Source organism: Paenibacillus tepidiphilus (assembly GCF_008635795.1).
Classification (GTDB): domain Bacteria; phylum Bacillota; class Bacilli; order Paenibacillales; family Paenibacillaceae; genus Paenibacillus_AQ; species Paenibacillus_AQ tepidiphilus.
On the sequence record NZ_VWRQ01000012.1, the window covers coordinates 1 to 201,367 of the forward strand.

At 49.8% G+C, this 201,367-nt stretch carries 186 protein-coding genes and 3 riboswitches; of the genes, 101 read left to right on the plus strand and 85 right to left on the minus strand.

The features are described from left to right. Positions 1 to 307 precede the first annotated feature (307 nt). The gene (locus F1379_RS16010) at positions 308 to 1,528 is read right to left on the minus strand and encodes a glucose-1-phosphate adenylyltransferase (RefSeq protein WP_150271538.1); all 1,221 of its coding nucleotides are present in this window, start codon (positions 1,526 to 1,528) and stop codon (positions 308 to 310) included. A 218-nt stretch (positions 1,529 to 1,746) separates the two neighbouring features. Between F1379_RS16010 and glgB the strand changes: the two genes are divergently transcribed. Continuing rightward, positions 1,747 to 3,675, plus strand: coding sequence for a 1,4-alpha-glucan branching protein GlgB (gene glgB / locus F1379_RS16015; protein WP_150271541.1), 1,929 nt, complete (start codon positions 1,747 to 1,749; stop codon positions 3,673 to 3,675). Positions 3,676 to 3,711: 36 nt separating this feature from the next. Continuing rightward, positions 3,712 to 5,139: a glycogen synthase GlgA gene (gene glgA, locus F1379_RS16020; protein ID WP_150271543.1), complete on the plus strand. Its 1,428-nt coding sequence runs from the start codon at positions 3,712 to 3,714 to the stop codon at positions 5,137 to 5,139. 174 nt (positions 5,140 to 5,313) lie between these two features. On the opposite strand, the gene F1379_RS16025 is transcribed toward glgA, so the two are convergent. Continuing rightward, positions 5,314 to 7,059, minus strand: coding sequence for an alpha-glycosidase (locus F1379_RS16025; protein ID WP_150271545.1), 1,746 nt, complete (start codon positions 7,057 to 7,059; stop codon positions 5,314 to 5,316). A 238-nt stretch (positions 7,060 to 7,297) separates the two neighbouring features. Between F1379_RS16025 and F1379_RS16030 the strand changes: the two genes are divergently transcribed. The 4 genes from F1379_RS16030 (at position 7,298) to F1379_RS16045 (ending at position 11,295) form a co-directional block, all read left to right on the plus strand. Next, positions 7,298 to 8,107 (plus strand): transporter substrate-binding domain-containing protein, encoded by an 810-nt coding sequence (locus tag F1379_RS16030; protein WP_150271547.1) that lies wholly within the window; start codon positions 7,298 to 7,300, stop codon positions 8,105 to 8,107. 162 nt (positions 8,108 to 8,269) lie between these two features. Beyond that, positions 8,270 to 8,929, plus strand: coding sequence for an amino acid ABC transporter permease (locus F1379_RS16035; protein WP_150271549.1), 660 nt, complete (start codon positions 8,270 to 8,272; stop codon positions 8,927 to 8,929). Continuing rightward, positions 8,916 to 9,638, plus strand: a complete 723-nt coding sequence (locus F1379_RS16040; RefSeq protein ID WP_150271552.1) for an amino acid ABC transporter ATP-binding protein — start codon at positions 8,916 to 8,918, stop codon at positions 9,636 to 9,638. Before F1379_RS16035 ends, F1379_RS16040 begins: the two co-directional genes overlap by 14 nt. Before the next feature lie 127 nt (positions 9,639 to 9,765). Beyond that, positions 9,766 to 11,295, plus strand: coding sequence for a Ppx/GppA phosphatase family protein (locus tag F1379_RS16045; protein ID WP_150271554.1), 1,530 nt, complete (start codon positions 9,766 to 9,768; stop codon positions 11,293 to 11,295). Here the strand turns inward: F1379_RS16045 and ppk1 are convergent. After that, positions 11,243 to 13,357, minus strand: a complete 2,115-nt coding sequence (gene ppk1, locus F1379_RS16050) for a polyphosphate kinase 1 (protein ID WP_150271556.1) — start codon at positions 13,355 to 13,357, stop codon at positions 11,243 to 11,245. The two genes, F1379_RS16045 and ppk1, sit on opposite strands and share 53 nt — an antisense overlap. A 352-nt stretch (positions 13,358 to 13,709) precedes the next feature. Here ppk1 and F1379_RS16055 point away from each other — a divergent pair, with 352 nt between their 5' ends. Further along, the gene (locus tag F1379_RS16055) at positions 13,710 to 14,372 is read left to right on the plus strand and encodes a 3D domain-containing protein (protein WP_150271558.1); all 663 of its coding nucleotides are present in this window, start codon (positions 13,710 to 13,712) and stop codon (positions 14,370 to 14,372) included. 71 nt (positions 14,373 to 14,443) lie between these two features. Here F1379_RS16055 and F1379_RS16060 read toward each other — a convergent pair whose 3' ends face one another. Next, positions 14,444 to 15,319, minus strand: a complete 876-nt coding sequence (locus F1379_RS16060; protein WP_239004697.1) for a polysaccharide deacetylase family protein — start codon at positions 15,317 to 15,319, stop codon at positions 14,444 to 14,446. A 186-nt stretch (positions 15,320 to 15,505) separates the two neighbouring features. Between F1379_RS16060 and F1379_RS16065 the strand changes: the two genes are divergently transcribed. The 9 genes from F1379_RS16065 to mobB all read left to right on the plus strand — a co-directional run bounded on the left by F1379_RS16065 (position 15,506) and on the right by mobB (position 22,887). Then, positions 15,506 to 16,546, plus strand: a complete 1,041-nt coding sequence (locus F1379_RS16065) for an oxidoreductase (RefSeq protein WP_150271560.1) — start codon at positions 15,506 to 15,508, stop codon at positions 16,544 to 16,546. A gap of 86 nt (positions 16,547 to 16,632) precedes the next feature. Further along, the gene (locus F1379_RS16070) at positions 16,633 to 17,337 is read left to right on the plus strand and encodes a dihydroorotate dehydrogenase electron transfer subunit (protein WP_150271562.1); all 705 of its coding nucleotides are present in this window, start codon (positions 16,633 to 16,635) and stop codon (positions 17,335 to 17,337) included. After that, positions 17,330 to 18,262, plus strand: a complete 933-nt coding sequence (locus F1379_RS16075) for a dihydroorotate dehydrogenase (protein ID WP_150271565.1) — start codon at positions 17,330 to 17,332, stop codon at positions 18,260 to 18,262. Before F1379_RS16070 ends, F1379_RS16075 begins: the two co-directional genes overlap by 8 nt. Positions 18,263 to 18,339: 77 nt before the next feature. Then, positions 18,340 to 18,678, plus strand: coding sequence for a prenylated flavin chaperone LpdD (gene lpdD, locus F1379_RS16080; protein ID WP_150271567.1), 339 nt, complete (start codon positions 18,340 to 18,342; stop codon positions 18,676 to 18,678). A 71-nt stretch (positions 18,679 to 18,749) separates the two neighbouring features. Next, the gene (locus tag F1379_RS16085; RefSeq protein WP_150271569.1) at positions 18,750 to 19,421 is read left to right on the plus strand and encodes a PspA/IM30 family protein; all 672 of its coding nucleotides are present in this window, start codon (positions 18,750 to 18,752) and stop codon (positions 19,419 to 19,421) included. Between the two features lie 135 nt (positions 19,422 to 19,556). Then, on the plus strand, positions 19,557 to 19,967 hold the full coding sequence (locus tag F1379_RS16090; protein ID WP_150271571.1) for a DUF350 domain-containing protein: 411 nt from the start codon (positions 19,557 to 19,559) through the stop codon (positions 19,965 to 19,967). Positions 19,968 to 20,041: 74 nt separating this feature from the next. Further along, positions 20,042 to 20,548, plus strand: coding sequence for a DUF4178 domain-containing protein (locus F1379_RS16095; RefSeq protein WP_150271574.1), 507 nt, complete (start codon positions 20,042 to 20,044; stop codon positions 20,546 to 20,548). Between the two features lie 165 nt (positions 20,549 to 20,713). Beyond that, positions 20,714 to 21,988, plus strand: coding sequence for a molybdopterin molybdotransferase MoeA (locus F1379_RS16100; RefSeq protein ID WP_150271576.1), 1,275 nt, complete (start codon positions 20,714 to 20,716; stop codon positions 21,986 to 21,988). Between the two features lie 260 nt (positions 21,989 to 22,248). Beyond that, positions 22,249 to 22,887, plus strand: coding sequence for a molybdopterin-guanine dinucleotide biosynthesis protein B (mobB, locus tag F1379_RS16105; RefSeq protein ID WP_150271578.1), 639 nt, complete (start codon positions 22,249 to 22,251; stop codon positions 22,885 to 22,887). A 218-nt stretch (positions 22,888 to 23,105) separates the two neighbouring features. Here mobB and F1379_RS16110 read toward each other — a convergent pair whose 3' ends face one another. After that, on the minus strand, positions 23,106 to 23,978 hold the full coding sequence (locus tag F1379_RS16110; protein WP_150271581.1) for a pentapeptide repeat-containing protein: 873 nt from the start codon (positions 23,976 to 23,978) through the stop codon (positions 23,106 to 23,108). A 70-nt stretch (positions 23,979 to 24,048) separates the two neighbouring features. Then, complete coding sequence (xerS, locus tag F1379_RS16115) at positions 24,049 to 25,134, minus strand: tyrosine recombinase XerS (protein WP_150271889.1); 1,086 nt, start codon at positions 25,132 to 25,134, stop codon at positions 24,049 to 24,051. Between the two features lie 230 nt (positions 25,135 to 25,364). On the opposite strand from xerS, the gene F1379_RS16120 reads away from it, so the two are divergent. From F1379_RS16120 to F1379_RS16135, 4 genes are all read left to right on the plus strand, one after another. After that, complete coding sequence (locus F1379_RS16120; RefSeq protein ID WP_150271583.1) at positions 25,365 to 26,411, plus strand: DUF4062 domain-containing protein; 1,047 nt, start codon at positions 25,365 to 25,367, stop codon at positions 26,409 to 26,411. A 104-nt stretch (positions 26,412 to 26,515) separates the two neighbouring features. Further along, positions 26,516 to 27,025 (plus strand): GNAT family N-acetyltransferase, encoded by a 510-nt coding sequence (locus F1379_RS16125; RefSeq protein ID WP_150271585.1) that lies wholly within the window; start codon positions 26,516 to 26,518, stop codon positions 27,023 to 27,025. Between the two features lie 204 nt (positions 27,026 to 27,229). Then, entirely contained in the window at positions 27,230 to 28,297 is a 1,068-nt protein-coding gene (locus F1379_RS16130) for a hypothetical protein (RefSeq protein ID WP_150271587.1), read from the plus strand. 16 nt (positions 28,298 to 28,313) lie between these two features. Then, entirely contained in the window at positions 28,314 to 29,201 is an 888-nt protein-coding gene (locus F1379_RS16135) for an aldo/keto reductase (RefSeq protein ID WP_150271589.1), read from the plus strand. A gap of 1,241 nt (positions 29,202 to 30,442) precedes the next feature. On the opposite strand, the gene F1379_RS16140 is transcribed toward F1379_RS16135, so the two are convergent. Beyond that, positions 30,443 to 31,390 (minus strand): Gfo/Idh/MocA family protein, encoded by a 948-nt coding sequence (locus F1379_RS16140; protein WP_150271591.1) that lies wholly within the window; start codon positions 31,388 to 31,390, stop codon positions 30,443 to 30,445. Between the two features lie 144 nt (positions 31,391 to 31,534). On the opposite strand from F1379_RS16140, the gene F1379_RS16145 reads away from it, so the two are divergent. Continuing rightward, complete coding sequence (locus F1379_RS16145) at positions 31,535 to 32,506, plus strand: helix-turn-helix transcriptional regulator (RefSeq protein ID WP_150271593.1); 972 nt, start codon at positions 31,535 to 31,537, stop codon at positions 32,504 to 32,506. Here F1379_RS16145 and F1379_RS16150 read toward each other — a convergent pair. Together F1379_RS16150 and F1379_RS16155 are read right to left on the minus strand one after the other, a co-directional pair. Then, the gene (locus F1379_RS16150) at positions 32,499 to 32,936 is read right to left on the minus strand and encodes a GNAT family N-acetyltransferase (RefSeq protein ID WP_150271596.1); all 438 of its coding nucleotides are present in this window, start codon (positions 32,934 to 32,936) and stop codon (positions 32,499 to 32,501) included. The two genes, F1379_RS16145 and F1379_RS16150, sit on opposite strands and share 8 nt — an antisense overlap. Before the next feature lie 19 nt (positions 32,937 to 32,955). Continuing rightward, entirely contained in the window at positions 32,956 to 34,209 is a 1,254-nt protein-coding gene (locus F1379_RS16155) for an MDR family MFS transporter (protein ID WP_150271598.1), read from the minus strand. Between the two features lie 139 nt (positions 34,210 to 34,348). On the opposite strand from F1379_RS16155, the gene F1379_RS16160 reads away from it, so the two are divergent. Both F1379_RS16160 and F1379_RS16165 read left to right on the plus strand, forming a co-directional pair. Then, entirely contained in the window at positions 34,349 to 36,142 is a 1,794-nt protein-coding gene (locus F1379_RS16160; RefSeq protein ID WP_150271600.1) for an ABC transporter substrate-binding protein, read from the plus strand. Between the two features lie 157 nt (positions 36,143 to 36,299). Beyond that, complete coding sequence (locus tag F1379_RS16165; protein ID WP_150271602.1) at positions 36,300 to 37,280, plus strand: cation diffusion facilitator family transporter; 981 nt, start codon at positions 36,300 to 36,302, stop codon at positions 37,278 to 37,280. 226 nt (positions 37,281 to 37,506) lie between these two features. Here the strand turns inward: F1379_RS16165 and F1379_RS30020 are convergent, their stop codons facing one another. The 6 genes from F1379_RS30020 to nikA all read right to left on the minus strand — a co-directional run bounded on the left by F1379_RS30020 (position 37,507) and on the right by nikA (position 42,758). Continuing rightward, complete coding sequence (locus F1379_RS30020) at positions 37,507 to 37,674, minus strand: hypothetical protein (RefSeq protein ID WP_203457116.1); 168 nt, start codon at positions 37,672 to 37,674, stop codon at positions 37,507 to 37,509. A gap of 112 nt (positions 37,675 to 37,786) precedes the next feature. After that, complete coding sequence (locus F1379_RS16170) at positions 37,787 to 38,575, minus strand: ABC transporter ATP-binding protein (RefSeq protein ID WP_150271605.1); 789 nt, start codon at positions 38,573 to 38,575, stop codon at positions 37,787 to 37,789. Further along, on the minus strand, positions 38,572 to 39,402 hold the full coding sequence (locus F1379_RS16175; protein ID WP_203457117.1) for an ABC transporter ATP-binding protein: 831 nt from the start codon (positions 39,400 to 39,402) through the stop codon (positions 38,572 to 38,574). Before F1379_RS16175 ends, F1379_RS16170 begins: the two co-directional genes overlap by 4 nt. A 4-nt stretch (positions 39,403 to 39,406) precedes the next feature. Next, the gene (nikC, locus tag F1379_RS16180; protein WP_150271891.1) at positions 39,407 to 40,225 is read right to left on the minus strand and encodes a nickel transporter permease; all 819 of its coding nucleotides are present in this window, start codon (positions 40,223 to 40,225) and stop codon (positions 39,407 to 39,409) included. Positions 40,226 to 40,266: 41 nt separating this feature from the next. Beyond that, positions 40,267 to 41,202 carry a nickel ABC transporter permease gene (gene nikB, locus F1379_RS16185; RefSeq protein ID WP_150271609.1) on the minus strand — a complete coding sequence of 312 codons (936 nt, stop codon included), beginning with the start codon at positions 41,200 to 41,202 and terminating at the stop codon, positions 40,267 to 40,269. Continuing rightward, complete coding sequence (gene nikA / locus F1379_RS16190; protein ID WP_150271611.1) at positions 41,202 to 42,758, minus strand: nickel ABC transporter substrate-binding protein; 1,557 nt, start codon at positions 42,756 to 42,758, stop codon at positions 41,202 to 41,204. The genes nikB and nikA overlap by 1 nt, the downstream gene beginning before the upstream one ends. Positions 42,759 to 43,012: 254 nt before the next feature. Here nikA and F1379_RS16195 point away from each other — a divergent pair, with 254 nt between their 5' ends. Then, a complete protein-coding gene (locus F1379_RS16195) occupies positions 43,013 to 43,552 on the plus strand; it encodes a P-loop nucleotide/nucleoside kinase family protein (RefSeq protein WP_239004698.1) in 540 nt (179 codons plus the stop codon). Positions 43,553 to 43,845: 293 nt separating this feature from the next. After that, positions 43,846 to 45,066 carry an aminotransferase class I/II-fold pyridoxal phosphate-dependent enzyme gene (locus tag F1379_RS16200; protein ID WP_239004699.1) on the plus strand — a complete coding sequence of 407 codons (1,221 nt, stop codon included), beginning with the start codon at positions 43,846 to 43,848 and terminating at the stop codon, positions 45,064 to 45,066. 136 nt (positions 45,067 to 45,202) lie between these two features. On the opposite strand, the gene F1379_RS16205 is transcribed toward F1379_RS16200, so the two are convergent. The 3 genes from F1379_RS16205 to F1379_RS16215 all read right to left on the minus strand — a co-directional run bounded on the left by F1379_RS16205 (position 45,203) and on the right by F1379_RS16215 (position 49,083). Then, positions 45,203 to 45,544, minus strand: a complete 342-nt coding sequence (locus F1379_RS16205; RefSeq protein ID WP_150271615.1) for a hypothetical protein — start codon at positions 45,542 to 45,544, stop codon at positions 45,203 to 45,205. 51 nt (positions 45,545 to 45,595) lie between these two features. Next, positions 45,596 to 46,906: a PQQ-binding-like beta-propeller repeat protein gene (locus F1379_RS16210; RefSeq protein WP_162551183.1), complete on the minus strand. Its 1,311-nt coding sequence runs from the start codon at positions 46,904 to 46,906 to the stop codon at positions 45,596 to 45,598. Between the two features lie 857 nt (positions 46,907 to 47,763). Next, positions 47,764 to 49,083 (minus strand): amino acid permease, encoded by a 1,320-nt coding sequence (locus F1379_RS16215; RefSeq protein ID WP_150271619.1) that lies wholly within the window; start codon positions 49,081 to 49,083, stop codon positions 47,764 to 47,766. A gap of 138 nt (positions 49,084 to 49,221) precedes the next feature. Between F1379_RS16215 and F1379_RS16220 the strand changes: the two genes are divergently transcribed. The 3 genes from F1379_RS16220 (at position 49,222) to F1379_RS16230 (ending at position 52,409) form a co-directional block, all read left to right on the plus strand. Next, complete coding sequence (locus tag F1379_RS16220; RefSeq protein ID WP_150271621.1) at positions 49,222 to 50,139, plus strand: LysR family transcriptional regulator; 918 nt, start codon at positions 49,222 to 49,224, stop codon at positions 50,137 to 50,139. A gap of 29 nt (positions 50,140 to 50,168) precedes the next feature. Next, positions 50,169 to 51,104, plus strand: a complete 936-nt coding sequence (locus F1379_RS16225) for a tyrosine-type recombinase/integrase (protein ID WP_150271623.1) — start codon at positions 50,169 to 50,171, stop codon at positions 51,102 to 51,104. Between the two features lie 333 nt (positions 51,105 to 51,437). Continuing rightward, on the plus strand, positions 51,438 to 52,409 hold the full coding sequence (locus F1379_RS16230) for a glycoside hydrolase family 113 (RefSeq protein WP_239004700.1): 972 nt from the start codon (positions 51,438 to 51,440) through the stop codon (positions 52,407 to 52,409). 254 nt (positions 52,410 to 52,663) lie between these two features. Here F1379_RS16230 and F1379_RS16235 read toward each other — a convergent pair whose 3' ends face one another. Then, on the minus strand, positions 52,664 to 53,584 hold the full coding sequence (locus tag F1379_RS16235) for an L-lactate dehydrogenase (protein ID WP_150271625.1): 921 nt from the start codon (positions 53,582 to 53,584) through the stop codon (positions 52,664 to 52,666). A gap of 177 nt (positions 53,585 to 53,761) precedes the next feature. Here F1379_RS16235 and F1379_RS16240 point away from each other — a divergent pair, with 177 nt between their 5' ends. From F1379_RS16240 to F1379_RS16305, 15 genes are all read left to right on the plus strand, one after another. Next, a complete protein-coding gene (locus F1379_RS16240; RefSeq protein WP_150271627.1) occupies positions 53,762 to 55,159 on the plus strand; it encodes a branched-chain amino acid transporter BcaP in 1,398 nt (465 codons plus the stop codon). 60 nt (positions 55,160 to 55,219) lie between these two features. Continuing rightward, the gene (locus tag F1379_RS16245) at positions 55,220 to 56,512 is read left to right on the plus strand and encodes a WD40/YVTN/BNR-like repeat-containing protein (RefSeq protein WP_150271629.1); all 1,293 of its coding nucleotides are present in this window, start codon (positions 55,220 to 55,222) and stop codon (positions 56,510 to 56,512) included. 235 nt (positions 56,513 to 56,747) lie between these two features. Continuing rightward, on the plus strand, positions 56,748 to 56,924 hold the full coding sequence (locus tag F1379_RS30025) for a hypothetical protein (protein WP_203457118.1): 177 nt from the start codon (positions 56,748 to 56,750) through the stop codon (positions 56,922 to 56,924). 169 nt (positions 56,925 to 57,093) lie between these two features. Continuing rightward, entirely contained in the window at positions 57,094 to 57,492 is a 399-nt protein-coding gene (locus tag F1379_RS16250) for a DUF2500 domain-containing protein (protein ID WP_420850510.1), read from the plus strand. Positions 57,493 to 57,607: 115 nt separating this feature from the next. Beyond that, entirely contained in the window at positions 57,608 to 58,363 is a 756-nt protein-coding gene (locus tag F1379_RS16255; RefSeq protein ID WP_150271900.1) for an SDR family NAD(P)-dependent oxidoreductase, read from the plus strand. Positions 58,364 to 58,489: 126 nt separating this feature from the next. After that, positions 58,490 to 58,912, plus strand: coding sequence for a cell wall hydrolase (locus F1379_RS16260; RefSeq protein WP_150271631.1), 423 nt, complete (start codon positions 58,490 to 58,492; stop codon positions 58,910 to 58,912). 82 nt (positions 58,913 to 58,994) lie between these two features. Beyond that, entirely contained in the window at positions 58,995 to 59,447 is a 453-nt protein-coding gene (gene gerQ, locus F1379_RS16265) for a spore coat protein GerQ (RefSeq protein ID WP_150271633.1), read from the plus strand. A gap of 315 nt (positions 59,448 to 59,762) precedes the next feature. Continuing rightward, positions 59,763 to 61,079 (plus strand): hemolysin family protein, encoded by a 1,317-nt coding sequence (locus F1379_RS16270; RefSeq protein WP_150271635.1) that lies wholly within the window; start codon positions 59,763 to 59,765, stop codon positions 61,077 to 61,079. A gap of 198 nt (positions 61,080 to 61,277) precedes the next feature. Next, positions 61,278 to 63,191 carry an ATP-binding protein gene (locus F1379_RS16275; RefSeq protein ID WP_150271637.1) on the plus strand — a complete coding sequence of 638 codons (1,914 nt, stop codon included), beginning with the start codon at positions 61,278 to 61,280 and terminating at the stop codon, positions 63,189 to 63,191. Positions 63,192 to 63,284: 93 nt separating this feature from the next. Further along, complete coding sequence (locus F1379_RS16280; protein WP_239004701.1) at positions 63,285 to 64,037, plus strand: thioredoxin domain-containing protein; 753 nt, start codon at positions 63,285 to 63,287, stop codon at positions 64,035 to 64,037. Beyond that, positions 64,034 to 64,477: a disulfide oxidoreductase gene (locus F1379_RS16285; protein WP_150271639.1), complete on the plus strand. Its 444-nt coding sequence runs from the start codon at positions 64,034 to 64,036 to the stop codon at positions 64,475 to 64,477. The genes F1379_RS16280 and F1379_RS16285 overlap by 4 nt, the downstream gene beginning before the upstream one ends. Positions 64,478 to 64,694: 217 nt before the next feature. Continuing rightward, positions 64,695 to 64,862, plus strand: a riboswitch (cyclic di-AMP (ydaO/yuaA leader). A gap of 125 nt (positions 64,863 to 64,987) precedes the next feature. Next, the gene (locus F1379_RS16290; RefSeq protein ID WP_150271641.1) at positions 64,988 to 66,805 is read left to right on the plus strand and encodes an APC family permease; all 1,818 of its coding nucleotides are present in this window, start codon (positions 64,988 to 64,990) and stop codon (positions 66,803 to 66,805) included. Positions 66,806 to 66,915: 110 nt separating this feature from the next. Continuing rightward, entirely contained in the window at positions 66,916 to 67,461 is a 546-nt protein-coding gene (locus tag F1379_RS16295) for a hypothetical protein (RefSeq protein WP_150271643.1), read from the plus strand. A 436-nt stretch (positions 67,462 to 67,897) separates the two neighbouring features. Beyond that, positions 67,898 to 68,092, plus strand: a complete 195-nt coding sequence (locus F1379_RS16300) for a hypothetical protein (protein WP_150271646.1) — start codon at positions 67,898 to 67,900, stop codon at positions 68,090 to 68,092. Then, the gene (locus F1379_RS16305) at positions 68,085 to 68,384 is read left to right on the plus strand and encodes a hypothetical protein (protein WP_150271648.1); all 300 of its coding nucleotides are present in this window, start codon (positions 68,085 to 68,087) and stop codon (positions 68,382 to 68,384) included. The genes F1379_RS16300 and F1379_RS16305 overlap by 8 nt, the downstream gene beginning before the upstream one ends. Positions 68,385 to 68,497: 113 nt before the next feature. Here the strand turns inward: F1379_RS16305 and F1379_RS16310 are convergent, their stop codons facing one another. Next, on the minus strand, positions 68,498 to 68,947 hold the full coding sequence (locus tag F1379_RS16310) for a hypothetical protein (protein WP_150271650.1): 450 nt from the start codon (positions 68,945 to 68,947) through the stop codon (positions 68,498 to 68,500). 392 nt (positions 68,948 to 69,339) lie between these two features. Here F1379_RS16310 and F1379_RS16315 point away from each other — a divergent pair, with 392 nt between their 5' ends. From F1379_RS16315 to murB, 3 genes are all read left to right on the plus strand, one after another. After that, complete coding sequence (locus tag F1379_RS16315; protein ID WP_150271652.1) at positions 69,340 to 70,146, plus strand: ABC transporter ATP-binding protein; 807 nt, start codon at positions 69,340 to 69,342, stop codon at positions 70,144 to 70,146. 45 nt (positions 70,147 to 70,191) lie between these two features. Continuing rightward, entirely contained in the window at positions 70,192 to 71,016 is an 825-nt protein-coding gene (locus F1379_RS16320) for a (2Fe-2S)-binding protein (RefSeq protein WP_162551184.1), read from the plus strand. A gap of 228 nt (positions 71,017 to 71,244) precedes the next feature. After that, entirely contained in the window at positions 71,245 to 72,156 is a 912-nt protein-coding gene (gene murB, locus F1379_RS16325) for a UDP-N-acetylmuramate dehydrogenase (protein WP_150271657.1), read from the plus strand. Between the two features lie 87 nt (positions 72,157 to 72,243). On the opposite strand, the gene ymzB is transcribed toward murB, so the two are convergent. Next, complete coding sequence (gene ymzB, locus F1379_RS16330; RefSeq protein WP_150271659.1) at positions 72,244 to 72,579, minus strand: protein YmzB; 336 nt, start codon at positions 72,577 to 72,579, stop codon at positions 72,244 to 72,246. 266 nt (positions 72,580 to 72,845) lie between these two features. Continuing rightward, a riboswitch (PreQ1 riboswitch) is annotated at positions 72,846 to 72,889 on the plus strand. Between the two features lie 164 nt (positions 72,890 to 73,053). Here ymzB and queF point away from each other — a divergent pair. From queF to F1379_RS16375, 9 genes are all read left to right on the plus strand, one after another. Further along, positions 73,054 to 73,554 carry a preQ(1) synthase gene (gene queF / locus F1379_RS16335; RefSeq protein ID WP_150271662.1) on the plus strand — a complete coding sequence of 167 codons (501 nt, stop codon included), beginning with the start codon at positions 73,054 to 73,056 and terminating at the stop codon, positions 73,552 to 73,554. Positions 73,555 to 73,580: 26 nt separating this feature from the next. Next, on the plus strand, positions 73,581 to 74,249 hold the full coding sequence (queC, locus tag F1379_RS16340) for a 7-cyano-7-deazaguanine synthase QueC (RefSeq protein ID WP_150271665.1): 669 nt from the start codon (positions 73,581 to 73,583) through the stop codon (positions 74,247 to 74,249). Continuing rightward, positions 74,239 to 74,721, plus strand: a complete 483-nt coding sequence (locus tag F1379_RS16345; RefSeq protein WP_150271667.1) for a 6-pyruvoyl trahydropterin synthase family protein — start codon at positions 74,239 to 74,241, stop codon at positions 74,719 to 74,721. The genes queC and F1379_RS16345 overlap by 11 nt, the downstream gene beginning before the upstream one ends. Further along, a complete protein-coding gene (gene queE, locus F1379_RS16350) occupies positions 74,714 to 75,436 on the plus strand; it encodes a 7-carboxy-7-deazaguanine synthase QueE (RefSeq protein WP_150271669.1) in 723 nt (240 codons plus the stop codon). The genes F1379_RS16345 and queE overlap by 8 nt, the downstream gene beginning before the upstream one ends. Before the next feature lie 148 nt (positions 75,437 to 75,584). Next, on the plus strand, positions 75,585 to 76,103 hold the full coding sequence (locus F1379_RS16355) for a cysteine hydrolase family protein (protein WP_150271671.1): 519 nt from the start codon (positions 75,585 to 75,587) through the stop codon (positions 76,101 to 76,103). Continuing rightward, positions 76,100 to 76,954, plus strand: a complete 855-nt coding sequence (locus F1379_RS16360) for a VanW family protein (RefSeq protein ID WP_150271673.1) — start codon at positions 76,100 to 76,102, stop codon at positions 76,952 to 76,954. Before F1379_RS16355 ends, F1379_RS16360 begins: the two co-directional genes overlap by 4 nt. 120 nt (positions 76,955 to 77,074) lie before the next feature. Further along, complete coding sequence (locus F1379_RS16365) at positions 77,075 to 78,211, plus strand: zinc-dependent alcohol dehydrogenase (RefSeq protein ID WP_150271675.1); 1,137 nt, start codon at positions 77,075 to 77,077, stop codon at positions 78,209 to 78,211. 192 nt (positions 78,212 to 78,403) lie between these two features. Further along, positions 78,404 to 79,318, plus strand: a complete 915-nt coding sequence (locus tag F1379_RS16370; protein ID WP_203457119.1) for a DMT family transporter — start codon at positions 78,404 to 78,406, stop codon at positions 79,316 to 79,318. Positions 79,319 to 79,354: 36 nt separating this feature from the next. Beyond that, entirely contained in the window at positions 79,355 to 80,191 is an 837-nt protein-coding gene (locus tag F1379_RS16375) for a class I SAM-dependent methyltransferase (RefSeq protein WP_150271677.1), read from the plus strand. A 137-nt stretch (positions 80,192 to 80,328) separates the two neighbouring features. Here F1379_RS16375 and F1379_RS16380 read toward each other — a convergent pair whose 3' ends face one another. Further along, positions 80,329 to 81,234, minus strand: a complete 906-nt coding sequence (locus F1379_RS16380) for a LysR family transcriptional regulator (protein ID WP_150271680.1) — start codon at positions 81,232 to 81,234, stop codon at positions 80,329 to 80,331. 325 nt (positions 81,235 to 81,559) lie between these two features. On the opposite strand from F1379_RS16380, the gene F1379_RS16385 reads away from it, so the two are divergent. The 7 genes from F1379_RS16385 (at position 81,560) to F1379_RS16415 (ending at position 87,763) form a co-directional block, all read left to right on the plus strand. Then, positions 81,560 to 82,513: a phosphate ABC transporter substrate-binding protein gene (locus tag F1379_RS16385; protein WP_150271682.1), complete on the plus strand. Its 954-nt coding sequence runs from the start codon at positions 81,560 to 81,562 to the stop codon at positions 82,511 to 82,513. Positions 82,514 to 82,597: 84 nt separating this feature from the next. Next, positions 82,598 to 83,500, plus strand: coding sequence for a phosphate ABC transporter permease subunit PstC (gene pstC, locus F1379_RS16390; RefSeq protein ID WP_150271684.1), 903 nt, complete (start codon positions 82,598 to 82,600; stop codon positions 83,498 to 83,500). Then, positions 83,497 to 84,393: a phosphate ABC transporter permease PstA gene (pstA, locus tag F1379_RS16395; protein ID WP_150271686.1), complete on the plus strand. Its 897-nt coding sequence runs from the start codon at positions 83,497 to 83,499 to the stop codon at positions 84,391 to 84,393. The genes pstC and pstA overlap by 4 nt, the downstream gene beginning before the upstream one ends. Before the next feature lie 38 nt (positions 84,394 to 84,431). Then, on the plus strand, positions 84,432 to 85,205 hold the full coding sequence (gene pstB / locus F1379_RS16400) for a phosphate ABC transporter ATP-binding protein PstB (protein ID WP_150271690.1): 774 nt from the start codon (positions 84,432 to 84,434) through the stop codon (positions 85,203 to 85,205). Positions 85,206 to 85,451: 246 nt separating this feature from the next. Continuing rightward, positions 85,452 to 86,171, plus strand: a complete 720-nt coding sequence (locus F1379_RS16405; RefSeq protein ID WP_150271693.1) for an MBL fold metallo-hydrolase — start codon at positions 85,452 to 85,454, stop codon at positions 86,169 to 86,171. Position 86,172: 1 nt separating this feature from the next. Continuing rightward, positions 86,173 to 86,760: a TetR/AcrR family transcriptional regulator gene (locus F1379_RS16410; RefSeq protein WP_150271696.1), complete on the plus strand. Its 588-nt coding sequence runs from the start codon at positions 86,173 to 86,175 to the stop codon at positions 86,758 to 86,760. Between the two features lie 151 nt (positions 86,761 to 86,911). Beyond that, positions 86,912 to 87,763: a DNA-binding protein gene (locus tag F1379_RS16415; RefSeq protein WP_150271698.1), complete on the plus strand. Its 852-nt coding sequence runs from the start codon at positions 86,912 to 86,914 to the stop codon at positions 87,761 to 87,763. A gap of 321 nt (positions 87,764 to 88,084) precedes the next feature. Here F1379_RS16415 and F1379_RS16420 read toward each other — a convergent pair whose 3' ends face one another. Both F1379_RS16420 and F1379_RS16425 read right to left on the minus strand, forming a co-directional pair. After that, positions 88,085 to 89,314, minus strand: coding sequence for an aminopeptidase (locus F1379_RS16420; protein ID WP_150271700.1), 1,230 nt, complete (start codon positions 89,312 to 89,314; stop codon positions 88,085 to 88,087). 36 nt (positions 89,315 to 89,350) lie between these two features. Continuing rightward, a complete protein-coding gene (locus F1379_RS16425) occupies positions 89,351 to 90,583 on the minus strand; it encodes an aminopeptidase (protein ID WP_150271702.1) in 1,233 nt (410 codons plus the stop codon). A gap of 165 nt (positions 90,584 to 90,748) precedes the next feature. Here F1379_RS16425 and F1379_RS16430 point away from each other — a divergent pair, with 165 nt between their 5' ends. Then, positions 90,749 to 91,027, plus strand: a complete 279-nt coding sequence (locus F1379_RS16430) for a hypothetical protein (RefSeq protein ID WP_150271705.1) — start codon at positions 90,749 to 90,751, stop codon at positions 91,025 to 91,027. 72 nt (positions 91,028 to 91,099) lie between these two features. Here the strand turns inward: F1379_RS16430 and F1379_RS16435 are convergent, their stop codons facing one another. Next, positions 91,100 to 92,446: a TrkH family potassium uptake protein gene (locus tag F1379_RS16435; RefSeq protein WP_150271707.1), complete on the minus strand. Its 1,347-nt coding sequence runs from the start codon at positions 92,444 to 92,446 to the stop codon at positions 91,100 to 91,102. 148 nt (positions 92,447 to 92,594) lie between these two features. Here F1379_RS16435 and F1379_RS16440 point away from each other — a divergent pair, with 148 nt between their 5' ends. From F1379_RS16440 to F1379_RS16450, 3 genes are read left to right on the plus strand one after another with little or no spacing between them, the layout of a single operon-like run. Continuing rightward, a complete protein-coding gene (locus F1379_RS16440) occupies positions 92,595 to 92,948 on the plus strand; it encodes a VOC family protein (RefSeq protein ID WP_150271709.1) in 354 nt (117 codons plus the stop codon). A gap of 29 nt (positions 92,949 to 92,977) precedes the next feature. Next, entirely contained in the window at positions 92,978 to 93,418 is a 441-nt protein-coding gene (locus F1379_RS16445) for a GNAT family N-acetyltransferase (protein WP_150271711.1), read from the plus strand. 36 nt (positions 93,419 to 93,454) lie between these two features. Continuing rightward, complete coding sequence (locus tag F1379_RS16450) at positions 93,455 to 93,967, plus strand: GNAT family N-acetyltransferase (protein WP_150271713.1); 513 nt, start codon at positions 93,455 to 93,457, stop codon at positions 93,965 to 93,967. Between the two features lie 96 nt (positions 93,968 to 94,063). Here F1379_RS16450 and F1379_RS16455 read toward each other — a convergent pair whose 3' ends face one another. Next, complete coding sequence (locus F1379_RS16455; RefSeq protein WP_150271715.1) at positions 94,064 to 95,392, minus strand: hemolysin family protein; 1,329 nt, start codon at positions 95,390 to 95,392, stop codon at positions 94,064 to 94,066. Between the two features lie 114 nt (positions 95,393 to 95,506). Here F1379_RS16455 and F1379_RS16460 point away from each other — a divergent pair, with 114 nt between their 5' ends. From F1379_RS16460 to F1379_RS16480, 5 genes are all read left to right on the plus strand, one after another. Further along, positions 95,507 to 96,274 carry a DUF1836 domain-containing protein gene (locus F1379_RS16460; protein ID WP_150271717.1) on the plus strand — a complete coding sequence of 256 codons (768 nt, stop codon included), beginning with the start codon at positions 95,507 to 95,509 and terminating at the stop codon, positions 96,272 to 96,274. Positions 96,275 to 96,354: 80 nt separating this feature from the next. Next, the gene (locus tag F1379_RS16465; protein ID WP_150271719.1) at positions 96,355 to 97,566 is read left to right on the plus strand and encodes an MFS transporter; all 1,212 of its coding nucleotides are present in this window, start codon (positions 96,355 to 96,357) and stop codon (positions 97,564 to 97,566) included. A 173-nt stretch (positions 97,567 to 97,739) separates the two neighbouring features. Then, positions 97,740 to 99,509 carry a TerB N-terminal domain-containing protein gene (locus tag F1379_RS16470; protein WP_150271721.1) on the plus strand — a complete coding sequence of 590 codons (1,770 nt, stop codon included), beginning with the start codon at positions 97,740 to 97,742 and terminating at the stop codon, positions 99,507 to 99,509. 8 nt (positions 99,510 to 99,517) lie between these two features. Continuing rightward, entirely contained in the window at positions 99,518 to 100,837 is a 1,320-nt protein-coding gene (locus tag F1379_RS16475) for an ATP-binding protein (protein ID WP_150271724.1), read from the plus strand. Next, positions 100,834 to 103,038, plus strand: a complete 2,205-nt coding sequence (locus F1379_RS16480; protein ID WP_150271726.1) for a DEAD/DEAH box helicase — start codon at positions 100,834 to 100,836, stop codon at positions 103,036 to 103,038. The genes F1379_RS16475 and F1379_RS16480 overlap by 4 nt, the downstream gene beginning before the upstream one ends. Before the next feature lie 640 nt (positions 103,039 to 103,678). Here the strand turns inward: F1379_RS16480 and F1379_RS16485 are convergent. The 3 genes from F1379_RS16485 to F1379_RS29780 form a co-directional block, all read right to left on the minus strand. Then, the gene (locus F1379_RS16485) at positions 103,679 to 104,941 is read right to left on the minus strand and encodes an MFS transporter (RefSeq protein ID WP_239004702.1); all 1,263 of its coding nucleotides are present in this window, start codon (positions 104,939 to 104,941) and stop codon (positions 103,679 to 103,681) included. A gap of 100 nt (positions 104,942 to 105,041) precedes the next feature. Next, complete coding sequence (locus tag F1379_RS16490) at positions 105,042 to 105,977, minus strand: LacI family DNA-binding transcriptional regulator (RefSeq protein WP_150271728.1); 936 nt, start codon at positions 105,975 to 105,977, stop codon at positions 105,042 to 105,044. Between the two features lie 171 nt (positions 105,978 to 106,148). After that, entirely contained in the window at positions 106,149 to 106,319 is a 171-nt protein-coding gene (locus F1379_RS29780; RefSeq protein WP_162551185.1) for a hypothetical protein, read from the minus strand. Between the two features lie 120 nt (positions 106,320 to 106,439). On the opposite strand from F1379_RS29780, the gene F1379_RS16495 reads away from it, so the two are divergent. Further along, the gene (locus F1379_RS16495; RefSeq protein ID WP_239004703.1) at positions 106,440 to 106,973 is read left to right on the plus strand and encodes a GrpB family protein; all 534 of its coding nucleotides are present in this window, start codon (positions 106,440 to 106,442) and stop codon (positions 106,971 to 106,973) included. A 49-nt stretch (positions 106,974 to 107,022) separates the two neighbouring features. Here F1379_RS16495 and F1379_RS16500 read toward each other — a convergent pair whose 3' ends face one another. Next, a complete protein-coding gene (locus tag F1379_RS16500) occupies positions 107,023 to 108,162 on the minus strand; it encodes a C45 family autoproteolytic acyltransferase/hydrolase (RefSeq protein ID WP_162551186.1) in 1,140 nt (379 codons plus the stop codon). Positions 108,163 to 108,492: 330 nt separating this feature from the next. Next, entirely contained in the window at positions 108,493 to 109,557 is a 1,065-nt protein-coding gene (locus tag F1379_RS16505) for a hypothetical protein (RefSeq protein WP_203457120.1), read from the minus strand. Between the two features lie 222 nt (positions 109,558 to 109,779). Between F1379_RS16505 and F1379_RS16510 the strand changes: the two genes are divergently transcribed. Then, a complete protein-coding gene (locus tag F1379_RS16510) occupies positions 109,780 to 110,331 on the plus strand; it encodes a hypothetical protein (protein ID WP_203457121.1) in 552 nt (183 codons plus the stop codon). Between the two features lie 87 nt (positions 110,332 to 110,418). Here F1379_RS16510 and F1379_RS16515 read toward each other — a convergent pair whose 3' ends face one another. Together F1379_RS16515 and F1379_RS16520 are read right to left on the minus strand one after the other, a co-directional pair. Beyond that, positions 110,419 to 110,607 carry a hypothetical protein gene (locus F1379_RS16515; protein WP_150271736.1) on the minus strand — a complete coding sequence of 63 codons (189 nt, stop codon included), beginning with the start codon at positions 110,605 to 110,607 and terminating at the stop codon, positions 110,419 to 110,421. 370 nt (positions 110,608 to 110,977) lie between these two features. After that, on the minus strand, positions 110,978 to 111,844 hold the full coding sequence (locus F1379_RS16520) for an AraC family transcriptional regulator (RefSeq protein WP_150271738.1): 867 nt from the start codon (positions 111,842 to 111,844) through the stop codon (positions 110,978 to 110,980). 208 nt (positions 111,845 to 112,052) lie between these two features. On the opposite strand from F1379_RS16520, the gene F1379_RS16525 reads away from it, so the two are divergent. From F1379_RS16525 to F1379_RS16545, 5 genes are all read left to right on the plus strand, one after another. Beyond that, on the plus strand, positions 112,053 to 112,736 hold the full coding sequence (locus F1379_RS16525; RefSeq protein WP_150271740.1) for a M99 family carboxypeptidase catalytic domain-containing protein: 684 nt from the start codon (positions 112,053 to 112,055) through the stop codon (positions 112,734 to 112,736). 145 nt (positions 112,737 to 112,881) lie between these two features. Next, complete coding sequence (locus tag F1379_RS16530) at positions 112,882 to 113,259, plus strand: GntR family transcriptional regulator (protein ID WP_150271742.1); 378 nt, start codon at positions 112,882 to 112,884, stop codon at positions 113,257 to 113,259. Position 113,260: 1 nt separating this feature from the next. Continuing rightward, entirely contained in the window at positions 113,261 to 114,130 is an 870-nt protein-coding gene (locus F1379_RS16535) for an ABC transporter ATP-binding protein (RefSeq protein ID WP_150271744.1), read from the plus strand. Continuing rightward, positions 114,123 to 114,761, plus strand: a complete 639-nt coding sequence (locus F1379_RS16540; protein WP_150271746.1) for an ABC-2 transporter permease — start codon at positions 114,123 to 114,125, stop codon at positions 114,759 to 114,761. Before F1379_RS16535 ends, F1379_RS16540 begins: the two co-directional genes overlap by 8 nt. 126 nt (positions 114,762 to 114,887) lie before the next feature. Next, positions 114,888 to 115,232, plus strand: coding sequence for a hypothetical protein (locus tag F1379_RS16545; protein WP_150271748.1), 345 nt, complete (start codon positions 114,888 to 114,890; stop codon positions 115,230 to 115,232). 90 nt (positions 115,233 to 115,322) lie between these two features. Here F1379_RS16545 and F1379_RS16550 read toward each other — a convergent pair whose 3' ends face one another. The 3 genes from F1379_RS16550 to F1379_RS16560 all read right to left on the minus strand — a co-directional run bounded on the left by F1379_RS16550 (position 115,323) and on the right by F1379_RS16560 (position 119,145). Next, positions 115,323 to 116,075 (minus strand): SDR family NAD(P)-dependent oxidoreductase, encoded by a 753-nt coding sequence (locus F1379_RS16550; RefSeq protein ID WP_150271750.1) that lies wholly within the window; start codon positions 116,073 to 116,075, stop codon positions 115,323 to 115,325. A 26-nt stretch (positions 116,076 to 116,101) separates the two neighbouring features. Further along, positions 116,102 to 116,560, minus strand: coding sequence for a MarR family winged helix-turn-helix transcriptional regulator (locus tag F1379_RS16555; protein ID WP_338046412.1), 459 nt, complete (start codon positions 116,558 to 116,560; stop codon positions 116,102 to 116,104). Positions 116,561 to 117,483: 923 nt separating this feature from the next. Then, positions 117,484 to 119,145 carry a cellulase family glycosylhydrolase gene (locus tag F1379_RS16560; protein WP_150271752.1) on the minus strand — a complete coding sequence of 554 codons (1,662 nt, stop codon included), beginning with the start codon at positions 119,143 to 119,145 and terminating at the stop codon, positions 117,484 to 117,486. Between the two features lie 245 nt (positions 119,146 to 119,390). Here F1379_RS16560 and F1379_RS16565 point away from each other — a divergent pair, with 245 nt between their 5' ends. After that, the gene (locus F1379_RS16565; RefSeq protein ID WP_150271754.1) at positions 119,391 to 120,302 is read left to right on the plus strand and encodes a glycerophosphodiester phosphodiesterase family protein; all 912 of its coding nucleotides are present in this window, start codon (positions 119,391 to 119,393) and stop codon (positions 120,300 to 120,302) included. A 76-nt stretch (positions 120,303 to 120,378) separates the two neighbouring features. On the opposite strand, the gene F1379_RS16570 is transcribed toward F1379_RS16565, so the two are convergent. From F1379_RS16570 to F1379_RS16595, 6 genes are all read right to left on the minus strand, one after another. Beyond that, entirely contained in the window at positions 120,379 to 122,088 is a 1,710-nt protein-coding gene (locus F1379_RS16570) for an alpha-glucosidase (RefSeq protein WP_150271756.1), read from the minus strand. Positions 122,089 to 122,193: 105 nt separating this feature from the next. Then, on the minus strand, positions 122,194 to 122,550 hold the full coding sequence (locus tag F1379_RS16575) for a YxeA family protein (RefSeq protein WP_150271760.1): 357 nt from the start codon (positions 122,548 to 122,550) through the stop codon (positions 122,194 to 122,196). Positions 122,551 to 122,576: 26 nt separating this feature from the next. Beyond that, positions 122,577 to 124,511 (minus strand): FtsX-like permease family protein, encoded by a 1,935-nt coding sequence (locus F1379_RS16580; protein ID WP_150271763.1) that lies wholly within the window; start codon positions 124,509 to 124,511, stop codon positions 122,577 to 122,579. Continuing rightward, positions 124,498 to 125,283 (minus strand): ABC transporter ATP-binding protein, encoded by a 786-nt coding sequence (locus tag F1379_RS16585; protein ID WP_150271765.1) that lies wholly within the window; start codon positions 125,281 to 125,283, stop codon positions 124,498 to 124,500. Before F1379_RS16585 ends, F1379_RS16580 begins: the two co-directional genes overlap by 14 nt. 168 nt (positions 125,284 to 125,451) lie before the next feature. After that, positions 125,452 to 126,498: a sensor histidine kinase gene (locus F1379_RS16590; protein WP_150271767.1), complete on the minus strand. Its 1,047-nt coding sequence runs from the start codon at positions 126,496 to 126,498 to the stop codon at positions 125,452 to 125,454. A gap of 14 nt (positions 126,499 to 126,512) precedes the next feature. After that, complete coding sequence (locus F1379_RS16595; RefSeq protein WP_150271770.1) at positions 126,513 to 127,196, minus strand: response regulator transcription factor; 684 nt, start codon at positions 127,194 to 127,196, stop codon at positions 126,513 to 126,515. A gap of 232 nt (positions 127,197 to 127,428) precedes the next feature. Between F1379_RS16595 and F1379_RS16600 the strand changes: the two genes are divergently transcribed. Both F1379_RS16600 and F1379_RS16605 read left to right on the plus strand, forming a co-directional pair. After that, positions 127,429 to 127,899, plus strand: coding sequence for a DinB family protein (locus F1379_RS16600; RefSeq protein WP_162551187.1), 471 nt, complete (start codon positions 127,429 to 127,431; stop codon positions 127,897 to 127,899). A gap of 42 nt (positions 127,900 to 127,941) precedes the next feature. After that, on the plus strand, positions 127,942 to 128,391 hold the full coding sequence (locus F1379_RS16605; RefSeq protein WP_150271774.1) for a YdeI/OmpD-associated family protein: 450 nt from the start codon (positions 127,942 to 127,944) through the stop codon (positions 128,389 to 128,391). 1,114 nt (positions 128,392 to 129,505) lie between these two features. Here the strand turns inward: F1379_RS16605 and F1379_RS16610 are convergent. Beyond that, positions 129,506 to 129,826 (minus strand): Mu transposase C-terminal domain-containing protein, encoded by a 321-nt coding sequence (locus tag F1379_RS16610; protein WP_162551188.1) that lies wholly within the window; start codon positions 129,824 to 129,826, stop codon positions 129,506 to 129,508. Positions 129,827 to 129,961: 135 nt separating this feature from the next. Here F1379_RS16610 and F1379_RS16615 point away from each other — a divergent pair, with 135 nt between their 5' ends. The 4 genes from F1379_RS16615 to F1379_RS16630 all read left to right on the plus strand — a co-directional run bounded on the left by F1379_RS16615 (position 129,962) and on the right by F1379_RS16630 (position 132,942). Continuing rightward, positions 129,962 to 130,303 carry a helix-turn-helix domain-containing protein gene (locus tag F1379_RS16615; protein WP_150271779.1) on the plus strand — a complete coding sequence of 114 codons (342 nt, stop codon included), beginning with the start codon at positions 129,962 to 129,964 and terminating at the stop codon, positions 130,301 to 130,303. An 88-nt stretch (positions 130,304 to 130,391) separates the two neighbouring features. Next, positions 130,392 to 131,213, plus strand: a complete 822-nt coding sequence (ku, locus tag F1379_RS16620) for a non-homologous end joining protein Ku (protein ID WP_150271782.1) — start codon at positions 130,392 to 130,394, stop codon at positions 131,211 to 131,213. Positions 131,214 to 131,844: 631 nt separating this feature from the next. Further along, entirely contained in the window at positions 131,845 to 132,234 is a 390-nt protein-coding gene (locus F1379_RS16625) for a NusG domain II-containing protein (RefSeq protein WP_239004704.1), read from the plus strand. Between the two features lie 138 nt (positions 132,235 to 132,372). Beyond that, positions 132,373 to 132,942 (plus strand): TVP38/TMEM64 family protein, encoded by a 570-nt coding sequence (locus tag F1379_RS16630; RefSeq protein ID WP_150271784.1) that lies wholly within the window; start codon positions 132,373 to 132,375, stop codon positions 132,940 to 132,942. A 195-nt stretch (positions 132,943 to 133,137) separates the two neighbouring features. Here F1379_RS16630 and F1379_RS16635 read toward each other — a convergent pair whose 3' ends face one another. From F1379_RS16635 to F1379_RS16670, 8 genes are all read right to left on the minus strand, one after another. Continuing rightward, complete coding sequence (locus F1379_RS16635) at positions 133,138 to 133,608, minus strand: C40 family peptidase (RefSeq protein ID WP_054940739.1); 471 nt, start codon at positions 133,606 to 133,608, stop codon at positions 133,138 to 133,140. Between the two features lie 4 nt (positions 133,609 to 133,612). Next, positions 133,613 to 133,747, minus strand: a riboswitch (cyclic di-AMP (ydaO/yuaA leader). A gap of 270 nt (positions 133,748 to 134,017) precedes the next feature. Beyond that, positions 134,018 to 136,243, minus strand: a complete 2,226-nt coding sequence (locus tag F1379_RS16640) for an AAA family ATPase (RefSeq protein ID WP_150271787.1) — start codon at positions 136,241 to 136,243, stop codon at positions 134,018 to 134,020. 176 nt (positions 136,244 to 136,419) lie between these two features. Beyond that, positions 136,420 to 136,989, minus strand: a complete 570-nt coding sequence (locus tag F1379_RS16645) for a YdhK family protein (RefSeq protein ID WP_150271789.1) — start codon at positions 136,987 to 136,989, stop codon at positions 136,420 to 136,422. A 111-nt stretch (positions 136,990 to 137,100) separates the two neighbouring features. After that, a complete protein-coding gene (locus F1379_RS16650) occupies positions 137,101 to 137,703 on the minus strand; it encodes a class I SAM-dependent methyltransferase (RefSeq protein WP_150271791.1) in 603 nt (200 codons plus the stop codon). Between the two features lie 101 nt (positions 137,704 to 137,804). Then, the gene (locus F1379_RS16655) at positions 137,805 to 138,137 is read right to left on the minus strand and encodes a four-helix bundle copper-binding protein (RefSeq protein ID WP_150271793.1); all 333 of its coding nucleotides are present in this window, start codon (positions 138,135 to 138,137) and stop codon (positions 137,805 to 137,807) included. 342 nt (positions 138,138 to 138,479) lie between these two features. After that, positions 138,480 to 139,865 (minus strand): sensor histidine kinase, encoded by a 1,386-nt coding sequence (locus F1379_RS16660; protein WP_090714450.1) that lies wholly within the window; start codon positions 139,863 to 139,865, stop codon positions 138,480 to 138,482. Then, entirely contained in the window at positions 139,855 to 140,571 is a 717-nt protein-coding gene (locus tag F1379_RS16665) for a response regulator transcription factor (RefSeq protein WP_068723296.1), read from the minus strand. The genes F1379_RS16660 and F1379_RS16665 overlap by 11 nt, the downstream gene beginning before the upstream one ends. 130 nt (positions 140,572 to 140,701) lie before the next feature. After that, positions 140,702 to 140,893 carry a DUF2933 domain-containing protein gene (locus F1379_RS16670; protein WP_150271795.1) on the minus strand — a complete coding sequence of 64 codons (192 nt, stop codon included), beginning with the start codon at positions 140,891 to 140,893 and terminating at the stop codon, positions 140,702 to 140,704. 270 nt (positions 140,894 to 141,163) lie between these two features. Between F1379_RS16670 and F1379_RS16675 the strand changes: the two genes are divergently transcribed. The 3 genes from F1379_RS16675 to F1379_RS16685 are packed head-to-tail and all read left to right on the plus strand — an operon-like array spanning position 141,164 to position 143,117. Beyond that, positions 141,164 to 141,427 (plus strand): hypothetical protein, encoded by a 264-nt coding sequence (locus tag F1379_RS16675; RefSeq protein WP_150271797.1) that lies wholly within the window; start codon positions 141,164 to 141,166, stop codon positions 141,425 to 141,427. A gap of 24 nt (positions 141,428 to 141,451) precedes the next feature. After that, positions 141,452 to 142,585 (plus strand): ParM/StbA family protein, encoded by a 1,134-nt coding sequence (locus F1379_RS16680; RefSeq protein ID WP_068723300.1) that lies wholly within the window; start codon positions 141,452 to 141,454, stop codon positions 142,583 to 142,585. A gap of 10 nt (positions 142,586 to 142,595) precedes the next feature. Beyond that, positions 142,596 to 143,117: a hypothetical protein gene (locus F1379_RS16685; RefSeq protein ID WP_068723302.1), complete on the plus strand. Its 522-nt coding sequence runs from the start codon at positions 142,596 to 142,598 to the stop codon at positions 143,115 to 143,117. A gap of 77 nt (positions 143,118 to 143,194) precedes the next feature. On the opposite strand, the gene F1379_RS16690 is transcribed toward F1379_RS16685, so the two are convergent. The 7 genes from F1379_RS16690 to F1379_RS16720 all read right to left on the minus strand — a co-directional run bounded on the left by F1379_RS16690 (position 143,195) and on the right by F1379_RS16720 (position 148,229). Further along, entirely contained in the window at positions 143,195 to 144,862 is a 1,668-nt protein-coding gene (locus tag F1379_RS16690; RefSeq protein WP_150271799.1) for a multicopper oxidase family protein, read from the minus strand. Positions 144,863 to 144,948: 86 nt separating this feature from the next. Further along, positions 144,949 to 145,554 carry a hypothetical protein gene (locus tag F1379_RS16695; RefSeq protein WP_150271801.1) on the minus strand — a complete coding sequence of 202 codons (606 nt, stop codon included), beginning with the start codon at positions 145,552 to 145,554 and terminating at the stop codon, positions 144,949 to 144,951. Next, positions 145,551 to 145,928 (minus strand): hypothetical protein, encoded by a 378-nt coding sequence (locus tag F1379_RS16700; RefSeq protein WP_150271803.1) that lies wholly within the window; start codon positions 145,926 to 145,928, stop codon positions 145,551 to 145,553. Before F1379_RS16700 ends, F1379_RS16695 begins: the two co-directional genes overlap by 4 nt. Before the next feature lie 4 nt (positions 145,929 to 145,932). Further along, positions 145,933 to 146,232 (minus strand): hypothetical protein, encoded by a 300-nt coding sequence (locus F1379_RS16705; RefSeq protein ID WP_068723309.1) that lies wholly within the window; start codon positions 146,230 to 146,232, stop codon positions 145,933 to 145,935. A gap of 30 nt (positions 146,233 to 146,262) precedes the next feature. Continuing rightward, positions 146,263 to 146,727, minus strand: coding sequence for a cytochrome b/b6 domain-containing protein (locus tag F1379_RS16710; protein ID WP_068723311.1), 465 nt, complete (start codon positions 146,725 to 146,727; stop codon positions 146,263 to 146,265). Positions 146,728 to 146,748: 21 nt separating this feature from the next. Then, positions 146,749 to 147,324, minus strand: coding sequence for a hypothetical protein (locus F1379_RS16715; protein ID WP_150271806.1), 576 nt, complete (start codon positions 147,322 to 147,324; stop codon positions 146,749 to 146,751). Positions 147,325 to 147,341: 17 nt separating this feature from the next. Further along, on the minus strand, positions 147,342 to 148,229 hold the full coding sequence (locus F1379_RS16720; RefSeq protein ID WP_150271808.1) for a hypothetical protein: 888 nt from the start codon (positions 148,227 to 148,229) through the stop codon (positions 147,342 to 147,344). A 191-nt stretch (positions 148,230 to 148,420) separates the two neighbouring features. On the opposite strand from F1379_RS16720, the gene F1379_RS16725 reads away from it, so the two are divergent. Beyond that, positions 148,421 to 149,677 (plus strand): hypothetical protein, encoded by a 1,257-nt coding sequence (locus F1379_RS16725; protein WP_068723316.1) that lies wholly within the window; start codon positions 148,421 to 148,423, stop codon positions 149,675 to 149,677. Positions 149,678 to 149,734: 57 nt separating this feature from the next. Here F1379_RS16725 and F1379_RS16730 read toward each other — a convergent pair whose 3' ends face one another. The 7 genes from F1379_RS16730 to F1379_RS16760 all read right to left on the minus strand — a co-directional run bounded on the left by F1379_RS16730 (position 149,735) and on the right by F1379_RS16760 (position 157,615). Next, positions 149,735 to 149,920: a hypothetical protein gene (locus F1379_RS16730; RefSeq protein WP_054940736.1), complete on the minus strand. Its 186-nt coding sequence runs from the start codon at positions 149,918 to 149,920 to the stop codon at positions 149,735 to 149,737. 236 nt (positions 149,921 to 150,156) lie between these two features. Further along, positions 150,157 to 150,507, minus strand: coding sequence for a four-helix bundle copper-binding protein (locus F1379_RS16735; protein ID WP_068724072.1), 351 nt, complete (start codon positions 150,505 to 150,507; stop codon positions 150,157 to 150,159). A 1,068-nt stretch (positions 150,508 to 151,575) separates the two neighbouring features. After that, positions 151,576 to 154,005 carry a heavy metal translocating P-type ATPase gene (locus F1379_RS16740; protein WP_150271810.1) on the minus strand — a complete coding sequence of 810 codons (2,430 nt, stop codon included), beginning with the start codon at positions 154,003 to 154,005 and terminating at the stop codon, positions 151,576 to 151,578. Between the two features lie 80 nt (positions 154,006 to 154,085). Further along, complete coding sequence (locus tag F1379_RS16745) at positions 154,086 to 154,286, minus strand: copper ion binding protein (RefSeq protein WP_054940735.1); 201 nt, start codon at positions 154,284 to 154,286, stop codon at positions 154,086 to 154,088. A gap of 24 nt (positions 154,287 to 154,310) precedes the next feature. Continuing rightward, complete coding sequence (locus tag F1379_RS16750) at positions 154,311 to 154,628, minus strand: metal-sensitive transcriptional regulator (protein WP_054940734.1); 318 nt, start codon at positions 154,626 to 154,628, stop codon at positions 154,311 to 154,313. A gap of 436 nt (positions 154,629 to 155,064) precedes the next feature. Beyond that, complete coding sequence (locus tag F1379_RS16755) at positions 155,065 to 156,741, minus strand: methyl-accepting chemotaxis protein (protein ID WP_150271813.1); 1,677 nt, start codon at positions 156,739 to 156,741, stop codon at positions 155,065 to 155,067. Between the two features lie 433 nt (positions 156,742 to 157,174). After that, positions 157,175 to 157,615, minus strand: coding sequence for a DUF4175 domain-containing protein (locus F1379_RS16760; RefSeq protein WP_150271815.1), 441 nt, complete (start codon positions 157,613 to 157,615; stop codon positions 157,175 to 157,177). Between the two features lie 177 nt (positions 157,616 to 157,792). On the opposite strand from F1379_RS16760, the gene F1379_RS16765 reads away from it, so the two are divergent. Continuing rightward, the gene (locus F1379_RS16765; RefSeq protein WP_150271817.1) at positions 157,793 to 158,386 is read left to right on the plus strand and encodes a hypothetical protein; all 594 of its coding nucleotides are present in this window, start codon (positions 157,793 to 157,795) and stop codon (positions 158,384 to 158,386) included. Positions 158,387 to 158,682: 296 nt separating this feature from the next. On the opposite strand, the gene lgt is transcribed toward F1379_RS16765, so the two are convergent. Together lgt and F1379_RS16775 are read right to left on the minus strand one after the other, a co-directional pair. Next, a complete protein-coding gene (lgt, locus tag F1379_RS16770; protein ID WP_150271819.1) occupies positions 158,683 to 159,468 on the minus strand; it encodes a prolipoprotein diacylglyceryl transferase in 786 nt (261 codons plus the stop codon). 21 nt (positions 159,469 to 159,489) lie between these two features. Then, entirely contained in the window at positions 159,490 to 160,596 is a 1,107-nt protein-coding gene (locus F1379_RS16775; protein ID WP_150271821.1) for a YncE family protein, read from the minus strand. A 231-nt stretch (positions 160,597 to 160,827) separates the two neighbouring features. On the opposite strand from F1379_RS16775, the gene F1379_RS16780 reads away from it, so the two are divergent. Continuing rightward, positions 160,828 to 161,391 (plus strand): C40 family peptidase, encoded by a 564-nt coding sequence (locus F1379_RS16780; RefSeq protein WP_239004705.1) that lies wholly within the window; start codon positions 160,828 to 160,830, stop codon positions 161,389 to 161,391. A gap of 94 nt (positions 161,392 to 161,485) precedes the next feature. Here F1379_RS16780 and F1379_RS30700 read toward each other — a convergent pair whose 3' ends face one another. Next, positions 161,486 to 161,578, minus strand: a complete 93-nt coding sequence (locus tag F1379_RS30700; RefSeq protein WP_162551189.1) for a hypothetical protein — start codon at positions 161,576 to 161,578, stop codon at positions 161,486 to 161,488. A gap of 651 nt (positions 161,579 to 162,229) precedes the next feature. Between F1379_RS30700 and F1379_RS16790 the strand changes: the two genes are divergently transcribed. Further along, positions 162,230 to 162,718, plus strand: a complete 489-nt coding sequence (locus F1379_RS16790; RefSeq protein ID WP_150271825.1) for a hypothetical protein — start codon at positions 162,230 to 162,232, stop codon at positions 162,716 to 162,718. 1,058 nt (positions 162,719 to 163,776) lie between these two features. On the opposite strand, the gene F1379_RS16795 is transcribed toward F1379_RS16790, so the two are convergent. Next, entirely contained in the window at positions 163,777 to 164,157 is a 381-nt protein-coding gene (locus F1379_RS16795) for a hypothetical protein (protein ID WP_150271827.1), read from the minus strand. A 160-nt stretch (positions 164,158 to 164,317) separates the two neighbouring features. On the opposite strand from F1379_RS16795, the gene F1379_RS16800 reads away from it, so the two are divergent. Genes F1379_RS16800 through F1379_RS16815 form a run of 4 tightly spaced genes read left to right on the plus strand, consistent with a single transcriptional unit; the run spans position 164,318 to position 167,219 of the window. Further along, positions 164,318 to 164,926 (plus strand): TetR/AcrR family transcriptional regulator, encoded by a 609-nt coding sequence (locus F1379_RS16800; RefSeq protein WP_150271830.1) that lies wholly within the window; start codon positions 164,318 to 164,320, stop codon positions 164,924 to 164,926. A 4-nt stretch (positions 164,927 to 164,930) separates the two neighbouring features. After that, positions 164,931 to 165,785 carry an ABC transporter ATP-binding protein gene (locus F1379_RS16805; RefSeq protein ID WP_150271833.1) on the plus strand — a complete coding sequence of 285 codons (855 nt, stop codon included), beginning with the start codon at positions 164,931 to 164,933 and terminating at the stop codon, positions 165,783 to 165,785. After that, complete coding sequence (locus F1379_RS16810) at positions 165,782 to 166,492, plus strand: fluoroquinolone export ABC transporter permease subunit (protein WP_150271835.1); 711 nt, start codon at positions 165,782 to 165,784, stop codon at positions 166,490 to 166,492. Before F1379_RS16805 ends, F1379_RS16810 begins: the two co-directional genes overlap by 4 nt. Further along, a complete protein-coding gene (locus F1379_RS16815) occupies positions 166,485 to 167,219 on the plus strand; it encodes a hypothetical protein (RefSeq protein ID WP_150271837.1) in 735 nt (244 codons plus the stop codon). The genes F1379_RS16810 and F1379_RS16815 overlap by 8 nt, the downstream gene beginning before the upstream one ends. Before the next feature lie 60 nt (positions 167,220 to 167,279). Here F1379_RS16815 and F1379_RS16820 read toward each other — a convergent pair whose 3' ends face one another. From F1379_RS16820 to F1379_RS16875, 12 genes are all read right to left on the minus strand, one after another. Next, a complete protein-coding gene (locus F1379_RS16820; protein ID WP_162551190.1) occupies positions 167,280 to 169,367 on the minus strand; it encodes an ABC transporter permease in 2,088 nt (695 codons plus the stop codon). Positions 169,368 to 169,501: 134 nt separating this feature from the next. Then, positions 169,502 to 170,206 (minus strand): ABC transporter ATP-binding protein, encoded by a 705-nt coding sequence (locus tag F1379_RS16825; protein ID WP_150271842.1) that lies wholly within the window; start codon positions 170,204 to 170,206, stop codon positions 169,502 to 169,504. Between the two features lie 22 nt (positions 170,207 to 170,228). Continuing rightward, positions 170,229 to 170,819, minus strand: a complete 591-nt coding sequence (locus F1379_RS16830) for a TetR/AcrR family transcriptional regulator (protein ID WP_150271844.1) — start codon at positions 170,817 to 170,819, stop codon at positions 170,229 to 170,231. Between the two features lie 161 nt (positions 170,820 to 170,980). Next, the gene (locus F1379_RS16835; RefSeq protein WP_275262526.1) at positions 170,981 to 173,239 is read right to left on the minus strand and encodes a thioesterase domain-containing protein; all 2,259 of its coding nucleotides are present in this window, start codon (positions 173,237 to 173,239) and stop codon (positions 170,981 to 170,983) included. Positions 173,240 to 173,262: 23 nt separating this feature from the next. Beyond that, positions 173,263 to 174,471, minus strand: coding sequence for a Ger(x)C family spore germination protein (locus F1379_RS16840; RefSeq protein WP_150271848.1), 1,209 nt, complete (start codon positions 174,469 to 174,471; stop codon positions 173,263 to 173,265). 13 nt (positions 174,472 to 174,484) lie between these two features. Beyond that, on the minus strand, positions 174,485 to 175,912 hold the full coding sequence (locus tag F1379_RS16845) for a spore germination protein (RefSeq protein ID WP_150271851.1): 1,428 nt from the start codon (positions 175,910 to 175,912) through the stop codon (positions 174,485 to 174,487). Positions 175,913 to 176,129: 217 nt separating this feature from the next. Further along, a complete protein-coding gene (locus F1379_RS16850) occupies positions 176,130 to 176,966 on the minus strand; it encodes a class I SAM-dependent methyltransferase (RefSeq protein ID WP_150271853.1) in 837 nt (278 codons plus the stop codon). Positions 176,967 to 177,101: 135 nt separating this feature from the next. Further along, positions 177,102 to 179,126, minus strand: a complete 2,025-nt coding sequence (locus tag F1379_RS16855; protein ID WP_162551191.1) for a right-handed parallel beta-helix repeat-containing protein — start codon at positions 179,124 to 179,126, stop codon at positions 177,102 to 177,104. A 288-nt stretch (positions 179,127 to 179,414) separates the two neighbouring features. After that, complete coding sequence (locus tag F1379_RS16860; RefSeq protein ID WP_150271857.1) at positions 179,415 to 179,723, minus strand: hypothetical protein; 309 nt, start codon at positions 179,721 to 179,723, stop codon at positions 179,415 to 179,417. Positions 179,724 to 179,876: 153 nt separating this feature from the next. Then, the gene (locus F1379_RS16865) at positions 179,877 to 183,404 is read right to left on the minus strand and encodes an alpha-amylase family glycosyl hydrolase (RefSeq protein WP_150271859.1); all 3,528 of its coding nucleotides are present in this window, start codon (positions 183,402 to 183,404) and stop codon (positions 179,877 to 179,879) included. 90 nt (positions 183,405 to 183,494) lie between these two features. Next, positions 183,495 to 183,794 (minus strand): hypothetical protein, encoded by a 300-nt coding sequence (locus F1379_RS16870; protein WP_150271861.1) that lies wholly within the window; start codon positions 183,792 to 183,794, stop codon positions 183,495 to 183,497. A gap of 24 nt (positions 183,795 to 183,818) precedes the next feature. Next, a complete protein-coding gene (locus F1379_RS16875; protein ID WP_150271864.1) occupies positions 183,819 to 184,706 on the minus strand; it encodes an aldo/keto reductase in 888 nt (295 codons plus the stop codon). Positions 184,707 to 185,689: 983 nt separating this feature from the next. Between F1379_RS16875 and F1379_RS16880 the strand changes: the two genes are divergently transcribed. Further along, a complete protein-coding gene (locus F1379_RS16880; protein ID WP_150271866.1) occupies positions 185,690 to 186,457 on the plus strand; it encodes a nucleotidyltransferase domain-containing protein in 768 nt (255 codons plus the stop codon). 237 nt (positions 186,458 to 186,694) lie between these two features. Here F1379_RS16880 and F1379_RS16885 read toward each other — a convergent pair whose 3' ends face one another. Beyond that, positions 186,695 to 187,306, minus strand: a complete 612-nt coding sequence (locus tag F1379_RS16885; protein WP_150271868.1) for a GNAT family N-acetyltransferase — start codon at positions 187,304 to 187,306, stop codon at positions 186,695 to 186,697. A 231-nt stretch (positions 187,307 to 187,537) separates the two neighbouring features. Here F1379_RS16885 and F1379_RS16890 point away from each other — a divergent pair, with 231 nt between their 5' ends. Then, entirely contained in the window at positions 187,538 to 188,080 is a 543-nt protein-coding gene (locus tag F1379_RS16890; protein ID WP_239004707.1) for a TetR/AcrR family transcriptional regulator, read from the plus strand. Positions 188,081 to 188,372: 292 nt separating this feature from the next. Beyond that, positions 188,373 to 194,033 (plus strand): bacterial Ig-like domain-containing protein, encoded by a 5,661-nt coding sequence (locus F1379_RS16895; RefSeq protein ID WP_476739483.1) that lies wholly within the window; start codon positions 188,373 to 188,375, stop codon positions 194,031 to 194,033. Between the two features lie 83 nt (positions 194,034 to 194,116). On the opposite strand, the gene xynC is transcribed toward F1379_RS16895, so the two are convergent. Continuing rightward, positions 194,117 to 195,796 carry a glucuronoarabinoxylan endo-1,4-beta-xylanase XynC gene (gene xynC, locus F1379_RS16900; protein ID WP_150271875.1) on the minus strand — a complete coding sequence of 560 codons (1,680 nt, stop codon included), beginning with the start codon at positions 195,794 to 195,796 and terminating at the stop codon, positions 194,117 to 194,119. A gap of 235 nt (positions 195,797 to 196,031) precedes the next feature. On the opposite strand from xynC, the gene F1379_RS16905 reads away from it, so the two are divergent. Both F1379_RS16905 and F1379_RS16910 read left to right on the plus strand, forming a co-directional pair. Next, positions 196,032 to 196,925, plus strand: coding sequence for a helix-turn-helix transcriptional regulator (locus F1379_RS16905; RefSeq protein WP_162551192.1), 894 nt, complete (start codon positions 196,032 to 196,034; stop codon positions 196,923 to 196,925). 21 nt (positions 196,926 to 196,946) lie between these two features. Beyond that, positions 196,947 to 197,834 (plus strand): hypothetical protein, encoded by an 888-nt coding sequence (locus tag F1379_RS16910; protein WP_150271880.1) that lies wholly within the window; start codon positions 196,947 to 196,949, stop codon positions 197,832 to 197,834. Positions 197,835 to 197,905: 71 nt separating this feature from the next. On the opposite strand, the gene F1379_RS16915 is transcribed toward F1379_RS16910, so the two are convergent. Further along, a complete protein-coding gene (locus F1379_RS16915) occupies positions 197,906 to 199,858 on the minus strand; it encodes an FtsX-like permease family protein (RefSeq protein WP_150271882.1) in 1,953 nt (650 codons plus the stop codon). After that, on the minus strand, positions 199,830 to 200,603 hold the full coding sequence (locus tag F1379_RS16920) for an ABC transporter ATP-binding protein (RefSeq protein ID WP_150271885.1): 774 nt from the start codon (positions 200,601 to 200,603) through the stop codon (positions 199,830 to 199,832). The genes F1379_RS16915 and F1379_RS16920 overlap by 29 nt, the downstream gene beginning before the upstream one ends. Positions 200,604 to 201,367: the final 764 nt, after the last annotated feature.

Below are 201,367 nucleotides of genomic sequence, written 5' to 3' on the forward strand. Positions count from 1 at the left end.
CAATTGTATGGTCAGGCTAGCGTCTTTAGGCGCAGTTTGGCAACAAGGGGTTATACCCCTAGAGCAAACCACCCGTTGGACGGGTGGTCCTGATTCTGCCGACAACAGATGAACGACCACCGGCACCCTTACCTGAAAGCACGGAGCAGAGCGGGGGAGACCCGGCTGAATAAATACTCATAACTAAGCGGCGGGGAAATCCCGTCGCTTAGTTTATGATGATATCCAGATAAAAAAGGGCTGTGTCCTGGTCTAACGACCGTGACACAGCCCTTTTTGGCTAATTATGCATGGAAGAAAGTCTTGATTATGAAGGAAGGCCTTCGGCGCGTAATCTGCCGGTCTTCTCGTAAACCTCCTGCAGCAGACGCGAAGGTTGGGTACGGATCACCGGTTTGGCGGCGACGATCTCATGCGGTCCGACAACGACAATGTTATCGGCACTGCCCTTGATGATTGCACCATCCTTGATGACGGCTCCTTCACCGATGATGGCATTCTCAATCAGTACGCCGCGTCCGATACGTGCGCCCGGCATGACGATGCTGTACTTGATCATGCTCAGCTTGCCGATCTCTACACCGCCGAAGACGACGGAACGCTGCAGATTGCCTTCCAGCAGGCAGGTTTCGTTCACCAGGCAGTCCGCCGCCAGCACCGGCACACGCGGCTTGTTGGAAGTCTTGGCCCGGCGGGCGCGGCTGTACATCGGCCAGTGGGCATTATCAAGCTGGAAGCCGTTGTTCTCCTGAAGCAGATCCATGTGGGCATCCCAGAGACTGGCCACTGTACCTACATCTCTCCAGTAACCGTCAAAGCGGTAAGCGAAGAGATCGTCATTGCCTTCCAGCATGGCCGGAATGACGTCTTTGCCGAAGTCATGGCTGGATGTGGTGTTCTCGGCATCGCGCAGCAGATGCTCCTTCAGGTAATCCCAGCGGAACAGGTAGATGCCCATAGAGGCCAGATTGCTCTGCGGCTCCTTCGGCTTCTCGGCGAATTCGGAAATCTTTAGCTCCTCATTCACATTCATGACACCAAAGCGGCTGGCTTCGTCCCAAGGCACCTCCATCACGGAGATCGTGGCCTTTGCCCCTTTGCTGACGTGATAATCGAGCATCTTCCGGTAATCCATATGGTATATATGATCCGCGGAGAGAATCAGAACATGCTCCGGCGCATGCTCGTCGATGAATTGAATATTCTTATAAATAGCGTCTGCTGTTCCGGTGTAACTGTCTCTGCCGTCCACACCCGATGGCAGCAATCTGACGCCGCTGTCTTTCTTAGTATGGAGACCCCAGGGTTCTCCTTCACCGATATGGCTATGCAAGGAATTGGCTTCGTACTGGGTCAGTACGCCGACCGTGTCGATATTGGAATTTACACAATTGCTAAGCGGGAAATCGATTATTCTGTACTGTCCACCGAAAGGGACTGCAGGCTTTGCCATTGCTGTGGTCAAGGGGGCCAATCTGCGGCCTTCCCCGCCTGCCAGGAGCATGGCGACACATTCTTTCTTACTCATTTGTTATCCCTCCCATTTTTTTGTCAATGCTTGTAATATAAACGTACGGACAGTGGTTGAAACGATCTTATGCAAAATAGTTGCGCAGTTTGCACAAAAAATTGCACAAGTTTTTTTTATGCCTGAAAAACACTAATTATGACTACAAATCATTTTCAAACGGCATACATTCGGGTAATGTAATAGGTGCATTTCAAATATATAGAGGTGATGATAATTTGCCTGACATCCTGAACCAAGAATACCTACCGACTTCCGATGATATTTATTTGTTTCATGAGGGCACCAATTATCGCAGCTACAGGACGCTGGGCGCGCACATTGCCGCTGAAGAAGGGAAGGCGGGAGTTCGTTTTACCGTCTGGGCTCCTCATGCGACATATGTAGGAATTGCTGGAGATCATAACGACTGGGACGGAACAAGCGATGCGGACTCGTTATATAAGATACCCGATTCGGGATTTTGGAGTCGCTTTTTTCCGGGAGTAGGGCAGGGAACTTTATACAAATACCGTATAATCGGTGCAGATGGCGCAAGCTTTCTGAAGGCCGATCCCTATGCCTTTAAAGCTGAAGTCCGGCCGGCAACAGCTTCCGTGGTTGCGGATCTGGGCGGATATACCTGGGGGGATGCCGCCTGGCGGCGCAGGACCAAAGCCCCATACAACCAGCCGGTCAACATTTATGAGATGCACATGGGCACCTGGCGCCAGAAGGAAGACGGCAGCCTGTACACTTACCGCGAACTCAGCGGTCTGCTGATTCCGTATCTTCTGGAAATGAGCTACACCCATGTTGAATTTATGCCATTAGCTGAACACCCGTATGATTTATCCTGGGGCTACCAAGGGACCGGTTATTTTGCCGCTACCAGCCGTTACGGTGAACCGCAGGATCTCATGTATCTGATTGATCAACTGCACCAGGCGGGCATAGGTGTCATTCTGGATTGGGTTCCGGCCCATTTTGCCAAGGATGCACACGGCCTGCGGATGTTCGACGGTGCGCCGCTGTATGAATACGCCGATCCGATGCTTGCCGAGAAGCCCGGCTGGGGGACCCTGTCCTTCGACTTCAGCAAGCCCGAAATCTCGTCGTTCCTCATTTCGAACGCCTTATTCTGGTTTGAGGTGTACCACATCGACGGTATGCGGGTGGACGCGGTAACCAGTATGCTGCGGCTCGATTTCGAAAAAGGCAGCCACCAGTACAGACGCAACGTGAACGGCGGCTTGGAGAACCTGGAGGCGATCAGCTTTATTCAGCGCCTGAATACTGCCATCTTCCGTCACTATCCCAGAGCGCTGATGATGGCGGAGGAATCAAGTGCCTGGCCGGGTGTGACGGCTCCGGTGCATGAAGGCGGACTCGGGTTCAACTACAAGTGGAATATGGGCTGGATGAACGATACACTGGGTTACATAGAGCATGATTTCGGGGCGCGCCCCTACCATCATAATTTGTTAACCTTCCCGATAGCCTATGCCTATTCAGAGAACTATGCACTTCCGCTGTCCCATGATGAGGTAGTGCACGGCAAGAAATCGTTGCTGGACAAGATGCCGGGCTCCTACGAGCAGAAATTTGCCGGCCTTCGGCTCCTGCTGGGCTATCAGGCCACCCATCCCGGCAAGAAGCTGCTCTTCATGGGCGGTGAATTCGGACAGTTTATTGAATGGAAGGACCAGGATCAGCTGGACTGGCTGCTGCTGGATTATGAAAGCCATCGCCGGATGCTGGCTTTTACTGCCGCCCTGAACAAGCTGTATGTAACCGAGAAGGCCTTGTGGGAGCTTGATCATGACATGGCCGGTTATCAGTGGCTCACCGCAGATGACAGCGCCCAAAGTGTCCTATCCTATGTCCGCCGGGGGAAGAGGCCGGTTGATACCTTGATCGTGCTGGTTAATTTCCAGCCGGTGGAGCGGCGGAACTACCGTATCGGTGTGCCGAGACAGGGCGTATATGAGGAGCTGTTCAGCTCGGAGAATACGGCCTTTGGCGGGTCCGGCTTCCATAACCCGCCGCTGAAGAGCGTTAAGGTGGAGTGGCATAATCAGACGCACAGTCTGGAGCTGACACTCCCGCCGCTAAGCTTTGTGGTCTTGAAGAAAGCGGGACGCAAAGGGAAGACAGACAAAGAGTAGACATCGCCTAACCGTATTTTATAAGGGGGAATCTGAATGAAGGTGTTATTCGCTGCTGCCGAAGGCCATCCGTTTGTCAAGACAGGCGGCCTGGCCGATGTAATTGGAGCGCTGCCCAAAGCGCTGAAGAGCGCGGGCGTGGATGTGCGGGTGATTTTGCCCAGATATAAAGCGGTCCCGGAAGAGTACTTAACCCAGCTTGAGACGGTTGCGGTGCTTGAAGTACCCGTGGGCTGGCGTATGCAGTACTGCGGCATCCAGAAGCTGGTGCTGGACGGTGTCCCGGTTTATTTTGTCGACAATGAATATTACTTCGGTGCCCGAGACGGTATATACGGCCATCTGGATGATGCAGAACGGTTCGCCTTCTTCAGCCGTGCAGTCCTGGAGTGCCTGCCCTACATCGATTTCCAGCCGGATGTGCTGCATGCCCATGACTGGCATACGGCGATTATCCCGCTGCTGCTGGAAGGCCATTATCGCCATGACCCGTATTACAGTACGATGAAGACCGTATTCACCATTCATAATCTGCTCTACCAGGGAATCTTCCCGTATTCCGTACTGGGCGATCTGCTGGGGCTCTCGGATAATTACTTCCTGGGTGTGGAGTATTACGGCAACATCAACTACATGAAGGGCGGGATCGTTTACAGCGATTATGTAACGACCGTCAGCCCGACGTATTCCCATGAAATACGTACCGAGCATTATGGTTACGGACTCGATGGGCTGCTTAGCTCTCGCTCCGACCGGCTGGCCGGAATTGTCAACGGCATTGACACCAAGGCGTATAACCCTAACACAGACCCGAAGATTTATACGCGTTACCGTTCCAATCTCGACAAGAAAGCGGAGAACAAGACCGGCCTGCAGCTGGAGCTGGGTCTGCCGGTAGATCCTAAGATTCCGCTCGTGGCGATGGTGACACGGCTGGTGGACTCCAAGGGACTTGATCTTGTGCTGCGCGTGCTGGATGAAATGCTCTACTTCGACGATATCCAGTTCGTGCTGCTGGGTACCGGGGACGCGCTCTATGAGAACTGGTTCCGGGAAGCGGCCTTCCGCCATCCCTCCAAGCTCTCGGCGCAGATTCAGTTCAGCGATGCGCTTTCCCGCAAAATCTATGCTGGCAGCGACATCTTCCTGATGCCCTCCATGTTTGAGCCCTGCGGCATCAGCCAGCTGCTTGCACTGCGTTACGGCAGTATTCCCGTGGTGCGGGAGACGGGCGGCTTGAACGATACTGTGCATGCGTACAACGAAGAGACCGGTGAAGGGAACGGATTCACATTCCTGAATTTCAACGCACATGACATGCTGTATACCCTGCGCCGGGCGGTCAGCTATTATCACCAGCCGGAGCATTGGAAAAGAATCGCCAAGAATGCTTTTGCAGGTGACTACAGCTGGAATGTCTCGGCCCAGCAGTATATTGATATCTACAACGGAATTTCGCAATAGCATTATTGCGCACAAGAAAGAAGCTGTCCCAAGGAGCCCTGGTGGCGCTTGGGACAGCTTCTTTTGCTGTGATACAGGAACATTGCCAGGTTATAGCCCATAAGGTATTGAAATTGACTATGAAGGTTAGCCTGAAGGCTCCCTCCAGATTCATTCGTTTAACCAGCAGTCTGCTTAACCCAGCAGCCGGCTGAGAATCCGGTAACCGTAGGGGTCAAGCGAGATATGCATCATACCGCCCTCCGGGACCACGGCTTCACCGGTCAGGGCATCCTGCCAGTCGTCGGTCTCCATCGGATGACTCAGAGTGCGGGGCTGCGGAGAATTATTCATCCACACTGTAAAGTGAATGATGTCATCCGCACGCTCATAGACAATACAGGGATCGCCCTTACAGGCCTGGAGAATCCGGAACCGGCCTTCCCGCAGGGCCTTGTTGTCCTTGCGCAGGGCAATCATCAGCCGGTAAAAGTCGTACAGCTCGCGGTCCTGCTTGCGCTCATCCCATTCCATGCATTTCCGGCAGTCAGGATCATCCCCGCCGCTCAGGCCGATTTCGTCTCCGTAATAGATGCAGGGCGTTCCCATGAAGGTGAAGAGGAACACTACGGCCAGCTTAAGCCGCCGCCGGTCGCCGCCGACAACGGACAGGAGCCGCGGCGTGTCATGGCTGCCCAGCAGGTTGAAGACCACCTCGTTGGTCTGCTGCGGGTACCGCATGAGCAGTCCGCCGATCCGTTCACCGAACGTGACGCTGTCCATGCCGCCGTTGAAGAATTCCAGCACCGTACCGGAGAAGGGATAGTTCATTACGGAATCGAACTGGTCGCCGAGCAGCCAGTTCAGTGAATCGCTCCAGACCTCGCCGACAATATAGGCATCAGGATTGGCCTGCTTGACGACCTTGCGGAAGTCGCGCCAGAAGTGATGGTCGACCTCATTGGCGACATCCAGCCGCCAGCCGTCCACTTTGATTTCCCTGATCCAGTATTCAGCCACTTCGAGCAGATAGGCTTTGACTTCCCGGTTGGCGGTGTTGAACTTCGGCATATTACCATAGAAGCCGAAGGTGTCATATGTCGGGATGCCATCCACTATCCGGGCCGGGAAGGAATTCATGTGGAACCAGTCTTTGTACACGGAGTATTCACCCTTCTCCAGCACGTCCTGAAAGGGCGGGAACTTGTCGCTGCAATGGTTGAATACGGCATCGAGCATCACGCGGATACCCCGCTTGTGGCATTCTTCGACCACCTTTTGCAGCAGTTCATTGTCACCGAAGTGGGGATCGACTTTTTTATAATCAACGATATCGTATTTGTGGTTGGAAGGGGAGACAAACAGCGGAGTGAAATAAACGGCGTTGATGCCGAGTTCCTGAAGATCATCGAGATGGTCCAGAACCCCCTGCAAATCTCCGCCAAAATAATTGTCATACTTCGGCGTCCCGCCCCAGGGTTCGGTGCCTTCGGGATCGTTGCCCGGGTCGCCGTTGGCGAAGCGCTCCGTCATAATTTGGTAGAATACCGCATCCTTGGCCCAGTTGGGTACCCGGAACAGATCGGCTGCATGTATGTAGGGGAACTCATAGAAGTGGGTTGGAGGAGCGGGACAATCACTGCGGATGCCGTTATCCAGCAGATAGACGCTTTCCTGTCCCTTGCTGACACGGAAGGTGTAGCTGAGGCGCTTGTATTTCGGGCGCACCGCAGCTTCCCAGTAATCGAACATGTCGTCCGACGCCGCCTTGTCCATCGGGATATCAAATGAAGTCTTATGCCAGTCATACTTGTCGCCGGTAAGGGCTACAACGCTGTCCACATCATCCTTTTTGGTGCGGACACGCAAATGAATCGTCTTGTGGTCATAGGCATACGCCCATTTGTCGCGGGGGACATGATACATCGCTTCCAAGAGCATGTCAGCACCTCCTAAAAGTGTTGTAGCTAGTTAATACCACCGCCGCAGGTGCGGTGAATCATAACGGTTAATCCGCGGCCGGATGGAGATATTACCTAGTATATCCTCATTAGAACAGTCATTGCAAAACGCAGCAGACTTCGTCACAAAATTTTCTTTGCATAATCATGCGAAGTCCTTTATAATAAATCGGGTTGCTGACAACGGAGAATACTGAGAGAACAGGGGAGATACAGAGATGAATAAATGGGGTAAACTTTCTTTGGGATTGCTGCTTGCAGGTGGACTGCTCACAGGATGCGGTTCGAATAACACAGATAACTCTGCTGAGGGGAATTCGAACAGCGGCGCTGCAGCCAAGAAGCTGGTTCTGGGCACAAGCGCCGATTTCCCGCCGTATGAATTTCATAAAATGATCGACGGCAAGGATACCATCGTCGGCTTCGACATTGATATTGCCAAGGATATCGCCGCCGATATGGGCGCTGAACTGGAAATCAAGGATCTCCCGTTCGATTCCCTGCTGAACGAGCTGTCCAGCGGACGCGTGGATATTGTTATTTCGGGCCTTAGCCCTGATCCGGACCGTGCGAAACAGGTTGGATTATCCGACATCTATTATTCCGCAGAACAAGCCGTAGTCGTCCGTGAAGAGAACAAGGACTATTTCCCGACGATGGACGATCTGAAGGGAACGAAGATCGGCATTCAGACCGGCTCGATTCAGGAAGATATTGCGAAGGAGATTGAAGGCGCACAATTGACCTCCCTGAGCAAAATGTCCGAAATCGTCCTGCAGCTTCAATCCAACCGTGTCGATGCCTCCATTATGGAAGGCCCGGTTGCCAAAGCGTTCGTGAAGAATGTGGATGGATTGGCCATCGCCGGTGCTGTTCCGGAAGTGGAAGACGACGGTTATGTAGTTGGTGTGAAGAAAGGCAATGACGAGCTGCTGGGGCAAGTGAACGCCACCCTCAAGCGCCTGAAGGATGAAGGCAAGATCGATGAGTATGTAGCGGCGGCAAGCGAGCTTGCCGAAGGCGAGTAAGCCTGACGGAGTCCGCCGATACTGCGCGGAATGCTGTAAACAGAAGCTGCGAGTGAAGGCAGCACATGCTTTACCTTTTAGGAAAATGGCGGGCGGTAATCCGCCGTTTTCTATTTTTTTGAATAAATATGACAATCTCTAAGACAGGAGGTTATGCCGGACATGAATATTTTTGATCTTGCTATTGAATACCGCAGTTTTTTCTTTGCCGGTTTAAGGTACACGCTGCTCCTGGCTGTCATGGGCGTCTGCTTCGGCTTCGTGCTGGGGATCATTGTTTCCCTGATGCGCATGTCCAAAATTAAGGTGCTGCGGTTCATCGCCACCGCCTGGGTGGAATTTCTCCGCGGCACACCGATGCTGGTGCAGCTGTTCCTGATTCATTACGGTCTGGTGGAATTTGGACTGGAGTTTACTCCAATGCAATCAGGTGCGATTACCCTGACAATTAACAGTTCAGCCTATCTGGCCGAGATCTTCCGGGCCGGTATCCAGGGCGTAGACCGGGGCCAGACCGAAGCCGCGCGTTCCCTGGGGATGCGCCAAGGAATGACCATGCGTTACATTGTGCTGCCGCAGGCACTGAAGAATGTGCTGCCGGCCATCGGCAATGAGTTCATTACCATTATCAAGGAATCCTCCATTGTGTCGATGATCGGCGTGGCGGATCTGCTGTTCCAGGCGAGAACCATAACAACGATTACTTACGATGGCCTGACTCCGCTTGTGGTGATTGCCGTTATGTACTTTGTATTGACATTTACCCTGTCCAAGCTGCTTGGCCTGGTGGAAAGGAAGCTGAATACGGATGATCATCGTTAATCAGTTACAGAAGCATTTCGGTAAACTGGAAATATTGAAGGGGATTGATCTGGAAATTCAGAAAGGCGAGGTAGTCGTTGTTATCGGACCCAGCGGCTCGGGCAAGAGCACCTTTCTGCGTTGTCTGAACCTGCTGGAGATTCCGACCGGCGGCTCGATTACATTCGAGGGCCAATCAATTACCGACAAGAAGCATGACATTAACGTGACCCGCGAAAAAATGGGTATGGTGTTCCAGCAGTTCAACCTGTTCCCGCACAAATCCGTATTGGAGAATATAATGCTCGCGCCCGTCAAGGTCAAAAAAATGCGGGCATCCGAAGCCGAAGGGATCGCCATGGATCTACTGCGCACCGTCGGCCTTGAGGATAAGCGGGATGCTTATCCGGCACAGCTCTCCGGCGGACAGAAGCAGCGGATCGCCATCGCCCGGGCGCTGGCGATGCAGCCGCATGTCATGCTGTTTGACGAGCCGACCTCGGCGCTTGACCCTGAAATGGTCGGCGAAGTGCTTGAGGTCATGAAGAAGCTGGCAGAGCAGGGAATGACCATGGTCATTGTCACCCATGAAATGGGCTTTGCCCGAGAGGTGGGGGATCGCATTCTGTTCATGGACGGCGGACTTATTGTGGAGCAAGGCACACCGGCCGAGGTATTCGGCAACCCGCGTCATGCCCGTACCAAGGATTTTCTGAGCAAGGTCCTGTAAGCGATAGAAGCAGGAACGGCCGCTGACTTTCGGGTTCAGCGGCTGTTTTGCTTTTGGCGGAGAAGGAAATGGGTGATATAGTATATAAATAATCGGCTAAACTAACTTGCAAAGGAGTACATAACCCATGAGCGATGAACTTTGCCGGATCGGCATTATTGATATAGGCTCCAACTCCATACGACTGGTCATTTATGATACGACCTCGGAAGGTGGTTACCGGATCATTAAGGAGTGTAAGTATTCCGCACGCCTGAGCGAGAAGATTACCCCGGAGAACCGGCTGGAGAAGCGCGATATGGACACGATCATTCCGGTGCTCCGGCAGTTCAAGGAAATTTGCCGCTCCTTTGGCGTCGAACGTATCCGTGCCGGTGCTACTGCGGCTATCCGCAATGCGGCCAATTCCCCCGAAATAATTGCATACCTTTCGGAGGAGGCGGCTATCTCAATTGAGGTGATTACAGGTCACCAGGAAGCTTATTTCGGCTTTCTGGGCGTAATTAACGCCTTCAATGTCCAGGACGGCTTTGTCATTGATATCGGCGGCGGCAGTACGGAAGTTACATTGTTCCGCGGCCGGCGCCATCAGCACAGCTTCTCGTTTCCCTTCGGCGCGGTCAACACGAATTTGCTGTTCAGCCAGCACGGCAACTGGAGCCCCGAGCAGGTTCGCAAGCTTCAGGCCTATGTGACCGGCAGACTGGTGGAGCATGACTGGCTGAGCGGTGCGGCGGGGCTGCCGCTTTACGGGCTTGGCGGTACGCTGCGCTCGCTCGGCAAGCTGGACCAGAAGAACAGGGATTACTCGCTGCCCAATTCACACGGCTACCGGCTATCCGGCGAGACCATTGAACGCTTTATGGAAGTGCTGCCGGCCTTGTCCTACGAGAAGCGCAAGGAGATGGACGGATTATCCAAGAGCCGGGCGGATATTATCGTCTCAGGCCTCATCATCTTCCATACCGTCTACCATTACATTGGAGCGGGGCAGGCGTATATCAGCGGGGAAGGGCTGCGTGAGGGCATGCTGCATGATCTCCTGCAGCCGGAGCAGCCGGTAAAGGACAGTGCGCTGGAATATAGCCTGTCTACGCTGATGCACTTCGATATCCACACGCCAAGGCTCCATCTGGAGCGTATTCACAAGCTGGCACTCAGTCTCTTCTCGGCCTTTCCTCCCGAAGGCGACCGCAAAGAGCAGGAGATGCTGATCTATGTCGCCGTGATGCTGCATCGCACAGGCTCAAATATCAATTACTACCAATCCAAGCGTCATACCCGCTATTGGCTGATGAATGCGCCGATCCGCGGACTCAGCCACCGGCAGCTGATTCTGTCCGCCTTCATTTCCTCGTACAGCACAAAAAGCCGGAAGCAGAAACTGTCCCAGGCACACAAGGACATTTTGCTGGCTTCCGACGAGGAATGGATTCACAAGCTGGGGACACTGGTGCAGCTCAGTATGGCGCTCGACAGCACAGAAATCGGTTATATCCGCGGCCTGGATGCCCGCCTGCACGGCAATACGCTGCATGTAGGATTGCAGGGGGCGGGCGACGTGCTTATCGGCCTGGAGGATATTGATAATGCAGTCAAAGCGTTCAAGACGGCTTGGGGTCTGAAAGTAAAGCTTGACTTCCCTTCCAACGCGTAACATCCATCGCAACGAACTGGCTCCGGAACGGGGCCTTTTTGTCGTCCGGCCGCTCATAATATCCGTTGGGCTGCAGGAAGCTCGATTTCACATTGTCATGCAGCGACAGCTCCAGAATGTTAACCAGCTGGCTCTGAATCAGGCTGTCCTTCACCGGACACATCAATTCAATCCGCCGGGTCAGGTTGCGTGTCATCCAGTCGGCACTGGAGAGATAAATTTCCGGCTCGCCGCCGTTCTCGAAGTAATAGATCCGCGAATGCTCCAGGAAGCGGTCGACGATGCTGCGCACGCTGATCCGCTCACTCAAGCCCTCAATGCCCGGACGCAGGCAGCAGACTCCGCGAATGATCAGATCGATTGATACGCCGGCCTGTGCAGCCCCGTACAGGCTGTCAATGACCTCTTGATTTGAAAGAGAATTCATCTTGGCGATAATCCGTGCCGGTCTGCCGGCTGCGGCATGCTCTGCCTCGCGCATAATCAGCTTCTGCAAGCTCATGCTCATATCGGTCGGAGCGACGATCAGTGCGTTCCAGTCATAGTTCGCCGAATATCCGGTAATCTGATTGAACAGCTCGGAGGCATCCAGTCCGATTTCCGCATTGTCGGTAAAGAGACTGATGTCCGTATAGGCCTTGGCGGTGCTGTCATTGTAATTTCCTGTGCCCACATGGACATATCGCCGCAGCTCCGTGCCTTCCTGGCGGACGATCAGTGTAATCTTGGCATGGGTCTTAAGGCCGACGAGACCATACACGACGTGGCAGCCGGACTGCTCCAGCTTGCGCGCCCAGGCGATATTCCGCTCTTCGTCGAAGCGGGCCTTCAGCTCTACAACGACCGTCACCTGCTTGCCGGACTCGGCGGCATGAGCCAGGGCGGCGATCAGCGGAGAATTGCCGCTGACGCGGTATAGCGTCATTTTGATAGCCATGACCTGTTCGTCTTCGGAAGCCTGGGTAATGAAATCGACCATTGCGTCAAAGGATTCATACGGATGATAGACCAGCACGTCTCTCTCGCGCAGCACCTCGAAGAAATCCTCGTTGTCATCGAATTCCGCCGGATAGACCGGCTCAATCGGAGCTTCGTACAAATAATTGAAGCCCTTCAGACCGCCGGCGAAGCCCCGCAGAAACCCGAGGTCCAGCGGACCGTCAATTTCAAATACGAAATCCTCCAGCTCGAATTCAGCCTGCAGCTGCTCCAGAGCATAGGGGTGAATGTCCTTCTGCACCTCTAGCCGGGCGGGAACCCCGCGGCGGCGCTTGCGCAATTCCTTCTCAATTTCTTCCAGCAGGTCCTCGGCGCCCTCCTCATCAATGGTCAAATCCGAGTTGCGCGTTAAGCGGAATTCATTCACGGCCACCGGATCATAGCCACTGAATAAGGTCTGGATATGATGGCGGATAACGTCCTCGATGAACACAAACTGCCGTTTCTTGCTGTTGGTGCGGTGAGGCAGCGGAATGCAGCGCGGCAGGTTGGACGGTATCTGCAGGATAGCGAAATATGGCTCATCCTCCTGGCTGTCCTTGCGGGTCAGCACTACAGCGAGGTATATAAACTGGCTGTGCACAAGCGGGAACGGCCGGCTTTGATCCACCGCCATCGGTGTCAGCACCGGAAAGATAATATCCCGGTAGTACTGTTCAATGGCCTGCTCCTGGGCATGGGTCAAATCCTCGTAGTCGACAAAGACAACGCCTTCTTTATGTAGGTGCCGGGTCAATTCACGGAAGGTGCGGTATTGATCGTTGACCATTTTGCCGACGCGCTTAATCAGGCGTTTGTACAAACCCGACGGTGTATAACCTGTAAAATCCATCTTGGTATAGCCCGCTCTGATCTGATCCTGGATACCGGCCACGCGGACGCTGATGAACTCATCGAGATTGCTGGAGGTGATGGCCAGGAACTTGGCCCGTTCCATCAGCGGGTTATCGGATTCCTGTGCTTCCCGCAGTACCCGGCGGTTAAATTCAATCCAGCTGAGGTCCCGGTTAAGATAGGCGGCAGCTGGGCTGCTGTGATTGCTTTTCTTGTCATCTGTATTCACGTTATTGACCCTCCAAATGTGCTTCTTATCTATTATTCTATTGATTTCGCGGCAATCTTTCAATTCAGGAGCTGCTTATTTATTCTACTATGGGAAAGAGGGGGAAATGTTAACGCTGTGTAAAATCTGCCATAGGCGGTAAAGCGGTTCGCCGCTTTATTAACCCGATTTCAAAAGTTATAACAAAATGTAAACACTTATCATGCGGAAATGCGTATGAAATCAATGATTATAACGTGTTGGTAACATTTTCATGCGCATTGGTTACAAAATTGTGATATATTCATAACTGTTATTTAACATACACAGTACTGATGGACAGGCATGAAGCAGGTACATAGAGGAGGAGCACATGAAATTCAGATTCGGAGCTATCGCCGCCGCCGCACTTATCGGCGCAGGCACGCTGCTTTCCGCCGCTCCGGCCAAAGCGGACAGCATCCATGTTGCCGGAGCAACCACTACTTATTATACATTATCGAATTATTACGGCATCAGCATTCCTGAATTGAAGGAAGCCAACCAGTCGGTGGATGCGCTCAATATTTACCCCGGATTAAGACTGAACATTCCAGGCGTAATGTCAGCCAAGACGGTGGCTGCTGAAACTGCCGCAGGGCAGGACTTCAGTTCAGCGATTCTGAATGTGCAGGCCGCAGCCAAGACAGTGGAAGCCTGGGGCAAATCATTCAGCTATTCGAAGGTGCTGCAGGTTAAAGCGAGCGCTTACTCCTCCGCTGCCAGCGAGAACGGCGGCTGGGGACCGGTGGATTACTTCGGCAACCCGCTCAAGCTTGGAACAATTGCCGTTGACCCCAGCATTATTCCGTTCGGAACGAAGGTGCTGGTAACAGGCCATGCGCATCCCGGTCTGCCGAAGCAGGCGTTCATCGCCACGGCAACCGATGCGGGCAGTGCGATCAAGGGGAACCGGATTGATATTTTCATTCCCGGCAGCCAGAGCTTTGTCTCCGAATTCGGCTTTCAATATGTCAATTTGTATTTTGTGGATTAGGACATAATTATTAAAAAAGGAAACGCAGCACACCGCCCGGTGTCTCGTTTCCTTTTTTCGTTTTGCCGGAGCTAATTCCGCTTCCGGTTATTGCTGCCATACTCCAGCATTTGCGGTACCGTTACGAAGGTGTAGCCTCTTTTGCGCAGAATCTGGATGACCTCCGGCAGAGCCTGGATCGTGCCCTCCAGATTGCTGCTGCGGCCGCCTCCGCCATGCTGCAGAATAATCGCACCTTTGCCAGTATGCGCTAGTATGTTGTTGCGGATCTGCGCTTTCGGCAGGCTCTTCCAGTCCAGCGAGTCCACATTCCAGTTGACCAGCTTATAGCCCCGGTCACGGGCCCATTTCACCTGGACTTCACTGATGTCGCCGTAGGGCGGGCGGATCAGGCGTGGCCTGCGGCCGGTCTGCGCCTTGAGAATATGCTCGGTGCGCATAATTTGCGAACGGAATTCCGGCATGCTGAGCCGGCCGAACTCCGGATGATTATAGGAATGGTTGCCGATGGAGTGTCCGTCCCGCACCATTTGCGCGATAATGCGCGGATGCTTCTCCGCACGGCTGCCGACGACGAAGAAGGTGGCCTTCACATGATTCCGGCGCAGCACCTCAAGCAGCTGCGGCGTGAAGCGCGGATCGGGCACATCGTCGAAGGTCAGCGCCACAATCCGCAGGCGGGGCCCTTGGGACACCAGCGTTTCCGGGTATTTACGCATGAGCTGGGCCAGAGACAGGCCTTTGCTGCGCTGCCTTCTCCGGGCCGCTGCGGGCAGGGAGGAATCGCTTGGTCCGCTGTGAAGTCCGTAATCCTTGCCCGAATCCGTCTCCGGCTGGCCCGAAGCGGCGGACACGGGGAGATGGCCGGCCGCCGTGAGGTCGCCGAAGATTAATCCAAGCAGTGCCGCCACCATAAGCAGTGTTCTTCTGCCGCTTCTCCGGTTCATGCTGTTATCCCCTCCTTAAAGTTCGTCCGCTGCATGTTGTACTCCCTTGTTATGTCCAGGGCGGCGGAATCCTATGCCGGCTCGTAAACGTTGTATATTTTCTAGACCCAAAGTTAACGTGTATACTGGATTTACGGGAGACATACCCGGAGGATAGATACATATTTAATGGAAGGTGGAGGAACCATGACGGATTTGTTTACGCCTTATGAGCTGAAGGGGCTTCAATTGAAGAACCGGATCGTGATGCCGCCGATGTGCCAATATGCGGTGGAGCAGCAGGACGGAGTGCCCGGTGAGTGGCATTATGTGCATTACGTCAGCCGCGCGGTTGGCGGCACAGGTCTGATCATCGCCGAAATGAGCGGGATTCATCCCGATGGCCGAATCACCAATCGCGACACCGGAATCTGGAACGATGAGCAGGTGGCCGCCTGGCGCAGAATTACGGATGCCGTGCACGCCCACGGCTCCCACATTGCTATCCAGCTTGGCCATGCCGGCCGTAAAGCGCTGGATGCGGAGCCGCCGGTCGCTCCTTCGGCAATCCCTTTCGACGAGCGCTCCAAGACTCCGCGCGCCCTGACGACCGCTGAAGCGGAAGAGCTCATCGCTGCATATGGCGCAGCCGCCGGGCGGGCAGCGGAGGCGGGATTCGATAGCGTGGAGATTCACGGCGCGCACGGATACCTGATCCATCAGTTCCACTCCCCGCTCACCAATCAGCGGGACGACAAATATGGGGCGGACCCCTTGCTGTTCGGGGAGGAAGTGGTGCGGGCGGTCAAGGCAGCGCTGCCGGATGAAATGCCGGTGCTGATGCGGGTATCAGCCCTGGAATACGTGGAAGGCGGCTATGGGCAAGACTATGCGCTCGAATTCTGCCGCCGCTATCAGGAGGCCGGGGTCGATATGTTCCATGTGTCTTCCGGCGGAGAAGGGCCCATTGGCTCCGGCGGCGTTCCTGGTGCCGGACCCGGATACCAGACAGCTCTCGCCGAAGCTGTCCGCAGCGCGCTGGACGTGCCTGTCATCGCCGTCGGCCGTCTGGAAGCATACGAAGATGCCCAGGCCGTTGTTAGCGGCGGCAAGGCCGAGCTGGTGGCCGTCGGCCGGGCGATGCTGAACGATCCCTACTGGGCGCTGCATGCCGAGGAGGCGCTTGTCGGTATAGATAAAGGGCGTGTGCCGGCCCCGTATGAACGCGGCTTGTGGAAACGGAAATAACGGAGATTGTTTGTGACTTTTATCACGGAAATTAAACTCCTTCTGGGGCATGGTTAATAAGATTAAATTTGAAGGAGCTTGATAACGTGGCGACAGTAATCAGTAACGAGCGGCTGGTAAACGGCGTGTATCATCTGCGGGTGAGGGGGGACTACGGCGGCGCGATGGGTCAATTCTACATGCTGCGGGCATGGGGAGCCTATCCGCTCTTGTCCAGACCCCTGAGCATCCACCGGGTCAACGGGGACGGGGTCGAATTCCTCTATCATGTGGTCGGAGAAGGGACAAGAATCCTGGCGGAGCTGAAGCCTGGAGATTCCCTGAGCCTGGAAGGCCCCTTCGGCAACGGTTTCCCCGCAGTCACGGGTAAGGTGGCGCTGGTCGGCGGCGGCATCGGTATCGCGCCGCTGTATTACTGTGCACAGGAGCTCCCCGGGAGCGATATTTACTTAGGCTTCAGCAAAGAGTCTTACATGACTGAAGCTTTCCGTCCGCATGCGGCGGAATTGACCGTCAATGTCGGCGGGCTGGTGCTGGAGGATGTTGATTTTGCGCAGTACGATCATATCTTCGTCTGCGGTCCACACCCGATGCTGAAGGCGGCACAGCTCAAGGCTATGGCAGCCGGGACAGCCGGCAAACAGCCGAAAGTCTATTTGTCGCTGGAGAACCGGATGGCCTGCGGCGTCGGTGCATGCCTCGTCTGCAGTGTCTCCTGCCGCGACGGCAATCGTAAGGCTTGTGCAGACGGACCTGTCTTCCTGGCCGAGGAGGTGCTCTTCCATGGTTAATACAACCGCAACCATTGCCGGAGTTCAGTTCAAGAATCCGATCGTTATGGCCTCCGGCACCTTCGGCTTCGGCCGCGAATACGGCAAGCTGTATGATGTATCGGTGCTGGGCGGAATTTCCGGGAAGGGACTAACGCTTAATCCCAAGGCCGGCAATGCAGGCCTGCGTGTATACGAGACGGCTTCGGGCATGCTGAATAGCGTCGGACTGGAGAATCCGGGGGTAGAGGCATTCCTTGCCAAGGAGCTGCCGTACTGGGAGACGCTGGATACGGCCCGGATTGTCAACCTGGGCGGCAACACGCTGCAGGAGTATGTCAGGGGAGCGGAACTGATCCAGGAGGATGCGGACCGCCGCCTGCTGGCCGGTCAGACTGCAGTAGACATGATTGAACTGAACATTTCCTGCCCCAATGTGAAGGAAGGCGGGATCGCTTTCGGTGTGAAGACTGTGGCTGCGCGTGAGGTTGTCCGTGCGGTCCGGGCCGCGACGAAGCTGCCGCTGGCAGTGAAGCTGTCACCGAACGCCGAGGATGTTGCCGAGATGGCGGTCATGTGCCAGGAGGAAGGCGCAGATGCCGTCTCGTTGATTAATACAATCTCCGGCATGAAGATTGATATCCGCAAACGCCGCAGTGTGTTCGACAATCTGTACGCTGGCCTGTCCGGCCCTGCCATTAAGCCGGTGGCGCTGCGTATGGTCCATCAGGTGGCGAAGCGGGTAAGCATCCCGGTCATCGGGATGGGCGGCATTACCTGTGCGGCGGATATTCTGGAATTTATAATGGCCGGTGCCACGGTTATTCAAGTGGGAACTTATAACTTCATGAATCTGCGGGCGGGCAGCACGCTGGTGGAGGAGCTTCAGCAGCTGATGATCGAAGAGAACATCGGCTCCCTGGATGAAATCCGCGGGATTGTGTGAGAATATAGCGCATGGATGTTGGCTGCAGCCCGCGGAATCTGCCGATTGCTGGGTAATATATAGGAGGGAGATGCCGCATGGCTGAAGGTACCCCTGATTTATCGGATATTGACCTGACGGCTATTGAGGTCGGCGAAGACTTGCTGCTGATCATCGGCGGTGGTGTCCGCCACATTGGCGCAGCCAGCACTGCCTATCAGGACGGAGCAGAATGGAAGGTAACCACGGCAGCGGTGCCGCACCACAAGGAGCATACGCTCAGCGAGGGCATCGCCCTGCAAGCGGCGCGGCAACTGAACCGGACGGTAAGCGTCGTAATGGGAATTCATTACGACCAGCTGAGCAAAGAAGGCATTACAGAGGTCGTGGAAATTGTGCGCGGCAAAGTCGATCAATATTTAACGCAACATTTTTGAAACGTAGATGAATTCTCTTGCGTAAAAGATAAGCAAATAACAAATTTACTTTTAACCTGGAGGAATGACCCATGTCTATTTTTAAGAGATTGCGTGATCTAACCATGTCCAATGTGAATGCGATTATCGACAAAGCCGAAGATCCGATTAAAATGACTGACCAGTATATCCGTGATATGACCGAGGATTTGGAGGATGCCGAGAAAGCGGTAGCCGCGCAGATCGCCATTGAGAAGAAGTTCAAGCAGCTGTATGAGGAGCAGGAAGCCCTCGTTGCCAAGCGTAACCAGCAGGCGCACACTGCAGCACAGGCCGGCAACGCTGATCTGGCCCGCCGCGCGCTGGAAGAGAAGAAGGCTGCTGAAGCCAAGCTGGTGGAATACAAGACGAGCTTCGAGCAGAACAAGGCATCGGCCGACAATCTGCGTTCCAAGCTGGAGGAAATGCGCAAGCAGCTTACCCAGATGAAGAACAAACGCGAAACGCTGGTAGCCCGTTACAACGCCGCGAAAGCACAGACTGAAATTAACAAAGCCATGAGCGGCTTCAGTTCCGATTCGGCTTCAGCAGGCTTGAAGCGTATGGAAGAGAAGATGCTGGCTGCCGAAGCCCAGGCTGAAGCAAGCAACGAAATGCAATCGGGCAACAAATCGCTGGACGATGAGTTCGAGAAGCTCGGCAAGGACCAGGCTGTGGAAGATGAGCTGGCGGCGTTGATGAAGCAGTACGACAAGCAGCAGTAAGACAGCTTGACGGTACCCGGTTAACAATAAGATAAGTAATGAAGCGAAGGAGAGACAGAACGTTGCGGTTTCTCCTTCGCTTGTTGTGGGCTGCCCGTTCCGGGCAGTGAAATTGAGCAAGCGGGGGCTAAGGCAATGGATTTCCACACTATGGTGTCCATGGCAGTCTGGACGGCCAGCGGGGCGGTGCTGCTGTGTGTGCTGATGGTCGTTGATTCGCTGTTTACCCGGTACAATGATTTGGAAGAACTGAAGGCCGGCAATATGGCGGTAACGACGCGTTTTGTGCTGAAGCTGCTGGCGCAGACCTGCATTTTGGCTGCCTCCATTGCCGCTTCCAGCAGTTTAGGGGATGCGCTGCAGTTCTCCATCATATCATTCTGGCTGTTGTTTATCTTAGAGAAGGTTGTTCATTGGCTGCTTGGCCGGATGGGTAAAATCGATCTTGACCATGGCACGCAAACGGGCAAAATCGGCTACGGACTGCTATCTGGCACACTTCATGTCATCGGCGCTATGATTATTGCGGCATTTATACTAAGCTAGGCTTTATTATTGGAGTTAACAACAGAAATTGTACATTTGGATTGGAAGCAAGCCGTAGGAGGACTGAGGAGACCTTGGGAATTTGGAAACGGATCGGCAATTTATTCTCCAAGCCGGAACCGCCGTCCGCGCCGAAAAGTATGCTGGATTTGTCACCCGGCGATATCTGTGAGGTATCGCTAGTAACCTATGAGGTGACCGGCCGGACCAAGACGAGCGGGCGGAACGCGTCAGTGCTGACGCTGCGTGACGGCAGCCGTATCTCTTATTTGCATGTGGAGCAGCGGGAACAGCTGCAATACACGCTGTATCTGCCGATTGACGGCAGACTGGACAATCCGGCGGAAGTTCCAGCTACGCTGGAGCTCGACGAACGGACGTTCTATATGGAAGAAGAATATGAAGGTTATGTTGCGGTAGCGGGACAAACGCCGTTTATGAACGGCGGCCAGCAGCATGTCTGGCAATACCAGTCGGATGATTCACATCTGCTGCGGTTAGAGTGGCAGAACGGCCGCTTTATGCTATATGAAGGCGAACGGATCATCCCCGCTGATGTGCGGGTTATCCGCGCCTCGTAACGAATAGTGGCAGTACAAATAAAGCGGAGCTTTGCCGTGAGGCTGAGGCTCCGCTTTATTGCGGTTGTTAAGGATACTTAGTGCTGCCGGGAAATTTTACTTTATATTGACCCATGTTACAATCAGTAGAGATGTAACCTATTCAGGCAGCAAGAGGAGGAGATGATGAGTATGCAAGAGAAGCCGCAAGACGGCAAATTTCAGCGCAGAGCACTGCAGGTGCCAGAGGCGCAGCATAAAGTCATGACTTACGCGACAGCGCTTGAACCGGAAGAGATTTCGCTCAGCGCCAGCTGCGGGCGTTATTTGGCGGAGCCGATCTATGCTCCGCATCCGTTTCCGGCGTTCAACCGTTCCGGCATGGACGGTTACGCATTGATCGCTGCCGATACCGAGCCCTGCAGTAACGGGGAACAGGTCTGGCTGGAGGTCATCGACAATATTCCCTGCGGTACCGTGTCTTCTCGGACCGTGACCTCGGGTACAGCAGCACGCATCATGACGGGGGCACAGGTTCCGGAGGGTGCAGATACGGTGGCAATGCTTGAAGTGACCGAGACCCGGGAGGAGAACGGCATTACTTATGTAGGCTTGCGCAAACCCCAGCAAGCCGCACGCAATATCTCTCCGGCGGGACTTGAGCTCCGGGAAGGTGACGAAATTCTGGCTGCCGGGCGTTTGATTACGCCTGGAGAAATTGCTGCCTTGGCTGCCTTCGGCGTGCATACCGTGAAGGTGGGCAGACGTCCCAAGGTGGCGGTAATCGCCACCGGCTCGGAGCTGCTTGAGGTCGATCAGCCGCTTGAACCCGGCAAGATCCGCAACAGCAACTCACCGATGCTGGAAGCGCTGATCCGAGAAGCTGGCGGCGAAGCTGTCATGCTGGGTGCAATCTCCGACAATTTGGAGCTGGCCCGCACCAAAGTGCAGATGGCACTGGAGAGCTATGATCTGGTCATTACGACCGGCGGGGTCTCGGTGGGCGACCATGACATTATGGGCGATCTGGTCCGGGAGCACAGTGGAGAGATGCTGTTCAACAAGGTGGCCATGCGTCCGGGCAGTGTAACGACTGCGGCCGTTCGCGGCGGCAAGGTGCTGCTCGCCCTGTCTGGCAACCCGGGTGCTTGCTTCGTCGGGTTCCATTTGTTCGCCCGTCCGCTTATCGCCAGAATGCAGGGAGCTGCCGAGCCATTCTTGCCGGAGTGGACCGCTGTGCTGGGGGCTGATTATACCAAGGTGAACAACTTCACCCGGTTTGTGCGGGCCCGGCTGGAGGTTGAAGAGGGCAGACTCGTTGCGTATCCGGCCTTTATTGACGAGTCATCCGTTATGGTAACTATCAAGGACAGCGATTGTCTGGTTATCGTACCGCCGGACATGCGCGGAATTACGGCCGGAACCAAGGTGTCGGTGATCAAGCTGCCGGGTGTCCGGTGACGGCAGGAAGAGCATCCGCACACAAAGGCGGAACAACCAGAAGTAGCGGCGGGGGTGAGACTGCCGGGTGTCCGGTGACGGCAGGAAGAGCGTCCGCACACAAAGGCGGAACAACCAGAAGTAGCGGCGGGGGTGAGACTGCCGGGTGTCCGGTGAGGACAGGAAGAGCATCCGCACACAGGGCCGGAACAGTGAGAAGAAGCAGCGGCGGGGGTGATTCCGGCGGCCGGGGGCTCGGCAGTGCCCGGAGCACCCGGTGCATGAGCGGAAAGTCCGGACGAAGCCGCAGCCGCAGCGCCGGACAAGCCGTATCGCATCCGGCTGGGCATACCCGGCAAAGGGACGCTTCGCCCGCACGCAGCCGCGGCACCGGGCCAACAACGCCGCCCGTGTGCCAAATTGTCGGTTACAAGAACAGCGGCAAGACTACGCTGATTTGCTCGCTGCTTCCATACCTGCGTGAGCGGGGCTGCAAGGTCGGTGTCATCAAGCATGATGCGCATGATTTCGAGGCAGACCGTGAGCATACTGATACTTGGCGCCACCGCCAGTCTGGTGCCGAAGCGGTAGCGATCACGAGCCCCCGGCGGACTGCGGTCATCGAAGAGCGGGGAAGCACGCTTGAAGAACTGCTTGCTCTGATGTCAGGATGTGATTATGTCCTGGTAGAAGGCTTTAAGACCGCTGGCTACCCCAAATTGGCGCTGATCCGGTCGGAACAGGATTTGCCACTGCTGGAGGCACCGAATATCGCCGCTGCCGCCGTATGGCTGGGCAACCGGGAGCTTGAAGAGGCTGTACAGACCAGAGGCATCCGTCTTTTCGGGATCGACGATACTGCCGGCATTGCCGGATGGCTGTGGCAGCAACGCTATTTTTTTCAAAATTTCAACATATGAAAAATTCACAATAATAAACATAAAGATCCGGCAAACCCTTCAACCTATAACGCACATACGGAAAAAGGACGGGCACAAGCGAAGATTCTCTTCACTTGTCAAGATGAAAGCAGATCAGTCACGTAGAACCGGCTGAGCCGTCTTAAACAGGATGGCAACCCATATAAACAAGCACAGGGCCAGATAACGGCACCTGTGCTTGTTCTGCGTGGTTAAGGCTATGCGCTCCAGTGGGCAGGCCGGGTGAAGGTAGGGGGCAGCTTGGTATGGGCATCGCCCATAGCCGAATTCAGCTGCGCCTGCGTCAGGAAGAGGGCGCCGGTCAAATTGGCGCCCCGGAGGTCGGCGTCGCGCATATCGGCGCCGATCAGGTCTGCGGCCACCAGACTCGCGCCGCGGAGATCCGCGGCGATGAGGTAAGCGCCCCGCAGACTCAGGGCCCTGAGGTCGGCGCCCCGCAGCTTGGCGCCGACCAGGTCTGCGCCGCGGCCGTAGGCCTTGCGGCGCCCCGGCTTAGGCAGCAGTTGGCGGAGCGCCGCGCTGCGCGCCAGCTCGCTCGCACGCAGCAGCAGCTCGCCCACTTCGCCGCGCAGCGCAGGCGCGTCCAGGGCGAGCAGCCCGCCCGGAGGCAGCTGCGTGCAGGCCTCCACCTTGGCCTGCGCTGCGGCCAGGGCCTCCCGGAGCGGCTCCGCAGCCTGCAGACTGCGGGCCTGCTCCAGATACCACAGCAGCTCATGCAGCAGCTGCATGACCGGGAAGGCCCCGAACATCGCAGCTGCGGACTCGGGGGCCTCGCGCCAGCTCACGCCGCCGAAGGTCTGCTGGGAGATATACTGGCCGGCACCGAAGCAATCAAACACGGTGCAGCCGCGGAAGCCGAGCTGCCTTAAGCCGGTATGGACACCGCAGCGGAAATCGGCCTGCAGGTTGGGACAAGGCTGGCCGGCAGCCTTGTCGATGGCGAAATCGGCGGAAGCGCTGAAGGTGAGCGCCGCACAGCACAGGCCGAAGCACTGCGCGCAGTCGGCGCTGAGCCGGGCCAGCGATGCTGCGGACGCAGCGGGATCAACATTTTGAGTGAAATCAGACATCATAGTTCCTCCTGGTGGTTACCTGCAAGAGCAAGAACAGGTATAGGAATAGTTCAACCGCTTGGCGTCTCTAAGCGTTCTCCATGCGGCGCTCAATGGCCTCGGACATCGTTTTGTCGGTCAGATGGGCATAGACCTCCGTTGTTTCGGTCGAGGCGTGGCCGAGCTGCTCTTTGGTTTTGTAGATATCATTTTGCAGATAATAGTCGGTAGCGAAGGAATGGCGCAGCTTGTGCACCGTTAAATACGGTTTGCCGAAGCGTTTGGCGTATTTAATGATCATCTCCTGGATGGCCCGCTTGGTCATCCGTGACCCTTCCTGGCTGCCGTTGCGCAGCGCGATGAACAGCGCCTTCTCTTTCTTGGGTGTCTTGTAGCGGGACTGCCGCAGGCTTAAATATTGGGTGAGATCGTCTTTAGCCTGTTCCCGGAAATACACCGGCGTCTTGAAGGTCTCGTCGTTATTGCCTTTGCGGTAGACATACAGCAGCTTGTTGTTAATATCCAGATCATCCAAGTTGAGATTGACGACTTCGGAGACACGCAATCCGGAATTGAGGATCAGGCTGGCGATGCAGGCATCCCGTTCCCGGTTCTGCTGAAACGCGTAATACGCCTGCTTGTTGCCTTCCACATCCCGGCCGTAGCCCTCATAGATGTACCCGATAAATTCCAGCAGCTCTTCGTCCTCCAGAATTTTGCCCTTTAGCTTGGCAGCCGTATCTTTCGGTTTATGGATGCGCTTAATCTCCACCTTGGCCATAATATTGCGCTTCAGCAGCGGATAAAAGTCCTCATCCTCGGCAATCTGGCTTAAATAATGAAACAGGGAGCGCAGCGCCGACAGCTTGCGGGATACGGTGACTTTGGAGTTGGCGTTCTCGCTGCGGGTGGTCAAATACAGCCGGTAGCCGACGATGCTCTCCATACGCAGGGTCTCCAGATCGATAAGCGTAATCTCACCGTTACTTGCCCCCTGGGACAAGCCTTCCGCCCGCAGCCAGCTGAAGAAGGAGTCGTAATCACGGAGATACTCCAGCAGGGTGGAGGGGGACAGATCCGGTCGCTTATAGTCGATAAATTGCTGCACGAACCAGGGCATCAGCGGCAGGCGCTCATCGAGATGCTTGCGGTCACTGGCTTTTTGGATACTGATGGCGGTCACCTACTTTCTGAAGTTCCTGTAAACATACCTGTCTCTATTTTACCATGTTTTGCACAGTATGGCCCGGAATGCAGAGAAGCTTTGGTTAGGGCAGAGGTTAGAAATGTGTTTTCCGGCTGCAGTGTTAATACGTATTGGGGAATATAGTAATAGCAGCACAGTCCAAAACTAGTGACTTCATGTATAATTGAGAAACCACTCATAGTTAAGGAGTTTTATGGATGAAGAAGCAGCTGCAGGTTTTTATTTCGTCTACATATACGGATATGATTGAGGAAAGACAGGCTGCTATCCTGGCAGTTCTCAATGCCGGCCATATACCTGTGGGCATGGAAGATTTGTTTAAGTTAGATGACAGGTTACAGAAGGCTACTATTCAGCGCTGGATACAGGAATCCGATGTGTTCATGCTGATTCTGGGCGGCAGATATGGCGGTATTGACGAGGAGTCAGGCAAGAGCCATCCCCATTGGGAATATGATTATGCCGGGGAGCTGGGGAAGCGCAGAATTGCGATGGTTATTAGCGATCGTAAGCTGGCGGACAAAACACAGGACAATCCCACTTATTTAGAAAGGATCAACTATCCCGTTTATTTGGATTTTAAAGGCCTGGTCTTGCAGAATGGCTCGGAATTGTATGAAGATGTAAAAGATATCCGGTTGATAACGATGGAGGCATTAAGGAAATTGGAGTCAGACCCGTCTCTGGTTGGCTGGATTAGGGCGGATCAGGTGGAAAGTGTGGAAGAGACACTGAGAGAGAATGCTGCATTATTGAAGGAAATTGCCAGGCTGAAGGCTGAAAATGCTAAGCTGAAGCAACAGCAGGAACACAAGGTGCTAATCAATGGTATGGATTATGAGGATATCAAGAATATACTCGAAACTACTGTTATTACCTTGCCCAAAGAAGCATCCAGTACGAAAACTGCCAAGGATGTGAGCTTGCTAAAAGCGCTGCTTGCGTTATCTAATATTTTTGCAACCGGAGTTACCAACGGATCTGGTGAAAGTGACAACAGGCTTGCCGTCTATTATCATGTAACACCGAAATTATTGACTTTCGGGATTCTGGAAAAGGTAAAGGTTGCAGGCGCCAGATTTGAGAGAATTCAAATGTCCAAAGAAGGGCATAAATTTCTGGCGAAATATTTAATGGAGAACGCGCCGATCACTCCCGTTGTAAGAGCTAAGCCTGACGGAGCAAAAACTTCAGTAATCAGAAAAGGGATACTCCGGACAAAAGATGAAATCAGCGGAGAGTAGGAGAGGCGCTTTTTATCTGAATAGAAACGCAATCTTATCCTATTGAGCTTTTTTGGGTAAAATATAAGAAATACATGTTACATATTTTCACGAGGTGAACTCTAATGGAACTGGGACTGGAACTGGTGCCGAAGGAGCGGAAAGAGTTGATCAGCAGGCTGATGCAGTTCTATCTGTATGATTTCACCCGCTACCTGGAGCTGGAAGTAGATCAGAATGGAGAATTTCCCGCCTATCCCGGTCTGGATGCGTACTGGAACAGCGGGAACAACAAATTTCCTTACGTGTTTACCGCAGACGGGCAGATCGCCGGGTTTGCTTTGGTGGATCGGCTGCTGCGGAGTTCCGAGGGGCAGTTTTATATGACTGAATTTTTTGTGATGCAAAAATACCGCCGCAGCGGTCTGGGCACCTGGGCGGCCCACCGTTTGTTCGACATGTTCCCCGGGGACTGGAAGGTGTCGCAGGTACGCGCCAACACCCCGGCACGGAATTTCTGGCACCGGGTCATCGGTGATTATACGGGCGGCGATTTCAAAGAGCGGTTCAATCCGCGGCAAGGCAATCCCAGTCAATATTTCAGCACATTAAGTATTAATAGGGTGAAAAAATAAAAGTGCAGTCCACGAACGGCTCCGCACCTGTTTTCTGTAAACAGTTGCGGGCATTATTAATGGTATTAATTAATATCCGGAGAGAATTTCGTCAGTATTTCGGTGTGTCCCCGCAACTTCCGGACATTTCCAGCGTCTGGTCATTGAGGTGATTGGATGTATAGATGTACCTTCAAACGCCGCCCCTTGGGTTGCGTAATCATATTGACGCTAATGCTTACAGGCTGCGGCGTTGAAACGGCTTCACCGGATGCGACTGACAAGTCTTCGGCCAACCCGGTGACGGCGTCAGCAGCTCCTTCTTCAGTGGCTGCTGACGCATCAGCGCTACCCGGTACTGAAGCATCAGCTCTAGCAACGGCTACACCCGAAACAGCGCTGGCCCCTGCACACTCTGCTCTATTGCTGGAAGGCGGCGTTACTGAATACAGCGGCAGCGAAACTCAGTTCAAGATTGACGATGAATATGTGCCAACCTCTTTTTCCGGAGCCATTGGGGAGCCGATTGGCTTGTATTTGCCTGATACTATGAAACGTTTTGCAGCCCAGGGCGGTACCGCCTGGGGCACGGCTGACAGGCTGAACTACATCAGGATTGTAAAACAGGACACCGGCAAGGCTGCAGCAGATACTGGGGGCTCCAATGAATCTGCTGGTCCCGGTAATCCTTCTCCAAGGGAGGAACCTGCTATAGCTTTGACGTTGTCAGGCCAATCAGCGGACTTGCTGATGTATAAGGAATATACGGGCTATGTTGAAGATGATACGGGAATCCTGGATATGTTCGCCATCGAGTCCCAGGAACAAGCTTACAGCGTGGCCATCCGTACTACGGAGGATCAGCGCAGCGAAATGCTGCCTTTATTCCTGGAGATGCTGCGCAGCGTGCATTATATGGTCAAGCTTGGCCCGCTCGAAGCCGGTGTGTTTCTGCAGGAGCCGGATGTGGGTAATGACCCGGGGAAGAAGCAGGCAGTACGTGAAGTAATGACAGCGCTGGAAGCGATTGCAGCCAGAGATGAAGTACTGTTCGCATCCACGATGAAATCTCCCGAAGCGGCAGCCGGTCTGCATCATTTTCTTGAAAATGAGGGTACTTATCACTTTTACCAAATGACTGTGATGGGCATTCCGTTTGAAGACGAGAAGTGGGCGGGGATCAGGGTGGAGTATTACTGGACGTCTCCTGAAGGTTATGTCATTGACAGGGGATTCACGGCTGCATTGTTGCCTGACAAGCAAGGCGCGTGGAAGATTGCGGATCTGGATTAAGCGAGGAGGAGACAGCATGGAACGGCGCAAATATGGAAATACCGATATGCAGGTTAGCATTCTTGGCTTCGGCGGTGCGGAGATCGGCGGTGCGGATGAGAAGACGGTGGACCGGCTGCTTGGCACGGCCCTGGAAGCCGGCCTGAACCTGATTGATACGGCGGAGTGTTACGGCCGGAGCGAGGAACTGATCGGCAAGGTCCTTGCCGGACGCCGTGATGAGTACTACCTTTTTACTAAATGCGGACATGCCTCCGGGCTTGACTTTGCCGATTGGGACCCGGTTCTGCTGGAGAAGAGCATTGACCGGAGTCTGAAGCGGCTGAACACCGACCATGTTGATGTCATCCATTTGCATAGCTGCAGCGAGGAGATTTTGCGGCGCGGAGAAGTGATCCGGGTCCTGGAAGCCGCCAAGCAGGCGGGCAAAACCCGTTATATCGGCTATAGCGGCGACCGCAATGACGCTCTGTATGCGGTGGAGACCGGATTGTTCGACAGCCTGGAGACCTCGCTGAATATCGCCGATCAGGAGGTCATAGACCTGACCCTTGGCAAAGCGGCAGAGCGGGGCATGGGTGTTACGGCTAAACGGCCGATTGCTAATGCGGCATGGGCCCGGGCGCAAGTAGCCGATACCGACTATGCGTATGTTTATTGGCGGCGGCTTCAAGAGCTACAATACGGATTTCTGGACGACGTTCAGCAGGGTGTGGAGATCGCGCTGCGCTTTACGCTAAGTACTCCGGGTGTGCATACAGCGATTGTCGGTACACAGAACCCGGACCGCTGGCCGCAGAACGCCGCGCTGCTGCAGAAGGGAGCGCTCCCGCAGGAGCTGTACGACGAGATCCGGGCACGCTGGCATGCTGCAGGCAGCCAGGATTGGGTGGGGCAGACCTGAGCGAAGCAAGGATATCGCCTTCAGTATAGACAGGACAAGCACCGGACAATGAGTCCGGTGCTTGTTTTTTTAACAAGTTGCTGTATATGCTGACTAAATAAAGGACTTATGCTTCTGGCTGAAGGCTCTCGGCTGTTGGGTGAAGACAGACGGATACTGGCAGAAGTCTGTTGGCTACTTGATAACGGCTGCTTGCTGATGCCGGGTGATGCCGGGTGCTGGATGACGGCTGCGGGCTTATAGGCTAATGGCTGACGAGTGCTGGATGACGGCTACGCATACTGGATGCTGGAAGACGGCTAACGGCTGTGGGCTAATGGTTTATTTGCTCATCGGCGAGTAAAGGGGGGCGGGGTTATTGGTCCTTTAGCTGGGAGCAGGGTTACCCCTAATTGGAAAATCGCCACTTAATTTTAGCTGTATGGAGCTTTTCAGCAATCTAGTTTGATAACCGCCACTTAATATGAGCGAAAATGGCTGTCAGCACCGAAATCGTCCAAATTAAGTGGCGATAATCGAATTAGACGTCTAAAATCCGAAAAAAAGTCGAAATTAGTGTGCAAAAATCAAACTAGTTGTCTCGAAGAGTTGCTTTTACCGGCCTGATCCGGGGAGCTAAGCTAACTTAGCTCTGATATTAGCTCATCGTGGAAAGCTTACAGCCTGAAGCAGAACAGGATAGCATTACCGCTGACGTTACCGCTGACGTTACCGCTGACGTTACCGCTGACGTTACCGCTGACGTTACCGCATAGCATTGCTGCATAGCATTGCCGCTTACGTTACCGCATAGCTGCATAGCATTCCGCTTACGTTGCTGCATAGCATTACTGGATAGCGTTACGCATTGCCGCATAGCGATAATCGGAAAATCGCCATCTTTTCTTGCAATAATTATCCTTCGACCTATGAAAAAGTTAAAGAACAACTATATAAGTTAACATAATATAAAATATGTAACCTAAGTATGGGCAATTCAGCATTTGATTAGAACCAATTTAGCTTTCAATCAGAATCACTTTGGGTTTCTATCTGAACCACTTTAGCATTGAGCGTTCACCAATCAGATCAACTGCTTGTTATACCCTCACACCATTATCACAATTCAACATATGAAAAATTCATAATAGATAACCATAACCCGGCATCACCTTATCTACCTCACTTCTTTACTCAACAATCACACTCCCCTGCTCCAATAAACCCGAAATGGAAAAAGCCGGGGCGTCAGCAAAGTAAAATTAATTGCTGTTAAGTTCAAGCCTATCCCGCAGCTGAAGCCCCAGACTCATAGCTTGCAGTGCCGAGGACAGTGAGAGAAGGGAGGGCGACGGGTCATTCAAATGCTCCAGCGCATACCGCAGGCTCTCCTCGTACGAGTTAAGCTTGGGAAGTATTTTCTGCTGCGCGCCGGATCGGGTGTATTCCATCAGCAGGCTGTCCGCATGGCCATGTCTGTCCTCGCTTTCCCTGTACTGTAGCTTGCCATGCTCGAAGTGTGCCGTATAGCCGACGGTGAAGGGATAGCTCTCCGGCATTTGCGAGGAGACCAGAACCTCTGCGTAGCTGTCAGGGCCTGCGAACTGGGCACGGACAAGCGCCTGATGGGGATTGCTGCCCGTCCTGCCCCAGACGAACGATGCTTCAGTAGGACCGAGCAGCCAGCATACCATGTCCAGTTCATGAATCATCAGGTCGGTGGTAATCCGGCCAAGCCCCAGATCTCCCCACATCGGTGGCGTTTCCCGGTGGAACGAGACAGACAACAGGCGCCCGAAGGTACCGGCTTGCACCGAATCATACAAATAACGGTAGGAGGGTTCAAATTTGATGAATTGGTTGACCATGATTTTTCTGCCGTATTGCTGCTCGGCTTCATTTAGCTTCTGAATATCCTCATAACTTAGACAGACAGGGGTTTCACAGAACACATGCTTCCCCGCTTTGAGTGCCTGGATTGCATACTCTGTATGTACCGCGGATGGCAGACAAAGATCAATGAGTCCGATAGATTCATCCTGCAAAATCTCGTCGATGGACTCGGTGGTCCGTACTCCCAGCCGGCTCTCCAATTCATCAAGCTTTGTCCGGTTTCTGCCGAATACGGAAATGTCTCCTGTCTGCTCCATCTGGCTTAATAGCTGGGCATGATAAGCCCCGAAGCCTGTACCTAATATTCCGATATTCATATTTAATGCAGCTCCTTTACAATCTGAGGTTGTCGTACTATATTCAATAATACATTTATATTGTTGACAGAAGATTGTCATGAATTCGGCGGCGAGTTGAAATGGGAATCTCAGAATTCACGTAAATTAACAGGAGGTATATAGTTGCGTCTGCATCGTCTGATAGCGATTCTATTATTGGTGGAATCAAGGGGAAGAATAACTGCCCAGGCCCTGGCCGAAGCGCTGGAAACATCGGTCCGTTCCATTTACCGGGACATTGATGTGCTGGGGGAAGCGGGAATACCACTGACGGCTGTGTCCGGGCCCGGTGGGGGGATTTCCCTGATGCCCGGCTATACCGTTAATTTACGCCAGCTGCATGGCGAAGAGGTGCTGCAGCTATATTTAACCGGCATGGGGATTCGCACCAGAGAACCGGGAGAATCCGGACTGAAGCTGAAGAATGCGCTTATGAAGCTGGAAAAGACACTGCCGCCGGCTTATCAGGCCGATCTGCATAAGGTGCAGAGCCGTTTTCTCTTCGATGAAGCGCCTTGGTGGGAAGAGCTGCCGGAGCTTCCCTGTCTTGAGACGCTGCGCGGTGCGCTTCTGCGTTCCGCTAAGCTAGCCATCCGATACCGGAAGGTCAATAACGAAGTTTCTGAGCGCACCGTGCAGCCATACGGTCTGATTGTTAAGCGCGGAGAATGGTATCTGGCGGCGTATTGTGAAGCGGCCAGGGAATTGCGGACTTTTAAATGTGAGCGGATCAACGCCGTGGCGGAACTGGACGAAGGATTTGAGATTCCGGACGGATTCTCGCTGGAGGAATATTGGCGGGGCCAGGAGCATGTCTTCAAAGCAGCCCGCCGGGAAGCTGAACATTACCTGGTTGTAATTCGTCTAAGCCGCGAAGACGGGAAACAGATGCTTGCACAGACAAGCATGGAGGTTACGGAGGTTAAAGAAGAGGGACTGCGGATGCTCTTTTCTGTGAATATGTATGAGTATCATCAGGCTTGCAAAGAGGCTCTGACTCTGCCGCCTACGGCCGAAATCCTGCAGCCTGCAGAGCTTAGAGCGTATATGCAGCAGCGGATTCGGCAATGGGCGGAGCTGTATTCTGTTAAATGAGCAGCGAGCCGGAGGAACAGGACTTGGAGAAGACAGAGAAGCCGCTGCGCTTCTCCCAGCCGATCGCCTGCCAAAAGCTGTTGCCGGTTGCATTGTCATCGATCACGAAGATATGGCATTTATCGATCCCTTGAGCGGATAACCCGTGTAAGCTGGCTTCTGCCAACCGCCGGCCAAGCTGCTGCTGCCGGAAGTCCGGGTCCACCGCCATATGATAAATAAACCCTCTTCTCCCGTCATGCCCGCACAGAATAGTGCCCGCGATCCGGCCGTCGCTCTCGCCGACAAAGCTCAGTCCCGGGTTGCGCAGTAAATAACCGGCGATACTCTCCCGTGAGTCCGCCCCGCTGACATGAACCCCTTCCGAACGCTGCCACAGCCCATACATCTGATCGTAATCCTCAATGGTCATCTCTCTAAGTCTAATCATAACTACCCCTCCAACAGTATTAGTTATCATGGGTGCCCGGTGCTGTAAGTGCCGGTCCCTCTTGACGCTCCCTTAGGGTAAGACGTTTGTGGGCAGTCAGCAGAAAAGGCAGGCCCAGCGCAGTGCTCAGGGCCAGCGGAATAAATACGGCTGGTCCGTTTCCGGCACCGAACTCGTCGAGCAGCAGACCGCCCAGCACTGGTGCCAGTACATTGCCTAGATTGTTGAAGCCCATCGTGCCGAAATAGGTGCCTTTCCATTCCGGCCGGGCAATCCGGTCGATGAGCATGTCCATCATGGTGAAGAGCAGCACCTCGCCGATTGTAAACAGTACAACACTGATCATCAGGATCGTAACGCCGCTGGCGATGCCGAACAGCAGCATGCTCATGGCGACGCATATGTTACCGAGAATCAGCGGAACGATCGGCGGAAAATTACGGGCGGTGCGGACGACCGGGTATTGCACCACCAGCACCGTTACTGCATTGAGCGACAGCATAAAGGAGAAGAGCTGACCGCCATTCTCAAACTGCGGATTCATTGCTAAATATTGTGCCAGTGTTGAGCTGAAATGTCCATAACCTAGAACACAGAACACCGTTCCCAGCAGCACCGGCAGAAAGACACGGTCCCGTCCGGTAACGGCCAGTGCTTCGCGGAGCTTTGGCGCCTGGACCTGTACCGGGGAAGCGGGCATACTGGAGCCGTGAACCCGGAATTGCAGGATCAGGACTGCCCCGTAAGCAATATAGACGATCCCGGCAATCACAAACGGGAAGGTCGATTGTGCCGACCCGAGCTGCAGGCCGATAATCGGCCCGAACACCACGCCGAGATTGATGGCGGCATACCGCAAATTGAACACAAGCAGCTTGTTCTCGGGGCGCGTCAGATCCGAGAGCAGGGCGCGTGAGGTCGGTTCAAAGACAGAACGGCATAAGCCGTTAAGCATGTTCACCAGGAAGAAGACCCAGAGATGCTGGGCGGCAGAGAAGCCGAAGAACACCATGGCCCATCCGAAGACGGATACCAGCATGACGATCTTGCGTCCGATGACATCGGAGATATAACCGCCGTAGAAGCTGGCCATGACGCCGACCAGTGAACTGACGGCAACAGTGATACCGGTCTGGGTCGATGAAGCGCCGAGTACCTGTGTTAAATAGATAGAGAGAAATGGAATACTCATGGAGGTGACAAGCCGGCCGAACATCGTGCCGATGATGATGGTCCAGGCCAGAGGATGGACTTGCTGCAATTGCTTTTTCATACCTGTGAATCTCCTAATCTTGATGCGGATTTAAAGTGTATCTGCCGGTTGCTGCATTATGTATAATTGTAGTGATAAAAGGGGGAAATAAAAGTGTAAGCTTTTCAGTTTTCGTTTCACCTTTAAAGGAGCGGTGTTTATGGAACAACAAATGAACCATTATATACGTCTGGCGGCAGCACTTAATGTCTCTCAAAGGATGCAGGAGCCGATAGCGGTATCCATAGAACAGCTGGCAGAGATTCTGTGCTGCACGCCGCGCAATGTCAAGTTTATCCTCCGCCGGTTCGAAGAGAGCGGTACGATCCGCTGGCAGCCGGGCCGGGGCCGGGGGCATACGTCGGAAATGACGTTCCTGCGCGGCATTGATGAAGTGATGGAGCAGGCCTTGCAGGAGTTGACCGGCAAAGGAAAAATCAAGCAGGGAATCGAGCTGATCGGGCAGCTCGGCGGAAATAGCGCCCTGCAGGAACGGCTGTTGGCCCTGCTGAACAAGCAAATGGGTTACCATAGCGAAGCGGAGACGACAACCGGTCTCGACACCTTGCGTATTTCGCTAAGCCGGCGGCTGGAGCCGCTGGATACCTGCAGGGTTTATACGGCCTTCGAAGCTTTTATCATTGATCAGATCTGCAGCACGCTGGTGACCTTCGATGCCGGGTGCAAGCAATTTCAGCCCGGACTGGCCCATATGTGGGAGGCGAACGAGGAGTGTACCAGCTATATCTTTTACCTCCGCAAGGGGGTACGGTTTCATCATGGCCGGGTGCTGACCTCAAGGGATGTTAAAGAGACCTATCTTAGGCTGCTGGACCGAAAGAGTCCGGCTTTCGGCCACTTCAGAGATATAGAGCAGGTGGAATTGCTCGGAGAGCACCGGATCCGCTTTGATTTGTCGCAGCCCAATGTGTTCTTCTTACATGCGCTTAGTTCAATATATATGTCAGTCTTGCCATATGACAGCGATCCGGAAGCCGGATTGATCGGCACGGGTCCTTACCGGTTGTCCGAGCTGAGTGAGGATGGGATCGTACTGGCTGCCTTCGACGATTATTACGGTTACCGTCCGCTGCTTGACCGGGTGGAGGTGTGGTATCTGCCGGAAATGGGTTCCGGAGTGCGGCAGTATGAACTGCCGGGCCTTTCCGCAGGTAGCCCCGAGGAGGAAGGCTGCAGCAACAATATTGATTATCCTGCTCTTGGCTGCCGCTATATCATGTTTAATTTTCACCGGCAAGGCGTTCATCATGATCTGAAATTTCGCCGCGCGCTGCAAGCACTGTATCATCCGCCGGCACTGATCAAGGATCTGCGCGGTAAACGCTCGCTTCCTGCGTCCAGCTTCATGCCCTGGGAGAGCCAGGTCCGCTCATGGCATGAGCCATCCTTGCCGGAGATCCGGGAAATGCTTCTGGAGAGCGGCTATCAGGGAGAAGAGTTAACGCTTGCCTATGCCTCCTTTAAGGTAGAGGAAGGCGAAGACTCACAGTGGCTGCAGCGGAGGGCAGAAGCAGCCGGATTCCGTCTCCGTCTGCTTACCTATGACAGCTTTCAGCTGGAGTCAGTTATGGACAGAGCTGATATGTTCATTGCCGAAGAGGTGCTGGAGGATGATTGGGAATGGGGGATGATCAATTATTTCGTCAACCAGTCCAATCTGCTGCACACCTTGCTGCTCCCGGAGCAGCTGGAACAGCTTTACGCTGCGCTTGCCGGATTCACATCGCTCCCGGCTGAAGGCCGCAGCAGTCTGCTCAAGCAAGCCGAGGAGATTTTATACAGGGAGTGCTGGCTGCTCTATGGCTGCCATATGAAGAAGCAGGCCCAGTTGAACCAAAGCCTGTTCGGTCTGCATACCGGCTCCTTCGGCTTTTTGGATATTTCCAGATTATGGATCAAATCAGGGTTTCCGGAGCGTACTTCTGATTCCTGAAGCTAAGGCTAAACGGCCTTACGTCCGTCATACCGGGTGGAATGCCGGTGATATGAAAATCCTTTACGCGGTTAATAGTTACATACAAACTACGTGAAGCTGCGGATGCCCGGAGGTTCAACCCAACCGGACTGGCGCAAAGGAGGCATTCGGGGATATGAACGACAATCGTGAAACTTTAGGAAGCTTGATTAAGAAGGGCAACAAGTCGTCGGGCTCGGCGGCGATCGGCAATACCTGCATTGCGGTGGTAAAGGGTGTAGCTTTCGCAGTGACCGGCAGCGGCTCGATGTTCGCCACGATGATGCATTCGATTGCCGATGCGGTCAATCAGATGTTCGTCTTCTCCGGCAGTGTGCTGGCCGAGAAAAGACCGACCCGCCGCTTCCCGGACGGCTTCGGGCGCGTCATCAATCTGTTCTGCATGGTAGCGGTGATCGTCGTTACGATCATGGCTTATGAAACGATGCTGGAAGGCTGGCATCTGCTTCAGCATCCCAATACGGAGTCGAAGGGGTACTGGATCAATGTCCTGGTGCTTGTGCTGTCCATAGCTACGGACGGCTTCGTCTGGGTGAAGGCGATGAATGAAGTGTTGCACGATGCCCGGGTGGAAGCCAAGGGCTTCGGTAAGTTTGCAGCCTCGCTCCGCAATGTGAAGCGGGCCGCTCCGCCTACGCGTCTGGTCTTTTATGAGGACATGGTGGCGACCAGCGGCGGACTATTGGCCTTGATTGCGGTGCTGGTGACCGCATTGACCGATTTCAAGCTGCTGGACGGGGTGTCCAGCATTCTGATCAGCTTTATGATGGTCGGAGTGGCGTTCCGCGTCGGTTATGACAACATGGTCGGACTGATCGGTGTGGCCGCCCCGCCGGAGATTGAGGAACGGGTATCGCAAATTATATTTGACGAGCCGCTGGTAACGGATATTTATCAGCTGCGCATTCTGCAGGAAGGCCGCTATTATCATGTGGAAGGCCTGATTGAGCTGAAACGGGGAATGACCTTAGCGGACGCCGATGACATCAAGTTCAAGGTGAGGGACAAGCTGCTGGCCGACCCGTATATCTCCGATGTAACTCTTGGTATTCTGGAGGATAACGGCGTACGCAACTGGGTGCCGCAGCAGGAATGAGCAGGAGATGAGCGCTCTGCACAGCAGGCCTGATTAACGGGGCTATGCCAGGATGACGAGCCGGATGGTATACGGGAACTATTACTTCATTCGGATAGGTTTGGTTCTGATCCACAAGCAAAAGGGACAGCCGTAGAAACGGCCGTCCCTTTTGCTGTTGACCCGGGGGAGCGGTTCCATGATACTAGCGGGCAATTTCCCGCTCTCCGGCTCACAGACGCTGGCGTCAGCTTGCCTGCTTGCCGTCACATTTTTTGCAGACATCGAGCTTTTCGCCTTGTACCCCTTTGCCGATATAAAGCAGCTTGATGCGAGTGCTGCCGCAGATCGGACAGGTGCCTCTGGCCCGCGAAGGCAGACGCCACAGCGCCTTGCCGCGTTTGTTCTTGGACATGCTTACCCCACCTTTAACGATTGATGCTCTATTCTATGCCGGGTGGGGCGGCAATTTGTCCCTATCGCATAAATTTGTCACGTTCAGAATGCTGTGTCCTTTGCCCTGGCAGCTACCCGTTGAACACCTCAATGAGAAGCTTGGTGTAGGCGTGGCGCTTATGATCAAAAGTATCAGCCTTCTTGAATTGATCCACAATATGCCCGCCCCGCATGACCATGATGCGGTCACACATGTAATAGACGGCGGCCAGGTCATGGGAGATGAAGAGGTAGGATAAGCCAAGCTTGGCCTGCAGATCCTTCAGCAGATTAAGAATCACGGACTGGGTCGTTACATCGAGACTGGCCGTCGGCTCGTCCAGTATGATGAAATCCGGCTCCGTGCTGATCGCTCTGGCAATGGTGATCCGCTGCTTCTCCCCGCCGCTGAGCTCATGCGGGAACTTGTACACATAATCTCCAGGCAGTCCGACAGTATCCAGCAGGGCGCAGGCAATTTCCAATCTCCCCGCAGCGTCATCCAGGTTAAGAAAAGAAGGAGTGCAGCCTTTCCGCTGGTCGAGGGGCTCCATTAGCGAGTCGATAATACGCAGCCGGGAATTCAGCGCAGCTGCCGGATGCTGGAACACCGCTCCGATCCGCGAACGGACCCAGCGTAGGCCACGGCTGTCCAGACCCTTCAGATTCATATCGCCTATTGTGATTTCCCCGCTTTGCCAGTTCATCAGGGTAAGGAGACAGCGGGCCAGGGTGCTTTTACCGCTGCCGCTCTCTCCGACAATGCCCAGACATTCACCCTTCAGCAGCTGGAAGGAGATATGATGCAGGACCGGCTGATCAGCGAAGGATTTATGCAGATCTGTAACCCGCAGGGCCTCCTGTTCATAGATTTCACTCATTTCCAAACCTCCATTCTGGCCGCCGCAGCTTCCGGTGGGTTGTCTCCAGGCCGTTCTACGGCACCGGGAGAGAGAGCAGGAACCGCTGCGAGCAGCCGTCGGGTGTACGCGTGGCCGGGATGGGTCAGCACATCCGCTGCGTTGCCCTGCTCTACGATTTCCCCCAGATGCATAATGGCCACCCGGTCGGCATATTTGCGGACATGGCGCAGATCATGGGTGATCCACAGCACGGACATGCCGTGCTTCTCCTGTGCGGCGTTAATATACCTTAGCACCTTATGCGCGCTGAGGCTGTCAAGCGCGGTGGTCGGCTCATCGGCGATCAGCAGTCCAGGCTTCAGGATAAGCGCCATAGCAATGGCGGCACGCTGCAGCTGTCCGCCGCTGAGCTGATGGGGGTAGCCGCTGTATACCTTCTGTGCAGGGAGATTCAGATCGGCAAGTGCCTCCAGGCAAGCTGCTATCCGCTCACTGCGGTTAAGCTCTGTATGGGTATAGAGTACCTCGTCCATTTGTTTGCCGATCTTCAGGAACGGAGTGAAGGCTCCTTGAACATTCTGAAATATATAGCCGATCTCCCTGCCAAGCAGCCTGCGCCGTTTCGCAGGAGGCAGCTTGGATACTTCGCAGCCTCGCCAGATCAGCGTTCCGCCCGCAATAAGGCTGCCGGGCAGAAGCCCGCCGATGGCGGCGGCGGTCAGACTCTTGCCGCTGCCGCTTTCACCGGCAAGGGCCAGCCATTCGCCCGGCCGGACAGACAGATCAATGCCCCGGACGATCTGCCGGTTTCGTGATGCGATGGTCAAGCTTTTAATATCCAGCACAGGCTCAGGCCTCCTCTCTAGTCTTGACATCGAACCGGTCACGCAGCTTGTCGCCGAACAGATTCGCCGCCAGCACAGTCAGCATCAGCGCGGCACCGGGTGCAAGCATTAAATGCGGGGCGGCGGTGAAATAGACCTGGCCCTCATTCAGCATCGAGCCCCATTCCGCCGCCGGAGGCTGAGGTCCGAGTCCGATATAGGAGAGCGAGGCGATCATCAGAATGATTTTGCCCAGGTCGAGAGCTGCAAGTACAAGTACGTTCCCCAGACAGTGGGGGAGAATGTGCCTCAGGACGATCCGGAATTTCGGGACACCGGCCAAAACCGCGAGCGCGGTATAATCCTGCTCTTTCTCCTGAAGGGCTACACTTCTTGCCAGCCGCGCATACCCGACCCATTTCACTGCAATGACGGCAAAGAGCAGATTGCTTAAGCCGGGGCCGAGCAGACCGCTTAATATTACTGCAAATATATAATCAGGCAATGTCATAAACGCATCAATTATCCGCTGAAACAGACGGTCCCATAGACCTCCGATAAAGCCGGATAGGAGGCCCGTTGTTACACCGATCAGCAGGGAACAGGCCAGAATCAGCAGACTCGTGCCGACGGTCGTCCGTATTCCGGCGATGATCCGGGATAATAAATCTCTGCCCAGATGATCGGTGCCGAGCAAGTGTGCTTCACTTGGTGCCAGCAGGCGGTCTCCGACCGTAATCAGATAAGGGTCCTGCGGCGTAAGCAACGGGGCAAGCACGATGGCGGCCAAGAGGAGCAGAGGCAGAGTGGTCATCCAGATCCATTGATGCATGCGCGGATACATTCGTTTCTTTAAATTCGGAAGTGCTGCGGTTCTCATGATCATTATCTCCCTTTCCAGCCCAGTTGCGGATGAATCCAGCGGTACGACAGCTCGACCAGAAGGTTAAGCACTACGATACACAGGCTGATGAACAGAATATATCCCTGGATGACCGGATAATCCCGGGCCACAATCGCGTCGACGATCCATTTGCCAAGTCCCGGATAGGCGAACAGGATTTCCACGACCAATGTACCGCCAAGCAGGCTGCCCAGGCTTTCACTCAACAGGGTGACCAGCGGTACCAGACTGTGGCGGAAGGTGTGGAACCAGAACACTCTGGCCGGATGGAGTCCCCGGGCTTTGGCGGATGCGACAAAATCCTGACCGCCGCTCTCCAGCAGGCTGGAGCGGATCAGCCGGACATAAATCGCCGACATGGCAACCCCCAGGGTCAGCGATGGCAGAACCAGATGCGCCAGGCTGCCGCCGCCCATCGGCGGGAGCAGGTGCAGCTTGACCGACAGGAGCTGGATCAGCAGAAGGCCCAGCCAGAAGCTTGGCAGGGAGGAGCCGATCAGCGAGAAGACCCGGCTGAACCGGTCGACCCAGCGGTTCCGGTATACTGCCGACAGAGCGCCCAGCGGGACGGAGATCACCAGCATCACGAGAAGAGAGCCTCCTGTCAGCAGCAAGGTAAAGGGGAGCTTCTCGGCAAATTCGCCGAGGACCGGCCGGTAGGTCATATAGGAGACACCGAAATCCAGCCGCAGGAGCTTGCCCAGCCACGCACCGTATTGGACAAGCAGCGGACGGTCCAGCCCGAGCTCATTGCGCAGGTCCGCTATGTCCTCCCTGGACACGGCGACGTCATCCACCCGGAGCATGCTCCGGACAGGATCGCCCGGGACCAGCTTGAGCAGACAAAAGCTGATAAAAGACAAGAACAGGACGAAGACCAGCAGCCCTAGAAGCTTTTTACCGAAGGACCGCCACATTATTCCACATCCAGCTCTGGGGTCAATAAGTAATATTCACTCTTGCTGGTGACCCAGTTCTTCACATCGTTACTGAAAGCAACAAAGTTATTCGGGTGAACAATATACGAATTCAGCATATGTGCATCAATATAGGAGACTGCGTCCCGGGCGAGACGGTTTCGTTCCTGTTCATCTACGGTCCCGTTCAGCTTGTCGATCATAGCCTCCAGCTCAGGTTCCTGCACATTCCCATAATTCAAGGCTCCACCGGAGGTATAGGCTGCGTTCAGAAAATAACTGGCGTCCCCGCGGGGAGCAGTAATGCTGCTGTAGGTTGCCAGATCCCAGTCGTCACTTGCCGCCAGGTATTCGTCGATATTGTCCACCTGCCGGATTTCAAGGCCGATGCCCAGTTCCTTGGCGCTGGCCTGAATGAGCTGGGAAATGAGCGGCAGCTCGGCTCTTGACTGGTAGGTCAGCAGGCAGAAGGACAGTGGCTTGCCTTGCCGGGAGACGAGACCGTTCTCCACATCATAACCGGCAGCAGCGAATGCTTCCCGCGCCTGATCCAAGCTGAATTGCTTAGGCAAATATTCCGGTGAGAAGGGCGCGTCTGCGAGGAAGGGACCCTGGGCCGCTGTCGCTTGCCCGGACATGACGCTCCCCACAATGGCATCGCGGTCAATCAGCGCATCCAGCGCTTTGCGCACCTGTTCGCTGCGTAAAGCTTCGTTGTTCATGTTATACATCAGCTGGTGGGTCCGCAGACCGGTGAGCGATTCCAGCGTCAAAGAGTCGTCGGCTTGCAGCTGCGCAAAGCTCTCAACCGGCGGGCGGTAGACGATATCGGCACTCTTGGCCTGCAGGGCCAGCAGTCGGGCATTGGCATCCTCATTAAACAGAATGCTGGCCTGTGCAAGCTGCACAGTGCCGCCCCAATATTGCTCATTGCGTTCCACCTTCAGCTGGCTGCCCGATTGAAAGGACACGAAGCGGAACGGGCCTGTTCCGACGGGTGCGCTTTCCGCCAGCTCCGCTGCAATGATAGCCGTATTGGGATGGACGAGATCCGACGGCAGCTGCGGATAGGGCTTTTCCGTGATGATGGTCAATTCTTGCCTGGCGGCCTGCAGTTCACGGATATGCAAGGAGTTCTTCACCGATGGGTTTACGGCTTGTGCTCTTTCCAGTGAAGCTTGTACAGCGGCGGCATCGACAGGCTGGCCGTTCTGGAACGTAAGGCCGCTGCGGATGACGAAGGTCCAGTGCTGTCCGTCTTCACTGCTCCAGGATTCAGCTACGGCCGGCTGCAGGCTCAGATCATTGCTTATTCGCACAAGCGTCTCGGCAATTCCGGCACGGACCGCTGTGTAATTGACATCGGTATGGGGATCGAGGGTATTGCTTTGCACATTGAAGAGCAGCGTAAGGCTCTTATCCGTTTGTCCGTGCTCCGCTGCCGCAGGTTCCGCAGTATTTGCCGGGGATGGGGAGCAGGCGGCAAGCAGCAGAATCAGAAGCAGAGGGAGCAGCCTGAGAGGATTACGAGGTTTGACAGGGTTGACAGATGACACAGTGAAGCCTCCTTGACACTTATGAGTGTTAATAGTATTAATTACGATTTAAACAATGCTTGTTCATTATAGCTGAGGAACAATTATGTGTAAACATTACGATTAAATAAAAATACGTATTTCATGCAATTAATCTCTTTCGGCAGTAAATATGTAAAAAACAAGTAAAGCCGTCCGCGGCATACTTTTCTGTGCTTCAAGCTTTTAATATTAATTCAGGCGATTACTCTTTAATTGGTGAAGGAGATTTGATGATGTCTAAATTACCCTTATTTATTGTTACAGGAGCAAGCGGTGTCGGCAAAACGACGGTGATGCGCGAACTGCGCACGCTCATGCCTGACTTTGTTGTATTCAGCACCGACAATGATAACTTTGGATCGACAGCGGCGAAGCTGGAGTATCAGGACAGATACAATATATTGCTGCACTGTGCCCATGCGGTTGCTGAGTCGGGGAGAGGGACCATCATCTGTGGAACCTTCATGCCCTGGGATGCTGAAAAATGTGATGCCTATGCAGCGTTCAGTGAAATATGCTTCATTAATCTGCATTGCGATGATAGCACGCGTAACCAGCGACTGCGCACTAGAGAGGACCGGGCGATCTGGACAGATGAGCTGCTTCGGGAGCATGAGCAGTTCGCCCGTTGGCTGCTGGACAATGCAGCGACTGCATACCATCCGCCGATGCCGACCATTGATACATCCCATACGCTACCTTCAGAAGTTGCCATGCAGATAAGGGAATATGTGCTGGCGAGTTGGGTTGGCGTTTTGCCGGCGGGAACGTAAGGAACAACCGGTTAATGGCGTCTTTATTAAAATGAGCACGGGCTGTCTTCCCTAAAAACGCTCAAAATCCGCTCGAAATCCGTCTCAAAAAACAGCGTATAATATAAATTATACGCTGTTTTAGTTTTAATCCGTTTTTATATCCACCTGCGAGCAAGTGTAGGACAAAATATCAGACAATACCTACCATTAAATACCTTTTATTGCTCTTATATAGTTTTATCGCATTACCGCAGTCAAGCGGCGCATATTCATGCTATAATAATTCAAAAATATGGGTAGGTGGATGACGCTTGAAGACAACAAGACTGAAACGGAAATGGAGAGCGGATAAGCTGGAACGGCTGGGCTCCTCGATTTTTGCTGAAGTGGCAGAATGGCAGAGAGAGGCCGCTGCCGCCGGGAAAGACATTATCGATCTGGGCATCGGCAGTCCGGATCGGGGACCGGTGGCGGAGGTCCGCAGACAGCTCAGCGAAGCGGTGCTGCGGGAGAGCAGCTATGCTTATCCGGCTTCCCGGGGGAGTGAGGCGTTCCGCAGTCAGGCTGCGGCGTGGATGGACTGGCGCTTTGGCGTCGACATTGATCCGGAGACGGAGCTAGTGTCGCTGATGGGATCGCAGGATGGGCTGGCCCATCTGGCGCTGTCCATCTGCAATCCCGGGGACCTGGCCATTGTGCCGGACCCGGGATATCCGATCTATGCCGGTTCCCTGGCAATCGCCGGTGTGAGGCCCTGGCTGCTGCCGCTGCTGGAGGAGAACGGCTGGGTCCCGGATCTGGACAGCATTCCGGAGGAGATATGGCAGGAAGCGGCCTTTATTCTGCTGGCTTTTCCCGGCAACCCGATCTCTGTAACCGTGGAGCTCCCGTATCTGGAGAAGCTGGTGGCGCTGGCGCGGAAGTGGGATGTGCTGATCATCCATGATCTGGCTTATTCCGAGATGGGCTTTGGCGGCTACAAGCCGCTCAGCATTTTGCAGGTGCCCGGAGCGCTTGATACGGCTGTAGAATTTCATTCCTTCTCCAAAAGCTTCAACATGGCCGGCTGCCGCATCGGCTTCATCACCGGCAATGCTGAAGCAGTTGGTGCGCTGCGGGAGCTGAAGAGCAACATTGACTACGGCGTCTTTGAGCCGGTACAGGAAGCAGCGGTAACCGCGCTGAAGCTGGCAATGACGGAGGGCGGCAAGCTGGCCGTCGCACCGCTCTACGAAAGCCGGCGGGATGCGTTCGTGGAAGCGCTGGCCTCAGTAGGCTGGCCGGTTCCAAGACCGAAGGCGACGATGTTTATCTGGGCACCGCTGCCGGAAGCCTATGGCGGCGGTGGGCTTGCCGAAGGCCGCGCTCGCGGCTTCGCCCGAGAATTGCTGCTGGGAACCGGAGTCGCAGTCATTCCGGGCGACGCATTCGGCGCGCAGGGTGAAGGCTATGTGCGGATTGCGCTGGTTGAAGAGGAGGCCAGGCTGCTGGAGGCGGCGCGGCGGATCGGGGAATTTTTGCAGAGAAAATAGCTCATGCAGTATTGGGTTAACATATCGTATATTATGTAAACTATGAATCGCAGAGATGAAATAGCAGCCATATATTTCAAGCCGGCGCCGATTTGTTCGGGCCGGCTTGTGAACGTTTAACAGCCTTAATAGCGGACTAACGCATCGCCTTTCGATACTCACCATCCCTATAGACAGCAAGCAGGGAGGAGCTATCGTAATCCTTAACAGTATAAAATTTACTGCCAACCGGCGCGATAGTGGAATCTTCATCCCGTTCGGGAAAAGCCTTTTGCGGATCAATAAATCTTTTTACCGTTCCGATATGCTGGTCCAGCTTCTCCTCTTCAACAGTCAGCTCCGAAACCACATAAGACTTGTTCTCCCACACGATAACAGGCGGAGCCGGGAGCAGCGGGTATTCACTCGTAGTATTTGCAGATGAACAACCCGTCAGCATAACTGCCGCAAGCACCATAAGCATGATAATACGCTGCATTGCCTCACCACCTACTTGTTCCGCAGAATAAATAACGTGAAGTAATGCTCCTTATAAAAGCTTCTCTGGCAGCTTTACAGCCATGAGCTTGGTCTCCGAAGGAATCAGCACTGTTCCGTTAGTGACGGTTATTGTGCCATAGCTGGAAATCCCGGTAGCAATACGGCCAAGCGTTGTTCCTGTAGCTGCATCCATGATCGACAACATCCCGTTCTCATCCCCGATGAAGACAGCCTTGCCAATTCGTTGCAGCGTTACTGCCTTACTGCCGGAATCGCCGAAGCGGACACTGCTGTTGTTCGCCAGATTGACAGCGGTTATTTCCGTTCCTTGCTGAAAATAGGCTATTCCTTGGATCGGGCCTGCCAGCCAGTTACCGAAGCGCTTGTAGCTGTGTGCAGTGTCAGCATTGAACTGTCCGCGTGCAAAGCGGGTGAGATACACGTTATTTTCCTCTAACAGCCCATCTGCGGTATAGGCATAAGGACCTTGAAGGGAAGTGTAACGGGCAGCCATACGCGAAACGTCGGGAAGCGGCTGGTAATTCTCCGGTTTCGTGATTTTGCCTGTTGCCGGGTCCAATACCGCTAAGGTCAACAGATAGCCCGGAATCTTGGTAAGAGTCGCAGAGGGTTCTGCGGATTCCCGGATAATGACCTGTCCGTTCTGGCTGCCGACGAAGCTGTACATTCCTTCTGTTCTCCATAATACCTTACCTGTAGAGGCGTTTAGGCCAAAAAACTGGCTGCGGATGTTATTGACGGTACTGGATACCACAAGCACTCCACCGTATTTACGGTATATACTTCCCGCATACATTGGCACGGCTTTATTCTCCCATAGTCTCTTGCCTGTAACGGCATCAAAGGCTGCCATACCACCGCTTTCATTGGCAAAATATACGGTTCCGTCCAGCAGCTTGATTCTTCCGCCGAGTTCCAGCGGGCGGGCAGCAGCTTTGACCTTCCAGATCTCTTTTCCCGTCTTTGCGTCAAGCTTAACAAGGTCGCCGCCGCCGGTAACGAACAGGACCGAGTTGTTGGTAACAATCTCAGGGAAAGCCCCCTTAGCATAAGACCAATTGATTGTTCCTGAGGCTGCTTCTCTGGCATAGAGCTTGTTGTGCTTCACGTAAAAGACGGTGCCGTTATGAACAGGCCGCTGCTCATAATAGAGCCCGGCACCATCGGTATTGGCTTGCCAGAGTAGCGGAAGCGTTGCTTGCTGGTTGGGGTTAACTGCCGCCGTATGAATCTCAGGTTCAGCCAAGGCCAGGGAGCTGCCCGGTTGAAGTCCGATAGCGCTTGGTATAAGCAATGCTGATGCGAGCAGCAGCTTGAGTGCAGTTGTTGGTGAAGCCATTGTTGTCATCTCCTTAGGAATTTAAGGCTAATATATGTTTAGACCGGAATTCAAGGAAATAGTTGCATTAATATGGCAAGAAATCATATGGATGGTGAATCGTGAAGCTGCTACTGCAAGCGAAGCGGTGTCCGCTTAAGCGTAAGCATATGCTCTCAGCTCAAACTCAAGCGTTCACTGCAATTAGTTCGATTTTCTCACACTAATCCTGCCTTTTTTGCGGAAATCAGCAATCTAGTTCGATAATCGCCACTTAATCCGGACGATATTGGTACAATTGTGGTTTTACACCAATATTAAGTGGTGAATTTCCAATTAGACTTGTGATCATCCTTGATATTGGTGAAATTAAGTGGCGATTTTCCAACTACACTCTGCGAGCAGGGGCTGCTGTTCGTTCATCCTAACGATATAGAACGGGCTGCCAGCGGATTCCACAGCATATAGCGGTATTAGACCAGAGATCGGGGAACGGGTAGCGGCTGGAAGTCCATAACTCCATAGTGTAATTACCAGCCTTATCCAGACTAATCTTTAGTATAATATATATAGTTAACATAATAAATAATATGTAATCTTTGTCTGTACAATAGAGGGTTTGTAAGCAACTGAATTAGTAAATGGTTACATAACAAGGGATTATTACTAGTTACTACAAACTCTGTACATGCAGAGGTGAGTCACATGAAACTAATACTCAATTCATTTATACACTTGCGGCATTACTGGTGTTGATATGGCTTCTATGTGTTCAACCAGACATCCGTTGTGTTCTCTATCGAAGTACCATAAGATATGGCAGACAAGAAAACCGCCGATTGTCCGGGCTGCACCCGGTACAATCGGCGGTTTTGGTTTTAGAGCGTTTTGCGCACGGCAGGCTGTTCCTCCAGTTCGGCTGCAGCAGACGCATCCGGGCGGATTCTCCGCTGCGGGCGGACGAGAATGAAGAACACAGCAATGATCAGCAGCGGGTACAGCATGGCCCAGCCGGTAAACGGGAGCACGGCGAGCGTGGCCAGCAGGGAGATCCAGCTGACTGTTCTGCCGAGTCTGCTGCCCCGAAGCAGCCGGGTTCCGGCGGCACAGCCGCCAATGTAGGTCAGAATGAAGGTGGCATTCGGAAACTGGATTAAGGTAGTAATGCTTACCAGGCCGCTGCCGAACAAGAACAGGATGGCTGCATAACAGATGAACAGAAAGCCGATGGCTCCGGTTGGCGTATGGTACCTTGCGGAGATCCGGGCCATGGTCTTCGGGGCGTAATCTTGACGCGCCAGGGCATAGGCGACCCGGGAAGCGGCGCCGGTGTAGGCGATGATGGTCGCAGTGCAGATGAAGACTCCCGTCAATCCGGCGATATATCCGCCCCAAGTACCGAGCGGACCACTGATCATCCGGACCAGGGAGGTATCGGCTTCGCCCTGGAGATAGCTCCGTGTGCCCACGGTCGCCAGAGCGGCCAGAAAATACAGCACACCGACAATGATCGCGGCGATGCTCACGCCTTTAATGGCGGCACGCTGCGGATCTTTGAATTCCTCTGACAGATGCGATACGGCTTCCCAGCCGATGAAGCACCAGAAGAGGATGGCCGCTGCCTGCCCGACACTGCTCCAGCCCTGCGGCATGAACGGGGTAAAGGCGGCCTTGTCGACCTGCGGCAGCGCAGCCGAGACGGCAAAGACAAGGACTGCGATGATTGCGAGGACTACGGCGATCTGGACTTTGCCGGCCACTTTCATCCCGACCCAGTTGACGATAAGCCCGGCAGCAAGCATCCCTCCGGCAATCGCCACTCTGGCGGAGTCTCCCCAGCCCATGGCCGACGTCAGGTAGCCGGCTCCGGTCAAAGCGGCCACCGGACCCCCGATCGGCACCGACATCAGGAAGAACCAGCCGACCAGCGCTCCCGCACGGGAACCGAAGGCCAGGGTTACGAAATGCGAGACACCGCCCGCATTCGGATGCTTTGCCGAGAGCAGGCCCATGGATAAGGCCAGCGGCAGAATCAGCAGGGTCATCAGGCCCCAGGCCAGCAGTGAAGCCGGACCGGCCAGTTCGGCCGCGAGGCCGGGAACGATGAGAACCCCGGAGCCCAGAACGGCACCGATATAAAGCGCGATGGCCTGCGGCATGCCGATATTTTGTTGTAAGGCAGATGGAGCTTCTTTCATTCGGCAATCCTGCTTTCTATAGAAATGATCTGTGTTGAAATTAATTATAGAGTATCAGATAATAGTTCCATTGGAAAAACAGAAAGATCGGATACCATCCATTCAAAAATTCGATGGATAGAAAGCGGGGGACTACCTTTGGAATCCAGGCATTTGTTTACCTTCCTTACAGTGGTAGAGGCCGGCAGCTTTACGCGGGCCGCACAGCGGCTGGATTATGCGCAATCGAGTATAACGGCACAGATTCAGGCACTGGAGAGTGAACTGGGCCAGCCGCTGTTTGACCGGATCGGCAAGCGGATTCTGCTTACCGATGCCGGGCGCCGTCTGCTGCCGTATGCGCAGGAGATTGCGCGGATGCACTCCCTGGCCCAGCAGGCGCTGCATCCGGATGCGGAGCTCGCCGGCAGCCTCAGGATCGGTGCGCCGGAATCGCTTGCCGCATTCCGGCTGCCGGGAATTATTCAGGAATTCCGCGGCCGCTATCCGGCGGTGCAGATTACGCTGAAGCCGGGCGTCTGCTGGGAGCTTGCCGATATGGTCCGTTCCGGTGAGCTGGATCTGGCTTTCCTGCTGCAGCCGGAGACTGAATACAAGGATCTGCGCACCGATACGCTCGTACAGGAAGCTATGGCACTGGTGGCACCGCTGGACCATCCCTTCGGCCTGCTGCCGGAGATTGAACCAAGGCACCTGCTGAACGAGACGATTCTGCATACCGAGGCCGGTTGTACCTACCGGACCCTCTTTGAACAGCAGCTTCATCAGCATGGTGTGTTTCCCGATCCGAAGCTGGAGTTTTGGAGTATTGAGGCGATCAAGCAATGCGTGATGTCCGGGCTGGGCATTTCCCTGCTTCCGCTGATCACTGTCAAGAAGGAGCTGGAAGAAGGGAAGCTGATCCGCCTGAATTGGAATGATGAGCAGCAGCGTGTGGCTACCCAGTCGGTGGTCCATCATAAGAAATGGATATCGCCTGGACTGGAGCAATTTCTGCAGCTGGTCCGGAAGCATGCTGCCCGCTGGCGGGAGGAAACGGCAGAATTTGCGAAGTAATTACACGTGCCCAGAAGGGAGGATACACCATGAACGATGTGGATACTGAGTATGAAGAGGAGCTCGAAGCGTTTCTGATCTGGATGAAGGACGCCGGTTATACAGCGTATACGCAGAAATCATATCTCGCCGATGTGCGGGAGTTCCTGCACAGCCTTAACGGCAAACGGCTCGATGCCGTTAAGAAGCTGCATGTCGTCTCCTATTTGACATCGGTGCGGGAACGCGGGGTGAGCGATGCGACGCGTAACCGCAAGCATGCCTCCATTCATTGTCTGTTCAAGGCGCTGATAGAGCTGGAGCTTCTGAACGCGAACCCTGCGGCAGGCATCAAGAAATCGAAGACCGACAAGAACCGTGAACCCGTATTCCTGGAGGAGAGCGATCTGCAGCGTTTCCTTGGTGCAGTGGAGGGAAAGTACCGCACCCGTAATCTGGCACTTTTCCTGCTCATGTCCTATATGGGTCTGCGTGTCGGAGAAGTTCATACCTTGAACCTCAGCGACTATGATACAGAACGGCAAATCCTGCGTGTGTTCGGAAAAGGGCGCAAATGGCGCAACGTACCGGTACCGGCGGAGCTTACTCCTTACCTGGAGCAGGCGCTGGCTGAACGGCTTGCGCCTTGGCGCGGGAAGGAAGAGGCGATGTTCATCTCCCAGAAAGGCCGCAGGCTGTCGATCCGCTGTATACAAGGCATCGCCGCCGCCGCATTTGCCCGGTTCCAGGACGAAGTCCCTCCGCCGCAGCGCCGCTCTTACTCCAGCCACAAGCTGCGCCACTCGTTCGCCACGATGCTGCTGCGCAAGGGTGCGGATCTGCGCACGGTACAGGAGCTGCTGGGCCATTCCTCCATCCAGACGACTACCGTGTACACGCATATCACGAACCGGGAGAAGGAAGAGGCGATGTCACGGCTGCAAATCAAGCTGCCGTTAGAGGTGGGTATACCGGATGAATCATAACGGAATTCGAAGGCGACATAAACAATATTATGTTAACTTCAAAACCTGCTAAATATACCTTTCATATCATGATTCATTTAATTACCAATCGCCCGCCAATTTAATAACACCTTCCATTACACTCATAAACAGTGATGGAAGGTATTTTACTGCCTATATCTGTATTCGCTTACATTATTACTACCAGCAAATAAATCAATAACAAAAAATAACTTGTTATTATTCAGCTAATGTTTTATTCTAACAATTAGTGAGGATTATTAATCAGCTAATGTTCTTATGGATGTAACCGTCTACAAATGGTTGCTCTTACGATGATGGGAGGAAACGTCAGTGCAAGAAGTGTTTTTTAAAGGAATGACTTACGGGTGGGAGACGCCAAGAGGGGTGTACCGTACCGGAGAAGCGGAGGATTCCCTGCGCAAGCTGGCCGAAACCGGCAGCGAATGGATCGCTCTGTCCTTCTGGACCTGGCAGGACAACGTATTCTCGACTAATATTTATTTCGATTATGGCTATACGCCGACAGACCGCGATATTGCGCATACAGTGAAGCTGGCTAAAGAACTGGGTCTTAAGGTCTGCCTGAAGCCGGTGGTGAATTCACGTGACGGCATCTGGCGGGCGCGGATCGGCTTTCCGGAGGACGGGGATGCGTATTGGGCAGAATGGTTCCGTTCCTATACGAATTTCCTCAAGCATTATGCCGAGCTGGCGGAAGAACTGGAATGTGAAATGTTCTGCATCGGCTGCGAGATGGTAGCTACGGAGAGCAGAGAAGCGGAGTGGCGGGAAGTGATCCGCGAGACGCGCAGTCTGTACAGCGGACCGATTGTATACAATGCCAACCACGGCAAGGAAGAAGGGATTGCCTGGCTGGATGAGGTGGATCTGATCGGAACTAGCGCCTATTATCCGGTGGCGTCGGCTCCGGGAGAGAGCTACGAGAATATGCTGGCGGCTTGGGAACGCCAGAAACCGCGGCTTAAAGCCCTGTCCGAGCGATTCGGCAAGCAGCTCGTATTTATCGAAATCGGTTGCCGGAGCGCCGAGGGCTGCGCGACGATGCCTTGGGACTTTAGTCATAAGCATTTGCCGGTCTCCCAGAGCGAGCAGGCGAACTTTTATAAGTCAGCGCTTGAATGCTTCTGGAAGGAACCCTGGTTCGCGGGCTTCTTCTGGTGGGACTGGAGTACGGTCTTATATGATAAGGAAGCGGCAGGCAGCAATGTCGGCTTCGACATTTACGGCAAGGAAGCGGAAGTCATCCTCCGCGAATATTATCAGCGTCCGGCACATCAATAATATTAGATTTTGGAGGCTGCGGGAGAAGGGTCCTGCAGCCTTTTTGCTATGCCTTAAGGCACATTAATTCCATTGGCAGACCTACTCTTTCATGTTATATTAATGGTAGAAAAGCCGTCCTTTTCGTGGTGGTCAATTTTCCCACTAACATGAGAGGGCGGTTATTTTGTGCGCGAACGCGGAAGAGGGCTGCCATTCGCTTGTCCGGCCGGATAAGTGAATGACAGCCCTCTGGTAATCAGCAGGCAGCATGGTTACAGATCAAGCTTGGCAATCTCCGCTTTGAGCTTCTCGGCCGACTGCTGGAACAAGGTGCGTTCCTCGTCGCTGAGCGGCAGATCAAGCACCTCGCGCACTCCGGTACGGTCAACGATGCAAGGTACACCCAGGTACACATCGGATATGCCATTATAGTTGTTGAGCAGGGTGGATACGTTCAGCACAGCACCCTCATTGTGCAGAATGGAGACCACGATCCGGTCCAGCGCCAGTGCAATGGCGTAGGAAGTAGACCCTTTGGCATTGATAATTTCGTAGGCGGCGTTCTTGGTATCTTCGAAGATTTCGTTGCGCTCCGCCTCATCAAAGTCGAGTTCAATGCCCGCAACGTTGGCCAGACTCCATACAGGAAGCTCGGAATCGCCGTGCTCACCGATAATTTGCCCGTGGATACTGCGCGGGTCAATTTCCTTGTGCTTGCCGATCAGGTAACGGAAGCGCGCGCTATCCAGTACTGTTCCGGAACCGATAACCCGTCTGCGGTCGAAGCCGCTGATCTTCAGTGTGGCATAGGACAGAATGTCCACCGGATTAGTGGCTACGAGCACAATCGCGTGCTGGTTGTATTTAGCGATACGTTGGATGATATCCTGAAAAATCGAGATGTTTTTGCGCAGAAGGTCAATCCGGGTCTCACCCGGTTTCTGGGAGGCGCCGGCGGTCACAATGATAATGTCCGCATCCCGGCAATCTTCATAGGTTCCTGCCCATAGCTTCACACCGCCGACAAACGGCATACCGTGGTTCATGTCCAGCGCTTCGCCGAGCGCTTTCTGATGGTTGACATCAATGAGGACAAGCTCGGGCATGCGTCTGCGCAGCAGCAAAGTGTAAGCGGTTGTGGTGCCGACAGCACCGGTGCCGATGACGACGACACGATTAGGCTTGGGGGCCATAAGTTCATCTCCTCCGAAAGTTTCGAATTTTTTGTGTCCAATCTTATCCATCATAATCGCAAAGGTTAGTGTTTTCAAGCTGCCTGTTTTTATCCATTACCCTGATTAAGGGTAAGCTAATTATCTAGCTGAAGGTTGTACCATTTCACTCATAAGTTGACAGGAGAGAACGAAAGAATGGATTTATTCCGCAAAAAACCGCTGGCCTTACCGCAAGGCGGCGAAAGCAAGCTCAGTAAAACCCTCGGTGCATTCGATCTGACCACGCTGGGCGTCGGGGCGATCATCGGTACGGGTATCTTTGTGATGACCGGCGTCGCCGCGGCCGAGCACGCCGGTCCCGCCCTGGTAATCTCCTTTGTTCTGGCCGGATTTGCCTGCGTACTCTCTGCGCTGTGCTATTCCGAGTTCGCTTCTACACTGCCCGTATCCGGGAGCGCTTATGCCTACAGCTATGTAGCGTTCGGCGAGCTGCTGGCCTGGATTCTGGGCTGGGACCTGGTGCTGGAATACGGGGTCGCGGCCGCTGCAGTCAGCAGCGGCTGGTCCGGATATTTCCAGGGGCTGCTGGAGGGCTTTGGCCTGCATTTGCCGACGGCGCTCTCCGGGGCGTATAATCCGGACGAAGGTACGTTTATCAATTTGCCTGCGGTTATTATTATTCTGCTGATTTCCTTTTTGCTGACCCGCGGGGTCAAGGAAACGGCCCGGTTCAACGCCGTTATGGTTGTCATCAAGCTGGCGGTGATCCTGCTGTTCATCTTCACCGGGATATTCTATGTAAAGCCGGAGAACTGGACTCCGTTCATGCCGTACGGATTCAACGGCGTGGTCAACGGTGCGGCGACCGTATTCTTTGCCTATATCGGATTTGATGCATTGTCTACGGCAGCCGAGGAGGTCAAGCGGCCGCAGCGCGATCTTCCGATCGGCATTATTTCGTCGCTGGCCATTTGTACTGTTCTTTATATTTCCGTATCGCTTGTGCTGACTGGGATTGTTCCATATACGAGCCTGAATGTCAGTGATCCGGTATCGTTCGCACTGCGCTTCGTCGATCAGAATATGATCGCCGGACTGATCTCCGTCGGCGCCATTGCCGGCATGACGACGGTACTGCTCGTGCTTCTCTTCGGCCAGACCCGTCTGCTGTATGCCATCTCGCGTGACGGTCTGCTGCCGAAGAGCTGGTCCAAGGTCGATGAGAAGACCCATACTCCGGTACGGAGTACCTGGTTGGTGGGCGGAATAATCTCCGTTCTGACCGGAATTGTTCCGCTCGACCGGCTGGCCAATTTAACCAGCATCGGCACCCTGTTCGCCTTCCTGATTGTTTCGCTCGGCGTGATTACGCTCCGGCGTACCCATCCCGACATGAAGAGAGGCTTCCGTGTGCCGTGGGTACCGTTCATTCCGCTGCTCAGTGCGGCAGCCTGCGGCTATTTGATGTATAATCTGGGAAGAGAGACTTGGATCGGCTTCCTGATCTGGCTGGCCATTGGCCTGGTGATCTATGCGTTATATGGTTATAGACACAGCAAGCTGCATCAGATCGGACGGAACAACGACAAGTAAGAATCTCAACAGGCTTCCTTCTTACACAGCTTGACAATTTGCCCGAAGGAGGGGAACGCGATGACCTTCAAACATACCGGATGGAGAACTGCAGCTGTATTGGCGGTCATATTGACGTTCATGCTGACGGCAGCCTGCTCTTCATCATCGCCGCCGGAGCCTTCTTTCGCTCCGCAGCCGACGGAAGCGCCGGAGGAAGGGCAGACTATTACACTGATTACTCCTCCCGATGCCAAGAATGTCGACAACGAGAGTGCTCCGAAGTATCAGATTCAGACCCGGCTGACCGATTTCCGGCTGCTCAGCGAGTCGGCGGGACTGGCCTGGGGCGTCACCAAGAACGAATTGCGCATGTATATGACAAGGGATAACGGGAGTACATGGTCCAATATCTCACCGTCAACCAATGTGCAGTTTCTCTCCAATCCGGTGTACGGCCAGGATATCTTTTTTACCGACCCGAACAACGGCTGGATTATCCGCAGCGCCTCCGGGCAAACGGAGACTGTTGTGCTGCGAACGACCGATGGGGGGCTGCAATGGAAAATCTCTTCGTTTCCCGACAGCAATACCGTCACCTCCATCTTCTTCAACAACACGCAGTACGGCTGGCTGATGACCACCTGGGACGCGAACGCAACCAAATCAAGCAAGGCGCTCTACGCAACGGCCGACGGCGGGGCCACCTGGAATATGGTTATGCAGAATGAGCAGTATAACCCCAGTCTGCCGAACAATACAATCCCGATGGCCGGCGTAACGACCGGTATGATTTTTCGGGATAATCTGCGGGGCTTCGTCACGTTACAGACAGGAGCACTGCCCAAGATCTATATGACCCAGGACGGCGGTGCGACCTGGGCACAAGGACAGGATTTCCTGGTGAATCCGCAGCTTTCGACCTGTGATAAGGTCATCACCGGTGAACCGCAGTTCTTCGCAAATGGCAGCACCTCGGGCTGGATGCCGGTGGGCTGTCAGAAAGAGAAGACCGGCAGCATCGAATATAACGGTTATTTCACGGCCAATGGCGGGATGAACTGGAAATTTGCCGTATTCAATTTCCGGGAGCAGACCGGTATTAACCGGCATTTGGCTCCGGACTTCCTGAATTCTACGACCGGCTGGACACTCAGCGGAGATCTGCTGTACAAAACGGTGAACGGCGGAACAACCTGGTCCGCACTTCCGGCCAGCAGTGTACTGCAGTCGAAGCTGCTGGAGTATCCGGAGATTGTGAAGCTGCAGTTCATCTCGGGAGATGTCGGCTGGCTGCTGATCCAGAAAGAAGAGAACCGCAGATCCATTCTGCTGCAGACGACCAACGGAGGAGTAAGCTGGAGGGTACTGTAAGGGAGATATACTTAGGTTAGCCGGTGATTGCCGGCTGGCCTTTTCTTTTTTAGACTACAGAATTTATTGCGATTAGAGGGTGAAATAGAGTCGATAAATAAAATCGACATATTTTAAATTTTTCTTTAAAATGTGAAAAAAATCACATGACATTTAAAAGAGCTTGTGATATATTTAACACATAGAAAGCAAGTTCAAAATTTCACAAACTTTCATCCGAATGGAGCGATTACTTATGAAACTTTTTGAAGATGATTATACTACACGCAACCTGCTGCAATTGTGCTATAACTGCGACGATGCTCACCTGTGCGAGACCGAAGAACAATGCAGAGCCTGCTGGGCCGACAATGGCATGATGCCAGTTGAAGATAATGAAACCAAGCAGCTGCTGGACCTTGTACATGCTTAATGAACTCATAACCTGCTTTCCCGAAGACCGCTGTGCTCTCGATATTTGAGAGTTGGCGGTCTTTTGTGTTTTATGATGATTTATGGACCGGCACAGGCATATACATGTACGGAGGAACTGCAGCATGTGCCATGCGGCGGGACTACCTGGAAGCAAGGGGGAAGATGTCATGGGAATAGGACCGGATTCTTCGTGGATGTTCGATCTTACCGGAACGGTAATTCCGATTTTTGCCGCCCTCATATTTGGCATTGTCGCTGTGTCTGCGGGTAAGGGATTGCTTCAGTGGAGCCGTAACAACCATATGCCCCTGTTGTCTGTACCTGCACGCATTGTCAGCAAACGGAGTGAAGTCCGCCAGAAGCCGCCGGATGATAACCAGATCAGCCGGGCAACAATGGTGTATTATTTGACCTACGAGACTGAGGAAGGGATACGCCGGGAATTTAAGGTGGAAGGCGACGAGTACGGAATGAGCGCGGAAGGCGACCGGGGACTCTTAACCTATCAGGGCACCCGGTACTACGGCTTTCAGCGCCAGCCCCATTATTATTCCACTGCCGAATAGCACCTGCACATTTACAGTTCCGCATTTGTTCCTGTACAATTCCCCTTGTTTCCGTTAGCGGAAGCAGGGGGATATTTATATTGTGCCAAAATATAAAGAGCGGAGTGTGACCCATATGATTTATGCGGACAAAACAGTTATTGTGACCGGTGCCGGACATGGCATCGGACGGGCTGTTGCGGCGGCTTATGCGGCCGAGGGAGCCAAAGTGGTGATTGCCGAGGTCAACGAGGAAGCCGGACGCAAGGCGGCCGAGGAGATCAGCCGGGACGGCGGAACGGCAGAATTCGTTCACTGCGATGTCAGCGATGAGGAGCAAATTATCCGGATGGTGAAATTTGCGGCAGAACGCTTCGGACACGTCGATATTCTGATCAACAACGCCGGAGTCGCGAATGCCCATACTGCCGGCTTCTACGAGCTGACGGCCGATGCATGGGACCAAGTGATGAATACCAATGCCCGCGGGATGTTCCTCACCACCCGGGAAGCGGCCAAGCTGATGCGGGGCAATCCCCATGGCGGCGCGGTTATTAACATCTCCTCTACCCGGGCATATATGTCGGAACCGGATACCGAAGCCTACGCCGCTTCCAAAGGTGCAATCGCTGCTCTGACCCATGCGATGGCCGTTACCCTTGGACCGGACAAAATTACAGTGAACTGCATCAGTCCGGGCTGGATCGAGACCGGAGATTACGGACAGCTGCGGGAGATCGACCATAAGCAGCATCCTTCAAGGCGGGTCGGCAAGCCGGAGGATATTGCCCGGGCCTGCCTCTATTTGACCGCACCGGGAAATGACTTTGTTACCGGGTCACAGCTTGTAATCGACGGCGGGATGACGCGCAAGATGATCTACGAGCCCTGAGCCGATTCTCCGGGTTCCGGGATTAACTTGGGCTGGGACTGTCACCTCCCTGGGCGGATGCACATACAATACAGCGAGCAGTAAGGAAAAGGGATGCTTACAAAGCGAATACAAGGAGGAGAAGGCGTGGCCGTCATCAAAGCGAATTCGGAAGATACGAGGGTACTCGCGCGGCTGATGCGGGCGGAAGCCGAAGAGGATGGAGAGCAGGGCATGCTGATGGTCGGGAATGTCGGGGTCAACCGGATTCTCGGCAATTGCCTGGACTTCAGAAATATCCGCAGCATCGACGACATGGTCTTCCAGAGTCCGGGAGGATTCGAAGCGCCGCAGAAGGGATACTTCTACCAGAGGGCGAGGGACAGAGATGTCCGTCTGGCCGAGCGGGCGATTGCAGGGGAACGAACCTGGCCCGCATCCAATGCGCTGTGGTTCTTCCGTCCGGTGGGCGCCTGCCCGGCGACCTGGTATAACCAGCAGAACGTCGGCCGTTTCAAGGCGCATTGCTTCTTCGCACCGTCCGGTGAAGATTGTCCGGCTGTTTATTAACGGTAAGCGGCACAATGCATTTGTAATCATCCGCGCGCAGCAGCTCTCGCTCGTGCAATCCAACTTACAGGAGGTTTAACACATGATTTCTCAGCAACCCTATCGCCCGGTAACGTATATGATCGGCAGCACTACTTCCAGCGGTCCGGCAGCTATGCCCCAAATGGGCGGTACAATGGGCATGATGCCGCCGCAGGTCACCAGCGGCAGCCCGATGACTCCCACAGGCGCTGTTGTACCGACTACGGCCCCGGTATTCGAGCAGTCTTACATCGAGAATATCTTCCGTCTTAATCTGGGTAAGGTCGGAACGTTCTACTTTACTTACGAGAATAACAGCCAATGGAATGCAAAGGTATTTACCGGTGTTCTTGAGGCTGCCGGCCGCGACCATATTATCATCAGCGACCAAGCCACCGGGCAACGCATCGTACTGCTGATGGTGAACTTTGATTATGCAACCTTTAATGAAGAGCTGGTCTACCAATATCCGGGCGTCATCGGCAATCCGCCGACAACACGCAATTGCTGGTAAGCACCAAGCAGAAGTGCATCCATAGATGACAGGAAACATGCGGCGGACTGAGCCTGGGGGCGGTTCGCCGCTTCTTTTTGCCGCTGAGAAGCATATACTGCAATTTAAGCGGGGACAGGCATGCTTGCGAATTGCCCTAATACACTAATATAATAAATCTATATTTTTATTATCGTGAATGCAGTCAGGAGCTGAGTCAATTGGGAAATTGAACCTGAAAGGAACTGTCGGTGCCGCAAACGCCACAATTTTGAACAAACGAAGGAGGTGGGCCTATCCGCCCCGCTCGTGAACGGCGGTGGATAGGAAGTTAATTTGAGCGACCCTTTACCCGGTATATTACATGTTGGTCTTATTTTGTTGCTGGTGCTCTTAAACGGATTTTTTGTCTCGGTGGAATACGCAATGGTTAAGGTGCGGAGTGTCCGTATCGATGCTCTGATTGAAGAGGGCAGCAAACGCGCCCAGTCCGCCCGTGCAATTGTCACTAATCTGGATGGGTATCTGTCGGCGTGTCAGCTTGGTATTACGCTGGCTTCGCTGGCGCTCGGCTGGCTCGGGGCTCCGGCTATTGCCGACCTGGCGGGTCCGGGACTGGAGAGTCTCGGTTTTGGCGAGACAACGGTTAATGTCCTTGCCTTAATTCTGGCCTTTGTGCTCATTACAGTGATGCATATCGTGCTCGGCGAGCTTGCCCCGAAGACCATGGCGGTCAACAAAGCAGAGTCTGTACTTCTTTTAACTTCGGGAGCCATTAATCTGTTCTACCGGCTGATGTATCCTTTCATCTGGATCGTCAATGGTCTCGCCGGGGGTCTGCTGCGCATGTTCCGTCTGGCTCCGGCTTCCGAGCTGGCGACGGCGCACACGGAGGAAGAAATCCGCATTATTATGCAGGAGAGCAACAAGAGCGGCTTGATCGACAATACGGAAATGGCGTTGGTGGACAATATATTTGAATTTGCCGATACCATGGCCCGGGAGATTATGATTCCGCGCACGGAAATGATCTGTCTGAACAATCACTTGAGTGCTGAAGAGAATCTGGACATTGCCTTTGAAGGGATGCGGACCCGTTATCCGGTGTGTGATGGAGACAAGGATCATATTCTCGGTTTCATCCATATCAAGGATCTCATCCGTGACAACTCTCCAAGATTCGGCGATTTAATCCGCCCGATCCTCACAGTGCCGGAGTCCATTCAGATCAGCGCACTGCTGAAGGTTATGCAAAGAGCCAAGACGCAGATTGCCATCCTGATTGATGAATACGGCGGCACCTCCGGACTTGTCACACTGGAGGATATTATGGAAGAGATTGTCGGCGAGATTCAGGATGAATTTGATGAGGAGCGCGCCGGCGTTGAGAAGCTAAGCGAGGATGAGTATTCCATCGACGGGCTGATGCTGATTGAGGAGATCAATGAAGTGCTGGGCCTGCATATGGAGACGGATGATTATGACACCATCGGGGGATGGCTGTATTCCAAGCTGGAAGGCGGCCCGCCACAGAAAGGCCAGACCACGGAGTTCGATGGTCATTTGTTCGTGGTGGAAGAGACAGAGAACAAGCGTATTTCGCGGATCAAACTGCTGAAGATTCAATTTATGACTGAAGAAGCCGGAGCTTAACCGCTGGTTATCGGGCATGGTACCTTTACAGGTGCCATGCTTTTTTGTCATTTCTGTGGAGATCGCCGCAAAATTCGAAATGACAATTTCACTGGGAATTTTCTAACATTTTCCGGATTCGTGTCGATTTGACGCGGGTAAAGGTAATGTAAGCATTCTATCCTGCAAGGTGTTAACGTGCGAAAGGGGAGGGACCTATTGTCGATTCACCTGGTGGAGCACAATCTTCTGCTGGTCCTGTTTTCTGTGGTTATCGCCTTTCTTTCCTGCTTTATTGTCGTGGATTTGGCTGACCGCCTGGTGCGCACAACGAAAAGACGGGCATTTGTAATCATGATGGCCTGCATAATGGGCATCGGGATGTGGGGCATGCATTTTATCGGGATGCGGTCCATGAAAATGGATTATACGCTCTCCTATGACCTTCCTGTCCTGCTCTTCTCCTTATTCATTCCTACTGCGGCAGCTTACGTGCTGTTCAGTTTACTTAATAATCCGCGCACGCGCAGCTCTGCTTATCTGGGGTTTGGCGGCGTGCTGCTGAGCGGAGGCATTCTGATTATGCATTACAGCGGAGTCATGGCGATGCGGCTGCCGGCGGAGTATGGCCAGACCGCTGATTCGGTGCTTGTCTCCGTACTTTTCTCGCTGATTGTTCCCATCACTGCCGCTTCCTATCAGCCGAAATGGACAGCTAATCCGTATAATATTTTTTCCGTCAAAAAAACATGCCTTGTGCTGATTCTGACCGGGGCTCTCATCGGCACCCATTATACGGTTATGGCCGGGGCAACCTTCGTACCTACAGATACGCCAAGCTACCTCATAAACGGTCCGCTGCTGAATGAATGGCTCTTCGGCATGATTCTGGGCGGCACATTTATCTTCATTGCAGCCATTGTGCTCATTCTGCTCTACCGGGACCGGCAGCGTGTAATCCGCTCAGCGGTGCTCAGCGAGCAGCGGTATATGGCTTTGTTCGAACATAATCCGGACATGGTCGTCTGCTTTGATCCGTTTCGCCGTAAGGTGGTCAGTGTAAATCCTTCTTTACAAAAGCTGACCGGTTACAACAGGGATGAATTAGGTGATTTCAGCAAAATTCTCGTTCGGCCGCATGATCAATTGGCACTGAAAGCAGCAATTCAGCGGGCGGCGAAGGGGCAATCCGCAAAGCTTGAGCTTTCCGTGCTGACTAAGGCCGGTGAAACCATGATTTGCAGCGCAACGGTCTTCCCCCTGATCAACAGCGACCAGCGTCTCGTGTATATCGTCGCCGAGAACATCAGCGAACTCGCTAAGTATCAGCAGGAGCTTATCGTCGCCAAGGAAGCCGCTGAAAGCGCCGCCCGGATCAAGAGTGAATTCATGGCCACAATGAGCCATGAAATACGTACACCGCTCAACGGTATCATCGGAATCAATCAGCTCCTCGCTGAAGAGATCCGCGATCCGGAGCATCAGGAGCTGCTGCAGCTGCAGAACAGCAGCAGTCATGCCCTGCTGCATGTCATGGACGATATTCTGGACATCTCCCGCCTGGAGGCGAACGGCTTGCGGCTGCACGAGGAGCCCTTTTGCCTGTCACAGCTGCTGCAGGAGAGTATGAATCTGTTTGAAGCTATTGCCAAAGATAAATCGCTCGGCTTTACGCTGCATACGGAAGGTCAGCTCCCTGAGCATCTTATGGGCGATGTAGCCCGCATCCGGCAGATTCTGGTCAATTTGATCGGTAATGCCGTCAAATTCACGGAATCCGGTCATATCGGGGTGTCCGTACGGCATCTAACCGGCGACTCCGGAAAGGCGGACCTGCAGTTCCAGATTACGGATACGGGCATCGGCATTGCGCCGGACAAGCTGCCGCTGCTGTTCCAGCCGTTCTCCCAGCTGGATGCGGCTCATAACCGGAAGTACAACGGCACCGGTCTGGGCCTGGCGATCTGCCGCAAGCTGGTGGAGCTGATGAACGGCGGAATCACAGCGGAGCCGGCGGAGGAAGGCGGGATGATTTTTACTTTTACCGTGAAGCTGCAGGTTTGTCCGGCAGAAGCACACTCTGAACCCGCTGCAGCGGGAAGCGGAAGCCGGCTTGCGACGGAGGCGGTGTGAGAGAGGTTTGCCAAAATGCGAAGTTTAATTATATAATTTCGAAAGGAAGTGATTTTAATTTAGCGGTCCAACCGGACAGAAAGGAACTCTCACTTGAGCACAAACAAACGAAAAGGCCCTGCGCTTTCCCAAATGAGCAAACAAGAGAACCGCAAAGCCGAGCTGGAGAAACAGAAGCAGAAAACGAGATTTCTGATCATCGGTACGATCGCACTGGTCGTTATCATTTTCGTGGGCCTGGGTATGCTTGCCGCCCAGGATAAACCGTCGGCAGCCACAAACGAGCCGGTCGAATTCAACTACAGTGAGATGCCAAGACTCGGAAGTGAGGACGCACCGGTCAAGCTTGTTGAATTCGGCGATTTCAAATGCCCGGCCTGCGCCGATTTTGCCGGAGTCATCAAGCCGCAGATTGTACAGGAATACATTGATCAGAACAAAGCCGCCCTTTATTTTGCCAATATGGCCTTTGTCGGTACGGATTCGAAGACGGCTTCACTTGCCGCATTGTCGGTATACCATCAGAACAGCGATGCCTTCTGGACGTACTATGACGCCTTGTATGCGAACCAGGGAGATGAGAATGAGAGCTGGGCTACACCAGAATTCCTGATCAGCCTGGCCCAGCAGGAGAAGCTGGACATTGATTATGAGCTTCTGCGCAAAGATATCGAAGACCAGACGTATCTGGACGAACTCAACAGAGACATGGCATTGGCAGAAGATTCCGGAGTCACCTCGACACCCTCGCTGTTTGTTAACGGGGTGAAGCTGGCAGAGCCGTTCAACATCCAGGCTATTGATGCCCAGATCACAGCTGCCACCGAAGCGGTGAGCGCCGAGTGAGCTCATTTGCCGCATTCTGCAGACGGAACTGCCTGTATCTGGCCTGGTTTGTATCTATAGTTGCGGTGGCGGGGAGCCTTTATCTCAGCGAGGTTCTGAAATATGAGCCGTGCAAGCTTTGCTGGTTTCAGCGGATCTTTATGTACCCCCAGCTATTCCTGCTCGGCATAGCGACCTACCGGGGCGATAAACGCATTATCCCTTATGTGCTGCCGCTCAGTCTGATCGGGGGAAGTATTTCGATCTTTCATTATGCCGAGCAGAAGATCCCGGCGCTGAGCCGTGTGGCTTCTTGTACGGTCGGAGTCCCCTGCAATACGGATTACCTGAACTTTTTCGGCTTCATCACCATTCCGCTGCTGGCTCTCATAGCCTTTGCACTGATTGCGATTTTGCTCTGGACCGGACGTAAAGAGAATGATGCGGATCCGGAGCAATAATGCAGCCGGCAGCATGGTTTGAAATCCATTAATTATTGTCACAATTCACATCCAAAACACTCAAAAAACACGGGAAAATGGGATAATACGCGAGAATGAAAGAGCTTGCTGCCCCCTGTGATGGAATTGAGTGTTTTGGATGTTTTTTCATTTCTTTTCATGACTTTCAGCGCTTTACTGGAAGGGGTTTGTAGACTAATATTAGACCTTGTGAGAAGTTGAATACGCGCTGAATTTTCCGCAGGAAAAACGGGGGAACCAAACTTGGCGAATGACGCCAAAGGGGTGAATCGGAGCGGGTCTTACTATCAAGACCTCCCGCGACCGTAGGGCTACCACAGCCCGAATCCGCCAGCTAACCTCGTAAGCAACAGTGGGATAGTGACGATGCTCTTAAGCATGCGGTTCATATCCGTATGCTTATTTTGTTGCCTGCATTTATGAAACCTGCTATGAAAACAGCGCAAGGTATGACCGTTCAACTCACCCAGAAAGGAACTGTTATCAACAATGGTAAGCAAGGTAAAACGACTGCTGATCGGGCGTCCGATGAAGTCGAATGAACTCGATCACGAAAAGTTATCCAAGGTGAAAGCACTGGCTGTTCTTTCTTCCGACGCACTCTCGTCAGTAGCCTACGGAACGGAACAAATTCTGATTGTGCTGATGGCTGCAGGCTTTACAGCCATTTGGTACTCACTGCCCATTGCATTGGCCGTATTATTCTTGCTGGCTATACTGATCCTTTCCTACCGCCAGACCATCTTTGCCTATCCGCAGGGCGGAGGCGCTTATATTGTTGCTAAAACCAATCTGGGTGTGCCTACAGGTCTGCTCGCCGGCGGCTCGCTGCTGGTCGATTACATTCTGACCGTCGCGGTAAGTGCATCTGCCGGTACGGATGCGATTACGTCGGCTTTTCCAAGTCTGCATGATCACACCGTGCTGATCGCCGTGGCAGTCATTGTCTTCCTGACGATCATCAACCTGCGCGGGGTAACCGAGTCGGCATCCTTTATCGCGATTCCAGTATACTTATTTGTATTTTCCATATTTGTGCTCATTGTCTCCGGTATAATCAAGTACGCAACCGGCGGAGCGCATGCCGATGTGCCTGAGTTCGGCAGCGCCGTCTCCAATGTCAGCCTGTTTCTGCTCTTGAAGGCCTTCAGCTCGGGCTGCTCGGCCCTTACCGGGGTTGAAGCGGTATCGAATGCCATTCCGAACTTCAAGGCGCCGGCCGAGAGAAATGCCGCCAAGACGCTGCTCATGATGGGCGTTATTCTGGGCCTGATGTTCACGGGGATTACGCTGCTGGCTTACTGGTACGGTGTAACTCCCAACGAGAAGGCAACTGTCATCTCGCAAATTGCCGAAGCCACGTTCGGCCGCGGCTGGATCTACTTCTTCATTCAGGGAGTCACGGCTGTTATCCTGTTCCTGGCTGCGAATACCGCATATTCAGCCTTCCCGCTGCTGGCCTTTATGTTCGCCAAAGACAAATATCTGCCGCATGCGTTCATGGTGCGCGGTGACCGGCTGGGCTTCTCGAACGGAATTATCTTTCTCGGCGTGTTGTCGGCTGTGCTCGTTGCCGCTTTTCACGGGAATACAGAGGGCCTGATCCCGCTCTATGCCGTCGGCGTATTTATTCCGTTCACGTTGTCGCAGCTGGGGATGATGATTCACTGGTTTAAGGAGAAGCCGAAGGGCTGGCAGGGCAAGTTCACAGTGAATACCATCGGGATGCTGACGACGCTGACCATTACGATGATCTTCATTATCACCAAATTCACCAGTGTATGGATGGCATTCATCTTCCTGCCTGTCGTCATGTTCATGTTCCACCGGATTCACAAGCACTATCTGAACACTGCGGATCAGCTGCGGATTTGTCCGGCTACCGATAAGCCTTGCATTAAAGGCAGTACCGTTGTAGTGCCGGTGTCAGGCGTAACGAGAGCCGTGCTGCATTCGATCAGCTATGCCAAATCGCTTACCGATAATGTGGTCGCAGTGTATGTCGGCTTCGACGAGGACGAGATCCACAAGATGGAGCAGAAGTGGGAAGAATGGAACCCCGGTGTCAGATTGATCGTGCTGCGCTCCAGATACCGCAGCGTGCTGCGGCCGCTGGTCAAATTCATCGACACCGTAGAATGGAAGACCGCTTCGACGGATCACATTACCATCCTGATTCCGCAGTTTATTACGAAGCATTGGTGGCAGGCCGTGCTGCATAATCAGACCAGCCTGTTCATCCGCTCTTATCTGATGAATCAAAAGGATATAGTCGTGGCTACCGTGCCTTATCATCTTCATAAGTAACAACGATAATAAAACCCTTGTAAAGCCCGTCAACCTTAAATGGCCGGCGGGCTTTTTTATTTTCATAAAAATCATGGTAAACTTTAGGGAAATAAACTGGAGGGATGGATATGCGTAAGTGTACTTTAACTTTACTGTTTCTAGTTATACTACTTACTGCTTGCGGATCTTCAGAGGGCGGGTTTACCACGAAAGATTTAGCTATAAAAAAGGTGAGTGATGATAAAGCGGTTGTTAGATATGGAATGAGTCGTGTTGATGCGGAAAATGTTCTAGGTGAAGAGGAGGGGACTGAGAGCGGGTATTCAATCTCGTATAGCTCAGGCGTAAGTGTTATGTACCGAGAGGATAAAGTAGCAGGCATTTATTTGACCGAAGAATCGGAAGATACTTATGAGACGGTCGATGGTTTAAGTATTGGAATGATTAAGGATGAAGTTAAGAAGATTTATGGGGATAATTATCTATATGATCATGGGAATAACCTGGATTATGCTTACGATTCAGACAGAGGGCAGTTCTTAAAAGAAACAGAGTGGGCTAAAAAGTTTGAGGATGACACAAGGATTTATTTAATCTCAGTTATATTTGATGGTAAAGGATATGCACGTACTATTATGCTAACAGATAGGCAGATGGCGTTAACTTTTAGATGAAAGTTTAAAATAGAACTTAAAGAACCCGCCGGGCTTCGCCTGGCGGGTTCTTTTTTTTCCTAGTAGGTATGTTGTAATATTTCTTGTTGCTCAATAAAATAGTGGTTGTTTTTTCTGGTTCACGTAACGTCATTTACCTTAATGTGGTGTAAATTCAATTTGGAACAGGAACAATTCAAATTACTGATAGAACTTGTTGAGTGAGCTATGAAGCCTATGCTCGTAGCGCCTATCTCGATGACTTCAGCTGGCTGCAGCCTGCCAGACGGACCGGGTACGCCGCCAGCCACCCGAATTCCTGCTTGCGCGTCTAATAGATAACCTTTTGCCAGGCATACATAAACATGCCAGTGGAGGAATAAACTCAATATTGAATAACGAACATACGTTTGGTTATAATTCAAACAAATGTCCCCATGTTTCGGAGGCGATTCGGATGAAAATGACAACAGGTCAGACCCTCGAGATCGTGTATCAAGAAAAAGCGACCAAGTTTACTCAGCGTATAATCAAGATCATTGGCGCCGGCCGGATCAGAGCAACATGCCAATCGACCGTTTCACCGCGGGTATTTCTCAACTCCGATGTTCTTGCCTGGCAGCCGATGGTGCAGCCGAAACGTTATGCTTGATGACACCTCACGAAAGCTGCTGAGGATCATCGTCCAGTTTCACAGCCACTTCAAACGGATGCCGAAACTGCCGGAGCTGCGGCGACTGAGCGGACGCCGGCCGGCACAGATAATCAAGGCGATGAAGGTGCTGGTTGCGGACCATTACATTGATTGGGATGCGTCTCGGCCGGTCGAGACGGCCTACATATTGGAGGGCTGGGAAAGAGACGCCCCATTTGATACACCGCAGCAGCATGGCTTACAGGGCGTCAGAGATAGCGGCAATATCGACTACTGGCTGTATTATTAGGAGTAATTCATATGACGAAACTGGACGGTAACGAGCGGCGAATAACAAAGATGGTCGTGAGCGCTTAATAATCAGCTTAAAAGAGGCATCTTTAAAGTAGTCATCTGAATTTCCTAGGCTACTGGAATACCATCGGGTATTCCGTTAGCGAAGTAACCGTACACTGGAATGATTGAATTCCAATTAAAATGGTACTTATCCATTGCACTAGGAGAGGTTATGTGGCGCTTAACAACTTTCCTAGAGTCGTCTACATCAAGCCAGAAAACTTTACCTCCAGTAAACTCTGTTCTGAAAAGCCCAGTTCCTGGTTGGATATTCAAACCATTTGGAATTGAATCTAAGCCAAAAGTTTCTCGAGGCTCTCCGGTAAAAAGTTTTTTGAAAAGAGTGTAATCAGTAATCCATCTTTTTTTACCATTATCAATAAGGTAGATTTCTGCTCTACCAGGTGCCTGAACTAACCAACCGTTATAAGTTTGAAGCTCTCCTGTAAGCTGAAATGGCTGTATTGAACGGTAATGACTGAACGTATTTCGGTGTCCATAATAATGTGCACACATTTGAATTCCCCCATTAAGAATAGTCGGATGCCTATACTTATGATTAAGGCAGGGCAACTGATTGGGCAGGAGCCTAAAATGTTTTATTATAATCTGCGCACCGAGGAAAAGTTGTTAGAGATGATGTGAATAAATAAGCACTGTTCAGCCCGTCAACCTTATCTGGTCGGCGGGCTATTTATTGTGCAATCAGCAACGAGTGTCTGCAAAAGACATTAAAAAGTAAAATTTTTATCTCAATAAGTAACAAAAAATGATAATAAAAGTTGACCGAAAACGATTCTCAATATAAAGTAATTGATAATCAATATCATTGACGAGATCAGCGTAATACAGAGAATCTACTTTAAATGGCTTAATCCATTACATACATTTATTAAGGAGTGAAGGGCATGTCGGAAAGATTGAACACTGAACAGCTCAGTATTGGTTATGCGGAGGCAACGATTGTCCAGGGGCTGAACCTGTCTCTTCCGACAGGGAAAATCACTGCGCTGGTGGGAGCGAACGGTTCCGGTAAATCGACTATCCTCAAGACGATGGCACGCATCATGAAGCCGAAGAGCGGCAGCGTCATGCTGGATGGCAAATCGATCCACACTCTGTCGACCAAAGAAGTGGCGCGCCAGCTTGCCATCCTGCCGCAGAACCCGACTGCTCCGGACGGGCTGACCGTCTCGGAGCTTGTGGGCTACGGCCGCTATCCGCACCAGAAGGGCTTCGGTACCATGACCCCTGAAGACCGCAAGATTATCGAGAATGCGATTTCCGTAACCGGAATGGAGGAATTCCACGACCGGCCGATTGATCGTCTCTCCGGAGGGCAGCGCCAGCGTGCCTGGATCGCCATGGCCCTTGCCCAGCAGACGGACATCCTGTTCCTGGATGAGCCGACTACCTTCCTTGATATGGCTCATCAGTTGGAGGTGCTGCAGCTGCTGCAGAAGCTGAACGAAGAGGAGGGGCGGACAATCGTGATGGTGGTCCATGACCTTAACCATGCTTCCCGCTATGCCCAGCATATGGTAGCCATTAAATCGGGTACTGTCATCAGTGAAGGAGCTCCGGCTCAAGTCATGACTCCCGCTGTCCTCCGCAAGGTGTTCGGTATTGAAGCCGATATTGTTCCCGACCCACGCACAGGCGTGCCGCTGTGCCTGCCTTATGAGCTTGCGGCATTTAAGGCTGCCGGACTGTAACAGCTCATCATGGATTATGCTTGGAGAACAGAGGAGGAGACAGCAATGTGGGAAGCTGTAATCAAGGATATCGCGGGCAAGTTTGATCTTCATCCAGCACCGCCGCAGGATGCGCTGCACTCATTTCCGCTGGCAGGACTGCTGGAGCCGGAGGGGATGAAGTCTTTCATCGCCTGTTACGGCCCAATGATGAAAGCGCTGGACGATAAAGCGGCTGCGGCATACTTCGGCGGCTGGTTCGCCAGTGTGGCGCTTGCCGTTCAATATTCAATATCCGTCTATTCCGCCGTTCCGGTGATTAAGCTGGAGGACTTATCCGTGCATCTTATTCCGGCCAACGGATTTTGCCGGGTGGCGTTCTCCCTTGAGCCATGGGTTATGGCTTCCGCTCCTGAAGCAGCAGCAGACAGGGAGAACTGGCGCAGCAAGGTGTTCGAGGCCTTCTACCATGATACCGCCGCTCCATTACTGTTGACACTGTCCACGGTTACCGGGTTGTCTTTGAGTGAAATCTGGGGTCAGCAGCCGACTAAATTCAACTATTATGTGGAATTACTCTCTTCCAGCGGAACCGACCTGAACGGTAACGAAAATACCCTGCCTGCCGGCAGAATAGCGGAGGATTACCGTGCTCTGAAAGAGCTGGACGGTTCTGTATTCGGCTTGCGCCGCAATCCGTTCCAGGTGACCGTCCGAAAGATCGAAGCGCTGGAAACGCCGGACAAGCTGATCAACATGCGCAACCGCTGCTGCCAATATTACCGTACAGAAGGCGGAAGCTACTGTTATACCTGCCCGCGTCTGAAAGAAGAGGAGCGCGCCGCCCGGCGGGTGGAATTCCGGCAGCAAGCAGCAGGCAAGCAAGCCTAGTCCGGTTAACAGCAATTAGTAGACGATTTAAAGGCTGCTTCATACATCAACAATCGCCGAAGGCTCCCTGTCATTGACAAGGGAGCCTGTTCGTTGTTAAAGTTGGGAAGGCCTGAAGAAGGTTTGACGCTTGGCAGGAAAATGGCCGAAATGAATGAATATACTATTAACTGTAAAACTGTAAGATAGACGGCATTTATATTTATCGTATTCAAAGGAGCAGAATGTATGGATATCCTGAAGATTGAAGAAGAGCTGCGGAAGCGGGTTCCCGACGGCACTGTGAAGCGGCAGGAGCCGCTGAAACCGCATGTCTTTACAAGCATAGGCGGGCAGGCGGACATTTTGGCGATTCCGGCGACGTATGAAGAGGTCCATCTGATTGTTACATACGCGCGGGAGCATGATATTCCGCTCACGATTCTGGGCAATGGCTCGAATGTGATTATCCGTGACGGCGGCATCCGCGGTATTGTTCTGTTAACCTCGGGCATGGTGGATACAGGTCTTAAAGACGGACTGCTCTACGCAGCCTGCGGCGCCAAGATTATCGACGTCTCCCGATTTGCCCTGGAACAGGCACTGGCCGGTCTGGAATTTGCCTGCGGCATTCCCGGTACGGTGGGCGGTGCTTTGTATATGAACGCGGGAGCCTATGGCGGAGAAATCAAGGATGTGCTGCATAGCGCCCTGGTCATTGACAAGGATGGGCGCATGGTTACCCTTCAAGGCGAGGACCTGCAGTGGGGGTACCGGAAAAGCATTTTCTCCGGCGGCGGCTACATCGTGCTGGAGGCACGCTTCAACTTGCAGCCCGGAGAGAAGACGGCGATTAAGGCGGCAATGGATGAATTAACCTTCATGCGCGAATCGAAGCAGCCGCTGGAGTATCCGTCCTGCGGCAGCGTCTTCAAACGTCCTCCGGGACGGTATGCCGGGCAGCTGATTCAGGAGAGCGGCCTGCAGGGGACGCGTATCGGCGGCGCCGAGGTTTCCCGCAAGCATGCCGGCTTTATTGTCAACGTGGACAATGCCACAGCCGGTGAATACATCGGATTAATCCGCCATGTGCAGGCCACGGTGAAGGGTAAATTCGGCGTCGAGCTGGAGACGGAAGTCGAGATCATCGGCGAAGAATAGTCTCTGAAGTGGCACTGAATAAGCACTGAAGAGATAAAGAAGAGGCTGCGGTTATTTGAACCGTAGCCTCTTCTTCGTCGTGCATGATCAGTTGGTGGACAAGGTATATTTGCCTCTGTCCGACTGCAGCTTAACAGTATGTCCGGACTCGTTCTCCAGCTCCAGCCCGGCGACGGCAATTTCATAGGTGCTCTGCGGCAGCGGGACCAGATCCCCGTCTGCATTCATTGTATTCCCTGAGCCTTTCAGAATCAGAGCACTGTCCAGATAATCATCAATGGTGCTTTCCGCATCACGGTACTCCACAGCTTCAAGCTGAAAATGAACAATGTCCTTATCTTCAAGCTCCTGCTTCGTAATAACAAGCATAGCGCCCGATTGTGCCTCCAGCCAGTCCTTCAGCTTCTGTACGGTTGCTTCCATGGCAATGCCCCCATCCTTAAAATTGCAGTTTGTCAAAGATAAGTTACCCTTTTCGCCCGATTTGAATCCATGGTGCTCCCACGTTCCTACAAGGAGGGCAGAGAATTTATTCATAACGATGAAGGCTGGGAGATGTCCTGAATTCCCGGAGCCGTCATCTCATCCAGTGGCTGGAAGCAGCGTCAGGCTTGTCAATCCTTATCCCGCCATGGTATAGTTCAAACGCTAGCATTAGCGTAAGCAAAGAAGAATTCTGCGCGGGTTGCGCAGGAGAGGTTCGCAAACTCCCTCTATAAAAAACTAAGACCGCTTTCCGGCATCTAATGCCGCGCGCAAAGGGACGGCCAGTACTGCAGCAGCTACCTGCTCTGCGGCGGATCGGCATGTCTTCTTAGTAGAGCCACGTTTTCGAAATCTCGTTCTTCTTTCCATTCACGGCGAAGATGCCGGAGGAAAAGAGAGGGGTTTTTTGTCATGTCAGAAGGAAGATTGAAAGAGGAAATGCCGGAGGTTACTCTGCTGGGAAACCAGGGGACGCAGTACAATTTCGGGTATGATCCCGGCGTGCTGGAGCCGTTTGACAACAAGCATCCAGGCCGCGACTATTTTGTGAAATTCAACTGTCCCGAGTTCACCAGTCTATGCCCGGTTACCGGACAACCGGATTTTGGCACAATGTATATCTCATACATTCCGGACGTCAAAATGGTCGAATCCAAGTCGCTGAAGCTGTATCTGTTCAGCTTCCGCAACCATGGCGATTTTCATGAAGATTGCGTTAACATCATTATGAATGATCTGATCGCTCTGATGCAGCCGCGGTATATTGAAGTGTGGGGCAAATTCACTCCGCGCGGCGGCATATCCATTGATCCTTACTGTAACTGGGGCAAGCCGGGAACCAAATACGAAGCGATGGCTGAACACAGGCTGATGAACCATGACCTGTACCCTGAGAAAGTCGACAACCGGTAAGGACAACGGGAAAGAGGAGAGAGCAGATGAATAAAAAAGCATTAGTCGTATTCAGCGGCGGCCAGGACAGCACGACCTGTCTTGTATGGGCCCTCCAGCAATTTGAAGAGGTCCAGGTCGTCACGTTCAATTATAATCAGCGCCACGCCGCCGAGATTGAGGTAGCCAAAGAAATAGCCGCCAAATTCGGCGTGAAGCAGCATCTTCTGGATTTGGGCCTGCTGAATCAGCTGGCGCCCAATGCATTGACCCGCAGCGACATCGAGATTGAAGCCGGAGAAGAGGGCGAGCTGCCTACTACGTTCGTAGATGGACGAAATCTCTTGTTCCTGTCCTTTGCCGCAATCCTCGCCAAGCAGCTGGGTTATGCGCATATCGTGACCGGTGTTTGCCAGACCGATTTCAGCGGGTATCCCGACTGCCGCGATGTGTTCGTGAAATCACTGAATGTGACTCTCAATTTGTCTATGGACTACGAGTTTGTTATTCATACCCCGCTGATGTGGCTCGATAAAAAAGAAACCTGGGAGCTGGCCGACAAGCTGGGTCACTTCGATTACATCCGTGAGCACACGCTGACTTGCTACAACGGCATTGTCGGCAGCGGGTGCGGGACCTGTCCGGCCTGCCAGCTGCGCAGCCGCGGTCTGGCCTTGTATGAAGCAGAAAGGGAGGCCGGACGCCATGCTGAATGAAGTTTCGGTCTGCAAAATCTTCACCTTCGACTCCGCCCATCAGCTCGTCGGGCACAAAGGCAAATGCAGCAATCTGCACGGACATACGTATAAGCTGGAGGTTGTGCTCAAGGGCGTGCCTTCGTTGACAGCCGGGGATTCCGGCGAAGGCTTCGTCGTCGATTTCGGCGATATCAAGGCAATGGTGAAGACAAGCCTCGTAGACCGGCTGGATCATGCATTTCTGGCTATGGGCAACGAGCCGGTGCTGGAGACGCTGAAGGCAACCGGTTCTAAGGTGGCACTGCTCTCCTTCCGGACGACAGTAGAGAATATGGCGGCTTACATCGCCTATAAGCTGAAGGAGGCTTCTCTCCCGCTGTACTCCGTCAAGCTCTGGGAGACGCCGACCTCCTGGGCGGAGGTACTGGCCGCTGACATTCCGGAGGATGGTCCATCCTACCGCCTGCATGGGGGCTGTGATTGTGAGTAAAATTCCGGTGATTGAGATTTTTGGTCCAACGATTCAAGGCGAAGGCGCCGTTATTGGCGTCAAGACGATGTTTGTCCGCACCTACGGCTGTGATTACCGCTGTGGCTGGTGTGATTCCGCCTTTACCTGGGACGGCTCGGCCAAAGGCCAGGTGCAGCTGAAGGAGCCGGAAGAGATTCTTGCTGACCTGGATCAGCTCGCTGCCGGTAATTACGATTGCGTCACGATCTCGGGCGGCAATCCGGCCTTGATCGGCGCGGCTATGGGGGAGTTCATTGATCTGCTGCATGCACGGGGGATCCGGGCGGCGATTGAAACCCAGGGCAGCCGGTGGCAGGAGTGGTTCCATGCGGTGGATATTCTGACCATCAGCCCTAAACCGCCCAGCTCGGGCATGCACACGGACTGGGAGGTGCTGGATGGTATTATGGCCAATCTGGAGGCAAAGGGTGCGGCCACGCACAGCTTAAAGGTGGTTGTGTTCGATGCAGAGGACTACGCCTATGCCCGGCAGGTTCATCTGCGATACCCGTCGGTGCCGCTGTTCTTGCAGCCCGGCAATGAGAATGTGACAGAGGAAGGCGATATTTCCGTCCGGCTGCTGACCAAGCTGGAGTGGCTGTTCCAGCTGGTCATTGCCGATCCGCAGATGAACCGGGTGCGCGTGCTGCCGCAGCTGCATGCGCTGATCTGGCACAACAAACGGGGGAAATAAAGTATATCTCAGGCGGGGTTCCAGGAACCCCGCTTTTGTGTGCGTTGCGGCGTTCAAAATTCAGCGTGAGTTATCTTCTCCTTTTGTTATAATCAGAGGATGAAATGCAATCTTAATAGATGCGATATAACAAGGGAGAGCTGCTCAAATGACAACCGCACTGATGATTATCGATGTTCAGGAAGCGATGTTCTCGTATGACGAGAGGATGTACGACGAAGAAGGGGTTATGGGCCGGATCACATCGCTGCTGCAGAAAGCACGTCAAGCAGGAGCTCCGGTGGTCTACATCCAGCATACGGAGGACCAGGAGTACACCAGAGGCTTGCCTACCTGGGAGATCAGCCGGATGATTGCACCTCAGAGCGGAGAGCTGATTGTGGAGAAGCCGACCTGGGATGCGTTTCACCGCACTCCGCTGCACGAGGAGCTGCAGCGCCGGGGAATTACCGGTCTTGTAATTTGCGGTCTCCAGAGTGAATTTTGTGTCGATACGACCTGCCGCAGAGCATACAGCCTGGGATATTCAAGCATACTGGTAGAGGATGCCGTAAGTACCTTCAGTAACGGGCGATTTACTGCGGAAGAGATTGTAAGACATCATAACTCTGTGCTGGGCGGCCGGTTCGCAGCGCTGAAGCCGGAGCGCGAAATCAGCTTCGCATGAGCGGAGCGTCCGGTAATTTGAAGCCCGTGCGGCGTTCACGTCTGCGGCGACTGGCCGGCAAGCGGTATTTTACACTTAAACGTTATTTGCGCTGGATTATATCACCCGGCAAAAGGGCGACGGCGCGCACTATGGAGAATCTGCCGTTTGAAGCAGCAAGCCATGAAACCCCTTTGCTTCGCCGGCTGCGCAATGTGGACATGCAGCTGCAATACAACAAGATTGTCAATCTCCGCCTGGCCATCGCAAAGCTGGATGGTCTGCTGATCCGCCCGGGAGAGACCTTCTCGTATTGGCGAAGCATCGGTAAACCCACGAAGCGCAAAGGCTATCTGGAAGGAATGGTGCTGTATTACGGCGGCTTCCGTCCCGGTACGGGCGGGGGGCTGTGCCAGCTGTCCAATCTGATCTACTGGATGGCGCTGCACACCCCGCTTACCGTGACGGAGCGGCACCGCCACAGCTATGATGTCTTCCCGGATGAACAGCGTACCCAGCCCTTCGGAAGCGGGGCGACCTGCGCTTATAATTATCTGGATCTGCAGCTGTATAATCCGACCGATTATACCTATCAGCTGCGGCTGAATCTGGACGACACCCATCTGCACGGGGAGTGGCGCTGTGACGGCCGGCAGCTATATAGCTATGAGATCTATGAAGCGGACCATGTCATCCACATGGAGCCTTGGGGCGGATATGTCCGCAGCAACCGCATCCGGCGCAAGGTGTATACACGCTCCGGCGAGCTGGCCGGCGATGAGGAGGTAGCGGAGAATCATGCGCTGATGATGTATTCGCCGCTGCTGCATCCACCGGCTGCCGCTGGCCCGCAGGCCATGGCGGATGAATGAGCAGGGACGCTTTTTAACAATTTTCTGGATAAACTTCGGAGATATAGGGTTATAACATAGTATGCGTTAACCATTCAGCAGCCATGTTCATAATCCAACATCCGAAGGAGTGGCCAACCGATGAGAGCAGTAACCTATCAAGGCAAGAAGAAAGTCGAAGTTAAGGAAGTCGCCGATGCCAGGCTGGAGAAGAAAGACGACATTATTGTCCGTATTACCTCGACGGCGATTTGCGGCTCGGACCTGCATATTTTTAACGGGGAAATTCCCGGCATGCATGACGACTACATTATCGGCCATGAACCGATGGGTATCGTAGAGGAAGTCGGCCCCGAAGTCACCAAGGTGAAGAAGGGCGACCGGGTCATCGTTCCGTTCAACGTGGCCTGCGGCCAGTGTTACTTCTGCCAGCATGAGATGGAGAGTCAATGCGACCATGCCAACGAGACCAAGGACACTGGCGGGTATCTCGGATATTCTGATACCTACGGCGGCTTTGCCGGCGGGCAGGCGGAACTGCTGCGGGTGCCTTACGGCAATTTCGGCCCGTTCGTCGTGCCGGAGGATGCGGAGATGGAGGATGAGAAGCTGCTGTTCCTCTCCGATATTGTACCGACAGCCTGGTGGGGCGTGGAGCATGCCGGCGTTAAGCCGGGAGATACGGTCATTGTGCTCGGCTGCGGTCCGGTAGGGCTGCTGACACAGAAATTTGCCTGGATGAAGGGAGCTGCACGGGTCATTGCGGTGGATCACATCGAGTACCGTCTGCTCCATGCCAAAAAGACGAATAACGTGGAAATTTATAACTTTGAGGAAACGAAAGATTTTGAAAAATATATGAAGGAAATTACCCGCGGTGGTGCCGATGTCGTCATTGATTGCGTTGGTCTGGATGCCAAGAAGTCGGTGATGGAGAAGGTAGAGACTACCCTGATGCTGCAGGGCGGCTCGCTTGGTGCTTTCCGGATCGCCTCGGAGGTGGTCCGCAAGTTCGGGACAATTCAACTCGTCGGCGTATATGGCCTGAATTACAACATGTTCCCGCTGGGTCATCTGTTTGAGCGCAACATCACCCTCAAGATGGGACAGGCGCCGGTGATTCACTACATGCCGCAGCTCTACCAGATGATCAAAGAGAACAAATTCGACCCGACCGATATTATCACCCACCAGCTGCCGATCAGCCGTGCGGAGCATGGGTATGAGGTATTCAATGAGAAGAAGGAAGATTGTATCAAGGTTATTTTGAAGCCGTAAGGATGGCGGCGGAGAAAGCATGGACCTGTGCAAGCCTGGGTCCGTGCTTTTTATGTTGAAAGATAAGAAAGTGTATCCTCCATGCTATGAAACAGCTTGTGTGTATACAATGAAAATTACATGCTGCTTTTCTCGGCAACTTGCGGTAAATTAACATAGTGACTTATTTAAGGCGAAAGGACGCTTTCTATTGTGAATCGCAAAAAACCCCCGCTTCCGGTACCGCTGCTGATGCTGATCGGTATCGTGGCCATCTCTTTCTCTTCCATATTCATCAAATGGTCCGAAGCGCCGGCCTCCGTGCAGGGCATGTACAGGCTGCTGATCACCGCACTGCTGATGCTGCCCTTCGCGCGGCCATACAGCGGAGCGCTGGTTAAGCTGCGGCGCAAGGATTGGCTGCTGATCGGCTGCTCCGGCCTGATGCTCGCCCTGCATTTTCTGCTGTGGATGGGTTCGCTGCAGTACACCTCGGTAGCCAGCTCAACGATGATCATCGCACTGGAGCCCGTATTCATTATGCTGGGCGCTTATCTTCTTTTCAGGGAAAAGAGCAGCCCTGCCGCAATTCTGGCACTGGTTGTGGCGATCGGAGGAATCGGGCTTATCGGCTGGGGTGATATCGGCTTATCGGCCGATAATCTGAAGGGAGATTTGCTCTCTCTGGGAGGAACGATAGCAGTGGCCGTCCATCTGTTGCTCGGACAGAGACTGGTCTCGCGCATGCCGTCCTATTTATACAGTCTGCTTGTCTTCTTAAGTGCTGGATTTGTCTTTGCGGTATACAATCTTGCGGCAGGCATTGCATTCTTCGCATATCCGGCGCGGGAATGGGGGATTTTCCTTCTGCTGGCGGTTGTACCCACGGTATTCGGGCATATTTTGTTCAACTGGCTTTTGCAGTTCGCATCGGCGACTACGGTGTCCATGAATATTCTCGGAGAGCCCGTGGGAGCAAGCCTGCTTGCCTATGTGCTGCTCGGCGAGAAGCTGAGCCTGCTGCAATGGGCCGGCGGCATCCTGGTGCTGGGCGGTCTGGCCGCTTACCTGTATACGGGGCGCGAACGGAACGTGAAGACGGACAACCAGCTCTCCAATGCTTCATAAATTTAAATCAGATTCATTAAAGGGGTATTTCATGGCATGAATGATTATAACGTATCCGGGGAACAGCCCCGTTCGGAGGGGCCTTCAAGCGAAGAATTGTGGAATGAGGATACTTACGCCGCCTGGGTCGCCCGGTTCGGGACACCGGCGGAAGCCGCAGCCAAGCTGGCGCAGCATCCGGCGGGAAGGCTGTTTCCGCTGAACGATTATTTCGGTGATGTACAAGGCCGCAGGGTTATGAATCTGATGGGCTCCAGTGGCATGAAGGCAGTGGCGCTGGCTCTGCTGGGTGCCAAGGTCACGGTGGCTGACTTCTCGGAAGCCAATGCACGTTACGCGGAGGAGCTTGCCCGGGAAGCCGGAGTTGAGCTTACTTATGTCGTTTCCGATGTGCTGCAGCTTCCGGATACAGTGGAAAGAGGCACTTATGAGCTTGTCTTCGCGGAGATGGGGATTGTGCACTATTTTACCGATTTGGAGCGCTTCATGAGGATTGCGGCTGAGCTGCTGGCTCCCGGCGGGACCTTCGTGCTGCGCGACTTTCATCCGGTGACCACCAAGCTGATCTCCTCCAAAGGCTCGACGGCCAAGGTCCGGAAGCATAAGGTGAGCGGTGATTATTTCGACACTGCGCTGGAGGAGAAGCAGGTCTCGTATTCGAAATACCTGCCTTCGGATAGTGCCGGGGCAGGGGATAGCGCCAGACATAGTGTTGTGTATTGGCGCCGCTGGACGCTGGGCGAAATTGTAACGGCCGCAGCGCGTGCCGGACTGATTATCCGGGAGCTGGTGGAAGAGCCGAACCTTTCATCAGAGGTCTATGACAAAGGCATCCCCAAGACATTTACACTGGCGGCAGTCAAGCCGCAATAAGCAGATGAAACCGGTCAACTCCGATTGCAGATTCTTGATGCAGCGGGGCTGGCCGTTTTTTTTTTCGTGATCATATTGATTATTTAATGGTGTGAATTAGTTGAAAGGATTTTAATTAATGCCATTAAAATATTGCGCTATTCCGCTGATTCCGCAGCCTCCGGCGCTGCTGCCAGCGCCGCAAACGCCTCCTGCAACGGTGTCAGTGTATAGTCTTTACGCCAGGCTATAAATACCGTGCTAGGTTCGGCCTGGGCTCCCGGCAGCGGCGCATACTTGAGCGTTCCTGCTGATACCTCCGCTAGTATCCCTGCTTTGGAGAAGAGCCCTACACTTCCGCCTTCACTGACCATCCGCTTAAGCGCCTCCGGTGAGTTGACAACCGTATTACTCCACAAACGTACATGGTTAAGCTGGGCCCAGCGGTCTGCATAACCTCTCATATATGAAGTAGGATCATGCCTGATCCAAGGTTCACGCGCTATTTGCTCCGGTGTCAGCTCGTTTAGAGCGGCAAAAGGATGATTCGGTGCAAAGATCAGCACGATCTCATCCCGGCAGACAGGAAGTGTATGCAGCGTCTCATCGGCGCCGGCGCTTCCATGGAGTACAGCAAGCTGAATCTCGCGCCCCCGCAGCCGCTCGCGTACGAGATGATCAGAGAGCACCGACAGCGAAATCTGGATACCCGGATGCAAATTCATGTATTGCGCCATTATTTTAGGAACAATATAAGTACCGGGTAGGTATGCAGCATCCAGCTCCAGGTGTCCGGAGGAGAGGGAAGAGAACTGGCGCACACTCCGCTCCGCTTCCGCCGTCAGCGATACAATCCGCACCGCATATTGGTGAAGCGCCCGCCCGGCATCCGTCAGCAGGACCCGTCCGCTGCGGTATTGAAACAGGCTGACGCCCAGCTCACTCTCCAGACTTTTCATATGGAAGGAGACGGTCGGCTGCTTGAGTCCCAGTTCGGCGGCAACATCCGTGACCTTTTTATATTTTTCAATTAACACAACGATCTGTAATTTCACAATATTCATGGCTGTTCCTCCGCTTAAATTACAAATGACTAACAAATAATCTGCTCGATATAGATTATATCTATATAAATATAGAAAAGCTATTCGTATTTTTATCTTTCACTTTACAAAATCAATACTTTTATCTAACGAACGGGCTCTAGAATAAGAAATGTCAGATGCGTGATACATCACGAACTGTCACAGCTTCCAAAAGTGAGTTTTGTACGATTAGCAACACACGCAGCAGACAACTCACAAAACCCGGCAACTGCTGTAAACGGCGCAGATAAACAAGCCGCAGAAGCAGGCGTACGGAAAAACACTCAGGAGGAGACAACCAACAATGCAATTTAAGAAAAAATCGTGGATCATGGCTTTGGCTTTAACCAGTGTAGTAGCACTTTCGGCATGCGGCAACAACGGGGGAAATAATGCAGCAACCAATAACGCAGGCAACAACACCGCTGCAAACAACACACAGAACAGCAGCGCAGAATTAAGCGGATCGATCCTGGCTTCGGGCTCCACAGCTCTTCAGCCGCTCGTTGAGCAGGTTGCAGAACGCTTCATGGAAACCAACACCGGCGTAGATATTCAAGTACAGGGCGGCGGTTCCGGCACAGGCCTTACACAGGTAGCCGAGAAGCAAGTCGATATCGGCAACTCCGACGTATTTGCAGAAGAGAAGCTGAAGGACGACGACGCAGAGAAAGCAGCATCGCTCGTTGACCATCAGGTAGCAGTAGTAGCCATCGCTGCAGTGTCCCATCCGGATGCCGGCGTGGACAGCCTGACCAAGCAGCAGCTGGTGGATATCTTCACTGGTAAAATCAAGAACTGGAGCGAAGTAGGCGGCGCCGATCAGGCAATCCAGATCATCAACCGTCCGGCCAGCTCGGGTACCCGTGCTACCTTCGAATCCTTTGCACTGGGAACCAAGACTGAAGACATGCAAGGTTCCATTCAGGAGGATTCCTCCGGTACCGTTAAGAAAATGATCGGCGAAACTCCGGGAGCCATCGGTTATCTGGCCCTGTCGTACCTGGATGATTCCGTGAAGACCCTTAACTATGACGGCGTAGAGCCTTCCGTAGACAATGTAATTTCCGGTGATTATCCGGTATGGGCCTACCAGCACATGTACACTAACGGCGAGCCTACCGGCGCTTTGAAGGCCTTCCTTGATTATTTCCTGACTGACGAAGTACAGACCACCGACGTGGTTGAGCTTGGATACATCCCGGCTTCCCAGATGCAGGTATCCCGCGATGTAGAAGGAAATGTAACTACAAAGTAAAGTGTTAAAGATTCGTTTTGAACTTCATGTGAAAAGAGGCGGAATCCTTCTGCCTCTCTTTTCACTTTAGAAAGAGGGAGCAGCTTGAGCGTAAAACCGAAGAAAACAAAGCTGGAGAAGCATCATATCGAGGACTTTATCGGACGTTCTTATATGTCCTTATGCGTCCTGCTATTAATTGTGATCATTGTGTCGATGGTCTATTTTGTCGCGTCCAAGGGACTTGCGAATTTCTTCAGCGGCAGAGTCTCGCTGTCTGAATTTTTCGGGGGCACCAAATGGGCTCCTGACGCAGACACGCCTTCCTACGGCGCACTGCCGTTTATCTCCGGGTCATTCCTGGTGACGCTGCTGGCGGCGCTTATCGCCAGTCCGCTCAGCATCTGCGCTGCGCTGTTCATGACTGAAATTGTCCCAAGCTGGGGCAAAAAGCTGCTGCAGCCGGTTATTGAATTGCTGTCGGGGATTCCGTCCGTTGTTTACGGCTTCGTGGGACTCAGTGTCATCGTGCCGTTTCTGCGCGATACCTTCCCGGGACAAGGCATCGGGGTTGCCGCGGGCGCGCTCGTATTGTCGGTCATGATTCTCCCGACGATCACCAGTGTGGCCGCGGATGCCCTGGCCGCCCTGCCCCAGAATCTGAAGGAATCCTCCTTCGCACTCGGTGCTACCCGCTGGCAGACGATCTCCCGGGTCATTCTGCCGACCACCTTCCCGGCGATTATGACAGGTGTCGTGCTGGGTATGGCCCGCGCCTTCGGTGAAGCACTGGCTGTGCAAATGGTAATCGGGAACGCTCCGTTTGTGCCGAAGTCGCTGTTCGAGTCGGCTTCGACCTTAACCAGCGTAATCACGCTGGGCATGGGCAACACTACGATGGGCTCGACCCACAATAACGCGCTGTGGAGCATGGCGCTGGTTCTTATGCTGATGACATTCCTGTTTGTCCTCGTCGTAAGAATGCTTGAAAGGAGAAATAAGATTTGAAGCCGAGAACCGCTGACAAAATAGCCACAACCGTTATCGTAGCGTTGGCATTGCTTATCGTAGCCATTCTTATCGGGCTGCTGGGATACATTCTGGTCCGCGGATTTGGACATATCAGCTGGGATTTCCTGACTTCCGCGCCGCAAAAGATCCGTGCCGGCGGAGGGGTCGGACCGCAGCTGTTCAACTCGCTGTTCCTGCTGGTGCTGACACTTCTCATTACCGTACCTCTGGGTCTTGGCGCAGGGATCTTCATGGCGGAATACGCCCGGCCGGGCAAGCTGACCAACTTTATCCGCCTGATCGTTGAAGTGCTGTCCTCATTCCCTTCGATCATTGTCGGTTTGTTCGGTCTCTTGCTGATCGTCAATTACTTCGATCTGGGCTTCTCCCTGGTATCCGGCGCGCTGGCACTTACCGTCTTTAACCTGCCGCTGATGGTCCGTATTACGGAGCAGGCCTTCCGCGCCGTACCGAAGCAGCAGAAGGAAGCCGGCTTTGCCCTGGGGTTGTCCAAATGGAAGATTGTTACGTCCGTGCTGCTTCCGGTCGCTCTGCCGACGATTATCACCGGAACGATCCTGTCCGCAGGCCGTGTCTTCGGGGAAGCGGCAGCACTGATGTTCACGGCGGGCATGAGCAGCCCGCGGCTGGATTTCACGAACTGGAACCCGCTCAGCCCGTCTTCGCCGCTGAATCCGTTCCGCCCTGCGGAGACGCTGGCCGTGCATATCTGGAAGATCAACAGCGAAGGTCTCGCTCCGGATGCTGCGGAGATCGCTGCCGGCGCGTCCGCGGTGCTGGTCATCACCGTGCTGATCTTCAATCTGGCCGCCCGTTTCTTCGGACGTTATATTTACCGTAAGCTTACCGCTTCCAAGCGGATGAACTAGTACCCTATTGATGAAGAGAGATTGAGGAGGAGTATGGGATGGGAACAGCGGCTGCGGTACGCGAATCATTTCAAACGGAGAATCTGAGTATTTTTTACGGAACCTATGAGGCGGTAAAAGGAATCAGCTTGCCCTTCGCACAGAATACAGTTACGGCACTGATCGGCCCGTCGGGCTGCGGCAAATCGACCTTTCTGCGCTCCCTGAACCGGATGAACGATGATATCTCCGGCTCAACGACGAAGGGAAGCATCTGGATCGACGGAGTCGACATTAACGCTTCTGGCACCGATGTCATCAAGCTGCGGCAAAAGATCGGCATGGTCTGGCAGAAGCCAAACCCGTTCTATAAATCCATTTATGATAACATTGCCTTTGGCCCGAAATATCACGGCATTAAGAACAAGAAGGAACTGGACCAGATTGTAGAAAGCAGCCTGCGCCGTGCCGCCCTGTGGGATGAGGTCAAGGACCGGCTGAAGGATTCGGCGCTCGCCTTGTCCGGCGGTCAGCAGCAGCGGCTCTGCATCGCCCGCGCCTTGTCCGTTAATCCGCAGATTCTGCTGCTGGATGAACCGGCCTCTGCGCTTGATCCGGTCTCCACCGGCAAGGTGGAAGAGCTGATCAAGGAATTGAAGGAAGAGCTGCGGATCGTTATTGTTACCCATAACATGCAGCAGGCGGCGCGGATTTCCGACTTCACCGCATACTTCTACCTTGGCTCACTTGTCGAGTATGACAAGACCGAGAAGATCTTCAGCAACCCGGACAACCAAATGACGCAGGAATACATTATGGGCCGTTTTGGCTGATACAAGGAAGAGGAGGGCTGCCCGGCCTTCTCTGTAATACTAAAGCACCGTCTGCGGACGGTGCTTTTTTGTATCTATGGAGCTGCGTCTTCAAATGTCCGGTTCACTTAACCGCATGTAGATACTGCGCTCCCGGAAGCCAAGAGATTGCCAGAACTGCTTCGAAAATATCTAAGTATTGTTAAACTAATGGAATTAGTTTATATTATAACTAATCATATTAGTTTTTTGAAGGGAGACAGACCTGTGCGTATTACACGCTTAGATAATTTAGTACAGTTGACATGGATGCCCGGATTTTTTCCGGTCAACAGTTATCTGATTGAGGAAGAAGACGGCCTCACTTTGATTGATGCGGCGCTTCCGTCCAGTGTAAAGGGGATTATCCAGGCCGCCGCTCAGCTGAACAAACCGCTGACCCGTATCCTGTTAACGCATGCTCATAGCGATCATATCGGAGCGCTCGACGGGCTCAAGCGGCTGCTTCCGGAAGCCCGTGTATATATTTCCGTACGGGATGCGGCACTCCTTGGCGGCGACCGTTCATTGCAGCCGGGTGAACCCCAGACCAAGATCAGGGGCGGTGTGCCGAAGAGAGTAACGACCAGGCCGGATGTTCTCCTCTCGGAAGGCGACCGGATCGGTTCGTTGACGGCGTTCAGCACACCCGGTCATACTCCGGGGTCCATGTCATTTCAGGATACACGGAGTGGGGCGCTGATTGTAGGCGACGCGTTCCAGACTTTCCGCGGAGTGGCGGTCTCGGGAACGGTGGTGCCTTGGTTTCCATTTCCCGCTTTGGCTACCTGGAGCAAAGAGCAGGCGCTGGCTAGCGCAGTCCGGCTTCTGGAGCTGCAGCCAGCCCTGCTAGGCTCCGGGCACGGCGATCTGCTCCCGCAGCCGGAGTCTGCGATGCGGCGGGCAATCGAGATCGCACAGAGCAAACTTCACAAGGAGCTGGTCTGATATGTCGCCACGGGCGGGACTGGATACACAAACGCTGGTGCTGGCTGCCGCCGAGCTTGCGGACAGCGGGGGATTCGAGCAGGTAACGCTGGCTTCGCTCGCAGCCAGGCTAGGCGTACGTTCTCCTTCATTGTACAACCACATCAGCGGACTGGACGGATTGCGGACTCTGGTCGCTGAATATGGTCTTGAGGAACTATATTTGGCCATGTCTGCCGGGCTTGCAGGCAAGAAGGGCGATGCTGCGGTCCTTGCCATGGGAGAGGCTTATGTCGCCTTTGCCGGGCGGCGTCCCGGGCTGTATGCGATGACGCTGCGGGCGCCGCAGCAAAGCGATACGGCACTGCAGGAGGCGGGCAACCGGATCCTGCAGCTGATCATAGGCGTGCTAGCGGAGTACCGGCTAGGAACCGAAGGAGAGCTGCATGCCGTCCGTGGCCTGCGCAGCATCCTACACGGCTTCGCCGCGCTACACAGCATAGGAGGCTTCGGCATGCCGCTGGACACAGCGGTCAGCTTTCAGCGCCTGATCAACACTTTTCTGGCCGGAATCCGCTGTATGGGTGAAGATGCAGAAGAGAAAGCTTAATCACGTAGTTTCGGAAGAGCTGGTCCTAAACAGAGGGCCGGCCTTTTTTGTTCTAAAATACACAAACACAGAATATTATGTAGATTATGGTAATTGACGGAAAATAATCGCAGGTATATACTGGTTATAAATGGAAGAAGGAGGAATTGAATTGGTCGGATTGGATTTGGAGAGTATAGATGACCTTGATGCTTTAGGTCAAATGCTGAAGCTGACTTTTTCCAACGATGACTGGCAGCCGATGATCAAAATTGCGGACAAGCTCTACGAAGAGACATGTGTAAGTTATCATTTCTTAGAGCAGGACAAGGAGATTCCTCAAACCCGGAGGCCCTTAATCTATTATTTCGGTTACTCACAATTATGCAAGGGTGTGGCTCTGCAAAAGCTCAGAAAGTACCAGGAAGCCAGAGAGTGTATCAGCAGGTACAGCGATCTTTCCTGGTTCAAGGGAGTGGAGGACAAGGATAAGTACATTATTGAGGATTTCCGGATTTTCTCGATCGGCAATTCCTACACACTTGATCTATTGGAGGGCAAGGAGGACCGGCTCCAGGGATACGTTGATTATCTTAAGTACAACAAGCATGAAGTGTTTGCCGGCTTAATCACCATCTTTGAGGCTGCGCTCAAGTATGATTTCAATATTGACTGGGCTTTGGCCGAAATGAAGGATGAATTAGATGTGTTACAGGACAGCGATAACTTGGCGAGAATCAGGTATTACACGGAGTTCTTATATTTATATGCCCTCTATGAGTACAAGCAGCAGAACTATACTAATGCAATCCATAAGAATTTGGAAGCTTTGACAGTAAGTAGTATTCTTAGAGATAACACAGCATTCAAAAAGATGGTGTGCCTGTTTGAAAGTTTCAGAGATTATGCTTCCGAGGAACAAGAAAGGAATTACAAGGCGCAGCTGAAATCTATTTTTGAGGAGATGTTAACCAATGAAAAAGAGATTTCTTACGATTTTATTCACAGCAGCCATACTTTGTAGCTTTTCCAGCATTGCTTTTGCTGATGGACAACAATCGCCGGCAACCCAGAAGGGTGTAGCTCCTGTAACCATTGTTCCGTTAAATCATGGTGTAGACTACTAAACTTACATACCCGCAGAAACATTCAAGACAGCCTACCAAAGTAGAAATTTGCATATGAAATTAAACAGAGCAGCGGTTTTCCGGTTATCGGAGGGCCGCTGTTATCTTTTCTGTTAGAAGCTCTTTTAACAGTTCTTTGCGATACGCAAACAACCGCTCATTCCGTTACCGGAAGAGCGGTTGTCGAAACGAAGCTGTGCACGGGGAATGAAGGGAGGCTACGCCCAGTCCCCGCTCCGGAAGATCGGTTCGGCGGTTCCATCATCGGTAATTCCGTCGATGTTCATATCCGCGGAGCCCATCATAAAGTCGACATGGGTCAGGCTGTGATTCATGCCCTTGGCGTCCAGCTGCTCCCGGGTCATATGAATGCCGTCCTGCAGCGTGAAGGCATAGGCTGCGCCCAGCGCGATGTGGCAGGAAGCATTCTCGTCGAACAGTGTTGTGTAGAACAGAATGCCGCTTTCTGAAATGGGCGAATGGTAAGGAACCAGGGCAACTTCACCAAAGAAAGCAGCGCCTTCGTCCATCGCCACCAGGGAAGACAGTGCCTCCTGGCCGACCTCGGCGCTGAAATCGGTCACTTTGCCGTTCTCCAGCGTGAGGGTAAAGCGGTCAATGATATTCCCGCCGTAGCTAAGCGGCTTGGTGCTGCTGACCTTGCCGTTCGCGCCGGTCTTCAGCGGTGCGGTGAAGACTTCCTCGGTCGGAATGTTGGCGAGGAACGGCACACCCTTACCGTTGACAGCGCCGGCCTGACACCAGATATGGCCTTCCGGCAGTTCCACGGTCAAATCCGTTCCGGCTGCAGTGTAATGCAGCTTGCGGTATTTCTTGGCATTCAGCAGCTCACAGCGCTGCCGCAGGCCGTCCAGATGGCTGCTCCAGGCGGCAAGCGGGTCTTCCAGGTCTGCACGGACCGCCTTGAAGATCGCATCCCACAGATGCTCCACCTGCGCTTCAGGGGCCACGTCGGGGAATACCTTGGCTGCCCAGGAGGGGGAAGGGAAGGCGACGCCGCTCCAGCTGACCTGATTGGACATCATCATCTCCCGGTACGGGGCTTGTGCCTGTCTGACGGTACGCATATGATCGGCTATACGGCCGGCCTCTACACCTTTGAGGAGATCGGGGTCTGCAGAAATAATCGTCAGGAACGCGGCACCCTTGCGCGCCAGGTCCTCAAGCTCATTCGCCTGCCAGGTCGGCGGCTCCAGGAAGCTCTCGGCCGGGGCCAGATCGTACCGGGTCCGGGTTACATATTCATCGGAGTAATTGACCTTAACCAGCTTCGCACCGGCTTCATAGGCTTTGCGCACCACAAGTCGCACCAGTTCAGCCGCCGCTATATCGGCGTTGACGACAAGCGTCTGGCCGGGCTGGATATTAACCCCGACCTTAACCGCCAGCAGTGCATAATTCTCCAGCTTTTGCTTGAAATCCAGCATGTAAATCTTCTCCTCCCACAATCGGTCTCTTTATGCTTAAAACGCCCAGTTTCCCTTAAGGAAGATAGGTTCACGGGTGCCGTCCGGCAAAATTCCATGGATATCCATCTCCGCCGAACCGATCATGAAATCGACATGAGTCACACTTTGATTCAGTCCGCGCGCAGCCTGCTCCTCCTGGCTCAGGTCCTTGCCGCCCTGCAGGCAGAAGGCATAAGCCATGCCGATGGCCAGATGGTTGGAGGCATTCTCGTCAAACAAGGTGTTGAAGTAGAGGATACCGGATTCGGAAATCGGCGATTTATGCGGGACGAGTGCAACCTCGCCCAGATACCTGGCGCCTTCATCAAGACCAATCAGATACTCCAGTGAATCCTGTCCCTTGGCGGCGGATACACTGGTTATACGGCCGTTCTCGAAGGTAATGGAGAAGTCGTCGATGATATTGCCGCCGTAGCTGAGCGGCTTGGTGCTGTGGACGGTGCCGTTGACACCGGTCTTCAGCGGTGCGGTGAACACTTCCTCTGTCGGCATGTTGGCAACAAAGGTATGACCCTGGGCATTGATGCTGTCGCCCTGTGCCCACAGATGATTCTCCGGCAATTCAATCGTCAGGTCGGTGCCGGGAGCTATGTAATGCAGGCTTTTGTATTGCTTGGTGTTCAGCACATTGGCTTTTGCTTCCAGCGTGTCCAGATGGGTCTGCCAGGCTGCAATCGGGTCTTCGCTATCCAGCCGCACGGTATGGAAAATCGCTTCCCAGAGCGTATCGATCCGCTGCTCCTCCGGAAGGTCAGGGAACACCTTATCCGCCCAGGCCTGTGTCGGAATAGCGATGACGCTCCAGCTGACTTTGTCGGACATCTGATACTCGCGGTACTTGGTGAGCGCCGCGCCGCGTGTCTTCTGGTAAGCGGCGATCCGGCCGGGGTCGATGCCCTTCAGCGCGTCGGGATTATCGGCCAGCACGCTCAAGAAAGCGGCTCCGTTCGCAGCGAGCTCGGTCATTTCACCCGCGAACCAGGTCGGCTCCTTCGTGAGCACTTCGGATGCGGCATGCTCAAACATCTGGCGTGTAATGCCTTCGTCGCTCCAGTTTACCTTCACCAGGCTTGCGCCAGCGGAATAAGCTTTAGCCGTAATCAGGCGGACGAATTCCACGGCAGTGACCGGCGCACTGACAACAAGAATTTGCCCGGGCTGGATGTTGATTCCGATCTTTACCGCCAGTTCAGCATAGCGGTCAAGCTGGTTCTCGAATTGGGTCATAACTTTTCCTCCATTACTAATATTCTCTACTGTATAAGCATTGTATTAAATTATTAACCGCCGGATGAAAAATGTCAATTATCCTGACAAACATAGGATTTGCGGTAAAATCGGTGTTATACTGTGTTTGTGAAAATGTTGATGCGACGAAAGGATGGACAAGCCATGAGAGTGCAGATCGTCCAGGCGGTGATGAACCGCGATGAAGACAACCATTATATCGGAAGAACGGTATTCCATTACAGCGACCACAAAGCGCGGTATGAAATCACCTTTTTCAGCAAAAAGGGTAAAGATTGGGACTACAGTCTGAGCTTTGCCGAAGAGCCGGGCAGTGAGGAGCAGTTACTGGCGCTGGATGCCTTGCTGGAGACAGATGATGATCTGTTCGATGAATTGCTGGATGCGGCGCTGGACAGCGAGGTCAAAGCAACAGAAGAATAATGATACGAAAAAAAGCGTCCCTGCAGCGGAATACTCGCCGTTCAGGGACGCATTTTTGCAGTATAGGGGGACTCAGCCAATGGTAATATTGCCTTCCGGATGGCGGTACAGCTCTTTGTTGTTCTTGGGCTTGATGGCATAAGCCAGTGTGAGCGGTCCGGTTCGGCCGACGAACATCAGGAGAATCACCAGCAGCTTGCCGGCCGTCGTGAGGTGCGGAGTCAGGCCCATGGTAATTCCGGATGTCCCGAAGGCGGATACCGCCTCAAACAGCACTGTCAGGAAATCCGCGCTCTCTGTTACCGACAACAGCATTGTAGCGACAGATACCAGCATCAGGGACAGCAAGGTCATGGTAATCGCTCTGTAGACGGTCTCTTTGGAGATCCGGTTGCGGAACATGACGATATCCTCTTTGCCGCGGATTCTGGCCCAGGCTGTACTGAGCAGTACAGCAAAGGTCGTCACCTTGATTCCTCCGCCGGTTGAGCCTGGTGCCGCCCCGATAAACATCATGAGGATCAGCAGAAACTGGGTCGATTCCCGCAGCAGCGTAATATCAATGGTGGTGACACCGCCGGATCGGGGAGTTATCGCCTGCAGAAGCGAGGCCATCACCTTGCCGCCCGGATGCAGCGGCTGAAGCGTCGAATACAGCTCCAGGACAAAGAAAAGCGCAGCCCCGACGACAATCAGTGCGGCAGACGCGCTCAGCACCACTTTGGAGTGGAGCGTAAGGCGCCGGCGCTTCCGGTAATCGAGAACATCCGAGAGCACAATGAAGCCGATGCCGCCCAGGAATATCAGCAGCATGGAGGTAATATTGACAATCGGGTCCTCCACATACCGGGTCAGCCCGGCGAACGGGCCGTGAATATCGCCGAACAAATCAAAGCCGGCATTGTTAAAGATCGAAATGCTGTGAAAAATCCCGTAGTACAGCGCCTTACCTAAGGACATATCCAATACAAAGCGGGCTGCCAGCAGCAGGGCGCCGCCCAGCTGGATCACCAGGGAGTAGATTAGCACCCGGCGGATCAGCTTCACAATTCCCTGCATGGAATGCTGGTTCATGGACTCCTGCAGCAGCAAACGCTCCTTCAGTGAAATCCGTTTGTTGAGCACGAGTGTAATCAGTGTCGCCATGGTCACAAAGCCCAGTCCTCCAAACTGGAACAGCACCAGCAGGACAACCTGTCCGAATACCGTCAGCTGGGTTCCGGTGTCGACAACGGCCAGTCCGGTGACGCAGGTCGCAGAGGTGGCCATAAACATGGCGTCAATGACGGAAATCCGTTCGCCCGTGGAAGCCGCCGGCAGCGAGAGCAGCACCGTCCCGATCAGGATGAGTGCCACGAAGCCGAGCGACAATATTTTTGGCGGTGTAAGTCTCACATGTCCGAAGGAAAGATTAGCCAAAGTTCATTCTCCTGTCGTTCCTGAATGTTCTTTCAAGATTATAGCATAACTTGCGGCCGGCTTCCGCCGGCGGGGAGGAAAATGGCATTTTTTATCGAACTGATAACAGGGCAAGAAGCATTCACCATTTCATGGGGAGGTTTATACAGTGACAATTCCGATTTTGGCACAGGTTGGTGCGATCTTTATTCCGGTGAACGACATTGAGAAGGCGAAGAACTGGTATTGCAGCTTGCTGGGGCTTCCGCAGGACGGTGACATCCTGTTCGGACATTTGTATGTCCTGCCGATGGAGGGCCCGAACATCGTTCTTGACAGTAAAATATACACAGCCGAGGCGGTGCTGAAGGTTCCGGCTTTCCATTTGAACACGGAGGACATCGATGCGGCCTATGACCATGTGAAAGCCTGCGGCGCGGAAATTATCACGGATATTGAAAATGACCACTGGTTTAACTTTAAAGACCCGGACGGCAATGTCCTGATGATATGCCGATGTTGACGTTCAGGAAGCAGGAAGGGGAGCAAGGAATGATCAGAGAAGCGGTGGCGGCGGATGCGCAGGCCATAACAGGCCTGTACCGTATTCTGCTGCCGGATCGGGAGGGGATCGAGGTGCTTCCGGGCAGGCTAGCCGAGATCGCCGACAGCCCCGGCAGTTTTCTGTATATCTATGACAAAGACGGCGAGGCGGTGGCCACGGCCCATTTGCATTTATGCATGGATGCGCTGTGCGGTGACCGCCCGTTTGCCGTCATTGAACGGGTTGTCACCCTGCCGCAGCACCGGGGACAGGGCTACGGCGAAGCGCTGATGCGGCATGCGGAGCGGACAGCCGCCGAACACGGCGCGCAGAAGATCATGCTCTCCAGCAATGCGCACAGGACGGAGGCCCACCGCTTCTATGAGCGGCTGGGCTATGACGGCGGACGCAGCAAGCTGTTCGCCAAGATTCTTAAGCTGCACCAGTAAGCGAATGTAACAGGAAGCAAGGAAGGTGTTTATAAGATGGAAGTTACAGTCAGAGAGCTTGGACCGGCGGATGCGGCAGAGCTGCTGGCTATGCAGCATAGACTGGATGAAGAGTCTGCGTTTATGCTGCTGGAGCCGGGAGAGCGGAAGCGGACGGTTGCGCAAGTCGAAACGATGATCAGCGAATACCGCGACTCGCCCAATTCGCTCCTGATCGGAGCGGAGTCAGCCGGTCAGCTTGCGGGGTACCTGTCAGCGGGCGGAGGAAAGGCTAACCGCATCCGGCATAGTGCGTATCTGGTAACAGGCGTGCTGAGCCGGTATCAGAGCATGGGGATTGGTGCAGCGCTGTTCCGTGAGCTGGACGCCTGGGCGGGGCGTACCGGTATGGTCCGGCTTGAACTTACGGTGATGGTTCATAATGAGCGGGCAATTGCGCTGTATAAGAAGAATGGCTTCGAGATCGAGGGTCTCAAGAAGAAATCGCTGAAGGTAAACGGGGTATGGGTCGACGAATATTATATGGGCAGGATATTGGAGACGGACTGACGGCGGCCCCGTTCGGCTGCAGGCAACACGGTACATAGAGCTGAAAATCAATGAAAGAGGCGCTCCCGCGGGAGCGCCTCTATTAATAATAAGTTATTATTCCGAAAGTAATTCAACCGTCTCATCGTTCAGTGGCCGGTCAATGAACACCTCGACCTTGCGGATGCGGTTCTTGTTCATCTCCCGTACGGTAAGGGTGACAAAGCCGTCGTGGATCATGTTCTTGCCGATCGCCGGCTCCGGCATATGGCTGTACAGCCAGCCCCCGATGGTCGTAACCTCGTCGTCGTGGAAATCAAGGCCGGTCAGCTGCTTCACTTCCAGCAGGGATACCTTGCCGTCAAAGATGAAGTGATTGTCGCCGAGCGTCTCCACATTCTTGCTCTCGTCGCCGTCGAACTCGTCGCGGATTTCGCCGACGATTTCTTCCAGAATATCCTCGATCGTGATCAGGCCGGAGGTCCCGCCGTATTCGTCGAGCAGGAGAGCAATATGCACGCGTTCCTTCTGCATCCGGGTAAGCAGCGTCTTCACAGGCGTCACTTCGGACACGGTCAGAATCGGCTGGATCAGCTTTTTGAAATCAAAATCAGGGTTGTTGTCATATTGCAGATACAATTGCTTGGTATTGATCATCCCGATAATGTTGTCCTTGCTGCCGTCGGCAACCGGAAAACGGGTGTATTGCTCCTTGCGGATAATGCTGAAATTCTCCTGCAGCGAATGATCGGTGAACAGGCAGATCATGTCGGTGCGGGGCACCATAATTTCTTTGGCCAGCATCTCGTCAAAGGTAAAGATCCGGTTCACATAGCCGTACTCAGCTTTGTTGATCTTGCCGTTCTCATAGCTTTCAGACAGGATCAGGCGAATTTCTTCCTCGGAATGCGCATCCCCGTGCTCACTGGCCGGCTTCATTCCGAACAAGCGGACTAGCATATTGGCCGAGCCGTTCATGAGCCAAATCAGGGGGTAAAGAATTTTATAGAACCAAATGATCAGCGGAGCGGTAATCTGACTGATTTTTTCCGGAATGTTGATAGCTGCGGTCTTAGGTGCAAGTTCTCCGACAACCACGTGGAGAAAAGTCGCGATCAGGAAGGCCAGGGCGAATGCCAGCGGGTGGCTAATGTTCGGATTAAGCCCGGTCCAGTCGAAGAATGGAAGCAGCATCTCCTCAAAAGCGGGCTCCGCCAGCGCACCGATACCCAGCGCCGTAATCGTAATCCCCAGCTGACAGGCCGACAGGTAGCCGTCCAGATTGGCCGAAACCCTCTGAATGGCGAGGGCGTTCTTGCGCCCCTCCAGCACCATTTGACTGATCAGCGAGCTTCTGAGCCGCACCATCGCAAACTCGCAAGCCACAAAAAAAGCGGTTAAAATAATCAGAATTGCCACAAGCGTTAAACTGAGTCCTATACCCATAAAATCTTTACCATCCCTCTCGTCGTTCAAATAGGTTATACTCATATTATGAGTTCATATGAACCTATTGTACGAACTTTTGGTCAAAAGATCAAATGGCGAAGGGAGGCCATCATGGAAACTTTTACGTTAAGCCGGAAAGAAATGTCGGGACTGCTGCTTGCGCTCACCGGGAAATCCGGGCAGCATCCGCTGCAGATTCTGCAGGAAGCCTGGTCGAAATTCCATCTGGAAGAGGTGGAAAAAGGCAGGGCACTGCCGGCTTTCTTGTCTACAGACATTCCGCCGGTTCTGCATAAAATCATCAAACGCGGACACGTCAAAGGCTTTTCCCTTGGTGATATTGCCGCACTGGGCCATCTGATTGAATACTCCAATTTATCCGCTACGGCGATGCAGAACTGGGTGAAACGCGACTTCAAGGAATACCTGGGCTCACCCCGGATCGGCAAAAAATATTCACTCAATCAGGCGGCGCTGCTGTTCATGGTCGATGATTTGAAGGCTTCGCTGGACTTTGAGAGCATCCGCCAGCTGTTTCGCATTCTGTTCCTTGCACCGGAGCGCGATGATGACGACCTGGTGGAACCGGCGCAGCTCTACTTCGGCTATGCCGAGCTGTTCGAAGAGATCAAGCGAAATCCGGAGCTTCGCACCCAAGGATGGACTGAGCTCAGCTCGCTGGAGGCATATTACGCTCAGACGGACAGCTCGCTGAAGGAGGCTGCGGACAATTTAATGAAGCGTCTCGGCCATCTGACCCGCCCGCAGATTGAGGCTGTGCGGAATATGCTGATGATTGCGGCAATCTCGGTACAAGCCTGCTATTGTCAGGCGCTGGCCCGTCAGTATTATCATGCTGCATTATTCCTTGATTTTTAACCGCTGCAATTTTAGAATGTTGTAGTGAAACCCAAGTTGTACCAGCAAGATTAAGGGTTGAAGGAAGAGGTGCCTTGTAGATGAGTCAAATGACACTGCTCCGTGAGCCGAAATCCCGCAAGCTGCTGTTCAGTGCAGGTCTTAGCTGGATGTTCGACGCCATGGATGTGGGGATGATTTCTTTTGTGGTGGCGGCTCTGGCCAAGGAATGGCAGCTGGGACCCGAGAAAATCGGATATTTAACGAGCTTAAATTCCGTGGGCATGGCGGTGGGCGCCGCTGCGGCGGGCCTGCTGGCTGACAGATTCGGCCGCAAATCGGTGCTTGTGTGGACCCTGCTGATCTTCTCGGCAGCAAGCGGCCTCTCGGCCTTCGCCACGGGATATGCAGTGCTGTGTGTGCTGCGTTTTGTCGCCGGCTTCGGCCTGGGCGGTGAGCTGCCGGTCGCTTCCACGCTGGTATCGGAAAGCGTGCCCGCGAAGGAACGCGGCCGGGCCGTCGTGCTGCTGGAGAGCTTCTGGGCGCTCGGCTGGATCGCTTCCGCGCTGATTGCCTACTTCGTCATTCCGGACTATGGCTGGCGGGCGGCCTTTCTGATCGGCGCGGTGCCGGCGCTCTATGCGCTCTATCTGCGGCGGGCGATCGACGATTCCCCGCGGTTCAATCAGGTGAAGCAGGCTCCGGTATCGCTGAAGAAGCGTGTGGCGGCCGTATGGTCGTCCGAGCACCGCAAGTCCACCATTATGTTATGGATTCTGTGGTTTACGGTAGTGTTCTCTTATTATGGAATGTTCTTGTGGCTGCCTACGGTAATGGTGCTTAAAGGCTTCAGTCTGGTGAAGAGCTTCGAGTACGTGCTCATTATGACGCTGGCGCAGCTGCCCGGCTATTTCACGGCAGCGTATTTCATTGAGAAATACGGCCGTAAGTTCGTATTGGTCATCTATTTGCTGCTCACTGCGGTGAGCGCCATCTGGTTCGGCAACGCTACGACAGAAGGCATGCTGATGGCGGCGGGGATCTGCCTGTCCTTCTTCAATCTTGGCGCCTGGGGCGGCATGTATGCCTACACCCCTGAGCTGTACCCAACAGCGGTGCGCTCTACCGGGACAGGCCTGGCTGCGGCATTCGGCCGGATCGGCGGCATTCTGGCCCCATCCATGGTCGGCTTGCTCGTCGCCCGTTCCGTCGGGATCGGCTCCATCTTCATGATCTTCTTCGTGACGATCATCATCGGCGCGCTGGCCGTGCTGGTACTCGGCAAGGAAACGAAAGGAACGGAGCTGTCCTGAGGACGGGAACAGGAATTCTTATTTCCACTTGATGTGGCTCTTGCGGGAATGATAAGATTAGAGAAGTGAATAGAGCAGCAGATTCAGGGTAACATGCAGCGCTTACGAAACGGTTCCTTCACACTTTGTGAACAGAACCGTTTTTTCATAACAAGAATCGAGAGTGATGAAGGGTGAGAAACGAGGGACGCGAGCCGCATTTCGCGGAGCTGGTCTGGGACGACACGGAGCGGAATATGCCGATTCCATCCCGGGCTGACGATCAGGCCCAGGCGCCGCAGCCGGCAACTGCTAGGCCCGCGAAGAAGCCTGCCGAGCCTGCGGTACAGCTGCAGCTGTGGGATATGGAAGAGAAGACGGAGCCTGTGACGACTACGGAAGGCCAGTTCGTGGTGCGGGCCAGGGAGCTCGCCGGCCATAAGGAGCCGGCGGCATTATTTGTACCGTTCAAGAGCTACTGGCCGACATACGGCCATATGACCGGCGCGCAGAACCGGTGGTATTTCTACTGGCGGGAGGAGGCCAGGCAAGGGAACTACCTCAAGACAGACCTCTCCTACATCTTCCTGCATGTGTATGAGCTGATCAACGGCGTCGGCTGGGAGGAGCCGGAGGAAGGGCTGTCCCAGCTGTGGGACCTGTGGGAGGCTTACCGCGAGCAATATAAACGGCTGGACCAGTATTTGGGCGGCTGGATTGCCGACTTCTCCTTCGTCCACAAGCTGGATATCCCCTTGTCCCTGATCATTGCCCGCTCGCGCGGGCTGGCCGGCGATCTCGCCGAGCTGGAGCTGATGCGCTGTCTCTCCGGCACACCGGAGCAGCTGACCTTCGAGGTGCTGACGGTGATGTCGGACTATGATATGAGCAAATCAAAGTTCTATCTGGGCGATGGCAAGGAAGCTCTGGAGAAGTATGTCCCTATGGTTGTGGCCCTGATTGATGCTTACGTGAAGCGTAAGCACGGCTCCACGCTGCTGGAGATGTTTCCGCCCGGTCCGGCGGTTCCCCGGGAGCGGTACCTGTTCCGCAGCGCAGTATATGACATCTCGATGTACGGCTACTCCGTGCTCGTGCCCGTAGTGCGTATCAGCAAATCTCCGCCCCTGCGCAGCCTCGTGACCCGGCTGTTCCGGCTGACCGAGAATAAGCTGCGGGAGCTGCTGGGCTTCCGGGGGCGGCTGAAGGACGTCAAGGTCGACGCCGATATGGAGGAGCTGATTACGCGCTTCCTGAAGAATGAATTCCACAAGGCTGAACAGGCGAAGAAGGGCCCCGCAGTCGTCATTGACCAGCAGAAGCTGGAGCGGCTGCAGAGCGATTCGGAGATTGTCCGCTCGCTGCTGACGGTGGACGAAGAGGACTCAGCCGGAGCAGAGATCGAGTACAAGGCCAGAGAGCAGGCAGAGGATGTTACAGAAGCCATGAGCAGAGAGCAGGCAGAGGATGTAACAGAAGCCAAGAGCAGAGAGCAGGCGGAGGATGTTACAGAAGCCAAGATCAGAGAGCAGGCAGAGGATGTAACAGCCTATAGGCTCACAACCGGGCCGGTAACTGCAGCCCGCGAGCCTGAGTCTGCTGATGCAAGGGATAAAGGCAGCCAGAAGGTACTTGAAGCGGATAATCCCGCTGAAGACGGTAGGGCAAGTGTTGACCTTCCAGCCGCTTCATCGGCGGCGGCCCAACCTGCGGCTGAATCTGAGGATTCTTCCTGGAACGATTTTGCGGCAGCGCTCTCTCCTCTCCAGCGTGAAGCCGTGCTGGCTTTGGCCGGAGCTGGCTTGTCCGCCGTGGAGCAGCTTGCGGCTGCCTCAGGAACAATGGCGGAGCTGCTGTTTGACGAAATTAACGGACTTGCGATGGATTGGCTGGGGGATCTGCTGATCGACGAAGAAGCGGTCAATGAAGAATGGCTGTCCATGCTTCAATATCTAAAGAGGTGAAATTTGGCATGAGTGAACTGAAAATTCCGAAGCGGGTCAGCACCGCGCTCGTCAATTCGTTGACGGCAGGCGTTGTCCCGCGCATCGGGCTGGAGCATATCGCGGTCGGCCGTCTGCCCGAGGTGGAGGCCATCCTGCGGGATATGGACAATATCGCGGAGGGCGGAGCCGCCTTTAAGCTGATTACGGGCCGGTACGGCAGCGGCAAGAGCTTCCTGCTGCAAATGATCCGCAACTACGCGATGGACCGCAATTTCGTGGTCGCGGACGCGGACCTGTCGCCGGAGCGGCGGCTCGTCGGCACTAAGGGCCAGGGCCTGGCCACTTACCGCGAGCTGATGAGCCATCTCTCCACACGCACCCGGCCGGACGGCGGGGCGCTGGAGCTGATGCTGCAGAAGTGGATCATGTCGCTGCAGCAGGCGGCGATGCAGGAGACAGGCTACACGCCCGGTTCTCCGGAGCTTGGTACGGAGGTGGAACAGCGCATTTACGCGGTTACCTCGGAGATGCGCGGCCTGGTGCACGGCTTTGACTTTGCCAAGGTGCTGGCCGCTTACTGGAACGGGCATAAGCTCGCCGACGACGGGCAGAAGCAGGATGCGCTGCGCTGGCTGCGCGGCGAATTCGCCACCCGCACCGAAGCGCGGAATGCACTTGGGGTCGGCGTCATCATCGACGACGACAACTGGTACGATTATATGAAGCTCTGGGCGGAATTCACCGGGGCCATCGGCTATAAAGGACTGCTGCTGTTCATAGATGAAGGCGTCAATCTCTACAAGATCACAAACAGCATATCGCGTCAGAGTAACTATGAGAAGCTGCTGACAATGTTCAATGATACGATGCAGGGCAAGGCGGAGCGGCTGGGCATCTTCATCGGAGGCACGCCGCAGTTCGTGGAAGACGGGCGGCGCGGGCTGTTCAGCTATGAAGCGCTGCGTTCGCGCCTCGTCTCGGGGCGTTACGGTTCCGCCGGACTGAACAACTATACCGGGCCGATTGTGGCGCTTGAGATGCTCTCGCATGAGGAGATCCTGGTGCTCCTGCAGAAGCTGCGCGATATTCATGCGCTTCATTATGGCTATGAGCCCAAGCTGACGCAGGCCCAACTGGTGCATTTCATGGAGGAGGCGGTCGGACGGCTGGGCGCGGATGAGCTGCTCACCCCCCGCGAGGTGATCCGCGACTTCATGGACCTGCTGCATACGCTGAGCCAGCATCCGGATATTACGTTCGAGCAGCTGGTCGGAGAGCGCAAGGCCAAGCCGGCGCAGGCCGAGGAGAATGAGCTGGACGGCTTTCTTGCGGAGTTTGACCTATGAGCGGGAATCCTTTTCACCGGCTGGCGCCTTTTATCAAGGAATTTATCTATAAGAACCGCTGGGAGACGCTGCGCGAAGCCCAGGTGGATGCCTGCCGCGTGCTGTTCGATACGCCGCATCATCTCCTGATCGCTTCAGGCACGGCTTCGGGCAAGACGGAAGCTGCATTCTTCCCGGCGCTCACAGAACTGTATGAATCACCGTCGCGCTCGGTAGGCATTCTCTACATCGCGCCGCTCAAGGCGCTGATCAATGACCAGTTTGCCCGCCTGAACGATCTGCTGCGCGAAGGCAACATTCCGGTCTGGCATTGGCATGGCGACGTGCCCCAGGCCGATAAGACGAAGCTGATGCAGAATCCTTCGGGTGTGCTGCAGATTACGCCGGAATCGCTCGAAGGGCTGCTGATGAACCGGCCGAACGCGATACCCGCGCTGTTCCATGATCTCCGGTTCATCATCATCGACGAGGTGCATGCCTTCATGGGCGCGGACCGCGGCATCCAGGTGCTGAGCCTGCTGGCGCGGCTATCGCGGATGGCCGGCTGCCGCCCGCGCCGGATCGGTCTGTCGGCCACGCTCAGCGACTACGCCTCTGTGACGGAATGGCTGGCCGCCGGGACACGGGAGAGCGTGGAGGTATCTGCGCCGCAGGGCGGGCGGAAGCTGCGCCTCAGCGTGGAGCATTTCTCCTTCCCGGATGCGCGCAATGAAGAAGAGGCCGAGCATCTGGAGCGGGCGAAGCAGGCGTACCATACCTTCGTGTATGATCACACGCATCTGAAGAAAGCGCTGATCTTCACCAACAGCCGCAGCGATGCCGAGGAGGCCATCCTGGAGATGCGGCGGATCGCGGCCAAGCGCGGCGAACGCGACGTGTTCTATGTGCATCACGGCAGCATCTCCGCGATGCTGCGTGAAGAGACGGAGGCCGCGCTGCGCCAGGGCCCGGGCCCGGCCGTGGCCGCAGCGACGCTGACGCTGGAGCTCGGCATCGACCTCGGCGAGCTGGAGCGCGTGGTGCAGCTCGGCGCGCCATACAGCTGCGCGAGCTTCGTGCAGCGGCTCGGGCGTTCCGGACGGCGCGGCGATGCCGCCTCCGAGATGGTCTTCGTCACGCCGGAGGAGGAGGACGAAGAGGCGCAGCTTCCGGCGCGGATGCCGTGGACGCTGCTGCGGGCCATTGCCGTCATCGAGCTGTACGTGCGCGAGAAATGGGTAGAGCCGCTGAACGTGCGGCAGCTCCCGGTCGGGCTGCTCTATCATCAGACGATGAGCATCCTCAAGAGCATGGGCGAGGCGGAGCCGGAGGACCTGAAGGAAGCGGTGCTTGGCCTGCCATCCTTCCGGAGCATCGCTTCCGAGGACTACGATGCCTTCATGGAATATATGCTCGGCATGGGTCATATCGAGAAGCTGGATGAAGGCGGGCTGCTAATCGGCCTCGCCGGAGAGAAGATCGTCAACAACTTCCGTTTCTATGCGGTATTCAAGGACGACGAAGAGCATGTGGTGTATAACGGAACGGAAGAGATCGGCTCCATTACCACCGTCCCGCCTCCGGGTTACTGCTTCTCCCTGGCCGGCAAGCTGTGGAAGGTGGAAGAGGTGGATAACCGCCACAAGGCAGTCTACGTCAAGGGCTCGCGCGGTAAGGTCGATACGCTCTGGGTTGGCGGTGGCGGGGATATGCATACCCGCATTATGACCAAAATCCGCGAGATTCTGGGCTCTACCGCGCTGTATCCGTATCTGGCGCCCAGTGCCGCCGCCCGCCTGGAACGGGCCCGCCGCCTGGCCAAGGAGAGCGGTCTGCTGACCCGCTCGGTGCTTCCGGCCGGAGGAGACTCGGTCTTCATCCTGCCTTGGGCCGGCAGCCGCCAGTTCCGCACGCTGGAACGGCTGCTCAAGAACAACCTGAAGGGCCCGCTCGGCCTGCGTACGGTAATGCCGATGGAGCCGTATTATATGGTTGTTGCCGGCAAGGCCGACGCAGAGACGCTGGAGGAGGCGATTATAGCGGAGACCGCTGCCGCCTCCGATCCGCTGGTGCTGCTGGGCCCGGACGAAGCGCCATATCTGGGCAAGTATGACGAATTCATTCCGCATGACTTGCTGCGCAAGGCGTTTGCGCTCGACGGACTCGATGTTCCGGGGTTAATCCAGGTGCTGAAGCAGTGGCGGCAGCCGGATCATCCATAGTACAACCAACGAGGGTTGACCTGTAACCGCTGATGATCAGCGGTAAGGTCAACCCTCTTAATGTTGGGAAACCCCCCTAGTACCTTGACCTATGCAAATTTCATAGAATAAGTGCTTTAATTCCCCTCTAGCTTACTCGGTTGCAAAGTGCCATTGCACTGATTTCTAAGCCTGGTTTGTTTTCACTTCCCGCGCATTCACTTCCCACGCATTCACTTCCCACGCAGTCACTTCTTGCTCGAACCGTTCTAAGCAGCCAATTCGGCGATGCAAACACTAACGTACAGTTGAAACACAGAAGAATTTAGGTGGCGATTTTCCACATCCCGTGAACAGGCCGACAAACAGCACAATCCGGCTAATCAATCCTATTGTAGGCGAAAAATCGACCACAATGTCTTGCCGTGGAGGAAAACAGACCCATTATAGTCGTTAAACCGACCACAATGAGCTGTAGTGAAGCTAAACAGAGCAAAACGTAGGCGAAAAATCGACCATAATCCACAAACCAAGCTCACCTAACGAAAAGCAGGACAGAAAGGGATGTAAGTGCGGACGTCTCCAGCCTTACTCGCAAATAGATGGTGCATAGCTACAATTTGATGCGGTCAAGGTACGAGTTAGTGTCGAATGAGAATTCCTAATTATATATTCGGATCGCCTTAAACTTCAGCACAGCAGCAGTTGCGAGCGTGAAGAGCAGCACCCCTGCAGCCAGCATGGCCGAAGGCGGGCCAAAGCTGTCAGAAGCTGTGGAGAACAGTGCGAGCCCCAGTGGAGGCGCAACGGTCATGACTGAACCGAGCACACCGAACAGCCGGCCCTGCAGCTCCTCGGGTACCTCCAGCCGGAGGATAATGTTAATCAGCAGCGTTGAGAAAGAGAAGGTAACCCCGATCAGCAGAATCAAAGCGATAGCTATGAACATCTCTGTAACCAATGAAAGAGCTGTGTACAGGGGCCCGAGCAGCAGCAAGGCTATGCAGACCACCAGACCGCGGCGGCGGATTCTGTCGCCCAGCAGGAGAATCAGTCCGGAGCCAAGCATATACCCGAGAGGGATACAGCTTTCCATCAGCCCGAACTGAAAGGGGGTAGCCTTCCAGACCTGAACAGCCATAACCTGGGTCAACATCAGCGAGGAGAGGAAGAATAACGTCAGCATGGGAAGCATGAACGTGACGGCCCGGGCGAACGGATTGCCCCAGATAAAGCGGAAGCCGCCGGCGATGTCCTGCTTGAAGGATTGCTTGACGCGGGACTTGCCGGCCGCAGCGGCGAACGGCCCGGCCGCCGCTACGAGCACGAAGGCTGCCAGAAAGGTCATGCCGTCGATCAGGATCGCCGGCGCACCGCCGAAGGCGGCAACGAACATCCCGCCAAGCGCATAGCCTGTCGAACGGGAAATATTCTCGGATAACGTCATCCACCCCGCAGCCCGCTGGATATGTTCTCTGCCGACGACGGTCAGGAGCGAGGCTTGAAAGGCCGGCGCATGAAATTGTCCGGCTGACGTGACCAGCGCCGTAAGGCAGAGCAGAAGGATGAAGGGAGGATGCGGCCAAGTCATGGTCAAGGCGATACACAGTGCCGCTGCACTCTGCACCAGATAAGCGCAGAGCATCAGCTTACGGCGGTTGATCCGGTCGGCTAGTGTACCTGCAATGCTGCCGAGCAGTGAGCAGATGATCATATTGGACACCGTCATGATGCTCATCATTTTGGCGCTGCCGGTTTCCTGGAGCACCCAAAGGCTGAGTGCAAGGCTATGAAAGGCATTTCCCAGGACGGTTAAGGTGCTGGCGGAGAACAGGAGCAAAAACACTTTATTCTTGTATAATACCGGATACTGCCTTTCTACAGCTGATGCGGGCATGAGGAGCGGAGCGCTTGACGGTTCCATAAACGGAATACCTCCTAATTTGTCGCTTGACATAGCTTCATAACATAGACGGACTTCATTTTTTTCGCTTAACTTAAACGTTTAAGTTATTATAAAAGATTTAAGTCAAAACATCAACCAAAAATTGGTTGCCACTGCGTTCAGGAGCGGCTACACCTGCACGAAGTGCGTTCATCACATGCATTGCTGCTTGAGCGCGGTTATTCAGGAAGCGGACAGTGTGTAAGCCTTGCGGCAACAGCTCAGGCAATCCGCAGGTGCATAGGGCAGTAATAGAAGGATTGGGAAGCATTCGGTGGATAACGACGGCCAGCAGTTCATTGGTGACAATCAAATGACGCTCCGGATTCGCTCTCACGAAATCTTCCAGCCCGTCAAGCGCATCGCTGCCTTGCGGCATCTTATGTATATTCTGCTGCGGCAGACCTGAGCTGCCGGTAATCCATTCCGTCAAAGCGGCATTGTGGAAATGCTCTACAATTAAACACGGTGCAGCAGGAGAAGAGGCTACCGCGGCTTCAATAGCTTGAGGATAGTTATAATTCACCTGGTTAAACAAGGGATCGTCAATTTTACTGTTCAGCAAAATAACCGGCACCCCCTCCATAAAGTTCGAGGAGATCCGGTAAAACATATCGTCTCTGACATCGATCACGAATACCGCTTCCAGCTTGCGTTCCCGGATAATGTCCATGGCCGGCGCTTCCGGATTCAGGCTGACCAGCAGCGTATGGTAACCCGCTTCAGTCAGGAGCAGCTCCAGGCTTTCGACCAGACACATATGACTTTGCCGGCTCCAGAAGGGAAGCTCCGCCGTTTTATTGAGCAGAATTCCGACCAGACCGCTGCGCTGCTTAACGAGTGAACGGGCGGCCAGATTCGGCGCATAATTCAGCTCCCTGGCAATTTGCCGGATGCTCTCACGGGTATGATCGGGAATGGTCTGATTCGGCACATTGTTCAGCACATAACTAACCGTTGCCACAGATACATTCGCCAGGGCGGCAATATCCTTAAGCGTTGCCTTCTTCTTCATCACTGACACTCCTTTGCCTACGCCTAGCACCAACAGTATCACCGCAGGCAGCGGCAAGTCAATAATATGCGGACCCAGCAGCTATTCTTTGCATTTTGACAAATGAAAGGTTCCACCAAAAAAGCTGCCTGCCCGCCCCGGGGACGGACCAAGCAGCTCAGCTTAGGCTAATCAGGTTATATTCTTGGGGACATTGTTCAGGCTTGGCACATAATCGGCTTCCTTACTGTTCTTTAAAGGTTCGGGTTCTTCCGTAAAATGGGCCGCGTCATAACGGTTGTCTTTGCTGTCTGCCTTGTTGTTGGCACGGCTGTATTTGGCATCGGCATTGTTTTTGGGCATGGGAATCACCTCCATTTGTCATCCTTAATATGAGGTGGCGAAGGGATTTTTATGCTGCCGGTTCGCGGGCTGCTCTGTTATAACCATACGAATCCTAATCTAACTCACGAGGTGATTGCTTTGCCTAATAATTCTGCGGGTGTTAATCCGGTGGTGGTTGCTGCTTATGACCCTGCCTGGACAAGCGAGTTTCAGCGCATTCAGGAGCGCATGCTGGAGATTGCCGGAGATTTGATTATCGCTGCCGAGCATGTGGGCAGTACCTCTGTGCCGGGTCTGCCTGCCAAGCCGATTATCGATATTGATCTGGTTATGGAAAGCTACGATCTCCTGCCGCAGATCATTGAACGTCTTGGCCAATACGGATATGAGCATGAAGGCAACCAGGGTATTGAAGGCCGGGAGGCTTTTCGCAGTACCAGGGAAGACGGATTCATGAAATATCATCTGTATGTATGCCCCAAGGACGGAAAAGGGTATCTCGAGCATATCGCTTTTCGCAATTATTTGCGCGAGCATTCCGCTGCCTGCCAAGCTTACGGGGAATTGAAGCAGGCTCTCGCAGTGCAGTACCGGGAAGACAGGGAAGCCTATGGCGCAGCCAAGACGGCTTTTGTCCATGAGATTCTGGGTAAAGTCATGCCTAGCCGGTAATGCGGCATTTCCGGAACTACAGTGGTACGCCGCTGGGCTCCCGCAGTTACTACGCATGGCTCCAGAACAGCCCTTGTGACGGTTCGTCCGGCAGAATCGCAGTATACGTATTCTCTCCAGCCGGTTCGCTGAAGCCAAAGGTCCGCCAATCGTTCAGTGCCGGTGAACCGAAGCAGATCTGCGAGGTCCGCTCCACATTGTCAAAGAGCATCGACCACATCGTTCCGAACCCCTCACTGTAGTGATGACAGCATACCCCGTCCGGCGCGGTTCTGCCAGCCAATTGCTTCAGGAGTGCAGCGGCATCGGCGGTGTCCGGAGAGGTGTCCAGAAAGGCGAAAGCAGCGTGTAACGCGTCAAGTCTGGCTTTCGAGTTGTACATCACCTCTCTGTTATGCTGCAGCATAGCGGGAAGGGTGTAGTGGTTCGTAGATACGGCCAGCTTCACATGCTCGTTTGCAGCAGATGGCCGGATCATTTCAACCTCCATGTGCGAGCCGGCTGCTTCGATCAGCGCAATCTTACCATGGCGGTCGCTAATCAGATAGTTGCGGTAATCACAAATCGGGATACTGCGGATGAGAGCTGCTGCTTCTTTGGTGCTTGAACACTGGTCGAGCAGCGCCCGCACTACAGCCGGGAACACAAAGCCTTCCTCCGTCATCTCCGGCCGCATTCTTCCCGAAGTGGTCGTCACACTGAGTCCTTCGTCGTTCATCCCGTCGTACCTTCCGAACAGTTGAAGCGCAAAGCCGATATGCCGCGGTTTCCCGGTTACCCGGGTCGTGGTCAGCAGCAGCTGATTATACGGCTCATCCTCCCAGCCATAATCATAGGTGCGCATATGATACGTCTGTGCTCCTGCCGGGTCTTTAATATGAAGCGCTGCCTGGCTGCAGTGTCCCTGGGGCTGGATATAGGAGTAGTAGAAGACCACTTGCTCGGCCTTCAATTGAAGCTCATCGGCAAATCCCCTTATTTCCTCATTCAGCCCCGGATTGATTTGTTCGATACGGTCCATCGCATGATGGACTGCTGATGCCTGCAATGCCGGTCCGTTCATAAAGGGAGAGGACATAAAGCGTACAAGCGATTCTTTTTCCCGGATGATTGCTCCAAGCTGCCGGCCCACCTCGTAATGGGTTCCCTCCGTAACCACATGCTGATAGACGGCTGTTCTTTTGACCATGATTGCTGGCCGCTCCTTTCTGCTCATTGCATTAATGTCATCATTATAGGTGGGCCCGGATCATTTAGACAAAGCCGCTACAGGTTGAAATAAGCGGGTAGGGTTGGCTAGCAGTGCATATTGAGCCCCCGGCAGGCCTATTTAAGCAGCGGATCGCGGAAATCCTTGTATTATGAGCGTTTTTATGGTAACTTATGGTTACAAATTTGGGATTCAAAAGGCTGCTCCGGCACGGCCATCCGGCCGGGTCCGGGCATAACGAAAGCGGAGAAGGGCGTGCCCTTGCTCCGCTTTTTTGGTTCCTGTACAGGCACTGACGCTGCCCGTCTCTTATGTAAGATTGCTCTGGTACTCCTCACCCAAGAAGCGTTTCAGCGGACTATGTTCACGGCTGTTCACGCGGTAGATGGCGTCTATAATCTCGTCCTGGCGTTCAGCAGCTTCGCCCTCAGGCAGCTTCAGTACAACATCATCCAGAATATAAGGTCCATTCTTGAAATGTCCCATTAGCGCGCCTTTAAATTCACCGTCGATCAGAAGATAATACAGAATGTCATACTGTTCATGCTTGTACAGCGCCTTGAGTACGTGTTCATGAGTCTTCACCAGGAAATCGTTCCGGTGCAGCGCCAATACCCCACGCACCTGCTCCGGCTCCCCTTGGGCAGACAGCTCCGCTTCATCCCCGCTCAGGATGTAGCCGGCGCCAGTGTCTACAAGTTCACCGGTCCCGACCAGCTCGGCCACGGCGGCTTTGAGCTCCTTGACCGGCAGCTTGTAGTAGGATTTGGCCATGTCCAGGTCGAACAGCGGCAGCCGGTAAGCGAAGCGCTTCAGTACAATGGTAAGCGCCTCGTGCCGTGTATATCTGCTTACACTCAGCTCAGGGTACATCTGGGCAAACAGCACCCAGCCCCGGTCCCATTCTCCGTTATATTGATCTTCGGCGACCAGAAAGGCTTCCTGGAAACGGTGGAGGACTGGCGTGATTTCCTTGACCAGCATGCCCGTGATCTCTTTCATGGTCTGGATATTGATGGGACCGTTGTCTGTGATCAGCGTAAGCAGCCGGGCCTGTACCTCGTTAAGTGAATCCATCGGCTTGCGGTACAGTCCGGCGAACAGCTCCAGATCCTCCCGTTCAATCCAGCCCAGATTGCCGCCCTGAAAGCGGCCTTTGACCAGCTCCCTGGCAAGGAGACGTTCCCGGTTATACTGCATATCGTCAAAGCTGGCCCGGAAGCTCAGGCTTGGCGGGTTGCCGAAGCCGCACCAGTATTCATTTAGCCCCGGAGAGAGGTCACGGTAAAGTTCGCCGTATTCAGCGGTGTCAGCCGGATGCAGCAGCATTTGGCGTTTCATGCGCAAGGAAATAACATGTTCATAAGGAATCATGGGTTGCCTCCTGTCCAGAATGGAAATCTCTAGCATCAGTGTAGCAGCAAAACAGAAGCTGTACCAGTGCCGGAAGCAGCCGGAAGGGGAGTAGGGCGGGTGAGTCATCCGGGAATACTAAAATATGTATAGGAGGTAACATTTGTAACAGCGGAGGCTGTCCATAAATTGGTACAACCATTACGGGAGTTTGCTTCTAATTTCATAGCTGAGGGAATGTTTGTGAATAAAGTTACAAAGTTAGTGCTGGTAGCGGGGCTTTCACTTTCGATCGTGGGAATCGGCAACAGCGGAGTCCTGAACAATGTCAGCTCAGCGGCCAGTGCGCCGCTTAAGGTAGGCCGGGTTGAGGCTGCAGCTCATGGCACCAAATGCTTCACGGTAGCGGTTGCTGTAGTGCAGAACGGCAAAATCATCGCCGCCTCACTGGACGACTATCAGTTCCTGAGCTCGGAAGTGGCTAAGGGAGTGCCCAATTCAGATAAGGATTTCGGACAGAATTACAAAGACCCGAATGTGGTCCTGGCATCGAAGAAGACCAATACCAAATACTACAGCGAGCACATGAAGGAAGAAGCGAAGTCTACCGTCAGCTATGACAAGAACCTCGCAGCCATCGAGAAATACGCCACCGGCAAGACCGTTAAAGAACTGGAAGTTGTGCTGGCGAAGAAGAGCATTTCACAAATGGCCGACGCCGTAAGCGGAGCCACTCTGGTGGATACCAAGGGCTATTTGACGGCCATCCTGAACGCTGCCAAGGCTGCTAAGTAAGCAGGGCGGATTCTGTTTTGCATTATGACCCTTCACCTTGGTGGAGGGTATTTTGTATGGGGAGTTGGCGGGCTGCGGTTTCATCAGCTACAGGTTCTTTAATCGTTTGATGGCCCAGGAAGGGAAAGAGAACAGCCCCTTGTCCGTCTGAATGCTATAGTAGCCCGGCCTGTCGCCGTTCAGGCATTGGCCCATATAAGTCTCTCCGCTGATTAAATGAACCTGTATCTTCACCCCCGCATGGATAGCCTGCTGAAGCTTTAATTTATAATCCACGGTAATCTCCTCGACAATCAATTTCAGATAAATATCCTTCTCAAAATTGTACTTAAACCGTTTCTCCGGCCTTAACACGCCAAAATGAGAATTTGACAATATTGTAATCTTAGGTGGAATAAATAAGCATTGATAATGAAACGCCTGTTCGTATACAATCATATAAAATATTCTTAAGCGGAAGTATTCTCGCATGGCAGCCGGCGCAGGAGCAGCGGCACGCCTGAGTTCTACCGGACCCCGATCCTGGCCTTCCTCTTTATCATCGCCCAAACTCCTATGTAAATACCCCTATGTAAAATTGAAACAAGAATCTTTAGTATACAGCAGCGGTAAACAAATCTCTATAAGGTTGTATACCGCTCCGTGTTCATTTACCTTCCGACCGCAGCCTGTTCCGGTAATCGCTTGGCGATACGCCGGTATGCTTGCGGAACTGCTTCGAGAAATAGAGCGCATCATTAAAGCCTACCGAAGTGGCGATGCTGTCGATGGACCATGAGCCGCGCAGCAGCTCCTTCGCTTTATCCATCCGGGTGTGCAGCAGAAACTGCTTGGGTGACATTCCGGTTCTTTGTTTAAAAGCCTTGGACAAATGCGCCCGGTGATACCCGAGCGTCGCAGCCATATGATCGATGCTGATCTGCCGGTGATATTGCAGCGTAATCCAGCGGATCGCCTGATCGACCTGGCGGTCAATGGCCTGGGGGAGCTGCCCCGGATGCTCGGGCAGAGCGCCCAGGTTGGCCTGGGCAAGCTTATGCAGCAGCAGCCGGGCCCATCCGGAAGCTTCCAGGCTCTCAAGCTGGGGATGAGGGGATTGCCGGAATGAAAGGCGCGTGTGCTCGTACAATTCCTGAAGCTCGGGCCAGTGAGCGGAGTGCAGCACCGGACGCGCCGTGCTGATGCCGATGCCCTCCAGCAGGCCGGCTACCGCTTCTCCCTGCAGCGCCACCCAGGCATATCTCCAAGGTCTCGACCGGTCCGCCCGGTAGCTGAAGAGCAGGCCGGGAAAGATGACAAAGGTATCTCCGGCCCGGCAGGGATAAGGCACTCCCTCGCTATGGAACATTCCCTCTCCTTCCAGCACCGTATGGATCAGATAATATTCGTGAATGGAGGGTCCCATCTGGTGCCCGGGTCGCGGCCGGGCTTCTCCGCTGAACAGCACCGTGAAATCCCGCTCCTCCGGAAGCAGATTGAACGCTTCGTTGATCTGATAGTGATCCTGATTCATGGCTTCCTCCCGATCCGCCGGCTGGCGGCAATTACTATTAGGAAGATTACAGCAGACCCGGACCAAATGCAACATTTCTCCATACCGCTGACTGTAACGGGCAGCGTCCAAGCGGAAGCGGTGATTCCGCATAGGTATATAGAAGCCGCCGTCAAGAACTGCATAACCTGCAAGGGAAGCGGCATACCGGAACGGAGGTGGAGGGTCCGTGTTTGTACAAAAGCATGTACTGGCTGCAGGCAGCCGGATGGCAACGCCTTATGTTGTGGTCAGCGGCCAGCAACCGGGTCCGGTCTTTATGATTGTGTCGGGAATACACGGCAATGAGCCGGCCAGCATCCGTGCGGCGCAGCAGCTTGCCGCTATGTTCAGCCGCCGGGAGCTGCTGCTATTCAGGGGGAAGGTGGTGATCGTCCCTCTGGTGAATAAGAAGGCTCACCGCCGCAAGATCAGAGGCCGTCCCGATCTGAACCGCACCTTCCCGGCGGGCCGCGGTAATGCACGGGCGACCCATCCGCTGTCGGAAGCCTTGCTGCAGCTGGCCAGGAGCCACCGTCCGGAGTGGTACCTTGACCTGCACGAAGCAAACGGCCTGTCGCAGAAGAATCCGGCACGGGTGGGGCAGACGCTGATTGTCAGCCCCGGCAGCAGGGCTACCGCAACAGCGAAACGGATCATTAAGCAGGTGAACCGGACCATCGGCACTCCGGCGTACGCCTTCAATCTGCGGCAGCGTGAACGCTCCGGAACCTCAAGAATGGCCATGCAGCGTCTGCTTGGCGCCAGGGCGGTGACGGTCGAGACTTGCTGGAGCCTCGATTTTCGCTTGCGGGTAGATTATCAGCTGCAAATCGTCCGCGCTTTTCTCCGCTCAGCCGGAATGCTGGGCTAGGAACCGTGCAGCCCTGCGATACACAGAACTAAGCCTGGACCCGCAGCGCAGAAGCAGCCGCTGCGGGTATTGACTTTGCTGTCCATAGTGTATATATTAGATATACACATTACATACAATATAAACAAAGGATGCGGACACAGGCATGAATCTATTGATTTCAAGCACTTCCGGCGAACCGATTTATGCCCAGATTGTCGGACAAATCCGCCAAATGATTTTGCAGGGTGAGCTGGTCTCCGGCACCCCGCTGCCTTCCATCCGCCAGCTGGCCAAGGAGCTGCAGATCAGCGTCATTACCTCCAAGCGGGCTTATGAGGAGCTGGAACGGGAGGGGCTGATCAACTCTGTGGTCGGGAAGGGCTCATTCGTCTCCGGCGCGGACCCGGAGTTTATCCGGGAGCAGCGGCTGCGTGTGATGGAAGGGCGGCTGAAGGAAGTTATAGACGAGAGCAGACTGCTGGGGATGGAATACGCGGAGCTGGCAGAAATGCTGAAGCTGCTGTATGAGGAGGAAGCGTAAAATGAGTCATTGTATTGAAATGAAACAGATCAGCAAGGATTATGATCGATTTCAGCTGCATCAGGTGAATCTGGGCATCCAGGAAGGCTACATTACCGGCCTGATCGGACCCAATGGTGCAGGGAAGACGACGCTCATCCGTATGATGATGGGCATGGTGCATCCGGATAAGGGGGAAGTGAAGCTGTTCGGCGAAGAAGATCAGCTGAAGCTCTCCCGTAACAAGGCGCGTATCGGTTATGTTTCCGATGAGAATATTTATTACGAGCAGCTTACTGTCAAGCAAATGAAGAAAGTGCTCGCACCCTTCTATGACCGCTGGGACGAGGATACATACCAGAAATATGAAGCGCAGTTCAAGCTGCCCCCCGGCAAGAAGATCAAGGATCTCTCCAAAGGCATGAAGATCAAATTCTCGCTGGCCGTCGCCCTCTCGCATGGAGCGGATCTGCTCATTATGGACGAGCCGACCTCCGGACTTGATCCTGTCTTCCGCCGGGAGCTGCTTGATCTGCTCAGTGAGCATATCCAGGATGAGCGCAAGACGATTCTGTTCTCCACCCATAACACAACCGATCTGGACCGGATTGCCGATTATATAGTTTTTATTAATGACGGGCGTATCATCTTTCACGAGATGAAGGAGGCGCTAGCCGAGCAGTATGTGCTGGTAAAGGGCGGGAAGGAGCTGCTGGACCGTGATGTGCGGCGTATGTTCGTCGGTGTGCGTGAGAATGCCCATGGCTTTGAGGGGCTGGCTAAGGAGCGGAGTGATGTAGAGCGGTTTTTCCAGGATAATGCCATTTGCGAGACGCCTACACTTGAAGAAATCATGTACTTTACTGTAAAAGGGAGTGCCGTTCATGTCTAGCGCCTTTTATCTGATCCGTAAAGACTTTGTGCTGATAAAGAGAATGCTGCTGCTCTTCATCCCTTATTATATGATTATGGGATACACGGTGATGGACCAGTACACGATGTTCACGCTGTTTCCGGCGATGCTGCTGCTGATCAATGGCTGTACACTGGATGTGCAGCAGAACAATCAGCGCTTTCTGGTCAGTCTGCCGCTGCAGCGGCAGGATATTGTAAGAGCCAAGTATCTGGCGCTGTTTCCATACGCTTTGTTAAGCTTTTGTTGTACGCTGGTTCTGTACGCCGCAGCTTTTGCCCTCGGCAAGATTGATACTCCGCCGGCCTGGCGGGAGATTGCCTTGATGCTGCTTTTATTTCTCGTGCTGGCCTCGCTCTACTTACCGCTGCATTATTGGCTGGGGCAAAAGGGCACCCAGATTGTGAACTTCATCTTTATCATGCTGATCATGCTCAATGTTTCCGCCTTTAACAAGCTGCTGGAATGGTTCCCGGCGGCGGGGGAATGGATTGCAACGGGTTCAGCGGATCATGTGCTGCCGGTGATCCTGCTAATTCTGGCCTGTATGATCCTTATATACGCTTCATATCTGATCTCTTCACGGATCTTTATCAAGAAAGACATTTAAGTGTACAGTAAGATGACCTTCCTGATCAGGAGGGTCATCTTTTTTGCTGTGCATGCAGAATATCATATCCGGACGCGGGAGAGTGTGATATTTTTAGACAAAATTTCTAAACAAGGAGGCCTATCCGTGATTACTAAGCATAATCTGGAAGATTATTATGTCCGCATCGGCCGGCTGAAGCAGCGGTACCTGTCGGAGTCCTTTGCCGCAGACCTCCCGGGGTTCGTCTCGCATGCCGAGGCGGCCGAATGGTTCCGCAGTCTGTTCGCTGAGGGCTTTGTGTTTGTCGAGGAGCTGGAAGCGGCCAATTCCGAAAGCTATTATCTGTACGATATCATCCATGACCGTGACATCTGGGAGCGCAGAGAGCGGGATATCCGCGAGAAAGGTGCTGCCACCGGACCCGGAATGCTCCTGTGCGCGCAGCGGGTAGACATTTATGAGGATGGTTCGGTACAGCTGGCGTTCTAGCACCGGGAAGACAGAAGACTCGTACAATCAGGGGAATCCCTTATCGTACGAGTCTATTGTAAACCTAATATGCGGTCGGCTAGTCCGGGCTTACTTGGCGTAATATCCGCCGTCAATCGGCAGCTCCACACCGGTGATGTATGAAGATTCGTCCGAAGCCAGGAACAACGCGCCCTTGGCGATATCCTCGGCAGTCCCGAGACGCTGCAGCGGCGTTTGCGAGTAGAACCATTGCTTCATCTTCTCATCCTTCAGCAGATCCTCGGTCATCGGTGTTTCGATATACCCCGGATGAATGGAATTGGCACGGATATTATGCTTCGCATAATCAACGGCAGTCGCTTTGGTCAGCAGTCGTACGGCGCCTTTACTCGCGGTGTAAGGTCCGGCGCCGCTGCCGCCCGTCAGGCCGGCAATCGAGGAGATGTTGATGATGGAGCCGCCGCCGGCAGCGATCATATGCGGAATGACAAGCTTTTGCCCGAGAAAAATGCTGGTCAGGTTAATGCGCATGGTCCGCTCCCAGTGCTCGACGGTTTGCTCCATAAACGGGGTAGGGTCGGAAATCCCCGCATTGTTGACCAGAACATGGATTTGCCCGAACGTCTCAATGGCCGTATCGACCACATGTACCCAATCGGCCTCGGAGGTAACGTCCTGCTTCAAGCCTAAGGCCTCGCCGCCGCTCTCCTGAATTTCCCGTACAACCTCCTGGAGCTTGTCTTCCTGTAGATCGGTGATGACCACCTTGGCGCCTTCCTTGGCGAACAACAATGCATCCGCTTTGCCCATACCGCCGGCGGCTCCTGTAATGATTGCAACTTTATGGTCTAATCTGCCCATATTAAATCCCTCCGTAAGTTATTGGTTTATAGCTTCCGAGCATACTCCTGTTTCCCATTTCCGCTTTGGCGCTCCAGATTACCGATCATCTTCTCATAAGAAGATATCAGCAGGCTCAGCTCCTTGTCGGAGAAGTCATCCCACACACCGTCCGTCAACACTCTATAGCGCTCCAGCATCTGTTCTTCTACAGCCCGCCCCTGATCGGTAATTCTCAGAAAGACTTGCCGCCGGTCGGTCTCCGAGGCGATGCGCTCGACATACCCTTTCTGCACCAGCTTGCCCGTCAGATTCGTAATGGCCGACAGGGTAACGTCCAGCATTCCGGCAAAATACGAGCTGGTCTGCATATCCTGCCTGGCCAGCGACTGCAGGATCAAATACTGCGGCGCCGTCAAGGAGTTGTCCAGCAGCTTGGCGTAACTGGCTACCAGAGTCATCATATGCCTGCTGATCAAGTGCGAAAGCTGTTCCCGCTTATCCAAGTGGCACCCCGTCTCCAGCTATAGTTAATTGCTTTAAATAGTTAATAGGTTTAAACAACTTAAATTTAAACTTAAATCTATGCTTTGTCAAATGGGAATCGGCGGAAGCCAATATGTAAGTTCGTTCTGTTTTGCTATATAGATTGAACTAAAGATTTTTGTGTTGGGATTAGCCGTGACGCAAGAAAACCTTTGGACTTCCGGTTGTTTCCCGTCCGTAGATTTCTTGATTTATACCGCTTGTTGCGGTTCCGGCCACCGCCTGATGGCTTTCCGCAGTAAAGCTGATAGGCGAAGCACGGGCTGTCATCGTTTTAAGCTGATGAAATGTAGATCGTGATTATCCTCCACACAGGTCAAATCATGAGGAAGGCCAAGAGCGCCCATGACTAAAGGCGGCAGCAGCTATTGCTCTTATTGACCTCACTACCCGCTGCAAAGCTGCTAATTGCAGTTTGTACAACTATATCCATCTAAACAGGCCGTTTCCCGGCTATAGTTGCATATCGTACATCTATCTTCTTGCTTTAGGGCAGTTTGATCCCCATATGCTGATTTTAGTTGCACAAAATACATCTATCCTTCAAAAATGGGTGCATACCTTACAAATAGTTGTACGAAATACATTTATCCTTGTTGAATAGGGGTTGCTTCTCGTTCATCATACCTAAACAGAGCCGGATAGAGCCTGCTGCAGCGAATTCAACAGCAACTAACGGTATTCATCTGGAGAACGGGAATGGGCAGCGTACGGAAGTCCATAACTTTAATTCACTTTCCGGCCTTATTCAGGCTAATCTTAAGTTCAACTTATATAGTAGAGTCTGTAAACGTGAGCAAAAGGCCTGAGGCCAAAGGTAAAAGGCAAAAGGCGCCCATGAGGCGCCTTCGTTACGTTTCTTAGTGCTGCCTGTATACGAGGATCAGGGCTCCACACCGGATATCAATACGCCGTTACGGTATACCGTGATCCGGCTGTTCGCGGCAAAGCCGGTCAAAGCCGGGGCGAAGGAGTAGTCATTGGCCTGGCTGTAGCCGGACCAGTCGTTCTTATGGATGCGGAACTGGATATCCCCGCTGTTCCCGGAAGCCGCCAGGGTGCCTGCACCGGCTTTAAAGGAGAACTCCGCATACGTATCCGCACCGGTCACTGGCGTGCTAAGCGGGACAACGGTAGTGGTAATATTGGCTTTGCCAATCGCAGCATAATCAATTTCTACTGTTTGGCCGGTAGTTCCTTCACTGGTATACCAGTAGCGGACGGTGAGCTCACTCAGCGGAATGGCGATACTGGAGGAGCTGGTGAGCCGCAGATCGGCCCGGATCGAATTGGTGGCGCTGCCGGTATCGCCGACCCGGTAGAGGGGAGTGACGGCGATCGTTACCGGGCCCGGCTCACCGCCGGGAGTATTGCCGATGGGCGTAAACGTAACCGGCTTCATAATGCGGTCCAGCATCGCCTGCTTGGGCGCGTTCCAGGTGACCCAATCATCAAGCAGCAGGCCGCCTGTGTCGCCGCTGTTCGGATTGAGGCTCCAATAGGTCCAGTACAGCTGATTCGTGCCGATATAATCGACCAGCGCATTTTGCCATTTGCCTTCTACCGATGCGGTATCCACACTGCGGCCGCCGAATTCACCGGCGATCAGCGGGGCGATCCCTTCCTTGCTGATGTATCCCCAGGTGGCATCCCACAGCGCCGGCATGTTGGCCGGGAAGGCAGGGTCGCTGAACCAGGTCTGCGAGGCGACGCCGGGACCGTAATCATGCGGTGAATATACCACTTGATTCGGCACATTCAGCACAACCGGATAATTGCGCACCCCGGTCAGATTGCCGCCCCACCAATACCCGCTAGTATTGCCTTGCACATTCTTCTCGATACCCTCGACGATGATCAGCCAGTGCGGGTTAACTGCAAGAATCGCATTGCCGGCGCGCTGGGCGGCAAGCCGCCAATCGGTGGCGAGCACGCCCGTGCCCCAGCTGGCGTCGCCGTGCGGTTCATTGTGCAGATCCGCACCGATGACCACCGGATTCCCGAGATACCGCTCCGCAAGCATGACCCAATCGCTGATCCAGCGCGATTCCGGATAGGCAGCCGTATACCACAGCGCCGACTGGCCGCCGGAGTCCGGACGGTGACGGTCCAGGAAGATGCGGATGCCGCGTTGGCCCGCTTTTTCGATCAGCTTATCCATAATTTCAATCGGCTTCAGACCTATCAGGTCTGGATTCTTGGCGTAATCGATGCTGTTCGCCTGGGAGCCTGCATCAAACATCTGACTGCAGAAGGGCAGCCGGATGAGGTTGTAGCCTTCAGCCTTCACCTGATCGAGCACATCATCCATGGAGCGGGACCATAAGCCGTGGGGAGAATAGTTGGCTGTCTCGAATCCGAACCAGTTAAGCCCGTTGAACACCGCCGCTTGACCCGATGCATCTACAATCCTGTTGCCCGAGGTGTGATAATAGCCTTCACCGCCGGCCGCGCTTGTACTGCTGTTGCCGGAATAAGCAGCAATACCCGCCAGCAGTACGCCTGCTAATAAGACCTTGGCCAGCTTCCTGAAGCCAAACAACATAGTTGTTCCTCCTTCAATCGAATGGGATAAAGTCAGACTGTATATCTTACGAAGGAAGAGTAAACGTATTCACACAGAGGTGCCTCTAATTATGGCAAAATAACAAATTATGGTTTTTTCAGATGGTGCATTTTGTGATGGGCCAATCAGCCGGGAGAAAAATATAGAATTTGTTCAAACCAGCTGTTAATATAATAAACATGTAATTTACATCATCAGAATCCATACCGAATGAGGACTACAGAATGGCAAAAGTAAACATCCGAAAGATTTATTTTATCGGCATCCATGTTTTATTGGTTATATTCGTATTTACGACGCTGTATGTTTCGTTTCCCTGGATACGGGTCAAGGTGAAAGAGATTATCGACCCCGCAGAGCGGGTCTATACCATCGCCCACCGGGGCGCTTCCGGCTATGCTCCAGAGAATACGATGCCGGCCTTCGCGCTGGCGCTTGATATGAAGGCAGATTCGGTAGAGCTTGATATTCATTTAACCAAGGATGGCATCCCGGTTATTATTCATGACGACACGGTAAACCGGACGACGGACGGGAAAGGGTATGTCAGAAATATGACTCTGCAGCAGATCAAGCAGCTTGATGCGGGCACCTGGTTCAATGAGGCGTATCCGATGTTTGCCCGTGAGAGTTACGCCGGCATTCCCGTTCCTACACTGGAGGAGGTCTTCGAGACCTTTGGCAAGGACCTTCATTATGTTCTGGAGATCAAGGCTTCCAAGACGGACCGGATGATGGAGCCCGTTATCAATGAGCTGATTACCAAATACGATCTGGAGGATGAGGTGGCGATTCATTCCTTCAGCGCCTCCAGTCTGCGTAGGTTCCATCAGATCAATCCTGAAATTCCGCTGTACCAGCTCATCTGGTACGACAACACGGCAGCCAGAGTATCGGAATCCTATTTGGCAGATGTAAAAACCTATGCTGTCGGCATAGGCCCGAACTTTCAGGGCATCAGTTCAGCATATGTGGCACAGGTTAAGCGTTCCGGTCTAAAGGTTATCCCGTACACAGTCAATTATCAGGTGAATATGGATAAAGCTTATATGTGGGGCGTGGATGGGGTATATACCAATTATCCCGACCGTTTTCTGGAGGTCATCGAGACCAACCGGGAGAATGCTAACTGGTGACATCAGATATCTATAATAGCGAAGCACACAAAGGACCTTCCTGCAGGAAGGTCCTTTGTGTGTAGCTGTGTGGAATTTATGCTGACCCATGGCTTAATCGCTGATAGATTAAACCTTCATAGGGCTTCAGTGTACCCGTTCGATGACAGCGGGGTTTACTGACGTCCGTGTCATTCCCGAACAGGAAGGAGGCGCCTTCGAGCCGCGCGGCAGCTTCCTCCGGCAGCTCCCAGCGGGCTTCTTCACCGGAGAAATTGAGCAGGATAAGCCATTCTTCATCGTCGTCGTACCGCCGGTAGGCAAATATCTGCTCATGCTCCTCCAAGAGTACGTCGAACTCCCCGTATACCATCACAGGATGCTCTTTACGCAGGCGGATCAATTTTTTGTAGCAATGAAATACGGAGTCGGGATCATCCTGCTGGACCTGCAGATTTACTTCCCGGTAATCGGGATGGACCGGCAGCCAGGGGCGTCCGGACGTGAACCCGGCATGCGGGCTATCATCCCACTGCATGGGGGTACGTGCATGATCCCGTGACTTCTTCCGGATTCTCTCCATAATAAGCTCCTCGGGTTCGCCCCGCTCCAGGACCATCACATCATAATAAGCGTGGGCCTGCTGTTCGTTGAAGTCCTCAATCCGGGTCAGGCCGGGATGGTTAGTCATCCCAAGCTCTTCACCCTGGAGGATAAATGGGGTGCCCTTCAAGGTATGCAGCATAATAGCCAGCATCTTGGCGGATTGTACACGGTATTCGCCCTGATCCCCGAAGGTCGCCACCATGCGGGGCTGATCATGATTGCTCAGGTACAGGCCAAACCAGCCGCCGGGACCTCCGACATCGCGCTGCCATTTCAGCATCACCTTGCGCAGATCGTGTAAGGTCCAGTCTTTGCTCTGCCACTGATCCTCTTCGGCATCTGCGAGCTTGGAGGCTTCGGCAGACAGCACCATGCTCAGTTCACGCCGCTCCGGCTTCGTGTACAGGAGCACGTCGTCATCTGTGACCTGCGAAGTCTCGCCTGCGGTGAAGATCTCATACTTCGAGAATACCTTATCGTTCATTTCACGCAAAAATTCATGAATCCGCGGGCCGTTCTTCGTATAAGGCTCGCCACTGGCCTGAAGCTTGGTCTCTTCCGTATCCGGGAAGCGCTGATCCTTCGAGAGCGAGTTGACCGCATCCATGCGGAACCCGTCAATGCCTTTATCCAGCCAGAAGGTGATAACCTCATGCATTGCCGCCCGCAGCTCCGGGTGATCCCAGTTCAGATCGGGCTGCTTCGCATTATATAAATGCAGGTAGTAATCGCCGGTTGCTTTGTTGTAGGTCCAGGCAGGCTTGCCCAGATAGGAGGTCCAGTTATTCGGAGGGCCGCCATCTTCCGCAGCCGGACGCCAGATGTAGAAATCGCGGTACCGGCTGTCCCGGGACGACCTGGCGTCTATGAACCAGGGATGTTCGTCGGATGTATGATTCAGCACCAAATCCATGATCAGCCGGATATTCCGCTTATGCAGCTCCTCCAGCAGCTGCTCCCATTGCTCCATCGTCCCGTATTCGGGCTGAATCTGCAAATAGTCTTTAATATCATAGCCATTGTCCACATTGGGGGATACATAGATAGGAGAGAGCCAGACTGTATCGATTCCTAGTTCAGAGAAATAGTCTGCTTTCGAGATCAGGCCCTTCAAGTCGCCAATCCCGTCTCCGTCGCTGTCTTTGAAGCTGCGCAGATAGACTTCGTAGATGACACTTTCTTTCCAGTATATTTTGTGCATAGGCTGCTCCTTTCTCTATCTTTCTCCCAGTTCATTACCCGAAATAACTGACCTGAACTCTGGAAAGCATGAATAGAGAAGGGAGCGCCTAAAGCATGTAAGATCCTATTGTGTACTCAGCGCAGATAATGCATAGGCTGGAATTTCCTCCTCTTGGATCAGGGTCCACTTCTTCGTATAGGCGCCCTTGGCAAGCACTTCAGCATACCTGTTTGGGTCCAATTCTTTGCTGGAAGAGAAGGTGATTGTCTTCTTCTGGCCTTGCTCTGTGTAGCCAGTCAGGTTATATCTGTAGCGGGTACCTGTATGCTTAAATTCAGCTTCTGCCGGTTTATTGATTACAACATAGACATACTCTTCCTTGTAGAGCGGATTGAACTGATCAAACTCCCGCTTAAAGGTTAAATATAGAACGGAGCAGGCAACCAGTGCGATCAGCAGTGATATTATTGTTTTTTTCATATGGGAAACCTCCAGAAGAATAGTAGTTACAACAACAGGGCCTTATTAACGACTTGCCGGTAGTAACCGAGAGTGAAGAGCGCGAAAAGAATATAAATGGCGGCATATACTCCAACCGAAATTATCGTAGGGATGGTAATGTCCGAAATAATCATGAACGAAGCCGCCCTGACAGCGAAGAAGGAATGGAGCATGCCAATACACAGCGGAAGAAGAAATACAACCATTTGCTTTCGCATAATCCCTTTCATGATCATCTTCTCGTCAAAACCGAGCTGGCGCAGCGTTCTGAAACTCTGTTTTTCCTGTTCTGCCTCGGTCATCTGTTTGAAATACAGAATGCTGCCGGTAGAGGCAAGAAACGAAAGACCCAGAAAGGCAGCTATAAAAATAAGCAATCCGCTAGTTTGAAGCGTTGTTTGGTAAGAAGAATAGAAATCGGTTGCTGTATACTGATCCGGTCTGTATTTCTCATACAGGGAGGAAGCTAATGCAAGCTCTGCTTGGTCTGATATAAGATACGCAGCGATCTGTACCTTTTCAAAATGCTCCGTACCGGACATTCTTCTCGCAATCTCATCCAGCGTGGCTTCGGATACTGCAAGCTGTTTGCCGGATATATCGAAATTCACGAGATTCTCCACCTTCAGTTCCTTTAATACATAGCTCTTGGTCTGACTCTCAGACTGCAGATCAATCAGGGTTGGATACCGCCCGGATAAGTCAATGTCATCATATGCATTCTGTGCCCATGCATCGTATTCTACTGCCTCGCCAAAGGCCGGGACGGAGAGCTGCCCCCCGGCTCTTTGCAGCTGTTCAGCCGGAAGCCATAATAAGCTGCCTTCTCTGGAGTCCGCTGGATCAAGTGGGTTATGAATAACTCCGGTTGTGCGGACCGCTTCGACTGTGTAGTGTTTGAATGGAATCCCGCTACTCTCCAGATCAGCTGTAAACGCCTGTGCATCCTGCGGATTGTTCTCAAAGGTGAAGTCATAAGGAATCGCCATACGTGTATCTTGCTCAGCCGAGTAGTAAAAGGAATAAGCCATGGTAACCAGGGTGATTGTCAGCGCCGATAACACAGTAATCAGGGTGAGCGAGTTGGCATTTCCTTTCATCCGGTGCATCAGCGGAGCAAGCGACAGGCTGTTATACAGGCCAAGATGTCCGTTCTTACGTCTACGGAGCCACGTGAAGCACCATCGAATCGTTACACGGAACAGGATATAGGTTCCTGTTATCGTTGCGGCCATGACCAACAGCGCATTCATGACCAGCTGTTCATCTACCATACGGCCCGATAACTCATACCCATACCCGATAAGCACAATACCAAGCACTGCATAGATGGCAGTAAGAATAGTCGGAGACTGACTGGATAGGTCAGGCTGCCGGTCTGCCTGGAATAAATGCAGCAGCGTGCTGCGGTAAATCATCGTGATGATTTGAACGGATGTAATAACAGCGACTAGGATAAAGACGAATGTGGTCTCGATCGCTGCAGGCAAAGAAAAGTCTATAGCGGGCATGCCGTCCAGATGGAGCAGCTCCAATAAAATCAGGACAAACAGACGGGATATAAGCGCTCCGCAGAGAATCCCGGCGAACAGGGCCCCTAAACCGAGCAGCAAATTCTCCATGAGCAAATAACGGGCCGCCCAGCCTTTCGACAGACCGATGAGCTGGTACAAGCCGATCTCACGGCTGCGCCGCCGCAGAAAGATCCGGTTTGAGGACATGGTGAAGATTCCGATAATCACAACAAGCAGAACTGCTGCCGACTGAAACGCGGCCGAGAAGTTTACACTTGATTCGAGCAGCCGCTGAACCTGCGTGTCATGCTGCAGGGAAGCGAAGACGAAGAAGAGACTCATACTGAAAATCAAAGCGAAGAAATATAGATAATATTGCTTCACATTTTGCCGCATGCTGCGGAGGGCTAAATCAAATACCGTCAATATGATCCCCTCCTAACACCGCCTGGACATCAATAATATCCTTAAAGAAGGATTGCCTGGATTTCTCCCCGCGGTACAGTTCGGAGTAAATCTTTCCGTCCTTCAGAAACACCACACGGTTACAGTAGCTGGATGCGACCGGATCATGTGTGACCATGATGATCGTAACCCCTCTGTTCCGGTTCACCTCATCCATGACTGACAATAACGAAGAAGCGGATTTGGAATCCAGTGCACCGGTTGGTTCGTCTGCAAAGACGATGGAAGGCTGATGGATAAGGGCACGTCCGGCAGCGGTGCGCTGCTTTTGTCCTCCGGATATTTCGTAGGGGTATTTATGGGCCAGGTCCCGGATACCCAGCACCTCTGCGATTGCTGTGAACTCGCGCTCTGCCCGCTGCTTGCTGATTTTGCCAAGAGACAGGGGCAGGAGAATATTCTCCTTAACCGTCAACGTATCCAGCAGGTTATAGTCCTGAAAGATGAATCCCAGTTTATTCCGGCGAAAAGCGGAAAGGGCAGCGCTGCTCATGGTAGAAATATCTTCGTTGTCGATGAAGATCGCACCGTCCGAGGCTCGGTCAATGGTCGCAAGGACGTTAAGCAGTGTCGTCTTCCCGGAACCGGAAGGACCCATGATCCCAACGAATTCTTTACGTAGAACCCGTAAGTCAATCCCTTTCAGAACCTGCTGGGCACCGCCTTTTGAACCATAGGTTTTATGAACATTGCGGGCGTGTAATACGGTCTCTTGTTCGTTCGACTCCTTCATGCAAGTACCTCCCAAGTTGATTTGTAGCTTAAGTGTACGATTGAATCCCTGTCCTGTCGCATGTTTTGGGTGACGGCAGGGAAGGGGAAGGTGACAAATTTGTCAGGTCAAAGAAGATATACTTACTTATCTTGTAACAAAAAAACAGCCAAGCTCAATCTTGACTGTTTATAACGGGATATGTTCTTCTTGTCCTCTCCGGATCATTTCGAAGGCATTAGGCTCAGGAAAAGCCATTCGCATCGCCGTGCCTTGCGGCTGATCCGGCAGAACCTTTAGTGAAATTCCTATTTTACCTGCCACGGTCCGGGCAAGATAGAGTCCGAGCCCGGTAGCGGCGTTATGGATTCTTCCATTCCCGCCGGTGAAGCCCTTATCAAAAATACGCGGCAGGTCATGCGGCGGTATTCCCGGACCTTCATCCATCACATCCAGGATGACCCTCTCTCTGTCCGTCACATCCGTCAAGAAAGTGATGGTCTTACCGGAGGGACTGTATTTAATGGCGTTGGTCAGTAACTGCCGGATGATGAAACGGCACCATTTGCGGTCCGTAACGACGATGGCATCTTTACCCTCAATGCTGACGGCCAGGTTCTTCTCCATACACCAGGGGGCGAGCTCCCGGATTTCTTCTGCGGCAAGACGTTGTATAGAGATCCGTTCAAGGACGTAATCCGATTCCAGCGCAGGAAGACGGGTCATATACAGCTGGCGGTCAATGAGCAAATGAATCCTCAGCCATTCGGCTTCGAGCTTCTGCTGACCCGGTATACGCGGATGGGAGTCCAGAATCAGTTTCATGGCGGTGAGAGGGGTCTTGATCTCATGAATCCAGGCGGCAGTAAATTCATTTTCTATTAGCTGGGCTTCCTTACACTGAGAAAGCTTCTGTTTAAACTGGTAGTAGGCCTCTCTTAGAACGTCGTTCGTGATCTTATCCATGTCCAGCTCCGGTTCGGGAAGACGCTGAAGCCAGTCGGAAGACAAGTCTTCCTTCATGTTCGCAAGAGCTGCTATATATCTGGTTTCTTTCCTGGAACGCCATAAGATGAATACAAGAAACAGAATGCAGTAGAGCATATTCAAGTATAGGAAAGAGGTAGGTGCAACGCGCAATCCTTGATCGAGCAGGATCAGTAAATCGGTCAAACCCAGCAAAACGGTAAACAGCATGATCCAGCTCTTTTTGGAGACGATGTATCGGATAAACATATAACCTATGCCTCCTATAATGTAATGGCCATATAACCCATTCCCTTCTTAGTCACAATGCCGTCCGCTAGACCAAGCGGTTCTAATTTTTGTCTCAGGCGGGTGATATTCGCTGTCAGGGTGTTGTCGTTCACAAACTGCTCATCCTCCCATAATTTACGGATCAAGTCATGGCGCGAGAGTACAGTATTGTTTGCCTTCACGAGTGCCATTAACAAAAAGAATTCGTTTTTGGTCAAATCTGCTTCTTCTTCAGATCTGCGGATAACCCCCCGTTTTAAATCTATCAGGGCCCCGTTCCATTCGAGAACATCTGTTTGCCCCTCGCTGTAAGCGTAGGTTCTGCGGAGAATCGCCTGAATTTTGGCAAACAGTACATTCGTATGAAAGGGCTTCTGAACAAAATCGTCCGCCCCCATATTCAGCGCCATGACCATATCCAAGGGGTGATCACGAGAGGATAAGAAAATAATCGGTACCTCGGATACGGAACGAATCTCTCTGCACCAATGAAAGCCGTCAAATTTGGGCAGGGTAATGTCCATAATAACAAGATGGGGCTGCTCATCAAGAAATGAATGCATGACCTCGTCAAAATGTTCAGGCTTCGTTACCCGAAACGCCCAGGCCTCCAATCCGGCTCTTAAGGCTTCAAATAACGCATGATCGTCTTCAACTACAAATATCGTAAACTCCATAGAGTGAACCTCCTTGTGCTCAGTTGTCCCGGTTTCTGTTAAAGCAAACTAAAATTAAGTATACCAAATGACTACTGAGTCTGTTAAATGGGGGAAAGGGTGACATTGCTAAATTCTCAATTGAGAAATGATTCACAAATTAGCCAAGACCGATGCAGAGAATGAGCAGGTTTTGTTTGTTAATAACAGAATATATTAACATTTCCACATGCCCTGAATGGAGTTGATGGTAATGAGTGACCAAATGGTAGCCGTCTTAAGAAGACAGTTCGAACCTACACTGGAAATGCTGAAGCAGCTTATCGAAGCATGCCCGGATGATCTGTGGAGGGAGGCCAAGTCAAAGTACTGGAAGCAGGTATTTCACGCTACAACCAGTATGAAATTTTGGTTCAGGCAGCAGAAGGATGAAGCATTCATCATTCCTGATTTTGGAAGAGATATAACAGAAGCCCTGGATGAGGATTGCTCTGACTATCCTACGAAAGAGGAAATGACGATTTACGTGGATGAAATAACGGAGATGGCCCAGGCGTTCTTAGATAATCTTACTGACGATAATGTACTGGAACCATGTGCTCTGTTCGAAGAAATAACCAAAACGGATGTCATCCTCATGCAAATCCGGCATGTACAGCATCATATAGGCTACTGCAACAGTATATTGAATACTCATCACCTGGAAGCGGTCAAGTGGGTATGAGCGGCCAAGATTGACATCCTTATTAAGAGGAGTGCTGTATACATGGTTTATGAATTTGATAGCGAGATTAAAATGCTGGAAGGTAAAATGAAATGGAAGGTTGTCTATTTTCCATATTCGGCCAGTGAAGCATTTGGCACCAACGGTAAAGTGCCGGTGCAAATCTCCGTCGACGGGCATGAGTTCGACCATACCTTGCTGCCGTCCAAGAATGGGCATTATCTTGTATATAACGAATTCATCCGCAGAGTAGTACATAAGGAACTCGGTGACAACCTTCATGTCATGCTTAAAAAGTGTGAGGAAGAGCGTAATGTTGTTGTGCCGGAATATATTGCATCACTTCTGGAAGGGCACCAGGTTCTAGGTGTATTTCTCAACCAGCCTGATTACATAAAGCGAGAGCAGATCAACCATATTGAATTGGCTAAGAAGGAAGAAACCAAGAATAACCGAATCCTGGCTTTAACGAAAAAACTTAAAGAAAAATAATTCTGCTTCATCCCAACCGCATAGCATGCACCTTATCTAAGGTCCCGTAATCTGATTGTGGAAGGGAGGATTGCGGGATTTTTGCATGGGAAACCCGATCAAAGAATAGCACGATGAATTAAATGCTATAATATGGAAAATAATTAATAATATAAGAGGGAGGCGCTAACGAAGAAATGAATGGTCTTGTGATCAAATATAAAGCTGTTAACAGGTTGAACCTTACGTAACCAAGCTGCTCATAAAAGATTGCTCAGAACCGGCTGGATCATTTAACTTGTAAATTTTAACGGCAAATCAGGTTTTACGATAAATCAGGTAATTGGATTATAGATCAGATGAATTCATGACTGGACATAAAATTGGATTGATGACATGAATTATTTAGGCTTAAAAAGCATTAAGCTAAATATTATGTAAGTCAACAAAGTTGAATTTGATACTGTATATGATATTGGATTAAAGCGAAATTAGAAAAAGTTAAAGAAACAAAAAAATGAAAATAGAAATAGTCCAAAAAGATAAGTAACTGTATGTAACCGAATAAACAGGTATTCAGCAGCTTAAATTAGCTTAATCCAAGCGGGTCCATATCATTTACTTAGTACTGTTTCACAAAACCCGTATTTTGTACATATGTATTAGGGTTGGAAAAAGCCTCTACCGACCGTGCTTTTTATTAACACATGTCGGAGGACAAGAACATAGTCCCTTGTAGGACAAGAACTTGGTCCCATTGCCGATTAATCCCCTATTTTGGCCACAAAAAAACAACTCACTCGAGTTGTTTTAATAATCATGCTTCTTTATATATGAACTAACGTAATTAATCAGTTCATAATTTTTTGGATATTCGATGGATATCCGTGCCGGTACGTAGGATTTCATTTTTGAAATAGCTCTCTTTTTTCTTAAGCTATGATTCGGGCATTGATGGTCAACGATTTTTGTGTCGATTGTATTCTCATAATACATCATAAGGTTTATTCTTTTAGCACTCATAACATTAACCTATCGAGGCTGGTCGCCAACCAGTAAGAATTCATTACTTGTATCGAATTGCTGATGCCCTCAAAATTTCTATACATGACTTAATGCCCTGAGTAGGTTATCTCTACTCTTTGCTGTCTCCCTTCAGCCTGGTTTTCAATAATTGAACCGCTTCAAAATATAACTTTTGGATATCTGAATTAATCTTATGATCGCTCAAATTTATTGCGGAAGCATTTATTACTTGATATAGATGTAATATATATATTTCTGAAACATCTATAGGATCGTAAATAATGGGGACCTTCCACTCCCCTTTTTTTAGTGCTCTTTCAAACCAACCAAGCTGAATCATCTTACCGTTTGTATAGTATAAATCATTAAATTTAATTCCTTTAGCAGTTATATAAGCTACACTAACTTCCAAACGCTCTGTTATTTGCACGTCCATCACCTCATTAATACTATCGCCAAATCCGAAATAAATGATACGTAAAAATATTATTTATATCAAATGACTTATATACATACATGTATCGCTTCTTCCCCATTGTTTACACTTACATCAAGAGGTGTAACAATGGAAACTTCCGTAATGAAGAAGATAGGACAGCGTGTCCGTGATATCCGGAAATCAAAAGGTTTGTCCCAAGAACAGCTGGGTGAAAAGGCCGGCTTTCATTTTTCCTACATAGGCGGCGTCGAGAGAGCAGAAAAAAATATTACCCTAATCAATTTAATTAAAATTGCTGACGCATTAGAGGTACCTATTATCGATCTGTTCTCCTATACAAGACATCAAAAATCAGTGCTAAATGAAAAAGACATCTTGTTAAATCAATTGGTTGATATCCTGATGAGTTTAAAGAAAAGCGATCTTCGCAAAGTCCAACTATTCTTAGATGAGTTTTTCGAAAAATAGAAGTATGCCGCAGCCTCGCTCTGGGTTGCGGTTTATTTGTTTATAAATATGGGAATGAATTCCTAATAAATGTTAGGAGGGATTTTCTATGCATACCATATGGAAGGGGGCCATCAGCTTTGGGCTCGTACATGTACCCGTCAAACTCTATGCGGCAACCGAAGAGAAAGAGATTGCTCTTCAATTGCTTCATCGTAATTGTCATGGATCAATTAAAAATCAGAGGTTTTGTCCCTCTTGTGGCACTTCTGTAGAACAGGAGGCAATTATCAAGGGCTTTCCAATTGATACAAATCAGTATGTAACTTTTGAAAAAGAAGAATTGGATAAAATTCAAGAAGAATCCAGCAAAAGGATTAGCATCATTGATTTTATCAAAGAGGATCAGATTGACCTGATGTTTACTCAGAAAGCTTATTTCCTTGGTCCGGATACCCATGGAAGTAATGCTTACTTCTTATTTCTAAAGGCTCTTGAGACTTCTAAACGATTGGCAATAGGCAAACTTACTCTTCGCTCAAATACGAAACTATGTGTAATGAAACCTCTTAATGGGAATTGCATTCAACTGGCCACCATGCACTACGCTAATGAGATTAGACCGATCACTAATGTCCCAAACTTATCAAACAGTACTTCTATTGATGAAAACCAACTGAATCTGGCCTTGCAGATAGTTAAGGGGATGTCAGGTAAATCGGATATAGCCTCTCTCTCCAATCCTGAACAAGAAAGACTTCAAGCAGCCATACAGTCTAAGATTGCTGGTCAACAGATCATCTTTAAACCAACACAAGAAGCTGAAGTAGTTATTGATTTACTGGAGGCGCTTCAGAAAAGTGTTAAGATGAGTAAGAGCAAATCAAAGCCAAGACAAGTTGCTCAGAATAGTGAAGAAAAGTTGGGATAAAACGAAAAGAGCTCCTTAGCTGAAGGCGCTCTTTTTTGATTGCTTTACCAGTAATATGTGTTGAAAGGAAATAAAGTATTAGACTCGACGCCGCGATCAGCAGCTCCGGTTACACCGGCCAGCGGCAGCGCATGCTTCAGCTCGCGTTCCTGGTTCTCCGGAAGTTCCTCGCGCCGTGATCACCAGCTCTGGTTCGCCGGCCAGCGGCAGCGCATGCTTCAGCTTGTGCTCCTGCTTCTTCGGAAGCGCCGGGCGCCGGGGGATCGTCAGCTCCAGTTACACCGGCCAGCTGCTTCACATGCTTCAGCTCGTACTCCTGGTTTTTCGGAAGCGCCCGGGCGCAGCAATTGGCAACCGGCTACATCGGCCAGTAGCAGTGCATTCTTCAGTCTAATACTTTCTGGTCTGATTCTTTTTGGACACCCTCTTGATGTCTCAGTCTACTTTTTATTTTTTGTGCCTGACAATTTTCATTAAGAAGGCCTCATAGAATCAACAACTCCGGTCTTATACTTTATTTTCTTCGCACAATAAGAAAAACACGGTTTTCTGATTTTTTAAATACCTCCACATAATTTACACACTATTTTCAGATACTATGAGACTATCTGTTAAGCTGGAGATGAACAAGATGATGAAGAAAATTGGCATTAAGAAAGCGGATTTAATTCTTATCACATGTATTTTGCTAATAGCCCTGACTCTTTTAGGAGTAGAGTTGCTTAGAAAGGACCAGCCCAGTACCGGTACTTATGCAAGTATACGTATAGATAATAAACTATATAAAGAGGTAGAACTCACGGATGAGCCCCAAATTATCAAGATTCAAACAAAAAGAGGATACGATATACTCAAAGTTCATGATAGAGGGATCGAAGTAATTGAATCGGACTGCCCGCAAAAAATCTGTTTTAGCTTTGGTTTAATATCAAGACCAAGACAATCTATCATTTGCCTACCTCTGCGAATGATTGTTGAAGTGAAGCCTAATTCAACTGATGATATAGATGCGATCCTATAACTTTCTTAAATAAAAAACGAACTATTCCATAAGCACATATATTGGGCTAAACGTAGAATCAGAGATCTATGTTTAGCTTTTTATTTACCTGTTATAATGAGCTCAGGTTATCTCAAATAAAAAAGGAACGGATTTTGTATGACTACGCACATCGTTGAATTGTTAGGTGAAAGTGGTTATTTCGCCATTATCTTAAGTCTGGTTTTAAATATATTAATAAGCATTTTTGCATTCATCCCTAGTGTATTTCTCACAGGAGCTAACATCACCTTGTTCGGTTTTCTCAACGGAATGATGATTTCCTTTTTCGGAGAAGTGCTCGGGGCAATTGTTAGCTTTGTTCTCTATCGCAGGGGGTTCTTGTCCTTAATACGAGGTATAAAAAATGAGAATAAATATTTGAAGAGACTTCAACAAACTTCTGGTTATGAAGCATTCTTTCTTATTCTTGCTTTAAGAATACTCCCGTTTATCCCTTCAGGATTGGTTAATATATCGAGTTCCGTTAGTCGTGTTAGCTGGGTCACTTTTGGATTAGCAACTATGCTTGGAAAGCTGCCAGCTCTGGTTATAGAGGCTTATTCTATTCAGCAATTGCTGATTCTCAGCAAGGAATATCTCAGTGTGGCTTTGATTTTAGTAAGTATCGTACTCATTCTAATCATCTTCACGGTTAATAAAAGAAGACACACTAAGTACAGGGACTAATAAATTATTAGTTAACAACGCTGAGATAGCCCTTTTTATACTTATCATGAGAATCCTTCGCATGTACCTTATCCTACTTCCAATAAAAATAATCCTCAAACAAGCTTAACTGAATTAGAACAGCCTATTCAAATAAAAAGATCGCCTCTCTAATTAGAGGCGATCTTCATTACTCCACATGTAGAAAACTTTCTATTAACGGCTCACCATTTCAGAATAGCTGTTTTCACTGACTACACGGCGAGCTGTTACATATCGCTCCTTATAATACGCCTCTGACAAGCTGCTGATTCTTACGCCCTTACTGCTGGAAGAGTGAGCGAACTTGTTATCGCCTACGTAAATGCCCGCATGCGAAATTCCAGAACCAAATGTGTTAAAAAAGACGAGGTCACCCTCACGTAAATCATCTTTGGCTACAGGAATGCCAGTTTTAGCCTGCGATTGAGAAGTGCGCGGAAGGTCATCTACATTGAACTTCTTAAGTACATATAGAATAAATCCGGAACAATCAAAGCCTGAAGTTGTAGTTCCTCCATATAGATAAGGGGTTCCTACGACCCGATTCACAACACTGTCCAATGTTACCTCGCTAGCATATGTACCTGGTGCTGCAGAAGCAAAAATAAATGAGGCTGCCAACATGGATACGATGACTTTCTTCAGAAACTTGTTCTCCCTTCAATGCCTACGGAGTTAGCTGAGGATTCGGTTAAAGGTTCCCTATATTCCCTTTCGTGCAAGAATAATTCACCCAAAAAATGGTTCCCCCGTTTTCAACGCTGAAATTCGGCAACTTATTAATATTTTGTAACTATTAACACTTTAATAGATAGTAGGCTACCTGTCAATCCTTCTAAAAATTTAACTATTAACGTATTTTCTACATACTTTCTTCATTGTTTCTCCATATTTTTGCTTTATAATAACCAGTCATTATCATTCTATGTCTGAAACAATAGTAACGTTTTTGTAATATATTTCAATATCTTTGGTGTATATAAAAAGACGAGTAGTTACTTCCTACTCGTCTTCTAATCCCATATATGTCGTTCGATTGATATTACGTTTTCGATTACGATACCTGTGTTTGTTCCAAAGCCGATCCCAGTGATTCTTCAATTCCCATCATCATTTTATAATGGGCATGATGATGTGTAACCACGAATATCTTTTCAAATACCCGTAAGTACTTACTGACTGTATCCATCGGGTGCTCGATATACAAATCATCTCCTGCAAAGTGAGAACCATCATTGGCCCAGGAGATTAAGGATTTACATATGACCTTCTCATCCTCGTCGAATTTATCAATAATGTCCTGATCGCTGTAATTACCATAGATTTTAAAATAATTTTCAATGATTCTACGAATCAAATTCTGAACGGTGATGGAAGAGCTGTGATTGGCTGACTTTAATTCCTGCCACATTAACTCATACGAGCTTTTAATCGGGTTGCTGTTATACGGGGTTGATTCGGTTACATCATTCCATTTTCGGATAATCCAAAATGTCTCATCCGCCATCCTAGCGCCATTTTTGGGCCGGTTTTTTGAAAACGTAATTTCCTTGTGAAAATAGACATTATGCGTTAGAAGAAACAATTGAATGATATTGCTTTCTTCGTTGCGTATATCTTCTATAAGTTTGGAAATCAAATTGCTTACGATAAACAATACGTTACTGTCCAAGCTTGAAATTGGGTCATCAATCACAACAACTTTATTCTCAGTAATTAAATCACTGTTATTGCTACCATTTAATAAGTGCATAAAATAAAGAAAGGTAACAAACGTTTTCTCGCCTTCACTTAACGTTTGATTAACGTCCTCACCATTTGAGCGGATTAACCGATAATTCCCTTGACTTTGTGTATGAGCGAATTTGAAATTAGTAAAATGATAGGCCCTCAGTAACCGATTCATTTCGTTTACAGAGGGGATTACACTCGTAATCTGAGCCTCCAGCCTGTGAATTTCGGATTCCAATGCGACTCTTTCATTCTTCTTTTGGGCTAATGTTACAGTAAGGTTGTCGATTGCTCGTCCTGTTCTATAATCTATACGAACATATTTCTCATGATTTTGCTGATTCTCGCTCCAGATAAAATCCCAAATCTGGGTTATCAATTTATTCCCTTCATCCACTCGGTTCTCTATAAAAGTATTATGCTGCTGAATTTGTTCATTCGCTCGTACGATTTCTTCATTGATCACATCGACGAAAGCAGCAATAGTTAACAATTCGACTGGATGACTGGGATGAGTTTGCTTCTGCTTGAACAAGTCCAAATTATGTGCATTTTTCGAAAGGATCAGTTCATATTGTTGCGAAATGAGATCGAGATTCAAATATGTATTTTTCTTGTCGGTCAATAATAACTCTTGCACTTGATTTTCAAGATAATGATAACACTGTTTATAGTGTTCAACTTGATCTTGTAGTTCAATCATCTCTTTTTCGTAATGTTCATTAAAGTAATCATTGAGTTTTTCGGTAAATCCCTCAGGAAGTTGTTGTTGGCAAAAGGGGCACACTCCTTCCGCTTCAGAAACATGTGTATGTCCTTGTTTAACCCAGTCACTAATCGCTAGCTTGGATATAAGAACAGCAATATCGACTTCCTGTTTACCGATAATAGGGGTCTGAAAAATCCGGTGATTGCATACTGCAGACAGATGCTCTATTTTAATCTTTTCAAGAAGGGGTAGCTTCTCATTTGAACCATTAAACAATTTCTGTACACGCGCTTGGAGGTCTGCTAGAGCACATATTAGTCCGCCTGTCGGTGCTTGCTTACATCTTTTCATAAAGTTTATTCTATTGTTTCTTAAACCCGAAAAGGCCACTGAAAAGATATCGTCATATTTCCGCTTTAATTTCCAACAATCGTCGGTAAACTCATCTTCGTTTTGTTTAGACTCTTTTTGTTTGACCTCTAGATTAGAACTTAACCGACGAATTTCCTCAACTACTTTATCAACTAAGTCTTTTTTGTCCCGGATGGTTTGTTTAATCTCTGTTGATTCTCTTCCCAAAGTAAAGATACCTTTGATATCTGATTCTTGGTGGAAATTTTCCTCGACAAACTTTTGGTTATACACCACTGTTTTTAATGGCTGGGAAACCCAGGATATCCTACTATCAGCATAAAGTTCAATTTGTTTAAGAACATTAGATAAGGTTGTTTTCCCGCTGCCATTCGAGCCGTAAAAATAGTTAATTTTTTTCAGGTCACTGTAAAGTACACCCTCACTACTATAGGTAGCCACATTTCTAACGGCAATCTCCCTAATCATACTTTGATCCCCCTTGTAATGCTATTCCCCTGTATTCCTCATGTCTTTTGCGGAAAATCTAATACTATTATATCATTCATCCATTGATTCCATCGGTAATTTGCGTCAATTTTTGCAAGATTCCTCTATTATTAAAAAAGAAAGCAGCCCCTGGAGGCTGCTTTTATCATCTTCGTTTACTTCGCCTTTAACTCATCACCGGTTACCCATTTGTGATTTCTCACTGGCTCTCCGCCTGTTGTCGGGGTATAGTCAACCATGTATACGGTTGTTTGCTCACCTGTATCTACAGTTGCGGTAGCCCCCTTCATACCAGGCATATGATCAACGTTAAGCACCACTTCTGTGCCAGGCACATAAAGCTGGTCTCCTGCATCTTTTAAATCTTGCTGAATAACCCATTTATGGTTGGTAACCGGATCTCCTCCGGTAGTGGGTGTATACGATACCGCGTAGACATTAGTGTCATAAGCCCCTACAATGGTTGCGGTAGCCCCCTTCATCCCGGCCATGTGTCCCTCGGTAATAATGACTTGATCGCCGACCTTATACTCCGGATTAGCGGCTTCTTTTAATCCTTCAGGCACTTCACTTGTCATATTCTCATGTTCCATCTCTGAATGATTCATGCTGGATGCAGCGTTATTGGGTGTATTGGACGCTTCATTTCCGTTATTTGCGGTATTTCCACAGCCACTGATGACGACCACCAGCGCTGTAGCTAAAATGAACAAACCTTTTTTCATATCAATAACACTCCTTCATAGGTAAATTGTGAAATTTATGCAGACTAACGCGTATGCATTATCGTCTCCAACGAAACAGATTTCATACCATTGACGTGGGAAGTCGGTTGATTACGGTCTCAAGAGCAATCGTCTTACAATGGTTGTACATAAAAGCTCGCTTTTTTGTATGATCAGGCCGGCAGATTCCACATTCTTTAACGTATACCGGTTAATGTTGGCCCCGCTGATACGAACTGTTAGGGGATTAAGCAGATCCATTAATGTTCCAACCATCGGCTGCTCACTCCTCATGTGTTCTAACAGCCTGATCTCCCCTTCTTTATTACACACTCGCTTCATTTCTCTCATGCCCTGAACCGGATCGGGGACAGAACAAAACACACAAGTCGCTACTATGTAGTCGAATGTCTGATCTTCAAAAGTTAAATTTTGAGCATCCATCTCCATTAAAGTAACGTCGATATTCAGTTCCTTTGCACGTTGTTCGGCATATTGTAGCATCTTTGGGCTAAAATCAATCCCGGTTAAGCGAACAGTGGGTGGATAATAGGAAAGATTAGCACCTGTTCCTATGCCTACCTCGAGTACATTCCCACGTAGGCCGCTTAACAGTTCTTTGCGCCAACTCCTCATCATTTTTCCATCCACACGATGAAAAAGCGGAGCTATTCGGTCATATCGTCTCTTAATAGTTTGAGTGTCCCTACCCATCCATACTCTCCTTATACCCTTTCCTGTTCCTTTTGACATCAGATGAGCAAGGGAAACATAACTACCTTGCTCATCTGATTCATTTAAAGTCAAACGTTAAGTTAAGCGATCATCTTACGGCAAACCTCCGCACATCGGAAACAGACCTCAGCACATTTCTGACAATGAGCCGAATGATGGTGTTTACTGCATTCATTACCACATCGTTCACAAGCATCAGCACACAGTCTGCACAGCTCCGTGGAATAGGTGCTGTGTTGAGTCAAGGCCTGAGCAGTAAAGGCACAAATATCCGCACACTCTCGGTCGAGACGGATGCAATCCTTCATCATATCAACGGATTCTTCCCCCAAACAAGATTTGTAGCAGTAATTGCAAGCCTGCATACAACGTAGACATTCATCAATGCACTCCTGTAACTGTTCTTGTGTCATGAAATAATATTCTCCTTTCGGTGTTTGAATGAGGTGTAGCTATCTTCAATTAACCTGAAAGTATGAAGATTTAATGTGGTTTTTGTGAAAAAATTGAGTTTTGCAAATTAGCGAATAAAAAATCTTTGTCTCAATGTTTTTTTCGAGCTTTATAAATCCCTAAGGAAATGAAACTTAATAACCCGATAAAAACAAAACAAGTTACCAATTTTATGATCCCACTTGCTTGTATTATGGGACTTTGAAAGGATACCGCGGATATCGTCATGCAACTTATACCCATTCCGATCAAAAGAACAGCAATTAGCCATTCCACCTTTTTCATTAGCCTGCCTCCTAACGTCATGGCTGCTGATAAAACTGAATTTCAAAGCGTGTGCCTTTGTCTACTTCACTTGTTACTGTAATTTGCCCGCCCTGCAGTTCAACCAGTTTTTTCACTATGGACAGTCCTAAGCCCGTTCCTCCATATTGGCGTGATCTAGACTTTTCTACACGATAAAAGCGTTCAAAAATGTATGGGATTTCGTCTTTTGGAATACCAATCCCTGAATCCTCCACGACCAGGAGAAAAGCACTGCTGGTATATGAGAGAGAGACGTTAATTTCGCCTTTTTCGGTATAACGGACTGCATTCTCCAAAAGATTAAGGATTATTTGCTCCATCCGCTTTTTATCTCCGCGAATCTTTTTCATCATACCGTTTTCCTTGTATTTCAGGCTAAGGCTTTTTTCTCTTGCCTTGAGCTCCACTTTTCGCACCGCCTGCTGCGTTAAATCAGACATATTCACCCAGTCTAGCTCAAGATTAATCTTCCCTTCTTCCATTTTCGATAAATCAAAAAGGTCCTCAACTAAGTGCTGCAAACGTAACGCTTCGTCATGAATGATTCCCAGATACTTGTTTTTCTCCTCTACGGTTTCATAAAGTTCCTGTTGGAGAACCTGAGAGTAGCCTTCCAAATAGGTGATCGGTGTCCGGAGTTCATGAGAAATATTAGCGAAAAACTCTTGCCTTGTATCCCGATATCGCTGAAGATCCACAGCAAGATCGTTGATTGCATGCGCCAAGCTGCCCATTTCATCATTGCTGTTAATATCAAGACGTGTTTCCAAGTCCCCTGCAGCGATCTTCCGTGTGGCCTGTTGCATTTTAAGTAAAGGCCGGGATAAATACTGGGCTATTATCCATGTAATACCGAGAGCCAATAAAAAAGCGCCAATCCCTGACAAGATCAAAAGATTACGGACCGCAAGTAATGACTGTTCCATTTTCTCGGTGGAAGACATGACATAAAGGGCGGAGGCCGCTACGTCTTTCACATAGATTGGTTGTCCGGAAACAAAGTAACGAATTCCGGAAGGTTCGGTATATAAGAAATTGACTTTCTTTCCTGCAAAGATTCTTTCCAGATCCGAGCTTCGAATTATCTTTCGATCGGAAGAGTCATGCGTTCCTGAGTGTAGAATTACCTCACTATTGGCATTGACGTTAAAAATACTGACGTTCGAGAATTCTGCAAAAGTTTTCATCATTTCACCAGAAGTACTATCCGATTGGGCCATGACCGCAAAATGAGAACCCAATTCCTCATTCTCCGTACGCATCCGATCGATATAAAAACTTGTGAATAAACGGTCTATAGTAAAGCCCAGAAACACCAATACGATTAGAAACACCGTGATAATAACAAATCCTAATTTTAAGCCGATACGGTTATTTTTCATTGGCATCTCCCGGAACATAAAACTTATAGCCAACCCCCCATACCGTTTGGATCGGGTTATATTTCAAGCCGGCCAAATGCATCTTTTCTCTGATGTTTTTGATATGCGTATCGACGACTCTGAACTCACCTTCAAAATCATAGCCCCATAGCCGTTCCACTAATTCTTCTCTTGTAAATGCTTTTTGGATATTCTGCGCAAAAGACACCAATAAATCGAATTCCTTTTGAGTAAATTCTACATATTCATCACAAATCCGGACTTCACGGGCTTCAGGTATGATTACAAGATCTGGATAATGAAGCATGCGCGACGGTTGAGGAATTACCTCCTGGTTCATCACTGATCTACGAATCAGCGAGAAAATTCGAGCCAGTAATTCTTCTGAATCGAATGGCTTGGTCAAGTAATCATCCGCTCCGATACCCAAACCTTTTATCTTATCTTTAGTCTCAGTTCGCGCTGACAGGAATAATACCGGCGTTTTCACAAGTTCTCTGATACGCTTACAGATTTGCCAACCATCCATATCGGGCAACATAACATCTAGAATAATGACATCAAAGGAATGGGCTTGGACCAGCGCCAAGGCTTCTTGCCCCGTGGATGCTTCTTTAATCGCAAAACCTTCTTTCATTAAATAAATCCGCAGCAAATTTCTCATATTCCATTCATCATCTACAATTAATACCTGGAGTTTCGACACTGAACATTCACCTCAAATTTATCTGTTTTTTTAATATTACAAAATTAATGTGTTGAAAATGTGTAGATGTGTGAACGGTTCAACATTAGAATGCCGTAAGCGACACTCGCTTACGGCATATTCTGTCCATCTATTTTTTAAAACTCTGCAGTTCTTTGCTAATTCGCTCATTTTCAGCTTTCAGATCGACCAACTGGTCATGCAGGCTTTCAGCTGCAACACGATGATTTGGGGAGCCGTGAGAGTGTCCCCCTTTCTTTGTAAACATCATAACAATCATCATGACAGGACATACCAGCACGAGTAATGTAGACCATTCCATTTGAAATCCTCCTATGAAAGTTCCTTTAATTTATATTTTTATTTTAAAGTTTGAGTATGTGGAATGTATGTTGAAAGCATGCGTGAATCGTGAACTTTTCTATTTTACAGAAAAAACGATAAGCAATTGAAGAAGTGAAATCTTCTTCATATCTACATCATTTCAACATATTTTTATGGCATAATTTACCTAAATCTGATAAAAACTTGTGCCAAAGGGAGTGAGTTGTATGCTGATGGTTAAACGGATCGTACTAAAGGAGATGGTCATTTGAACTTGAACGCCTTTTTTTCGGAACTCCTTCTTCTGTGTCTCCTTTTGCTCATTCTATTGACAGCTATTGTGGTATTCATGGGAATAGCCCGATTATTTACATTAACCACTTTCTCCACAACTTCACCTATTTTAACTGAAGACCAGCCCATTCAACCACAGCAACACTCCAATGAGGGACTAAAAGACAATCCTATTACTCAAGCGTATGTAAAGCGTCATTTTTTTAATGATCAAAACGATTTGAAAACCAATCGCTAAAGGTACATAAGGAGGAAAACAACGATGGTTATCCGGCAAGCAGCAGTGGATATCGGCAATGACTCATTAAAAGCTTACTTCGAAAAATTAGAGAACGAGCTCCTTATTCCCAACGTTATCGCCGAAATCGGTCTTTCCCGAAACATAGTGGAGCTTGAGAAACACCCATTGGATGGGCTTCATGTTGAGATCATTTCTGACGCATTGAAACGGGGACAAGGTGTTTATGCGGTAGGTCATCTCGCCGGCGGTTATGATCATAACGACGAATTGACTACGATTAGTGATAAATCAGAAGCCGACCAGCCCATTGTAATGTTGTTAACCGCGTTAGCTTATGATGCTGCAATGGCTTCTCCAAATCAAAATGGCGTTACTGAAGTGACTTATTATTTATCCACGGGACTTCCACTAAGTGAAGCAAAACGTGGTAAACGCAAGCTTTTCAAACAAAAACTGAAATCGGGTACTCATGAGGTCCGTTTCCATATTACGCCGACCATTGGTGGTAGAACAATACGCATTCATTTTGAAGAAGTACTGGTCAATATTGAAGGACATGTTGCTTTGATTGATTTAACGACTCATGATGACGGTTCGGTTCGCAATGAAGAACTCACTCATATGAACGTATTAATTAACGATATTGGCGGACTATCGACTGATGCGGCAATCATTTTAGAGGATGGAGCAGTAGACAATATCCATTCGGACGGAATCAAAGAAGGAGTCTCTCCTTATTTGGATGAAATCATGGATCGCGTATACACAGAAACGGGGTACCGTTTCATAAATCGTCAGCAGCTCATTGAAGTCATAACCACTGAGAATGAAGAAGAACGGTATCACGTTTGGTTTCGAGGTAAACGTACCGGTATTCAGTCCATTGTCGATGAAGTGCTGATGAAAATCGCTCGTGAGGAGTATAAACTGATCCGGAGCACGTGGAACAAGGTCCCCAGTATTCGAGTTTCGTATCAAATTGGCGGTGGATCTTTGCTTTTAAGACCGTACATCGAGAGAATCAACGAGCTTGAGGAAGATTATCCGCTGCGGTTTGTCAGTACAAAAGATTCAATTTGGATGATCGCTAGAGCGTATTTCAAATTACTGAAAGTGTACCTGAAAGTTAAGAATGAGCAATACACCGCCAATTAGGGAACAAGACATGGAGATTTCCAGATCGCAGGCAGTGGAGCGCAAGCTAACGATTCATCTACCCGAACACACTTCCCAGAGAGTTATTGACTTTCTTGTTGACCTGGAGCATTTGGATAAGTCCCTTTTTCAAAGTAAAATCGCAGCTATATTCATCGAATCCATTGAACGATCCATAGCTGTGACAAAGCCGAGTGTGACGATTCCACTACCGGAGTATCTTGGAAAAGACCACCTGGAATGGATTCAACATCCCTTCACCAAGCAGTTATTAACCAGTTGGTTGCTACAGCTTATCAAAGATGTTCCTGATGCTGTAACTCGAAGTCATTCCAGCTGCAATATAACAAATGAAGTGACGGTAAACCAGGGTGCACACCCCCCATCCAGTGATTCTTCTGTACTAGAATGTGCAGAACTAGAATTTGCAGAAAAAACCGCCCCTGATAAAAGCGGCACGAATACACCCCCTTTTCAGATCACAAATCCGTATCATGCCAAGTTAGTGGGGTTCTTTTTAGATGGTGAATGAAGCAGAGGGTGCAAGAACTTACTAAAGTTCTTACACCCTCTTCACTTTTTATGGGGGAATATTTATGAATCACTCTTTTATTCAGGTTTATTCCCTTCAGAGGAACTCGGCGTGTAGGTGGACTTGTAATCCGTATAGATCAATTTCTGAACCATTCCTCCCGCTGCATGATGAAGCTCATGACAGTGAATCAACCAGTTACCAGGATTGTCTGCTTTGAAGACTAAAACAATCTTTTCCCCTGGTTTGACCAGCACGGTATCTTTCATAATCGTACCCCTAACCACTTCCCCATTTCGCTCGATCACTTGAGCAAAATGACCATGGATATGAATGGGATGGTCTACTGTATCGTCATTTTGAAGCGTCAATTGAACATAATCCCCCGTCTTGACCTGAAGTGCAGGAAGATCCTTGAAGACCTGATCATTGATCGTGTACTGTTGCTCATTCCCATTCATTCTAGAATTTAAAATGGCGGTATACTCCACTGCAAAAGAACTGACCGTTCGCAAATCCGTATTTACCTGTTTTCCATATTGCAGCAAATTGAAAACCGGTATATTTTCATGCTGGATCTTGCTGATTACTCCATTACTTCCGGCGACTTTTACCGGGATCACCAACTGATCGTTATACATATTATTGTCATGTGCATCCAGCGTAAAGTCTTCGTTATTCTTGATGGTCATGTCTATATCGTACCGTTCCCCTGGCGCCACCGTAACCATTTGGTTATTCAGTACTCCAGGTTCAGCTATATCCTGACCATCTGAGCTGACAACTTTAAATTCTCCGGGAATATGAATGGCGTGCGAGCGATACCCGGCATTTATCAAACGTAAGCGAATCGTATCCCCTACCTTGGTCGTCAAGGGATCAATTAAGGAACCCGACTTCCCATTAACCGTGTAAATGTTATACATCGTGGCCATCATCTCTTCTTCGCTCATCGCTTGAGATGAAGAGCCACGAACGCTGTGGCTGGAGGTTTCCTGCTCTTCCATCCATTCGTCTAAGAGGAGAGTCACATCTTGATCCGGTTTAGGCTCTGATTTGGGTTCCACGATCAGTGCGCCGTAAAGTCCTTTGTCTACTTGCTTGGAGCTTTCCTGATGAGAATGATACCAGTAGGTACCCGGTATATCGGCCGAGAAGCGGTATGTGAAGGTTTCTCCAGGGTTCACTGCCTCCTGTGTCACCCCGGGGACGCCATCCGCCTCTGAGGTGACTGGGTAACCGTGCCAGTGAATGGATACCGGCTCCTCCAGTTCATTCTTCAAGGTAACAACCACAAAATCCCCTTGTGTGACTCTAATTTCCTGCCCTGGAACGGTGCCATTAAATGTCCATAGAGGCAGCGTTATCCCTTCAGCAATGGTCAAAGTACGGTTCATGGCCGTGAGAGAAAACCCTTTTACCGGCTGGCCCTCTTTTGGTTCCAGCGCCGTAGGCTCACTTGAAGGGGCAGTCGTGTTTTCTGGCCCAGGAGTAACGGGCAATGTCGGTGTAGGTACTATAGCAGTCGGAGTCGAACTTGGTACAGATGTTTCCTCCTCCGTTACATTTGTAGATATGCCATGCGCACTATGATCCATGGATGACATATCATCCTCCGTAGCTTGGGGAGCCATGCCGGTTGAGTTCTGACCAGCTGCAGAGGTTCCATTCATATAAAGGCCGGCTGCCGTTCCACCAAGAATCAATGCAAAGAAAAGCAACCATACCAAACTTCTGTTGCTCAATCTGTCTTCCTCCTATTCAAAGATAGATGATTTAAAAAAGCAGCGTTCGGTCAATAAAGACGAACGCTGCTCCGTTCCCGCTTAAATTACATCATGCCCATGCCGCCGCTGCTGCTGCTTCCGCTACTGCCGCCGCCCATGTTCATATCCATATCATCATCCATCATACCTCCAGAACCGCTCATACCGCCGGACGACCCCATATTCATGTTGGATTGTGACTGCATACCGTTCATATATTGCTGCTGCATCATCATCATATCTTGCTGAAGCTGATTCATGCGCTGCATCACTTCATTCATCTGGTCCATGTTGACCGTCCCGTTGACCGTTCCATTCACCGTCCCGCTCATATTCCCCATCGTACCTGTCGCGTTTGCAGTGCCGTTTACGTGCACACTATGTTGATCATTTGTAGAAGATGCTGCAGTCGGATTTGTTACATTGAGCAGTACTACAGAAATGATAAGTCCGAAAAACGAAAATACCGCCAGTTTTAACCAACCACTACTTTTCATTATTGTCATTCCTCCAAATTTGCTAGAAGTTGTAGTTCCTTTTTGCCCCCGGCTCTCGCTGATATAGCCAACTGTTTTTTTTACCATCTCATAGACAGTAAAAATGAGCCCGGCTGAAAGCAAGATCAGTAAAACGGCCATGTACAGATTGCCAAATGAACCTAGAACATTCATTTCCTTTTCCTCCCGTTTAACGGCTTCGGCCATACGATCGCAAGAAATACTGTTCCGGCAATAATCATTGGCATTGTTAGAAGAAGCAACGCAGTGGTGACGATATGAATGGTGTACAGTTTTCCCTGTTGATCATGGTGGCCCTCATGCTGGCTGTTCCCATTCCCCGCTCCTGCTGCCATCCCTTCGTTTGTAAACAGATCAGGGATCGTAGCCTTGGATAAACTTTCGTTCTTCATCATATCGGCCATTGATGCGTCCATTTTAGCTGCATTCTCCGTGCGGTTTCCCCAGGATAGGGCAACCACGAGCACCGAAATGACAGCAAAAACGGCGGTGAGTTGCCAGAACGGCATTTTCTGCTTTTTAAACATGGTTTTACACCTTTCTTCTGCACCGTACGTACACTCCAGCCGCTATACTTATAGACAATAACGGAAAGGCAAAAGCGATGCTCTGGTTCATTAGACTGTGTATGTTTGTGTCCTCTTTCACTTGCATCGACAGCCCCATCAGAGAGGAATCCATGGCCTTCATCATGCCCATCATAAACTGCATCACCTCTTGTTCTGTAGGTCCAAACCTGAACATGGAAATGAGTATGGCGGCAAGAGCGAAGAAGAACGAGGTGGTTACAAACCAGATGAATAGCTTGAACCACTTTTTTTGCATCCACATGATAAAGGCCCTCTCTCCCTTGAGCAATCATTATTTAGGTTTCGCAGCCCTTTTTTTAGGCCATGTTAGCGCATGGGTTTTCATGTAAATGTGCCAGATCACGCTTGCTACAGCCAGATAAGTCAGTTTTTCATGAATCCAAAGTGAAAACGCGGTAGCTGCATGATTGCTGTCCATAAAGAGCCAAATAATCGCACCGGTAATGATGAAGATGAGTGTTGTGATGAAGGTGAACAGTCCATACCCGGATGGCCCGAACACAAGCCAAGGCTTTTTGGTTTTATCCCGGCGAAGAATGCGGATGATCTCGTACATCATCACAATGAAAGTGAGCAGTACATACACGATAGCAGCTATCCGGTGTACGATATCCGCCATCGCGATATCATATTGCATCAACCAGCCATACTTGGCTCCAGCCATAGCGATTCCACTAAGGGCCAGTACCGAGAATACCAGCGCCCAGAGCCAATGGAGGATAAAATCAAACTTCATAAACGATCACCTGCGATTCATTTAGTCTTTTTTCGTTTCGCCATCCGGCGTTACATCTGTGCGATTCGTTTTTGGTTCCGCACCTGTTGTGAGAACCGCACCATTCGTTGCATTGATTGTAGACTGGCTTACATTTTGCTTAACATAGTTATACAGGAAAGCAATCAAAGCGATGACAAACAGAATAGTCAGCAGTTTTACAAAAAACGTTAATATGCCGGCCACACTCCAAGAACCTACAATGCCCATTCCACCAGCGCTAAATCCGCCATTCAGAACGATGCCCAGCAGATACAGAACGACTATGACACCAATAAGCGTGGTTGCCAGAACGAAAATGGTCTTAAGCATAGGATCATTACCGACTACGGTCTTGGCTTTGCTATAGGATTCCTTAAAGTACTTGTTTTTTAACCAAATGGCGAGACCAACCACCAGACTGAGAACCAGAGCCACCAAAAGCAGCTGGGTCACCGTTCCCAGAATGCCGGAAATGACGCTTCCTGTACCCGCAACGCCTTCCATTTCCATCCCTTGATAATTTCCGGTGTAGTTCAGCGTTCCTTGCGTTCCTCCGGACATATTCATATCCATCATGTTACTTCCTCCTTAAGTTAAAGGTGATTTTCGGCACTGGCCGTTTCCGGACGGGGGGTTAGTATACTGCCGATCACGCCAACGAGTGCGACTACCAACAAAATTGTAAAGATACCCACGATCAGGATCATGAGACTTGGATTGCCAAGTCCATTGAAGATGCTGTTGTCTAGATTGGAGTTACTTGCGGCAAGCACATTCTGGGCTTGTGAGACGGTCTGTTGAATCTGCAGCTCGACCCACTGATTCAGACTGGTAATTCCCATCACCGTCTGGGCCATATCATAGATGGCTCTACTCGTTTCCTGCATATTATTGCTACCCATCATTCCTGTTCCATTTAGGAGAATACCATTCTTAGCTTCATTGAGCTTTGTATTCACCTCGCTAAGCGTCTTTTGGCTTTGTAGCAGCAGGTTATAACGGAACTGATACGTCTCATACGTCGGGTTTGCCGATTCAGTAAACCCCATTCCGTTATCCAGGGTTTGCTCCAGCTGTGCTAATAAATACACACTTTCTGATAAGGAGTAAATGCCCTTTTGAACTTGAATTGATCCAGGCACCGCTTGTTGTGAGGCAGTTCCTCCTGTTTCACCGTCGTTAACAGAAGACCCATTTAATACGGCTTCTGACGGATACGCCATCATATTGTTAGCCATTTGTTTCATCGATTGCTGGGCTGCAGATACTCTTTCCCTCAGCGTGGTGACTGGGTTAGTGGATGTTCCTTCGGGCGCAACGGACGCCGAATGCTGACTATGGACATTCGAATTTGTTGTCGAGGTACTTAGACTGTTCCACGAGATTAATCCTTTATCGTTGGCATACCAACCGATATAACCTAAACTTGCTACAATGATGACAAGGAGAAGGAAGCCAATCGTGCTGCGTAATGCTTTCAACCTTTTTCACCTCCTTTAATATTAATGTTATTTGTTTTCGTTGATGTAGCCTAAGGATACCAACTGACTTTGGGGAAAGTATGTAGAATTGATGGGCATAACATGTTTTTATAACGAACAAATCGCACAGCAACTCTGTTAAATCGACATTATAATCCTAGATATGATTTGAATATGGGGGCGACTTCGACATGAACCGAGAGTTACAGCAGCTTATTTTAGATTATAAAACTGACCAGGAATCGGTATACCACACCTGGTTTTTAAACAACAGCGATCGGTTAAAGGCTTTTCGGACCATTAAAACCGGTGTGAACGATGTTATAAAAGCGATTGAGGCACGATTTTTTGGAAACGACTTTAAGGGCTCTCCACTGGAGGATGTTCTTGCGGCGATTTGTGAACAAAAACAAGTTTTTGAAGGTGCTGCACACGCGTTTTACTGGAAACCTAAACTGCGTATTCCCGACATTTATGAAAATGAAGAGAACCAGCTGGCTTTTGGCCGATTTTTGAAGGCCGTGTTACAAGCCTCTGACGAAAAACAATTGTTGACCGAGATTGTGAAACTGGATCAATACCATATCAAAGGCCTTGGTCCTGCGGTAGCTAATATCTTGTATTTTTTGCATCCTACACTTTTCCCCCCGTTCAACACAGCCATCGTGAATGGGTTTAACTCCCTGCTGGATCGTAAGATAAAGCTCGGCTCCTGGCCGGCTTACTTGGAGATGCGCGAGACATTGCTGGACATCAACACGGCTTACCGCTCATCCTTATCCAAGGACCTGGGCGCCATTTCCGGCTTATTGTTTGAAATAGGCACCGGGCGCTTGATTGTTAGCGGGAATGCTGAGGCGTTTCTTCAAGAGGAGGAAAAGAAACGGGAAAAGGGGCGGTATAAGCGGCATCTGGAGGTGCTGAATGATACTAACGAAGAAAGTGAACATTCCGAAATGCAGCTGTATTTGGCGAGACTGGGACGGTCCTTTGGGTACAACGTCTGGATCGCCCAGAACGATCATCAGAGACAATGGCAGGACGAGCCTCTAGGGCGGTATTCTCTTTCTGTATTTCCAGCCATGGATCTCCCTAAATCTATTGCGGATACAATCGCTTTTATCGATGTTCTTTGGCTCAATGAACATAATGAGATTGTATCGGGATTTGAAGTTGAAAAGAGCACCTCCATCTACTCCGGCATTCTCAGGCTGCATGACTTATCATTATCCGTAGGAAATGCAACGTCCAGGTTGTATCTGATTTGCCCGGATAAACGGGAAAAAGAAGTGCGTGCACAACTGCTTCGTCCTTCTTTGCAACAAACGCAGTGCGGCCCTATCTCATACATTCGTTTTTCGGATTTACGAAACGACTGTAACGCCATGTGCAAATACGGAAAATCGGTTGAAGCGCTCGACGCCATTTCGAACATCTGTACTTGTTAAAGCAAAAAGGAACTGATGGGATCAGTTCCTTTTTCCATAATGATCATTTTATAAAACTTAGCGTAAGCTGGAAAGTTCTCGTTTTAATTGTTCATTCTGTACCGCTGCCTCGAAATAGTCTGCGTGAATGGTCCAATCCGTTTCTATTTGTTTAGAGATTACTTTATTCACTGTCTTTTCCCCAAACAAAACCGATCCTATACTTAACGGCACTATATATACCCGATTCCATGACCATGCCATTGCCTTATTCCTCCTCTGAATTCTTAAATGTGTAATCTTTGATTGACTTTATTTTAAGAGATTAATATGTAAGATTCGTGTTCTTTATTTGAGTTTTGTGTGTGATTTTGCTCATAAGGGAGAAAACACCCTCCAACTGCTTAAATAAAATCCGATGCACACCAATACACCTAACCTAAAAAAGCAGGGTATCTCTTGAATTCGAGATACTCCTGCTCGATGTTTCATTGCACTCGTTACGCTCTTGCCATCTGCCGACAAGCTTCTGCACATTCGCGGCAGAATTTTGCGCATTCTTGACAATGGGCATCTTTAAACGCTTCACAATCTTTGGCGCATGCTTCGCAAACCATGGCACACAGCTCGCAACTTGCCTTCGCAAACATACTGTCTCTGCTCATTAATTGAGCTGCCTGAAGGCAGATTTCTGCGCAATCGTTCAGCATCTTGATCATTGAGGTTCTTGCTTGAACATCAGTCTCTTTTAGGCATGCTGAAAAACATTCTTCGCAAGCCTGTGCACATTTTAGGCAGGCTTCAATACAATGCGTATAGTGCTTTGGAGTAGCGGAGTTGGCAAGTAACATTTTCATTCCCTCTCTTTTCATTATTTGAATGTTGTTTGATCGTTAGTTATTATCTAAATAAAGACCAAATATATACACGTACACGTCCGGAGACTCCGCTTTCTAATAATGCGATTGAATTGCTCTATGATCCAGAGTTATACGTACTCAGATTAACGAATCCAAGCATTACCTTTGATTTACTACGAACTTGAGCCATCTAGGGGATAATAGCTTAAATTCTCATCGGTAAGATGCTAAAGACATTCCTAAAAGGTGTTAGAATCGCAGATAACGATGAATTAGTAAAAACAGCTTATTAGCTTACAGGGCAAATGATTCCCTGATTGAAATACACTTTATGAATGCCATGCACGACAAACAGCGCCATGCCTCGTCATTCTATTTTATGTATAGTGGTTTCTGACCGCAGACCTCAGTATCGGCCAGCAACATATGAGAATGTGCTCATTGACAACTAGCATTTTTTCGCTTATGCCGAACAGTTAACCATGGGCCACCTCAACGGGAAATATCTCAGAAAGAGGGAAACTGGGATTGGCCTCTCTTTAAAATCAAAAGTGATTTGATTTCGATCCCATAGGGGTAATCCTAACGTAATCCGAAGGGGCACTGCCATATTCCTCGTAAGGTGTTGAACCCATAGAAAAACCGTTCGATTTATTTTTTTCAAAGGACTCTCGCTAAATATAACGGGTCTCCATAGGGTATGTTTGCGTAAACAACCGGACTTTCGTTTTGAAATAGTGCTCCAAATTACGGTGATAATACAAATACTCATGCTGCTTGTATGAGAATATTTTTGAGAACAGTTTGAAGATTTATACGTACTTACTCCTGATCGTGTTGTTTGAACGTACAATGTACGGTGACCAATGTAGTGAGGATGGTTATAGAATAGATTTACCCTTCGTTAGATTCGAAAAAAGCAATACGTTAGGTAGATCACACCACATTACAACCTCAAAGTGTAGTTGTTAAAAAATGATAAGGGGAGACGATTGAAAGGGCATGATCCATTATTGGATTATACCCTTCTTCTCTTCTCCCCAATATAATACAATAAGTTTACAATTTAACACGCTGCAACCGAAGCGCATTCAGAACCACAGAAACTGAACTTAATGCCATAGCTGCTCCAGCAACCCAAGGTGCAAGCAAACCAATCGCCGCTATCGGGATACCGATAGAATTATACGCAAGCGCCCAGAACAGGTTTTGCCGAATATTCCCCATCGTTTTTCGACTCATATAGATCGCATCCGGAATACTATTGAGATCTCCTCGCATGAGAGTTACGTCAGCAGCTTCCATCGCTACATCTGTTCCTGTACCCATCGCCATTCCAATATCCGCCATGGCAAGGGCGGGAGCATCATTGATGCCGTCTCCGACCATTGCGACTTTTTTCCCTTGAGCCTGTAATTTCTTTACTTCATCTGCTTTACCTTCGGGGAGAACTTCAGCCAATACACGCGTAATTCCAACCTGCTTGGCAATTGCTTCAGCTGTTCGCTGGTTATCACCCGTAATCATAATGACTTCGATCCCCATGTCCTTAAGCCGTTTAACAGCCTGTGCCGAGGTTTCCTTAATGGTATCTGCAACCGCTACTATACCGGCATACTGCTGATCTACGGCAATCAGCATGGCTGTTTTGCCTGCCTGCTCCAGTTGGTCCATCTGATCTTGCGCATGATTGATGGACACTTGAAACTGAGCCATGAGTTTTCTCGTACCCACGAGAATTTCCTTGCCCATCACATTTGCCTTAATACCATGCCCAGGTATCGCTTCAAACGTGTCCGTTCTCGGCAATTGGATACCCTTAGCGATAATCCCAGCAACTATAGCTTCAGCCAGAGGATGCTCGGAGTTCTTCTCTGCCGCGCCGACAAGGGCCAGCAGATCTGTTTCCATCCAGCCGGAAACCACGACGTCAGTCAGTTCCGGTTTGCCTTTTGTCACCGTTCCGGTTTTATCTAAGATGATGGTATTAATGCGGTGGGTAGCTTCTAGGTGTTCACCGCCTTTAAACAGGATTCCCGACTCTGCGGCTCTTCCTGAACCTGCCATAATGGAAGTCGGTGTCGCAAGTCCCAGGGCACAAGGACAAGCAATGACGAGTATCGCAATCGCAATCTCCAGTGCGTTTGCAAACTCTCCTGGCGTAATCCAAACAAACCAAGCGATAAACGCAAGAACCGAGATCGCTACGACGATCGGAACAAATATACCTGAAATGGCATCTGCTACACGTTGAATAGGAGCTTTGGAACCTTGGGCCTCTTCAACCACTTTAATAATCTGAGCCAGGGCCGTTTCTTTTCCGACTTTGGTCGCTTGAATTCGAAGTACTCCGTTCTTGTTAATCGTTGCACCAATGACAGGATCTCCCGTTCTTTTCTCAACCGGCAGGCTTTCTCCAGTTAACATAGCCTCATCTACGGAAGAAGCCCCCTCCACCACCTCGCCGTCAACCGGGATTTTCTCCCCTGGTTTTACGATTACGATGTCACCGGCCACGACTTCTTCGACAGGGATAGTCATTTCCTGTCCATCGCGAACAACCAATGCCGTCTTGGCTTGAAGACCCATCAGTGTTTTAATCGCTTCAGACGTTCTTCCTTTGGCAAGAGCCTCGAACAATTTCCCGAGGATGACCAGTGTAATCAAGATAGAGCTGGTCTCATAGTACATTTCCGGTCCATGAGCCCCCGCACCGGCTTGAACCCATTCGAGCGTCAAATAGAGGCTATAGAAGTATGCTGCCGAAGTCCCGAGGGCTACCAGAACGTCCATATTGGCACTTTTATTACGCAGCGCTTTATACGCACCAACATAGAAATGGCCACCGATATAAAATTGAACTGGTGTAGCCAAAATCAGTTGGAACCAAGGGTCCATGAAAATCATAGGCATCCAAATCCAAGATAGGAACGAGAAGTGGCTGATCATGGACCATAGTAATGGTAAAGAGAGAAGGGCTGAAATGATAAACCGTCTTTTTTGTTTAGAGATTTCTTTTTGTTTATGTGCGGAGGCGTCCTGCTGCCCTTCCTTCGGCATGGCCTTATACCCGAGTTGCTCCACCTTTTTTTGCATGTCTTCCAAAGTAACAGTCGCTGGGTCGTACTCGACCCGGGCTGTTTCAAGGGCAAGATTAACATTCGCCGTTACAACACCGGGCATTTTGTTTAATCCCTTTTCAATCCGATTGGCGCAAGCGGCGCATGTCATCCCAGTGATTTGGAAATCCGTGGTTTGCTTTACAGTGCCGTAGCCTAAATGTTCAATCTGTTCTTGCATTTGCGGAATGGTTGCACGTTTGGGATCAAACGTCAAAGTCGCCCGTTCCAAGGCGAAATTCACATTTGCTTCCGTCACCCCATCCATTTTTCTTAATCCTTTCTCGATCCGGTTGGCACAAGCAGCACAAGTCATTCCTGTGATCTGTAAGGTTGTTTGCTCCTCACTTTTAGATATCGTTGAACTCATTATCTATCCCTCCCTCATACCCCCAGGGGGTACATTGTGTTGAAAAAAAGGAGCCATCTTGACGATGGCTGCTTACGGACTTAGACGACATCGTAACCTTGCTCTTCGATGGCATTCTTTATGGCTTCCAAGGATACACTAGATTCATCAAAAACGACCTCAACTGTCTTTTTCTCCAGGTTCACTTTTGCATCAGCCCCAATGTTTTTAACGGCTCCTTCAACACTTTTTACACAATGTCCGCAAGACATTCCTTCTACATGTAATGTTTCGTTCTTCATCTTTCATTCCTCCATATCGTTTGTTTATTTCATTAATTTATTCATGGTAACCAGAATCTCATCAATCACTTCATGTTCGCCGGATTGGATTCGTTCAATAACGCAGCTTTTCATATGACCTTCCAGAACCATTTTCCCTACGCTATTGAGAGCCGACTGAATCGCCGCAATTTGATTTAGAACGTCATCGCAATAGGTATCTTTTTCTATCATCCCTTTAACCCCACGAATTTGACCCTCAATCCGGTTTAACCGGGTCATTAGATTGGCCTTCGTTTGATCAGAATGATGACTTTTTCGATGATGTCCATGAGATGCAGTCTGTTCCACTGATTGTTCCATGTGCCTCACCTCTCACCATCAATATACCATACCCCCCTACCGTATGTAAACAGGGGATTAGGAAGTACTTCATCTCCTTTTTTAGTCTGTTCATTTAACCTCTTTGTTTATGCACCTGTATATAACCTCTGCCTTTTGTAATTTTTGCAGAAACTGCGGTTAATTACAGCCCACAATGATCCTCAGTTTGATCACGATAGACGAAGTCACGGTCTACGGAAACCCTTGAAATCATGTAAATGATAATTGGCTTTTAGCTGAGATAATTATAGTGTGCCTCATATTGATAAGCTTCGCTTGATCGTCTTTCTAATGGGATAGGAATTTGACTTCCTGAACGGCACCATCAAATAAAGACTGTCAAGCCCGTGGTATATATCAACGGGCTTGTTCTATATATCATTAAGGTAAGTCTAGTGATTGGCCGTACATGATGCTACAGTTTGAAGATACGGATAGACTTTAGCAATTGGTCAACCGATTGGGACATGTTTTCAAGAGCCCCTGATATCTGGTTAACCATTTGACTTTGCATATCCGAAGTTTGGACCACACCTTGAATACGAGAAGAAGTGTGTTCGGCAATCGTAGTCACATCCGCAACAGAATCAGAAATGTAGTGAGAATCTGTTGACATTTGTCTTGTTGCTTGATATACATTTTGATTCTGAGAAGCTACATGTTGAGAGGAGATAATGATCTGTTCGAAGGATTTCCCTGCAGAGATTAGGTGCTGGTTCCCCGCTGTTAATTGAGCTAAACTTGTGTTCATCCCTTCGGCTGCTTCACTGGTGATATGTTGAACCTTTTCAATGAGTATTCTTATTTCTTGGGCTGAGTTTTCAGACTGCTCAGCTAGTTTTTTCACTTCATCTGCAACCACAGAAAATCCTCTCCCAGCTTCTCCTGCACGCGCAGCCTCAATGGAAGCATTCAACGACAGCAAATGGGTCTGTGAGGATAAATCGGTAATAACGGTCGCAATGTTCCCGATACTGCCTGAGCTATCCGATAATTGTTGTATTTTACTAGCTACATGTGTGATGGATGCGTTCAAATGGTTGATTACAGAAATGATGCTTAGAAGCCAATCGTTGCCTTGATCCGCATGCACAACCATATTTTCCGATGCACTGGCGACTTGTGATGACCTTTGAACGATTTCTTGTATGCTAATTTGGATATGTTCAACGGCCTCCATACTTTGATTCATGCCCTCAACCTGTTTGGATGCACCTTGGAGTATGGATTGCAAGGTACGATCGATCTCAAGTGATGAATCTCCTACGCCATTGATATGCATTTGAACAACACCAGAAACTTTATGTACCTCATCCGCGGCCTGCTGAGCCTTAGACACTAGTGTATGTAAGTTATGAGTCATTAGATTAAATGCTCTCGAAAGGATACCCAACTCATCCTTAGAAGTGACGGGGATATCTGTGATACTAAGATCGCCATTTGCAACTCGTTCCGCCATGATAGTGACTTGTCTTAAGGGTGCGGTTAATTTCCTTGTGAAAAGAGCGGTGAGGAATAAAGCGATAAGGAGTCCGATCATCATAAATACAATCAAATTTATTTTAAAGCGACTAATTGCCTGATTATACATTTCCTTGCCCATACTAATATGGAAAGCCCCAATTACAGTTCCGTCTGAGGATTTAATGGGTTCATAAACCGCCATTTCGGTTCCATCATGCGCTTCACCTACATACGACTTCCCACCTAAGACGATGGATGTTACGTTCGATTCAAGCATTATTTCTGTGACGCCCATATTATGGCTACCCTTAGACGATGCGGCTACCCCTTTCTCGCCTTTAAAAATTACAATGTCATCACCAGTTAATGCTCCAACGAATAAAGCAACGTCATGATTTCCCTCTATAGAGACCTCGCCCTTAAACAACTTTCCATCCTTCAGCGTCCATTCTCCGGGAAATTTAACATCTAGCAGTGCCGTCGCCAACTTTGTGTTAGACACCATCTTTTGTTCTGCGAGGTGGGTTACCTGGGCATTCATATTCACGATGGCAAAAGTACTGAAGGAAACGATGAGTATGAAAATGAAAAGGCTTATATATAGAATCAGTTTGCTGGATAACTTCATTTCGTTCCTCCACTTTGTTATTTACATGAAGATAGCTCTAGTAAGGCTAGTTAAAAAGGAAGGAGACCGCCACCCCAAGTAAAGAGTGCGCGATCTCTTAGACTGATAGTTATTGATTAGAATAAATCGGTGAAATCTCATTTGATGCAGCACAATCAGTGTTTTTTGTTTCGCATCATTAAAGGCATAAGTACGAGATGTGAAAGCGGGCATAATAACAATACACTATAGGCAAGCATGTTACTTGTTGAACCACTTACATTATTAGCAATGATAAGAATAACGAACAGAACGATCGGAAGTATACAACACATCATCATCATCAGACGATGGGCTGGGCCTTTTTTATGATGATTGTTATGACTGTCATGCTGGTTATGGTTTCCGCAACAGCTCATGAAATAACCTCCTTATACTTTAATCATATAGTCTATTAAATACTTACGCTCTGCCCAGGCATATCTTTCTTATGGTTTCTTTGCATCATTTCATCCATATTGGAATCCCGCATCATCTCATCCATTGGGGTACCTTCCATCATGTCCACCATATCCGGGTTTTTCATCATTTCACTCATGTCTTTATCTTCCATCATTTTTTCCATATCAAGACCATTTATCATTTCGTCCATGCCTGGCTGCTTCATCATTTCAGACATATTGGTATTGCTCATCATATCCGTCATAACTTCATCGTTCATTGTATCGTTCATGTTCGCCGTATGGTGAAAATCTGTCTCTTGCTGTGCTACCTCTTGCTTGGAAGAAACATCCCCTTTGGAGATCTCGGAATCAACTCCTGTAGCGTATACTGCGGAACCGATTCCCAACGTCAGTATAAAAGCACCCAAGCCAGTTAATAATTTCGCATTCATTTCTTTTCGCCTCCTGTAACTCCATGGTACAAGAGATCCTTGTGGAATTTATGTAGCATTTATGGGCTTTTAATGGAGAATACATTTTAATCCTTTCTCATATCACTGTTTGTAGGTAAAGGACACGCTTTACAAGAAGCTTATTCAACCAAACTCACATTAAAAGGAGGGGTTAAAGTGTCATCCTTAGGACTTGCAGTTGTTTTTTATATCTTCATTTTGCTCTGGTCTTTTGTCATTATCCTGCGATTTAGGACGACAGTTACAGAATCGATTCGAATGGTTTCGCCTATGGTAGTCGGGATGATTGTTGGTTTTGGAGGCGGTACTTTTAGTGGCCTCTATATTGCCGGCCCTGTTCTATCTTTGGTGTTAGGTGTCCTTCTAGGGATCTTTTCTGGAAGCATAATAGGAGGGCTGATGGGGTTGGGGGCGTTCTTAAACGGAGCATCGTCTGGGATGATGGCCGGATTAATGGGGGTTATGCTGATACAAATGTTTCCTCAATCAGAATGGAAAGATGTTCTATTCTTTTTTATGGTCGTATCCGGATTCTTGCAATTTGCCCACACTTTATTGTTGCAGCGCTTATCTAGCGAGAACGTAATCAAAGGTACTTTTAAGGTCTTGAGTTCACCGCTATTCATGTTCCTCTTCATTTCAACAGTCCTTATGGTATATGTCACCGTTGCAAATCATAACGATCCTGAACAAGCGAAGCCGCTAGGTTTACAAAAAACGATTCAGAATACGAACCATACAAATCATTAATCTTTGAGGGCCGGGTTCAATGTTCACATAAGATAGCTACCAGACAGTTTTAAAGTGGTAATATGAAGAGTTGGCCTTATATAAAAAAGAGCCACCATGACGTTCCCTTGGTGGCAGATACAACTGTATTGCGTCATAACTGAAGAACACGGCAGAGCCGGTTTAATCCCTTCACCCCAGGCAAATGACTACTAGTTACTTGCGGAGCTATATCAATGATATCAACACTACCTATATGGTAGATCCAAAATAGCTATGCGATAAGCACAAAGGATGTTCTCTTCCACTCATGCACCTTACACCCTATGTACTGTATCTTTCACCTGGTTCCTTGTGAAGAAATAAAGGAACACAGACAGAGAAATAACAAGAATACTCATACTCGTCCACTGACCTGCTGTCCAGCCTAACGCATAACGCGGTGAATCTCCACGCAGAAATTCCATAGAAAACCGGACCAGGGCATACATAATATTATAACTTAAAAATTGTCCACCTTTAGGCAACTTTATATTCTTCAAGACTAGAAGAATACCAAAGACGATTAAGTCAAGCTGACCTTCCCATATTTCAGCAGGCCATAACGGAACTGAACCATAGCGCTCGAAAGCTATAGTCCCTTCTGGATAAACAATTCCGAAGCCAGTCCCGGTCGGGGCCCCAAATGCATCTCCATTTAAAAAGCAGGCAATTCGGCCGACAGCTTGTCCAAATATGATTGCCGGCGCTAGAATATCCGCAAGTCCCCAAAAAGAAATCTTCTCTTTCCGCGCATAATAAGCTGCCGCAATAAAACCACCTATTAACGCTCCCTGGATTGAAATGCCACCATTCCAAATCGCGAATATTTCCCCCAAATGTTTTGAATAATAACCCCACTGAAAAAAGAATACATGCCATATTCTTGCGCCGATTATTGCACTAAATATTACGTAGAAGACTAGATTCAATATATGTTTTTGATAGTTGGTCCCTCGAGCTAAATAATTTGCAACACCTATCGCAAGTAGCACTGCCAACCCTACTATTACGCCATAGGATCTAATCGAAAGTCCTGCAACTTCGAATAAGATTACTCTCAAATCATTTCCTCCTTAGCCTCGTTATGGAGTAATACTGATACCATTCGGAGTCGCGCCTACGTTGATTGTTGTAATCACTTGATTTGTTTCATTATCGATCACTGTTACGGTGTTATCGAACATATTCGTCACAAAGATCTTGCTGCCATCCGGGTTGATGACTACACCATGCGCCCCTGTGCCTGTCTCAGTCGTTGCTGTTACTTGTTTTGTCACGAGATCAATTTTTGAAATGCTATGTGACGGATTTTCTTCTGTACCTTGGTTCGCTATTACGGCATATTTATTATCAGCAGAAATGTATACCTGAGCAGGGCCATTACCGACAGGCACTTTTGTAATGTTAGAAGAATCCAAATCTACTACAGCGGCTGCATTTTCTGCGTTTAATGGAACGACAAGGATTTTTCCATCACTCGTGATTCCCGTCGTTACAGGTGTATTACCTACACTGATTTTTTGTTTTTCATTCATAGCATCCAAGTCCAACACACTTACCGTGTCTTCGGCCATATTTGCTATATAGGCATATTTGCTGTCTGCGGATATTCTAAATCCATGCGGTCCCGTTCCGGTTGGAATGGAATTTACTATTTTTAAGGACTTGGCATCAATTACAGATACATCGTTTCCTTCATTATTCGTAACCAATACATACTTCCCATCATTTGTGAATACAATATGAGCCGGATGAGTCCCGACCTCAACTTTTTGAATTTGTTCGTCTGATGATGTGCTAAAAAAATAAGCATACCCATTCATTTCATGTTCACTTTGCTCGTTCCCTGCTCCCTCTTCCATCTCCCCCATAGTAGGAACCACTGTAACTCCTACCGTTTTCCCATCGGGTGAAATTTGTACGTTATGAACCGAACCGTCAATATCGATCGACTTAATGACTTTGTATGTGGTTGCATCAATTTTAGTAATACTACCACCTTCATCAGCAGTATATAAAATCACTGGTGAGCTATTTTGGGAATTCGAGGTACCGGTAGTAGGTTCAGCATTTGTTGCAGTAGTTGCAGATGGAGTCGGATCTGAATTATTCTTTTGCGCCGATCCACAGGCAGTAATGCTAACACTTAAAATGGCTACGGTGAGGACATTCATCCACTTTTTTCTCATATTGTTCATCTCCATGAAGTTTACTTGTTAAGACTTCCCTAAAAATATAGCTAAAGGTACATGCCATTTCTCTAAGTGTTTTTAATTTTAACTATCATTTATGTGTTAAGTATGTGCTTTTTGTGGGAAAACATCTTAATTAACATTCCAAATATTACGCCTAAACAAGTCTTTGAATCCTGTGATAGGATGACGTCAGTTTCACAAAAAACAAACGAAGGGAAGTCTATCATGAAAAAGAATTTTTCCATTTTATTGCTTTCTACCTCTCTGGCAATCAGTATATTCGGTGTGCAATCAACGACGTCATCCGCAGCTAGTTATATTTCGCAATCGCAAGAGTCAATAAGTACTGTAAGGAATAGTATCATCTCCAAAGGAATGACATACTTAGGTACCCCGTATGAATTTGGGTCCAGTAGAAGTAATACTAGAACCTTTGATTGCTCTGATTTCGTTAGACAAGCCTATCTTGAAGGGGCAGGAATCACTTTACCCTCTAATTCGAGAACTCAAGGTGCCTACATCAAGAGCAAAGGGTCTTATACAACAAATTGGAAAAGCCTAAAGCCTGGAGATATTATGTTCTTTATGTCTTACCGTGGAAATAAAGCTTCAGATTATCAAGGAATTAATAGAAATACATCACGAATTACTCATAATGGAATCTATTTGGGAAACGGAAAAATCCTACAAACCTACTCAAAAAAATCGGGTGGAGTTCGAATCGATACGATTGAGGGTACTCAATGGGAAAAGCGCTTTCTTTTCGGAGGAAGTGTTTTAAAAAAGTAAGGCTATACTTACTTAAAGGTTGCCGTGCTATGATACAGTATAAAAACTTTTACATTCGCAATGATATGGGAATCTTTATACCTAACCAATACGTTCAATGGATCAAGCAATGGGTCAAACACAGCTTTTCATTCAGTTTATCTTTGTAATAAATGTCTAATTGCTTTTGTATTTCGGGCGTTAACAAGGTAAGTATGAATCTATATTAGTCTGCATTCGTTTTAGCATATGCTGTTTGATTTGATGCCAAATAACAAATTATGATTAGAGCACATTTCAATCTACTGAGTCGCAAGGAGTTCTCCCCTCATTTTTTTTACAATATGCCGTTTCGATATATTTTCGACAGTTTTCACTTTAAACCTAGAAAAGGTTCTAATGACTATCCTTCACATGATTTTATATTTGTAGGAGAAATTAAAAAAAGAGATTACTTTGATACAGTACAAATTTCTTCTATGGCAACACAGCAAGGATACAAAGGAAGGGGTTTTGAAATTAGCAGCTACGATACAATGGCTAAACCATCAGTCTATATTTTCTTTTGAGACAAGTGTTATTTGATATTTATCAAATTGGCAATAGTACCATGTTCTTGTCCACTATCGGCAATGGGATCAAGTTCTTGTCCTGAGCAAAGGACAAGAACTTGATCCCTTAAAACAGAAAACCCACGCCAGGCGCGGGTTCTAATGGGACTATGTTCTTGTTTTCCTACACAACCCTGCTCACTTTTCTGTCAGGGACGTTATACAGTATCCTTCTTTATTTATTTCCTATGATCTTGTCCATTGTTATTAATCACCGGCTTATAGCCGTACATGTAGATAAAGGTAGTATGGCCTACCTGTTGTCAACTTCCAACTCCAGAATTCGGATCGCTGTGACTCAGGCTGTATTTAGTCTGACCTCTGTAACCGCAATCTTCTGCTGGATCACTGCCCTGACACTGATCACCTCTTCTTTCATGTTTCCCGGATTGATGGACACCAAGCAATTTATACTATTAAATATTTATGCACTCCTGATGTATTACACGATTAATGGAATCTGCTTCCTGGCCTCCTGCCTAGCCAACGAATCCAGATACAGCCTCGGACTGGGGGCAGGACTCCCGATCATGTTTGTATTGCTGCAAATGCTTGGTGCTTCCGGGGAAGGGCTGGAATGGCTCGGATATTTCTCTTTATTCGCCTTATTCAACCCAGAACGATTATTCGCCGGTGATAGTTTTGCTTATCTAGGGATGGCAGTATTTGCGGGACTGGCAACTGTGCTGTATACTGTGGGAATTCTTTGGGTTAATAAAAAAGATTTGCCTATCTAACCTATTTGGCACGCTGGGGGAATGGAATATGTCAAGAATTACCCGAACCTTAAAACTGGAAACTTGAGCGGTTATTGAGTATACAGTTGCGGGAAGAGGTGAACCTGTGTTCATTCTTCATGGTGGACATTCCAACTGCCAGGAGGATTTTGGCTATAAAATTCTCCTGGAGAACGGATATTCCATTATTACACCATCGCGGCCTAGTTATGGCCGAACAAGCAAAGAGTTTGGAAGCTCATTAGATACTACCTGTAAAGCTTATGAGCAATTGATGGATCATTTGAACCTTACTTTGGTTCCCCGATATCCCATCGGGTCGATAGCCGTACACTTCAGTCTGCAGTATCTAAGGCATGGCATAGCCATGAAGATCGCAATATTATGTCCTACTTTGATTATACATAGTAAATATGACTAGATAAGCGTTGTCGCCCTTGCTTTCCTCCCATAATGAATGCAGATGATGAATACGGAGATAATTATAACAAGTTATCTTAATGTTCAATATTACAAGGAGTGTTTGAAATCTTAAACGTATACTTTTACATAGTGGCTGTATTTATAATCCCTTGGTTAATATGCATTCATTATCTGAGAAGGATGACTTCACTTTTCGTTCTGTATGTACCTATTGTGATTAGTATTGCGATGTTGATGAATATTATTGGGTTTCACTATAAGTTTTGGAGTGTAAAACCATATAACATCGCTGCCCTTCCTTTTGATTTCGGAATCTATCCGGTATTGGGATGCTTTATGATTAATAGCTTGAACTCAAAGAAGCACTCTACTTTCTATACTTTATTCATGTACAGTGTTTTTACCACATTGATGGAATATGCCGCTTTTTCAGTGGGAATCGTAAGGTATGGAAATGGTTGGAATATTGGCTGGACCTTCATTTCTTATCTTGTTGGTTATACAGGAGTGATAATTTATAATAACATTTCAAATAATTGTATTGGGGATTATTAAACCCAAAATAGAATTCTTTGCTTGTATTTGTAGAGCACAAAAACTTAGGGAAAAGTCGAGGGCGAATTACTTCTATTTTGTTACGTGAAAAATCTATTGAAATAAGCTTCAAGAATTCTCTGTGATAAATAATAGCCATCCACAGCGTATTTATCTCCCAATGATCTTCTATAGAAACCCACATCATAATTGATATAGTCCTCAATAAACATTGATTTCATTATTATAGAATAATTTTCCATGAAAAAGGATCCTTCAATTTCTTTATAAGTATATTCAAGTGATACCAAGTGTAATTGGTCATTTTCGTATAACAAATCTAGCTTATAGCTATTAAGTTTTGAACAATCAGTATAGATAACCTCGAAATCTATATTATCTTTTTTACATATACAATTAGAGTTCTCAATGATAATATTTTCAGTTTCGCTTTTGTTCATATCTACGTTATTATCACTCATATTAAACACCTCAATTTTATATCGTTTTATTAGTTATTCGACAATGGGATACAAAATCCTCCTATTAATTGCAACAAAAAACCTAAAAGTAATAGATTGTATAATTAATATGAATAAAATATAATATTATTCATAAATTCATAGAGAAAGGATAAAGCAAATGCCAAAAAAATTCAGTGAAGTTGAAAAAGCTCACATAAAACAAAAGCTACTTGAATCTGCGAGAAGTCTCTTTACCCGATATGGAATTAAGAAAACTAGTGTGGAGGACTTAACAAAGGGTGCAGGCATTGCAGCAGGGACTTTCTATGCCTTTTATCAATCAAAAGAAGAAATCTTTTTCGAGCTTCTGGAAGTTGAAGAAAGTCAAATAAAGACCAGTCTTTTTGAGAATGCCGCAGCTAGACCTCTAAATAAAGAGTCCTTTAAGTTATTTTTATTGGAGTCTTTCAAGCTCATGTCAGAAAATCCAATTATCCGTCAAATCTTACTGACTGAACAATTTGAAGCCTTAATTCGAAAAGTACCTCCCGAGCGGTTAGAACATAACTACAACCAGGATCAGGATTTACTCTATCCATTTATACAAAAATGGCAAGCAGAGGGAATGCTTAAGAAAAGCTCTCCTACGCTTATAGTTAGTATGATTCGTTCACTCTTATTACTCTCTCTACATCGACGGGAAATCGGTGAGACAGTATATGATGATACACTTGAGATGTTTATATCTACAATAGCTGAAGGTTTATTTACCAGAGAGGAGCATTAGCGTAATGATTAAAGTCCAGGAACTAAATTACACTTATCCGGGTCAAGACAGCCCTGTTTTGAATGGACTGAATTTCGACATCCAGCAGGGTGAAGTATTCGGTTTTTTAGGGCCATCAGGCGCGGGCAAAAGCACGACACAAAATATATTAATTGGCAAGCTAAAACAATATAGCGGGTCCGCTGTCGTATTAGATCAAGAAGTGAAATCGGTGGGTTCGGAATATTTTGAACGCGTCGGCGTTGCATTTGAATTCCCGAACTTTTATAACCGTTTTACTGCTCTAGAAAATCTAAGACATTTCGGGTCACTTTACCGTAAGCGATGTTCAGATCCAATGGATTTACTCCAGCAAGTAGGTTTGATTGAAGCTGCACATATGAAAGTTGCAGACTTTTCAAAAGGAATGAAGATGAGATTGAATTATTGCCGTGCTGTGCAGAATAATCCGGATGTACTATTTCTGGATGAACCGACCTCCGGGCTGGATCCTGTTAATGCCGATATGCTTAAAAAGCTTATTAAACAGCGTAAAAACGCTGGGACGACAATTATTCTAACCACTCATAACATGCAGGCAGCCGAGCAATTATGCGATAGAGTTGCTTTTGTAGTGAACGGTGTAATCAAGATAATTGATTCCCCCAAAAATTTGATGCTTCGAAGAGGGCAACGTAAAGTCAGAATCGAATATCAGATGCAAGAAGGAAAGAAAACATCTGAATTCCCTTTAACTGATATTGGAGATAACACTGAATTCCTCTCGATTATTCGCTCTCATCCTATTGTCACCATTCATTCCTTAGAGGCCACCTTGGATCAGATTTTTATGGATGTTACGGGGGAAAGTTTAGTATGAGACTATGGAAACTATTCCTTTTTGATCTTCGCTTCCAATGGAAGCATGGGCTATATTTTGTATATTTCCTTGTATGCATGGTTTATATTGGGGGGCTCAGCATCGTTCCCGAGGCCTACTTGGACAACACATTGTTGCTGCTTACTTTTTCAGACCCAAGCGCTCTTGGTTTAATACTGGCTGGAGGAATACTGCTGTTGGAAAGAGATCAAGGCGTTTTTGAAAACCTTTTTGTTACACCTGTTAAAACACTGGAGTACATTCTAGCCAAATGCTTCTCTTTAAGCTGCTTATCTCTTACTGTCGCTTTTGCTATTCATCTGTCTTCAACAGGATGGCCAGTGTCTCTGGTGCAGTTCGTTCTTGCTATTGTTTTGACCTCGTCTTTCTTCACTTTGATCGGCTTAGCTGCAGCCATAAGAAGCCGTTCGATCAACAGTTTCTTACTATTGTCTCAATTGTATTCCCTTATTTTTATTTTACCTGTTCTGGATTACTTGAATTTGTTTACAACCTCTTTGTTTGCTGTCCTGCCGGTTCAAGGGACGCTAATGCTACTGGAAGGTACCTCTCATCCTCTGACAATATCAGATTTCTTGTATGCAGTATGCATATTGTTGATTTGGATCGGTCTAGCAGTCTGGTGGGTCTATTCCTTACTACAAAGGTCCGTGAGAACACAGGACGGAGATGAAAAACATGTTTAGGTATAAAACTATGCTCCGGCAAGATTTCCAAAATGCACTAAAAGATCCGATGCTTCTGCTTATTACTTTTGGTCCGCTTCTACTCACTCTTATTGTAAGGTATGGCTTCAGGCCATTATCAGAGTGGATAGCTTCAATCTCATCCTTCTCCCTCCTTTCCTACTCTAGTTTTATTACTGTTTTTCTGATGCTGCTTGTTCCTCAATTAGCAGGGATAGCAGCGGGTTTATTAATCCTGGATGAGCGTGACGAACATTTGATTGGAATCTATGCAGTAACCCCATTGATGAAAAATGGTTATCTTGCTTTCCGGCTGATCCTCCCGACCTTTATCAGCATAATAATGACAGCTGTTTTTTTACTATTCAGCGGTGTTTCGCAATATGAACCTGTGAATATTGGAGTCCTTCTTTTACTCGTATTAGAGACACCTATCCTTGCGATGTTCTTGGCTACATTCGCTGCCAATAAAGTAGAAGGCCTTGCCTTTTCCAAAATTATTGGATTGACTCTCCTGGGAGCGATTTTCGCATATTTTGTTCCTGAACCCTGGCAATTACTAGCCGGAGTGTTTCCAACGTATTGGCCAGCCAAGCTATATCTTGAAGGCATTGCCGATAATCAATCTGCTTCTAAAATAATGATTCTCTTTATTGTGGGCCTACTTTTTCATCTCCTGCTCTTACGGCAGATGTTTAAAGTTTTTTGGAAGAAAATAGAGAAATAAGGGTAAATAAAAAGCCGGTAACTAGGTCATCCGCCTGGTTCCGGCTTTCACTTTGATCATTCACTCCACTCTGCTCTTTAAACTATCCGCCATAGATATTTCCATAACTTTCTTCTTGCTTAAATACTTCGACACCTCGTAAGTAACCAAAATAATTAAGAAACCAATCACTATATTCTTAAATTCAAGCTTTGTTGGAATAGCCATACTAGGAAAAGCTGCTTTAAAAAATAGATCCATCAGCTGATTAATAAGCGGAATGGATATACAATATCCTATAATCACCACAAAAATGTTACTATTTAATATCAATGCGCTTACTTTCTGTTTACTGTATCCTAAAATTTTGAGCAGTGATATGGAAGCTTTGTTCTCTTCAATTATCATGGTGGTTATAACATAAATAATAATCAGGCCAATAACAAAAGAAATTAAGGCAACAACGCCAACCATGTATCGTATAGGTTTGACGAAAGTCTGGTACCCTTCGATTTGCTCACTTTTATCATTGAAGGACAATATATTAGTTTTATCAGTTTCTAATTTTTCATTAGAAATCACTTCCATAAAGCTGTTCTTGGGATAATTATTCAACGAATTGAACATAGACAAAGGAATGTAGATAATGTCTCCCGTATAGACCGGGCTGATGTGATCGATATTTATTTTAAATGTTAAGTCGTTTAGCTTATTTATCAGAGTCACACTTTCACTTTCCTGTATATCAAGTTTTTTGGCCAAAGAAGATGTCATAATTACACTATCTTTGCTTAATTCATTTCCGTCTGCATCTCTTAAGGAAAGCAACTTGGAGTCTTTTTCAACCCCATACAATATGAAATTATAGTTCTCCTTGTTATGCTTAGCTTCGAATGGAGCAAAGGATAAAATTTCCGTATCTTTGGGACGATCTTGTTGCAATGAATTAAAAATATAGCTGTAATTATATTTGAGAGTATTTGTGTAATTGTCGTAAATCATATAATCCATAGAGTCATTTGTTGTAAAACCAAAAAGTAGTAATAAAGAAGCAAATGTGATGCTTATCATCAGAATAAAAGTCCTGGTGATATTTCTGAGAATTCCACGAATCTTAAATTTAGTATTAAAGCTAAAAAAGTCCATATTTAATTTTTTTTCCAAGAAATTTATTTTCGTTTTATTGGCTCCCCCTCTAAGTAATGTTACCGGGGAAAGTCGCAAAGCCATCTTAACAACCAAAAATGTGGTTGGGATTAAAAATAGTAAAGGAAGGACTAGACTAATACATAAATAAACATAATCTAATTCAATGTCTATGTGGGGCAAATTATATTTAAACAAAAGTAACGCTGAGAGAGGTTTTGCCAAGAAAATACCGAGAGAAGTACCCAGGAGACCTCCTGATATTGAGAGTACAAACGGGTAACTCAGATAGTGTTTTATGATTTCTGATTTTTTGTAACCCAATGCATATAAAGTACCGATTTGAACATATTCTGTTCTTAATAGTCTCCACATTATTATTGCTAGAAGTGCACAAGTAAGAATCAGAATGATAACCGGAAGGATTTTCCCGACTATAATAAAACTTTTTATGTTTTCATTCACATGAGTCAATCGCATATTATCAGTTTGATCAACCCATTTAATGATGGTTGATAATTTATTGATTTCATTCTTTACGGCTTTTATATTGCCATCATGAGCAATTAAACTATAGAAGGTTGAACTATCAGGAAAGTCTTTCATGGCTTCGTTCGAAATAACTGCTATTCCAAAGGTCTCGGGATTAACAAGAATGTCTTGATCCTCTTTTACCAAGTACATAAAATCCGGTAATGTTATAAAACCGGCAATGCGATATTGCTTTCCATTAATGGTTGTATTCTCACCTATCTTCAGACTATGCTGTTTCGCATAGGATGGATCGATCACAATATCGTTTAATCGCTCTATTGGTCCCCCTTCTAAAATCGAATATGTATCTATTTTTGATGTTTCATTAAAGATTCTCAATATCGAATTACTATTATAAGCAAGGTCATAAGATTTTCTTGTTTCAATTGTTACATTGAATTCTTCCTCCAGCGCAGCGACATTCTCTATGGGTTTTTGAACATAGAAGCTTGCGTCATCAATGGTATGCTGTTCCAGAAATGAATCCACACTTGTTCTCAAGCTCCCGCTCGCAAGATTAAACCCGACAAAAAGCATACAACTGATAGTGATCAATAAAAAAGAACCTAGAAAACGGGATTTATTCTCCCGAATCGTTCTAATAATTTTACGTTTTATGACCATTACCATTCAATCCTCTCTACAGGAAGAATTTCCTCTTCACTTTTAGACCTGTCTTCGATAATTTCACCACTTCGCAATCGAATAACCCGGTGTGCAATCCCTGCTATGGCTTCGTTATGGGTAATAATGAGGATAGTGGTATTAAACTTTTGATTTACTTCAATGAGTAATTTAATAATTTCTTGTGAGGTAGCGAAATCTAAAGCTCCCGTTGGTTCATCACACAACAGCAATTTTGGATTCTTAACCAGCGCTCTAGCAATTGAAATCCTTTGTTGCTGTCCTCCGCTTAATTCACGGGGGAAACGTTTTTTCATATCTTTCATACCTACTGCTTCAAGAACATCATCTGTATTTAAAGAATTTTTACTAATATTCGATGCAACTTCTATATTCTCATATGATGTTAAATTAGGCATTAGATTATAAAACTGAAATATAAATCCAACTTTATCTCTTCTATATACTGTAAGCTGATTATCCGTTAGTTTGTTTATGTCCGTTTGACCAACCATAATTTCACCGGAATTAATACGGTCTATACCACCTAAGACATTCAATAAAGTGGATTTGCCAGAACCTGAGGGTCCAAGGATAACTGCAATTTGACCTTCTTTAATGGTTAAAGAAACATCATTAAGGGCCTTGAAAGGTATTCCACCTGATTCATACGTTTTTTGCACCTGGTTTAATTGAATATACATTTGATCTCCTCCGACTAAAGTGTTATTTGATCAGTCGATTTGAAACAGTCTCCAATAATAATTCCAACATAGGGGTATAAGTACTTTCCTCAAAATCTTCTTTGTGCAAATTAATTAAGAAAATCGCTTGGAATAATCCAGCTATTGCTTTAGGATTAAGATCATTAAAATATTGCTTGTTTTGATTAATAAATTCGTAAATAAACGAATTATCCTCCAATAAGTGAGCCTTAACCGTCTCAGGGGGGAGTTTGAGAAATAAATACTCCAGATCCTCTTTCCGGAAGTTCTTCATAACCGGATTGTTTTCCATTAATCTGATTGCGTCCAAGAAAAATGCCATCAATATCTGTTGGGGTTCTTCTGCATTTTCAAATGAGATAGAGAGTAACTGCTCACGGAATTCCTTTTGGAACCTTTCCAGAATCTCCAAATACAACTCTTCTTTTGAACTAAAGAATAAATAAAATGCCCCTTTTGAAATACCGACAGCACGAGTCAATCTTTCGATGTTTGCCTTTTTTAATCCGAAAATAATGAACATGCTCTCGCCTTGCTTCAGTAATTTTTCCCGAATAATTAAGCGTTCCTTTTCTGTAAAGCCTTTTGGCATAAGCTCACCCTTTAAATGAATGTATGACCGAAATTATATTTTTAGTCACAAATATTTTAACTCCTCTTCCCTTCGAAGTCAACCTATTTATTCCAATTTTAGTTTTTGTATATATAAATAACAAAGACCCCCTAATGCTTCAGGAGGTCTTCAATCCAGGTCTATTTCCTGCAATTTTTCCCAACAATAATACTTTGCGGCAATTCATTCTCACTTGTATCTGGCGTTCCGGAGATTTGAACACTGTGAAAACCTATGTTTTTCAACTCCGCTTTCCATAATTCAGTACTGAGTAAGGGTGAATGCTTGATTCGCTTATGTTCATCCGTATAAAGCCACCATCCGCTTGTTAATCCAAAAGTCAAAGTATTGTAATCAATGACTTGGGTTAATTCATTAATAAGCACTTCACCTGAATCCTTCAATAGGCTATGAATATGTTGCAATGTGTTACCCATAACACTAGTGGTATGAAGTACATTACTGCAGACAACAAAATCAAAACTATGAGGCTCATAACCTTGTAATTCCGGATCTCTTTCTACATTTAAAACTTTGTAGTCAACGAATGGATAGCTGCTGCCGTATTCCTTTCTGCCGTACTGAACAAAAGCTGAAGAGACATCGCTGTACACATAACGAATTTGAGATGCGAATTCTTTAATAGAGTCAAAAATAAAGGCACTGGCTCCTCCTGTTCCAGCTCCAACTTCTAAGATTTGAATATGAGTGTGAGGGTATTTATTAAGCCGTTTTCGTATAGAGTCATGTAATAATTGAGCCAACAAGTGATTGTAGTAGTCTGTTTGTATGTTCCCTTTGTAAACATTTGCTACATACTGCATCGACCCGTTGGGAAAAAGCACATTCATATGATCGACTCTTCCCGAAAGCACATCAGCATACGCAGCAGAGCAAACTTCAAGTAAAGGGATGTAGGATTTTATTTCAGAATACTCTTCCTCAAGAATGGTTTTCATCTGTCCAATTTCATTTACCTTTTTGTTAAACACCTTACTTTGAAGAGTCCTTGTAGACACAATTACCTCCCCTTGAATCTCTAACCATTTTTTCTGAACCATCATCTCAATCAGTGCATCGAACAAACGGTGGTACTCTGGAATTACTTTTAGTTCATCAAGCAGTTGCTCCTTTGTGTACTTCTCTCCGGCAGATTTAAATATACCTAATGTTTTAAATGTGCAAAGTAATAAGAAGTGCCCGTACTCTGTTAGTTTTGTAAAAGCGACTTGAAACCGGCCATATTCTTCTACATCGAATGGTACATGAGTAACCCCCAGGAGCATCTCAATCTTCTCCGAAACGTAGGGAAGAACAGGATGATCTAACAATCCGTTATGGTCGCTATCTACCGTAAGAATTTCTAATTCTGAATTTACAACTTCTTTCCAGTAAAGAGAATAATCATAATCTTTCAGAATATCTACTGCTGGCAATCCCATGTTATTATCCGGCCCAACAAAACCTTTTGTTGTCTTAACAAATGTCACGTTAGATGCATCATAAGGCTCTGGTTTGTGTATTAGATAGGTCTCCTCTGCAAAGTCTGATACAAGAAGTCCTCCTTTAATAAAATTAAAAATTTCATCTGTTTCAATCAACTTATTTGATCTTTCTTTAGCAAGTTTAGCTAAATAAGCAACTTGAAATCTTTTTGGAATACCTTCCAGATCCTTGGATGTGATTACTAGGGAAGGATTCTGCTCAACCTTCAAAAAAGAATTGACTAAATATAACTTTAAGAAGTCAAAATCATAGGTCTCATAAAATTGGTCATTTACTTCCGAGGTTGTAGGATACGTATCAAGCATTACTAAATGAAGAATGACTTCCCCCTCAGATTTAAGTTTCCTTGCTATCTCCATTGCAACTAGCCCACCAAAAGAATGACCTCCTAAAAAGTAGGGTCCCTTGGGTTGAACAAGTCTGATACATTCCAAATAGTGCAAAACCATCTCATCAAACATACGCGGTATTGATTTTCCGTCTGTTCCTTTGGCCAGGAAGGAGTACAAAGGATAATCAGGACCTAGTGCTTTAGATAAATTGTTGAAAATATTGGGGTAACCGGTTGCACCATGTATCCAGAATGAAACTTGCTTCGTCCCTTTTGTATTTATAGGCATGATCTCTGGCGGTAATTTAGGTTTGTTAAAGCTACTTATAGAGCCTACTGCTTCACGTCGATTTATAACCTGCGGTTTGATTCTACTTGCAAGATAAGCGGAAAGCTCCTTTATCGTTGGATATTCTATGACGATTCCCAAGTCTATCTCTTCTCCAAATCGTTCTTGCACAATCTGTACAATCATTGAAGACAACATGGAGTCCACGCCATATTCGGATAGTTCTACGTCGTCCTTCATTTCATCTGGTTTAAGTTTTAATGGAGCCTGCAAGAATCATGTATAGCATATACCACTCACTCCTGACTATGCTGTCCCGGATCAAATGGACTGGTTATTTTTCCCATCCGGTTTAGACGGTAACGGATTTGGACATCCACCTCAAGCTCTTTAAATTTCGCTTCCCAATCGTCTTTCCATCTATGCCATTCATTGGGGAATTCACGGTGGAACGCTTCCCCGAACCCGAAAATATCGGAACCGATTTGCTGCGCACTCCGAACGCCGTTCTTCAAGATCTGTTCCTGATGCTCTTTGGCTGCAGCTTGAAAATCATTAAACACCTTCTCATCCTTCAGGTCGGCATTGCACTCGACCTCCCCAATATTGGCTTCAGTATCCACAACAAGTGAAATGTACGGTTCATGATCCACGATCCGGGGATCTATTTTTACTTTGGAACGAAGCACTTCAATGACAAATTTCCCTTTGGAATCCGGGCAGTTGATCGCAGCTACGGTGCTTGAAACGCTGTTCGTTATATAAGTGAAGGCTTTGCTTTCGGATTCGTTCATCCACCCGATAAGCCGGTCTCCCTTAAAGACGCCTATTCCGGTAAATAAATAATTAACATGCTGAGGCGATGTTTTTACATTCTCAAGAGTAAGACCCTTCTCCAGATTTCTCAGTCGGATACCCGTCAGAACGGGTTCAACTCCGTCTTTCTTAGAATTCTGAAGCAGATCCTTCACATTGACCGCAGAGGTTGGAGCCCATGCTTTCTCAGAAACCTTCAAGGCCTTATACATGTCCATGGCCGGCAAAATCTCGGTAGGGGTTACAAAAGTGACGGCGTCCTTAGCCGAATTATCCCTGACAACAGCCAAATGGAAATCAGGTCTTACTTCATGATCGCGAAATAGAAAATCCAACGGTTCTTTGATACCTTTTCGCGCAGTTTCTTCGTCAAAGATCACAAACTTCAAATGGGAAAAATACATCTTTCTGGATGATTCCGTTGTAAAGTTCCGGATCGCTTCAAACAGGGTATCGGCACGTTTGGAAAAGACGATCGTCGGCGAGCGTTCCATGGGCCGATTTCGGGACATATGCGACGGGTCGACCACCTGTACACTAATTTCGTATTGATCACCAACGGTGTCGATGCCAATTGCCATGACGACAGACATTTCGTTCATTTCCTTGCTGCTCCAGCACCCGGTAAGAACCGCCAAGAGCAAAATCGATATGAGCAATGATGTGATGGAAGATCGGTACGTATTCATGTCGGCTGCTCCTTCAGTTGTTGCGTCTTTTTTTGCTTTCAAACGGAAAACGCAGGATGGCATCTCTTTGCTTCGTCGAATTGAAATTCGCCACAGGCGTTAAATACGGTACGCCAAAGGAATGCAGGTTGTTCAGATGGATCAGGAGCATGATGATACCGAGTGTCAATCCGTACGCTCCAAACAAAGCGGCCAGTCCCATAAATCCGAAACGCAATAGCCGGATTGGAAGTGCCATGGTGTATGAAGGAATAACAAAACTGGAAATGGCCGTAATTGCAACGACAATGACCATAACCGCTGAAACGATGCTGGCTTCGACGGCCGCTTGTCCAATGACAATAGAGCCGACTATGGAAACCGCCTGGCCCACCGTTCTCGGCATGCGGAGACCCGCCTCCCGCAGAATTTCAAAGATTACTTCCATGATCATGGCCTCAACAAATGCCGGAAACGGAACCCCTTCTCGTTGAGCGGATAAGCTTAATAAAAGAACTGTCGGAATCATATCCTGATGAAACGTCGTTAAAGCAATATATATTGCAGGCGCCAGCATACAGATCAGCAGGGATATGTATCTCAATATCCGAATAATGCTGCTGTAAACAAAGGATTGATAATAATCTTCTGCCGATTGGATGAAATCCACAAACACGGCGGGTGCAAGCAGAACAAAAGGAGAGCCATCCACGAATATCGCGATCTTCCCCTCCAAAATACCGGCTGAGATAGAGTCTGGACGATCCGAATTATAATAGGTCGGAAAAATCGAAAATTGCTTTTCGGTGCGGAGACTTTCTTCCAGATATTCGCTTTCAAGTACGCCCTCAACCTCTATGCTCTTTAGTCTGGATATCATATTGTGAACCATATCCGGGTCGGCGATCTCATTCATGTACATGACCGATACCTCGGTCTTGGTTTTAGCCCCGACTTTAAGGGTAGTCAGCCGTACTCTCGGGTCCTTTACTCTGCGGCGAACCAGGGTCGTATTCGTTCGTAAGGTCTCCGTAAATGACTCTTGCGGACCTCTGACCACAGGCTGCGCTTTCGATTCCGTAATGCTGCGTTCTTCCCATCCTGGCAAGGAGATGCCCAGTCCATCACATCTACCGTCCACCAGGAGGAGCAGGCTCCCTGAGAGGATTTGATCGAGGGCAGCTTCAAAATCCTGAAGGAAGCTTGCCTGTCCGACATCCAGAACATGATCCTTCAGATAAGGTAAAGTGATCTCCTCAGAAGAAGCAAGACCATGCAGCGGCCGGATGACGTTGTCCTGCACCTTCTGCATGTCGGTCATTCCGTCCAAATAAAACAGAGCGGCCTGCTTATGACTGATAGAGATTTGACGGACAACAAAATCCGAACTGTCACCCATGAAGCCACAAATCAGGTCTATATTTTGTGCCAATTGTTCACTAAACCGGGTCTGCGGCTTCATTGGTCAACATCCTCCTCCCCTATCATGGATTTAGAAAAATCATCCTTCTTTGGGCTTTACCTGTAGTATGCGTAATTATTGCAACGTTATCCTGTGGTTCTTTCATGATCTTCGTAGTGCCATTATAAAAAAGAGCCGTCAACTGTGGTTTTGCTGCACCACGGTTAACGGCTTCTTGCGTCTTAGCGTCTTGGCTTCTTATAGCTACTGGCGGAAATTACAGCTTGCGCACCACATAGATGATGTTCATTCCACAATCAAGCGTGCCCTGTAATTTGGTGAAGGCAATTTCTTGTTCGACAATCAGCTTCCAGAATTCCTGATCGTTACGGGCATTCTCTATGGCCGAATCTCCGGCTTGCGTAAATAAACCAGCGGAGCTTCTCTCCAGAACGCTTACAGGAAACTGCGTAAATAAAGCATCCATTTCGGAGCTTCTCATCATATGGACGTAATGCTTGCTTGCCACCGGATAATGCTCTTCATCTTGAACCCCTGTATCCAAGATCCACCTTGTAGCGTTGATTCCGAACTGGTCTTTCTCATACCTTATGCCATTAAGATAATACAGCGAAGCGCCAATGAGACTCATGGACCCGACAATCAATATTCCACCCGGTTTCAATACTCTTAGAAGTTCTTGTATGCCAGCTTTCTCTTTGTCCAGAAGGTAATTAATTACGCCACCTATACAGACCACGCAATCGAAAGAAGCATCTTCAAAAACACTCATATCAAGAACATCCAGAACATGGTAGGCCTTGATTCTGTCGAGCAGGGATAGCTCGCGCATTTTGGCCTTATTGAACTCCAGCTGATGGCTGGATATATCGGCAACGGTCAATTCCGTACACATTGAAACTAGATCCTTGGTATATCTTCCTGAACCCGCACCAATCTCTAAAACCTTATCGGTTCGCTCTAAATAACGCTTCAAGATATCAAGATGTACCTGATATAAAAGCTCGCCATGCCCATCCTTTTCAAGACGTGTCCATTCACGGTCACCATAGTTGTCATACCGGCTTCTCGGAATTTCGGGGTTGTAGCTCATAAAAGCATCTCCTTTTCATTGTTGATTTTATAATCGGGGTAATATCACTAATATCGCTTTCACTCATACAACCACCTCCTTGGATACCGCTTGCAACTCATTATAATGGGATTTGTCAAAATTTACATTCTTATTTTACAGATCAATTGTTACCGGACTGTTGTGAAATATTTCAAATGGTCCTGGTGTTACATTTCTTTCCGGGCGCAGCTTATGAAAGAAGTCGTGGTCGAAACGGTACGAAGATCCATCCGGTTCCTCATAGCACATTTCGGCGTGATGGCTTCTGCCAAGAAGAGCAGTTGTGACTACCGCAGGAGCTGCAGCACGCATGATTCCAGGATTATGAATATGCACTTGAACCCTGCAAGTATCCGGATCAATTTCGATTTCGATCCCGTTGCTGTCATAAACCTTTGCATTTGACTCATGAACACTGGGCACCGCGTCTTTCAAATACAGATTGCCTTGTATCGTAACGGGGAGGGCCATTCTTTCAGGCTGAAACGGCTTTCCGGATTCCTTATAAGCCGCAATTTCTTCCCTGGAATATTCCCACCACCGTTTGTGATGATTACTCGGGTAATCGTTGTAGCCGCCCAATCCGGCAGGATGAAGATAACAGCGGGAGTTATCGGGTACCCCGTCCATCACAGCTTCACCGCCGTAATCCATATCCTCCCTTGGTGGGAGCGGAAGATGCTCGAAAAAGGTCATAGGTAACGCCTCTTTGGTAGGATCGCCATCACCTATAAAGATATTATTGTAATATCTGTCGTCGCCGCCCGTAATGTTGCTGTAACCGGCAACTGCTGTCTCATGTGGCATATGGTAGGGTGTATAGCGGGTAAGCTCGGGCCGCACTACAAATCTGCCGGTAAACAGATTGTGTACAAATGCCCCGCCTTGGGCCATATTGCGGAAGTTCATAGGCGATAGGAACAGGTTATGATCCACCGTATATGGACCATGGCAGACCTCCACGAAGAGATCCTCGGACAGATTGTCATAAAAGATATTCCGGCTGATGCGGGTGCCTTGCGCCTGCCAATCCAGCCAAACCGCCCGGTAAGAGCTATAGATGACATTCCCGCAAATCTGGGTATCCAGTGCGGCATGGAGCTTGATTCCCCCCACTTCTGCGCCGTGGAAGATACGCTTGTGGTGAATATTATAAATGCGGTTTTGGTAGATTCGGCTAAAGGCAGCACCTAAATGTCCAACGATCCCAGCCTGTTCACAATCATGAATGACGTTGTTGCGGACAATATGGCTTCCGATATGATCTTTATGCCAATCCTTGCCGAGTGCACGAAAAATAACCTCCTGCTCCCGTTGCGTTCCGCCTTTGCTGCGATTGTTCGAGAATTCGTTCTGCCCGGTCGTTATTTCTTTGCCCAGGCTGATACCCGTACATTTGGACTCATTGATCAGGTTATTTTCAATAATCCAGCCTTTACTCCAGTGCGGACCTATAAGCCCTTCTTGTAAGGCCGTTGGCGGGGCCCATTGGGGGGATGCCTGCCGGAGAGTAAAGCCTCTAACGGTAATATAGCTGCGGCCGGTCTGTTCAGGCCAGAAGCAGTATGGACGCACATTGATTTCCACATTCTCCTGGCGGGGGTCCTTGTCTCCAAAGTTCGCCCATATGGTGGTGGTAGTTGAGCCTGCTTCCGCGTACCATTGCAGCAAAGAATCCTCCGCATATTTGGCCTGCGGCCAAACCTGGGGATTGCGTAGTTTGTTAACGCTTTCACATTCATATAGGGATTTTCCATCCAGATATACATCGCCAAGATGCGGCTCGAACGCACCATCAAACAACCAATCTCCATACAACCTAGTCTCATAGGGGTTGCGGATGACAAACAGACTGTTCGGCACCTCCGTCCTCCAGACACCGTCCCCTTCGTCTTTCCAGTCAGCCACAGGTTCTGCACCTGTGATAACCACTTCCCCATCTCCGGCAGACTGGTATACAATTCTCTGTTCCTTTGTCCCTCCATTGGCCGGATTGACCCATTCCCTGTAAACACCGGCATGCACGGTTATGATATCTCCCGGCTCCGCTATAGCCGCAGCGCGGGAAATCGTGCGGAACGGTTGTGTCTCCGTACCTGGCGATTGATCGCTTCCTTGAATTGCAACATGATAGTCCACTAGATAACCACCCTTCCCTTTGTGCCCTAAATAATCACTATCAAATACACACCTATAGATTATAATGCAACACTGAAGCAAGGCCATTGATGTTTAAAGAACATTTGTTGATATATCCTAAGAATAAGGAAACTAACCTCAGATACACTATGTTGGTCGTGCTGTAAAAAACGTCTGCGAGATCAGCACCTGCTCACAGATGAGATGCAGACAGAGATCCGCGCCGACTCTGGCTTCAAGTCGGACACAGATGTCTCACCCTATCAAGACCGGTTAGGTTATAACAGTCTACCCTTCAACGATATCTGCCTGCAGATCGGTCGCAACTTCAACCATTTTGGGAACAACGGCTTCATGGGCCACGGCTACATATAGATCTCCCGAGTACAGCCGGAATGGGATTTGTGCATCCCCAAGCTGCCACATGAAAAAATCCCCATTAATCGTCATCATGCTTTCCGGCCCTTTAACGGTAAAGGTATCTGAATACGAAAAGTCGGCTTTCGCTGCAAAGTACTCTTTACACTCCTCCAATGAAATGTATGGCTCTGTATTGTTTTCCTGCATGGAACGGGTGATACGAAAACGCTGATTCATGGTTGTTATGCCTCCAGGATATATTTATTTCCACTCGAAATGATGAACATTTTCAAATCATACCTTACCTTGATCAACAGCACAACACCGCACAAATAACCCCCTGCCATTTTGGCAGGGGGTGCAATAGCTTTTTAATGGAGCATTCTTTCCCTACTTTAAATAAGTCCCGCTCTCGCCGATCCCGCCGCTGCCGTTCAGCACGTAGACTCTGGCGTTGCCTTTGCCGGAGCAGTTCAGCGTAATGCTGCCGCCTGTTACCGTCTTGGTATCTCCCGTCACCGCATCCACATAGGTTCCGTTCGGGATGCCCGTGAAGGTGGCGTTGCCGGAGATGGTGACCAGCGCAAAGCTGTCGATGCCCTTGGAGGCATCGGTATAGCGTCTCTTGAAGGCCAGATTTCCGCTGACATTCTCTGTGGAATACTGTCCCTTTTGCAGGGCAGGTACGGCTCTCCGGATCAGATTGAGCTGACGGATGTGTTTGGCCAGCGGATGATTCAGGGATTCAGCGAGTGTGCCCGTGGCGTTCGTATATCTGCCGAAATCCTGCACGGTGACGCTGCCTTCAATATGATCGCCGAAATATGCACGTCCTGTGGTACTGAGCGGCGCATTCGGGCCGACGTCAATCGCCTTCCCCTTCTGGAACTCGATCTCCGAGCCGTAGTAGATGGCCGGGATGCCGCGGAAGGTGAACATCAGCGCCAGGTTCTCGGCCCAGGTGTCCTGTGTTCCGGCAAAACGCTGGTTCTCCGGCGCCTGGTCAGGGGCATAGTCGTGGGAATCGACATAAGTCACGTTCCAGGTCGCATCATTATAGAACTGGTCTCCGCTGCGCATGCTGAACGCTTCCTGCGCGGTCTTGAATGCCCAGTGCATCGGGAAGTCGATCACATCCATGCCGGATTTCATCGAGTAGTCCGGAGTATGATAATTATTGCCGATCAGAAAAGCATTGTTCGACGTCGGCTGGCCCGCCGTTGTGGAATTGTCTGCCCATTCCTGTTCGACGGACAGCTTGTTGGTAGCGTAGTCATTTTTGCCGTCGCCAGGGTAGGCCTTTGCCGATTTCCAGGTATAGAACGGCGTCGAAATCGCCGGGATGCCGCTGTTCCAGACATCTCTGTACCGGGTCGCCACCTCGCCGAAGATGAAGAAGTTGGAGCCGCCTCTCTCCTTCCACGCCGGAACGAAGTATTTGTTGAAGATATACCGGCTAACATGCTTCACCGTATCCACCCGGAAAGCATCCACGCCCATATCAATGTACTGGTTGTAGCTGTCGATCAGATACTGATTAACAACGGGATTCTCCGTGTTGAGGTCCACGCAATCCCCGGCGATCTGTCCGGTCTGGACGGTGTAGGACTCCCAGGAGAGGCTTTTTTCCGTGTGATAAATATTGTTGTTGGTCTCCGCCGTCTTCATCAGGGCCAGTCTGGCCTGATACTGCTGATCCGGTGTCATGGTATCGTAATTGGCCGGCAGCTTGTTGGTGATTTTGAGCATATTCGCAATCGTATCCGGCTTCGTAGGGTCCTTCTTGAACATCGGGAACAGGTTCTCCTCCCCGAAGTTGCCGGTATGATTGACGACGATATCCTGAATGATCTTGATGCCTTTGGCATGAGCTGCCGTGATCAGCTCCTGATAGGAGGCGCCTGCGGATTCGTACCTTGGATCGACTTTGGCAAAATTAATCGCGTGATAGCCGTGATAATCATAACCGCTGGCATTCTGCACGACAGGTGTAATCCAGATGGCACTGAAGCCAAGCGCCTTGATGTAATCAAGCTTTTGGATCAGTCCCTTGAAATCCCCTCTCCAGGCGGGATCGGCATCCGGATTGCCGGCTTTGGCATCATCCCAGGAATGAACGTTGTTGCTGGTATCGCCGTCGTAGAAGCGGGAGGTCATCACGAAGTAGATCGTATCCTCGCGGAAATCCCCTTTGCTGCCGATGCTGTAGACGAAGCTTTGGGTCGTACGGTTGCCGGCGGCGTCAATCACCAGGAACTTCAGGGTGGTTGTTTTGGCGATCAGAATCTGCGGTCCGGTCACTCCGGCAAGTACATTCCCCGTAAGGTATACTTTGGAGCTGGTTGTAGGCTCTGAGCCATTATCCGTATAGTAGGCGGTTACGGCTGCGGTTTTGTTGTCTTTGATGTTAAAAGAGACATTGACCGCTGTAGCGGACTGGCCTACAGGCAGATTTGGCGTAATGACCGGCGGCTGCAGATCGGCGTTCAGGTCAATCACATAGGCAAAAGAGGCTACACTGCCTGCCACGCCGTCCGCGTTAACGCCAAACGCTTTGATCGTCATGGATGACGATACCTGAATAGGAGCAGTATATAAGGCCGAGGCTGTCGTCGGTGTCGAGCCGTTGGTTGTATAGTAAATTTTGTCCCCGGTGTTGCTGCCGGTTAATGCAACCGTTTGTGCAACATCGTATGTTTTGGGAGCTGGTGAGACGGTGATGACCGGTGTCTTCAGCGCTTCCGGATTGGCGGTATACCAGACATTGTCTGTATAGTACCAGCTTTCTTTGACATTGCGGGTTAAATCGCCTGTCTGTTTGCCGTTGCTGTCATTGAAGATCAGGCTGGTGCTTGCCGCACCAGGAATAGTGTAGCTATACCAGTCGTTCCCGTCTGCCTGCATGAGAATACCGGGCCACGCTCCGCTGATCGGTACCGATGACGGACTCAAGTTCCAGTAATGGATGCGCATGGCGGAGTTCCAGCCGGACGGTTTCTTCACATGGACCGTAATGCCGGCTGCCGTTGCTGTAGGTGACGGTGTTACGGTGGCTGTAGGCGTTGCTGTAGGTGTCGCTGTTGGTGTTGGAGTTGCCGTTGGAGTTGGTGTATTCGTAGGTGTAGGAGTTGCTGTTGGAGTATTCGTAGGAGTTGCCGTAGGCTGAACCGTTGCTGTCGGGGTTGCCGTTGGAGTTGTTCCGGCCTGGATCGTTACATAATCAATATTAATATTTCCGCTGTCGGTTGAGTCGTATTTGTAGGTGATGGTATTGCTGCCGGCCTGCAGGCTGAGCGATTCGCTCTGTTCGCCCCAGGTGTCCCAGCTGCTTAGATTGGCTAATGCGGTTTGCTTGATCTTGGTCCCGTTCACATAGACAGATACCGTCTTGGCGCTGCCGGTGGCGTTCGCATAACGCAGGATTGCGTTATAGGTGCCGGCAGCTGTAGCCTGCACGGTAAAGGCAGTGGAAGCACCGCTGGCCGTATATCCTTCGACGAAGCCAGCCCCCGAGTAACCGGTATGGTTGGTGTTTACCTTGGCACCGCCGGAAAGGGCCGCATTCTCTGCTTCGTATCTGCCGGGGGCGGGAACGGTTACGGTCCAGTTCTTACCGCCGTTATTGTCCCAACTGTCAGTCGGAGCGGTAATGTGATAACAGTACGTTAAGGTAGCACCTTCAGCGACAGATAAATTGGCTGTAAAGGTCGTTCCGTTTCTTGTCATTGCGGTGTCTGTAGAGCTCGACCAGTTGTTGGCCGTCCAGTGCAGGGTTACCGCCGTAGCCGTACTGTTGGTGTAAGTAACCGTATAGTTGGTATTGCTGGCAGTTGCACTGCCTGATGGACCGAACAAGCTGAAGCAGAGCGCAACAATGACCAGCCAGGAAAGGAAACGCCTCGTTTGATTTCTTACCAAATAAACTACCTCCTGAGGAATGATTGAGTGTAAAGCCACCATCGTTTACTGCGCAAACGTTTGCAAAAAAGCGAATAAAAGAACCTCCTGCTATTCCATCATTACCTGCACCAAACCATCCATCACCCCCATGGATTGACGGAAAAGCTCCATTGTATGCGCTTGCACGAATAAGGCGAAATAAAGCGGCGATTGCTGCTTCTGCTCCAATGAATTTTCCTGATTCTGATTATAGTGTCCGGACCTGAGCGCGGTCAAATGAGCTTTTGAGCTATAAAATGGAGGTTTATCTGGGAAATGCTCCCTATTACTGCGTATTAAGCGTGCGGAAACCGGTTTCCTGTTTTTTGTGTCAAAATATAAAAAGCCGCTAATTTGGCGGCTTTCCATTTAGCTTATGTCTATTCAGTCCGCTTACAGCTCCAGATCTGCAGCCCTGGCGTTTGCTTCCACCTGCTCCGGACTCTTACATCCGGGAATTACGCAGCTAACGGCCGGATGCTTCAGACACCAGGCAAGGGCCCACGAGGCCATGTCGACACCTTCCGGTACTTCGTTCTGCTGGATTTCACTCACCAGCCTCAGCTTCTCATCGATCTCTTCGCGCTCGCGTCCCTTTCTGACATTGTCACTGAACACGGTGCCCGGCTTGTATTTGCCGCTCAGATAGCCGCTGGCCAGCGGGACTCTTGCCAATACCCCAAGATCCTGCTCCTGGCAGGAAGGGAATACCCTTTCTTCCGGCTTCTGGTCCAGACGGTTATACACCACTTGAATAGCCTTCGCGTTAAACTCGGTAGCCCTGCTCGTCTGATGCAGATTATCGTTGCTGCCGATGGAGATCCCGAGATTGCGGATGTTGCCGGCCTGCACCTGCTTGTCCAGCATGGTCCACAAATCGTCGTTATTGAACGCCTCATCCGATCCGGAATGGAACTGATACAGATCGACATAATCCGTTCTGAGGGCTCTCAGGGATTCTTCCAGCTGCACGCGAATCTGATCCACGCTCCAGGCATTGGTCCAGTGATCATGCCACAGGTGGCCGAACTTGGTTGCAATCACCCAATCCTCACGCCGGTCCCGTGACATGAAATCGCCGATAAAGCTCTCCGACATATGGTGAGGTCCGTAGCATTCGGCTGTATCAATCAAATTAATACCCAGTTCCTTGGCCCGGTAGAGAATGGCATCGACTTCCTTCTGGGTGTAATCCTGGCCCCAGTCACCGCCAAACTGCCATGTGCCCACGCCTACGACGGATACATCCAGTTCTGTCTTACCCAATCTTCTGTATCTCATTCTGCTCACCTCGTAATTTAATGTGCTCTTTCTATGATGGGATTGAACGCTTTCATGATAATGGATATCCGAAAATTTATCAATCTAACAAGGTAGCTCAGCTAATATCATTGCTCTCTGTCATAAGAAAATAAACTTCTATATAGATTGAACTAAAGATTTTTGTGTTGGGATTAGCCGTGACGCAAGAAAAGATTTGGACTTCCGGTCGCTTCCCGCCCGTAGATTTCTTGATTTATACCGCTTGTTGCAGTCCCGGCCTCCGACTGATGGCTTTACGCAGTAAAAGCTGATAGGCGAAGCACGGGCTGTCATCGTTTTAAGCTGCTGAAATGTAGATCGTGGTTATCCTCCACACTGGTCAAATCAATAAGATAGATGAGGAAGGCCAAGAGCACCCATGACTAAAGGCGACAGCAGCTATTGCTCTTAATGACCTCACTACCCGCTGCTAAGCTAATTGCAGTTTGTACAACTATATCCATCTAAACAGACCGTTTCCCGGCTATAGTTGCATTCCGTACATCTATTTTCTTGCTTTAAGGCAGTTTGATCTCAATATGCTGATTTTAGTTGCACAAAATACATCTATCCTTTAAAGATGGGTGCATACCTAACAAATAGTTGTACGAAATACATTTATCCTTGTTGAGTAGGGGTTGCTTTTCGTTCATCATACCTAAACAGAGCCGGATAGAGCCTGCTGTCAGCGAATTCAACAGCACCTAGCGGTATTCATCTGGAGAACGGGAATGGGCAGCGTACGGAAGTCCATAACTTTAATTCACTTTCCGGCCTTATTCAGCCTAATCTTAGGTTCAACTTATATAGACTGAGAAAATAAAGTTTTAGACTGACAATGCCTCATTAAGCTAGCGGCAGGATAGTTGAATGACTTCGCGAATAACTTAAGTCATGACGAATTTACGAAGTTCGCAAAAAGACGTTAGCCGAAAGAAGTTCTCAGTTTAGGGGGAGTCTATATGATATTAGAGAAAGTTATAAATAGAATTGTAATACAAAGTGAATATAAGGATTTAGTTGATAAGTATATTTATAATATACTTACCGAATTTAAAGGTAAGATTCATAGCATTTATATGTGTGGCTCGATTCCAAAAGGAACTGCTAAACCTTTTAAGTCAGATGCAGACTTTACTATTGTATGTGTAAATCCCAAAGATATTGATCACGAAAGATTGTCAAATATTAAAGACAGGCTTTTGGAAGAATATCCAGTAGTAACTAAGATTGATACGATAATTTGCTCGATTGACGATGTATTAAGTAAACCAAATGAGTGGGGGTTTTGGGTAAAGATAATTTGTGTTTGTATATATGGTCATGACGTTGGTGAAAAAGTACCACCGATAATTATTTCACCAGAGTTCATTTTAGACTTAAATACAGAGACCAAGGAGGAAGTAAATCGTATACATAGTTTACTTTCAAATGCTAGTGATAACACAATGAAAACTAGATATATTAAAGGTTACTCTAAGAGATTAATGCGTGCATTATACTCTTTGGTTTTAGAAGATACAGGTGTATGGCAAGATGACATTTTTAAGATGAAGAACGCCATAATAAACTATTGTGAGATTGACCCCGCTTTAGTTGATTATCTGTATGCTTGTTACTTGGATAGTAATGTACTTGTTGAAGAGTTTCTGGGAATTGCAGATGAAGTATATAGCTATTTTGAGAACGCCTTAAATGCAATAGCTGCTTCCAGAACTTCCTTCGGCTAACACCATATTGACGCTCCGGGTCACTCTGAGAAACGGGAAACGTTAGTTTAAAAACAATGGCGGCAGTCTAAACTTTATTTTTAAAGTCTTAGACTGCCGCTCTATCCTGTTGAACCTCCTATAATCTTAAGGTCGCCTGCCAGAACGCATGAAAGTTGTCTTCCTGTATTTCTGTTCTCATTACCAAAACAAGCTCTGATTCCGGCAAATGCAGCCATGCTAATCCTCCCCGTTCATTTACAGCCTCTTGCTAAATAAAAAACACTGCAGCTCCACTATATTGCGGTTGATCTGCAATTCAATCTCATGCTGTTCAAACATCTCGAAGCCCCGGTGCAGATAGAACTGATAAGTAGAACCGCTGTCCGTATACAGATAAATCAGTTTCCCCTGCTCTTCTCTTTCCAGCTCCTGCAGCAATAAGGTGCCAATTCCCTTTCCTTTAATCGCCGGGTCCACTGCAAAGAAGTTGATTTCCCCATCCGGTGTATGCTTATTCCTGAAGTGTTCTAACATCTTTGAGTTTGCACTTTCATAGTTGTTAGATGCCTTGCTATAACCAAGGTTTATGAGAAAGCCGACGCTTTTTACATACAGCTTATACCAGAATGAAGTGAAGATTGTCGGCTCGTTCTTCATATCGGCCAATAATACGCCCACTAACTGATCTCCCATGTACGCGCCCAATGTCTGGGTAGCTTTGGAAATCTCTAAATACCAGAAATACTTGCTGTAAAAATATATTTCCATCTTACTGCTTGCATACCAATGTAAATGCATGCCTTCAACCGCGAAGTTTCGGGCTTTGCCAAAATCCGCTTTGCGGAGCTGCTTGATCACAATATCCATGGTTTCCTCCCGTCTGTATCTGTCAAAGGAACGTTCTATTCCACATTTTAATAGACACGGAGTCGTCTTTCTATATCCAATTCGTCGCAATAATGTCGTCCAAACGACACTCCGAGCGAATATTGTCGCTTTGCAGCCGCAATTGTATTTCGACGAGAGTTGCAACATAATAGACATGAAGTCGTTTATCACAGGATGGAAGGTGAGCATATGAACAAAGAGGACCGGCGGGTGAAAAAGACAACAAGAGCGCTCTGGGACGCGTTGGCCGAGTTATTAACCGAAAAAGAACTGCACAATATTACCGTTAGAGAATTAACGGACAAGGCGGATATTCACAGGGCTACCTTTTACACGCATTATAAAGATGTTTACGATTTGTATGAACAGATCGAAAATAATGTCATGGAAGAGCTTGCCGCGATTTTTATCGGAGATCCCACTCATTCGTATAAATTATTGTTTGAAAAGCTGATCCATTACGTGTACAACAATCCAAGGCTGATGCGTATGTTCCTGGACAAGAGCAGAAACCGGAGCATTCATGAGCGGATCATTTCTCTCCTTGAGCAGAAGTACATTGATATCTGGGATTATGAGACGAATCACCTGGAGAGGGATGAAGAATGGATGTTCATGGCTACATACCATCTTCAAGGCTGTATCTCGATGCTTGAATATTGGGCCGAAGGCAACTTCACGTACCCCAAAGACCGTCTATTAAAACTTATTGTGGACATCGATGCGAATTTCGACCGTATCCTTCCTGATTAAAGGGCCCCTCCTAAATTCCGCATAAACCAAGTGTCATTAACTCACATCCTCCCTCCCATCCCTTCTGCGCAGCGGATTATGGAGTATTGATTATGGCTGTACTTTTCACAGGTAACGTATAATGTCAGAGATCAAATTGTTACGTTGGTCAAAATCGGTCCAATAAGGAGAGATTTTAATCGTTGTGAAAAAACCAAAACGTTTGTCAGCCATGTTTTTAAGCTTCCTGCTCCTGCTTTCATCCTTTCCACTATCTGTGTCTGCAGAAGAAGGAAATGCTCCTCAAGACGGGATGATCAACATTCAGAGCCAGAGTAAGTGGAAAGGCAGTGTTTTTGGTGATGTAGGAGCTCAGGACAAAATTACGCCGGTGAACTTTGGCATCACTGAGCAAGGCGATGGAACGGTTACCCTTCGCAGTTCAAACGACAGAGGTAAAATAGCGGGCAGCACAGAAGGAATAGCTTATTACTATCAAGAGATTGATCCGGGAGTGAATTTTGAATTAAAAGCAACAGCCCATGTTGATACTTGGGCGGCCAATAATCAGGTATCCTTCGGCATTATGCTGCGGAGCAATGTGTGGGACAATCAATTCGGAGCCTACTCCGGAGATTACGTGGCTGCAGGTGCATTGGACCAAGAAATGAAAGCGTTTCACAAATTAGAGAAAGGCACTCTGCAGAGGCTTGGGTTTGAGGCTGCCAACCGGCCGGCCCAGGGAGAAGAATACGATTTAAGCATTAAGAAAAACGGGAATTTGTATACCGTACAGATTGGCAATGAAATCAAGATCATCGATAGCTTCGCCGGCTCTATCCAATATGCCGGCCTGTATACCGCCAGAAATACGACCGTCACCTTCCGTAATGTTCAACTCCTTCTAGAAGGACAAGCAGATCCGGATCTGGGTCCTTGGGCGTTCAGCGCCTTCGGAGCAAATACGTCCGCAGTTAAGAACCCCGAGCCCGCTGTTGTGAACGAATCTACAGTAACAATGACTACTTACGGCGGTAAGATCTCAGGCGGCGATGAGGGATTATCTTTTTATTACAAAGAGCTTCCCGCTGACCTGAACTTTGAGCTTAAAGCCAGAGCGAATGTGTCCGCATTTAATACAAGGAGCGATGTCAGCTCACCGAATCAGAAATCCTTCGGACTTATGCTTAGGGATACGGTCGGCAGCAATGGTGATTCCGGCACCACCACCTCCAATTATGCCGCTGTTGGTGCGCTGGATTTAGCGATGAAAGGCTTCTATAAAAAGACTGCGCAAGTGAAATTGAATCCATTTAGCGGAAGTAATGCCCCTGCTGGTGGTGAAGTCTATGAGCTTAGCCTCAAGAAATCGGGAAATACGTACTTGCTAAGCGTGGATGGCCAGACGGAGATCGTGACCCTGGAGGATACGTTTACCGATACGATCTTTGCCGGTATCTATGTGGCCCGGGATGCAACCGTTACGTTCAGTGAGCTGGACCTGCAGGTCGAAACCAAGAGGGTAACCGGCTTGTCTGCCGATACGAGCGGGATGACGAAAACCGATTATCTGGTGGGCGAACCTCTGGATCTGAGCGGATTGGTCATTAAAGCACTCTTCTCGGATAACAGCGAAGCCATCCTCTCTCCTGCTGATTACATCGTGACCGGCTTTGACAGCAGTAAGGCTGGGGACAATACAGTGACCATTCATTATAACGGCGCTTCCGTAGATATTTCGCTGCACATTCTGCCGTTAACCGTGACCTCATTATCCGTTAAATATGAGCCGGCCAAAACTATCTATTACCCGGGGGATGTCTTAGATCCTGTGGGATTAGTTGTTGCGGCCAATTATAATGACGGCTTCCTCTTCAAAGAACTGACGAATGATCTCTATACCCTCTCCATTAATGGTCAGCCGGTGACGGAACAGCATCCTTATACGTTTACAAAATCCGGTTCGGTTGAAGTCGTGGTCACATCAGCAGAGACCCCGGCAAGCACGACTGCCTTTAATGTCGAAGTCATAGATGCGACACTATCCAAATTAGAGATTAGGCATGAGCCCAAGCAAACCGTATATTACATCGGGGATTCCCTGCAATTAGACGGATTGGTTCTGTATGCTCACTACTCGGATAACACCCAGGTAAGGCTGACCAAAGACGAGTACACCGTCTCCCCTCTCAATACCCAGACACCGGGAGACAAGGAAATCAAGGTAACCCACAAAGGATTAACAGCAGCTTTCACTGTTAAGGTCCAAATCAAGCAACTCGTCGGTATCGAAGTCACTAACTATCCGGCAACGACTTTCTTCATTAATGATCCCTTTAACAGCGATCAGCTTGTTGTATCGAAAGTGTATGACAACGAGGACCGGGAGGTTCTGAGCGGCTATAAGCTCGACAGCTCCAGGTTCGATAACAAACAGGCCGGAGTCTATGATATTGGAATCATACCTGATGATTCTTCCATTCCGCCGATTACGTATGCTGTCACTGTAAAGGAAAAGGCAGAGCCTGTATGGCACAGTATCACTTTCGGCCAATCTACCTCTGCCGCAAATAACAAAATGCTTCAAAAGGAAGACGGGACGATCGAGCTGATCGCACTGGAAGGCGGCGGCAAGGTCACCGAGGACCACGATGGCATTACCTTCTACTACACAGAGCTTGATGCGGCGGAAGATAATTTCGTGCTGTCTGCGGATATTGAAGTGCTGGCTTACGCCAAAACGCCATATGACGGCCAAGAGTCATTTGGCATCATGGCGCGTGACGCCATTGGAACACCCGGAAACAGCAGCGTATTCGCTTCGAATATCGCGGCCATCGGCGGTTACAGCGGCGGCACCAAAAGCCCTCTGGGCACCCAGCTGTTCATCCGCTCCGGCGTTGAGAAGCCCGATGGCACCGGAAGCCAGGGCATTGAGACGATCATGCTCAAGAACGAACGGCCTGCGCCCGGCAACACGGCCCCTGCAGCGCCTTATCGCCTGACACTGTCCAAGACGAACAGCGGCTTCACAGGCCGGATCAACAATGATCAGGAAGCCATCCACTTTGAGCCGGATATTCTGAAGGTACAAGACTCCTCGATGTATGTCGGATTCTATGCGGCACGACTTGCTACGATAGATATCCGTAATATCGAGTTGACGGTGACAAGCGCAGCTACGGATTCACCGAAGGTTGAACCACCGGCAGCTCCGGTAACACCAAGCCTGAGCATACTGTCCCGCAGCAAGACCTCTGTGCCGGACTATCAGCTGATTGTCCGTCCTAATGTGGGCGGAACCGTAACGGTGAAGCAGGGCTCCAAGATCATCGCACAGGATCTGGAGGCCATAGCCGATAAGCGGCTTGCGATTCCGGCGGTCATCGGTGAACAAGGAGATACGAACTTCAGCGTTACGTTCTGGCCGGAGGATACCCAGTATCTGACCTCTTACGATAAAATCGTCCATAACTTCACCGTAACCAGGAACAGCTATGGCGAGGGAGAAGATATCTATGTATCGCCTGCAGGAACAAGCGCCGGGGATGGAACCCTTGAGCTTCCGCTGGATATTGATACTGCGATTGATTATGTCAAGCCGGGTCAGCATATTATTGTGCTCGACGGCCGTTATGTGCGGAAATCACCGCTTGTGATTGCCAAGTACAATGATGGTACTGAGGCCGCGAGAAAAGTCCTGGAGGCTGCACCCGGTGCAAGGCCCATCATTGATTTTGACAAAAAATCAGAGGGTGTGCTGCTCAGCGGCAACTATTGGCATATAAAAGGGCTTGATTTCACCCGCTCAGCTGCCAATACCAAGGGCTTTACGGTTGGAGGCAACTATAACATCGTTGAGAATAGCCGCTTCTATGCCAACGGTGACACAGGCCTGCAAATCAGCCGGACGGACGGCACCGCACAAGACATAGCCGAATGGCCATCCTACAACTTAATTTTGAACAGCACCTCCTTCGATAACCGCGATCCGTCCGACAATAATGCAGACGGCTTCGCAGCGAAGCTGACTTCCGGCATCGGAAATATCTTCAGAGGCTGCCTGGCACATAATAACATCGACGACGGCTGGGATTTATACACGAAGGCAGGCTCAGGCGCAATCGGTCCTGTATTGATCGAGAATAGCGCAGCCTTCAATAACGGATATTTAACGGACGGAACGGTTGGCGCCGGGGATAAGAATGGCTTCAAGCTGGGCGGCGAAGGTATTCACGTCACCCATACCATCCGTAATTCCATTGCCTTCGGCAACGGCGCTTACGGGTTCACCAGTAACAGTAACCCGGGAGTTATCGCGATTAACAACACCGGATTTAATAACACCCGCGGGAACCTTAGCTTCACCACGTATGACAAGATTACTCCAGACTTCAAGATCGACGGCTTTATATCCTACCAGACGAAGAGCATCGGCAAAGACCAATATCCCGCTTCCCTGGCTGCTGACAATAACTTCATGTCCGATGGAGCAGCGTCAGTCAACAAGTCCGGCAAGCAGCTAACGGATGCTAACTTTGCAAGCTTACAACCCGTCACCACTTATTCGAGGGATGCGGAAGGAAATATCATCTGGGGTGATTTCCTGAAGTTTATTCCTTTTGAAGATCCGGGAACTGAAGAGCCGGGGACAAGTCCATCGCCAAGCCCTTCCGCTACAGCGGGGCCTTCCGCTACACCGGAACCGACGCCTTCACCAAGTCCAACCGCAGCGCCGGACACAGGCAGCACTGGAACTGCCGCTGTAGATGCTGTGACTACGGTCCTGCTGCTGGACGGCAGCGTCAGAGTGGAATTGCCCGTAACTGTTCATGCAGGGAAAGCCAAGGCTGTACTGAATGAGTCCTCCCTGGAAAAAATACTTGCCTTAGCCAAAGCCGATTCGGCAGGCGATAAGCTTCTCCGGATTCAGCTTGCCGCTGATCCAGCCACAGCCAAGGACATAAAGGAAGCCGAGATTAGCCTCCCTGCGTCCGCTTTTCGCCCAGGAGCTATCCCCTTGCAGCTTGAGATCAGCTCAACCTTAGCGACGGTTAAGTTACCTGACGGTGTGTTCTCTGCGGAGATGCTGGATGGTGCAAAGACAGTGACCTTATCACTCAGAACTGTCGATGCTGAAGAGCAGCTAAAGGCTAAGCTCGGCGGCAGTCCGCTGGTTGAGATTGAGCTTCACCTGGAAGGAACCAAGCTTCAACCCGACAGTCTGCATTCGGCCATAGAGATCGGACTTCCCCATGCGCCGGCCGTTCCTGCAGCCAATAACTCATTTATTGTAGTATGGAGCGTCAATGATAAGGGATTGATCCAGCCTGTGATTAACGCAGAGTATAACGGAGAGAAGCAGCAAGCCATCTTTGCAATGACTCAACCTTCCGGGCAGTATGCAGTGGTCTATAATCACAAGACATTTGCGGATATCTCCCCTCCCCATTGGGCCAAGTTCGCCGTAGAAGTGCTTGCGTCCAAAGGCATTATTAACGGGATGTCAGAAAGTGAGTTCAGACCGGAACAGTCCGTTTCACGTGCGGATTTTGCACTTTTGCTGGTTCGGGGTCTGGGACTTCACGCGCCGGAAGGAGCCGGATTCACGGATGTGTCACCGGGGGATTATTTCTATCAGGAGCTTATGACTGCCCAGAAGCTTGGAGTGGTTACCGGTCAGCCGGGCGGCCTATATCATCCGCATGATCCGATTACCAGACAAGAGATGTTTGTTATGGCGGCCAGAGCCCTAAAGGCTGCAGAAGGCTGGAAGGTAGAAACGATACCAACCTCAGTATTGGACAGCTTTACCGACCGCAACCGGATTTCCGGTTATGCGGCCGAGGATATTGCGACACTTACAGCAGCAGGTCTCATCAAGGGAGACGCCCGACAGCAGCTCCTCCCTGCTGCACCTTCGACACGTGCCGAAGCGGCCATGCTGATCTATAGAATTCTTGAGCAACAATAAAAGAATGCTCCCAAGCTGACAAGCGCCCCATATAGCAGACAGGTGAAAATATGAACCTGTCGCTGTATGGGGCGCTGCTTTATTTAATTGGGCGTTAGTGTAACAGCGATGCTATCTATATTGGGTCCATCTGCCCCCGTTGTCACTACTTTGAGCGTGTTGTTCCCGACATTCATCGGAACCTGAATGGTTTTCTCGCCCCAGGTTGTCCAACTCCCGGTTTCAGCAAAGGCCAAATTGGTGATGACCTTGGTTCCATTCACGTATACATCCAGGTTTCGTGTTCCTGAAGCCAGTGCATAGCGGAACTTCACATATTTGGTGCTTGCAGTCGCGCAGTAAATACTGTTCCACTGGATCGCGGCATCCGTTAAAGCGGTGAAGTTGACGTAACTGCTGCCGTTATAGCCCGAGTTGGTTGTTTCGGTTACTGCTGCGGTCAAGGTTGTACCTGTTTCGGCTTCATAAACCGTTCCGTTTATGGTGCCGCTGCCGCTGCCCAGTGCTGCTACAAAGGTCGTCACACTCTGTGCAGGAAGCTGAGCTGTAAAAGCATTGCTGGACACAGTGGCTGACGCTCCTGCAGCAACCTTTCTGGACGCATCGGTAACCCAAGAGGATACGCTTGAAGCCGTCCCATTCTGCAGGACAAACCTTTGATTCACCGCGGATGTGCCTTTGTTGATGGCTACAATGACCACCTTGTTGTCACCCTTGTAAGCCGAGGTGTAAACATTCGTTTCCGGATTCTTCGTGGCATCCACTCTTACATATCCGGGACGGATGAATTTGGAGAACTGCGCCATACTGTCCCCGCGCTTGCTGATCGTGCCGTCCTCATTCATCGGGCCGTATTGGCGGCGGATGTACCACCATACATAGGCCTGGAAATCCGCTTCGACCATGGCGTTATGCATATGATAGGCTACTTCCAGTGCCTCAGGCCAAAGATTAGCCGAGTAGTTATTACTATTGGGATAGTACACCTCCGTCATCCACAGCTCCTTCCCTGCCCCTTTTTGCTTAAACAGCGGGTACGGGAAGTTGCTGAACGAAGTGCCGTAAGTGTGTGCACCCAGAATATCCATATTGGCCAGGGCTTGCGGGTCATTCAGGATGGGATCAGACATGTTTTTGAGATAGGAGAAGGATTCGGGAGCGATCACCCGGCAATTGATGGACCCGGCGTTTTCTTTCATGAACCTGAGCATTTCTTCAGGTGTCCACCACGTCCAGGTATGGGCATAATCCGGTTCATTCTGCACAGAAATCGCATAGAGGTCTACTCCGTTATTCTTCATGTACGTAACGAAGTCATTCAGATGCTGCGCATAGGCAGCATACTTGTCATATCTTAGCCGCTTAGCGGATTCACCGTTGCGGGTAAAGGTTTCCGTCATGTCAGTTGGCGGGTTCCAGGGCGAAGCAAAGACAGTAGCTCCTTTGGCAATAGCGGCCTTTGCCGTATCTACTTCCCTGTACCAGTTATTCTTATTCTCATCTACATAAATTCGCAGGACAGAGAAGCCCAGCTGGTTCGCCCCGTTGCCGAACGCAGTTTCTCTTTGTGCCGCCGTCAGATCTCCAATCCAGGCCGGAAGATTGATCCCCCCAAAACCGCGGATGACTTGTTTCTCCGAAGACAGATTTACTGTGACATCACTTGCAGCCGAAGCTTTGGGAGGCGCAGGAACCAGAACTGCCGTCAGTACAGTTACAGCTGCCAGTAAAGTACACATTGATTTTTTAACACCAGTTAACATTTATCCATCTCCTCTACTTGAATAGGTCACTGCATTTATGAAGCCTGTACCACCTCCCGTTTGTTCGAAGCGGCTGTAGGATACACACAGCTTGTCCATCATTCTAGCAACACTTGCAAACGCTTCCTTTATATGTATTATATTAGGTATAGAAGGCAGAATCTTTGCAGTAAAACGGTTTATTATTGCGCGAATGCCACTGATCCCTAAGTTTTACGGAAAAGGATGGATTGCTATGATGCAGGATACCGGCCATATTTTTTCACCGATCAAGGAAGAGCTGATCTGCTTCCACAATACATCCACTACTGAGCTGATTGATCCTACGCTGCCTTATCACCGCCATGATGCTTATGAGGTCTATCTGTTCCTCAGGGGCAATTCTCTCATGTATCTGGAACAATCCTGCTACAAGCTGGTGCCTGGAGATTTAATTCTTATCCGCCCGGGGGAACTGCACCGGTGTATTTGCCTGGATACCCAAACGTATGAACGGATCGGACTAAATATCAGAGAAACAGCAATGAACAAGCTTTCAAGCCGCCGTTCCAGCTTGTCCTCCTGTTTCGAATCGCATGCCTTTGGAAAGAACAATCTGACACGGCTAACGCAGGAGCAGATCGTATATTACACGGGATTGGCTGCACAATTGATCGCCTGTCTCCGTTCAGAAGAGTATGGGCAGGATATTCTGGCTGAAGCCTACGCAGCCCAGCTGCTTGTATTCATCAACACCCTCTACCGCTCTTCGACACACAGTCCGTACAATATCATGCCTGAATTGGTCAGCAATACAATGTCCTATATCAAAAGCCATCTGGCAGAAGACATTTCTTCCGGACATCTGGAGCAGGAGTTTCATTACAGCAGCAAATATATCAGCCGGCTGTTCAGGGAGCATACCGGACTTACGATACGTTCCTATATCATTGACCAGCGCGTATCGCTCGCCAAAAGCCATCTCGCCGCCGGCAAATCCGTTGCTGACGCCTGTGAGCTCTCCGGGTTCAGCGATTATGCTAATTTCATCCGGAGCTTCAAGAAGAGTGCAGGCATCTCCCCCGGAAAATATAAGGCAATAAAGCATACGGTTCGGTACCGGAATGGAGCCTTGTATGGTAAACTTTAGAAAAAAGATAAGGGGATTTATATGCGAAGATTCCAGCTTAACATCATCCTTTTTATTTTTACTATTACTATGTTGTCTGGTTGTACCAGTAAAGCCTCCCCTGCCGCTTCAATAGCCCCGGCATCAGATTCAACGCAGGCTGATTCATATGCTGATTATTTCACTTACACAAATCCAAGTTTAGGATTTTCATTAGAGCTCCCGGCGAGCTGGAATAATAAATATTCGGTTGAGGAATTTGATAACTATGCAGTCTTCTTACATAAAGAATCTATAGGGAAAAGCAGCGCCCAAGGCCAATTATTTGCGATCATTCGTTATCCTGGCAAAATGACAAATGAGCAAGCGCAAAATGGGGCTGGCATGAGAAGTCTTGTATTCACTACCGATCAATATTCTTATGTGCTAGCCTATCCGTCAGGCGTTGAATATACGGATGAAACAGAAGCGGATTATTCTCAAATGTCTGCGGATATTGCGGCAATTTCGGAGACGGTTAAAGAATACAGTAATGAGTCAGCGGCGGAGAAACAACTCTATACAGGGTATATTGCCTTGGAGGGAAATGTGCTCAAGCTCGATGATTTCGAGTTTATTGAATCTGAAGACGGAGATCGGATCAAAGAATTAGGCCTGACGGCTAAAGATATGCCTAATGGCTACTACATTCTCAATACCTCTGAGGATATAAAGGACTTCACGGTTGATAACAACACGGAATATACATTTTATGATACAGGGACTCTATTTGTACAGGATAAGGATGGCGACCGAATCTATTCCACGAAGAGCAAGCAGGAATTTATGACTTTTCTATACGGTGATGGTGAGGTGCCGTTGAAAAGTCCGTTTGAGGTTGTTACCCAGGGAGACAAAGTGACTTCGGTCAAAGAGATATTTGTGAATTGAAAGCAGCAAACCAAACCCAAAGAGACTACCGATGGATATCGTCGGCAGTCTCTTGTTTCATCTTTAGCACTTTAGATCATCATTCTCTGCAACGCCCGGACATAACGCGATCTCGCGATGATAAAGTAGAGGGTCTGGGCGGCCAGGAAAGCCAGCGCCACTGTAAAAGTAGCCGTATAGACATCAATATAGGCGAGACGTATCTGCTCCAGTAGAGGCTTCAGTACCACAAGTGTTTGTATCGCTGATATCGGAATCGGCACAAAGAAGAGAAAAGCAATTTGCTTCGTAGCCGCCGCCCGCATTTCTCTGCTGCTCAGCCCGATCTTGGAAAGGGCACGGTACGTCCGACTGTCGGCGGATAGCTCAGTATAAAGCTTGAAGTACAAAAAGCTTGCCATCGAAATGGAAAAGATTAAGGCGATAAAAACCCCGATAAAGCTGAACACGGAGGTCGTATCTTTCGTGCTCAAGTATTTTTCGGAACGAACCGTCAAAATGTTGGGGAAATTACGAGATTCTGAGGCGCTTCCCAAGTACTCATCGATTTGCTGCTGATTCCATGCGTACAGCTCTGCACCAATCCTGGATTGCTCATCTTGCCGCGAGGGAAGCTCTGTCCAGGCAGGTACATGATAGAAGAACTTCGGTCTGCTTAGTAAATCAGCTGATAATTTGTTGTATAGGGCATCATCAACAATGAGCATAGCCCCGGCTTCACTAACGCCCCCCAACTGGCGCAAGCTGATTTCCTGCACAATTGTAATTCTGGCTTCGGTTCCCTCAAGCTTATAAGGCTGCTTTGGCAAACGCTTGGAGTCCGCATATACCGCAACAGCCGTTTGTCCGGACAGAGGCTCTAGCGGCGGTATCTCCAGCAAAGCTGCCAGTTGACTAATCTGGCTTGCACGAACAAACTCTACATCGCTGCTCTTGGTTGGGTCTTGGACCCCATCTTGCAGCATTGCAAGGACACTGTCTATCCGATACCGCTGATAAGCGATGCCCGCTTCCTGCATAGGCTGATCAATAACGGCCAGCTCCGCATCCATAAGCTTTGGCTGAAATACATCATAGCTGAGCGCAAATTTATTGTTAATATACTGCTGTTTGTTGTCTTGATTAACGGCGAGTACAAAGCCTGCGCTGATGCAGGCGACTGAAGTAACAATTGTCACCAGAAACAGCATCCTGGCATTATCCTTCAGCTTATAGCTGATCTCGGATATCCATAGCAAATTAGTGCCGCGCCATACCCGCTTGCGATTTCGTTGCAGTAACCGAATGAGGAGAACGGACAGCTGGGAGTAAAAGAAATAGGTACCGGCAATGCCGGAAAAAGCGGCGATCATCAGAACTTCCGGAGATAGAGCAGCTTTTCCAAGGAGCAGAAAACTGGCAGCCAGCAAAATCGCGCCCAGCAGGGAAAGCCAAATTGAAGCTTTCGGCTCCCGCTTCGGCTTGCTGCTGCCCGTCAAAAGCTCCAGCACCCGGCTTTTGCGGATAAACAGCAGCGTAAACAGCGAGATCGCCATAAACAAGGCAGCAAAGCAGCCCGTCGTCAATAGTATGGCCTTCACTGGCCAATAAAAGGGCAGCTCGTCCATACCGATCATTTTAGTTCTGAACAGCAAAAACAGCTTGGACAACAGCAGCCCGCCGGCGATTCCGGTCACGATGGAAGCTGTGCCGATGATCATATTCTCCAGGAATATCAGGCCGTTCATCTGTCCTGCCCGTGCGCCCAGCATCATTAAAATACCGAATTCCTTGTTGCGGGCTTTCAGGAAGGCACTGATCGAGTAGAGCACAAAAAAGATTGCAAAAATAAACACTACATACGCAGCAACCTGCATGCTGACTAACGTCATTTTGCCCATAGAAGCCTGCCGAATCTCAGGATGATAGAAGAAGACGGCAAACGTAAAGAATATCATCACCATAAATGCGCTGCTGAATAAATATGCCGTGTAAGCACGCCCGTTGCGCCGGACATTATTCCACGCGAACTGAGCAAAACTCATTCCGGTGCCCTCCCCAGAAAGACAAAGTATCAATGATTTTCTGAAAAAAGGATTGCCGATTCTCGCCGCGGTGAATTTCCCCGGCCAGACGCCCATCCTTGATAAACACAATCCGCTGGCAGTAGCTGGCTGCGAGCGGATCATGAGTGACCAGCATCAGCGTAGTGCCCTGCTGTTCGTTGATGTCGGCCAGCGATTCCATGACAGTCCTTGCAGAGGTTGAATCGAGCGCACCTGTGGGCTCGTCGGCGAGCAGCAGCGATGGGGCCGCGATCACCGCCCTGGCGATCGCCGTCCGCTGGCGCTGCCCTCCGGATATTTCATAGGTACGTTTGTTTAATATCGAGGTTATGTTCAGGCGCCCGGCAATTTGCTTCAGCCTCTCTTCCATCACCGGCAGCCGGTAGTTGTCCAGCGTCAGCGGAAGCACGATATTCTCTGCGACAGTTAAGGTGTCCAGCAGATTGAAATCCTGAAATACAAAGCCAAGCTCCCGGCGGCGAAATAATGCCAGCTCCTTGGTTCTTAGCTGATAAGGATTGCTGCCGTTAATTAACACCTCGCCGGAGCTGGGCACATCAATCGTGGAAACCATATGCAGCAGTGTTGTTTTGCCGCTGCCTGACGGTCCCATGATCCCTACGAACTCTCCCGGCTCGATGGTCAAATGGATATCCGTCAAGGCATGGGTCACGACTTTTCCAGGGTATACTTTATTCAGCGCCTTCACCTGCAAAATACTCATGCTATTCATTCCTTTCAAGGATGCGGATCATTGGTCATATCTCTATTCATGTAACACTCTATTAATTTAGCTTATGAGCGGCGTGGGTGCTATCGATTCACCTTAAATATTACTTACATCAGGCTTAAGTTTATGTTCGCCTTAACGTTCGGCAGCAGACAGGAAAAGAAGTGCAGGAGCATTCAAGGCTTCCTGCACTTCTTTTCCTGCTTAGCGTGCCCAGAGGCACGCATTATCTAGTTGGTGAAAGTCCAACCAAGGGAGGGGCCAAGCCGCCCTTGTAGCTAGGATGCTTGCGCATGGCGAAATCTGTGTGTAAAAGCGCATCGACAAAAGTACGGGTCAGAGACCGGGCGAGCGACAATCCAGGCCGTAACATCAAGTGAATCCTGCCGCGTCGTTAAAAAGGCCCTGCGAAGGGGAACAGAGGATGCCGAGTCCCGTAGGCATGGACGAAGGCCAAGGAAGCTGTACAGAACTTGGAGCAACAGTGAAGAATCCTCCGGCGTAGAGGGATCGGCATGGATTGAAAGATAATGCATTGAACTTACGAGACCCTCCCCCACACGGAATTTTTTTTTTTTTTTTTAGAAACCCGTAAAGAGACGCTCTATAAGTCTAAAAGATGAAATGAACCGTCTGTGGGAAGGGAGTCCGAGGGGCTCATACTACCGAAGAACCTAAGGACAACATAACCTTAGGGAGGGAAGGAGCCCTGCTTTGTTTATGCTTTTGGAGGAGGTACGAGTGAGTGAATGCCAATC

Coding starts and splice junctions, on each gene's coding strand:
- F1379_RS16870 (WP_150271861.1), bottom strand. CDS start 183,794: ATGGAAAGCCGCCAAATTAGCGGCTTTTTATATTTTGACACAAAAAAC.
- F1379_RS16740 (WP_150271810.1), bottom strand. CDS start 154,005: ATGAGTTCAACGATATCTAAAAGTGAGGAGCAAACAACCTTACAGATC.
- F1379_RS16480 (WP_150271726.1), top strand. CDS start 100,834: ATGAGCGGGAATCCTTTTCACCGGCTGGCGCCTTTTATCAAGGAATTT.
- F1379_RS16055 (WP_150271558.1), top strand. CDS start 13,710: ATGAAATTCAGATTCGGAGCTATCGCCGCCGCCGCACTTATCGGCGCA.
- F1379_RS16750 (WP_054940734.1), bottom strand. CDS start 154,628: ATGGAACAATCAGTGGAACAGACTGCATCTCATGGACATCATCGAAAA.
- F1379_RS16060 (WP_239004697.1), bottom strand. CDS start 15,319: ATGAACCGGAGAAGCGGCAGAAGAACACTGCTTATGGTGGCGGCACTG.
- F1379_RS16140 (WP_150271591.1), bottom strand. CDS start 31,390: ATGAATATCGGAATATTAGGTACAGGCTTCGGGGCTTATCATGCCCAG.
- F1379_RS16605 (WP_150271774.1), top strand. CDS start 127,942: ATGGTTTATGAATTTGATAGCGAGATTAAAATGCTGGAAGGTAAAATG.
- F1379_RS30020 (WP_203457116.1), bottom strand. CDS start 37,674: ATGTCCAAGAACAAACGCGGCAAGGCGCTGTGGCGTCTGCCTTCGCGG.
- mobB (WP_150271578.1), top strand. CDS start 22,249: ATGAGCGGAAAGTCCGGACGAAGCCGCAGCCGCAGCGCCGGACAAGCC.
- F1379_RS16490 (WP_150271728.1), bottom strand. CDS start 105,977: ATGAAGAAGAAGGCAACGCTTAAGGATATTGCCGCCCTGGCGAATGTA.
- F1379_RS16625 (WP_239004704.1), top strand. CDS start 131,845: ATGATGAAGAAAATTGGCATTAAGAAAGCGGATTTAATTCTTATCACA.
- F1379_RS16570 (WP_150271756.1), bottom strand. CDS start 122,088: ATGCACAAAATATACTGGAAAGAAAGTGTCATCTACGAAGTCTATCTG.
- F1379_RS16320 (WP_162551184.1), top strand. CDS start 70,192: ATGTGGGAAGCTGTAATCAAGGATATCGCGGGCAAGTTTGATCTTCAT.
- nikC (WP_150271891.1), bottom strand. CDS start 40,225: ATGTATCCGCGCATGCATCAATGGATCTGGATGACCACTCTGCCTCTG.
- F1379_RS16225 (WP_150271623.1), top strand. CDS start 50,169: ATGAACGATGTGGATACTGAGTATGAAGAGGAGCTCGAAGCGTTTCTG.
- F1379_RS16345 (WP_150271667.1), top strand. CDS start 74,239: ATGCTGAATGAAGTTTCGGTCTGCAAAATCTTCACCTTCGACTCCGCC.
- F1379_RS16110 (WP_150271581.1), bottom strand. CDS start 23,978: ATGTCTGATTTCACTCAAAATGTTGATCCCGCTGCGTCCGCAGCATCG.
- F1379_RS16010 (WP_150271538.1), bottom strand. CDS start 1,528: ATGAGTAAGAAAGAATGTGTCGCCATGCTCCTGGCAGGCGGGGAAGGC.
- F1379_RS16825 (WP_150271842.1), bottom strand. CDS start 170,206: ATGTATATTCAATTAAACCAGGTGCAAAAAACGTATGAATCAGGTGGA.
- F1379_RS16760 (WP_150271815.1), bottom strand. CDS start 157,615: ATGAATGCGAAATTATTAACTGGCTTGGGTGCTTTTATACTGACGTTG.
- F1379_RS16795 (WP_150271827.1), bottom strand. CDS start 164,157: ATGAGTGATAATAACGTAGATATGAACAAAAGCGAAACTGAAAATATT.
- gerQ (WP_150271633.1), top strand. CDS start 58,995: ATGATTTCTCAGCAACCCTATCGCCCGGTAACGTATATGATCGGCAGC.
- F1379_RS16310 (WP_150271650.1), bottom strand. CDS start 68,947: ATGTGTGCACATTATTATGGACACCGAAATACGTTCAGTCATTACCGT.
- F1379_RS16500 (WP_162551186.1), bottom strand. CDS start 108,162: ATGGTCAAAAGAACAGCCGTCTATCAGCATGTGGTTACGGAGGGAACC.
- F1379_RS16710 (WP_068723311.1), bottom strand. CDS start 146,727: ATGAAGTTTGATTTTATCCTCCATTGGCTCTGGGCGCTGGTATTCTCG.
- lpdD (WP_150271567.1), top strand. CDS start 18,340: ATGGCTGAAGGTACCCCTGATTTATCGGATATTGACCTGACGGCTATT.
- F1379_RS16895 (WP_476739483.1), top strand. CDS start 188,373: ATGATCAACATTCAGAGCCAGAGTAAGTGGAAAGGCAGTGTTTTTGGT.
- F1379_RS16590 (WP_150271767.1), bottom strand. CDS start 126,498: ATGTTTATCCGATACATCGTCTCCAAAAAGAGCTGGATCATGCTGTTT.
- F1379_RS16085 (WP_150271569.1), top strand. CDS start 18,750: ATGTCTATTTTTAAGAGATTGCGTGATCTAACCATGTCCAATGTGAAT.
- F1379_RS16170 (WP_150271605.1), bottom strand. CDS start 38,575: ATGAGTGAAATCTATGAACAGGAGGCCCTGCGGGTTACAGATCTGCAT.
- F1379_RS16460 (WP_150271717.1), top strand. CDS start 95,507: ATGGAAACTTTTACGTTAAGCCGGAAAGAAATGTCGGGACTGCTGCTT.
- F1379_RS16725 (WP_068723316.1), top strand. CDS start 148,421: ATGAACCGAGAGTTACAGCAGCTTATTTTAGATTATAAAACTGACCAG.
- F1379_RS16380 (WP_150271680.1), bottom strand. CDS start 81,234: ATGAATATTGTGAAATTACAGATCGTTGTGTTAATTGAAAAATATAAA.
- F1379_RS16465 (WP_150271719.1), top strand. CDS start 96,355: ATGAGTCAAATGACACTGCTCCGTGAGCCGAAATCCCGCAAGCTGCTG.
- F1379_RS16705 (WP_068723309.1), bottom strand. CDS start 146,232: ATGTGGATGCAAAAAAAGTGGTTCAAGCTATTCATCTGGTTTGTAACC.
- F1379_RS16385 (WP_150271682.1), top strand. CDS start 81,560: ATGCAATTTAAGAAAAAATCGTGGATCATGGCTTTGGCTTTAACCAGT.
- F1379_RS16360 (WP_150271673.1), top strand. CDS start 76,100: ATGAGCGGAGCGTCCGGTAATTTGAAGCCCGTGCGGCGTTCACGTCTG.
- F1379_RS16065 (WP_150271560.1), top strand. CDS start 15,506: ATGACGGATTTGTTTACGCCTTATGAGCTGAAGGGGCTTCAATTGAAG.
- F1379_RS16745 (WP_054940735.1), bottom strand. CDS start 154,286: ATGAAGAACGAAACATTACATGTAGAAGGAATGTCTTGCGGACATTGT.
- glgA (WP_150271543.1), top strand. CDS start 3,712: ATGAAGGTGTTATTCGCTGCTGCCGAAGGCCATCCGTTTGTCAAGACA.
- F1379_RS16455 (WP_150271715.1), bottom strand. CDS start 95,392: ATGGGTATAGGACTCAGTTTAACGCTTGTGGCAATTCTGATTATTTTA.
- F1379_RS16195 (WP_239004698.1), top strand. CDS start 43,013: ATGTCTAAATTACCCTTATTTATTGTTACAGGAGCAAGCGGTGTCGGC.
- F1379_RS16300 (WP_150271646.1), top strand. CDS start 67,898: ATGAAAATGACAACAGGTCAGACCCTCGAGATCGTGTATCAAGAAAAA.
- F1379_RS16535 (WP_150271744.1), top strand. CDS start 113,261: ATGAGTCATTGTATTGAAATGAAACAGATCAGCAAGGATTATGATCGA.
- F1379_RS16730 (WP_054940736.1), bottom strand. CDS start 149,920: ATGGCATGGTCATGGAATCGGGTATATATAGTGCCGTTAAGTATAGGA.
- F1379_RS16530 (WP_150271742.1), top strand. CDS start 112,882: ATGAATCTATTGATTTCAAGCACTTCCGGCGAACCGATTTATGCCCAG.
- nikB (WP_150271609.1), bottom strand. CDS start 41,202: ATGTGGCGGTCCTTCGGTAAAAAGCTTCTAGGGCTGCTGGTCTTCGTC.
- F1379_RS16235 (WP_150271625.1), bottom strand. CDS start 53,584: ATGGCCCCCAAGCCTAATCGTGTCGTCGTCATCGGCACCGGTGCTGTC.
- F1379_RS16565 (WP_150271754.1), top strand. CDS start 119,391: ATGGCAAAAGTAAACATCCGAAAGATTTATTTTATCGGCATCCATGTT.
- F1379_RS16850 (WP_150271853.1), bottom strand. CDS start 176,966: ATGAGCTACAACCCCGAAATTCCGAGAAGCCGGTATGACAACTATGGT.
- F1379_RS16700 (WP_150271803.1), bottom strand. CDS start 145,928: ATGTTTAAAAAGCAGAAAATGCCGTTCTGGCAACTCACCGCCGTTTTT.
- F1379_RS16800 (WP_150271830.1), top strand. CDS start 164,318: ATGCCAAAAAAATTCAGTGAAGTTGAAAAAGCTCACATAAAACAAAAG.
- F1379_RS16810 (WP_150271835.1), top strand. CDS start 165,782: ATGAGACTATGGAAACTATTCCTTTTTGATCTTCGCTTCCAATGGAAG.
- F1379_RS16090 (WP_150271571.1), top strand. CDS start 19,557: ATGGATTTCCACACTATGGTGTCCATGGCAGTCTGGACGGCCAGCGGG.
- F1379_RS16485 (WP_239004702.1), bottom strand. CDS start 104,941: ATGGAACCGTCAAGCGCTCCGCTCCTCATGCCCGCATCAGCTGTAGAA.
- F1379_RS16305 (WP_150271648.1), top strand. CDS start 68,085: ATGCTTGATGACACCTCACGAAAGCTGCTGAGGATCATCGTCCAGTTT.
- F1379_RS16780 (WP_239004705.1), top strand. CDS start 160,828: ATGAAAAAGAATTTTTCCATTTTATTGCTTTCTACCTCTCTGGCAATC.
- F1379_RS16075 (WP_150271565.1), top strand. CDS start 17,330: ATGGTTAATACAACCGCAACCATTGCCGGAGTTCAGTTCAAGAATCCG.
- F1379_RS29780 (WP_162551185.1), bottom strand. CDS start 106,319: ATGCCCAAAAACAATGCCGATGCCAAATACAGCCGTGCCAACAACAAG.
- F1379_RS16885 (WP_150271868.1), bottom strand. CDS start 187,306: ATGGATATTGTGATCAAGCAGCTCCGCAAAGCGGATTTTGGCAAAGCC.
- F1379_RS16880 (WP_150271866.1), top strand. CDS start 185,690: ATGATATTAGAGAAAGTTATAAATAGAATTGTAATACAAAGTGAATAT.
- F1379_RS16425 (WP_150271702.1), bottom strand. CDS start 90,583: ATGACCCAATTCGAGAACCAGCTTGACCGCTATGCTGAACTGGCGGTA.
- queC (WP_150271665.1), top strand. CDS start 73,581: ATGAATAAAAAAGCATTAGTCGTATTCAGCGGCGGCCAGGACAGCACG.
- queF (WP_150271662.1), top strand. CDS start 73,054: ATGTCAGAAGGAAGATTGAAAGAGGAAATGCCGGAGGTTACTCTGCTG.
- F1379_RS16125 (WP_150271585.1), top strand. CDS start 26,516: ATGGAACTGGGACTGGAACTGGTGCCGAAGGAGCGGAAAGAGTTGATC.
- ymzB (WP_150271659.1), bottom strand. CDS start 72,579: ATGGAAGCAACCGTACAGAAGCTGAAGGACTGGCTGGAGGCACAATCG.
- F1379_RS16155 (WP_150271598.1), bottom strand. CDS start 34,209: ATGAAAAAGCAATTGCAGCAAGTCCATCCTCTGGCCTGGACCATCATC.
- murB (WP_150271657.1), top strand. CDS start 71,245: ATGGATATCCTGAAGATTGAAGAAGAGCTGCGGAAGCGGGTTCCCGAC.
- F1379_RS16430 (WP_150271705.1), top strand. CDS start 90,749: ATGAGAGTGCAGATCGTCCAGGCGGTGATGAACCGCGATGAAGACAAC.
- F1379_RS16365 (WP_150271675.1), top strand. CDS start 77,075: ATGAGAGCAGTAACCTATCAAGGCAAGAAGAAAGTCGAAGTTAAGGAA.
- F1379_RS16505 (WP_203457120.1), bottom strand. CDS start 109,557: ATGATTCCTTATGAACATGTTATTTCCTTGCGCATGAAACGCCAAATG.
- F1379_RS16135 (WP_150271589.1), top strand. CDS start 28,314: ATGGAACGGCGCAAATATGGAAATACCGATATGCAGGTTAGCATTCTT.
- F1379_RS16650 (WP_150271791.1), bottom strand. CDS start 137,703: ATGGGTAGGGACACTCAAACTATTAAGAGACGATATGACCGAATAGCT.
- F1379_RS16840 (WP_150271848.1), bottom strand. CDS start 174,471: ATGAATACGTACCGATCTTCCATCACATCATTGCTCATATCGATTTTG.
- F1379_RS16100 (WP_150271576.1), top strand. CDS start 20,714: ATGAGTATGCAAGAGAAGCCGCAAGACGGCAAATTTCAGCGCAGAGCA.
- F1379_RS16600 (WP_162551187.1), top strand. CDS start 127,429: ATGAGTGACCAAATGGTAGCCGTCTTAAGAAGACAGTTCGAACCTACA.
- F1379_RS16410 (WP_150271696.1), top strand. CDS start 86,173: ATGTCGCCACGGGCGGGACTGGATACACAAACGCTGGTGCTGGCTGCC.
- F1379_RS16790 (WP_150271825.1), top strand. CDS start 162,230: ATGGCCTACCTGTTGTCAACTTCCAACTCCAGAATTCGGATCGCTGTG.
- F1379_RS16735 (WP_068724072.1), bottom strand. CDS start 150,507: ATGTTACTTGCCAACTCCGCTACTCCAAAGCACTATACGCATTGTATT.
- F1379_RS16860 (WP_150271857.1), bottom strand. CDS start 179,723: ATGAATCAGCGTTTTCGTATCACCCGTTCCATGCAGGAAAACAATACA.
- F1379_RS16120 (WP_150271583.1), top strand. CDS start 25,365: ATGAAGAAGCAGCTGCAGGTTTTTATTTCGTCTACATATACGGATATG.
- F1379_RS16560 (WP_150271752.1), bottom strand. CDS start 119,145: ATGTTGTTTGGCTTCAGGAAGCTGGCCAAGGTCTTATTAGCAGGCGTA.
- F1379_RS16875 (WP_150271864.1), bottom strand. CDS start 184,706: ATGAGATACAGAAGATTGGGTAAGACAGAACTGGATGTATCCGTCGTA.
- F1379_RS16715 (WP_150271806.1), bottom strand. CDS start 147,324: ATGATGGATATGAATATGTCCGGAGGAACGCAAGGAACGCTGAACTAC.
- F1379_RS16210 (WP_162551183.1), bottom strand. CDS start 46,906: ATGGCTTCACCAACAACTGCACTCAAGCTGCTGCTCGCATCAGCATTG.
- F1379_RS16615 (WP_150271779.1), top strand. CDS start 129,962: ATGGAAACTTCCGTAATGAAGAAGATAGGACAGCGTGTCCGTGATATC.
- F1379_RS16475 (WP_150271724.1), top strand. CDS start 99,518: ATGAGTGAACTGAAAATTCCGAAGCGGGTCAGCACCGCGCTCGTCAAT.
- F1379_RS16205 (WP_150271615.1), bottom strand. CDS start 45,544: ATGCAGCGTATTATCATGCTTATGGTGCTTGCGGCAGTTATGCTGACG.
- F1379_RS16240 (WP_150271627.1), top strand. CDS start 53,762: ATGGATTTATTCCGCAAAAAACCGCTGGCCTTACCGCAAGGCGGCGAA.
- F1379_RS16245 (WP_150271629.1), top strand. CDS start 55,220: ATGACCTTCAAACATACCGGATGGAGAACTGCAGCTGTATTGGCGGTC.
- F1379_RS16680 (WP_068723300.1), top strand. CDS start 141,452: ATGGTTATCCGGCAAGCAGCAGTGGATATCGGCAATGACTCATTAAAA.
- F1379_RS16025 (WP_150271545.1), bottom strand. CDS start 7,059: ATGCTCTTGGAAGCGATGTATCATGTCCCCCGCGACAAATGGGCGTAT.
- F1379_RS16575 (WP_150271760.1), bottom strand. CDS start 122,550: ATGAAAAAAACAATAATATCACTGCTGATCGCACTGGTTGCCTGCTCC.
- F1379_RS16035 (WP_150271549.1), top strand. CDS start 8,270: ATGAATATTTTTGATCTTGCTATTGAATACCGCAGTTTTTTCTTTGCC.
- F1379_RS16640 (WP_150271787.1), bottom strand. CDS start 136,243: ATGATTAGGGAGATTGCCGTTAGAAATGTGGCTACCTATAGTAGTGAG.
- xynC (WP_150271875.1), bottom strand. CDS start 195,796: ATGTTAACTGGTGTTAAAAAATCAATGTGTACTTTACTGGCAGCTGTA.
- F1379_RS16445 (WP_150271711.1), top strand. CDS start 92,978: ATGATCAGAGAAGCGGTGGCGGCGGATGCGCAGGCCATAACAGGCCTG.
- F1379_RS16910 (WP_150271880.1), top strand. CDS start 196,947: ATGCGAAGATTCCAGCTTAACATCATCCTTTTTATTTTTACTATTACT.
- F1379_RS16755 (WP_150271813.1), bottom strand. CDS start 156,741: ATGAAGTTATCCAGCAAACTGATTCTATATATAAGCCTTTTCATTTTC.
- F1379_RS16355 (WP_150271671.1), top strand. CDS start 75,585: ATGACAACCGCACTGATGATTATCGATGTTCAGGAAGCGATGTTCTCG.
- F1379_RS16670 (WP_150271795.1), bottom strand. CDS start 140,893: ATGGAATGGTCTACATTACTCGTGCTGGTATGTCCTGTCATGATGATT.
- F1379_RS16695 (WP_150271801.1), bottom strand. CDS start 145,554: ATGAATGTTCTAGGTTCATTTGGCAATCTGTACATGGCCGTTTTACTG.
- F1379_RS16655 (WP_150271793.1), bottom strand. CDS start 138,137: ATGACACAAGAACAGTTACAGGAGTGCATTGATGAATGTCTACGTTGT.
- F1379_RS16520 (WP_150271738.1), bottom strand. CDS start 111,844: ATGAATCAGGATCACTATCAGATCAACGAAGCGTTCAATCTGCTTCCG.
- ku (WP_150271782.1), top strand. CDS start 130,392: ATGCATACCATATGGAAGGGGGCCATCAGCTTTGGGCTCGTACATGTA.
- F1379_RS16585 (WP_150271765.1), bottom strand. CDS start 125,283: ATGAAGGAGTCGAACGAACAAGAGACCGTATTACACGCCCGCAATGTT.
- F1379_RS16905 (WP_162551192.1), top strand. CDS start 196,032: ATGATGCAGGATACCGGCCATATTTTTTCACCGATCAAGGAAGAGCTG.
- F1379_RS16915 (WP_150271882.1), bottom strand. CDS start 199,858: ATGAGTTTTGCTCAGTTCGCGTGGAATAATGTCCGGCGCAACGGGCGT.
- F1379_RS16420 (WP_150271700.1), bottom strand. CDS start 89,314: ATGCTGGATTTCAAGCAAAAGCTGGAGAATTATGCACTGCTGGCGGTT.
- pstB (WP_150271690.1), top strand. CDS start 84,432: ATGGGAACAGCGGCTGCGGTACGCGAATCATTTCAAACGGAGAATCTG.
- F1379_RS16375 (WP_150271677.1), top strand. CDS start 79,355: ATGAATGATTATAACGTATCCGGGGAACAGCCCCGTTCGGAGGGGCCT.
- F1379_RS16830 (WP_150271844.1), bottom strand. CDS start 170,819: ATGCCAAAAGGCTTTACAGAAAAGGAACGCTTAATTATTCGGGAAAAA.
- F1379_RS30025 (WP_203457118.1), top strand. CDS start 56,748: ATGAAACTTTTTGAAGATGATTATACTACACGCAACCTGCTGCAATTG.
- F1379_RS16040 (WP_150271552.1), top strand. CDS start 8,916: ATGATCATCGTTAATCAGTTACAGAAGCATTTCGGTAAACTGGAAATA.
- F1379_RS16160 (WP_150271600.1), top strand. CDS start 34,349: ATGGAACAACAAATGAACCATTATATACGTCTGGCGGCAGCACTTAAT.
- F1379_RS16815 (WP_150271837.1), top strand. CDS start 166,485: ATGTTTAGGTATAAAACTATGCTCCGGCAAGATTTCCAAAATGCACTA.
- F1379_RS16645 (WP_150271789.1), bottom strand. CDS start 136,989: ATGAAAAAAGGTTTGTTCATTTTAGCTACAGCGCTGGTGGTCGTCATC.
- F1379_RS16150 (WP_150271596.1), bottom strand. CDS start 32,936: ATGATTAGACTTAGAGAGATGACCATTGAGGATTACGATCAGATGTAT.
- F1379_RS16030 (WP_150271547.1), top strand. CDS start 7,298: ATGAATAAATGGGGTAAACTTTCTTTGGGATTGCTGCTTGCAGGTGGA.
- F1379_RS16550 (WP_150271750.1), bottom strand. CDS start 116,075: ATGGGCAGATTAGACCATAAAGTTGCAATCATTACAGGAGCCGCCGGC.
- F1379_RS16685 (WP_068723302.1), top strand. CDS start 142,596: ATGGAGATTTCCAGATCGCAGGCAGTGGAGCGCAAGCTAACGATTCAT.
- F1379_RS16165 (WP_150271602.1), top strand. CDS start 36,300: ATGAACGACAATCGTGAAACTTTAGGAAGCTTGATTAAGAAGGGCAAC.
- F1379_RS16290 (WP_150271641.1), top strand. CDS start 64,988: ATGGTAAGCAAGGTAAAACGACTGCTGATCGGGCGTCCGATGAAGTCG.
- F1379_RS16775 (WP_150271821.1), bottom strand. CDS start 160,596: ATGAGAAAAAAGTGGATGAATGTCCTCACCGTAGCCATTTTAAGTGTT.
- F1379_RS16660 (WP_090714450.1), bottom strand. CDS start 139,865: ATGAAAAATAACCGTATCGGCTTAAAATTAGGATTTGTTATTATCACG.
- F1379_RS16595 (WP_150271770.1), bottom strand. CDS start 127,196: ATGGAGTTTACGATATTTGTAGTTGAAGACGATCATGCGTTATTTGAA.
- F1379_RS16845 (WP_150271851.1), bottom strand. CDS start 175,912: ATGAAGCCGCAGACCCGGTTTAGTGAACAATTGGCACAAAATATAGAC.
- F1379_RS16295 (WP_150271643.1), top strand. CDS start 66,916: ATGCGTAAGTGTACTTTAACTTTACTGTTTCTAGTTATACTACTTACT.
- F1379_RS16920 (WP_150271885.1), bottom strand. CDS start 200,603: ATGAGTATTTTGCAGGTGAAGGCGCTGAATAAAGTATACCCTGGAAAA.
- F1379_RS16540 (WP_150271746.1), top strand. CDS start 114,123: ATGTCTAGCGCCTTTTATCTGATCCGTAAAGACTTTGTGCTGATAAAG.
- F1379_RS16630 (WP_150271784.1), top strand. CDS start 132,373: ATGACTACGCACATCGTTGAATTGTTAGGTGAAAGTGGTTATTTCGCC.
- F1379_RS16450 (WP_150271713.1), top strand. CDS start 93,455: ATGGAAGTTACAGTCAGAGAGCTTGGACCGGCGGATGCGGCAGAGCTG.
- F1379_RS16805 (WP_150271833.1), top strand. CDS start 164,931: ATGATTAAAGTCCAGGAACTAAATTACACTTATCCGGGTCAAGACAGC.
- F1379_RS16315 (WP_150271652.1), top strand. CDS start 69,340: ATGTCGGAAAGATTGAACACTGAACAGCTCAGTATTGGTTATGCGGAG.
- F1379_RS16255 (WP_150271900.1), top strand. CDS start 57,608: ATGATTTATGCGGACAAAACAGTTATTGTGACCGGTGCCGGACATGGC.
- F1379_RS16045 (WP_150271554.1), top strand. CDS start 9,766: ATGAGCGATGAACTTTGCCGGATCGGCATTATTGATATAGGCTCCAAC.
- F1379_RS16215 (WP_150271619.1), bottom strand. CDS start 49,083: ATGAAAGAAGCTCCATCTGCCTTACAACAAAATATCGGCATGCCGCAG.
- F1379_RS16250 (WP_420850510.1), top strand. CDS start 57,094: ATGGGAATAGGACCGGATTCTTCGTGGATGTTCGATCTTACCGGAACG.